The following is a 225,867-nucleotide window of genomic DNA, read 5'->3' on the forward strand; positions in this document are numbered from 1 at the left end:
GATGGTGACGACGGGGATACCGGCCGCGACCGCCTTCTTCACCACGTCGCCGACCGCTTCCGGCTTGGCGAGGGTGACGATGATCCCGTCCACCTTCTGGTCGATGTACGTCTGGACCAGCTGCGCCTGTTCCTTGCCCTCCGGGTTCGCCGCGTACAGGAAGTCGACGTTGTCCTTGCGGGCGGCCACCTTGGCGCCGGACTGGACGATGTCCCAGAAGGTGTCGCCCTGACCCGAGTGCGTCACCATGGCGATCTTCATCCGGGGTGTCTTCGCGGCTTCGCCGCCGGAGCCGTCCCCGGCCGGCTTCTGGTCGGCCCCCTTGCCCCCGGAGCTGCTGCATCCGGCGACGACGGCCAGGGCACATGCGGCGAGCAGGACTGCTGCCGTGCGGGTGGTACGCATGGTGGGTCCGCCTTCTCTCCCGGCCGCCCGGTTGCGGCTGGGTGAGTTTCTACGGTGGCCCCGCGACCCCGTCAAGACTTTGTCCGAACATTCTTACGCGGAAGCGCTCCCGCGCCCTACGGACGGACCAGAAGCTGGAACTCGAAGGCGTAGCGCGAGGCCCGGTACACGTGCGAGCCGAACTCGACCGCCCGGCCGGTGTCGTCGAAGGTGGCGCGTTCCATCGTCAGCAGCGGCGCGCCGGCCGGCTCGCCGAGCAGTTCGCCCTCCTCGGCCGTCGCGGCGCGGGCGCCGACCGACTGCCGGGCGCTGTGCAGGGTGATGCCGGAGGCGCGCATCATCCGGTAGAGGCCGGTGGACTCGAGCCGCTCGGTGTCGCAGTCCAGCAGGCCGGCCGGCAGATGGTTGCGCAGGTGGGCCATCGGCTCGCCGTGGGCGTAGCGCAGCCGCTCGATCAGCTGGACGTCGCTGCCCTCCGGTACGCCGAGTGCGGCGGCGACCTCGGCGCTCGCGGGCTCGACGACGTTGTTCAGTACGACGGTGGCGGGCCGCTGGCCGGCCGCTTCCAGGTCGTCGTAGAGGCTGCTGAGCTCCAGCGGGCGCCTGACCTGGCTGTGCACGACCTGGGTTCCCACGCCCCGGCGGCGCACCAGCAGCCCTTTGTCGACCAGGGACTGGATCGCCTGGCGGACGGTCGGCCGGGACAGACCGAGGCGGCCCGCGAGTGCTATCTCGTTGCCGAGCAGGCTGCCCGGGGTGAGGGTCCCCCTCTCGATGGCCGATTCCAGCTGCTGCGAAAGCTGGAAATAGAGCGGGACCGGGCTGGTGCGGTCCACGCTCAGCTGGAGCGACAGGGACGGGTCCGTCTCGTGTCTGGGCTGCTTGGGCACGTGAGGGAGCGTAGTCGCGCGCAATGTTGACGGGAAGTCGTGAGGTTCGATTGTCAGGACAAAGTCTTGACAGCGTGGTGGCTCCACCTCCACCTTTGGGCCATGCGCATCGGACTCATCGGAACCGGACGTATCGGCAGCTTTCACGCGAGCGTGCTCAGCCGCCATCGCGAGGTGGGTTCACTGGTCGTCGCGGACACCGACGCGGCCCGGGCCGTCGCGGTGGCGGACCGCTGCGGGGCCACCGCCGCCCCCAGTGCCCACGAGGTCTTCACCTGGGGCGTGGACGCGGTGGTGATCGCCTCGACGACCGCCGCGCACGCCGAACTGATCGCCCGCGCCGCACGCGCCGGGCTGCCGGCGTTCTGCGAGAAGCCGATCGCCCTGGACCTGCCGGGCACGACGGCCGCGCTGCGCGAGGTCGAGCAGGCGGGCACCGCACTCCAACTGGGCTTCATGCGTCGGTTCGACGCCGGGTACGCGGCGGCCCGTGAGCTGGTGCGCTCCGGCCGGCTCGGCCGGCTGCACACGGTGCGGACCATCACCTCCGACCCGGCGCCGCCGCCCCCCGCGTATCTGCCGTTGTCAGGCGGTCTCTACCGGGACTGCATGGTCCATGACTTCGACATCCTGCGGTGGGTGACCGGCCGTGAGATCACCGAGGTGTACGCGACCGGCTCGGACGCCGGCCACGCCATGTTCCGCGAGGCGGGTGACGTGGACACGGCGGCGGCGCTGCTCACCCTCGACGACGGGACGCTGGCCACGGCGACGGCCACCCGCTGCAACGGCGCGGGCTACGACGTGCGGATGGAGCTGGCCGGCGAGCTCGACCAGGTCGCCGTCGGCCTCGACGACCGTACGCCCATCAGCTCGACCGAGCCGCACGGCCTGCCGCCCGTCGACAAGCCGTGGCCGGGCTTCCTCGAGCGTTTCGCCCCGGCGTACGAGGCGGAGCTGGACGCGTTCGTCCGCCTGGTGCTGGGCGAGGCGGACAACGCGTGCGACGGCCGCGAGGCGCTGACGGCGCTGCGGGTTGCGGAGGCGTGCGAACTCTCCCGCAGGGAGCGGCGGCCGGTCCGCATGGAGGAGATCCCGGCTGACTGACCGGAGCGCCCGTCACCAGTGCACGGGCAGGCGCTCCGGCCCCCGGACGAGCATGCCGGTCCCCACGGCAGGGCCGCCGGGTGGGCGTCCAGGGCGAGGTCGGGGCAGCGTTCGGGTGGGACCGCTTCCGCTGAGCTGGGACGCTACGCGGCGTCCTCGCTCTGGGAGAGACGGGAAATCTCCGCGGCGTGCTCGCTGATGCGGTGGCTGACGCTGCCGCTGGTGTAGAGCGCGGTGCCGACGACCGCTACCGGGACCGACAGCCCAAGAACGCCGAGGAGTTCCGAGGCCGCCTGCCGCACCTACACAGCCGCCGGCGTACAGCTAGCCTCGCCGTTTCGCTTGGGTACGGCGGCTGGGGAGGCGAAAACGCGAAAGTGCCTTCCTGACCTGGGACGATGAACCTTGCTGAGGGGTTCTGTCGGTCCAGGCGGAGGGCACTTTCTACGTGCAGGCTATCGGGTTTCGTCCCAAGGTCCAGGTCAGTGCCGATGGTTCGGGGGTGGTCGGTCATGCTGGGGCACGGTTGCTTACGGATCTCGCTGACGCCACCGGGCTGACTGCCGCGTACTCCGCCGCGCTCGGGCCGGCTTCGGCCGCGCGGGACCGGACATGATCCGGGCCGGATCGCCACCGACCTGGCGGTGATGCTCGCCGACGGTGGCGAGGCCATTGCGGATCTGGCCGTACTGCGGGACCAGGCAGGGGAGTTCGGTTCGGTCGCGTCGACACCGACGGCCTGGCGGCTGCTCGCCGATACCGATGAGAGAGCACTGGCTTCTCTGCGCTCGGCCCGTGCCCAGGCACGGGAAGTCGCCTGGCTGCAGGCCGCCGAGCACCGGGAGGGCATTCCCGCAGTCCGGGCCGCGGGACGCGTGCTGCCCGGGCTGATCCTGGACCTCGACGCCACGCTGGTCACCTGCCACTCCGAGAAAGAGCAGGCCGCACCCACCTATAAAGGCGGTTTCGGCTTCCACCCGCTGCTGTGCTTCCTGGCCAACACCGGCGAGGCACTGTCCGGCCGACTGCGGCCCGGGAACGCCGGCGCCAACACCGCCGCCGATCACATGACAGTCCTCGATCAGGCACTCGCGCAGATCCACGACGCCCACCGGCACGGCACCGACATCCTCGTCCGCACCGACAGCGCCGGATCCGCGAAAGCCCTCCTCGCCCACGTCCGCGACGTGCGGAAACGAGGAATCCGTGCCTTCTTCTCGGTCGGATACGCCATCACCGAGCCGATCCGCCGCGCAATCCGGGCCATGCCCGACCGCCTCTGGCATCCCGCCCTGGACCAGGACGGGACTCTGCGTGATGGCGCCGAGGTCGCCGAGCTGACCGGCATGGTCGATCTGGAGGGCTATCCGACCGGAACCCGCATCATCGTGCGCCGCGAGCGGCCGCATCCCGGAGCCCAGCTGTCCCTGTTCGACCAGGACGAGGGCCTGCGCCATCAGGTGTTCCTCACCGACACCCCCTACTCCGGTGGTGGTTCCGCCCAGTTCCTGGAGGTCCGTCACCGCGGACATGCCACCGTCGAGGACCACATCCGGTGCGGCAAGACCACAGGCTTCGGCCGCTTCCCCTCCCGCAGCTTCGGCGTCAACGCCTCCTGGCTCGAACTCAGCCTCGCTGCCATCGACCTGCTGGCCTGGACCCGCGTTCTTCTCCTGGACGGTGAGCTGGCCACCGCCGAGCCGAAGAAGCTCCGCTTGCTGCTGCACGTCGCCGCCCGCCTCACCCGCGGCGGTCGGCGTCTGCGCCTGCGGATATCGGCGACCTGGCCCTGGAGACACGAACTGGCCACGGCCTTCCACCGCCTCGCCGCACTGCCCCGTCCAGCCGGCTGACCAGCAAACCCCTGACCGCGCACGACCCGAAAGACCTTGGAGAACCCGACCACCGCGCCGGGACTCTGCCATGCCCAAGCAGCGAAATCGCCTCGCCCACCTGACAGCTGACGATCAGCGACGTCTCATCACCCCCAACCGAAACAGCGAGGCTAGTCCTCGTCGACGAAATCCACCGCCTGAACCCGCGCAGCGCTCAACGAGCATCCTCGACGTGAAACCTCAAACCGCGAGCGAGCGGCGCGCAAGGCCGTCGCCGCTACGGCTCTGTCCCTGCGCTCACACCCACGACGGCGGGCCCGGCGATGCGTGCAGGACGTGCACGACGGCATTCGCGTTTGAGCCAAATATTCGAGAGATAAATGGCTTGATGGTCCAGGCGAGCAAGAGGAATTAAACTGAATTTGAGATTCCGCTGTGATCAAAAACACATAGTGATGAACAGCGTTGCTGAGCTGGAGCGGAGCTGCGCAAGATTTACGGGTAAGAGAGTTCAGGCCTTCCCCCGACTATCGGGAATGGGGGAAGTTTGCGCTCGACGTACCGTCATCTCAGGAGGGAACGTGAAGCACGGGCATTTTTTGCCTCGACGGCGGAAAATCGCTGCCGCTCTGGCCACAGCGGGGGCTGCAGTGGCTATGACTGCAACAGCAGGCTCCGGGGTCTCTTACGCGAGTGAGGGAAATCTCGAGGGAATTCCGGAATCTTCTGTTTCTGCTGACGGAAAGTTCTTCGATCCAAGCCCCAACACCATCGTCAAGGTGACCACTGGATCCGTGGGCGCCGATGAAAGACCGAATCGGAGCGACTCGGTCTCGCCAGCACCCGCAGATGCGACTGCTTTCCGCTTCGTGAAGAACAAGCAGTATGTCGGCCAGTCGTGCGGTACCGACGTGATCCAGCAGACAAGCGGGCGCGGCAAGACGACGCTCGTCCTCACGGTCGACAAGAAGGTCGACGCGACCGTGAAGAAGGAGATCAGTATCGACCTGGGTCAAATCTCAGCCGGCATGGGCTGGGATGTCACGAAAAGCTACGGCGTGAGCAACCAGACGCGCTACGAGGTGCCGAGGGGGAGGTTCGGCACAGTACAGGCCTTCCCGCTCTACGATCAGTACGTAGGTGAAGTATGGGAAGGTGTAAGCGGGGCGTTTCCCACCGGAAAGCACGTATACGCGTACAAGCCCGTGGGCGTCTGCTTCAATCAGTGGCTAGAGTGACAGGTAACTGAAGCATCAATAAGAGCGAGGTGTGGCCCCTTGGGCTGGAAAAAGCGGATTCTGGTCGTAGGGGCCGCTCTCGTGCTCGTTCCTACCGGATGCACAAGCGAGCCATCCGGAACGCCCCCGGCGCAAAGCAGCGATCGCCTCGTTCCGCTGAGCAAGATGGACCCGATCAGTGTTGCCGATGACCCATTGGCAGAACATGACGACTCCCTCACAGGCGGGTCACCCAAGTTCCTTGCTGAGGTCAAGAGTGGTTCACAGCGAATCTTGATGTATGCAAACAAAACCTCATGCGGTTTCCTGACCATCCCGCATGCCGACCCACCCGCCATCGGCCTCCACCTGATCTCTCAATGGCCGAGCGAACGTGAGGGAAACTCGCACTATCCGGCAGGGCCATACAACAGTTCCTCAGGCTCTGATAGCTCCAAGGCGTGGGCATCGCTGGCATGCAGCAGGAATGCCATGGTAATTGAGTACACCGGCTCATTGGATACCGCTGCGGAGACCCGAGGCAGTGTTTCGATCACCCGTGCGCCCGACCGTCGCTCAGGTTCGCTGATAGTGGTGGGAGACCAAGAGGTGCGTAAAAGGATTACGGCCTGGGTGGATACCGAGAGCTCGTAGCACGACGGCCGTTACCCCGGCGGTGTCCTGCGGCGCCACAGAGGGAGAAGGCCGCCCCCAGCTGCGCGCCGGAGCGGAGAGCAGTACAAAGCCCCAGGCCTGCGTCCGCCTGGCGCGGACACGGAAGGCCAGGTCGTACCGGAGCGCTCGCATGGCCGTCGAACCTAACAGGCGCCCGTGTCGGCGGCCCGGCGGCCCCATGTCGTCCCCGTGAGCACCAGCGCCGCGCCCAGCAGACCGACCGCACCCAGGTGTTCGCCGCCGATGGCGATACCGGCTGCTGCGGCCCACAGCGGCTCGGTGCCGAGCAGCAGGCTGACCCGGGACGGCGACGTGCGCCGTACCGCCCACATCTGCACGAAGAACGCGAACAGGGTGCAGAACACGGACAGGAACACCAGTCCCGCCCACTCACGCGGCCCGAAGCCGACCGCCACGGCCCAGGGCGACGCACCGCTGCCGGGCAGGGCGGCCAACACGGCGAACACCGCGACGGCCGCGCCGAGTTGGACGGTCGTCAGGGACAGGGAGTCCGCGCCCTGCACCGCCTTGATCCGCGCCATCGCCAGCACATGGACGGTACGGACCACGGCGGCCAGCAGCATCAGCAGGTCACCGGTGGACGGAGTCGTGAAGCCCCCGCCCTGGGTCAGCAGCACCGCTCCCGCGACCGAGACGGCGGCCGCGGCGAGGAAGGACGCGGGCGGCCGCCGCCGGAGGACCGCCGCCTCCGCGAGCGGGGTGAGGATCATGGTGAGGCTGATGATGAGCCCGGCGTTGGTGGCGGAGGTGTGGACGACACCGTAGGTCTCGAGGAGGAAGACGGCGCTCAGTATCAGCCCGAGCAGCCCCGCGCCCCGCCACTGAGCGGCGGTCAGCGCCCGCAGCCTGCGCCGGCCCGCGACGGCGAGCACCGGCAGGACGAGCGCGAACCGCAGGACGAGGACCGCGACGACGGTGTGGGTGGTGGTGATGCCCTTCGCCGCGAGATAGCTGGCACCCCACACGACGGCGACGAGCAGCACCGGGAGATCGGTGAGCCAGGCGCGGCGCGGGGCGAACGCGGGTGCGGGTACGGCGATGGACGACACCGGGTCTCCTGCGGGTACGGAAGGGTGGAGACTTCGGCGGCTCACACGCGGGAGCGATCACCGTACCGGCGGCGGACGCGTGGGTGCTACACGTTTCCCTCAGATGTAGCTGCCGTACGACGGCCGGCCCGCGAGCTCGTACGTGTGGATCGCCGCGCCGGTGCTCGTGGTCCGGGCCTCGACGTGCTTGAAGGCGGTGGGTGTCGCGCCCTCCGCGAACAGGCGCAGGCCCTTGCCGAGGACGACGGGGAAGACGACCAGGTGCAGCGTGTCGATCAGGTCGTGCTCCATCAGGGAGCGCGCCAGGCCTCCGCTGCCGTGCATCTGGAGCTCCCCGTCGGTGCGCTCCTTGAGCGCGGTGACCTCCTTGACGAGGTCGCCGCCGATGATCGTCGTACCGGCCCAGTCGGCCGACTCGAGGGTGGTCGAGGCGACGTACTTGGGCAGGGCGTTGAGCTTGGACGCGACGGGGTCGGCCGGGTCGGTCTGCTTCGGCCAGTAGGAGGCGAAGATCTCGTAGGTGCGGCGGCCGAGGAGGAAGGCGCCGGACCGCTGGAAGACCTCGTCGATGAACTGCCCGAAGTCGTCGTCCCCGTACGGCACGGACCAGCCGCCCTGATCGAAGCCGCCGCGGGTGTCCTCGTCGGGACCGCCGGGGGCCTGGTACACGCCGTCGAGGGTCAGGAACTGGGTGAGGCTGAGCTTCGCCATGGTGCTGCCTTTCGTCGTGCTTCATCAGGTTTCGATGAGTGTCACAGCTCTGACCGCGCATGACCCCTGAACTCATCGGCGTGCCGAGCGCGATGTCCGATCACCGCCGGCACGGGGGCGCCGGATCCGATGTGATTGAAGCCGCAACCACTTGGCGGATGACGGAGGCTTCGATGAACGGCAAGGTGGCCCTGGTGACCGGCGGCAGCCGCGGGATCGGCGCGGCGACCGCGCTGCGGCTCGCCCGCGGCGGGGCCGATGTGGCGATCACCTATGTGACCGGGAAGGAGGCCGCGGAGGACATCGTGCGGCAGATCGAGACGGCGGGCCGGCGCGCGGTGGCGCTGCGCGCCGACTCGGCGGACGCGACGGAGGCCGCCGAGTCGGTGGCCTCCGCCGCCGAGGCCCTCGGCGGGCTCGACATCCTCGTCAACAACGTGGGCGTGGGCGTGCTCGGACCGCTGGACGGCATCACGGTCGCCGACGTCGACCGGGTGCTGGGCGTGAACGTACGGGGGGTCTACCTCACGTCCCGCGCGGCCGCCGCCCGTATGGGCAGCGGCTCGCGCATCATCACGATCGGCACCTGCATGACCCAGCGCGTGCCCGGTCCGGGCGGCACCCTCTACGCGATGAGCAAGTCGGCGCTGATCGGCCTGACGAAGGCACTGGCACGGGAGTTGGGCGAGCGGAACATCACCGCGAACATCGTCCATCCCGGCCCGGTCGACACCGACATGAACCCGGCGGACGGCCCGTACGCAAAGCCGCAGAAGGCGGACACGGCGCTGGGCCGCTTCGCCACGCCGGACGAGATCGCGTCGATGGTCGCGTACCTGGCGGGCAGCGAGGCGGCGTACGTCACGGGCGCCGAGTTCTCCGTGGACGGCGGCCACGCGGCCTGAGCCGCGCACTGCCGACAGCCGCCGGGCACGCGCGTGGGGCGCACCGTCGCTGTGGGCCGGTGCGCCCCGCGCGGGGAGGGTGTCGCACCTCCCGTCCTGTGACGGCTCGTCAGCCGCCGAGCTCCTGGTGGCGGGCGGTCATCCCGGCCGCGCCCTGTTCGGTCAGGGAGCCGAACAGCCGCAGCCGCGAGATGCCGCCGTCGGGGTGGATGTCGATCCGCACATGCGTGCCGACCGCTGGAGTGTCCAGCACGAAGCGGTGGTTGGTGTCGGGCTGCAGCCGGGTGCGGGGCAGGATCTCGCGCCACTCGGCCCCCTCCGCCCCGTCCCGTACGGACAGCGCCGCCCAGCCCGCGCTGTTGCCCTTGAGGTAGGCGGTGTCGATCTCGACGGCGCGGATCTCACCGTGACCGGCCAGCCGGTAGCGGATCCAGTCGTTGCCCTTGTCGCGGCGGCGGCGGGTCTCCCAGCCGTCGTCCATCTTGCGCGAGCGGCCGGGCTGGATGGTGTTGGTGGCCGGGGAGTAGAAGCGGTCGGAGGCGTCCTCGACCTGGCCGCCGTTCTCCAGCGCGACGAGGTCGAAGGTGCCCAGGGCGGCCAGCCACCGCGGGTCGGGGGCGACCTCGCCGTACACCCGCAGCCGGGCGATGCCGCCGTCGGGGTGCTGGTTGACCCTCAGGTGGGTGAAGCGCTGCTCGACGTCGACGGCGAAGCCGTTGGCGGCGTGGCCGCCGACGGCGGTACGCGGGACCAGCGCCGTCCACTTCACGTCACCGGCCAGCAACTCCTCGGGAGAGGGGGACCCGGTGACGGACGTGCCCTCGATCGAGACGGCCTGCGGGTAGTTGCCGCGGAAATGCGCCGTGTCGACGACGATGCCGCGTACGACACCGGGGGCGCCGAGGCGTACCAGCGCCCAGTCGTGGTCCTCGTCGGTCGGGTGGGGCTGCTCGGCCGAGACACCGCGGCGGCGGCGTGTCTCCCAGCCGTCCATGATCTTGCCCTTGTGGCCGAAGTGCTCGGGGTCGAACTCGGCAGGCTCGGGCTTCAGCAGGTTCTCGCGCTCGGCGAAGAACTCGTCGTTGGCGGCGACGACACCGGCGCCGAGGCGGCGGTCGGCGAGGTCGGCGAGGTGTGTGAAGGGGAAGTCGGCGGTTCGGTAGTCGGCGTACGGCTCGCCGCCGCCGTACGGGCTCGCGTCACCGGTGAAGGAGGGGATGGGGGATGCAGACACGGTTCAGTTGTTCCTTTCCAGCAGCCGGCCCGTCGGCGCGGCCAGGTTGCCGTTCTCCACGATCCGCTCGCCGCGCAGCCACGTCGATCTGACGACTCCGTACAGCGTCCTGCCCGCGTATGCGGTCACCTGGTTGCGGTGGTGCAGCCCCGCGGGGTCGACGGTGAAGGTCTCGTCGGGAGCGAGGACCGCGAAGTCGGCGTCGCGGCCCGCCTCGATGGCGCCCTTGGTGCTCAGGCCCGCCAGTTCCGCGGGGGCCTTCGCCATCCAGCGGACGACGTCGTCGAGGGTGTGGCCGCGCTTGCGGGCCTCGGTCCAGATCGCGGGCAGACCGAGCTGGAGCGAGGAGATGCCGCCCCAGGCGGATGCGAAGTCCGGGGTCTTGAGGTCGGTGGTGCAGGGAGAGTGGTCCGAGACGATGCAGTCGATGGTGCCGTCGGCGAGGCCCTGCCAGAGCGCGTCCTGGTTGGCGGCCTCACGGATGGGCGGACAGCACTTGAACTCGGTGGCGCCGTCGGGGACTTCCTCAGCGGTGAGGGTGAGGAAGTGCGGGCAGGACTCGACGGTGATGGCGACCCCGTTCCGCTTGGCGGCGGCGATCAGCGGCAGGGCGTCGCTCGAGGACAGGTGCAGGACGTGGACGCGGGCGCCGAGCCGCTCGGCGTGCGAGAGCAGGCCCTCGATCGCGGTGTTCTCGGCGTCGCGCGGCCGGGAGGCGAGAAAGTCGGCGTATCTGGGCCCGCTCCGCTGCGGGGCGGCCGCGAGGTGGTGCGGGTCCTCCGCGTGCACGATCAGCAGTCCGCCGAACCCCGAGATCTCCGCCATGGAGCGGGCGAGCTGCTCCTGGTCGAGTTCGGGGAACTCCTCGACGCCGGACGGTGAGAGGAAGCACTTGAAGCCGAAGACGCCGGCGTCGTGCAGCGGTCGCAGGTCCTTCACGTTGGACGGGATCGCACCGCCCCAGAAGCCGACGTCGATGTGCGCCTTGCTGCGGGCGACCTCCTGCTTGACGGCGAGGTGGCCGACCGTGGTGGTGGGGGGCAAGGAGTTGAGCGGCATGTCGAGCAGCGTGGTGATGCCGCCCGCCGCGGCCGCGCGGGTGGCGGTCCAGAAGCCCTCCCACTCGGTGCGGCCGGGGTCGTTCACATGCACATGGGTGTCGACGAGGCCGGGCATGACGACGTCGTCCCCGACGTCCTCGAGCCGTGCACCGGCCGGCACGACGGCGTCGTACGGTCCCACCACGGCGATCCGGCCGCCGGCGACGGCGACCGTCGCGGCGCGCGTCCCCTCGGGGGTGATCACCCGGGTCGAGCGCAGGACCAGCTCCACTTCCACGTCGGACACGTCGGACACCCGCTCCCCTCACTTCCACTCTGCGCGGCGAAAAATTCAACGAACTGTTGAAGGAGTCTTCCCCTCCGGCCGGTACCCGTCAAGGCCCGGCGGAGCCGCGAGGCCACCCTTGCGCTTTTCCATAAAGTGGAAGTATAATTCCATTTCAACGTGGTCGCTTCAGCCAGGAGCCGGCCCGCGCAACACCGCAGGCACAGGGACAAACGCCCCCTGACCGGCCAGGACGCGCCTGGGCGGACGATGTGTCCCACGGATGCGCCGGGTAGGCTGCTGCCTTGCCCTGCCTGCCCGAAAGGACCGCCGACGTGCCGACGTCCAGCGCCAGCGCCACCGACGCAGCCAAGCCCGCCGCCAGCGGCGGCGTGCAGTCCCTTGAGCGCGCCTTCGACCTGCTCGAGCGAATGGCCGACGCCGGTGGGGAGGTAGGTCTCAGTGAGCTCTCCGTCAGCAGCGGTCTCCCCCTGCCCACCATCCACCGGCTGATGCGGACGCTGGTCGCCTGCGGTTACGTACGGCAGCAGCCCAACCGCCGCTATGCGCTCGGCCCCCGGCTGATCCGCCTCGGCGAGTCCGCATCCCGCCTGCTCGGCACCTGGGCGCGCCCCTATCTCGCCCGTCTCGTCGAGGAGACCGGCGAGACCGCCAACATGGCGCTGCTCGACGGCGACGAGATCGTGTACGTCGCGCAGGTGCCCTCCAAGCACTCCATGCGCATGTTCACCGAGGTCGGCCGCCGGGTGCTGCCGCACTCCACCGGCGTCGGCAAGGCGCTCCTCGCGCACACCCCGGCGGAGGAGGTACGGGCGCTGCTGGCCCGTACCGGCATGCCGGCCGCAACCGAGAAGACGATCACCACGCCCGAGGGCTTCCTGGCGGCGCTCGAACAGGTCCGCCGCGCCGGCTACGCGGTGGACGACAACGAACAGGAGATCGGCGTCCGCTGTCTGGCGGTCTCCGTGCCCGACTCCCCCACCGCGGCCGCTGTCTCGATCTCCGGTCCGGCGGGCCGCGTGACGGAGGCGGCGACGGAGAGGATCGTGCCGCTGCTCCAGGAGGTCGCCCGCGACCTGTCCGCGGCGCTGGCCACCACCAACGGCCAGGGCTGACGACGCGGAAGGGGCCCGGACCGCGGTCCGGGCCCCTCGAACCGCACCGTGCAGGAGCCCGGTGCGGCCTGCGCCGGGACGGTCACCTCGGGCTCCACGGTCGACTCCCACCGGCAGCCGGCGGGAGTCGAGCCCGAACGCCGACGGCATCCGCACCCGCCACCCCTCGGGCGCAGTCGCCCGCACCGAGACCCGTAGCGCGCCCGGTGCCTGGCCCAGCACGTCGAGCGCGAGGTGGGCGGTCTGCGGAGCGTCGCTCTCCGGAACGACGTCGGAACCGGCGCCCAGTGATGCGTCCAGATGCCGGCGGGAATCGCCGGCCGCACGGTTCACCGACGGCGGCTCGGCGGCGTTGCCCGTGCCCCAGGCCGACGGCTTGTCGCCCAGTACATGCGCGAGCGTGCCGCCGTGGGCGACCGCGTCCCACGCCGGCCAGGTGCGGCTCAGATCGCGGCCGTCGAACACGGAGCTTTTGATGTACCGGGCGGTGTCGCTCGCGCCCGGCGCCGTGACGGTCGGCGTGCCGCCCTCCGCTCGCCGTACTCGCCGATCCTGACGACGCGAGGGTGATGTCGTCGAGCGGCGGGTCCTCTGGCTGTCCCGGCTCGTTACGGCGGGATCGGTTTCCATCCCCGGGGCACGGGCAGGCGGTTTGGTGGGACCTACGAAAGGACCGACATGAGTACCGGAGAGAAGGCCAAGGCCAAGGCCGAACAAGTTCTCGGGAAGGCCGTGCGGAAGGCCGCCCACGCGATGGGCAAGGACACCACCGCGGCCAAGGGCGCGGCGCTGGAGGCCCGGGGCAGGGCTCGCGCCACCAAGGAGAAGTCGAGGGACCGCTTCAGGCACTGACCCGTCGTCACGAGGAGCACGACGTTCCTCCGGCGACACGGTCGCCGTCGCCGCGGCACCCGCCTGACCGTTCCCCGACGCATGCGGAAGGCATCCGTGCGGTAGCACGAGGAGGTCAACAGATGAGCATGGTGAAGGAGTCCGTGGACGTCGACGTCCCGCTTCACACCGCTTACAACCAGTGGACCCAGTTCGAAGCGTTCCCCCAGTTCATGGCGGGTGTCCAAGAGGTCCGGCAGATCGACGACCGCCACAACCACTGGACGACGAAGATCGGCGGCGTCCACAGGGAGTTCGACACCGAGATCATCGACAAACTGCCCGACGACCGGATCGCCTGGCGCACGACCGGCGGCGAGATCCACCAGATGGGCATGGTCCGCTTCCAGCGCCTGGACGACAGCCACACGCGGGTGGAGCTCGTCATGGAGGTCCAACCCAGCGGCATGGCAGAAAAGACCGCTGCGGCGTCGGGCCTGATCCACCGGCGGGTGAAGGGCGACATGCGCCGCTTCAAGGAGTTCATCGAAGAAGAAGGACGGTGAGACGGGCGGCCGGCGTGGCGGGGTCAGTCCCGGCTGACGCCGGATACCCGCGCCCGACAGTGCTCATGCCGGTGCGCCCCAACCGGACGGTGGGCGCACCGGACGTTGAGGACCCGTGCCCGGGCCTCCTCGCGACGCCCCGCGCAGTGGGGCGTACGCGCGTCGTCACAGGCGCCGGGGCGGGGTGTCGCCGAAGAGGTCGACGGCCGTACGGACCTGCATCAGCGCGGGCGAGAGCGCGCTGACTGAGCCGATCGCGCCGGCGATGAGCAGGAGCGATCGGCGCATCCGGGGGATCTCCGGGTCACCTGCCGCCACCATCGCGGCCAGCACGGCCAGCTCGTCCTCGGCGATCCCCCGGTCGCTGAAATCGACGGGATGTCCGGCCAGTTCGCGCCGGAGCCTGGCGACCGCAGCCCGCAACTCCGCCGCTCTCGGATCCTCGCCGTTGCCTCTGCCCGTCACCCGCGTCTGCCCCACGCTCTGCAACAAAGCCCAGCCTCTCGCACGTCCCTGTGCACATCAACGGCCCCACAGGACGGTGGTCGAGCGCCCGAGGGGTGCGGGCCAGTTAACGCCATCCGGCCCGCACCGCGCCACCGTGCGGACGTAATTCAGGACGAGGGGACGGGATCCATCGCGTTGCGCCACACGGTCACGTCGACGGTGATGAACCGGCTGGCGTCGTTCTCCGAGGACTTGCCCTGGTAGGTGACGAGGCCTACGTGACCGGAGTCCGTGAGCACACAGATCTGGGAGCCCTTGGAGAGCAGGCCCATCTCGATGGTGGTGGTGTAGCGCGTGTCGTTCCGGCATGTGTCGAGGTCGCCGGCCTGGCCGCTGCCCAGCAGGATCATCCTGCCGCTCTCGGTCTCGACCTGGCTGAGGTCGCCCTCGTACTCGAAGTCGGCGTTGGAGTCGTCGTCGAGCGGCTTGATCGGGTCATGGTCCAGGAAGATGTGGTAGTTGTTCACGATGTTGAGCCCGGTGTACGTCTTGGGCTCCGGCGCGGGCACCGCGTCGCCGGGCGCGGTGTCCAGGCCGTCGCCGTCGGCCCCCGGCGTGGCGTCGCCCGAAGGGGTTGTTTCCTTGGGCGTGGTGCCCGCCGACGGGTCACCCTTGCCCTGGCTCTGGTTGGTCTTGTCCTTGTCTCTGTCGGACAGGGCGAGGTAGGCCCCGCCGCCGGCCGCGCCGCCGACGATCAGGGTGACGAGGGCCGCGATGGCGAGATTGCGCGCCTTGTTCTTCTTCTTGGGCGGCGTGGCCGCCGGCACGGGAGAGGCGACCGTGCCGTACGGCTGCGGGGCGGTGTGGTGCTGCGGGTGCGGCGCCGTCTGGGGGTAGCCGTAGCCGGGCGCCGGCTGGGCGGCCTGCGGGTAGCCGTACGTCGGCTGGGCGGGCGGCTGCTGGTGCGCGGCGGGCGGCTGCGGCTGCACCGGCGGCTGCTGATGTGCCCCCGGCTGCTGCGGCTGCGGCGCGGGCCCGAACCCCGGCGGCGGGGTCTGTGGTGCGGCATGCGCGGTCGGCGCGTGGGCCGGGGCGGGAGCTGCGGGTGCCGCAGGCGCCGCCACGGGCGGCTGGCCGCTCGCGGGCGTGGCCGGCGGGGCGGGCGCGGCCTTGCGGGTCGAGATCTCGGCGGCCACGACGCTCGGCAGCCACTCCTCCGGACGCCGCAGCACGGTCTCCCCGTTGGCCGTCTGGCAGATACTCAGGATCTCGGCGACCGACGGCCGCCCCTCAGGCTCCTTGACCATGCAGCGGGTCACCAGTTCGCGCAGCTGCTCGGGGAGGTCGGTGAGGTCCGGCTGCTCGTGGACGATCCGGTAGAGCACACCGTGCGAGGTGCCCTCGCCGAACGCCGCCCTGCCGGTCGCCGCGTACGCCGTGATCTGGCCGAGGGCGAAGATGTCGGTGGCCGGGGTGACATGACTGCCCGCCGCCTGCTCGGGAGCCATGAAGGAGGGCGTGCCGATGGTGACGCCGCTGCTGGTGAGAGAGGTGGCGTCGGCGGCCCGGGCGATGCCGAAGTCGATGACGCGCGGACCGTCGGCGGCGAGGAGCACGTTCGCGGGCTTGAGGTCGCGGTGGACGATGCCGGCGCCGTGGATGATCTGCAGCGCCTCCGCGATGCCGGCGACCAGCAACAGCACGGTGTCGACCGGCAGTTTGCCGTGCTGGGCGACCGCGTCGGCGAGGGAGGGGCCGGGGACGTACGCGGTGGCCAGCCAGGGCTGCTCGGCGTCGGCGTCCGCGTCGATGACGGGCGCGGTGAACAGGCCCTGCACGCGCTGCGCGGCCTGCACCTCCTGGGCGAAGCGGCGGCGGAATTCGGCGTCCTGGCCGAAGTCGGGCCGGATCACCTTGATGGCGACCGCGCGGCCGCCGGGCGTGTAGGAAAGGTAGACCTTGCCCATGCCGCCGGCGCCGAGGCGGGCAGCGATCTTGTATCCGGCGACGTGCTTCGGATCGTCCTCACCCAGCGGCTGGAAGACCGTTCCCTGGTGTGCGCGGCCACTCATCGACTCTTGATCCCCCATGGCGAACCTCAGTGTTGAAGGTGCACCTTATCCAAGGTGTCACCCGCCTCTCCACGTCGGACGACCGGCATCGCACGGGCGGTTGCAGGATTGCGCGGACAACCCCCGTCAGACGCAGCGCCGAAGACGCCGCTGCCCGCGAATTCACCCACTTATGGGATAGGGAGTCCCCATGCCATCTCCTCGAACCTCGTCCGCGCCCCAAGGAACGGCCGTCGCCGGATTGTTGCTCGCGGCGGGCGGTGGCCGGCGTCTCGGCGGCCGGCCGAAGGCGCTGCTGGAGCACCACGGAAGACCTCTCGTCGAGCACGCGGTGCGGATGCTCCGCGAGGGCGGCTGCGATCCGGTGCACGTGGTGCTGGGCGCGTCGGCGGCCCGGGTGCGGCGGGAGGCGGACCTGTCGGCGTGCGTGGTGCGGGACAACCCGGACTGGGAGGAGGGGATGGGCTCCTCCTTGCGGGTGGGGCTCGCATCGCTCAGGTCGCCCGGGTCGGCGGACGCGGCGCTGGTGCTGCTGGTGGACCAGCCCGGGATCGGCGCGGAGGCGGTGGCTCGGGTGCGCGGGGCGTACCGCTCGCGCGCGTCACTGGTGGCGGCGGCGTACGAGGGGCGGCGCGGGCACCCGGTGCTCTTCGGCGCGGACCGGTGGGCCGAGGTGGCGGCGACCGCGGTGGGCGACCGGGGTGCGCGGGCGTATCTGGCGGCGCACACCGACGCGATCACGCTCGTCGAGTGCGGTGACGTGGCGCAGGCGTACGACATCGACACGCCCGAGGACCTGCGCCACCTTCGGTGAGCGGCGTGGCACGGTGCGCCACCTTCTGTCGAGCCGGAGAATCTCGACATCAACAAAACATTGAACTTCCACCATGCGGTAACTAGTATCCACTGATCAGAAGCGCCTGACAGCTCGGACGGCGCCCACGGCCGTACCTCGCAGCCCTGGCACGCAGTGCCATCCATCGGCGACCGGGCGGCCGCACGGCGGGTCCGCGCACAGCCCGTGAAGCTCGCGAAGGAAGTGACAGCTCATGTCCGCACCAGCGCCGTCCCCGCTGGCAATCGTCGATGCCGAGCCCCTGCCCCGGCAGGAAGAGGTCCTCACCGAGGCGGCCCTCGCGTTCGTGGCCGAGCTGCACCGGCGCTTCACCCCGCGCCGTGACGAGTTGCTCGCCCGCCGCGCCGAGCGCCGCGCCGAGATCGCCCGTACGTCCACGCTGGACTTCCTCCCCGAGACCGCCGCGATCCGCGCGGACGAGTCCTGGAAGGTCGCCCCGGCGCCCGCAGCCCTGAACGACCGCCGCGTGGAGATCACCGGACCCACCGACCGCAAGATGACCGTCAACGCCCTCAACTCGGGCGCGAAGGTCTGGCTCGCCGACTTCGAGGACGCGTCAGCTCCCACCTGGGAGAACGTCGTCCTGGGCCAGCTCAATCTCATCGACGCGTACGAGCGCCGGATCGACTTCACCGACCCGAGGTCCGGCAAGACGTATGCGCTGAAGCCCGCCGAGGAGCTCGCGACCGTGGTGATGCGCCCCCGCGGCTGGCACCTCGCCGAACGCCACCTGACGCTCGACGGCACCCCCGTCCCCGGCGCCCTGGTCGACTTCGGCCTCTACTTCTTCCACAACGCCAAGCGCCTGCTCGACCTCGGCAAGGGCCCGTACTTCTACCTGCCGAAGACGGAGTCGCACCTCGAGGCCCGCCTCTGGAACGACATCTTCGTCTTCGCCCAGGACTACGTGGGCATCCCCCGGGGCACCGTCCGCGCGACCGTCCTGATCGAGACGATCACCGCGGCGTACGAGATGGAGGAGATCCTCTACGAGCTCCGCGACCACGCCTCCGGCCTGAACGCGGGCCGCTGGGACTACCTCTTCTCCATCGTCAAGAACTTCCGTGACGGCGGCGAGAAGTTCGTCCTCCCCGACCGCAACGCGGTGACGATGACCGCCCCCTTCATGCGGGCCTACACCGAACTGCTGGTGCGCACCTGCCACAAGCGCGGCGCGCACGCGATCGGCGGCATGGCGGCCTTCATCCCCTCCCGACGCGACGCCGAGGTCAACAAGGTCGCCTTCGAGAAGGTCAAGGCCGACAAGGACCGCGAGGCCGGCGACGGCTTCGACGGCTCCTGGGTCGCCCACCCGGACCTGGTCCCGATCGCGATGGCCTCCTTCGACGCGGTCCTCGGCTCGAAGCCGAACCAGAAGGACCGGCTGCGCGAGGACGTCTCCGTCGCACCGGGTGACCTGATCGCCATCGACTCGCTCGACGCCAGGCCCACGTACGAGGGCCTGCGCAACGCCGTCCAGGTCGGCACCCGCTACATCGAGGCGTGGCTGCGCGGCCTCGGCGCCGTCGCCATCTTCAACCTCATGGAGGACGCGGCGACGGCGGAGATCTCCCGCTCCCAGATCTGGCAGTGGATCAACGCGGGCGTCGTCTTCGAGAACGGCGAGCGCGCCACACCCGAGCTGGTCAGGAAGGTCGCGGCGGAGGAACTGGCCGCGATCCGTGAGGAGATGGGCGAGGAGGCCTTCGCCGCCGGCAACTGGCAGCGGGCGCACGACCTGCTGCTGAAGGTGGCTCTCGACGAGAACTACGAGGACTTCCTCACTCTCCCCGCCTACGCCCAACTCGTCGGCTGACACCCCCCGCTCCTCCAGCACCGCCCCCGGTACCGCACAGCACCGGGGGCGGTGCGCTGCGCGGACGTTCTCAGTCGGTCTCCACGCCGCGGGCCGTGAAGAGGGCGCGCTCGGCTTCCGACCGGGGACGGACCTCCACGCCGCAGCCGGGCAGCGCGGCGAGTGGTGCAGGGTCGGCGACGTCGAAGTCGTCCTCTCCGTCCCGGCCCTGGACCACTTCGTGGAGGGGCCGGTTCGCCGGGCTGCGGCTGCGGCTGCGGCTGCGCGAACGGTGGGACGGATGGACGCGGGAGGCGTTCACGGCGAGAGCCGCCGACATGTCCCGGTCCGGGGAAGCCCGTCGGCCGAACCCCCTTCACCGCTCCGCCGGGACCCCGCGCCCGCCGTCCGGGAAAGCCTGCTCCGTCCAGATCGTCTTGCCGGAGGGGGTGTAGCGCGTGCCCCACCGCTCCACGAGCTGGGCGACGATGAACAGGCCGCGGCCACCCTCGTCCTCGGCCGTGCTGTGCCGCAGATGCGGGGAGGTGTGGCCGGCGTCCGCCACCTCGCACAGCAGTGTCCGGTCACGGATGAGGCGGATCTGCACCGGCCCCTCGGCGTACCGGACGGCGTTGGTGACGAGCTCACTGACGACGAGTTCGGTCTCGAACGCCAGCTCGTCGAGGTCCCAGGAACGCAGCTGCGCGGTGACGAGCTCCCGCGCCCGGCCCGCCGCGACCGCTTCCGCCGCCAGCTCCCACACGGCCACCTGACCGGCGTCCAGTTCACGGGTACGGACGAGGAGCAGGGCGGTGTCGTCCGCGGTCGTGCCCCCGGGCAGCAGCGCGGCCACCACCTGGTCGCACAGCTCCTCCAGCGGCAGATCACGGTGGTCGGTCAGGACGCGCGCGAGGACCTCGAGCCCCTGGTCGATGTCACGGTCCCTGGCTTCCATCAGACCGTCGGTGTACAGGGCGAGCAGACTGCCCGCCGGCAGGTCGAGGTCCGTCTCCTCGAACGGCAGCCCGCCCAAACCGAGCGGCGGCCCCTCCGGCAGTTCGGGAAAGGAGCACGCGCCGCCGGCACGGACGACGGCGGGAGGCAGGTGCCCCGCCCGCGCCATGGTGCAGCGCCTGGAGACCGGGTCGTACACGGCGTACAGGCAGGTGGCACCGGTGGTCACGTCGGGATGCGGTCCATTGGTCACCGGTGAGTCCGCCGCCTCGACCGGGCGCCTGCCGCCGCCCTCCTCCGGTGCCGTGTCGGGCGCGGGACCCATCAGGTCGTCCAGCCGGGTGAGGAGCTCCTCCGGGGCCATGTCCAGCTTGGCGAGGGCCTCCACAGTGGTACGCAACCGTCCCATCGTGGCCGCGGCCGGCAGTCCGTGACCGACCACATCACCGACGACGAGCCCGACCCGGGCACCGGAGAGGGGGATGACGTCGAACCAGTCCCCACCCACCCCGGTGACGTCGTCGGTGGGCAGATAGCGGTGGGCGAACTCGACCGCGGAGTGGCGCGGCAGGTGCTGCGGAAGGAGTTCGCGCTGCAGGGTGAGGGCGGCGGCGTGTTCCCGGGTGAAGCGGCGGGCGTTGTCGATGCACACCGCGGCGCGGGCCACCAGTTCGTCGGCGAGGGAGATCTCACCGTTGTCGAAGACAGCCGTCCTGCCGGTCCGGGTGAAGGTGACCAGGCCCAGGAGTCCGGCGCCGACGCGCATGGGAACGACCAGCACGTTCTCGACGAGCACCCGGCCGCCGGAGGACAGGCTGCGCAGCTGGGGGGACCCGTGCGGGTACTCGACGACGTGCCGCGCGATGCCCTCCGCCGCATGCGTGACCCGCAGGAGCCCGCTCTGCGGCGCCCAGCCGTCCGCCGGCTCCCCGCCCTCGAGGACCCACGGCGCCAGATCGACCTCGACCTCGGAGGCGAAGCCAGGGACCGCGACACCGGCGATCTCCCGTGCGGTGACCGTCGCGTCCAGGCTGGTGCCGACGCTGCGCCCCGCCGCCACCAGGAGGGCGAGCCGGTTCTGGGCCTCGTGGCGAGCGGTGATGTCGAACGCGTCCTCGCAGACGCCCAGCACCCGGCCCTCGGCGTCCTGCAGCCGGTAGTACGAACACGACCACAGGTGGTCCTGGCCCGGATCACTGGGCATCTGTCCCAGGAAGTGCACATCGACGACGGGCTCGCCGGTCTCGAGGACCCGGCGCATGACTTCGTCCAGGGCCCGTGGGTACCCCTCGCTCACCAGCGTGCCGCCCGGGTACAGCTCGTCGGAGCGCATCCCCCGGTACTGCGCGAACGGCCGGCCGATCTCCTCCCCCGACGCGGCGTTCGCCCACGCCATCCGGAGGTCCGTGTCGTAGATGGCCAGCCCGATCGGCGATTGGGTGGCCAGTCCGTCCAGCATCGCGAGCCGGGACTCCCACAGCCGCAGCCGTTCGGAGTCGGCCAGGACCAGGATCCGCGCCGCGGGGCCGCTGTCAGCCAGCTTGCACTCCGACGCCTCGACCGCGACGCCGCGGCCGTCACGGTGGCGCGCGAGACGGGTCTCGTGGCGACGCACGGTCGTGGCGGCAGAGCCGTGGCCGGCTTCGGAAGTGGATTCGGGGGCGGGGCCGCAGAGGAACACGTCGGCGGGCCGTCCGACGATGTCGGCCGCCGGGTATCCGAGCAGTTCCGCGGCGGCCGGGCTCCAGCCGATGACCGTGTTCCGGGCGTCCAGCACCACCGCGGCGGCGACGGCGACATCAAGAGGGCCACGGAGGTCTTCAGGCTCCGGTGACTCCCATGCGCTCCAGGCACTTGCCGCGTTCCACGTTCCCGCAGCCTGCACAGCCCGGTTCATCATCTTCAGAATCTGCCCGCGCCGCCGTATGCACAAGACGACGGCTGGTGCGGTCGGGCGGTCACCGCGGGTGTTCGTCCGCCTCCAGGAGCCTGGCGAGATTGGCGAGTGCCATACGGGTTCCCGTCCCGTTGTCGCCGGCAGGCACGGCGTCGGGGATGCCGCGTCATGTACATGGGGTGACTCCAGCCGCGACCGGCACGTGTGCCACCGGATCGAGCCCGAGCGCACCGGCGGCCGCTCCGGCCACGAGTTGCTCGTCGTACGGGGCCTGGCCGGACAGAGCGATCGACGTGCCCTCGATCGCGCCCACGAAGGCGAGCGCGACGGTTGCGGCCGGCGGGCCCTCGGCGATCGAACCGGCGTCACGTGCGGCTTCTACGAGGCCGACGCAGCGCTCGACGAGCTCTCGATAGCCCTTCTCGATCTCACGCCCGACCGGATGGTCCTGTCCGGAGAACTCCAGCCGCAGTGCGATCGCCACCCGCGCGATGTCACGCCGGCAGAAGACGGCGTGGCCGCGGGCCAGAGTGAGCAGTGCCCCGACCGGATCCGCCTCCTGCTCGACGAACCGGCCGACCTCCTGATCCCAGTTCTCCATGATCCAGTCGATCACTGCGAGGGTCAGGGCCTGCTTGTCCTTGAACTGGTGGTAGAGCGCCCCCCGTGTGTACCCGGCGTCCTTGGCCACCTGCTCGAGCACGAGGTTGCCGTACCCGTAGCGGGACAGGCCCCGCGCGGCCGACTCGAGCAGCGCGGTGCGGGAACGCAGCCTGCGGTCGGCCTGGGTCAGCCTCTCCGGTGTCTCGTCCGCCATGCCTCGCTCCGATCAGTCGGCTCGGACGGTCCGAACCATACTCGTGACCAACTGCCGTGCCGCCCGCCGATGGCCGATGCCGACGACCGCCCAGACGAGTCGGGCGAGCACCGGTCGCCGGTAGCGGAGAACGCTGGTGAACAGTCGGCGGTCCGGGGCGACCCGGCGACCCACGAGCACGACGTGCATCAGAGGCAGGGAGGTCGTCAGACGGACCACCTCGGGGCCGGACTCGACGACCCGGAAACCCTCCACGTGGTCCGCCGACTCCGCGGGCGCGCTGCGCAGGCCCAGCAGCCCCGCCACCCGGTCCACCCACTGCGGGGTGCCGACGAGTCCGGCGCGGACCCACGCTTCCGGCGAATGCGGATCCGGCTCGGGCAGACGGAGTTCGAAGGCATCCGCGTAGTCGTATCGCTCGGCCGCGGCGATCGGATCGGTCACTTCGACCTTCCGCACCTGCTGCGCCAGTTGACTCTTGCCCATCCCGCATTCCCCCTCGACGGTCCTTGACGGCTCACTCGTTCCATCTTACATACATGCACGCATGTATGTAAGACCGGGATGCCGTGCCGAACCTGCCGGGCCGGACCTGCCGGCCCCTCGCACGCGTCAGGTGTCGATCCGCGGGAACAGCGGGACCGGCTCGGGAAGGACTCCGTCGACCGCCGTGCACTGCTGGGCGATGCGGGCAGCGGCTGCCGGAAGGAACGGGGTCAGCCGGTCGGCCAAGTGCAGACAGGCCTCCAGGAGGGCGCCGAGGACGGCCTCCAGCCGCTCCCCGGCCGCACCGTCTCCCGCCTTCTCCGCCTTGGCCGACTCCCACGGCCTTGTGGCGTCGATGCAGCGGTTGGCCTCCTCGACGATCGTCCACACCGCCGCCGCGGCCCGGCGGAAGTCGAAGTCGGCCAGGGCGGCGTCGACTTGGCGCGGGCTGTCGGCGCATGCCCGTGCCAGCGGCGCACAGCCGGGCGCGTTGCCGCGCGGAGTGTGAAGTCGGCCGTCCCGGTAACGGTGGACCATGGTCACGACACGGTTGACCAGATTGCCCAGCCCGCCGGCGAGATCGCTGTTGGCGCGGGCCACGAGCCGGTCGCGGGTGAAGTCGGCGTCGCCGACGCGCGGCACGTCGCGCAGCAGCCACCAGCGGACGGCGTCCGTGCCGACATCGGCGACCAGGCCCGCCGGATCGACCGCCGTACCGGCGGACTTGCTGATCTTGCGCCCGTCGACCGTGAGGTAGTCGTGGACCAGGATGTCGCTGGGCAGCGGCAGTCCGGCGGAGAGCAGCATGGCCGGCCAGTGGACGGCGTGGAAGCGGATCACGCCCTTGCCGGCGAGGTGCACGCGACGCCCGCTCCGTGCCCACCACTGGTCGAAGGCGTCGTCGGCGGTGCCGTAACCGAGGCTGGTCACGTAGTTGGCGAGCGCGTCCCACCACACGTAGACGACCTGGCCCGGATCGCCGGGGACGGGAATGCCCCAGCCACGGGCGCGGCGCTGGGAGCGGGAGACGGAGAAGTCGTGCAGACCGCTCTCGATCAGTGCGAGGACCTCGTTGCGGCGGGAGGCGGGCTCGATCCGGAGCCTGTTGCTCGCGATCAGCTCCTGCAGGGTGCCCGCGTAACGGGACAGCCTGAAGAACCAGTTCTCCTCCGACACGAGTCGGGGCTCGGTGCCGTGTTCCGAGCAGCGGCCGTCGACAAGGTCGTCCGGGGTGTAGAACTGCTCGCAACCGACGCAGTACAGCCCTTCGTAGTGCTTGCGGTACAGGTCGCCGGAATCGGCGCACCGCTGCCACAGCCGCTCCACACCGGCCCGGTGACGGGGATCGCTGCTGGTGCGGATGAAGTCGTCGAACGACAGCGCCAGAGGTTCGCGCAGCCCGGCGAACGCCGCGGCGTTGCGGTCGACGAATTCCTGTACACCGGTCCCCTCCGCCTCCGCCGCAAGGACGTTCTTGAGGGAGTTGTCGTCCGTGCCGGTGAGGAACCGGACCTGGTCGCCTGACCGGCGGCGATGGCGTGCGAGCACGTCCGCCTGGACCAGTTCCAGGGCGAAGCCCAGGTGCGGGCGGGCGTTGACGTACGGGATGGTCGTGGTGATGTAGGTACGGGTACCGGTCATGGGAATCTCCTCCTCGACCGAGGCGGGCCCCTACCTGCGCACACGAAGGAGGCCCCGTCCTCGGGGCCTCGGCACGTCACACGTCCGTCTCAGCAGCCCCGTCTGCGGGGCATCATCGGGAACGAGTGCGTGGTCATGCGGCGAGGTTAACAGGGCCGGACGGGCCAGGTCCGGGTATTTTTCCGCGCCGCCCAGGAGGCAGGGCGTTCCGAACGCGGCCGGGACCCGTGACCGCCGCTCTTGACCTGTCGGCCGGGTTCCGCCCGGCGTGGCCCAAGGACGATGTGCACGGGCCGACTTGCACCCGCCACGACAGCGCTGGCAGGGTCCGGGGCCATGCATACGTTCTCCGCACCCGACGGCACCGTTCTCGCCTGTCACGTCTCCGGCGAGGGCGCGCCGCTGATCTGCCTGCCGGGCGGCCCCATGCGGGCGTCCGCGTACTTCGGCGACCTCGGCGGTCTGGCAGCCGCCGGACACCGGGTGGTCGGGATCGACCTGCGTGGGACGGGCGCCTCCGGGGACCCCGCCGACCCCGCCTCGTACCGCTGCGACCGGCTGGTCGACGACGTCGAGGCCCTGCGCGTGCACCTCGGCCTCGACCGGATGCGGCTGCTGGGACACTCTGCGGGGGCGGAGTTGGCGACGCTCTACACGGCCCGGTACCCCGAGCGCGTCCGTGAGCTGGTGCTCGTGACACCCGCCACCCGGGCCGTCGGCGGCCGGGTCACCGCTGAGGACCGCTTGGAGACGGCCCGGCTCCGGCAGGACGAGGAGTGGTTCCCGACGGCCTACGAGGCGCTGAAGGCGATCACCGAGGACCGGGCCACGGACGCCGACTGGGAGGCCGTCGCCCCCTTCACCCACGGTCGGTGGGACGCGGCGGCCCGCGCCCACCGAGCAGCGGGCGCGGAACAGCGAAACCGAGAGGCTGCGGCGGTGTACGACGCGGAGGGCGCCTTCACCCCCGCAGCGACTCGCGATGCACTGGCGGCGTTCGAGGGGCGGACTCTGCTGCTGGCAGCCGAGTTCGACGTCGCCGCACCGCCGCGCGCAGTGGTCGCGTCCGCCGAGGCGTTCCCTCGAGCCGAGACCGTCGTGCTGCCGGGCGCCGGCCACTTCCCCTGGCACGACGACGCCGACGGCTTCACCCGTGCCGTCATCACCTTTCTGGACCGGACCGACACGACGGGCGGCGTGGCGCGGCTCCCTTGAGGGACAGTCCTCCGCAGGCGGCGGTCACCGCCATGCCGCCGACCTCCGCAAGCGGCCCTGGCCTCGGCGGCCACAGCCTCGAGTCCGTGCCCGCCGACGTGACAGCGGCGCGACACCGGGTTCCGGCGAGCCTCCACCGGCCGGTCGGGCGAAGACGCGCCGCCGCGTAGGCTCGAGGTACACCGACGCCCGGAAGGTATGACCATGCCCCGCCCCGCCACCGCCGCCCCTGCCCGCCCCGCCGGCCCGCAGTCGGTCGACCGTGCACTGGAGATCCTCGACGCCGTCGCGGATGCTCCCGGGCCGGTCGGGGCGAAGGCGCTCGCCCGGCAGCTGGGATGTTCGCTGTCGACCGTCTACCACCTGCTGGGGCCGCTCACCGCTCGCGGGCACCTGGTCCGGACCGGCGCCGGGTACGCCCCCGGGCCGCGGGTGGCCGCGCTGCACCAGTCGTTCCGGCGGCATCTGGGGCTCGGGCCGCAGGTGGCCGAGCTGCTGTCACGGCTGCGACGGGCGACCGGGGCGGAGGCGTACTTCACGGCGTACCGGGACGGCCGGATCGTCATGATCGACACCACGGTGCCGGTGACGGACCTCCGGCATCCCTTCCTGCCCGGACCCGAGACACGGGCGCACGCGACGGCGCACGGCAAGGTGCTCCTCGCCGCGCTGCCGAGGCCGGCGCGACGGCGCTATCTGGCCGAACACGGCATGGCCAGGTTCACCGACCGCACCATCACGGGCGCCGACCGTTTCGAGGCGGAGCTGGCGCAGGTGCGCGGGCAGGGCTTCGCGGTGTCCATGGGCGAGGCCGATCCGGCGTTCACCTGCCTCGCGGCCGCACTTCCGGGCCGGGCCGACGGCCCGGACGGCGTGCTGCACGCGCTGTCGGTCTCGCTGCCGACCGCCGACTTCCGCCGACGGCAAGGGGAGATCCGGGCGGCGGTGGCACGGGCCGCCGCGGGCGCGCCGGTCTGACGGGGCCGCTTGGCGGCCCTTCGACCGGCCGCTTCCCGGGCCGTTTTCCGGCAGAGCCGGAATGCGGCGCGTCGCAAGTGGCCTGCGGGCTTCGGCAGCGCCACCGTGGATCCCATGATTTTCATCGCCGTCAGGTTCACGGTCCGCCCCGAGTACAGCGACCGCTGGCTCACCATCGTCGACGACTTCACGCGCGCCACCCGCGCAGAGCCGGGAAACCTCTTTTTCGACTGGTCGCGCAGCGTGGACGACCCGCACAAGTTCACGCTCCTGGAAGCCTTCGCCGACGCGGACGCGGGTGCGGTGCATGTGGCCTCCGACCACTTCCGGGCCGGCCTGGAGGCGATGGCGGCGGCGGTCGCCACCACCCCGGAGATCATCAACGTCGAGGTGCCGGGCCAGGGCTGGAACGAGATGGCGGAGCTCAAGCCGGCGCCGTAGGCAGCACCTCCGCCCCGGCATGCCCTGGCGTCACCGGCCCCGGGGGATCAGCGGGTCCGTGAGCGGAAGGTGCGGCGGTAGGTGTCCGGAGGCACGCCGACCGTGCGGTTGAAGTGCCGGCGCAGCGTCGTGGCGGTGCCCATGCCGGTGGCGGCTGCGATGCTGTCGACGCTGTCGTCGGTCCTCTCCAGGAGTTCCTGGGCGTGGCGGATCCGCTGGGTCAGCAGCCACTGCAGGGGGGTGGTGCCGGTCGCCGCTCTGAAGTGGCGGCCCAGGTGGCGTGAGCTCATTCGTGCCTGGCGGGCCAGGTCCTCCACCGTCAGCGGCTGGTCGAGCCGTTCGATGATCCAGGGAAGCAGGGCGGCGAGCGGGTGGTCGTCCTGGGCGGGCACCGGGGTGGTGACGAACTGGGCCTGACCGCCGGCCCGGTGCGGTGGTACGACCAGGCGGCGGGCGACGGCGTTGGCGATGGACGAGCCGTGGTCGCGGCGGACGAGGTGCAGGCAGAGGTCCAGCGCGGCGGCCTTGCCGGCGGAGGTGAGCACGCTGCCGTTGTCCACGTAGAGCACGTCAGGGTCGACCTCCACCCGGGGATAGCGGGCGGCCAGAGCCTCGGTGTGCGCCCAGTGCGTGGTCGCGCGCTTCCCGTCCAGGAGGCCGGCTGCGGCCAGCACGAACACGCCCGTGCAGAGGGAGACCACACGCGCGCCCGCCTCGTGGGCCGCGCGCACCGCGTCGACCAAGTCGGCGGGTGGGTCCTCGTCGACGTCGGCCCAGCCGGGGACGATCACCGTGTCGGCGTGCTGGAGCCGGTCGAGCCCGGAGTCGGGCTCCAGCAGGAAACGGCCGACCGGCACGGCGACCGGTCCACAGACGGTGACGTCGTACCAGGGGACCGTTACGCCGGCCGGGGCGGCGGCGAAGACCTCGTACGCCAGCGACAGTTCGAAGTGCAGCATCCCGTCGGTGACAGCCAGCGCGACAGTATCCATGTCGGGAATTGTACGGGTCATGTCGTTCCGGACACTCGTGGTCGCGTTCCCTCCCCGCCAGGATGTCCGCAGCGGATCATTCGAGCAGAGGGAGAACCCATGGGATCGGGTCAGATGGTGGCGGTGTTCGGCGCGTACGGGCACACCGGGCGGTTCGTGGTGGCGGAGCTGCAGGAGCGCGGGTTCGTCCCGGTACTCTCCGGCCGCGATCTGGACAGGCTTCATGCGTTGGCGGCGTCCTGTCCCGGCCTCGAGGCTCGGCCGGCGTCGGTCGACGATCCGGCCTCGCTCGACCGCGCGCTGGACGGGGTGGCAGCGGTGATCAACTGTGCGGGACCCTTCGCCGCGACTTCCGCCCCCGTGATCGAGGCGGCGCTGCGGGCCGGGATCCCGTATGTGGATGTGGCGGCCGAAATCGAGGCCAACGTCGACACGTTCGCGCACTTCACGGACCGTGCCCGCGCCGCAGGAGCGGTGATCGTTCCCGCGATGGCCTTCTTCGGCGCCCTCGGAGACCTGCTGGCCACCACGGCGATGGGCGACTGGACGGCGGCCGACGAGGTGCACATCGCGTACGGGCTGAGCAGTTGGCAGCCCACCGGCGGGACGCGGGCCGCGGGCGCGGTCTCCCGGCAGCGGCGTGGCGGGGCACGCGTCGTGTACAGGAACGGGCGGCTGGACCACCGCCAGGACGAGGCGCCGACCCTCAAGTGGCCCTTCCCCGACCCGCTGGGCACCCGGGAGGTCATCGGGGAGTTCACGATGGCCGACGTCGTCACCGTCCCCAGCCACCTGTCCGTCCCCGAAGTGCGGACCTACATGACGGTCGAGGCGGCCAGGGACGTGTCGGCCCCGGACACACCGACGCCGGCAGCGGTCGACGAGCACGGTCGTTCCGCACAGACCTTCCTCGTCGACGTCGTCGTGCGCTCCGGCGGCACCGAACGGCGCGCTGTGGCCGGCGGCCAGGACATCTATGCCGTCACCGCGCCGCTCGCGGTGGAAGCGGTCGACCGCATCCTGACGGGACGGACCAGGACGGTCGGCGTCGCCTCCGCCGGCGAGATCTTCGACGCGCCCGACTTCCTGCGCTCGCTGTCCTCGCACATCTCCCTGGATCTGTGTCCCTGGCATGAGGGCGTCCAACTGCCGTGCAAGGGGCACGACAGGGGACAGCCGACAGGTCGAGGGGCCACTGCGCAGCGGGTTGGTGACGAGGCCGGGGCCGGGACCGCATGAGACTGGAGCGGTGAGCGGCGGCAGGGCGCGACCCGCCGAAGGTCAGCCTCGTGGGCGGGCCACGGCGTCGAGTTCGTCCATGGCCGCGACGGCCTCACGCCGTACGGAGCTGTCGGGATGCCGCAGCAGCGCTGCGATGCATGGCCTGGCGAGCTGTTCGTGGGTGGCGGCGAGAAGAAAGGCACGTACTCGAGTTCCCGCGGGTGGAGTCGATGCATGCCCGCGGCCAAGGGCGCGAGCAGACTGTACGGGAGCCGGTGGCGGACGCTCGCGTGGGTGAGCGCGAGAGGGATGACTCCTGCACCGCACGGTCGTTCACACCGAGGGCGGTCTCGACGAGCAGGGCTACCACGTACTCGGCCTCCGCCGACCGCAGTCGGCCCGCATCCAGCAGGTCACCGAGTTCGTCGGCCACCATCGACCGGTCAGCGTCAGGTTGGGACAGCGCCTCGCACAGGGGCGGGCAGCGGTGCCATGACGTGGTCATGCAAGCAGTGTCGCACCCGGAGGTTGGGCATCGCAGGGCAACGGCGCGCTTACGGCCCACCAGGCCGGCCCCTGCACAACGCTACGCAGGCAACGACGTTCTGATACCGGCGGGCGGCAGTTGACGTTTCGTAGCCTCAAGCGCTTGACAGTGGCGGTCGTCTTGCCCGTGGGAGAAGGCGTGAGGGCCGTTAGGACAAGGGGGCGGCCACCTCGACCGGCCTAGGGCGTGTCTGATGGGTCGGTGACGGCCCGCATCGCGGATCGTTCTCGGCAATGTGGGGCGAGGTGACTTATCCGATGCGGAGTGGGCTCGACTGGAATCGCACCTGCCGAGGAACACCGGGCGGGGTGGGCGGTGGAAGTGTCACCGTAAGGTGATCAACGGGATACTGTTCCGGCTGCGCACGGGTATTCCGTGGCGGGAGTTGGCGACCCGGTTCGGCAGGTGGCAGACGGTTTATGACCGTCACCGCAGATGGTCAGCGGACGGCACCTGGGAGAGGATCTTGCGGTCCATTCAGGCCAGCGCCGATGCCGAGGGCCGGATCGACTGGTCCATGGTCGGTGTGGACTCAACTGTCTGTCGTGCTCACCAGCATGCGGCTGGCGCCCGGAAACGTGCGCCACGGGTTACGGGCAAGCGAACGCGCCCCGGGTGGCACCGCCCGGATGAAGCCCTGGGACGCTCCGGGGGCGGCCTGACGACGAAGATCCACCTGGCCGGTGAGGGCGGCCGCCGCCCACTTGCCCTGCTGGTCACCCCGGGTCAGTGGGGTGACGGCTCACAGATGATCTCCGTTCTAGGACAGCTACGCGTATCGAGACCTGCTGGCGGACACCCGCGTACCCGCCCCGACTGCCTGAGCGCCGACAAGGCGTATTCGTCGCGCCACAACCGACGTTACCTGCGACGACGCCAGATCCGGCACATCATTCCCGAGCGCCGCGACCAACGGACCCACCGCCGCAGCCGCGGCAGCGCAGGCGGCAGGCCCGCTGGCTTCCACCGCGAGTTGTACGCGCGCAGGAACGAAGTCGAGAGATGCATCAACGCCCTCAAGAACTCCAGGGCCGTAGCAACCAGGTACGACAAAAGAGCGTACGTATTTCAAGGCACGGTCACCGTCGCAGCAATACGTCTATGGCTGCGAACTTAACCAACCGGACAGTCCCTAGGTCTAAAACTGGCGGAGGTTATTGACACCGGAACGTGTGCAGATAGGCGTGCCGGAGAGACAGGGGCGGGTCAGCGTCGGGGTGTCGGGGGCAGCTTGATCGTCGCGCATGCCGGGCCGCGCTCTGTCAGGGACTCGCAGTCCTGGGAGCCGCCGGCAGCCACAGCGCCGATCTCGATGCCCCAGGCTTCCTCCGGCACGGTAATCGGTGAACTGACCCGCTGTTCCACCACGCCCTTGTCATCGGGCCTGAGGTAGCCGCTGTAGAAGTCGATGTCGAAGGGATCCTTGTCCATGTCCACAGCGTCTGCGTAGACCTCGATGGTCGCCCACGTGTCAACGCCGTCGGCGCGAACGGTGAAGCTCAGCGTCAGATCCGGCCGGTGACCTTTCAACTCGACGTCGGTAATGGTGGGGCGTCCGTTCCCCCCGGCTGCCTTGGACGCGCCGACGACCGCCACGCTCAACGACACCATGTAAAAGATCACCCCGAGAATGAGCACGACGGTCTCCCACAGAATCCCCCGGGGCGTGGGGCGGATCAGCAGTGCCACGATGCTGCACACGATGGCGAGGACGGCGCAGAGCGAGGCCGCGTAGATGGGCCACGATTCGTTGTTGAGCGCGACGAAGACGATGTCGCTCGTGAGCCCGAGCGCGGTCATGATGCCTGCAACAGCGACCAGGGCACCGGCGAGGATCTTGGCGACATCGTCCAGCCGCTTCCCGACCCTGGCCTGGGCCTCTTCGGACATCGGAGCAGTCTCGTGCCTATCGCCCGGAATCCTCATCCCGCTCATAGTGGTCGAGGCGTGGCGTGTCGGAGCGCTTCGGCGCCCCGGATTGGGCCGAAGGGGCGAAGGGCCGCAGACATGCTCGCCCCGCCCGGTTCTCGGCAGGTGCGATTCCAGTCGAGCCCACGCCTCTCGGATAAGTCCCCCGCCCGACACGGCCGAGAACGATCCGCGATGCGGGCTGTCACCCACCCATCAGACACGCCCTAGTGCCGCATCAGGCAACGTTCGCCCTGTCGTGACGTGTCGCTCGGTTACTGCGCCAGGCGGCAAAGAGTTGTGACCGGGCTACCGGGACACGCCGAGCACCTCCTGACGGAGAGCATGAATGCAAGCGGGCGCTATTGACGGCTGAGGGTCCGTGTGATCCCGGCGGCGACGGTCGTGGCGAGAACCCAACCGGCGGCGATCAGTAGGTAGGACAACCACTGGTAAACGCCGGTTGGTGTGAAGGCACTCTGCTGACCGAAGTCGATGATCGGCAACAGGAGGTCCAGGGTGTAGATGAGGGCATTGAACTCGGGGCCCTTGCCATGCTCGGCCGGCGGTGGATGGTGCATTCCATACGCGACTGAGCCCAGAAGGAGCAGAGCCAGGAGCCAGCCACCGGCACGGGTGGGACGGAAGCCGTAGCCCAGGGTCGCGTCCTGGAGATAACCCCATAGCTTGGCGTACCAGGGCAGAGCGACCCGGCGTCGACGCTGCTCGGCCAGTTGGACTGTGCGGGCGTCGGCGTCATCACCGACGCGGCGGTAGGAGGCCGCGAGCTGCTCGTAGCTGTGAGGGACGAAGCCGTCCGCATCGCGCTGCAGCAAGGCGAGTCGGTCCGCGGCGGGAAGGCGCGGGGTAAGCGCCTCGTACGTCAGTCCCTCCAGGCGTACCGTGGCCGGCCAGACCTGCGGTGCAGCCTCGATGACCTTGAAGCTGGCGTAGTGCATTTTGACGTCGCCGGAGACTGGCTGTGCATCTCGCAGCGTCAGCTGGGTGGCTTCGCAGCTGCTGATGCCCAGTGCGACGCCGCCTGGGTTACTGAGCTTGGCTTCGATGAAGGAGATCCAGCCCGCGATCTTGGCACCGGTGAGCCTGACCCGACCCTCGGCAGTGAGGCCACCAGCGTTGAGGACGGTTCCGACGGTGAGCCGCGCGGCGTCGAGGGCATCGCCATTCGCGTTCTTGACCTGGGCATCTTCTAGATCGACAGCCCCTTCGACATGCGCCGTGCTGAGGCTAATCCCACCCAGTGTCACGAGGCCAGGTGCCCATACATCGGCGCCGACAGAAGCGTGATCGAGTTGGAGTGCCCATCCGCCACCAGTCCCGAGGTGCGCGTGGTCGAGGAAGATCCCGCTGGATATCTCCGCGTTGCTCAGCTGGACGCTTCCCGCTATCCGGCAGTTCGTGAGCCGGAGTGCACCGTCGATGCGAAGGGACGTGGCCGCCAGAGCGGGAAGGCAGGAGCCGCTGAGGTCGAGTTGGCGGGCCTGCGTCCCGTCGAGGTGCAAGGGGTGCTGGAAGTGGCAGGTGGTAAGACGGATTGGGTGGTGTATCTCTGCGTGCTGGAGCTCGAGGACGCCGGTGATCCACGCTCCGGCGATGCGCAGAGCGGGCGCTTCGCCGGGTTCGGATGAACTTCCCAGGAGGAGGGCCCGGATGACCTCAGCCCGAACGGTCCGTTCCGCGCTCTGAATCGTCGCGGGATCCTCACCCTCGTCTCCGCGGACGTCGATCGCTACACCACGAGGGAACGCCTGCCAGATGCGACGTTCCAGAGGCGTCAGGTCTGTGATCTCCATCCGCAGGACCTTATCCATTGAGGCACTGCGATACGGGACGAGATGGCTACCTGGTCTCACAAGCGGCGCCCAGGCTCAGCCCCCTTGTCCTGAGAAGGACAGCAAGAATGCTCAGGTGGCTGAACGTGTGCAGGTCCGGGGCGTTGACGGCGACGAGGGCAGGCGGTTGCTGCGGATCACCCGCAGAGGCACCGGTTCTGTGGTGACCTGGCGGCGGGCCCAGATGGTGCTGTTGTCTGCACAGGGCATCCCCGTGGCGAAGATCGCCGAGGTCGCCTTCACCAGCGCGGACCGGGTCCGCGACGTGATCCACAACTTCAACGCCGACGGCTTCGACGAGGCTGCATGCGTTGGACTTGACCAGCTGAACAACGATGCCACCGAAGCTGGTTGAGGCAGCCAGGGGGTTGTCAGTGGCTGGTGACAGGATCACCGGCATGGTTTCCGTACGTACTACTCCGCCGCGGCCCGTGGACGTGACCGCGGTCTTTCCCGAGCTGGCGCCGTTGGCACGTCCTGCGATTCGGCTGCACCCTCGTCCCGGGTCGCCTTCGGTCGGGGAGAGCTCGGTCGGGGGGCCGTTGCTGTGGCCGGCTGAGGAGCCATGGCCGCACTGCGAAGCCTCGCACCTGCACCGTGACAGTGGGTTCCGCCAGTCGCCGGCCGAAGTGCGGCTCATAAGGCGCATGCGGGCCCGGTGGCACGGTGATCACGATGGTCCTGGGATAACGCCCGAGGAGGAGGCGATCAAGGAACGGAACGCCGCGAGGCTCGCGGAGCGCCTCGACGCCGGCCCTCCGTTGCCCGAGGACTGCCCGGTCCCCATGCTGCCCGTGGCCCAGCTGTATCTGCGCGACATACCCCTGTTGCGGCCGCCCGGACAGGACGATCTGCTCCAGGTTCTGTGGTGTCCCTACGACCACGATCCGAATTGGAAGCCGTCGACCGCGCTGTTCTGGCGGTCCGCCGCCGAGGTCGTCGACATCCTCGCCACACCGCCCGAGCCGTACGAGGTGAACTATGAGGGCTATGTGCCGGAACCGTGCGTGCTGGCACCGGAAGCGATCACCGAGTACCCCGCCAGCCTCGATCTGAGCCCGCAGATGCTGCTGATGGTGGAGGACTGGAGCAAATGGCAGGCAGCCGGTGCCGACGTGGACAGCTCCTACGCGGACTGTCCGCGGGACTTCTATGACGTCCATCTGGCTGACGCGCCCGGCTGGAAGGTCGGTGGCTGGCCTCCGTGGGGCCGCACCGATCCCAACCCCCGATACTGCACTGTCTGTGATGTACAGATGGTCCCGCTGCTGACCATCGCCTCCTTCGAATGGGACGGCGGTGAGGGACACAGCTGGGCGCCTTGCGAAGAACAGGCCGCCGCCTACGCCGCCAACACCGTCGGTCATTGCTGTGGCCAGGACCCCTCGCAGCCGACCAAGGTCGAAGTCGGCAGCACCGACAACATGCAGATCTATGTCTGCCCCACCTCTCCCGAGCATCCGCACACCGACCTGATCCAATGAGCTGTCGAGCCTGTCACACACCCTCCGTAGTCGGTGGAAGAAGTGCCGCCGCGTCAGGGTGTGCGACAAGCCGTTTGCCTCACGGCGGCGGGACCCGCAACGCACGAGGCTCCTGTGCCGTTGGGGGAGGTGTTCGAAGTCGCAACCCGTCGGCACAGGAGCCTCGTTGGTTTCCCATCCTGCCGCACTCGACCTGCCGCACGCGCTGGTTGAGTGGGTCACCATGCTCATCGTCACCCGTGAGGGTGACCGCCGCTGCAAGCTCCCACCGCACCAGCACGCGCTGGTCGCCTTGGTGTACCTGCGCAAGCACGACACCCTCGCGCAGATCGCCGCCGGCTTCGGCATCTCGGTGGGCACCGCCCACGCCTACACCCACACCGTGGTCGACCCGCTCGCGGTGCGGGCACCTGGCCTGCTCACGGCACCCTCGCCGCATGCGACCGCCTCGGCGACGGCCGGGCGGACTACTCCGCCAAGCACCGCCGCCACGGCGTGAACATCCAGGAGGTCACCGATCCGACCGGACGCCTGCTGTGGATCTCGCCCGCCCTGCCGGGCCGGACCCATGACCTGACCGCGGCCCGCACCCACCGGATCATCCGGTTCTGCGAACGCCAAGGCGTCCCGATCCTTGCCGACCGCGCCTACATCGGCGCCGGACCGTGGGTCACCACACCGGTCAGACGCCCACCCGGTCGCGACCTGTCACCAACCCAGCGCACCGTCAACCGCGCGCTCTCGGCAGTACGGGCACCGGTCGAACGGGGCGTGGCCCGCCTGAAGTCCTGGCGGATCTTCCACCACGCGCGCTGTAGCCCGAATCGAATGTCGTCAATCGCCGGTGCCGTCCTCACCCTGGAGCGGCAACGCTGAAATAGCTCAGTGAATCAGAGGAACAAAGTGGTCACCAAACGCAATATCCGTACCAACATCGGCTTCTACTGACGGCGGCGCCCGGCGCTCCAGCCTTCTGTCACTGGAGCGGGCTCTCCGGCAGGACTTCGCCGATGCTGTCATCGAGCACCGGATCTCGGCGGTGCACGGGCAGCAGGCGCTCGACTTCGAGATCGCCCTGGCTCCGGACATGTGGGGCGTCGGCACCTCGTCCAGAAGGAGCCCGACTACACCTTCATCACCCATGCAGATGTCACCGTCGACGAAGCGGCCCTCTTCGCCACGTGGCTGCGTGACTCGTTCGAACCGGCATCGGGCCTCGTGAGATTCGCTCGTCGAAGCACGTGGTTGCACCGCTGGTGGTTCGCTGTCCCTGCGGCACTCGCTCTCGCAGCCGTCCTGCGGCTGACGTTTCTGGCGCCGTAACGGCACCGCAAGATGAAGGCTTCCGTTCCTTGGACGTCCACTGCGTTTGCTTCATGCTGGCGCCTGACAGGGACCTCGCCGCAAGGCGGCGGAGGTCTCTACGAGGAGGAAGAGCAATGACCGAACGACCGAGCAGGGTGATCTGCGACATCACGATTTCGGCCGACGGGTACTCGGCCGGGCTCAACCAGACCGAGGAACGTCCATTCGGCGACGACGGCGGAGACGGCTCGGGCGACAAGCTGCACGCCTGGATGTTCGACACTCCCGACGAGAACAGGTCCGAGGTCGCCCAGATCACCGCCGCCGACGCATTCATCATGGGGCGCAACATGTTCGGCCCGGTGCGCGGCGAGTGGGATCGACCGTGGAACGGCTGGTGGGGCGACGATCCGCCGTTCCACGCGCCGGTGTTCGTACTCACCCACCACGCGCGCGAACCGCAGCCCATGGACGGCGGCACCACGTACCACTTCGTCACCGAGGGAATCGGGTCGGCACTATCGCAGGCACGGGCGGCGGCCGGCGACGGCGATGTCACGGTCCTCGGCGGCGCGACCACCATCAACCAGTACCTCGCCGCCGGGCTGGTCGACGAGCTGCGGCTGCACATCGCGCCGTTGACGATCGGCGCTGGCACGCGTCTGTTCGAGGGTGTCCCGCCGCTGAAACTGGAGCAGACGGCATCGCGGTCGGCGACACTGGTCACACACGTGACCTACCGCGTGCTGTCCTGAGCCGGAGGACGTTGTCGCACGACTGCCGTTGGCTGCGGCACTGTGGTCACTCGTGGCATACGAACGCCGGAGGCACTTGGCAGGCCACGCTGCTGTCCCTCGAGCAAGGACCTCCTCATGGAGGCCGGCATATGGTGGCCCGACGCGAACTCCGGCACCCTCAGATCGGCAGCCAAGGCCTGGCATACCTTCGCAGAAGCAGTCGACGACATCATCGGACCGGTCAACACCAAGGCCGGATCGATCATCCTGAACAACAAGGGCGAGGCGATAGACGCCTCGAAACGCACCGATCAAGGCGTCTTCCTTCCAGGCCGAATGAACAGCCACGGCAAGACCCTTATGGACTTCGAGGTGCATCCGACGCACCTCTCGGATGCGATCCGCAGCAATCCGAACTACGACGGCGGCCCCGTTCGCCTGATTTCCTGTCACTCGGGGTACGCGGCTCCGAACTCCGGTGAACTGCCACTGGCCCAGCGCGTCGCCAACGACCTCGGAGTTCCTGTCTATGCTCCGACCAACAAGGTGGGTACATCACCCGACCTGGGGCCGGACATACGCCACAGATCGGCAACAACGGCTACTGGCGCATCTTCCTGCCGACGGCAGAACAGTGAAAGGTGCAACGGAGACGACCATGATCAAGCGAGTAGGGTTCTTTCGCGAATTCGCGACCCAGGACGCAGACGCCTCCGCCCCGTCCATCCACGACGCGGTTCGACCGTGCGGGCTGATTGACGAATCCGGGCTTCTGGCGTACCTCGCCTCGGGGACCGAGATCTTCGGCGCGATGGGAGCGGAACGCGACGCGATCACAGGCGCCGAGTGGATTCCCGGAGCCGGTTCCCTGGTCACGGACGGCACATGGATGTGGCCGGTCGAACTGCGTCACTACGTGGAGCGGTACCACGCCGAACTGCCGGAGGACTTCATGGCAGACGTCCGCGCCGCCCGGTACACCGCCGCGCCGGTGACTCGTCGGCGCACAGAGGAGATCATCCTGGAGGTCTTCGGACGGTCGTCGTTCACGGCCCAGGCGACCGAGGGGCCGTGGACCGACGGCTTCTTCACCTGGTACCTGTCGGATCTGACGCTCCAGAGCGGTGCGCGGATGCTCGACAGCCTCGAAACCGCCGGGCTGAAGATACGCCTTCCCCTCACGGGTGACATCTCTCTCTCCGTCAAGGGCCAGGGAGGCAGCGGCTCGCGACGCGCGCGCGACGGAAGGCCCGCCGCCGAGGTCCTGGCAGATCCAGCGGCCGGGGAGGTCACCCTCCACCTGTGGTTCGCATCGGACACCTTCACGACGGTCGGTGTCCGCAGGCTGAAGGGCACGACGGCAGCCGTCGTCCACTCCCTCGCCGGCCTTCAGGAGCCGGAACGCGAGCAGGTGGTGGCGGCGCTCGTGCGGTCTCTCGATCAACTCCGCGATCGCTGCCTGGGGTTCGTCCTCGACCGAGCCGGGCGCAGTCCGCTCGCCGCCTGGGACGCTGTGGTCTGCGACGGCACGTCACCGAGCGTGGCGCTGCCCGACAGCATCGCCGTCGACAGGTCCCGGTCCGCTCCGCCGTCAGCGTTCGGCAACATGTCCGGTACGCCGTACGGCCACCTCACCGTGTTCAGCAGGGGTCCGGCGGACAGGGACCGTGCATAGCCTGACTGTTACGGGCCATCCAGCAGGCGTCCGTGCCGTCGTTCGGGCTGCTGTTCGGGCAGGTCGTCGTCCACCGAAAGGAGACCCGGCCAGGGTGCCCGGCGCCCCGACCCACCCCGCAACCGCCCTGATGCCGGGCGCCTATGACGATCGCCCGCGCCCAGCACCCCCACCCCGATCACGCCTCAAGAAGCGCCTTCAGTCTCTCCTCATTTCTCGGCAGCTCCTTCCGCATCTGCGGACGGACGACGAGCGGAACGATCGCCTTCCCCATCCCGTGCGTCTCGAAGTCGAGGGAGAACGTCATGCGCGACCGCTCCCCGTCGCCGAGCGGCTCGATCGTGCCCGTAACATCCCCTCGGATGGGGCCGTCGATACCGCGGAAATGCCACCTCCTCGGAGGATCCAACTCGGTCACCTCCATGGTCATCGGGATCTCTCGGCGGCCCATCCGCCGGATCGTCTGGAACTTCGATCCCACGGCCAAAGGGGCGTCGTCCACCGAGTGGGCCGATACGGCGCTCTCCTGCCACTCTGGCAGATGCGACGGGTCGGTGACGTACGAGAAGACCTCTTCGGGGCGACGGGCGATATCAATGCTTGCCTTGATCGCAGACATTTCATCCCCTTCTTCCTGTCTTTTCTTAAATCGTCCCACCGGGGCGACCGCCAAGCGAGACGCACCCCGCCCTCAGGACTGCCGCAAAGTCTTGTGATCTCGGATCGTTCCTGATCAGGTGGTAAGGCCCAACGGGCGGCGGAGGGGTTCGCAGGACATCTCGCGAGGCCGGCCGCGATGTTCGCGTGGCCCGCCGCGCGGAGCCGGTTGATCGCGAAACTGCGCAGGGCGGCCATGTTTCCGGCCCCTGGTCGGTACGGTTTTTCGAGACGTCCTCGGCGAAGGTGGTGGCGCGGACGCAGTGGAGCCGGTTCTCGATGGTCCACCGCGAGCGCACGATCATCGGCGAGACGCTCGGGGGGCGCCTGGCGGCTGGTGAGGTCGGTCAGCACTAGACCGTCTCGCGGCTGCGTGTGCCGGTCTTCCCACAGGTCCGGCGGCGGACGATCTTCGCGACCTGCGCGGCGTGGGACGTCGACGCCGAGGGCGGCTTCCGCCGGGTCAGCGTGGTGCTCGGATGCCGTCGATGATGCGGGTCCAGTTGTCGCCGCCGTTTCCGTCCTCGATCGCGCGCCGGTAGTGCGCCTGGACGGCCAGTGGCAGAGCGAGGTCGAGGCCGAGAGACGTGCTGGTTTCGACGATGTGGTCGGCCGTCGCGCCCATCATGGTGACCGTGCTGAGGTCGCCGGGGTGCTCTCCGGCATCGAGTGCGGCGCCCGGGCTCGCTTCGCCGGCCCGCAGCATCTCGCCGATCGAGTCCGTGAGGGCAAGCAACTCCGGTAGCGCTTCCTGGGCCTTCATCCCCGCATTGCCCAACATCGCGGTGGCGTGCATCAGTCCGGACAGGGTGGTGAGGAACACCGCGAGGTTGGCTTGGTACATCATCTGTGCGAGGCCCGGATCCTCCCCGAGATACTTCAGTGCGCCAAGTGGTGTCAACGCCGCCCGGTGGCGCTCCATGACCTCCTTCGGGCCGCTGTAGTAGACGTAGGACGCCTCTGTGCCGACCATGGGAGCCGGCGCCATGACGCCGCCGGTGAGGAACGCGGCGCCGTGGTCCACTGCCCAGGCCGCCGCCTCGCGGCTGCGGTCGGGAGTGTCCGAGCTCAGGTTGACGAGCGTCCGGCCGGCGAGCGATCCGGTGGCGCTGTCGAGGATGTCGTACATGGCCTGGTAGTCGGTGAGGCTGAGGATCACCAGGTCGCTCGCTTCGACCGCCTCGCGGGGCGTCGCCGCGAGTGTCGCTCCGTCGGCGACGACGCCGTCGGCCCGGGCGGCGGTGCGGTTCCAGACGGTGACCGGGTGGCCCCCGGCGAGGAGGGTACGGGTCATGGCCTGTCCCATCGGGCCCAGCCCGATGACGGTGACAGCGCTGTCTTGCGTGGAGTTGGGGTTCTGTCGTTCGTTCACTCCTCCATACTCGGAGAGTGCCACTATTCTCGGTAGTACCCACTATTTACTGCGGTACTTACCTTTTTGTAAGGGGCGATCAGTGATGGCCAAGGCGCCGAGGTGCGGGCCCTACATCTGCGGCGTCGACGCCGCGCTCGACGTGGTGAGCGGCAAGTGGAAGGGGCTGATCCTCTGGGAACTCGACACACATCGCGTACGCCGGTTCGCCGAGCTCCGTCGCGGTCTGCCGGGCGTGAGCGAGAAGATGCTGACTCAGCATCTGCGTGAGATGGAGGCAGACGGTCTGGTGCACCGGAAGGTCTATGCCGAGGTGCCGCCGCGGGTGGAGTACTCCCTGACCGAGCACGGGCACACGCTCAATCAAGCGCTCGGGCCGCTCGGCGCCTGGGGGTCTGAGCGGATCCGTCGCGAAGGATCCCAAGTGGTCGACGTGGCCGAGACCGCACACCGCCAGCCGCACGTGCGGAGCCGCTGAACGGGCCGGCGAGATGCGGCTTACGGCCGCGAAGACGCAGCCCGGTGGCCGCGCCACGCCGCCGACAGCGCCACGCCGCGGCAAGCCGGCCGGCTTCCCCGCCCAGCCGCACTACGGCGCGGAGATGAGGTCCGCGCCGGCCCGTGGGTACCGATGCACCCTGACTCTGAACGGCAGCCGTGGCCCCGCTGAGACGGCCACCTGGGTCTGCACGACGTCGCCGAGACCCGCGGTGCGCTTCGCGACGCTCGCCACGCTCTGCTTGGTGCTCGAGTGCCGACGGGGAGATCCGCTGCATCGGGGGGGCGCGACGCCGCGGACGGCGCCGCTGCACGTGCTCGCGACAGCCGCCCTCAGCGGCGAACCGCGCTACCGGCACCGCCGCGGATGCCCGGCGCTCAGGCCTCCCGCGCGACGCCCGCACGCGCCCCGTGGCCCGATCCCCCCTCGGGGGCTGCGCGTCCTGCCGCGGCAACCACTCCCGAGGCCGCTACTGCTGCGTCGGCCAGACCAGTGCCTGGGCCACGATGACGCGCCTACCGTTGAAGGTGAGGGCTGGGCCTTCGTGGAGTTCGTAGCCGAGGGCGATCGCCTCGCTCACGCGATGGCAGAACGATTCGTCGTCCGGGCCCGTCAGTACTCGATAAGCGGGCAGTCCATCAGGGGGTGCGCTCATGAAGCAAGGGTCTCAGATGCGCGCCCGGCGCCACAGCAGGAGACCCGTACACCGCCGCGCCGGCGGCACAGGCGGCACAGCCTGCACCGACGTGTGCGAACAGATTCGGTTCGTCAGGCCTCGGCTCTGGCGGACAACCGAGCCAGTAGCTCACGGCCGGCGGGCCGGTCACCTGGCCCGGATCGGCGATTTCGTGGGCGACATGCGCCGTCGCGCTCAAGAACCGCCGCAACGGCGCGAGCCTTTGCGTCAGAGGTCCTGGATACGGCGGAAGGGGCGGTCGGCCTCCAGCGCGAACGCGACCTCCAGCAGCGTCCGTTCGTCGCCGGGGCGGCCGGAGAACATGACGCCGATGGGCAGCCCGTCCTGCGTCGCGCTCGCGGCGGGCACCGAGATCGACGGCGTGCCGACCACGTTGTTGACCGGTGTGAACGCGACGTACGCGAGGATCCGTTCGATCAGCGCCGGGTAGGGGACGGTCGGGTCGAGGTGGCCGATCGGCGGTGTGGTGTGGGCGAGCACCGGGGAAAGGAGGAGGTCGAGTCCGCGGAACGCCGTCGCGTACGCCTCCCGCGTCCGCTTCAGCCGCCGCAGCACACCCGGGGTGCGCTGCCAGTTCCTCAGGTATGCCTCGCGCAGTCCCCGGCTGAGGCCGTCCATGCGGCGCCGGTCGAAGTCCGCGCCGAACATCCGGCCCGTGACGCCGATCAGGAACGACAGCATGCCCCAGTACGTGAGGAAGTCCTCGGTGAATCTGGGATCGAGCGCCAGCTCCACCGGTTCCACGGTGTGGCCGAGCCGTTCGAGTGTCGCCACCGTCTCCGTGACGGCCAGGCGGGTGGCGGCGTCGGATCGGACACCGTTCGGCGAGTCCAGCAGGAACCCGATGCGCAGCCGCCGCTCCACAGGGCCTTCGACCAAACCGAGAGGCGGCAGGTGCGGGTTTCGCCAGTGCCTCTCGGCGGCGGCGAGGAACGCTGCGGTGTCCCGCACGGAACGGCTCACGATGCCGTCGGTGACGATGTCGATCGGCAGTTGACGGCCCTGCGCATTCGCCACGACCCGGCCACGGGTCGGCTTCAGCCCGACGAGGCCGCAACAGGAGGCGGGAATCCTGATCGAGCCACCGCCGTCGTTGGCGTGCGCGATGGGCACCGCTCCGGCCGCCACGAGCGCTGCGCTCCCACCCGACGAACCGCCCGCCGAGTAGTCCGTGTGCCAGGGGTTGCGGACGGGCTCCGAGCCGTCGTACTCCGTGGTCGGGCTGAACCCGAACTCGGGCAGCCGAGTCTTGCCCAGCACCGTGACGCCGCTGCTCACAAGCTGCCGGACGAACGGCGCGTGCCGCCGCGCAACCCTCGGTGCGAACGCGGCACTGCCGTGCCCGGTGGGCAGCCCCCGGTAGTCGGTGTTGTCCTTGACGAAGGTCGGTACCCCGGCGAAAGCACCGCCCGCTCCGCGGCAGGGCGCGGGGACGTCGATGTGCACCTGGACGGCGTTGAGCCGCGTCTCCACGGCCCTGACCCGGGCCGCCGCGTCACGGGCGACCTCGGAGGCGCCGACCTCACCCCGCCGGATCGCCTCGGCGAGCCCGACGGCGTCGTGCTCGCCGAGGGCGTCGTCCCGGAAGGCGTGCACCGTGGTCCGTTCCTCGAAAGTCGTCACCGCTACCTCCGCCCACCGACCACCGACCACATGGATGATTTCCGCCATCATTCCTTACCGGCGAGTAGCACGCGAGGGGCCGCACCGCCGTCGGCGTCGCGCCGCGGACCCGGCTGGGGCGCCTCGACATGCGCCGACCTCAGCCGGAACCGTCGGCACCGGTCGTAATGCACGCTACTGTCCGCCTGGCCCGATGCAACGCGATCGCTTGCGGCGGCACCGGGGAAGCGGGGTCAACACAGGGCAGCGGGGCGCTGCCTCGGCAGTGGTCCGGGTTCCGTCCCCGGCGCAACCATGTCCGCGAAGGCGCGGGCCAGTGGCGACAGGGCGTCCCACCTCCGTACCGCCCAGCCCGCCGACAGGGCCGGGAGGGCCGGGATCGGGACGAAGCGCAGGGAGGGGTGGCCGGGGCCGCGCCAGCCGGGGAGGGCGGGGACGACGGCGTGGCCGAGGCCGAGTTCGGCGAGGAGGATGGCGGTGTCCCAGTCGGCGACGCCCGTGTCCGAGGTGACGTGGACGCCCCACTCGGCGAAGGCGGCGTCGAGCCGGGCGCGCGAGGTGGAGTTCTCGGGCAGCCGGATGTGGCGGATGCCTGCCAGGTCCTGCGGTTCGATACTCCTCCGGGCGGCGAGCGGGTCGTCCGCGTGGACGGCCAGTACCCAGGGCAGGTCGATCACCGGGCGCTGCTCGATGCCGCGCACGGGCGCGCCGATGGTGATCCACGCCAGGTCCAGATCGTGGGCGGCGAGCGCCTCGAAGCAGTGGCGGCTGGAGTTCTCCGTCTGGAACTCCAGGCTGGCCCGCGGGTGCCTGCGCCGGAACTCGACGACGGCCGCCGACATGAAGTGCCGCACGGTGGTGGCGCCGGTGGTGATCCGTACCGAGCCGGCGTCGCCGCGCACGAGATCCGCAAGGCGCCGCAGGGCGAGGTCGAGGCCGGCGATACCGTCGGCTGCGGCGGCCTGCAGGAGCCGGCCCGCCTGTGTGGGGACGACACCGCGCGGATGCCGCTCCACCAGGTCGGTCCCGATCTCGCGCTCGAGCCGCTTCACATGCTGGCTGACGGCGGACTGGGTGCAGGACAGCTCCCGGGCGACGGCGCTGAGGCTGCCGGCACGGCACACGGCGACGAAGACGCGGAGATCATCAAGGGTCATCAGCACCAAGCTAATGCTTGGGTGACTGCAAGGAAACCCTAGGATTGACTTGGCAGTTGGGTATCGCGAAGATCGTCATGGATCCAGGGCGGCAACCTGGGCCGCGTGACGACGCGCTCCAGGTGCCGACCCATCCGTGTGCGCCCCCGCGGTGGGCGTTCCGCAGGCTTCGGCAGGCAGCCCGTACCGCCGGCCGCCGGCCTCGTCGACGCGGACCGCCGGCGGACGAGGAGGACGAGGACCCGGCGGAAGCCTCGGTGTCGCCACCTCGCCTGCCCGGCCGTCGGTCCCCCATGTCACCATGCCCCCTCCAGCACCGATCCGGCGGCGGATCCTCGCACCCGTCCCTACGCACACCGTCTCAGGCAGGTCCGACAGCGGGGCTGTACCCGGCCCGCTCGGAAGCTGATGTCCGACACCATGAATCGAGGTACGAATGAACGACACCACGGACCTGGCGGTCGCGCAGGAGGTGCTGGCGGCGCAGCCGTTCAGCAACCTGCTCGGGGCCCGCCTGGTCGCCTTCGCCGAGGGCGAGGCGACGCTTGAGCTGGACGTCCGCGACGACTTGCGTCAGCAGAACGGGTACGTGCACGGCGGCGTGCTCGCCTACGCGGCGGACAACACGCTGACCTTCGCCGCGGGCACCGTGGTCGGTCCCCGGCTGCTCACCGCCGGGTTCACCATCGACTACCTGCGCCCGGCCGACGGCACGACGTTGCGCGCCCATGCACGCGTCGTGCGGGCCGGCCGCTCCCGCGTCGTGTGCCGCTGTGATGTGACGGCGGTGGACGCCGAGGGCGTGGAGACCTTGTGCGCCGTGGCGCAGGGCACGATCGCCGTTCCAGAGGCCCCGCGAGAGACCTGAGGCCGACAGGCGACGGCGCCTCGGCGGGCCGCTGTCCGTCGTGGTCCGGCAGGATGGGAGACTGGCCGGCCGGGAACGGCACGGAGGGGCGGACGAACGGTGCGACTGCGACGGGGGCGGGCGGGCCTGACCGGCCTGGTCATGGCGGCGGCGATGATGACGACGGGGACCGGCTGCGGCGCCCTGCTCCTGGAGGACAAGGGCCCGCTCCCGCCGCGCTATTCGGGACCTCCGCTGCCCGCGGACGACATGGTCTCGGAGCTGACCTCGGCGCTCGAGGCCGAGGGCATCACGCTGGAGCGGACGCCGCAGGAGCTGATTGCCGTCGAGTGCCAGGAGCACTTGCGGGGCGAGCACAAGGCAGCGACGGCGGATGCCGCGCTTCAGGCCGGGTTCGCGCGGGCCCGCTCGGAGCACGGCTGGAAGTCGGAGCCCGGCCGCGGGCAGGACGGATGGCTCCTCATCCGTAAGGGCAACTGGTCGGCGGCTGCCCAGTTGCCCGGCGTCGAAGCGTCCGACAGGGCGGGTTCTCCCGCGGCCGCGGTGCCGGTCCTGGTCCTCCTCTCGTGTGACGGCGCCCTCTCCAAGGCCCGGTCCCGCTCAGGCTCTCCGACACCGTCGCCCACGTCTTCCCGGTGACGTGACCCGTCCGCCGGTGTTTCGGCGGAGCCTGCCGGACCGGCAGGGCGGCGGCGGCCGCTGCGCGATCTCGGCGCAGGACGGTTCGCGCGACGCGGAAGCCGACGGGGCGCATGCGGTGAGCCCGTCGAGCGTCCGAAGGGCCGGACGCCTGACCGGGGTGATTGTCAGTGGCGTGTGCGAGGGTTCCGTCCATGGAGACCACACCCGACGGACGCCCTGTCCCGCCCGCGCACGCCGATGAACGCACCATGCTGGAGACATGGTTGGACTTCCACCGGTCCACGCTGGCGCTGAAGTGCGCGGGGCTCGACGACGAACAGGCGCGCACGGCGGCCGCGACGCCCTCGTCGATGACGATGATCGGCCTGGTCCAGCACCTGGCAGAGGTGGAGCGGGGCTGGTTCCAGCGCGTCTTCGCGGGCAAGGAGATACCGCTGCTGTACGGGGACGACGGCGGATTCGGTTTCTCCCTCGACCCGGACCGGACACTGGAGGAGGCGCTGGCGGCGTGGCGGGGGGAGGTCGAGGTGAGCCGCGGGCTGACCGCCGACGCGCCGCTCGACACCCCGGGCCGGCTGTCGAAGGACAACGCCGCCGTCGTCGGTGAGGAGACGGTGTCCTTGCGCTGGATCCTGGTCCACATGATCGAGGAGTACGCCCGACACAACGGTCACGCGGATCTGATCCGCGAGGGCATCGACGGCGTCACGGGTTCCTGACCGCGGGCCAGTTCACGGCCCTCGACATGCCACCGCCAACCATGCGCAACTCGTTGGTTTCTGTCTCTCTGTCGGCGTCGGATCCGGTGCTGCCCGTCCGCTGCAGCCGACCCGCACCGCCAGGAGCACGACCCGCAGCACCAGCAGCAGCCCGGCCCCGGCCGGGGCGTCCAGTCGTGACCGCCCGAGACCGCCACGGCGCATGGTGCCCAGCAGGGCCGCGGGACCGTCCGGCGGGACGAGGGACGAGGTCACCGCGCCAGACGCCGGGACGCGACCGGCCGCCCGGTCCTGGAACCGGCCGGGAGAGGCGAGGGTGCGGGGGACCGATCTCCTTGAGCGCGGAGGCCCCGATGGTTGACCCGATCCCGCTGTACCTCCCCGAGCGTCTGGAGCACCTCCAGCACATCGCCGACGCATCCCGGCTGCGCGCGGCGCTGTACCTGTCCCCGAAGCCGTCAACGGTCCGCCGCCGCTCACGACGGGCGGACACTCCGGCGCGGCCCGCGACCCCACGACTCCTGGTGCGGACAAACGAATTTGCCGAGCAGTTCGGTGTGACACGGGCCACCGACCGCGCCGTCATCAGGTTGCTGCTCCGCTGGTTTGCGGGTCGAGTGCCCGGAGAGCGGTAAGTATCGCCCTGATCTTGGGCACTTCGTGAGTGCGGTAAATACCTGTCCCGCCAAGGTGCGCCAACATTGCGAAGAAGCCTTCAGCGGTACGAAACTCCTCCTCGAAGAGGCTGAAAGCATGCGGCAAGGCGTGGCAGATCGGAAGACCTATCCGCCGCAGTCGGAACGTATGAAGGAGAGCCTTGGCCTGATAATGAATGCGAGCATGGGCGGCTATGGGTCCCTTGTGGGAGAAGCCAATTCCAGGGTCGAAGGCGATTCGATCGACTCCCACGGAGCGAGCGTGTTCCACACGCTTGTCAAAGTAGTCGAGCATCCCGGGAATGGGGTCTTCGTCGATACCCCTTGCGCTCACGTCTCGAGAGTTCCTCCCCTCGACATGGCACAGAATAATCGTCGCCTGATGGTCGGCCACTATCGGAAATATGTCACCGTCGGACGCCAACCCGCCGGAGTAGTTCAAGACGAGCGCCCCCGCTTCCAGGCACGACCGGGCAACGGCAGGCTCGTAGGTCTCGACCGAAACGACGATACCTTGCTCAGCAAGTTCCTTCACGACCGGCATCAGGACGGATATCTGTTCGTGTGCCAGCACCTGCACCGTACGGGGATTGCTGGACTCGGCGCCGAGATCGACGATATCCGCTCCTTGTGCCGCGAGGAGACACCCTTTTCGGATCGCGGACCGAGTTGAGGTCGCGATGCTCTCTCGGTATTTCGAGTCTTGAGAAAGATTTACGCATCCCATGATGGCAGGAGTGGCATCGACATCGATTGCCAGATCCCCCACCCGCAGTAGGTCGACAGGTAGGGAAAGATCGCCCTCGAACTGCCGCGCCAGATCTACCAAATCACTAAGGGAAATCATCCGACCTCACTCTCAAGACTCTCGAGCAGGATAAGGATCACGATTCGACCTCGGCCCGCAGGGCGTTGCACTCGGCGAACGCCGACTCGACCTCGCTGCGCGTCAGGCGGTAGCGCTCCAGGTCGTAGGTGTGCGGGCGGCTGCCCTTGGGGCGGGCGACCGCACGGGGGAGCCGGGCGGCTTCGGCGTCGGTCCAGCGGGCGCCGACTGCATCGTAGAGCTTGGGGCGTTCGTGGCCCGGTCGGTGCTGAGCCAGGAGTACGGGGCGTCCACCATCGCCTCGCGGGGGATGGCGGCACGGGCTGCGAGGCCGCGCTGCATGGCACGGCTCAGCAGGTCGAACCAGGTGGTCCCGATGCCGTGCAGGTCTACGGGGTGGGTGTTGGCGGCCATGCCCTGCTCAACCAGGCTGCAGAACGAGGCCAGGCTGTGACTGGGTCGCGATGGCACCACACAAGCGTGGCGTCCGGAAAAACCGTGTGCAGCGCGTCGAGATGGCCTAGGTGCAGGGGGACTTCAGGACCCAGCGGCAGCGCGGGCGGCCGTACTGGAGAACCTGGTACACCTGCTTGAGGTACCGGTAGTCGTCGACGAAGTCGCGCTCGTGATACCAAGCCTCGTACTCCGGTAGCGCAGCCGGGATCGCCGGCATGAGCGTGTGCGGCAACGCGTAGTTGCACTCCTCCGGGCCTTCGGCGTTCAACACCTTCAGGCGGCAGTCGCGGAGGATCTTCCAGGTCTTCATCCGAGCGAAGGCGTGCTCGACGCGGGCTCTGACTTTGCGGTGGGAGGTGTTGTGTTCCTCTTTTCAGGCCGGCAGTTCGGCCTGGCCGCGTTCGCGGCGGTGCGGGATGACCAGGCCGGTGCCCCCGTAGCCGCCGTCGGCGATCACCGTGGCCCTGCCGACGGCTTCCTTCGCTCCCGACAGTTCCCATGCCTTGCAGTCGTTGCGGTTGCCCGGCAAAGGGCGGCCGACCGCGACGACCAACCGGGTGTCGGTGTCGATGACGACCTGGTGGTTCGTCGAGTTGCGGTAGTTCTTCGACTGCTCGGCCACGGTGTGGTCCCGGGTCGGGACGAGCGTGCCATCCACGATCAGAACCGTGTCCTTGCGGAACCGCTTGCGGGGCTGGAGCGCGAGCGATGGCCCGAGGTGGTCGATGATGCGGTCCGCTGCCGACTTCGAGACCCCGAACAGCGGCGCCAGTTGGCGCAGGGTCGGGTTCGTCCGCCATAGGCGGCGACCAAGAGCACGCGGTCCTCCAGCGGCAGGCTCCACGGCCGGCCCTTGCGCACCGGATCTGCACCCTCGCGCCGGAGCGCGGTGACCAGCTTGCCGAACTGACGCCGACTCAGCCCGCTGAACGGGGCTATCCAGGAGGGCTCCGACGCCGTGATCACCCAGACACGGCAAGATCATCTCACCCGGGACCAGCAGTTATGGGACAGCGCTTAGGCAAGACCCACCCCAAGACCGAGGAAGCATTCGCTCTGGTCAGCCGTCTACGTTGACGACGCCGTCTTGGTGGCCGACGAGTTGGCCGGCAACGCTCGTCGGGTCTTGTCCAGACGCGCGCTAACGGACGACGACGGTGCGCTGCGCCGAGAAGTCGCCCCACGTGCCGTCGGGCAGCTTGGCCCTGAGCTTGATGCTGTAGCGGGTTCCCGGCCTGTCGGTGACGGTCATGGTGTACGTGGCCGTCCCGGTGGGCGGTTGCGCGCCCCAGACGATCGTGGTCGCCAACGTGCCGTTCAGATGGAGCTGGTGCTCCTTGACCGGGGCACCGGTCTCGGGCGGGGTCCAGCTCAGCTTGATGCTGCCCTTGCGTGCGGTCACCTCGAGGCCGGACGGTGCCGTGTTCGGACTGTCGTCACCTGGCGCCGATGGGGTGGTGAGGTCCACGGGGTTGCTGTCCGGCGACGAGTTCTCGGCGGCGTCTCTGGCCCGTACGGTGAAGGTGTAGACGGTGCCCGGTCGCAGACCGGTGACGCGCGCGGTGGTCCGCGTCCCGCTCACGCTGTGGATGCGGGAGTCCGCCTGGTAGATGTCGTACGAGGTGACGCCGGTGTCGTCCGTGGCCCGTTGCCAGGTCAGGGTCACCGTCGCGCCACTGTCCGTACGGCCCTTGACCTGCCCGGGCGGGCTCGGTGGCCGGCGGTCGTCCGGTGCGGGGGCCGGTGTGGTGACGGATATCGCCGCGCTGAGCCCGGAGAAGTTCCCGGCGGCGTCCCGCGCCCGCACGGTGAAGCTGTACGCGGTCCGCGGCGCCAGGCCGTCGACGTCCACCATGTGCCGGCTGCCGGGCAGGGACTTGACCTTGGTCCCGTTGCGGTAGACCTCGTAGCCGGTGACCTCCTTGTTGTCGGCGGCCCTGTCCCACATGACGTGCACCGAGGTGGCGCTGCCCGCCTGCGCGGTCACTCCCAGGGGCACCGAGGGAGGCTTGTCGTCCTTCTCGTCCCGCGCGGTGCAGGCGGCGAGGACGAGAGCGGCAGAGCAGGCCAACACGACGGTTGTGGGGGGACGTTGCACGGTCGGGCCTCCGCGTACGAACGACGAGGATTGGTCCAGACCTGTATCCCACAGCTCGCCCGTCCTCCACAAGACATCCTTGGCTGAGCCTGATGCCTTCCTTATGGCTTCTTGAAGAACCCCTTACGACAGGGCATGCGTACATCGAACCGGCTTACGATCTCCACAACCCCCCACCGTGATCCCGGTGGGCGCAGCGGCGCCCACCGGGATCACGCTGCTCAGCCGTCTTCCTTCCGAGGTGTCGTACGCATGGGTTCTCGCAGAGCCGCCCGCCCCAACCCCCGTTCGCACGCCCGCCCCAAGGCCGGACTGCGGGCCCGCAGCGCCGTGCTGGCGCTGGGCGTGCTCACGGTCACCGCCGGAGTCGGGATCACGCTGGCCACCGCCGGCGGGGAGGAGGGCGGCGCGTCGGGCCGTGTGGAGACCGACGTGGCCGCGCAGGCGCCCGGACAGGGCGACGAGGACGCCGCGGCGGCCTCTGCGTCGCCGCTCGCCTCCCGCACGCCCGGGGGAACGCCGACAAGCGCGTCGCCGAGCCCTGGAGTCACCGCCTCCGCCGAGCCGAAGCGGAAGCCGAGCCCGACGGCCGCGCCGAAGACCAGGACCCGGACGACGACGCAGGCGCCGAGCAGCTCCGGCAGCGGTGGCGGCACAGGCGGTTCCGGGTCCGGATCGGGTTCGGGCGGCTCCGGCACCTCGGGTGGATCCGGTGGATCCGGTGGATCCGACTCCAGCGGTCCCGAGGCCCAGGTCCTCGCGCTCGTCAACAAGGAGCGTGCCTCGGCCGGCTGCTCGCCGGTCACCGCCAACGCCGAACTGACCCGCGCCGCCGACGACTACAGCGACGTGATGGCCCGCAGCGGCGTGATGTCCCACACCGGGCCCGACGGCTCCACGATGACCACTCGGGTCGAGGCCGCCGGATACGAGTGGTCGACGCTCGGCGAGAACATAGCCCGGGGGCAGGCCGACGCCGCGTCCGTGATGCAGTCCTGGATGAACAGCCCGGGCCATCGCGCGAACATCCTCAACTGCTCGTTCAAGGAGCTCGGCGTCGGCGTCCACTTCGGTGACGGCGGCCCCTGGTGGACCCAGAACTTCGGCGCCCGACGGTAGGACCTTCCGGCCCCGGCCCGGGCCCGCAGGACGGCCGGTGACAGCAGCCGTACGGGCCGGGCCTGGCGAGGGCGTCGTCAGGCGGCGGGCATCAGCACACGGGCGGCTCCTTCCTTCTTGTTGTGCCGGTCGGCCCAGTTGGCGAGGGCGGTGCTGCATGCGTGGTCCAGATGCCGCAGGTCGCGCAGGTCGAGCTCGATGTGCCGGTCCTTCGGCAGCTTCTCGAGGGTGTCGAGGATCCGGGGCAGCCGGAGGAAGGTCGCGTTGCCGGAGAGGACCACGCGGACGGGACCGTCACGGTCCGGGCCGTGGTCGGTGTCCACATGGACGTGCGACGTCTCCCACGCCGTCTTTGCGACGGCGAGCAGCAGCCCGGCCAGCACACCCTCGAACATGTTGGTCGCGACAATGGCGACAGCGGTCGCCACGAGGATCAGGGCCTCCCCGCGATGCTTGCGCCACAGCGGTCCGAGTTCCTTCAGCGGGATGAGCTTCCAGCCGGAGAAGACGAGGATGCCCGCGAGCGAGGCGACCGGTATCAGGCCGAGCGCGGCCGGCACCAGCGCCGCGAACAGCAGCAGCCATACGCCGTGCAGGACCCGTGACGCCTTGGTCCGGGCACCGGCTTGGACATTGGCCGCACTGCGCACGATGACCGCGGTCATCGGCAGCGCACCGAGCGCCCCGCACAAGGTGTTGCCCGCGCCCTGCGCCATCAGCTCCTTGTCGTAGTCGGTGCCGGGTCCGGTGTGCAGGCGGTCGACGGCGGCCGCGCTGAACAGGCTCTCCGCCGACGCGATGAGCGTGATGGCGACCACCGTGCCGATCGCCCCGACCAGACCCACGTCCATGATGCTGCCCAGGTCGTCGGTGGACGGGGGCCGGATCACACCCAGCAGACCCTGTACATCGACCCGCTTCACGGGCAGTTGGAACAGCGCCACGGCGGACGTGGTGAGGGCGACTGCCGCCAGCGGTGCGGGTACCAGGCGGACCTTGGGCGGCAGATGCCTCCACACGGCCATCAGCCCGACGGTCGCCGCACCGAGAACGAACGCGGTCAGCGCCGCGGACGACCCCGCCGTGGCGATGAACAGGCCGGGCAGACCCGACAGGTTGGCCGGCCCGGAGCCGGGCGCCTTCGCGTCGGTCATGGCGTAGAGCTGGCCTGCGATCAGTACGAGGCCGATCCCTGCCAGCATGCCCTCCACCACGGCGACGGAGATGGCGCGGAACCAGCGGCCCAGCCGCAGTGCGCCCATGACCAGTTGGAGTACGCCCGCCGCGAGGACGAAGACGCCCAGGGCGCCGAGTCCGAACTCGGTGACGGCTTCGAGCACAAGGACCGTCAGCCCCGCCGCCGGTCCGCTGACCTGCAGGCTGCTGCCGGGCAGCAGTCCGGTGACGAGTCCGCCGACGATGCCGGTGACCAGTCCGAGTTCGGCCGGCACGCCGGAGGCGACCGCCACGCCCACGCACAGTGGCAGGGCGACCAGGAAGACGACGACGGACGCGGTGAGGTCCGACCGCAGCGTCGCCGCGGAGGGGCGTTCGGCGGCGCCCTGCGGCGCTGCTCGCCGGTGGCGTCCGCGGTTCCCGCGTTCGCGGGTGTCGGCGGTGCTCACAGCGGAAGGAACATGCCGTCGTACGGCCGGTGGACGAGCACGGAGCCGGTGTCGATCTCGTAGAACCAGCCGTGCAGGTTCAGCCGCCCTTCCTCTGCCCTGCGGGCGACGCAGGGGTAGTCGCGTAACCGGCGCAGCTGGCGCACCACATGGTCCTGGACGGCCTCGGCGACGGCGGGACCGGAGGTATCCGTGAAGAGGGGCGGGGGCGAGGTGCTCTCGAGCCAACCGCGGACCGCCGGTACGGCGGACAGGTCTTCGCGTCGCACCATCGCGCCTACGGCACCGCAGTGGGAGTGGCCGCAGACGACGATGTCGGTGACGCCGAGCACCTCGACCGCGTACTCGACGGTGGCCGCCTCGCTGGAGTGCCGGCCGGGGGCGTGCTCGGGGATGATGTTCCCCGCCGTGCGGAGCTCGAACAGCTCTCCCGGGCGGGCGTCCGTGATCAGTGAGGGGATCACTCGCGAGTCGGAGCAGGTGATGAACAGCGCCTGGGGGGACTGGCCGTCTGCGAGACGGCCGAATTCATCGGATCGGGCGGCGGCCCGGTGCCGGAAGGCACGGGCGTTGTTGGTGAGCATGTCCATGGGGGTGTTTCCTCCAGCGCGCCCGAGGCGCGCGGTGGGGAGTCGTCATGTCGGACCGCTGGTTGCGGTGGGGGCCGGTGCGGAATGTCGACGGATCACTCAGGGGGACTGACCCGCGGAACGGCGGACCGTGCCGCGGGGAACCGGTGGACGGGACCGGTGCGAGCGCCTGTGGGCGCGGCCGTGTTGGCCGGGGGTCGGCGGGGTCTGCCGCCGTTGCGTGTCTGCATGAGTCCGACGACTCCGGAAGGGGTCTGCCTTCCCTGAAGTCGGGTCAGCACACAGGCACGCGGAACTGGTCCAACTGGTCAGTAACTCCAGCTTCTTGAGTCACTCTGACACCACGCAGGCTCAAAAGTCTGTGATTCGTTAGACATTCGTGAGTGTCGAGTGTCTTGACAGTGGGCACTCTCGTTGAAATACCGCCGGTCACCCCAGGTCACGCACGCGCCGTGAGGGAGAAGATTTTTTTCGGAGGCGTCGCCTTCACGCCAGCCCGAACGACACCCGCACCCGCGCCCCGCCCATCGGAGACCGGCCGATCTCCAGTTCCCCGTCGGCGGCCCGCGCCGCCCGCGCGACGATGTCCAGCCCGAGGCCCGTGCCGCCGGCGCCGCCCACGCTGACGCCCCGGGTGAGCGCCGCCGCGGGATCGGCGACGCCGGGCCCCGCATCGTCCACGGTCAGCAGCACATGCCGGTCGCCGCGTTCCACCCGTACGGCGAACGCCGTGCCCAGCGGGGTGTGCCGGAAGACGTTCCCGATCAGGGCGTCCACCACAGCGGCCAGATCGTCCTCCGGGAACCGCACGGCAGTCCGGCGCGGAGTGAAGGAGCGTTCGCAGATCCGGTCCTGCTGAGTGGCGAGCACCGACCAGAAGTCCAACCGCATCGCGACGACCTCGGCCACCTCGCAGGCCCGCCCCGGCGCCTGCCCCGCGGCCGGACCGGCGGCGAGCGGGGTTCGAGCCGCGGTGATGATCGAGTCGAGTTCGGCCTCCAGTTGCGACACGGCCGTGGTGATCCGCCGGGCGCCCGGCGATGCGCCCAGGAGGTCCGCTTCCAGGTACAGCGCCGTCAGCGGGGTGCGCAGTCGGTGCGAGAGGTCGGCGACCATCTCGCGTTCGATCGCGAGCAGTTCCACCACCCGGTCGGCCATGGTGTTGAACGCGGCGCCGGCGTCCTGCAGCTCCGGCGGCCCGTCCGGCTCCACCCGTACGTCGAGGTCGCCGGAGCCGAGCGCCAGAGAGGCGCGCTTCAGGCTCTGCGAGGAACGGACCACCCGGGCGCCCAGCCGGTCGGCGACCAGCACCGAGCCGCCCACCAGACCCACGGCCAGCAGCGACATCACCCCCCACGAGGCCCACACGCCGCGGGTCAACTCCGCCGCGGGCACATACGCCTCGACGACCGCGACCCGGTCCTCGGGCAGCACGACGGGCTGGAGATAGACCCACCCCTCCGCGGTGTCCATGGCGAGCGTCTCCCGCTTGCGGACCGCACGGTCGAGCGCTTCCCGCGGGGCGTGCGGGGTGCCGACGAACCCGCCGCCGGGGAGGCGTACGGCCAACTGGTCGCGGGAGTCCAGCTCGGCGACCGCCTGCTGGACGTCGACCCGTCGCGTGGTGAGGGCGAGGACCGGGGACAGGGCGGACGCCCGCTGCTCGGCGGCCGTGGTCACCCGGTCTCGCGCCTGTTCGCGGACGAGCAGGGCGAGGGGAATGAGGAAGGAGAGGGCGACCATCGACGTCACGGCCAGCGCGATCCCGGCGAGTGCGCGTCTCATGAGGGCGATGCGACCAGTTTTATACCGATGCCGCGCACTGTGTGCAGATAGCGGGGGTCCGCTGCCTTCTCGCCCAACTTCCTGCGGAGGGCGGAGAGATGGACGTCCACGGTCTGGTCCTCCAGATACGGCTGCTGCCACACCTCCGCGAGGATCCGTTTGCGGGACATGACCTGGTCGGCGTGTGCCGCGAGATACGCCAGCAGGTCGAACTCCCGACGCGTGAGCGCCAGTTCCCGTCCGGCGAGGTGCGCGGTGCGGGCCGGCGGGTCAATCCTCAGATCGCCGACCTGCACGACCGGCTGCCGGTCGGGTTCCTCCGTGACCGGGCCGGAGCGTCGCAGCACGGCGGCGAGCCGGGCCGCGAGCTGACCGCCCGAGAAGGGCTTGACCATGTAGTCGTCGGCCCCTGCGTTGAGCAGCCTGATGATCTCCGTGTCGTCGTCGCGCGCGGTGGCGACCAGGACCGGCACCCGCGAGACGCCGCGGATCATCCGCAGCACGTCGAGGCCGTCCAGGTCGGGCAGCCCCAGGTCGAGCACCACGATGTCGGGCGGGCTCTGGGTGACGTCGCGCAGCGCCTCGAAGCCCTGGTGGGCGGTCTTCACCGCGTACCCGTGCCCGGTGAGGACCTCGATCAACGCGGCCCGGATGACAGGGTCGTCCTCGACGACAAGTACGGAGGCCATGGGCAGGCACGTTAGCCGGTCCGTCACTATGGTGTCGTGTCCCGCCTTCCGCGCTACCTGCTCATCTGGCTGTCCTGCACCGCGGCCAGCGTCACGGCCGTGATGATCACGGTCCATTTCGTGGTGGGTTCGACCAGGCCGACGGCGCCGGTCGCGCAGTCGGCGCCGGAGGGTTTCGTGGCCGCTCCGGCGTCCTCCTCTCCCGCCGCCCGCCCCTCCCGTTCCCCCACCCCCCGGCCGAGGCCGAGCGTGCCCACGCCGTCGCCGACGCCGTCCAGGACGGCGGAGAAGCCGCCTGCGCCGACGCCGGCGCCGGCCGCCCGGACGAGTCCGCCCGTCCCGGACGAGCCGTCCGCCGCACAGCCGCCCGAGGGACAGGGCGGCGGCTGTGAGCAGGGCGGCTCCGGCGTGCACACGATCTCCTCGCAGGGCGGCAAGGCGACCGTGCGCTACGGCAGCGGCGGGGTGTGCCTCATCTCGGCGGTGCCCAACCAGGGGTTCACGGTCAGCACGTCCCAAACCGCTCCGGAGACCCTGACGGCCACCTTCTCGGCCGCCCGCCACCGCTCGGAGATCACGGCGACGACCGAGCCCTCGGACCGGGCGAGCGTGCGCGAGACGTCGTTCTAGCGGCCGGCGTCGCGTGCGGCCAGGAGCCCCGGCAACTCGCGCATGTCGTCGAAGACGACCGTGCCGGGTCCCGCCAGGCGGGCGGCCGGGGTCAGGCCGCCGCAGTAGCCGAAGGCCCGCATGCCGGCGGCGCGTGCGGCCTGGACCCCGTACGCACTGTCCTCGATCACCGCGCACCGCGCGGGGTCGGCCCCCATCGAGCGGGCGGCGTGCAGGAAGAGGTCAGGGGCGGGCTTGCCCCGGGGCACATCGGCGGCGCTGAAGACCCGCCCCTCGAAGTGGTCGCTCAACGCGGCGATCCGCAGACTCCGGTGGATACCGTCGCGGTCCCCGTTGGACGCCGCGCAGACGGGTACGGTGAGATCCGCCAGGGCCTGGGTGACACCGTCGACAGCGGTCAACCGGTCGGCAAGGGCGGCGTCGTAGAGATGCTCGTACTTCCGCTGCCAGCCCCGCTCCAGTGGCCGCCCGAGGCGCTCCTCCACCACAGCCGTGAAGACTTCGGCGGAGGAACCCACGAAAAGTTCGACGATCTCGGCCTCGGTGAACGACACCCCGAGGTCGGCCATGATCACGGCGTCGACTTCGACGCATATCCGTTCGCTGTCGACGAGCACGCCGTCGCAGTCGAAGATCACAAGGTCCAGGTCGTCACCGGTCATGATCGGCAGCCTAAGGCCGGGGCCGACCCGAGAAGCACCGCGGGGCGTCAGGCGATGCGGGCACCCGTGCCCGTCACCCGCACGCGCTTGTCGCCTTCGCGGAGCTCCACGGTCAGTACGCCCGGGCGGCCCATGTCCGCACCTTGGTGGAGGGTGAGCACGGACGCCTCGGGGACCAGGCCGAGTTCGCGGGCGTACGCGCCGAACGCGCCTGCCGCCGCGCCCGTGGCCGGGTCCTCGATCACGCCGCCCACCGGGAACGGGTCACGCACATGGAAGACCCTCTCCGACTCGCGCCACACCAACTGCACCGTGGTCAGGTCGAGTCGGCGCATCAGGGCCTCGAGTCGGTCGAAGTCGTACGCCAGGTCCGCGAGCCGTTCACGGGTCGCGGCACCGAGCACCAGATGCCGGGCTCCTGCGAAGGCGATACGGGGCGGCAGCGCCGGGTCCAGGTCGGCGGCCGGCCAGTCGAGCGCGGCCAGTGCCTCGGCGAGGTCCGCGTCCGCGACGGGCTCGCTGTGCGGCTCCACCGTGGTCAGCGTCGCCCGCAGCGCCCCGTCCTTCTCGGTCACCGTCACGGGCACCGTCCCGGCGCGCGTCGCGAAGACGAGGTCGCCCGTGCCGATGCGCTCGCCGAGGGCGACGGCCGTGGCCACGGTGGCGTGCCCGCAGAACGGTACTTCCGCCCTGGGACTGAAGTACCGGATGGTGAACGCCCTTCCGGGCTCCCCCTCGAGCCCTTCGGGCGGTGCGGTCAGGAACGCGGACTCGCTGTATCCGAGCTCTGCGGCGATGGCGAGCATCCCGGCGGCGTCGAGCCCCTCTGCGTCGAGGACGACGCCGGCGGGGTTGCCGCCCTCAGGGTCCCGGGAGAAGGCGGTGAAGCGCAGAACTTCGTGCTTGGTCGTCATGATCGCCGGAACGACGTGCCGGACAGCTTTGTTCCCCGCCCTGGTGGCGGTGGCGAACCGATGGCGCGGGCACACCGGACGCGGCTTTCTCGCTGGCGCCGCCCGGCGGCGCGCTGACATGATCACCGCCGACCTGCGAATCCGCGGGGCGGTAAGGGCTTGGGGGATCCGTGGACGTCGTCGAGACGAAGAACGGCCCGGTGCGCGGGCGCCGGGTGGCCGACGGTGACGTGGTGGCGGTGCTCGGAGTACCGTACGCGGCTCCGCCGTTCGGGGCCGCGCGGTTCCGCGAGCCGCAGCCGGTCGACCCCTGGCGCGAGGTGCGGGAGTGCGCCCGCTTCGGGCACGTCGCCCCGCAATCCGCCCAGCTGCCGGGGGCGCCCGTGTGGTCCCCGGGGGACGAGGACGTGCTGACGCTCAACGTCTGGGCGCCGGTGGACGCGTCCGCGCTGCCGGTGCTGGTGTGGATCCACGGCGGCGCGTACACCTTCGGATCCTCCGCGCAGCCCGACTTCGACGGCACCGTCCTCGCCCGGGACGGCCGGCTGGTCGTGGTGACGGTCAACTACCGGCTCGGGTTCGAGGGTTTCGGGCACGTGCCGTCGGCTCCGGGCACCGGCCCGTTCCCGGACAACCGCGGCCTGCTCGACCAGGTCGCCGCCCTGCGCTGGGTGCGGGAGAACATCGGTGCGTTCGGGGGTGATCCGGAGATCGTCACGCTGGCGGGGCAGTCCGCCGGCGCGACGTCCGCCGCCTGCCTGATGGTGATGGACCGGGCGAAGGGCCTCTTTCGCCGTGCGATCGCACACAGCGCGGTGGGCCCGTGCTTCTCGGCCGGGCTCGCGCGGGAGATCACCGCGCGGGTCGCTGCCGCGGCGGGCCTACCCGCGACGCCCGACGCTCTGGCAGCGGCGTCGCCGGGGGCCCTGGTCGCCGCGTCCGACGACGTCGTCGACGCCTACCGCCACGACCCGGCCTCCGGGCATCTCCACTACGACCCGGTGATCTACGGACCGGTCGTCGACGGCGACGTTCTGCCCGTGGAACCGCTCGCGGGACTGGCGTCGGGCGCCGCGGCGGACGTGGACCTGCTGGTGTGCCGCACCACGCAGGAGTACTGGCTGATGGACGCCGTCGACAGCAGCGCGAAGATCACGACATGGGACGGACTGGAGCGGTTCGCTGCCGATTTCGGGCTGCCCGACGGCCTGGTCGGCGGCTACCGCGAGCTCATGCCGGACGCCCCCGTCCTGGATGTCCACCTCTCCGTCTTCGGCGACCTGCTCTTCGCCGAGTACAGCAGCCGGCTCGCCGAGTCGCACGCACGGGCCGGCGGCTTGACGTACCTGTCGCACTTCGACCGGCGGCGCACCGGGCCGGACGGCGGCGAGGTACGGGCCTGGCACTGCGCCGATGTGCCCTTCGCCTTCGGCAACCACACACTGCCCGCCGTCGAGTTCCTCGTCGGCGGCCCACCCACCCCCGCGGATCACCTCCTGTCACGGGACATGGTCGCGGCCTGGGCCGCCTTCGCCGCCACCGGCGATCCAGGATGGCAACCCCTCGACACGACCGGTGCCGGGCCGGACCATGACTGGGCACCGGATGACGCCCACGACCGGCAACCGCTGCCCGGCACGCGGGCACTGTGGCGGGGAATCGCCTATCTGCCGCTGGGTCCTTGCCCGGACGGGGGCTCGGTCGCCCGTAACCCATGAGCGGCAGCCGGCGCTTTTGAGTATGGCGGTCGGGCGGGGTGACGGCCTATTGCTGGAGCTCCGAAGGGCGCCGGGACACACGGTGCAGATGACGGCCCGCTGCCACCATCGCCCCCAGCAGGCCGTGACCATCGCCAGGAGTGATCAGCCCACCGACCACGGCCTCGTTCACGAGGTCGTAGGTCTCCTTGGTCGTGATGCCTCTGCGTCGGGCGTAGGTGCCGGCGGATCGGTCATCGGTGATCCACACCGCGTCCCGTAACTCGGGGCGCACGGTGATCAGTACGCACGTCTCCGCCTCACCTAGGTGCTTCAGCGGCTGCGACGCCACACCGCCGAACACTGCTCTGCGGACCCGCTCGACCTCGGTCAGCTCACGGGAGTCCGTGATCTCGATCGGGTCCCGGAGCCACCCGTCCTGCGATATCCCGCGCAGGGGCGGATGATGACGGCTCGACTGCTCGGCCTCGTAGGCCACGGCCTGCGTCCAGCGGCCTCGTCCGTCGAGCACCGCTTCCAGCAGCGGGAGACGATCTACGGCAGCGAAATTGCACAGGACCGTGTTGTCCGGGAACCAGCAGAGCCTCATGGAGTGAAGACCGGGTCCTTCGCGTCGAGGTCGGATGCCGGAGCATCGACCGCGCCCTTGCGTTCCGGCTCGAGTACGTCGTGCAGCCAGTCCACCTCCACATCGAGGAGCGACGCCAGCGGCCGCAGCGTGGTCTCTCCGGCCGTGTAACCGCTGAAGAGCTGATCCGCGATGCGGGCGGGGAACTGCCGGGCCCCCGCCCAGGCCAGCTGCCGCTGGAACTCGGCGGCAGCTCCCGCCACCAGGTGGCACGTCTCCGCGGTGAGGACCCGGAGCCGGTCCCGAACGTCCTTGTCGATCAGCCCGAGTTGCCCCAGCCGCACGGCCAGTGCGCTCGGTGACACCTTGAACTCGACCACGAGGTGCGCGAATGCGTCCCTGCCGAGTTGCCCGTCGGCGGCGACAACCTGCTTGAAGCGCTCCTCGACTTCGGGAGCCGGCATCAGCAGATGCGACGCGAACGCGTTCGCCCGGACCTCCGTGAGGTCCTTCACCCTGCCCGGCCGGATCCGCTTCTCGACCATCGGGTCCTGCGCGTCCCTGGCCAGGATGTGTCCGAGTTCATGGGCCAGGGTGAAGCGCTGCCGGGTCCAGACGCTGCTCGGGCCGACGAGGACGAGCCGGAAGGTGTCGGTCTGCCAGGTCACGCCGTTCACCCCGTCGGGCAACGCCGTGATCGCGACGTCCACGCCGTACGCCTTGGCACATGCCGCGATCAGCGCGTCCGTCTCGCGTCCCGTTGACCACTCCCCCGTGGCCGCGAGACCCCTGGCCGCGTCCTCGGCGAGTTGCCGCCCCTGGTCGATGTGCAGGGCCAGGTCCGCACGGATGTCCGGCAGAGCCGGCAGCTTCGGGAGCCGGCCGAGCAGCTCCAGCACCTCGTACGCGGCGGTGTAGCGCTGGGCGACCCGGTCCACCTCGTCCCGCTCGGGCACACCGGCGTCGGTGGTCCGCGCGGCGAACGACGGCTGGGACGGGGCACGCCCGGTGAGCAGCCAGTCGACCGTGGTGCCGCCTGCCTCGGCGATCAGGGCGAGATCGAGCGAGGTGAAGCGCCGGACACCGGTCAGGCTCTTCGAGAGTTTGTCGGGCGTGAGCCGCACTCTTTCGGCGAAGGCAGCCTGACTCACGGAGGCCGCTTCCATGACTCTGCGTACGCGGTCACTCACAGACTCGTCCATTCGCTTACCGTACTGATTCGTTGCGAAAATCGCAACGGGGTGGTCGGGCGGCGTCCTCAGTGCGGTCCGGGTTGGCATGCGCGGGCGCTCAGGTGGGCTCGGCGCCTGGGTGAACATGCGGTAGGTGCAGCTCCGCCCAGACCCGCTTACCTGGGGCGGCGACCCGGGGGGTGACGCCCCAGCGGTCTGCGAGCCGGGCGACGAGGTACAGGCCGCGGCCTGACTCCTCGCGGAGCGGCGGCGGGTTGTCGGCGGTGTCTTGGGCGGGGCGGCCCTCGGTGCGGGTGTCGGCGACCTCGATGCGGAGGGTGGCGGTCGGGGCGGGCGTCGGGGGCGGGGTCGGGCTCGGGTGTGGGCTCGCGGTGAGGCGGAGGTGGAAGTCCCGCCCGGGGACATGGCCGTGGCGGACGGCGTTCGCGGTGAGTTCGGCGGCGATGAGGGTCAGCGTCTCGTTGGGCGTCGAGTCGTACGGGTGGCCCCACTCGTCCAGCCGGTGCGCCACCAGCCGGCGGGCGAGGCGCGCGCCGCGTGGTGTGGACGTGAATTGCATCGAGAACTCGCGAGTGCGGGCGGGCGGTTGGGCCGGCGCCACGGGAGGGGTAATTGCTCCGTTCATGGAGGAAACGCTGGTGGTCCGTGCGTACCGTTGACCAGGAGGGACGCGGTGACGGGTGCGGGGTGTACGCGGGGGCGGGCGGCGCTGTACGCGGGGTGGAGCGTGACCGGGGGCGGGGCGTGGGGAGTTTGGGGGCGGGAGCGGTGTGCGGCGGGACGGACGGCACGGGTACGGGAGGTACGGGGTCGTGGACGATCAGCAGGAACGACCGGAACACGGGTACGAGCACGAGGCGGGGTCGGGGATCCTGCACGTCTTCGGGCAGCAGTTGAAGCTCTGCCGGATCCGGGCGGGGCTGGAGCGCGCGGACTTCGGGTCAAGGACGGGGTACTCGGCTTCGACCATCGCCTCCTTCGAGCAAGGGCGTCGCATTCCGCCGCCGAAGTTCATCGACAAGGCGGACGAGCTGCTGGACGCAGGCGGGTTACTGAAGGCCGGCAAGGAGGAGGTCGCGCGGGCGCAGTACCCGGCGTTCTTCCGGGACGCGGCGCGGTTGGAGGCGCAGGCGGTCGAGTTGCACGTCTACGCCACGAACGCCGTGCCGGGGCTGTTGCAGACCGAGGAGTACGCGCACGCGGTGTTCACCATGCGGCGTCCGCTGCTGGACGAAGAGACGGTCGCTCAGCGAGTGGCTGCCCGCCTGGCCCGGCAGGAGAACCTGTCACGCACGCCGCTGCCCACGATCAGCTTCGTGATCGAGGAGTCTGTGCTGCGTCGCCCGTCGGGCGGGCGCGGGGTAATGCGCGGCCAACTCGAGCATCTGCTGCTCTGTGGCCAGCGCCGCAATGTCGAACTTCAGGTGATGATGACGGACCGCGAGGAGCACGCCTGCTTGGCTGGTCCGTTCACCTTGATCGAGACGAGAGAAGGACGGAGGATCGCGTATGTGGAGGCGCACAAGGACAGCCGTCTCTACACGGAGCGACAGCCCGTCCGGGAGCTTGAGGAGCAGTACGGGATTCTCCGGGCTCAGGCGCTCACTCCGCGCGAATCGCTGGCCTTTGTCGAGAAGTTGCTTGGAGAGAGATGAACGTCGAAGCGACCGTGCAGACCGTTCCGGAGTCCGCCTGGTTCAAGAGCAGCTACAGCAGTGGCGAGGGCGGCGAGTGCGTGGAGGTCGCCGCTTGCCCTGGTGTGATCCACGTCCGCGACTCGAAGGTCACGGAGGCCCCGATCCTGCACGTGGCATCGGAGGACTGGGCGGCCTTCGTGGAGTTCGCCGCCCAGGGCTGAACGCGCAAGACGGACGAGTCCCCCTCGCCGGAGTGCTCGGTGACGGGCGCCTTGTACGCGCCTGTACGCGGGCCTCGTCGGCCGACTGCAGAATGGTCGTCCACCCAGCGGTGAACGCAGGACGGGGGCCTACGGTCCGATACCGAGGCAGGAAAGACGGCCGCGTGGTAGGCACCGGCCCACATCGTTCAGGGGGATCAGCAGCACATGCGCATAGGGGCCTATCTCGCACACCCACGTCCGGGCAGTTTCAACCACGCCGTCTTCGGCACCGTCGTCGACGAGTTGCGGGAACGCGGGTGCGAGGTCCTCGCGCACGACCTGTGCGCCGAGGGCTTTTCGCCCATGCTGACCGCCGGTGAGACGGAGACCGTAGAAGCGGCTCAGGACGCCCAGGACCCTCAAGTGGCCCGCCACCGGGCCGAGGTGGGGACGCTCGACGCGCTGGTGTTCGTCCATCCCAATTGGTGGGGCATGCCGCCTGCCGTGCTCACCGGCTGGGTGCAGCGGGTGTTCGCGCCCGGCGTCGCCTACAAACTGGGCACCGCCGACGGTGAGCCCGTCGGGCTGCTCCGGGCGGGCCGGGCGCTCGTGCTGAACACCTCGGACACCCCTGCCGATCGTGAACACGGCGAGTTCGGGGATCCCTTGCAGCGCATCTGGGCCGCGTGCGTGCTGCCGTACACCGGGGTCGACGACGTCCGCCGCGTCGTCTTCCGTACGGTCGGCGACTCCACGGCCCGGCAGCGCGCCGAGTGGCTCCTTGAAGCCCGCAGGCAGGCGGCGGCGTTGCTGGACAGCTGACTCCCCCGCTCGGCGCCCGCGGTGGTGGACCGGAACGGCGCTGAACCGGCCGGGACGGCGGACGGCGGAGGGCGCCGCGTCAGTGGCGGCGCCGGGACACCGACCGCTCGGCCGACTTCTTCGCATGCGCCGCCGCGTCCGCCACCGTGCGGTCCGGGTGGTGGGCTTGGAGGGTGTCCAGGATGCGGAGGGATGTGCCGGGGTCGACCTCCGCCAGGGCGCCGATCAGGGCCGTGGCGCCGCCCGGCCAAGCGGCGGCTGCCGTGTCGAAGGCGGGAAGCAGGGTCGTGGGCGGAACGTCGGCCGGGCGGGGGACGTCGGTGCCGCCCGCGCCCTCGCGGCGCTTCACCTGCCTCAGCATGTCGTCGATCCAGCACTGGTCCAGCTCCTCGACGAGCACCGTGGCGCGCGAGGTGAGCGGGACCGTGTCCTCGGGGACGGACTCTCCTCGGGCCACGAGCAGTCTGCGGGCGGCGGCGCCGGTCACCGGGTCGGAGAGGGCGGCGCGCAGCACCGTGCCCGGGACCGCGGCGAGGTCGAGTCGGGCGAAGGACTCTGACGTACGGGCCGCGTTGGCGTCGTCGGCCTTGGCCGCGGAGATCGCGCCGAGCAGTTCGGCCCAGGCGTCGTCCGTGCCGCCGTGGTGCGCCGCCCATGCGGCGAGAGCGGTGGCGGCGAGCCGGGTGGGCCAGTGGCGGGTGGCGGCGACGGTCTTCGCCGCGTCCCAGCCCGCGACGGTGTCCTGGGCGGGGGCGGCCACATGGCCGGCGGTGATCACATGGCGCATGACGGCGGCGCCGAGCGGGGTGAGACCGTAGGTGTCGCCGGTGCGGAAGACGCAGCCGGTTGCGGCCAGTCGGTCCACGAGCCCCGCGAGGCCGCGTGCGGGGGCGTCGAGTTCGGAGCGGTCGGCCTCCGTACGGCCGGGCATCCCGAGCAGTGCGGACAGCTCGTCGGGTGACGGGGTCTCGTAGGCGTCCGGGGCGCTGCCCGGTACCGGGGTGGGGGCGTCCTCCAGTTCGGGCGGCAGGCCGTCGTCCTTCGCGTCGGAGATCTTGCGTGCGATCGAGTCGGGGGTGCAGCCGCGTTCGTAGAGCGAGTAGAGGATGTGCGCGGAGTCGAAGGAGTAGGCGTCCTGCGGGCCGGTGACCAGGGGCAGCCGTTCCGCCTGTGCGGCCAGGACGTCGGCGGCCAGTTCGACGAGTTCCTGCGGGGTGCCGTCGGTCCACACGGCGGTGGCCGGGCCGGGCAGCCCGCAGCGTTCCGAGACCTCACGCAGCTCGTCGTCGAAGGTCCCGGCCGCCAGTGCCGCGGGCAGCGGGGCGGCGTGCAGCAGGTCCCGGATCTCGTCGGGTGCCGGAACGGCGGGCGGGGGCGGCAGCGGGATCGACGAGTCGCCGTAGTAGTCGAGGTGCTCGTCGAGCATGCGGTCGGCGAGCGCGAGGTGCGGCAGTGCCTCGGGCCCGGGGGCGAGTGCGGCATACCGCGTGGCGAACGCCTCTGCGAGGCCGGCGGCGGTCCACCGGTCGGTGAGCGTATCGGCGATGCGATCCAGTGCGCCGCTGAGCGCGTCGTCGGGGCGGGCGGCGTCCAGCGGTGGTGCGGGCAGCAGCGGTCCGGCCGGAGGCGCCTCGCGGGTGTCGCGGGCGAAGGCGGCGAGCAGCGCCTCCGCGAGGCGGGCCCGTACGGAGAACGTCCGGTCGGCGAGGTCGGAGCGGCACAGCGGCTCCGGCAGGGCCGGCCGGTCGGCGTGCGGTGTGCTCCCGTAGGCGTCGAGCCAGGCCCGTACGGCGGCGGAATCGTCCGCGTCGACTCCGTCGGCGGTCAGCAGCGACGCGTACCAGCGGTGCCAGGTCAGGTTCGCCGGGTCGGCCATGGCGCGGCGGAAGGCAGGGAGGGTGTCCTCGACGGCGGCGAGCAGCCGCGCGTGGCGCTTGGCGTTGAGACGGCCGGCGGCACGGACCCGGTCGGCGAGGAGGGTGAGGACGTCCGGTACGGCGTCCAGCTCGTCGTCGCCGGCGCACAGCAGCTGCGGCAGGTCCTCGAGCAGCACCCGCCGAAGTAGCTGGGGCGTCGGCTCCGGCACACCGGCCCTGCGATCGGCGCCGTGCAGCGCGAGCATGGTCAGCACCACGTCCGTGGTGCGCGCGGGCAGTGCGACGCCTCTCTCCCGCGTCGCCCAGGTGAGGAATTCGTCGCGGCCGGTGTTCAGGGCGTTCGTAGGAGTCACCTGGGGAGCGTATGAGGGCGGGCGGCGTCGGTGATCCTTCCGGGCCGGGGGTTAGCCCGATCGGGCGAGCAAGCAATTCTCCAGCGGCGGGGCGAGCAAGGAATTCGCCTGCGGCGATGAGTTCGTACGGGGCGGCCGGTCAGCACTGTATGGACATCTCCGACACCACGCCCCTGCCCGATCTCACTCCCGCCGCCCGCGCGGTGACCCGGTTGCTCGGCGCGATCGGCGACGAGCGGCTGGGCGATCCGACGCCCTGCCCCGAGTACGCCGTGCGCGACCTGCTGGCCCACATCGACGGGCTGTCCCTCGCCTTCCGGGACGCGGCCCGCAAGGACCTCGGACCGACGACCGACACGAATCCCGGTGCGGCGCTGCCGGCCCTGGACGACGACTGGCGCGCCAGGATCCCGGTGCGGGTGGACGAGCTCGCGGAGGCATGGCGCCGGCCCGAGGCCTGGGAGGGCATGACCAGGGCCGGCGGCGTGGACCTGCCCGCAGCCGTCGCCGGCCGCGTCGCGCTGAACGAGCTCGTGATCCACGGCTGGGACCTGGCCCGGGCGACGGGGCAGGAGTACGACCCCGGTGAGGCGAGTGCGGCGGTGTCGTACGAGATCGTGCGGCCGACCGACGACGACTCGCTGCGCGAGGGGATCTTCGGCCCGCCGGTGGCGGTGCCGGACGACGCCTCGCTGCTGGACCGGGTCGTCGGGCTCAGCGGGCGGCGCCCCGACTGGCGGCCGGGCGACTGAGCGTTCCGGGCGGCCGCCGGTAAACCGGATGATCGCAGGCAGGTGCCGGTGCGATGCTCCGGGGCATGACACGCCGTGTGAAGCCCAGTCTGTACATCTCCGTCGACAAGTACTAAAACCAAGGGCCTTTGATTCGTAGGCGCTGACCTGGGGCGAGGCCGATTACAGCGCGTAGTTACGGTCCGATCCGGGAGCGGGGCACGCCAGAGACTCGCCGGCGAGCCGGGGCGAGTGCGAGCGAATCACAGACGCCCAGGTCAGCGGCGGCGCAGGTCGTTCAGGGTGCCCAGTTGCCGTAGTCGTGCACCGAGGACGGGCGGTCGACGACCGGTTGAGGGCCGAGAGCTGGAGCCGGGCGCGCAGCTCCGGCGGCCCTCTCAGCTGGGCGGACTCCTTTGGCCAAATCAGCCGGCAAGGAGCCGCCGTCACACGTTGAGCGCCCGGCGCGCGTCACTGATCAGCCGGTGCGCGTCGGCCCCATACACGGCCGACTCCCGCAGGGTGTTCCAGGTGCGGAGGTGGGTGCTCACGCTGGCCTCGTCCTCGATCCAGAGTTCCGAGTGCCACGTCTCGACGATCACGCGACTGTCGTCGTAGACCCAGAAGGCCGTGGCGGGCGGGATCTTGAGCGAGGCACTGAGCGGGACGATGCCGAGTTCGACCGTGTCCAGGCCGACGGCGCCGGACAGCCGGTCGAGCTGTGCGGCCAGCACGGACGGCGGACAGATGAGCGCCCGTAGCGCGGCCTCCCACAGGAGCAGGTGGAAGCGCTTGGTGGGGTCGTAGAGCGCCTCTTGCCGCTTGATGCGGGAGCGGACGGCTTCCTCGGTGTGTTGGGGCGACTGCTGGAGTTCGGCGTACCGGGTGAAGATCGACCGGGCGTAGTCGGGCGTCTGGAGGATGCCGAAGATGATGGAGGACTCCCAGCCCCGGAACACGGAGGCGTCACCGTGCGCGGCGAGGTGCGTGTCCTGCACGGGCTTGTGTCCGGAGGCGAGCTGCCGCCGCCAGGAGCGGATGTGCGACTCGAACCCCCGTAGCCGGGCGAGCAATTCGTCGTACGCGTCCGGCTGGCAGGTCCCCTCGGTCCAGGCACGGAGGTCGTCGGGCGTGGCGGTCTGACGGCCGTTCTCCAGCTTGGAGACCTTGGGCTGCGGCCAGCCCAGCCGCCGGGCGAGCGCGGAACCGGTCAGCCGACCGCCCGGGGCCGTGAGGCGCAGCTCGCGCAGCCGGACTCCGAGCGCCTCGCGCGCCTGCTGGTAGTCGGTGGTCACCGGTTCCGCTCCTTGGGTGTTGCTCTACTTCGCGGGCAGGTTCGCCGCGAAGGTGTCGTACGGCACGGCGTAGTGGGTGGCGGCGTCGCGCGCCTGGCAGTAGCGGTTGACCTCCACCGGCTCCGTGATCAGCTCGACGTTCACCAGGTTGTCGGCGTCGTCGAAGTTGAGCCGGGCCACCAGCCGGGAGTCGAACAGCCAGAAGTCCTCTACAGGAAGCTGAAGGCATTCGGCGTCGGAGCGCCAGAGCTGCCGGATGTCCTCGCCGACGGAGCTGTTCCGCCGGGCGTTGTCGAGCAGGTAGAGCTGACCCGGGGTGGGCGGGTTGTCGACGATGCGGACACGTTCGAACCGCTTGCCGAGCGCGTTCTGTTCAAGGCGCTCGGCGCACCACTCGGCGTCCCTGCCCTCCCAGTCGACGGGCTCGCCCCGGAGGAACTGCGCGTAGGTGTCGGTGACCTCGTCGGAGGCGTAGCGGCGGCGGCTCTCCAGCCGCCAGGCCGCGTGCTTGACCTGGGTGAACAGCCGGTCGAACTCATCCAGGCCGATGATGTTCGGCACGCGGGTGACCTCCCTGGGGCCGAAGTCGACGAGCAGTTCGCGCGGGACGACGATGGGCACCTCGCCCTTGCCGAGGTGGCGGAGACGGGCGATGTCGTCGGGGTCGGTGAGCGCCGGTCCATGAATGATCACCTCGCCGGTGTCGAGGTCTTCGTGGACGGCGGGGCAGCCGTTCACGCCACTGCCCGTGCCGTTGAAACGCAGCCGTCGCGCCATGATCGGTTCCTTTCGCCGGGTACTGGTGCCCTCATGATCACCGTGCTCGGGAGTGGACGGTTCGGGTTCGCGGGGCCCCTGTGAACATAAACGGCTATAGCCAGCCCCTACCCGCGAATAACCGGGTATAGGCGCTAGCGGCCTCAACTGCCTCTTTACAACGCTCAGTTCATGGCCACTACACAGGAGCCGGGCACCGCGGATGCCCTGGAAACGGTTGAGGTGCTGCGCGAAGCACTGACGGCGGCGGGAATCGTTCTGCCGTCCCTGGGGGCGGACGGGGCGTCGCCTTCACTGAACTTGATCAACCTGGGCCGGGTACGCCCGGATGTCGCGCTGCGGCTCGCCGACGTGATCCGGGGGGGGTGCGCATGAACGCGTATACACCCCAGGTCGGCGACCTGGTGTGGGACGAGGCGACGCAACGGGTGGGCCGGGTGGTCGACCGGGTCGGTTGCTGGCAGCTCAAGCCGCCCGGCGGCGGGCGGGAGTGGGACGCGCATGACCCTCTGCGGCCCGCGACGGCGGCGGAGAGGCTGTCGGCGGGCATGGCAATGGCCAACGCCCGGAGCCGGGGAGAGGCGCCGTGAGCGCGCCCGTGACGGACCCGCCACCACTGTCGGCCGAGTGCACCCTCGGCCAGCGGCCGGGCTACAAGGACGTGCACCGCCAGTGCCGCCAGACCAAGGACGTGCCGCTGCCCCACTCGAACGGGGCAGTCCTGCTCGTACGTGCGGCAGTACCCAAACGGGAACTTGCCGTGCGGACGGCCCTCGTCGACTGCGGAGTTCACACCACGCAGCGTACGAGCCGACAAGCGCCGGGGCGGGAGGCGCACGGCGGCGCGCAGCCGGTGATGTGCGGCTATCCCGCGCCGTACGACTGGATGTTCCTGTACTGGTACCAGATGCGGTTCACCGGTTCGAGCCCGTTCGGGCACTCCGGGTGCCTGGACATGAAGACGCTGTACGCGACGAAGGCCCGGCTGCCGCTGCGGGCGGTGTCGAAGGGGACGATGCCCCGGGAACTGCTCTCGCGGCGGCGGCACACGCACCATGCCCTGGACGACGCGATCGAGCAGGCGGAGCTTTTCAGTAATCTGATGACGTGGCCGGGGGTGTGACCCCGGGAGGGGGTCCGCCGTGAAGTCCTTGCTGCGCATGCTGCTCGCGCTCGTCGTCGTTGTCGCGTGCACGGCCTGCGCCGAGGACGGTGAACGGGGCGGCGGGCTCGACGATCCGGCGAAGAAGGACATCGCCATGCGGCTCGTCTCCAGCGCGGAGAACTCCTCCCTGGACTGGCGGGCCCAGTACCGGTACATCGAGGACATCGGCGACGGCCGCGGCTACACCGCCGGCATCGTCGGCTTCTGCTCGGGGACCGGCGACATGCTCGCCGTGGTCGAGCGCTACACGAGGGACCGGCCCGGCAATGCCCTCGCGCCGTACCTCCCGGCCCTGCGCGCGGTCGTCGGCAGCGACTCGCACCAGGGGCTGGGCGACGGGTTCACGAGCGCCTGGGCGAGGGCCGCGGCGTCCGACCCGGTGTTCCGTGCGGCGCAGGACGCCGAGCGCGACCTGCGCTACTTCGCGCCCGCGGTACGGCAGGGTGAGCGCGACGGACTGGGGGCGCTCGGGCAGTTCATCTACTTCGATGCGTACGTGATGCACGGCCCGGACGCGGCCAAGGGGTCGGTCGGGTTCCGGGTGCTGCGCGAGAGGGCGCTGCGCGAGGCCGAGCCGCCGTCGGAGGGCGGCGACGAGGCTGCGTATCTGAACGCGTTCCTGGACGCCCGGGTCGAGGCGATGCGCCGGGAGCCGTCGCATTCCGACACCAGCCGGGTCGAGACGGCGCAGCGGGTGTTCGTACGGGAGCGGAACTTCGACCTCGAGCCGCCGCTGGACTGGCGGATCTACGGCGACGGTTACCGCATCGGCGCGATGGCGGCCCCGCCCGCCGGGTGACGGGAACCGTCCCGCCCCAGCACCGAATCCGATGACGAACGACGTGGGGACCATCACAAGCAGTTACATTGTGCACAACTAAATTGAGCACTACATTGAACGCATCGAGGCAGTGACGCGGCGAGCGGCGCGGCGCACGCTTCGGGCGCAGGAGGAGAACCCCCATGGAATTCGTCAGGTTCGAGACATACCGGCCCATTGAACGACCTACTTACCAGCAGGAGTTGGACGAAGTCGTCCAACAGGTCGCGGACCGCACCCGCGGATCCGTCGAGCGGCAGAAGGCCGGGCGCGCCGTCAGGACGGCGCACGGCAAGACCTACGGACTGGTGAAGGCCACGGTCACGGTGAGTGAGCTGGAGGGCCCGTACGCTCAGGGCATCTTCGCCGAGCCGGTGACGTACGACGCCGTGATCCGCTACTCCAACGGGCTCGGGCACCTGCGGGCCGACTCACTGCTGGGCGCGGCGTGCGGAATGGGCATCAAGATGTTCGGCGTGCCCGGCACATCACTGCTGACCGACGAGGCCGAGGCGACCACGTTCGACCTGAACCTGATCAACAACAAGGTCTTCTTCGCGAACACCGCGTACGACTACATGGTGATCGAGGAACTGTTCTCCGAACTGCCGGACGCCCTGGTGAACCCGGCGCGGCGCAAGTCCTGGATGGGCGAGTTCCTCACCCGGCGCGGGACGCTGGAGACGGCGGACGAGTGGCTGTGGGACGAGCTGTTCGCGATGCTCTCCTTCACCAGGGTCCAGCGGCAGAACCTGCTCTCGTACACCTACAACAGCATGGGCGCCTTCCGTTACGGCGACCACATCGCGAAGCTGCGCACGGTGCCCGTCACGCCGGTCGGCCACCTCGAGGTCGATGTCCAGGCGGACGGCGAGGCCTTCCGCAACACGCTGGTCGCAGAGGCGGCTGAGGGTGACCACGCCTTCGAGCTTCAGGTGCAGCTGAACACCGACCTGACCCGGATGCCGGTGGACAACACCTCGGTGGAGTGGCCCGAGCAGCTCTCCCCCTGGATCAGCGTCGCCAGGATCGACATTCCGCGCCAGGACATCGGCGGCGCGGAGAATCTCACCGCCGCGGACGGCACCTCGATCACTCCGTGGCGCGTGCGCGAGGACCATCGTCCGATCGGCGAGATCCAGCGGGTGCGCGAGGAGGTGTACCGCCGCTCCTCCGTCGAGCGTCACCGCCTCAACGGGCAGCCGCGGGTGGAGCCGCGGAGCAGCGCCGAACTGCTGAGCTGAGCCGTGGCAGGCGGCGTCCGGGAGGCCGGCCGGGGGGCGTCCCCGAGGACGAAGGACCGGTGCGCACAGGGTTGCTGACGATGCATCAGATCCGTCCACGCCCACACACACTGCGCACACCCGTCCGACCAGTCAGAACACGCGCCCAGGGGGGCCGGGCCCGAGGACGCGGTCCAGGTACGGGCCGGCGAACACGCCGACCGGGTCGAGGGCATCGCGCCGGGCGGTGAAGTCGGTGCAGCGTTTGGGGGCAGGTTGCGAAGCCGCCCGGTCGGGTCCATTCGTCACTCACTCGGCGTGGCCGCTCCGCCGAAGTTGTGCCAGGCCCGTTCTCACCTACGAAGCCAAGCATGGGACGACACCCTCGCCGGCTCCGCAGACGACGGGGAGGCGGTGATGCTCCCGGAGTGCCTCGTCGAGTTCGCGCCTACGAGGCGCGCACCACCCGCGACGTCGTCATCCACACGACCGCGAGCCGGTAGAACACCTGTACCGGCAACTGGACCGGGATGTACAGCAGGGCGCTGGGTCGGCCCACTGGGTCGTCAGCAACCCCACCGCCACCAACGGCTTCCCCACCTGGACCTTCTGGCAGTACACCGCGACCGGCCGGGTCAGCGGCGTCTTTGGGGACGTGGACCGCAACAAGTTCAACGGCACCACGACCCGGCTGCCGGCTCTCGCCGACAACATCGCCTCAGACACCGGGGCACAGCACTACGGCGCCGGGTGACGCCGTCCTCCGACGGCTTCACCCGGCGCCTGTGCCCTCGGTCCGGCCGCCTCAGTGCGCGGCGGCCGGTTCGGCGACCGCGGCCCCGGCCCCCTCCGGCGACGGCTCCTCCTGCGCACCGTCCTTGCGGCCCAGGTGGTTGAAGGCGAGGTTCAGCAGGATCGCCACGATGCAGCCGGTCGAGATGCCCGAGTCGAGGACGACGAGCAGATCCTCCGGCAAGGCGTGGTAGAACTGCGGCGCGGCGATCGGGATCAGGCCGATACCGACGGCCGCGGCGACGATCAGCGCGTTCTCGCCCTTCTCCAGCGCCGCCGTGGCCAGCGTCTGGATGCCGCTCGCCGCGACCGAGCCGAACAGGACGATGCCGGCGCCGCCGAGGACCGGCAGCGGTACGAGCGCGATCACGGACGCGGCGACGGGACAGAGGCCGAGCAGGATCAGGATGCCGCCGCCCGCGGCGACGACGAACCGGCTGCGCACCTTGGTCATCGCCACCAGGCCGATGTTCTGGGCGAACGCGCTGCACATGAAGCCGTTGAACAGCGGGCTGACGGCGCTGCCGAGGGTGTCGGCGCTCAGGCCGCCCTCGATGGTCCGCTCGTCCGCCGGGCGGTCGACGATCCGGCCGAGCGCGAGCATGTCGGCGGTGGACTCGGTCATACAGACCAGCATCACGATGCACATCGAGATGATCGCGGCCACTTCGAACTGCGGTGCGCCGAAGTGGAACGGCGTCGGGAAACCCACGATCCCGGCGTCCGTGATCGCGTCGAGGTCGGTCATGCCCAACGGGACGGCGACGACCGTGCCGACGACCAGGCCGAGCAGGACGGCGATCTGCTGGAGGAAACCGCGCAGCAGTCTCCGCAGCCCCAGCACGATCACGAACGTCAGGGCCGCCATGCCGATGTTCTTCATGGACCCGTAGTCGTCGGCGGTCGGGTTGCCGCCCTGCGACCAGTTGAAGGCGACCGGCAGCAGGGACACACCGATGAGGGTGATAACCGTGCCGGTGACGACGGGCGGGAAGAAGCGGACCAGTTTGGAGAAGTAAGGAGTGAGCAGGAAGCCCAGCACACTGGCGACGATGATCGCGCCGAAGATGACGGCGATGCCGTCGTAGCCGCGGTCCCTGCCGATGGCGACCATCGGGGTCACACCGGCGAAGGAGACGCCGTTGACGAACGGCAGCCGGGCGCCGACGCGCCAGAAGCCGAGTGTCTGGAGCAGGGTGGCTATACCGGCGGTGAACAGGCTCGCGCCCATCAGGAACGCGGTGTCCTTGGCGCTGAGGCCCACGGCGGGCCCCACGATCATGGGCGGGGCCACCACTCCCGCGTACATGGCGGCCACATGCTGCAGGCCACTGGTGAACATCTTGGAGGGCGGGAGGGTCTCGTCGACCGGGTGCTTGCGGTCGATCTCTTCAGGTGCATCGGGGGTCGGGGATTGCGCGGCCACGGCGGTGCCTCCGGTCGGGTTACACGTCGTCGGCGACATGTGGTGTCAAGGAGGTGGTGCGGGTGGTGCAGGTTGCACATACCGGGTCGCCCGAACCGGTGGTGCGGGTGGTGCCGTGTGCCGGGGTGGGCACGGGTCACCACCACCGGGAAGCGCGTACGTGCTCCGCACGCGCCTCCCGGCGACGGCTGCCGTGGACCCCGCTCGGGTCCACGGCCGCCGGCCGAGGGCCGTCCCCCTCGACCGGACTACCTTCGGTCAGCCCTGTGCGGCGATCCGCGCCAGGCGCTGTGCCTCGTCCCGCGTGGAGCGGGCGATGGCGTCCTCGTCCACCGTGGTGAGGTGGCCGGCCTCGACGACCGGCTTGCCGTCGACGAGGGAGAGTGAGACCGGGGCCGCCGCGCCGAAGACGAGGGCGACCACCGGGTCGGCGATGGAGGAGTGGGCGAGCGTGTCCAGCTTCCACAGCACCAGGTCGGCGAGTTTGCCGGGCTCGAGGGATCCGATCTGGCCGGCGCGGCCGAGGACCTGCGCGCCGCCGTAGGTGCCGAGCCGCAGCGCCTGACGGGCGTTCAGCGCCGCCTCGCGGTGCGCGCCGAGCCGGTTGATCAGCAGCGCGTTGCGCAGCTCCGTGTGCAGCTCACCGGACTCGTTGGACGCGGTGCCGTCGACGCCGAGGCCCACCGGCACGCCTGCCTTCAGCATGTCGGGCACGCGGGCGATACCGGCGGCCAGACGCGCGTTGGACGAGGGGCAGTGCGCGACGCCGGTGCCGGTACGGGCGAAGGCGGCGATGTCGGAGTCGTTCATGTGGACGCAGTGCGCCATCCACACGTCGGAGCCGAGCCAGCCCGTCGACTCGAAGTAGTCGGTCGGGCCCATGCCGAAGAGTTCCTTGCAGAACTCCTCCTCCTCGACGGTCTCCGAGCCGTGCGTGTGCAGCCGCACGCCCTTGCGGCGGGCCAGCTCCGCGCCCTGCCGCATCAGTTCGGTGGAGACGGAGAACGGCGAGCACGGTGCGACGGCGACCTGGGTCATCGCGTCGAAGGAGGCGTCGTGGTGCTGGTCGATCGTCTCCTCGGTGGCGGCCAGCGCCCCTTCGAGGGACTCGACCGCGAAGTCCGGCGGCAGACCGCCGTCCGACGTGCCGCGGTCCATCGAGCCGCGGGCGAGGGTGAACCGTACGCCCGTCTCGCGTGCGGCGCCGATGACGGCGCCGGACAGGTCACCGGAGCCCCGCGGGTAGACGTAGTGGTGGTCCATGGCGGTGGTGACACCGCCGCGGGCCATCATCGCGAGCGAGCCCTGCGCCGCGGCGCGGACCATCGGCTCGTCGATGCGCGCCCAGGTCGGGTAGAGGGCCACCAGCCAGTTGAAGAGGTTGTGGTCGGTCGCGAGCCCCCTGGTGATCCACTGGTAGAAGTGGTGGTGGGTGTTGACCAGGCCCGGCGTGACGAGGTGGCCGGTCCCGTCGATGCGGCGTACGACACCCCCCAGGCCCTCGGGGGCCCGGCCGGCTCCGACGGACTCGATCCTGTTGCCGGCGACGACGACATGTCCGCAGGCGTACTCCGAGTCGTCGGCGTCGACGGTGGCGATCGCGCAGTTCTCGATGACGATGCGCTCGAGAGCGCCGTCGTGGGCTGCCGAAGGTGCCATGGTGCTTCCTTCTTCTGTGATCGGCGAGGTGGGCACGGCAGGACCCTAGGAGGATTTGAGTGCCGCAGCCGTGCGGCTGCGGGTGCCGAGATGGTGGAAGAACAGGGTGAGCGGCAGGGCCACTTGCTTGAGGAAGCCGCGGCCGAAGCGCTGGAGGAGCGGGATGACGGCGCGGGTGGTACCGGTCGACGCCAAGTGCTTGATGGCCCGGAAGTCGGCCGCGGTGGCGTCGCCGCCCTGCGCCCGGGCGACCGGCACGGCCATCGGCGGGACGCCGGTGAGGGCGGGGACGACGCCGCTGACCAGTGCGACGAGCGGTACTGAGCCAGGGCCCGGTGGTCCGTCCGCCGGCTCTGTTGCAGGCTGTGCCATGGTTCTTCCCTCCGGTCCGGCCGGCCCCCGCCGGGCTGCGGGCGGGCGGGGGCAGGTCGGTCCCGCGTCAGAGGTTGGTCATGTCGACCGGGATCTTCGGCTCGACGCCGTCCCGCAGGACGGTGGCCTCGATCAGGCCGTACGGGCGGTCCGCCGCGAAGTAGACCTCGTTGTCGTTCTTGAGGCCGAACGGCTCGAGGTCCACCAGGAAGTGGTGCTTGTTCGGCAGTGAGAAGCGGATCTCGTCGATCTCGCTGCGGCTGTTGATGATGCGCGAACCCATCTGGTAGAGCGTCTGCTGCAGGGAGAGAGAGTAGGTCTCCGCGAAGGCCTGGAGCATGTGCTTCTTCGCCTGCTCGTAGGACTTGTCCCAGTTCGGCATGCGGTCCTCGTCCGAGGTCCAGTTGTAGCGCCACTGCGCGGCGACCTGGGTGGCCAGGATCCGGTCGTACGCCTCTTGGAGAGTGGTGTACTTGTCCTTGACGTAGCCCCAGAACTCGGAGTTGGTCGAGTTCATCACGGTCAGGTCCTTGAGGCCGGAGACGACCTCCCACTGTTCACCGTCGAAGGTGATCTGGGTGGTGCGGACCTCCTGGCCCTTGCGGACGAAGGAGTGCTTCACCTCGTCGGCGCCGATGAACTTCGAGTTGCCGTCGGAGGTCTCGATCCGCTCCCAGGCGTACTCCTCGATCCGGATGCGTGCCCGGTGGATCGGCTCCTGGCTGGTGACGAAGTGGCGGGCGAGGTGGATGCCGAACTGCTCGGCGGACTCGATGCCGTACTCCTTGGCGAACGCGTACACCGTGTTCTTGGTGGTGTCGGTCGGCAGGACGTTGGCGTTGGAGCCGGAGTAGTGCACGTCGTCCATGTCGCCGGAGAGGGCGACGGAGACGTTCAGGTCCTTGATGTGGTGGGTGTCGCCGTCCCGCGTGATCTTGACGACTCGGTTCTCTGCTTTGCCGTACTGGTTCTGGCCGAGAATCGTGGGCATGTCTGCTAGCTCCCTCGGTAAACGGAGTAGCCGAACGGGTTGAGCAGCAGCGGTACGTGGTAGTGCTCGCCCGGCACGACGGCGAAGGTGATCGCCACCTCGGGGAAGAACACACCGCTCGCACCGCTGTCCCGATTCGCGGGGGCGTCCTGCTGCGCATCGGCTTGCTTCTTCGCACTGTGCTTGTCCAAGAAATACGCCTCGGTCTCGTAGTCGAGACGTACGTGCGTCGTCCCTTCCGGCAGCGCCGGCAGGTCCTTGCAGCGCCCGTCCGCGTCGGTGGCGGAGCCGCCGAGCGCCTCCCACTGCGCCTTGTGGCCGCTGCGGGCCGACAGCGAGATGGCGACGCCCTCCGCGGGGCGGCCGACGCTGGTGTCCAGGATGTGCGTGGACACCGAGGCGGTGGTTTCCGTGCTCATGTGCTTTCTTCCTGCTCTACGAGACGGGTCAGACGGATGCGGTTGATCTTGCCCAGTTCGGTGCGGACGATCTCCCGCTCCTGTTCGGGCGAGTTGTCGATCCGCTCGCGGACGGCGTCCCGCATCTGCTCACCGGTGCGGCCGGTGGCGCAGATCAGGAAGACATGGCCGAATCTGTCCTGGTAGGCGAGGTTCAGCTCGAGCATTTCGGCCTTGAGCGCCTCGGAGGCGCCGGCCATCCCGCTCTGTTCGCGAGATGAGGTCGGGTCTCCTGGCTTCGGCCGGCCGATCGGCGGGTGACCTGCCATCGCCTCGGCCAGATCCTCTGCGGTCAGTTCCGCCATGGCGGCGTCACTGGCCTGGAAAAGGGCGTCGGTGTCGGCGTACGGTCGCCGGGCGAGCAGTTTGCTCCCCCACGCCGAACTGGCGCACACCTCGTGCAGTGCGGCCAGGGCCGCACTGTCCTCGGAGGCGTTGAACCGGGCGAGGCCCGGGTTCGGAAGTGAAGTCACGGGAGCCTCCGTGGCTTGTTTCATCGCGGTGCGTCGGACGGGCTGCGGATAGCTAACGCCCTTCGGCAACGTGACGTCAACACTTTGTTGAAAACTTGGGGTGCCCAATACCGCCCCCGATCGTCGCGGGGCACCGCCTTCGGGTGGCATTGCGCCGCCCCACCAGGGCCTTTGCGCCATTTACAGCATCTCGCCGCCGTCCAGCACCCGATGTCTGAAGCATCCCCAGCGACCGAGCGCACAACGGCGCCCGCCCCGGCGTCGGTCCGGGGCTTGCCCCGCCGCACGGCGGGGCCGCACATCAGGAGGGGCGGAGTGGGGAAACGGCCCGCCGCGACGCCCCGCGCCGTGCCGGGCGCTACGGCTGTGCGGGAGACAGGGGCAGCGAGGGCGCGGGCGGGGCCGTCGGCCCGTCCGGCAGCAGCACCGAGGGATCGGCGGGCGCGGACGCCGACGGCGCGGCCGGCAGATCCGGCGTGCCCACCGACGTCGACGGCAGCGGTGGCAGGGACGGGGCCAGCCCCTCGACGCCGGAGACGCTCGGCACGGGCAGGCCCTTGACCGAAGGCGTGGACAGCGGCAGCGCCGGCAGCGGGACGTCGGGCAGTTTTGGCAACGGCAGGCCACGGTCGCCGGCCGGGCGGGTCGAGCCCGAGGACCGGCCCGGTGCCGGAGTGGGAGAGGGGGCGCCGGCGTCCGGTGAGGCAGCCGTGCTGCCCCGGGCCGGGGCGTGGGACTCGCTCGCGTCCGTCACGGCGGGCCCGGGACGCGGCCCGGGGGCGTCGTCGTGGACGTACGGCAGGACGAAGCCCGCCACCGCCAGCGTCGCCGCCGTCGACGCGAGAGCGACCGCCTGCGCATTGCCGCCGCCCCCGCCGCCCGGCCTGGCGCCGCGGCCGCACAGCCACAGCACCAGTCCCAGGGTCGCCGCCAGCGAGTTGCGCAGGGTGCGACGGGCGCGCGCGAGCAGGGACTCCACGGTGCGGTAGCTCAGGCCCATCTTGGTGGCGACCTGGCCCACGTCCAGGTCCTCCGACTTGAGCCACAGGGCCTCCGCCTGGCGGGCGGGCAGTTCGGAGCTGCGCCTGGCGAGCCATCGGGCCTCCGCCTGGTCGCAGACCGCCTCCTCGACGGGTACCGGGCCCGGCGGGTGCAGCCGCGGGCTGCTGCGCACCTGTGTCTCCCGGTTGACCTGGCGGTAGCGGTCCACGCAGAGCCGCATCGTCACCGTCGTCAGCCACGCGCCCAGCCGCTCGTCGTCGAGGTGCGGGTGCTCCGCGGCCCGCAGCATCGCCTCGTGCACGGCGTCCTCGGCGTCCTCGGGGCTCATCGACCGTCGGCGGGCGACCTTCAGCAGGTCCTCGCGGTGGCTCCAGGCGCGCTGCCAGCGCGCCTGGGACTCCCTGCCCGTCCCGTCGGGCTGGGCAGGCTGCATCTCCGTAGCCATGAGGGGCCCCTTCGCTCACACCCGCCGGTCGACGTCCTTGCCCGGCGGGTGGCGACATTACCGCCCGGTATCCGGAATTGTGGAGGGGGCTGCCCTCATCGAGTCCGTTCCGTTGCTGGTCATTCCCCCGGCGCCGGGCAGCACGGTGTCGCCGGGCAGCTCCAGGTCCGGGTGGGGCAGCGGCAGGAGGGGTTCCGCCGGTTCCGGGTCACCGGCCGGTGCGCTCTTGCCGGGGGAGGGCGAGGGCGAGGCGGAGGGGCGGGTTGTGCCGGCCGTCGCGGTGGGCGACGGCGATGCCGGACGGGTCGGTCGCGGCTCCGCCGCACGCGTGCGCTCCGGTGCGGGAACGGTGTCCGCCCGGGCGCCGCCGGCGTCGGGGACGAGGCGGTGCCCCGCGAGGTAGTAGGTGTACCAGGCCAGCGCCGTCCGCAGGTAGGCGGTGGAATGGTTGTACGAGAGGACCGAGCGCTCCAGATCACCCGGGTCGGACAGGTTCCGGCCGCCCGCGCACAGATAGCGTCCGGCGGCGAGCGCCGCGTCGAAGACGTTCTGCGGGTCGGCCCGCCCGTCGCCGTTGCCGTCGGCGCCCCAGTCCGCCCAGGTGGTGGGGATGAACTGCATCGGCCCGACCGCCCGGTCGTAGACCGTGTCCCCGTCGTACAACCCGCCGTCGCTGTCCCGTATGAGCGCGAAGCCGTCGCCGTCCAGCTGCGGGCCGAGGATCGGCGTCACAGTGGTGCCGTCGGCGGTGACCCGGCCACCGCGCGCCTGCCCGGACTCGACCTGGCCGATCGCCGCGAGGAGCTGCCAGCGCAGAGCACAGCCGGGCGCGCTGAGGGCGAGTTCCGTCTCCGCGGCCCGGTACGCGGCGAACACCGTGGCGGGGAGTGCCCCCGCCGTCGGCGCGGCGGAGTCCGCGGCGACCGGACCCTCGACGGGATCCGGCGTCCGCAGCGGTGGCAGTTCCGTGCGGTATGTGCCGTCGCCGGCGGTGTCCGGCGCCGACGACGGACGCTGCTGGCCGGCCGCGACGGCGGCCCCCGGCCCCTGCGAAGCGGTGAGTGCCGCCATGGCCGCGGTGACGAGCGCCGTTGCCTTGACGCCTCTGCGTGTGCGTCCTGTCATGATGCAGACCCCTCCCTGTGCCGCCGGGCCGGAACACGGGCCGGCGCGGCTCGTCTCCTTTGCTCTACGCGGGAGCGCGGCGGGTCCGTCGCGTCATGACATGCGATTCCGCGGCGGGCAGGTGGACACGGGGTACGGGACAGGTGCCCGCGCGCCGCGGCTAACGTGGAGGCATGGTGCGACTGAGAGTGGAGTTCACGACGGAGCCGTTCGATCTGGACGAGCCGCCGCCGCACGCCCTGGCGGTACGTGAGGTCGTGCAGGGGGCGGAGCTGGACGCGGTGGACGTCGGGCCGTTCGGCAACACGGCCGAGGGCGGCGCGGAGCAGGTTCTGGGCGCGGTGGACGCGCTGCTGCGCAAGGCGCTGGAGAACGGTGCCACTCGGGTCTCGTTGCAGGTCAACGTGGTGGAGGGTGAGGGATGACGGCCCTGGACCACGCCCTCGCGCAGGCCGTGAAGCCGCTCGTGGACGCCATGGGCGGTGTGCTGATCGAGCCCGGTGAGGCCGCGGCGGACGACGTCATACTCAGCTGGGAGGGCGAGGAGGTCCTCGCCGTGCGTCTTCCGCAGCTCGCGGACTCCCTGGACCACATCCTCGCGGCGCTGGAGCGGCAGCACGGCCGGCCGCTGGCCGAACTGGACCGCAGGACCAAGCAGTCCATCGTCAGGACGCTGGAGTCGCGCGGCGCGTTCTCCGTGCGGCACGGCGTGGAGACGGTGGCCGGCGCCCTGGGCGTCAGCCGCTTCACCGTCTACAACTACCTGAACCGGGAAACCACGGAGCGGAAAGCAAAACCGCAGGTCGAAGGAGACTGAGGACTGTCCCGCCAATGATCTCCGCGGCATCCGCTGCGAAGGCGACCTCGGACGATGGCTCCGACGGCAGGCGAACTCCTGGACGGAGCTGTCGGAAGAGCAGCAACGGCGGCTGTCCGGGCCGGACGTGGCCCGCCGAGGGGCCAGTCCCCGCACCGGCAGCCGCCGCGGGCCCGCTGCCCACCGCGTTCCGCCGCGGCCTGACCGCCCGAGCCGCGGTTCGAGGGCCGACGGGCCGGCGGTCAGGAGACGAGGTGGGCAGCGTCCGCTTCGGTCAGCTTGACCGTGCACAGGCCGCCGCGCTCGCTCTTCACATCTGTCACCTTGAGCTGGGTGCCCGGTGCGAGGATGTATTCCTCCTCCCCGGTGAAGGCGGAGAAGCTCCTGATCCCCACCGCTCGCGCGGGAGTGACCTCAAAGAGTGTCCGCTTGCCGCGGCTCCCCAGGAATGACCGGGCCACGCTCAGCTCGGAGGTGCACGAGGACACGCCCCACCAGGTCACCGTCTGCCCGACCGGGTACTGCCCCCGCAGGTCCAGAGACACACCGCGCCACAGCGGCTGGGTGTGGGCAGGCAGCCCCGAGACCGCCGAGAACAGCAGCCGCAGGTACGGGAGGTAGGGCACGACCTTCGTCCGGTCCGGGGAGCGGAGGACGGCGTTGATCTCGCGGTAGAAGGCGGACTCGCAGGTGTAGAGGTAGAGCGCGGCGATCGCGTCGGCGGACAGGCCGCTGACCGTCTCGTCCGCCCGCCGCTTGCCGAACTCCCCGGACCGGTCGATGTGCCGGCCGAGACCGGACAGCACCTCGGCGACCGGGGCGACGGCGTCCTGGAAGTCCATCAGCGGGGTGTCGAACACACCGGTGATCGCCGGGAGGACGAGCCCCTCGTCCTTGACGCTGGTGAGCCGCTCCAGATACAGCTGGTGCAGTTCCATGGTCGACGCGATGAAGGCGCCCATGCGCGCCGCGACATCGCCGTCCGTACCGTCGGCGCCGACCGCCCCCTCGTCCCACCCCTTGCTCGGCAGCCAGTCGATGTCCTCGGCGCCCAGCGACGCGAGTGCTGCGTTCACCGTGGCGAAGTGGTCCCCCTCGCAGAAGACGTCGCCCTGGGCCGCAGGGTTGGCGTGGTCGATGTGCCGGACCTCGACGTCCGGGTACTTCTCCTGGAGCCGCAGGACGACCTTCTTCAGGTTGCGCGCGTGGGCCCCCCACCAGGCGAAGACGACGCCGCGGTCCTCCTCGTCCGCGTCCTGCTTGGCCTTGAGGATCTCCTCGACGATCCGTTCGACGACGGGCCGCCAGAACGCGGTGTGCCGGTCGGCCCCCATCGCGCCGTCGCCACTGGCGGTGAGCGAGGCATTCAGCAGCAGCACGCCCTGCGTGAGCATCGCCTGGAACCACTCCGGCGGCTGGACCGTCTCTCGCTCCTTCAACAGGGCGCGGACATCGGCGATGGGCGTCTTCTTGGCGATGCCGTACTTCCACATGGCCGCCGCCTTGATGATGCAGCGGATGCTGACGACCCTGCCGAACTGGCTGTCCTTCCAGTCGTTGAAGGTGTTGTCGAACATGGCTATGCCGGTGGCGCTCTCCGGCCGCGGGTACGGGTTCTGACCGAAAACGACCACCTTCCACTTGTGCGGCGGGGTGGGCTTGAGCGCCTGGAAGGTCAGTTCCCGGACCGGGACGACCTCCGGGCTGCGGCCCTGGCCGATGAACTCGGCGGCATCCGGCTGCGCCTCGATGACGGGCTTCAGGAGCGGAAGCCAGGGTTCACCGCCGCCCTTGAAGAGTTCGGTGAGGGCCAGCGGGTCGTTCGCGTCGGGCTGGGCCGGGGGGAGGGTGGCGTCGCTCATGAGGGAAGGGCTCCCGGTCGTCGTACCTGAGGAATGGAGGTGGCCGGCGGGCTCAGCGGACGGGTGGCCGGCGGAGTGGACGGGATCAAGGGCGAAAGGAATGCCCTTTCGGCGGCACGATGCGCACCCGCTTCGCGACCGGCGCGTTCTCGATGCCGTCGAGCTGCGCGGTGATCGTGGCGCGCAGCTCGTCGTCGTCCTCGAACCAGTGGTCGTGGAAGAGCGTGTAGCCGGTCCACATCAAGTTGGCGCAGACCCGGGCCGGCACCCGGCCGGTCTGCGCGCCCATCCCGACCAGTGCCACCGAGCGGATGCTGCCCGACACCTGCCGGTTCTGCCGGTGGACGGCCTGGAACGCGGCGGCGCACGCCAAGGCCACGTTCAGCGTTTCACTCACGTTCTGCGAGGACTGCACCATGGTCGGCGTCGATATCAGGTACCGCGGGACGGTCGCCCCCGACGGGACGCAGACCGCGCTGCCCACCGGGAGGGTCCCGGCGAACCGGTCGCGGATCGCCCGCTGCACGCGCAACTGGATACCGGCTCCGAGGTGCCGCTTGATGACAGCGTCGACCCCGCCGTCCATCCGGCCCCGGGAGTTGGTCGGAGTGACCCAGGCGTCGACGTCCTCGTCGAGGATCGAGCCGCTGCGGATCTCGATCCCGGGAGTGTCGGCGAACGCAGCCCGCCACGCCTCCACCACCCGCTCGTTGACGTCGGTCAGTACCACCCTGAGCGCGGGCTTCACACGGTTCTCGGTCATCGTCCACTCCTGTCGGGAAACGGCCCTTCCAGCACCCCCGACGCTAACGGCCACCACTGACAACGCCGCGGCGGGAAGGGCACGATGACGTGCCGTCACGCCGCCGGGCACGCCCGCCGGTGACCGGGTTCGGCCGCGTGTCGTCCCCATCGTTCGGAACCGAGCTGAAAGGGCTCCGGCTTGCCCATGGGGCTGGGCCAGGCCTCGGCCCTCGCCCGGTGCAGCGGGGACTTGCCGGCGCCAAAGCCGCTCCAGGCGACCCCGCGTACCGGAATCGCCCCGACGCCGACTCCGTCAATGCGGAGGGGGCCGAGCACCTCGGCTCCCTCCGGGCCGAGCACCTCGGCCTCGACGCCGAACGATGACGGCTGCTCGCTCGGAAAGTACGCGGTCGTCGTGTGTGTCAGGCGGCCCGGCCCGTGAGCGCTCCGGGGGCCCGGGGCACACCGCCACGCTGCGGTGGTGGGTGGACCGGGTGATCGAGTAGGCCCGGCCGGGCAGGGCCTGCGCACAGCGCGGTAGGGGGCCGGGCGGAGCCCGATTCGGGGGCCCGGGCGGAGCCCGGTCCGGAAGGGGCGGGGAGGGGGAACGGCTCCGCACAGTGGCCACGCCCTCACACTCCCGACCCGCCCCCGAAACCCGCCCGCAAAAAAACTTCACCCTGCGGCGACGGACCCCGCCCCCCTCCCCGTAGAGCAGGTGTCGGACCGCTCCACGGCTGAAGGGTGTACCGGATGGGTGTCGAGATCTGTGTGGAAGGGCTCACCAAGTCCTTCGGGCACCAGGTCATCTGGCAGGACGTCTCCCTGACCCTGCCCGCCGGTGAGGTTTCCGTGATGCTCGGACCCTCGGGCACCGGCAAGTCCGTCTTCCTCAAGACGCTCGTCGGGCTGCTGAAGCCCGAGCGCGGGTCGATCCGGATCGCGGGACAGGACATCACCGCCCTGCGCGAGCACGACCTCTACGAGGTGCGGAAGCTCTTCGGCGTGCTGTTCCAGGACGGCGCGCTGTTCGGGTCGATGAACCTCTACGACAACATCGCCTTCCCTCTCCGCGAGCACACCCGCAAGCCGGAGAGCGAGATCCGCCGCATCGTCCTCGAGAAGATGGACATGGTGGGTCTGATCGGCGCGGAGGACAAGCTGCCCGGCGAGATTTCGGGTGGTATGCGAAAGCGCGCCGGTCTCGCCCGTGCGCTGGTCCTCGACCCGGAGATCATCCTCTTCGACGAGCCGGACTCGGGTCTCGACCCCGTACGCGTGGCGTACCTGAACCAGCTGATCGTCGACCTCAACGCGCAGATCGACGCGACGTTCCTGATCGTCACCCATGACATCGCCTCCGCCCGGCAGGTCCCGGACAACATCGGGCTGCTGTTCCGACGCGAGCTGGTGATGTTCGGGCCGCGTGAGCAGCTGCTGACCAGCGAGGAGCCAGTGGTGCGGCAATTCCTCAACGGCCGGATGCAGGGGCCGATCGGCATGGCGGAGGAGAAGGACGCCGCGCAGGTCGAGCAGGAGCTCGCGCAGCTCGGCGAGGCGGAGGACCCCGCGGCTCCCGGCATACCGGACCTGACGCCGCGGCTGCTGCCCACCAAGGGCATCGAGCGGCCGCCCCGCTGGGAGGCCATCGCCGAACGTGAGTCGCTGCGGCAGGTCCGGGCGTCGGCGCGCGGAAAGGCGGGGCACGCATGAGCCTGTCACCCACCGGCGCGCTGCGGCAGTCGGGCAGCCTGTTCGCCATGGGGCTCGACGTCCTGCGCACGATCCCCAAGCGGCCCTTCCAGCTCCGGGAGTTCATCCAGCAGGCGTGGTTCGTCGCGAGTGTGACGATCCTGCCGACGGCGCTGGTGTCGATCCCGTTCGGCGCGGTCATCGCGTTGCAGATCGGCAGTCTGACCCGGCAGCTCGGCGCCCAGTCGTTCTCGGGCGCGGCCTCCGTGCTCGCGGTGCTGCGGGAGGCGTCGCCGATCGTGACGGCGCTGCTGATCGCGGGTGCGGGCGGCACGGCGATCTGTGCGGATCTCGGCGCGCGCAAGATCCGCGAGGAGATCGACGCGATGCAGGTGCTCGGCATCGACCCGATCCACCGGCTGGTCGTGCCGAGGGTGCTGGCCACGATGCTGGTGGCGGTGCTGCTCAACGGCCTGGTGTCGGTGGTCGGGGTGGCCGGCGGCTACTTCTTCAACGTGGTGCTGCAGAACGGCACTCCGGGCGCCTACCTCGCCTCGTTCACCACACTCGCCCAGCTCTCCGACCTCTGGGCGGCGGAGCTCAAGGCACTCGTTTTCGGGGCGATCGCCGCGATCGTCGCCTCGTACAAGGGGCTGACCGCGAAGGGTGGTCCGAAGGGCGTCGGTGACGCGGTGAACCAGTCGGTGGTCATCACCTTCATGTTGCTGTTCGTGACGAACTTCGTGATGACCGCCGTGTACTTCCAAATCGTTCCGCAGAGGGGCTGAGCGATGCCGCTGTTGAATCGTGTGCTTCCGCCGCAGCTCGAGGAGTTGGGCAGGCAGCTGGTCTTCTACGGCCGTTCGCTGGCCTGGACCGGGCGCACCCTGCGCCGCTACAAGAAGGAGATCCTGCGACTGCTCGCGGAGGTGAGTTTCGGCCGTGGCGCGCTCGCCGTCGTCGGCGGCACCGTCGGGGTGATCGCGTTCCTGTCGTTCTTCACCGGCACCGAGGTCGGCCTGCAGGGATACGCGGCGCTCAACCAGCTCGGCACGTCGAACTTCGTGGCGTTCCTGTCCGCGTACTTCAACACCCGGGAGATCGCCCCGCTGGTGGCGGGCCTGGCGCTCTCCGCGACGGTCGGGGCCGGGTTCACCGCGCAGCTGGGCGCGATGCGGATCAGCGAGGAGACCGACGCGCTCGAGGTGATGGGCGTCCCGTCGCTGCCGTTCCTGGTGACGACGCGGATGATCGCCGGGTTCGTCGCCGTGATCCCGCTGTACGTGATCGGGCTGCTGTCCTCGTACTTCGCCGCCCGCACCATCACCACCGGCTACTACGGGCAGTCCACCGGCACCTACGACCACTACTTCCAGCAGTATCTGCCGCCGGTCGACGTGCTGTGGTCCTTCGGCAAGGTGATCGTCTTCGCCGTCGTGATCATCCTGGTGCACTGCTACTACGGCTACTACGCGAGCGGTGGCCCGGCCGGTGTCGGCGTCGCGGTCGGGCGTGCGGTGCGGACCTCGATCGTGGCGATCAACATTCTCGACTTCTTCCTCAGCCTGGCGATCTGGGGCGCCAACACGACCGTACGGATAGCGGGGTAGGGGCCGATGAGTATCGAAGGAGGCGCCGCGGCGCGCAGTGGCCGGCTGCGGCTGTACGGCATCGTGTTCCTCGCCGTCATCGCCCTGCTGCTGTCGCTCTCCGTGGCCGCGTACCAGCAGGTGTTCACCTCGATCGTGCGCATCACGCTCGAGGCCGACACGCTCGGCAACCAGCTCGACCCGCGGGCCGACGTCAAACTGCGCGGACTGCTCGTCGGTGAGGTGCGCGAGGTGCGGGCCGACGGGGAGAAGGCGACGCTCGACATCGCCCTGAAGCCGGAGCATGTCGAACGGATCCCGGCCGAGGTGCAGGCACGCCTGCTGCCGAAGACGCTGTTCGGCGAGAAGTTCGTCGATCTGGTGGCGCCGCCCGGCTCGTCCGGTCGGCACATCCGTGCCGGTGACGTGATCACCCAGGACCGCACCAGGGCCGGCATCGAGATGCAGCACCTGATGAACGACCTGCTCCCGCTGCTGCGCACCGTGCGGCCCGCGGATCTCAACGCCACGCTGCACGCGTTCTCCACCGCACTGGAGGGGCGCGGCGACCGCATCGGCGACAACCTGGTCCGGCTGGAGCGCTATCTGCGCAAGCTCAACCCCCATATGCCGTCCATGCAGGAGGACATCTCCCGCTTCGCCGATGTCGCCGAGGTCTACGGGGACGCGGCACCCGACCTGATGAACATCCTGCGCAACTCCGTCACCACGAGCCGCACGATCGTGGCGAAGCGCGAGCAGCTGGCCGCCGCCCTGACGGGAACGGCGAAGGTCGCCGGCACGGCGGAGAAGTTCTTCGACGACAACGGCGAGCGGCTGATCACCCTGGGCCGTGTCTCCCGCCCCACCCTCGACCTCTTCGCCCGCTACTCGCCCGAGTACCCGTGCCTCCTGGACGGACTCGAGCGCCAGACCAGGGAGTCGGAGAAGGCGTTCAGGGGCGGCGAAATGCGCATCACCCTCGAATTCGTCCATCCGCGACCCGCGTACCGACCCGGTGAGGAACCGCGCTATGCCGAGCGCTCCGGCCCCAACTGCAGAAGCGTCCCCAACCCTTCCGTGCCGTCGGGACACACCAAGCTCGACGACGGTACGAAGGATGTCGCTGCCGGCGGCCCGCCCGGAGCCGGCCCGGTCTCCGCGACCGCGGCCGAACAGCGGGCCGTCGGCTCGCTGGTCGCGCCGGTCCTCGGAGTGTCCGCCGACCGGGTCCCCGCGGTGGCGACGCTGCTCTTCGGCCCCATGGCGCGCGGGACGGCGGTGACTGTGGCATGAAGGCATCAGGAGCCACCGCGACCGCGGCACCGCTGGTCAAGTTCATTCTCTTCGCCGTGGTGACGATCCTGGCGACGACGCTGCTCGCGGCGACGATCGTCAACCTCTCCTTCACCCCGGAGCACACCTACCGAGCGGTGTTCAGCGATGTCACCAGCCTGGAGGAGGGCGACGACATCCGCGTCGCGGGAGTGCGGGTCGGCGAGGTCGAGGCCATAAGGATCAAGGGGGACCGCATCAAGGACCGCACCCTGGCGGAGGTGACCTTCACCGTCTCCCACGACCGGCCGCTGCTTACCAGCACGGGTGCGGTCATCCGCTACCGGAGCCTGGTCGGCCAACGCTATCTGGCGCTCACCGAGGGCGCGGGCGACGGGACGAGGCTGAAGCCGGGCGGGACGATCCCGCTGGCGCGGACGCAGCCGGCGCTCGACCTCAACGCGCTGCTGGGCGGCTTCAAGCCGCTGTTCGCCGCGCTCAGCCCGAAGGACGTCAACCAGCTCGCGACCGAGATCATCAAGACGCTGCAGGGCGAGGGCGGAACGGTCAACAGCCTGCTCGCGCACACCGCGTCCCTGACCACGACCCTCGCCGACCGGGACGAGCTGATCGGATCGGTGATCGACAACCTCAACACCACGCTGCAGACCCTCGACAAGCGCGGCGCCCGGTTCTCCGGGCTGCTCAAGCAGCTGCAGCGGCTGATCTCCGGACTGTCCGCCGACCGCAAGCCGATCGGGTCCTCGCTGGAGAACATCGGCTTGCTGACCGAGGCGACCTCCGGTCTGCTCGAGGACGCCCGGCCGCCGCTGAAGGGCGACATCGCCGAGCTGAGGGACCTCACCAAGACGCTGAACGACAACGAGAAGACCGTGGAGGGCGTGCTGAAGCGGCTGCCGAACAAGCTCAACAAGCTGACCGGGACCGCCTCGTACGGCTCCTGGTTCAACTTCTACCTCTGTGACTTCGACGGCCGGATCGTGTTGCCGAAGACCCGAGAGGTGATCACTCCGGAGCTGCACGTGGCGCGGGCGAGGTGCGGCGGATGACGACACGGCTCCTGCCCAGGCTCGGCCCGTTCCGCGACAGGAACCCGGTGGTGATCGGCGCGGTCGGTCTCACCACGCTCGCCCTGCTGGCGACGGCCGCGTTCAACGCCGACGACCTGCCGGTCATCGGCAGCGGCGACACCTACAGCGCCGCGTTCTCGGAGGCCGGCGGGCTCAAGCCGGGCGACGACGTGCGCATCGCCGGGGTCAAGGTCGGCAAGGTCGACGAGGTCGATCTCGACGGCGACCATGTGAAGGTCGTCTTCCGCGTCAAGGGAGAGCCGGAGTTCGGCACGAGGACCGGCGCGGCCATCCGGATCAAGACGATCCTGGGCTCGAAGTACCTGGCCCTGCAGCCGAAGGGGTCCGGACAGCTGCGGCCCGGCAGCGAGATCCCGCTGGAGCGCACGACCCCGGCGTACGACGTCGTCCAGGCCTTCAGTGATCTGACGACCACCAGCGAAAAGGTCGACACCGAGCAGCTGGCGAAGGCCATGGACACCATCTCGACGACCTTCGAGGACTCGCCGGAGGAGGTACGGGCCTCGATCAAGGGACTGTCGAAGATCTCGAAGACGGTGGCCTCGCGTGACGAGGACCTGCGCGAGCTGCTGAAGCACGCCAACTCGGTCACCAAGGTGCTCGCGGAACGCTCCGGTGAGTTCACCACCCTGGTGAAGGACGGTGACGCACTCTTCAAGGAGATATCCCGTCGCCGGGCGGCCATCCATGCGCTCCTCAAGAGCTCGGCGGCGCTCGGCATCCAGCTGTCGGGCTTTGTCAAGGACAACGAGAAGGAGATAGGTCCGGCGCTCGAAGGGCTGAACCAGGTGGTGCGGATGCTGGAGCGCAACCAGGCCAGTCTCGACCGCAGCGTCGCCCTGCTCGCCCCCTACGTGCGGGTCTTCACCAACACCCTCGGCAACGGCCGCTGGTTCGACAGCTACATCCAGAACATGGTCGCCGCTCCGGTGGTCCCCCGGACAGGAGGGTCGCGATGAAGGGCCGCATCCGCTTCAACCCGAAGGGCCGTACGGCCCGGCTGACGGCCGCCGCCGTCGCCGCGGCGACGCTGGTCTGCGCCGCGGTCGTACTGTGGCCGCGCGAGGAACCGGTGCGCGTCACCGCATACTTCCCACGCACGGTGGGCATCTACCCGGGCTCCGACGTGCGGGTGCTCGGCGTACGCGTCGGTGAGGTCACCGAGATCGTCCCCGAGGGCGGGCGGGTGCGCGTGGAGCTCGAGTACGAACCCGGGCGCAGGATCCCGGCCGATGCCCGGGCCGCCATCATCAACTCCTCGGTCGTCAGCGACCGTTACGTGCAGATGCTGCCGGTGTACCGGAGCGGGCCCGTGATGCGCGACGGCGCGGTGATCCCTCAGAGCCGCACGGCGGTGCCGGTGGAGCTGGACCGGGTCTTCGACAGCCTGCACACGACGGCCGAGGCGCTCGGTCCGAAGGGCGCCAACAAGGACGGCTCGCTCTCGCGGCTGCTGGGGGTGAGCGCCGACAATCTCGACGGCCAGGGTGAACAGATGCACCGGACGGTGGAGGATCTGTCCCTCGCGGTCACCACACTGTCCGACGGCCGGAAGGACCTGTTCGGCACCGTACGCAATCTGCAGGTGTTCACCGCGGCGCTCGCCGCCGACGACAAGAGCGTGCGGTCGTTCAACGACAGTCTCGCCGCGGTCGCCGATCAGCTCGCCGGGGAGCGCAAGGACCTCGCGGCGGCGCTCAAGCACCTGGGGGTGGCGCTCGGGGACGTGTCGAGGTTCGTGAAGAACAACAAGAAGTCGCTGACCGAGGACGTGAAGGGGCTCAGCAAGGTCACCAAGGTGCTGGTCACCCAGCGGGCGGCGCTGGCGGAGCTGATGGATGTCGCGCCCACCGGCCTGTCGAACCTCCAGAACGCGTACAACCCCTCGTCGGGCACCCTCGACACCCGCAACAACCCCGACCATCCGCAGGACCCGGCGGCGCTGCTGTGCTCGCTGCTGAAGACCACCGGCGACGCGGGGGGCAAGAACCCCGACTGCGCGGAGCTGGACAAGCTGTTCGACTCGCTGCCCAAGGTGCCGCACGCCGGCCCCGTGTCGGGCACCGGCCAGGTCGACCGGACGCTCGGCGGAATCCTGGAGGCACGCGCATGAGTGCACCCCGCAGGCGCAGGGCCGTGGCCCTGGTGACGGCCATGGGCTCCGTGCTGCTCACCGGCTGTGAGTTCAACGGCCTGTACGACGTGAACCTGCCTGGCGGCGCGGCCGCCGACGGCAACGCCTACCAGGTGACGGCCGACTTCAGGGACGTCCTGGACCTGGTCCCGCAGTCGGCGGTGAAGGTCAACAACGTGACCGTGGGCGCGGTCGAGAAGGTGGAACTGGTCGGCTGGCACGCCCGGGTCCGGCTGCGCATCGCCGACGATGTGAAGCTGCCCGGCAACGCGATCGCCGAGCTGCGGCAGACCAGCATGCTCGGGGAGAAGTACGTGGCCCTGTCCCCGCCGGTGGGCGTCGAACCCAGCGGGCGGCTCACCGACGGTGCGCGCATCCCGCTGTCGCGCACCGGGCGCAACCCGGAGATCGAGGAGGTGCTCTCCGCTCTCTCCGCGCTGCTGAACGGCGGCGGTGTGGCGCAACTCAAGACGATCACCGTGGAGCTGAACAAGGCGCTGGAGGGCCGGGAGAACCGGGTCAAGGACCTGCTCGGCGAGCTGGACACGTTCATCGGCGGGCTCGACGAGCAGCGCAAGGAGATCGTCCGGGCGCTCGAGGGCATCGACCGGCTGGCGAAGCGTCTTGCTGCGGAGAAGAAGACGATCGCGCAGGCCGTGGACACCATGCCCGGCGCGCTGAAGGTACTGGCCGACCAGCGCCGCAATCTGACGGCGATGCTGACCTCCCTCTCGGAGCTCGGGAAGACGGGCACCAAGGTGATCGACACCTCCCGCGCGGACACGGTGGCCAACCTCAGGAGCCTGCAGCCGATCCTGCGGGAGCTGAACAAGGCCGGCAGCGATCTCCCCAACTCGCTGGAGATCCTGACGACCTATCCGTTCCCCCGGAACGCGACGGGCGCCATCAAGGGCGACTACGTCAACCTCAAGATCACCGCGGACCTGGACCTCGCGAGCATCTACGGCAACCTCGCGGAGGAACCGAAGAAGCCCGGCACCCCGCAGAAGCCCGGGCTGCCGGAGGTTCCCGGCACGCCCGACCTGCCCGGGGTGCCCGGCCTGCCGGACGCACCTCTGCCGAGCGGGCCCCCCTCGGTTCCCGGCGCACCGACGCCGGGCGCTCCCACGTCCCCCGGTGGCGACGGACCGCTGTGTCCGCCGGTGTGCACCGGCAGCCACGCCTCCTACGAGGAGGCGTCCGGCGACGGACGCCGGCTGCCCGCGGGGATCGATCTGGCACTGGCCGAGCTGATGCTGAAGGGGATGCAGCCGTGATCACACCTACGGTCAGGGCCCAGTTGATCGCCTTCGCCGCGGTCACCGCCGTCGGGTGCTCGTACGTCGGCGCCCAGTACACCGGCCTGGTGGACAGCCTGCTGGACCGCGGATACACCGTGCGGGCCGACTTCGCCGACTCCGGCGGCATCTTCCAGGGCGCCGAGGTCACCTACCGGGGCGTTCCGGTGGGCCGGGTCGGTGAGCTGCGGCTCGCCGGCGCGGACGGTGTCTCGGTGGCGCTGGACATCGAGGACGGGACCCGGATACCGGCGGACACGCTGGCCGTGGTGGCGAACCGTTCCGCGGTCGGCGAGCAGTACGTCGACCTCCAGCCCCGCCGCTCCGGCGGCCCGTATCTGCGCCAGGGCAGCGAGATCCCGCGCGCCGACACCAGGGTCCCGCTGCCCACGACGGCGCCCATCCTCAGCCTGGACCGGCTGGTGAACTCGGTCGGCAAGGACGATCTGCGGGTCACGGTCGACGAACTCGGCAAGGCCTTCGCCGGCACCGGGCCGCATCTGAGCAAGCTGGTGGACTCCGGAAACCTGCTGGTCGAGTCGGCCTCCGAGAACCTTCCCGAGACGACCTCGCTCATCGAGGACTCGCGGGTGGTGCTGAAGACCCAGAGTGACAAGGGCTCGGCGATCACATCGTTCTCCCGAGACCTGGCCGCGCTGACCGCGGAGCTGAAGGCGCGAGACGGCGATCTGAGGCGGCTGGTCGGCAACAGCGCCCCGGCGGCACAGGAGGTCGACTCGCTGCTGAAGTCCAACGAGACGCATCTGCCGGTGCTGCTCTCCAATCTGATCAGCGGCGGCCAGGTCACCGTGGCCCGCCTGCCCGGGGTGGAGCAGGCACTGGTGACGTTCCCGGTGATCGTCGCCGGCAGCTACACCGTGATCCCCGGCGACGGCACCACCCACTTCGGCATGGTCGTGAACGCCGACGACCCGCCGCCGTGCCGCCAGGGATACGGCACCCAGCGGCGTGACCCGGCGGACACCTCTCAGCGGCCCGCCAACACCGGGGCACGCTGCACCGAGCCGCGTGGCAGCGGTACCTCGGTGCGCGGCGCCCAGAACGCGCCCGGCCCCTCCTCGGGGTCGGGCGGCGCACGGCAGGCGGCGCACGTCACCCCGTACGACCCGGAGACCGGCACCCTCGCCGGGCCGGGCGGCACGCTCGTCGAGATCGGCTCGACGGGCGGCGAACAGAGCACGTTCGGAAAGGACTCGTGGCAATGGCTGCTCGTGGGACCGATGGCATGAGCGCGGACGACGCACGCGAGGACGCGGCACGGGCGGACGACGCTCCTGCGGACGAGGCGCACGCGGTCGCCGCAGGTGCGGACGACGGACGTGAGGAGCAGGCGCGAACGGACGGCGCACCCGCAGAGAACGCGCGCGCCGACCGGACACGGCGGCCGGGACTGCCCGCGCCGCTGCGGCGGCTCGGCGGCAGGCTGGCCACCGCGGCGAGGCGCGGCAGGGCGCTGCCGGCGACGCTCGCCGTGGCCACCGTCGCGGTGACGGCCCTCAGCGGCTGGCTGTGCGTCGAGGTGTACGAGCAGCGCGCGCAGGCGCAGCGGCACCAGGACATCCTGGCCGCCGCCCGCCAGTCGGCGCTGAACTTCACCTCGCTGGACTACCGGCACTACGACCGGGACAGCAAGAACGTGCTGAAAGGCGCGACCGGCGACTTCAAGGAGCAGTTCGCCTCGCAGACCGCCGAGTTGACGAAGCTGGTCGCGGCCAACAGGTCGGTCTCGGAGGGGCAGGTGCTCGAGGCGGGCATCGCGCGGGCCGACGAGCGCTCGGCGCGGGTGCTGGTGGTCGCCGACAGCAAGGTGACCAACACCGCCGCGCCCGAGGGGCAGTCCCGCACCTATCGGCTGCAGCTCGACCTTGTGCTCGAGCGGGGCCGCTGGCTGACGTCCAATGTCGAGTTCGTCGGCTGATCCGGCGGCCCGCCCGACCGCACCCGTACGAAAAGCAGTGAGGAGCAAGACCGTGGCGAAGGCGACGATCCGGGGCCGTGGCTCCACCTCTCCCGGCGGCCGTTCCATGACGGCGGCCGCACGCGCGGCGTCCAAGCGGTCGGAGCGTGTCCGGCCCGGCCCCGACGGCCCGGTCGTTCTCGATGCGCCCCGCGCCCCCGTGAGGGAGCGCCTCGAGGCCCCCGACGACGCGTCGCAGGCGCGCCGGGACGAGAATCAGCATGTCGGTCCCGTCGTGGTGGCCGAGGAGACCACGGCGGCCTCTTCGGAACGCCGTCGGAGGCGGCGCGGGCGGCTCTGCGCGCTGCTCGCCGTCCTGACGGTGCTGGCGCTTGCCGCGGCCGGCGTGCTGGCGTGGGAGTACGCCGAGGGGCGGCGTACCGACGCGGCGCGCGGTCAGGCTCAGGCGGCGGCGCGGAAGGCGGCGCCGGTGGTGCTGTCGTACGACTACCGCCGGCTGGACGAGGACTTCGCCGCGGCGCGTGGGCATCTGACGGGTGCCTTCAAGGAGGAGTACGGCCGGACCACCGACAAGGTGGTGGCGCCGACGGCGAAGAAGTACCACGGCGTCGTCAAGGCGAGTGTGGTGAGCCCGCCGGGCGGCGGTGAGCCCGCGACGTCGGTGGTGTCCGTGTCGCCGGACCGTGCCGTGGTGCTGCTCTTCGTCAACCAGGTCACCACCAGTACCCAGGTCACCGGCTCACGGGTCGACCTGAACCGGGTCCGGATGACGATGACCCGTACGTCCGGCGGCTGGAAGGTGAGTGCCGTCGACGCGCTCTGAGAGACCACCCCGACGCGGAGGGACGCCCCCGACCCTCCGCATGCCTCCCGAGCTGGGACGGAAGAAGGCCTGACCCGCCTTCCGACGCCCCGCTCGGGAGGCTCTTTTTTGTGGGCGCTCTTGACAGCCACCACCACACCCGGAGATTATTCCGTCAGACAGAAAGAGACTTCCGCAATACGGAAGGGGCGCAAACCCCCATGGGATACAGCGACCACCGCTTCGACGTGAACCTCTCGATCCTCTTCGCGGAACTCCCGCTGCTGGAGCGCCCCGCGGCCGCCGCCGCGGCCGGCTTCACGGCGGTCGAGCTGTGGTGGCCGTGGATCGAGACCCCCGCCCCTGCGCAGGAGGAGCTCGACGCGCTGGGGAAGGCGCTCGACGAAGCCGGCACCCAGCTGGTGGGCCTGAACTTCTACGCCGGGCAGTTGCCCGGCCCCGACCGCGGCGCACTCTCCGTGCCGGGTGACGAGTCCGACCGCTTCCGCGCCAACATCGAGGTCGCGGCCGACTTCGCCGCCTCGGTCGGCTGCAAGGCGCTCAACGCCCTCTACGGCAACCGCGTCGAGGGCGCCGACCCGCAGGTCCAGGACACCCTCGCCCTGGAGAACCTGGTCCTCGCGGCCCGCGCCGCCGACCACGTCGGTGCGATCCTGCTGGTCGAGACCCTCAACAAGCCGGAGTCGCCGCTGTATCCGCTGGTCAGTGCCCCGGCCGCGATCGAGGTAATCGACAGGGTCAACGCCGCGACCGGCCTCGGCAACGCCAAGTTCCTGCTGGACATCTACCACCTGTCCATGAACGGCGAGGACGTCTCCCAGGTCATCGAGGCGTACGCCGACAAGACCGGCCACGTGCAGATCGCCGACAACCCCGGCCGCGGCGCGCCCGGCACCGGCTCACTGCCGCTCGAGCAGCTCCTCGACGAGCTGAGGACGGCCGGCTACCAGGGCTGGGTCGGCCTGGAGTACAAGGCCGGCGACCGCCCGAGCACCGAGTCCTTCGACTGGCTGCCGACCGCCGACCGCGCGGCGCGCTGACGCGCCCGGCGCGCCGACCGCCGGCCGCGCCCCTGTCCCGGTGCAGCGCCGGCCTCACCACGCACACCCCGCAGAGAGGTACCCCCGATGAGCACCCCCCTCCCCAAGATCGCTTGGATCGGCCTCGGCATCATGGGCTCCCCCATGTCCGAGAACCTGCTGAAGGCCGGCTTTTCCGTCACCGGCTACACCCTCGAGCAGGACAAGCTGGACCGCCTCGCCGCGGCCGGCGGCACCGCAGCCGGCTCGATCGCCGAGGCCGTCGAGGACGCCGACGTGATCGTCACCATGGTCCCCGCGTCCCCGCAGGTCGAGGCCATCGCCTACGGCCCCGACGGCATCCTGGAGAACGCCCGGCAGGGCGCGCTGCTGATCGACATGTCGTCGATCACGCCGCAGACCTCCGTCGACCTGGCGAAGAACGCCGCCGCCAAGGGCATCCGCGTCCTCGACGCCCCCGTCTCCGGCGGCGAGGCCGGCGCCATCGAGGCCGTGCTGTCCATCATGGTCGGCGGCGACCAGGCCGACTTCGACAGCGCCAAGCCGATCCTCGAGGCCCTCGGCAAGACCATCGTGCTGTGCGGCCCACACGGCTCCGGACAGACGGTGAAGGCCGCCAACCAGCTGATCGTCGCCGTCAACATCCAGGCGTGCGCGGAGGCCGTGGTCTTCCTGGAGAAGTCCGGCGTCAACCTCCGGGCGGCGCTCGACGTCCTGGGCGGCGGTCTGGCCGGCTCGACGGTGCTGACCCGCAAGAAGGACAACTTCCTGAACCGGGACTTCAAGCCCGGCTTCCGGATCGACCTGCATCACAAGGACATGGGCATCGTCACCGACGCCGCTCGCAACGTGGGCGCCGCGCTGCCCGTCGGCGCGGTCGTCGCCCAACTGGTCGCCTCCCTGCGCGCCCAGGGCGACGGCGGCCTGGACCACTCGGCCCTGCTGCGCTCCGTCGAGCGCCTCTCGGGCTCCGAGGTCTGACAGTCCGCTCCCTGACCGACCGGGCACGGCCCCCGTCCCGGCCGGCCTCTTCAGGTCGCGTCCCTGGGCCTGAGCCGCTCACTCGGCCGTGACCGGCTCAGCCGACCTGCCCACTGCGTGATCAGCCACCCACCGGGCCCCAGCCAACGAAGCCCGCCCCTGTCCAGGCTGACCACGGCGCCGGGCTGCGGGAGACCCCTGCCCGGGCGAGTCACGCCCCGCAAGCTTCCGGCCGGTGTCCGGCGCTGACACCTGTCCTGTCGCGCCCAGGCGCCGGCACCGGCCGGAACCTCCCCCTCAAATTCAACAAACTGTTGACGTTTCGTTCGGCTCGTATCTACGCTCCTCGAACCGTCACCCAGTGCAGCTCCCGTACGGAAGGTCACGATGTCGAAGCGCGTGCTTACGACCGAGTCCGGCGCCCCCGTCGCCGACAACCAGAACTCCGCCACCGCCGGCGTCGGTGGCCCCATCCTCCTGCAGGACCAGCACCTGCTGGAGAAGCTCGCGCGCTTCAACCGAGAGCGCATCCCGGAGCGCGTGGTGCACGCCCGCGGCTCCGGCGCGTACGGGTACTTCGATGTGACCGACGACGTCACCGGCTTCACGAAGGCCGCCTTCCTCTCCGAGGTCGGCAGGCGCACCGAGACCTTCGTCCGCTTCTCCACCGTCGCCGACTCGCTCGGCGGTGCGGACGCGGTGCGCGACCCGCGCGGCTTCGCGCTGAAGTTCTACACCGAGGAGGGCAACTACGACCTCGTCGGCAACAACACCCCGGTGTTCTTCATCAAGGACCCCATCAAGTTCCCCGACTTCATCCACTCCCAGAAGCGGGACCCTTTCACGGGCCGTCAGGAGCCGGACAACGTCTGGGACTTCTGGGCGCACTCCCCCGAGGCGACGCACCAGATCACCTGGCTGATGGGCGACCGTGGCATCCCCGCCTCGTACCGCCACATGAACGGTTACGGCTCGCACACCTACCAGTGGACCAACGAGGCGGGCGAGGCCTTCTTCGTGAAGTACCACTTCAGGACCAACCAGGGCGTGCGTTCGCTCTCCTCCGAGCAGGCCGCGGAACTCGTCGGCAAGGACGCCAACTCCCACCAGACGGACCTCCTTCAGGCCATCGAGCGCGGGGTGAACCCGTCCTGGACCCTGTACGTGCAGGTCATGCCGGCGGCGGAGGCGGCCGACTACCGCTTCAACCCGTTCGACCTGACCAAGGTGTGGCCGCACGCCGACTACCCGCTGCAGCGGGTGGGCCGCCTGGTGCTCGACCGCAACCCCGACAACGTCTTCGCCGAGGTCGAGCAGGCCGCGTTCTCCCCGAACAACTTCGTTCCCGGCATCGGTCCTTCGCCGGACAAGATGCTCCAGGGCCGGCTGTTCGCGTACGCCGACGCCCACCGCTACCGCCTCGGCGTGAACCACACGCAGCTGCCGGTGAACGCGCCGAAGGCCACGTCCGCGGACAACTACGGCCGCGACGGCCTGATGGCCACCCGCCACGGCTCGCGCCACGACAAGAACTACGAGCCCAACTCCTACGCGGGCCCCGCCCAGACGGACGCCGCGCTGTCGGCACCGCTGGCCGTCCACGGCTGGACCGGCACCCACGCCGCCCCCGCGCACGTCAAGGACGACGACTTCTTCCAGGCCGGCGAGCTCTACCGGCTCATGTCGCAAGAGGAGAAGGCGCGTCTTGTCGCCAACATCGCCGGCGGTCTGTCACAGGTCACCCGCGACGACGTGATCGAGAAGAACCTGGCCCACTTCCGCGCCGCCGACGCCGACTACGGCAAGCGCGTGGAGGAGGCGGTCCGCGCGCTGCGCGAGGACTGACCGCAGGACCGCGCCCGGGGAGTGACGGGAGGTCACCCCCGGGCGTGAGCCCGCGACGCGGACCCGGATGAGGGGTGGTCCGCGGGGCGGGCTGAAGCGAGGACCGCGGTGGTCGTGCGACGCCAGTGCGGTGGTGAAGGCTTCCCGGACGTGTTCTGACCTGAAGGACACGCTCCGCCGGGCCGATCGCCCCACCGCGGTCCCAGCTCCTCCCCCACCTCCGACCAGGACCCCGCCCGGCCCGAACGCCGCTCTCGGAGCCTCGCGGTTGGGGCGGCTGCGCCGGACTCCGTCCGACCCCACCAGGACCCGCCCGGCGGTGCGAACGACCTGTCGCGCCGGCCTCGCACCGTCGGGCGGCATCAACTGCACAGACCGAGCGCCTGATCCGGTACGGTCCCGGACCACGCGCTCAAGGACCAGGGTCCGGCCTTCGCACAGAGGCCGGGCCCTGTTCCGCATGTAGGCACGCCCCGGCGCTCAGCTCGCCTTCTCGCCGGCCGCGAGCGCTGCGACCGTCCGCTCCAGGCGGGCCCTGCGAGTCCGGTCCGTCCTGGCCTTCAGGAGACCGAGGACCACCTGATACCTGTCCGACCTGCCGAGGCTCTCGAAGGTCTCGCGGGCCCGCGGGTTCTCCCGCAGCGCTGCGGCCAGGTCGGACGGCACCTCGGCCTCGCGCTGCGAGGCGTACGCGGCCTCCCAGCGGCCGTCCGCCTCGGCAGCGGCGACCTCCGCGAGCCCCGGCTCCCGCATACGGCCGGCGGCCGTCAGCTCGCCGACCCGCTTGACGTTCACCTGCGACCAGGTGCTCCGCGGCCGTCGCGGGGTGATCTTCTGCAGATACCGGACCTCGTCGCGCGAGCGCCGCAGCCCGGTGATCCAGCCGAAGCAGAGCGCCGCGTCGTTGACGTCGCCCGCGCTCGGGGAGGGCACCTGGGACCCCTTCTTGGCGAGCGCGACCCAGAGGCCGGGCGCCGTCCCGTGGTTCTCCTCCAGCCACGCCTCCAGCTCCCGCAGCCCGGCGAAGGATATGAGCGGCAGTCCGTCCATCATGTCCATCCGGCCACGCTAGCGCCCGGGTACGACAAGGGCCCGGTCCGTGCGGACCGGGCCCTGCGGGTACTGCAGATGCTGCGGCGAGGTCAGACCCTCAGGGGCTTGATCGCGGTCGGGGCGTGACCCGGCTGGGTGGCGATCTCCTCGAACTCGGTGACGTCGCTGATGTCGGCCGTCTTGCTCATCGAGATGTTGGTGACACGCTCCAGGATCGCCTCGACGACGACCGGGACGCGGTACTCGGCGGCGAGCTTCTTCGCCTCCTCGAGCGCCGGCAGCAGCTGGTCGGGCTCGGTGACGCGGATCGCCTTGCAGCCCAGGCCCTCGACGACCTTGACATGGTCGACGCCGTAGACGCCGATCTCAGGGGAGTTGATGTTCTCGAACTCCAGGTTCACCTGGAAGTTGATGTCCAGGCCGATCTGCGCCTGGCGGATCAGGCCCAGGTAGGAGTTGTTCACGAGGACGTGGACGTACGGGATGCGGTGCTGGGCGCCGACCGCGAGCTCCTCCAGCATGAACTGGAAGTCGTAGTCGCCGGACAGGGCGACGACCTGGGCCTGCGGGTCCGCCTTGGCGACGCCGATCGCGGCGGGGATGGTCCAGCCGAGCGGGCCGGCCTGGCCGCAGTTGATCCAGTGGCGCGGCCTGTAGACGTGCAGCATCTGCGCACCGGCGATCTGGGAGAGGCCGATGGTGGTGACGTAGCGCGCCTCCGGGCCGAAGGCGCGGTTCATCTCCTCGTACACGCGCTGCGGCTTCATCGGCACGTTGTCGAAGTGCGTACGGCGCTGAAGCATGGCCTTGCGCTCGTTGGTCGAGGCGACCCACGCGCTGCGGTCGGGCAGCTTGCCCGCGTCCCTGAGCTCCTTCGCGACCTCGACGAAGAGCTCGAGGGCGGCCTTGGCGTCGGAGGCGATGCCGTAGTCGGGGGCGAAGATCCTGCCGATCTGGGTGGGCTCGATGTCGACGTGGACGAAGGTGCGGCCCCGGGTGTAGACGTCGAGCTTGTAGCCGGTGTGGCGGTTGGCCCAGCGGTTGCCGATGCCGAGGACGAAGTCCGACTCGAGGAAGTTCGCGTTGCCGTAGCGGTGGGCGGTCTGCACACCGACCATGCCGGCGTTGAGCTCGTGGTCGTCCGGGACGGTGCCCCAGCCCATCAGGGTCGGGATGACCGGGGTGCCGGTGATTTCTGCGAACTCCACCAGCAGGTCGGAGGCGTCGGCGTTGATGATGCCGCCGCCGGCCACGATCAGCGGACGCTCGGACTCCAGCAGGAAGCCGATCGCCTTCTCGATCTGGGCGCGGGTCGCGGCCGGCTTGTAGACGGGCAGCGGCTGGTACGTCTCCGGGTCGAAGTCGATCTCGGTCTGCTGGACGTCGATCGGCAGGTCGATGAGGACCGGGCCGGGACGGCCGGAGCGCATCAGATGGAACGCCTGCTGGAAGACGCCGGGCACCTGAGCGGCCTCGAGGACCGTGGTCGCGGCCTTGGTGACCGGCGCCGCGATCGAGGCGATGTCGACGGCCTGGAAGTCCTCCGTGTGCAGCTTGGCGACCGGTGCCTGGCCGGTGATGCACAGGATCGGGATCGAGTCGGCGATCGCCGAGTACAAGCCGGTGATCATGTCGGTGCCGGCCGGGCCGGAGGTGCCGATGCAGACGCCGATGTTGCCCGGGGCGGTCCGGGTGTAGCCCTCGGCCATGTGGGACGCGCCCTCGACATGGCGGGCGAGCGTGTGCTCGATGCCACCACCGGCCTGGAGGGCCTTGTAGAAGGGGTTGATCGCTGCGCCCGGCACACCGAACGCGTGGGTGACGCCTTCACGCTTGAGGATCTCAACTGCCGCGCGGGCGGCGGTCATTCGAGGCATGGGGTGCTCCTGCTTCGGCCTGTCGGATCTGGTCGGAACGGTCGGAACGGGCTCTGTCGCGCCACCTGAGAGCATCTATTCCGTATTATGGAATTTAAGTTTTGCTATACGGAAGCAAATGTAGGGCGCACTCCACGTCGCGTCAAGGGACGGCCGGTGCGGCGGCACCTGGGCGGAAAGGGCGAAGTACCTCGCCAACTCCGCACCGGTGATGGACCATGGGGGCAGCCGAGGCGGGGAAGAGGGGGCCGCGATGACCGAGAGCATGCCGGTGCGCTGCCCGGTCTGCAGCCGCGACCACTTCTACGCGGCCCCCGTCTACCCGTGTGCGTGCGGCGCCCCGCTCGCACCGCCCCTGCTGCGCGCCGCCCGGCCCGAGCCGATCACGCACCGGACCTGGACGGACGACTGGGTCACCGTCCGCTGTCCCGCGTGCGAGCGGCAGGACCAGTGGCCGCAGCCCGAGCTCGGCTGCCCGTGCGGCACGGTGCTGCGCATCCCCGTCCGGCCGGTCAGCGCGCCGGCCGCGCCGGCGCCCGGAGGGAGCCGGGACAGCCGGGTCCCCTCGCACACACCGCTGCCCCGCACCGCTGCCACCTCCCGCCCCACCTTCCGGCCGGTGACCATCCGCACTGCGCGCGACGCGGTCACCGCGGCCGCGCTCTATCTGAAGTGGCTCGGCTTCCGCGACGTGGTCCAGCCGGAGGTGCGGCCGGTGTCGGGCATCGACCTGAGAGGCCAGGGCGTGGTGGCCCAGGTCGACCCCACCACCAGACCCGCGACACTGCGCGCCGTCGAATGCCTGTGGCTGAACGGCCTGTCCTCCTCGGCCGTGAGCGTCCTGTTCTCCCTCGCGGGCTACGCGGACGACGCCCGTGCCCGCGCGGACCAGCTCGGCATCCCGCTCTTCGTCATGGACCTCACGGGCTGCCCACAGCCGGTCAACGCTCCCGCGGACGAACTGATCGCGACCGGCGCGTAACCCCTCGAACCGCACCGCAGCTCAAAAGAAGCTCAGAACCTGACTTTTCAGGCTTCGGACCACGCTACGGACGGGCACAATCCCGGCACAGCCGCAGGACGGCTCGGGGGAGGTGGGCGTGATGCCCCTCGACATGTGGTGGTTCGTCGGAGCGTGCGGGGTCTGGCTCGGCGCCGCCGCGATGCTGTTGAGGGCCCGGGGGCCCGCACCCGACGACACTCCGGACGCGCAGACCGTCGCCCTGCTGCGCGGCGGCCCGGAAGCCGCCGTGACGGTCGCCCTCGTCGCCCTTCAGCAGCGCGGCGTCGTCACCAACGGACGCCCTGGCACGGTACGCACCGACGGCTGGGCCATCGCGATCCGTGAACCGCTGCAGCTCGCCGTCCACTCCTCGCTGCGCCGGCCCGTCGCACCGAGGACACTGATCACCGTGCCCCGGGTGCGCAGGGCGCTGGCCGCACTGTGCGACCGCTGCGCGCAGTCGGGTCTGCTGCGCTCCCACGGCCGCTGGTACACCGCGCGTGCGCTGCTGTACGCGGTGCCGGTGACGATCGCGGTGGGGTGCATGGCGACGCCGGTGGCGGCGCCGCAGCTCGCCGCCTCCGCGGTCCCGGTCGCCGCCGCGGCGGGCCTGTGGTTCGTACCGCGGCAGACACGGGCCGGCCGGCAGCTGCTCACCTCACTGCGCGAGATCCATCCGCTGGAGCGGCGCCGCTCCGTCGGCCCGCGCGTCGTGATGTCCGTCGCCCTGCACGGCGACCGGGCCCTGACCCTGCACCTCCCCCACTTCGCCCGCGGCAGTGGTCTGCTCCGCCACGGCAGCAGGGATCGCGGCTTCCCCCCGGATGAACGCGCGTTCGACGCCGGCCTCGGCACCCTCGGCGGCGCTGACCACTAGGACCTCTCGTTCGATCAGGCCGGGATCACGCAGCCCGGCACGCGCACCGATCCGGCCTGATCCACACGCAGGACCACGGGCCGGCCGACGGGCGCAGCCCGGCCCGGTCATACTCGACGCATGCGGATCAGACTGGTCGAGGAAGCCGAACTCCCCCTGCTCCAGGACATCGAGCGGGCGGCCGGGGAGCCGTTCCGGGCGCTGGGCATGTCGGCGATCGCCGACGACGAGCCGCCCTCCCTGGCGGAGCTGGAACGTCACCGGCGCGAGGGACACGCATGGGTCGCGGTCGACGGGTCGGGCCGGGTCGCCGCCTACCTGATCAGCGACGCGGTCGACGGCGCGGCCCATGTCGAGCAGGTCTCGGTGCACCCGGACGCCGCCCGCCGGGGGGTGGGCCGCGCACTGATCGACCACCTTGCGGCGCACGCTCTGAAGGAGGACCTGACGGCACTGACACTGACCACGTTCACCGACGTGCCGTGGAACGCTCCCTACTACGCACGGCTCGGCTTCCGTACCCTCCAGGAGCGCGAACTGACCGTGGGGCTGCGTGAGATCCGGCGCGCGGAGGTACGCCACGGCCTCGACCGCTGGGCGCGGGTGTGCATGCGCCGCGAGCTGTGACGCAGTGGCCGGGCCCGGCTCCCGTCACCGCGTTCCGTACCGCCGGCGCAGTTCCACCTTGCGGACCTTGCCGCTCACCGTCACGGGGAAGTCCGTCAGGATCTCCAGCCGGCACGGGATGAAGAGCAAGTCGAGCGACTGCGTGCGCGGATCGCGGCCTGTCAGTCGACGCCACGGCCGTGGCCGGCCCAGTACGGCTCCCGCAGCTTGAACTTCTGGATCTTCCCCGTCGCCGTTCGCGGGATCACATCCCGGAACTCGACGCTCGTCGGCGCCTTGTATCCGGCCATCCGCTCCTTGCAGTAGGCGATGATCTCGGCCTCACTCACCTCCGCTTCTTCGGCCGGCACCACCAGCGCCTTGATCGTCTCGCCCCACTTCTCGTCCGGCACGCCGATCACCGCCACCTCCGCCACCGCCGGGTGACTGAAGATCGTGTCCTCCACCTCGATCGATGACACGTTCTCGCCGCCCGTGATGATCACGTCCTTCTTGCGGTCGGAGATCGTCAGGTGACCGTCCGCCTCGTCGATGGTGCCGCCGTCGCCGGTGTGGAACCAGCCGCCCTCGAGTGCCACCTCGCTCTCCTCCGGCTTGTCCCAGTACCCGTCGAGCACGACGTTCGATCTCGCCAGGACCTCTCCGGACGCAGAGACTTGCAGCTTGACCCCGAGCGCCGGCAGCCCCGCACGGGACAGCTTGCGCGCCCGTTCCTCGGCCGGCAGCTCCGCATCAACAGGCTGCGTCCGGTTGAAGGTGAGCAGGGGTGACGTCTCGGTCAGGCCGTAGATCTGCGTGAACTCCCAGCCCAGCTCCTCACCCACCCGCCGGATCATCCTGCTCGGCGGCGGGGCACCCGCACACACGATCCGCACGCGGTCACGGCCAGGGACCGTGCCCTCCCATGTGGCCGCCGCATCCAGCACCGCATTCCATACGGCAGGCGCACCGCACATGAGCGTCACACCATGCTCCTCGACCCGCCGCAGGATCTCCGCCCCGTCGACCTTGCGGAGCACGACCTGCTTGACGCCGAGCCCAGCCATCACGAACGGCATCCCCCAGCCGTTGCAATGGAACATCGGGAGCGTGTGCATGTAAACGTCGCGTTCCCAGGCGCGAGTGTGCAAGCCGAAGGTCAGGCCGTTGACCCAGATGTTGCGGTGGGTGAGCTGAACCCCCTTGGGGCGCGCGGTGGTTCCCGACGTGTAGTTGATCGTCGCAGTGGCGTCCTCGTCCGGGTTCGACCACGGGCGGGGCTCCACACCGAACCTCATCAACTCGGACTCCGTCTGTGCGCCGAGGACAAAGCGGTGGCGGGCCTTGACGCTCGTCAGAGCGTCGTCCAGCTCGGGGTCGACGAGCAGCACCGAGGCCCCGCTCTGCCGCACCACGTACTCGACCTCGTCCGGCTTGAGTCGGAAGTTCACCGGCACACAGATCCGGCCGCTCATCGTCACCGCGAACAGCAGCTCCAACGAACGGGCAGAGTTGTGGCTGACTACCGCAACCCGCTCTCCCTCACCGACGCCGATCGCATCGAACCCGGCCTGCCAGGCTCGGACGCGGTCGCCCAACTGCCCGTATGTCGTCGTCGGCACCGGCGGTGCGGGCTGATTCGGCTCGTCGACCACACCGGTGCAGTCCCGGAAGCCCAGCTCCGCACGGTCGAGGAAGTCGGTGACAGTCATCGGTACACGCATCGCTCTTCAGCTCTCCCCTATATGACTTGCTTGTTGCCCGGGACTGTTACAGCAAGGGCCGGTCGCCGCCGGCCCACATCACGCCGCGATCCGCGATCGAAAAGCAGTGCCCCCTGATCTTGACGCCTTCAGGACGTCGTCGCTGCGACCCACGTACGTGATGTAGCCGTCGTCGTCGCGGGAGCCGATGTCACCGGTGCGGTGGAAGCCCCCGGCCATCGCCTCCGCGGTGCGCTCCTCGTGCCCGTGGTAGCCCGTCATCAAACCCACGGGCCGGGCAGACAGGTCGACCGCGATCTCGCCCTCGGCCGCGCCCGCCTCGCCGGTGGCCGGGTCGAGCAGCTCGACCTGGTACCCGGGGCTGGGGCGGCCCATCGAATGGGCCTTGAGCAGCCGGCCGGGCCTGTTGGAGACCTGCACCACCGTCTCCGTCCGGCCGGAGCCCCAGCTGGTCACCTGCCACTCGCGGGTGCTGGAGCAGGAAGTCCGGCCGGCCCGGAACCTCTCCGTGGCGCTGCCAGACGTCATGTGTCCTCCTCATTGCGGGAGACCGGCCGTCCTCCCCGAAACCCCCCTGTCGAACTGATCAACGAACCACACCCGTGAAGGACACCCGCTCCCACCCCGAACATCCGAGCCCACCACCACCAACCCGCCGAGCACATACACGAACCCGCCTGAACGCACTGATCCGTAGAACCCCCGCGCAGCGGAACCCGCCCGCCCCGCGGCCTAGCCGCGGTCGCGCACCGCGCCGAAACGAACGGTGTGGGCGAGCTCCGGCCGCATACGGGCGAGCGTCCGCCCCGCCTCCTCGGCCAGTTCGTCACGCTGCGCCCGGCCGGGCGAGCCGAAGGGCTGCAAGGTCAGCGTCGCCGTCGCCGTGGTCTCCTCCAGGCGCCATATCCCGGCGAGGAAACCGTCGAGGAGGAACGTGCAGTACGCCTGGTTGCCCCGCCACATGAGCGCCCTGTGCTCGGCGGACACCACCCGGCTGCGGTCCGCGTGTGAGAGCAGCAGGTTGTCGAACTCGGGGAGCAGACGGGCGGGCGCCGGGACATCGGCGGCCGGCCGGGGTGCGTCCGGGAGGTCGAAGAGCTCGACACCGCGCTCGTCCCGGAAGACGGCCAGCTCGGACCGCAGCCGTTCGAAGACCTCGCGCGTCCGGGTCAGCCCGGACCAGGTCTGGAAGTCCTTGACCGAGGCGGGGCCGAAGGCGGCGAGGTAGCGCAGTGCGGTGTCGTCAGCGGCCGGGACGGGCTCGGACGGGCGGCCGAACCACCGCTCCGCCGTGGTGAGCCGGACCTGTCCGCTCCTCCCCCACAGCCCCCTCGGAGTGACCTGCACCAGCGGCAGCGAGCACCGGGCGGCCACGGACAGGGCGAACGGGTCGGCGTCCGGCCAGTGCGCGAGCAGTGCCTCCCGCAGTTCCTTCATGGTGCGCGGCTTTTCCTCGACGAGTTCCCGCGCGACGAAGGCCAGCCGCCCGAGGTCCACCCCGGCGAGCCCGCGCCTGAACTGAGCCAGCTCCCGGTCCCGCGCGGCCTGCACAAGGGGCCGCAGCCGCATGCAGTCCTCGGCGGTGTGCGTGTGGATCGTGGACCGCATGGTCACGATCCGCCCGACCGCACGGGTGTCCATCAGCGCGGAGAGCTCGTCCGGGGCGAAGTCCTCCAGACGCGCTGCGAGGGCGTAGTAGGGCGGTTTCACGTTCTGCGCCTGCAGGCCGACGAGGTGCGCGACCGCGCCGGCGACGGGCATCTGCGCCCGCGGCACGCGCCGCAGCAGGAGCTGCCGTGCGAGGGTCGCCCGGTTCAGTGCTCGGGTGTCGAGAACGGGATGCGTCGCGGTTTTCGATGCCATGCCGGGCACGCTACCCACGCTTGCGGACAGTTTCTGTCCGCAATGCTGGGCGAGCGTGGGTGGAATCATGGTGGATACGTGATCGGCAGCCGGACGGGGCAGGTGGCATCCATGGGCGACGCGACGGAGCGGAAAGCGGACGGGCAGCGGCTGCTGGACGGGATGACCGTGGACACCAGCCAGCCGGAGCGCCCGGTGCTCCTCGACGAGGACGGCCGCCCGATCAAGACCTGGCGGGAGAACTACCCGTACGACCGTAAGGTCGGCCGGTCCGAGTACGAACGGCAGAAGCGTGTGCTGCAGATCGAGATGCTCAAGGCGCAGCGCTGGGTCAAGGACTCCGGGCAGCGGCTCATCGTGATCTGCGAGGGACGCGACGCTGCGGGCAAGGGCGGCACGATCCAGCGTTTCATGGAGCGGCTGAATCCTCGTGGCGCACGCGTGGTGGCGCTCGAGAAGCCGACGGAACGCGAGGCCGCGCAGTGGTACTTCCAGCGTTACGCGGCCCATCTGCCGTCCGCGGGCGAGATCGTGTTCTTCGACCGCTCCTGGTACAACCGGGCCGGTGTGGAACGGGTCATGGGGTTCTGCACCAAGTCGCAGTACGACCTGTTCCTGCACCAGTGCCCGCAGTTCGAACGGATGCTGGTCGAGGACGGGATCATCCTGGTCAAGTTCTGGTTCTCGGTGTCCCGCGCGGAGCAGCGCACCCGCTTCGCGATCCGCCAGGTCGACCCGGTGCGCCAGTGGAAGCTGTCCCCCACGGACGTCGCGTCGCTGGACCTGTGGGACGAGTACACCACGGCCAAGGTGGACATGTTCCGTGCCACGGACACCGGGCACGCGCCGTGGACGGTGGTCAAGAGCAACGACAAGCGCCGTGGCCGGCTGGAGGCGATGCGCAGTCTGCTGTGGCGGCTGGACTACGACAGCAAGGACACCGGGGCCATCGGACGGCCGGACCCGCTGATCGTCGGGGCGGCGGACACACTCCTGGAGCCGGGCGAGGAGAACAGCTCGCTGTCCCCGACCCCGCTCGCCGACCACGCGGAAGGCCCGGGCGAGCACCCGGGCAGCGGGCCCGGGCGCGGAGAGTGAACGTTCCCTCCCGCAGCGACCCGGCCGACTCTCGGCATCCGGCCCGGCGAAGGCCTCTTGTCAGGCAGAATGCCGTACATGCCCGAATACCTTGAACTCGACCTGGCCGGCGCCGCGTTACGGGTGGAGCTGGCCGACGCCGGAGAACCGGCAGCGGCCCTCGTCACCGGCGTTGCGCCGGAGGCACCGGACCTTCCCGACGGATTCGGCACCGCCACTCCGGTGGGACGCGGCCGGCGGGCCGCCGAGCTCGCAACGGATGCCCTGCGACGCACACTGCGCCCGCTCGGGCCGCTCCTGGAGGAGGTGCACGGCGCCGTCACCGGTACCGAGAACCCCCCGCAGGAGCTCAAGGTCGAATTCGGCATCCAGATCGGCCAGGACCTCAAGCTGGGCATCGTCGGTGCGAACGGCAAGGCGACCATGACGGTGAGCGCGACCTGGCAGCAGGGCAACGCCGGTTCCGGCCAGGGGTGAGGATGGGCTGGTTCCGTCGCCGTACAGTGCCGGGCTCGCGGGTCGCGCTGATACGTGGGGACAGCGCCAAGGCAGCGGGGGCGGCCGCGCTGCTGTCCCCGAACCGTGTGCTGACCTGCGCCCATGTCGTCAACGACGTGCTCGGCAGGGACCTGTTGAGCACCGAGCGGCCGGAAGTGGAAGGTGCACTGGACGTCGCGTTCCACGGCGCGGGAACGACCGCGCGCGGGAGGGCCCGGCTCTCGGTCTGGCTCCCCCCGCAGCAACACGCCTCCAGGGTCGTATGGGCCGGCGACCTGGCCGTTCTGGAACTCGACGAACCCGCCCCCGACTGGACCAGGCCCGTGGTGTGGCGGGACATGACGGAAGGGCTCGGCCTTCGGGCCTGGCACGGTGGCGGCGATTCCATCACCTACGCCGACATCGTCGTCGGCCTCGAGGACGACGGCTGCTGCTACCTGGATGGCGAGCTGACGGGCGCCGCCATCGGACCGGGATACAGCGGCGGCCCCTTGTGGGTGCGCTCCGACTCGACCGTCGCCGGGCTCGTGGTCGCCCAATTACTGCCGGGCAAAGGCGCGTTGGGGTCCCAGGACACGGTCCGCCGCGGCTGGGCGGTGCCGTGGCAGACCGTACGGAAGGAGCTGGAGCGGGCGGACGCCTGCGACGTCCTCGACGAGTGCGCGGTCGCCGCACCGGCCACCACGGACAGCAAGGGGTGCCAAGCGGATTCCCCGGCGGCCGAGTTACTGGTCCATGCGCTTCGCGCACTGCTGGACGACCCGGTCAGGCGCGCCGATCACTGCCGTGACCTGGCCGTCGGCATCGGCTGTGTTCCGCCGCCCGACACGGATCCCTCGGCCCCCGCGGTGGACGAGCTGGCGGCCCTTCTGCTGACCGAGGAAAGAGCGCTGGCCACACTGGCCGAATCACTCGCCCCCACGGTCCGCGACGGCGCCGCCCGGCAGGCGTTGAACGACCTGCTGGCGCTCGGCCGGGTGGAGCAGAGCATCCGGCTGCTGTCCGTCGGCGAACACCGGCAACTCCTGGCAGCGCTCCGGACGGTCACCACCGCGGACCCGGCGCTGATCCCGCGCGCCGCTCGCGAGGCCCTGCGTTTCATGACGCTGCCCGGACCGTTGGGGAGCACCGCGCGGCTGTCGGAGGCGGAGCTCGAGGGCGTGGTGCTGAGCCTGGAGGACTGTCCCGACGGGCCGGTCGGGGACCTGGGCTCCCCTCCGGTGCCGGCCCTGCTCAGGCTGGCGGCGTTCGTCGCCGCGGCCGCGGCCGGCGAGGCCCGCAGGGCTCTGGACAACTGGTGCGACCGGGTGGCCGAACGGCTGGGTATCAGCCGCGGCGCGCTGGCGGAGCGGCGTGCCGATGCCGCCGCCTGGGCCTCGCACCGCCCGTCTCCGGTGGCACGGATCGTGACCCGGCTGTCCCCGGCCGGACCCGACGACCCCGATCGCTATCTCTGCGAGACGTGGCTGATCCACCGGGACGGCACGAGGGCGGCGGTACCCATGCCGAAGGACGCGCTGGCCCCCGACGACATCGGACGGCTGATCCGCGAGGCGGCGGACCGCTGCCGGGCGGCGGGCGGGGACCCGTCCTCGCAGGTGGATGTAGTCGTCGGGCGCGACGGCCTGCAGATCCCGGTGGACGGCTGGCGGACCGGCAGCGAACTCGGCGATCTCTTCCCCGATCTCAGCCTGGCCCTGGGCGCGCGGTACCAGGTGGCCCTCCGCTGTCCCGAGGCGACCCGCCGGTCGGAGAAAGAACTGCGAAGGCGCTGGGAGGCCCACGGTCCGGGCGCCCTGGTCGTCGACGAGCCCGCCACCGTGCAGGAGCTGTACGAACGGCTGGTGAACACCCCCTACAAGGACACCGCACGGGTCGTGCTGCACGGACCGCCGCAGCAACGGAACGAGCTCCTGCTCGTCTGCCTGGCCATGGGGGTCCCGGTCGTGCTGTGGGACCGGGCGGCCGAGTCCCACGAGGACGCGGGCCGGCTGGACGACATCGATCCGACCGGTCCGCTGCACAAACTGCCGCAGCGGCTCCAGGAGTTCCGGGCGGCGGCCCTCGGATCGGCGAGATCGTCGGCCGCCAGACCGGCGCTGGTGTGGGACGACTGCGAACTGCCGCTGCCCGGCCCGCTGGAGCTGGCGGACCCCTCGTGATCCGACCGGCCCACCGACGACAACGCACGAGCGAACAAGGAGCGGACACCCGATGACGGCCCACGCGCCCCAGGGGCGGCACGAGACGAGCAGCGACGGCAAGGGCGGCGACTGGCGGCTGTTCCGGGGCAACGGCCGGGCCCGGAGCATCACGTTTCCCGAGGCCCCGCCGTGGCGCCGGTTCGACGCGGCGGGGACGGGCGGTCCCAGCCGTGAGCGGCCGTACCTGATCGGGCCGGCGGAGGCGGACGTCGTCAACGCCGCCCTGCTGCTGCGCAGGCCTCTGCTGGTGACGGGGCACCCCGGGACCGGCAAGTCGTCCCTGGCGCACGCCGTCGCCCACGAGCTGTCCCTGGGCCGCGTCCTGCACTGGCCGGTCAACAGCCGTACCACGCTGCAGGAGGCGCTCTACCGCTACGACGCCATCGGCCGGCTGCGGGAGACGAACATGCGCCGCGACCCGCAGGACGGCCACGGCACGCCGGGCGAGGAACCGGGCATCGGCTCGTACGTGCGCCTCGGCCCGCTCGGTACGGCGCTCGTGCCGTCGGCCACCCCGCGGGTCCTGCTCGTGGACGAGCTGGACAAGGGGGACGTGGACCTGCCGAACGACCTCCTCAACGTCTTCGAAGAAGGCGAGTTCGAGATCCCGGAACTGGCACGGCTTCCCGAGGACCAGGCCACGGTGGGAGTGATGACCGCCGATCCCGACGCGTGGACGGACGTCGTCCGCGGCCGAATCCGCTGCTCCGAGTTCCCCGTCGTCGTGATCACCAGCAACGGGGAGCGCGACTTCCCGCCCGCCTTCCTGCGCCGGTGCGTGCGGCTGGATCTGCCGGAACCCGACGAGGACCGGCTGCGCGCCATCATCTCGGCGCATCTGGACCCCGACGGGACCGGCGCCGACACCGACCTGGAGGGCACGGACGAGCTGATGCGGGCGTTCCTCGCCCGCAGGGCCAGGGGCGAACTCGCCACCGACCAGCTGCTCAACGCCGTCTTTCTGCGCCGGGGAGGGGTCGATCTCGACGCCGAAGGCCTGCTCGACGCCGTGCTGCACCGTCTCGGCAGGACGGTGTAGCGCACGGTGCTGGAGCGAGTCCGCAAGGTCCTGTCGGGCGGCGACGACGACCTCGCCGCCGAGGAGCTGCTGGACGCCCTGTGGCTGGCGGCCCGCCTGCCGCCCGCGGCGGCCACGGCACTGGCGCAGGCGGCCGCTGCCGCCGCGCCCGCGGCCCGGGCGCCCGGCCCGCCGGACGACGACACAGCAGCGGGGCACGCGACTGACGAGCCGGACGGTCCGCAGCCGGGCGCGGCTCCCGCCGACCGGCCGGCCGGCCCAGGGCCCCCGCCCGCACCGCAGGGCGATCTGCACGCGGCTCCAGCGGCCGCGGATCAGCGCCGGGCCCGGTCGGACCGGCCCGCGATGCCGGTACGTGCCCCGGGGATGAAGGCACTCGGCACCGGCGAACTGCGACTCGGCCGTGCCCTGCGTCCCCTCAAGCACCGGCGCCCCGACGCGCTGCGCGCCGAACTGGACATCGATGCGACGGTCACGGCGATGGCGGAGACGGGTCTGCCGGAGGCGGTACTGCGTCCCGCCCGGACCCGGTGGCTCGACCTGGCGATCCTCGTCGACGACGGCGTCTCGATGCTGCTGTGGCAGCGGCTCGCGGGCGAGATCAGGGGGCTGGCGGAACGCAGCGGCGCCTTCCGCCATGTGCGCGTGCACGGCCTGGACACCCGGGGCGTGGACGGTCCGCTGCTGAGCCGGCGCCCGTTCGGCGCGGACGCCGCCGCGCTGCCCCTGTCCACCGTCCTCGACCCGTCGGGCAACACCCTGCTGCTCGTGGTGAGCGACGGTGTGGGCCGGGCTTGGCGCGACGGCAGGATGCACGCGGCCCTGCTCCGCTCTTCCGCGACCGGCCCGACGGCGCTGGTTCACGTACTGCCGCCCCGGCTGTGGGCGGGCTCCGGCATCCGCGCAGAGCCGTGGCGGGTCACGACACGGCGCAGAGGCGCGGCCAACGGGTCGTGGGACGTCGCGGACCCGGTGCTGCCGCCCGAGGTGGCCCCTTTCGACGGTGTGCCCGTGCCGGTGCTGGCCGTGGAACCGCAATCGCTGGGTGCCTGGGCCCGGCTGATCGGCTCCCCCGGCGGCAGCGCGGTGCTGCCCCTGCTCGCCGGGCCGGACAGCGCGCCCGGGGCCACCGGCGGCCCGGCGGCCGGCCACGGGCACAGGGCAGCCACGACGGAACAGGAAGTACTGCGGTTCCGCGAGGCCGCCTCCACCGACGCGTACCGCCTTGCCGCGCATCTGGCCGCGGTCGCGCCGCTGCCGGTGCCGGTGATGCGGCTGGTGCAACATGCCGTGAGCCCGCCTGCCGACACGTCCCACCTGGCCGAGGTGTTCCTCGGCGGACTGATGCACAGCGCCGACGGCTCGGAAGGCCTGCCGCATCAGAGGACGTTCGACTTCGGGGAGGAGGCGCGGAGGATCCTGCTGGGCACGGTCCCGCCGTCCGACCTGGTCCGAACCACGCGCGCCGTGACGGCACGGCTCACCGAACTGGCCGGCTGCCCGGCCGGCTTCCCGGCCTGGCTGCCTCACCCCCAGGGCCCCGAGCGGGTGCCGACCGGGAGTCGCCGGCCGTTCGGCTGGGTGGACGAGACGGTGATGCGCCGACTGGGGGTCTCCGTTCCGAGCACAGGTGAACCGACGACCCCGGCCGCGGGCGACGAACCGTTGCGTGAACTGCCACCGGGCTTCGAGCTGGACGAGGACGGCACGGGATGGCAGCGCCTGCCCGTGTCCGATCCCCGGTTCGACGGTCCGGACGCCCTCCCCTACGAGGTGTTCGCCGAGCATCCGGCCGGCTGGTCGCGGGTCGGTCTGTTCCTGGCCCACGACGGGGAGGGCCGGGTCCTCGTCATCCGCAGGCCTGTGGTCCCGTACGCCCTCGACCTGGTGGCCACGGAGGTCGCCGCGCTGAAGCGGATGGACGGCGTGTACGCACCCCGGCTGTTGGCGTGGGACACCGGTTGCGACCACCCGTGGCTTGCGGTCGAGTGCGCGCTGGAAGGCAGGACGGAACCGGCGCCGGATCTACGTGCCTTTGTGGAGCGGCACGGAGCCCTGTACGAGGCCGGAATGCTCACCGTCGCCCGGCAGTTCGCGAACGGCCTGGCCAGGGCGCACCGCAAGGGGCTGGTGCACGGTTCGCTGACACCCCACAGTGTGCTGATCGCCGGCCGCGAGGTGCAGATCGCCGGCTGGATGACCGCGTCGGTCGACGGCACGGTCAGCCGGCACCGCGCAAGCCACCGGCAGGACCCCCGCTACCGGGCCCCGGAACGGCCGGGAGCCGATGCATGGCCGACACCGGCCACGGACGTCTATGCGCTCGGCCGCATCCTTGTCGAAGCGGCGGTGGGCGTCGCCGCGAACGAGGGCGCCGGCGAACCCGACGCCTTCGAGCTGCCGCTGGGTTCCGAGATCGCCGAGAGCCTGCGTGCCTGTCTCGCACCCGACCCGGACCGCAGACCGACCGCCCAGCAGCTGCTGCGCGCGTTCAACGCCCTCGCCAACGAGCGGGAGCCCGGGAAGCACCGGTTGACGGTGACCCTCGGGCTCGATGACGACGGGACGCCGGTCCAGCTCGATCTGGAGAGCCCCGAACGTGGTGGCCAGGGTCCGCATCTGCTGTGTCAGGGGCGCCCGGCCGGCGTACGCCGGGACCTGCTGCACCGTGTGGTGGAGCAACTGACCAGGCGGGACGGGAACGGTGTGGAGCTAGTCCTCGCCGACTCCAACGGCGGCAGCGGACTCGCGCGGTACGCCGGGCGATCGGCCGACACGGCCTTCCTCGGACTGTCGGAGGATCCGGTGCGGCCGCTGTCCCTGGCCGAGAAGATCAACGCCGAGATCGTGAACCGTCGCAGGGTGCTCGAGACCACCACCACCCACCGTGACATCGGGGCGTTCGAGACGGCGGCCCGCAGGAATCCGTACCTGCCCCGCCTCCCGCGCCTGGTCGTGGCCATCGAGGAGGCGCACCGGAGCCTGCTGCTGTCACCCGAGCTGCGCACCGCGGTCACACGGATGGCGCAGTCGGGCGGACGGCTGGGGATGCATCTCCTGCTGTTCGCCGACTCCTCGGACCGCGTCTGGCTCGACCACCGTCTGCTGCAGCACTTCCGCACCCGTGTGGAGTTGCTCACCAGGGCCGTGTCGGACGGCCGGTTCGGCGGCACCGTGCCGGACGGTGCCGTGCTCATCGACCCGTCCGCGCCCCGACCGATCCGCTTCGACAGTCGCCGTTGGCCGACGAGCGGGCAGTCGTCGTCCGTGCGCTGACAGCGCGTCCCGCCCCCGGCCGGTCGGGCGGCGTCAGCGGCCCGACCGGATCACGGACGATCGGCCACGTCCTGCGGCTGCCGCCGCGGCGCCCCGGCGAGTCCGGCGCCGACACCTACGCCTGGGCGATCAGACGGTCCACCGCCGCCGTTCCCGAGGTGTAGCCCGCGGCCATCGCCGCGGCCGTGAGGCCGGGGCGGGCAGAGTGGGCCGGAGCGAGGCCACGGGCGGCGAGCGGCTGACCGCCGGCCGGCTCGTGGGCGAGGGCGAGCGGCGGGTTCTGCAGCGGCAGGGGCTGGGACTGGGATGGGGCCGGGATCTGGGCGAGCATGGGGGCGGGCGTCTGCTGCTGCGGCTGGGCCTGGAAGGCGGGCTGAGGTTGCGGTTCCGGGCGGGCCTGGGCCGGCACCTGAGCCAGCATCGGCTGCGGCGGTTCCGGCGCGGGCGTGGGTACCGGTGCGGACCGGAGGCGCCCGCCGTACAGCACCTGGTCCATCGCGGTGACCAGGTGGACCACGTCCTGCTCCGGACGGACCACGAGCCGTACGAACCGGCTGGAGCTGCCGATCTTGTTGCCGCACTCGCGCACCAGGACGCCGTGCTCGGCGAGCAGCCGGTCGCGAAGGATCGCGCCGTCGGCCCCTTCCGGCAGGCGCACGTACACGAAGTTCCCTTGCGACGGATAGACGGTCAGGCCGGGCAGCTGGGAGAGCCGCCAGATCATCTCCTGGCGGTCGCGGCACACCCGCGTCAGGCTCCCGGCGTACTCCTCGCGATGCTCTTTCAGCATGAACACCACTGTCTCCGCGAAGGAGTTGAGGTTCCACTTCGGCAGCGCGGCGCGCACCTTCCCGGCGATGCCCGGATTGGCGACGAGATAGCCGAAACGCACTCCGTGCAGACCGAAGTTCTTGCCGAGGCTGCGCAGCACGATCACGTTCGTGCGCAGCACGGCCTCGGCCGCGACGCTGGTCTCCTGTCCCTCGTCGGCGAATTCGAGGAAGGACTCGTCCACGACGACGAGGTCCAGGTCCTGGAGCTGGTCGAGCAGGGAGAGCACCTGCTGCTTGGGGAGCAGGCCGCCGTCGGGGTTGTTCGGGTTGCAGATGACGGCGACCCGCGAACCTCTGCTCCGTACGAACTGCACGAAGGAGGACGGGTCGAGGGCGAAGCCGCGTGCTTCGGGAAGCAGCAGCATGTCGACCCGCTTGCCGGTCTCCATCGGCTGATCGGTCCAGCGGCCGAAGGTGGGGACGGGGACGGCCAGCGATTCACGGACCAGCAGATGGTCGATCCAGGTGATGAGTTCGGTGGAGCCGTTGCCCATGGCGACGGTCTGGGGATTGAGGCCGAGCAGCTGGCAGAGCTCCGCGGTGATGGTGTCCGCGCTGCTCGGGTAATAGGTGAGTATCTCCCTGAGCCTGCTGCCGAGTTCGTCGAACATGCCGGGGGTGGGGAAGTACGGGTTGCACGGGATGCAGAAGTCCACGATCTCGCCGGCCCCGCCGCCGCCCGCCCGGTTCAGCGTGAAGTACGACGGGCTGTGCGCGGTGGACGCGCGGAAGAGCGCGGTGACGTTGCTGCCGTTGCTGCCGGCCAAGACGGGCCTCCCCTGCGTTCTGGCGGCCCGTGCGGATCCGCACGGGCCGCCCACAGGTACGGACGCGGTCCGCCCCTTGTTCAAGGGTGCGTCGGCCGAGAGCCGCCGTCGCGGCGCAGGCCACCGGGGTCTGCCGGGCGGGCTATCCGCAGGCCGCGCGCTGTACCACCCCGCGGCGCGCCTTCCGTGGCTGTCGGCCGTGGAGCAGCAGATAGAACCGTTCGACCGACTCGCCCGGACCGTCCTCGAACCGCTTGACGACCTTGCCGAGCGGATTCCACACCCGCCCGTCCGGCATCCGGACCCCGACGGGTTGACCGAACATCTCGCGCTGTCCGTCGTCGAGGTCCACCCAGCGCGCCCCGGCGCGTCTGACCATCACCTCGCCGGTGTAGGCGCCGAGTCCGCTCAGGAAGCGGTCGACCCCGGAGCGGACCGGTCTGTTGCGTCTGAGGCCGTCGACGACGAGGTCGACCAGTCTCAGGCTTGCCACGGTGTAGTCGAGCGGCAGTCTGCTGCGCTCGCTCATCTCGGTGACGAACCCGGCGGTGTAGTTCTGCATGCCTCCGGCGTCCGGCAGTTGTGATGCTCGCTCTTCCACGACACCCACCTCTCCACAACGATGGACTCGCCCTTCCCAGCGGAAGCGGAGGCCAGAGCATCACGGATCGAAAAGGTGGCCGTTGTCACAGGAAGAACCGGCGGACGGCGTACAACCCTTGGCGGTGGTGAGGCGTCTGCCCGGGGCGACGCGTCTACGACTCGTACTCCCGGTCGTGGACCGGCGCATCGGGCAGTTGTGCGTCGAGCGACTCCCGGTAGCGGACACAGCCGCGCAGGAAACGCGGCCACGGCGGCACCGCCACGTCGGGTGCCATCGGTTCCGGGAGCAGTCCCCACAGGTGCGGGTGGTGCCAGCACAGGTCGTGGCCGGAGCTGTCCCGGTGCTCACGGATGCCCCGGCGGAGCCTGCGCACCTCGGCCATCAGTTCGTCACGGCTCATTCGGCTCAGGTCGTCGTCCAGGTCCACAGGGGCACCGTAGGGCCGCGCTGGTACCAACCGCCCGGCCGCGCGCCCTCGCCGCGGGCGCGTCACCCCGTTGGCGCACCCGCTGAAGCCTGCCGCAGGTGGTGTCGCTGACGGCTGCTTACTGCCGCTTCGGGTCCGGGACGCTGCCCTTGTCCGTGCCGCCCTTGGAGACGCCGGCGGTCGGCCGGGGGGCGTCGGTGTTCTTTTCCGGCTTCGAGGTGGGCAAGTTCGCCGAGGGATCGGACGGTCTGTCGACGGACAGCCGTGCACAGTACGCCTCGACGGCGTCCGGGCCGCCCGCAGCGGCTTCGAGGCGCTCGCGCACAGCGCTGTCCAGGGACCTGCCGCTCCCCGCCCTCGCGTTCGCCTCGGCGGCCTCGTACGCGCGGCAGTGGGCGGCCTGGTCCTCGGCGGTGGACGGGTGCACGGCGCCCGGGGCGGTGGCAGGCAGGCCGGTGGCCCGCGGTGTCGTGCTCTCGCTCGCAGCCGCCGGACCGGAGGGGGAAACGCTGGGCGTGGGACGAGGCCCCTCGGCGGGCGATTCGCCGAACGGGACGGGAATCGCGCCCGCCGCCATGGCCCCACCGCCGAGCATGACGCCCGCCACGAGGGTGCCGAGCCCGGCCTTGATCCACGTGCCGCGCTTCCGCGGCGGCGTGGGCTGCCGCCAGTCGTCCGCCGACCGGGTGGGCAGGTCCAGGGCGCCTTCGTCACGGGCGGCGCGGAATGCGGCCAGGGCGTTCGCCGCGGCATCGGGAGCGACAGGCGCGCAGCGCGCGGCGGCAGCGAGCAGCTCGTCGACAGTCGGCGGCCGCGGCTGCGACTCCCGCTGTGGCTCGGCACCGGGGCCCACGGCACCTCCAGATCGGCTTTCGGTCATCTCGCATCTCCCAGCGAAGGGGAGTCCGAATCTGTCACACCGCCGGATGCGAGCGACGGCAGGTACTTCTCCAACTGCTTGAGCCCGCGATGGGTGGCGGAGCGCACCGCTCCCGGCCGTTTGCCCAGTACGCGTGCCGCGGCCGGCCCGTCCAGGCCGATGACGGTCTGCAGGAGCACCGCCTCGGCCTGCCGGCGGGGCAGTTTGGCGATGAGGGCCAGCGCCTGTCGGGTCGACACGGTCTCGAAGGCCGCGGCCGCCGTGTCCTGCGGGGCGGGCAGTTCGGCGAGATCGCTCTCCAGGAGCGTGCCGCGCGGGCGGCTCTTGATCCGGCGCAGATGGTCAATGGCCCGGTTGCGCGCGATGCTCGCGGTCCAGGCGCGGAAGCCGGCGCCGTCGCCGCGAAAGCGCCCGATGTCGCGGGCTATTTCCAGCCAGGCGTCGGACGCGACGTCCTCGGCGTCGTCGCCCACCCTTCCGCGCAGATATCCGAGGAGCGGGGGGTGGACCAGTCGGTAGGCCGCGGAAAAGGCTGCCTCGTCGCCCTGTTGGGCTCTCGCCACCGCGTCGCCGAGCTCCTTGTCGTGCGTCTCCGCACGCCGGCTGCCCCGCTCCTTGCCCACCCGGTCCTCTTCACGCCATCGGCACGAGCAACTCGTGCCATGTCCATGTCCTACTTATTGATCAGCGCCATTACTCACAGAAACATCACAGCTGACAGTGAACGGCGTGCGCCCCACCGGGGGCTGCGGGGCTACAGGTCGACGACGGTGACCTCGGTGGCCTTGACGCCGGTCCAGACGAAAACCCCTTCGGCCAGGTCCAGTTCTGCGGCCGCCTGCGGGGTGATCTCCGCGACCAGATCCGGCGCCTCCGTGGAGGTGACGAGGACCCGCAGCCTGCTGCCGACGGCGGTGATCTCGCGCACGGTGCCGGGCCAGACGTTGCGAGGGCTGCCGCCGGGGCGTTCGCGGTGGACGGAGACGGCCTCCGGGGCGATGATCGCGAGGACCTCGGCGCCCGGCGTCAGCGGGTCGGCGACGACCAGGCGTCCGCCGCCGACCGGTTCGATGCCGTCGGCCGACGCCGTGCCCGGCCAGGCGTTGCGGCCGAGCATCCGCGCGACCCACGGCGAACGGGGATGGCGGGTGACCTCCGCGGGCGGTGCGTCCTGGACGGCGCGGCCGTCGTCGAGGACGAGCACCCGGTCGGCCAGCGACACGGCCTCGACCGGGTCGTGGGTGACGATCAGGCAGACCCCGCCGAACCCCTCGAGATGGCCGCGCAGCGTGTGGCGTACACGGGCCCGGGTGGTCTGGTCGAGGGCGGCGAGCGGTTCGTCGAGGAGCAGCAGCCGCGGCCTGGCGGCCAGAGCGCGCGCGAGCGCGACGCGCTGCGCCTGTCCGCCGGAGAGCTGGGCGGGCCTGCGGGAGGCGAGATCACCGACGCCGAGCCGGTCGAGCCACTGCTGGGCGCCGCGGCGGGCCTCCGCGCGCGCCACACCGCGGGAGCGCAGACCGTACGCGGTGTTGCCGAGTGCGCTCAGGTGCGGGAAGAGCGCGCCGTCCTGGGGAACCCACGCCACGCCCCGGCGATGCGGCGGAAGGGCGGACACGTCGGTGCCGCCGAGTCGCAGGGCGGCCCGGGCGCGGGGGGTGAGTCCGAGGAGGGCGCGCAACAGGGTCGTCTTGCCCGCGCCGTTGGGGCCGACGACGGCGATGGTGGTGCCCGGTTCGGCGTCGAGGGTGAGCTCGTCGAAGCCGGTGACCTCGGCGTGCAGCGACCAGCTTCCGTCCGTGGCCGGCGGCCCGGCCTCGGAGCCCGCGGGCGGAACGGGACGCGCGGGGTCTTCGGCCACGGGGGTGACCGGGCGCGGTGCCGGCGCGCCGGCCGTCCAGCGGCCGCGCAGGGCCACCAGCACCGCCATGGCGACGGCGAGCAGCAGGAGCGACAGGGACGTGGCCGCCTCCGGCTCGTCCTGGAGCAGCAGATACACCTGCAGGGGCAGTGTCTGCGTGGTGCCCGGCAGATTGCCGGCGAAGGTGATGGTCGCGCCGAACTCGCCGAGCGCGCGGGCCCAGGTGAGTGCCGCCCCGGCGACCAGCCCGGGCGCGACCATCGGCAGGGTGACGGTGAGGAAGACCCGTACCGGCGAGGCGCCGAGCGAGGCCGCCGTCTCCTCGTAGCCGGGACGCAGCCCGGCGAGCGCGCCTTCCAGGCTGATGATGAGGAACGGCATGGCGACGAATGTGGCGGCGACGACGGCGCCGGAGGTGTGGAACGGCAGCGTGACCCCGAAGGTCTCCTCCAGCCAGGGCCCGAGCAGCCCCCGCCGCCCGAAGCCGAGCAGGAGCGCCACGCCTCCGACGGTGGGCGGCAGCACCATCGGCAGCAGGACCAGCGAGCGTACGAGGGCCTTGCCCGGGAAGTCGGTCCGTGCCAGCACCCAGGCGAGCGGCACGCCGAGCAGCAGCGAGAGCCCGAGCGCCCAGAAGGAGACGACCAGCGAAAGACGCAGTGCCTCGGTGACACCGGGGCTGGTCAGATGGGTGCCGATGTCGGTCCAGGCGGTCCGGCCGAGGATGCCGGCCAGGGGAAGCAGCAGGAACGCGACGGCGAGGAGCGCGGGCACGGCAAGCAGCGCGGGCGTGCGGGTGCCGGAGACGGCCGCGGTCCGCGCGGGCCGGAGGCGGAGGGCGGGCCGGGTGGTGTCGCGTAGGCGCTTCATCGTGGCGTTCCTGTGCTGCTGGGCCGGGGTGTCGGGCTACGGCTGCTGGAAGCCGGCGTCACGCAGGATCTTCTGCGCCTCGGGGCCGCTGAGCCATGTGACGAACGCCTCTGCGGCGTCGGCATGCTGAGAGGATGTCAGGGTCGCGGCCGGGTAGGAGGCGACGGCGTTCTGCTCGTCGGGGATGTCGACGGCATCGGTCCGGTCGGCGGCGAGGGTGGCGTCGGTGCGGTAGACGAGCCCGGCGTCCGCCTCGCCCAGCTCCACCTTGCTGAGCACCGCCCTGACGTTCGGCTCCTCGGAGACCGGCTTCACCTCGAGGCCGCGGGCATCGAGAATCTGCCGGCTGTAGCGGCCGACGGGAACCTCGGGTGCGGCGAGCACGACCTTGAGCCCGGTGCCGGCCAGGTCGTCGAGCGAGTCGACCCCCATCGGGTTGCCCTCCTCCGTGGCGATCACCAGCCGGTTCCTGGCGATGACGACCGGCTTCCCGGTGTCGGGGGCGAGGCCGTCCATGGTCTTGGTGTCGGCGGTGACGAGCGCGTCGGCCGGGGCGCCCTGGCGGACCTGTGCGGCGAGTTCCTGGGAGCCCGCGAAGGAGAAGGTGACCTTGGTGCCGGGGTGGGCCCTCTCGTAGGCGGCCCCGGCGGTCCTGAAGACGTCGGTGAGCGAGGAAGCGGCGAGCACGGTCAGCCGGTCGGCGTCCGGGCCGCCGGTGGCGTTCGCACCGTCCTTGCCGCTCTCGTTGCCGCAGGCGGCGAGCGGGGCGAGCAGTACGGCTGCCAGGACCGCGGCCGCGGCGCGGCGGTGTCCGGTACGGGTGGGGAACACGGGGTGGGACTCCTCGGTATGGCGGCGGGAAGGGGACCGGTACGGCGGTGGGCAAGGAGCCGCGCCGGGGATGGACGACGCCGCTTGCCTGCGAGAAGCGGCTCAGATGCGGTCGATGTGCACGCTCGTCGACTTCACCCGGGCGGTGGCCTGCATGCCGACCTCCAGCCCCAGCTCCTCGACGGCCTCGCGGGTCAGCAGCGAGACCAACCGGTGCGGCCCCGCCTGGATCTCCACCTGCGCCGCGACATCGCCGAGCTTGACGGCGGTGACGATGCCGGGGAAGGCATTGCGCGCCGAGGTGTACGAGACGCCCTCCTCACCGACGCCGCCCCGGGCGACCTCGACGGCGAACGCGGCCAGATCCCGTCCGTCGACGAGACGTCGGCCGCTGTCGTCACGATGGGTCGGGAGGCGGCCGGCGTCTGCCCAGCGCCGCGCGGTGTCGGCGCTGACGCCGAGCAGACGCGCCGCCCGACCGATGCTGTAGGACTGCATGTGCGCCACAATAGGCGGCCCGAGCTCGCAGGTACAGCCCGTTCAACAGATCCCCCATGGCAGATGCGGTAAACCCGTCGAAGCCACGAAGGTGCTATGCCACGGACCCGATCCGGCCCGCCGGGGCATCCGGCCCTTCGTGGTGGATCGGGGTGTGCGCGCCGGTCAGCGAGACCCCGCTGCCGCCGCGGCGGTTCGCCACGATCTCCGCACCGATGGACAGGGCCGTCTCCTCCGGCGTACGGGCGCCGAGATCGAGGCCGATCGGGGAGCGCAGCCTGGCGAGTTCGAGTTCGGTGACGCCGACGTCCCGCAGCCGCCTGTTGCGGTCCTCGTGGGTGCGGCGGGAGCCCATGGCACCCACGTAAGCGACTGGCAGCTTCAGCGCCAGCTCCAGCAGCGGCACGTCGAACTTGGCGTCGTGGGTCAGTACGCAGAGCACCGTACGGCCGTCGACCTCGGTCGACTCCAGATAGCGGTGCGGCCACTCGACGACGATCTCGTCCGCGTCGGGGAAGCGGGCCGCGGTCGCGAAGACGGGCCGCGCGTCGCAGACGGTCACGTGGTAGCCGAGGAACCTGCCGACGCGTACGAGCGCGGCGGCGAAGTCGATGGCGCCGAAGACGATCATGCGCGGCGCGGGGACGCTCGACTCGACGAGGAGAGTCAGCGGCCGGCCGCAGCGTGAACCGTCCTCGCCGATGACGACGGTGCCGGTGCGTCCGGCGTCCAGCATGGCCGCGGCCTCCGAGGCCGCCGTCCGGTCCAGTTCCGGGTGGCCGCCGAGGGTGCCCTCGTACGTGCCGCCCGGCCGTACCAGCAGGGCGCGGCCCGCGAGGTCCGCGGGTCCGTCCGTGATCCGCGCGACCGCCGCCGCCTCCCCACGGGCGACGGTGGCCAGCGCGGCCGCGAACACCTCCCGGGCGGGGGCGTCCGTGTGAACGGGGGTGACGAGGATGTCGATGACGCCACCGCAGGTCAGGCCGACGGCGAAGGCGTCCTCGTCGCTGTATCCAAAGCTCTCCAGGACGCTGTTGCCGTCCTCGAGGGCCTGTCGGCACAGTTCGTACACGGCGCCTTCCACGCACCCTCCGGAGACCGAGCCGATCGCCGTGCCCTGGCTGTCGACGGCGAGCGCGGCGCCCGGCTGCCGGGGCGCGCTGCCGCCGACGGCCACGACGGTGGCGACGGCGAAGCTGCGCCCCTGCTCGACCCACCGGTTCAGCTCTTCGGCGATGTCCAGCATGTCGGTCTCCTTCGGGATGTCGTGCGGGGCGGGACTACTTGACTCCGAGCCAGCCCTCGATCGGGTGCAGCGCGAAGTAGGCGAGGAAGACGGCCGCCAGGACCCACATCAGCCAGCCCACCTCGCGTGCCCTGCCCTGGACGGCCTTGATCAGCACATGGGCGATGACTCCGGCCGCGATACCGGCGGTGATGGAGTACGTGAAGGGCATCAGCACCGTGGTCAGGAAGACCGGCACGGAGGTCGCCGAGTCGTTCCAGTCGATGTGCTTGGCGTTGGCCATCATCATCGAGCCGATGACGACGAGCGCGGCGGCCGCGACCTGGGTCGGGATGACCTGGGCGAGCGGGGTGAAGAACAGGCAGAGCGTGAACGCGAGGCCGGTGACGACGCTGGCGAGGCCGGTGCGCGCGCCGTCGCCGACGCCGGCGGTGGACTCGACGAAGACCGTTTGGCCGGAGGCGCCGGCCACACCGCCCATCACGCCGCCCGCGCCGTCGATGGCGAGGGCACGGTTGAGGCCCGGCATCCTGCCCTTGTCGTCGGCCAGATCGGCCTGCTGGCCGATGCCGATGATGGTGCCCATCGCGTCGAAGAAGCCGGCCAGCACCAGGGTGAAGACGATGACTCCGACGGTGATGCCGCCGACGCTGCCGATCCCGTCGAAGGAGACGGCGCCGAAGAGCCCGAAGTCGGGACTGGAGACGATGGAGCCGGTGATCTCGGGCGCGTTCAGTCCGCCCCAGGCCGCCTTGTCGAGGCCGGCGAACTGGTGGACGGCCGCGGCGAAGAGCGTGCCGCCGACGATGCCGATGAGAATCGCGCCGGGTACCTTGCGCACCTGGAGCAGGAAGATCAGCAGTACGGTGACGGCGAAGCAGAGCACCGGCCAGCCGGTCAGCATGTCGCTGGTGCCGAGCTGGATCGGCTTGGCGCCGGCGATGCCGCCCTCGCCGGGCATGGAGGTCACGAATCCGGCCTGGACGAGGCCGATGAGACAGACGAACAGGCCGATCCCCATGGTGATGGCGTGCTTCAGCGCCAAGGGGATCGCGTTCATGATCAGTTCACGGAGACCGGTGACGACGAGCAGGATGATCACGGCGCCGTAGATGACGCACATGCCCATCGCGTTTTCCCAGGTCATCTCGGGCGCGACCTGGAAGGCCATGACGGCGGAGACGCTCAGTCCCGCGGCCAGGGCGAGCGGCACATTGCCGAGGAGGCCCATCACGATGGTGGTCGCCGCGGCGGCGAACGCGGTCGCGGTGGTCAGCTGATCACCGTCGAGCCTGTTCCCGGCCACGTCGGGCACCGACAGGATCACCGGGTTGAGCAGGATGATGTACGCCATCGCCATGAAGGTGGTGATGCCGCCACGCACCTCCCGCCCGATGGTCGAGCCTCTCTTTGTTATGTGGAAATACCGGTCCAGCCAGGAACGGCCGGCGGCCTGGCGAGTTCCCTCGCCGGCGTCCTCCGCCGTAGTCCTCGGCTCGGTGGACTGCTGGGTCATGGTGCCTACTCCCAAGGTTCACAGGGGCACCCGCCGCGAATGGTTCGGGGATGGCGGGATTTGGGATGCTGCTTGGCGGCACGACCCGGGGGACGGCCCGAGACTTGCGCGGGTGGAACGGGAACTGCGGTGGTGCTGCGGTGGTGCGGTTCTCCGGGCGGCACGGGCAGGCGGGGAACGGGGAGGTTCCTTGGAGGCATGGCGCGCACCGCCCGGAGAGCGTGGGGGGAATCGGATCAGGTGCCGGTGAGGTGCTCGGGGCGCACCGGCGTCCTGTTGAGCTCCAGACCCGTCGCGTTCCGGATCGCCGCGAGGACGGCCGGGGTGGACGACAGGGTCGGGGCCTCGCCGACGCCGCGCAGCCCGTAGGGCGCGTGGTCGTCGGCAAGTTCGAGCACGTCGACCGGGATGGTCGGCGTGTCGAGGATGGTGGGGATCAGATAGTCCGTGAAGGACGGGTTCCTGACCTTGGCGGTCTTCGGGTCGACGATGATCTCCTCCATGACCGCCATGCCCAGGCCCTGGGTGGTACCACCCTGGATCTGGCCAATCACGGACAGCGGGTTGAGGGCCTTGCCGACGTCCTGGGCACAGGACAGCTCGATCACCTTCACGAGCCCCAGTTCGGTGTCCACCTCGACGACCGCGCGGTGCGCGGCGAACGAGTACTGGACGTGGCCGTTGCCCTGTCCCGTACGGAGGTCGAACGCCTGTGTGGGGCGGTGCCGCCACTCGGCCTCGATCTCGACGGCCTCCCCCTCCAGCACGTCCACGAGGTCGGCCAGCACCTCGCCGCCGTCGGTGACGACCTTGCCGCTCTCGAGCAGCAACTCGGCGGTGGCCCACGCCGGGTGGTACGAGCCGAACCTGCGGCGGCCGATCTCGAGGACCTTCTCGCGGACCAGCTCGCAGGAGTTCCTCACGGCGCCGCCGGTGACGTACGTCTGGCGGGAGGCGGACGTGGAGCCGGCGGAGCCGACCTGGGTGTCGGCCGGGCTGATGGTGACCTGGCTGACGCCGAGCTCGGTGCGGGCGATCTGCGCGTGGACGGTGACACCTCCCTGGCCGACCTCCGCCATCGCGGTGTGCACGGTGGCGACGGGCTCGCCCGCGATGACCTCCATGCGCACCTTGGCCGTGGAGTAGTCGTCGAAGCCCTCGGAGAAGCCGACGTTCTTGATGCCGACCGCGTAGCCCACACCTCGGACGACGCCCTCGCCGTGCGTGGTGTTGGACAGGCCGCCGGGCAGAGCGCGCACGTCCGCGCCCTCGGTGGTCTCCCACTGGCGCTCGGGCGGCAGCGGGCGGGCCTTGACCCGGCGCAGCAGCTCGGCGACCGGGGCCGGTGAGTCGACCGCCTGCCCGGTCGGCAGCAGGGTGCCCTGCTCCATGGCGTTGAGCTGCCGGAACTCGACGGGGTCCATGTCGAGGGCCTTGGCCAGCTTGTCCATCTGCGCCTCGTAGGCGAAGCAGGCCTGGACCGCGCCGAAACCGCGCATGGCGCCGCAGGGCGGGTTGTTGGTGTAGAGGGCGATGGCCTCGATGTCGACGTCGTCGATGACGTACGGGCCCACCGAGAGGGAGGAGGCGTTGCCGACGACGGCCGGGGAGGCGGAGGCATAGGCGCCGCCGTCCAGCACGATCCGGCACTTCATGTGCGTGATCTTGCCGTCGCTGGTGGCTCCGTGCTCGTACCAGAGCTTCGCCGGGTGCCGGTGGACATGGCCGAAGAAGGACTCGAACCGGTTGTAGACGATCTTGACCGGCTTACCGGTGCGCAGCGCCAGCAGGCAGGCGTGGATCTGCATCGACAGGTCCTCGCGGCCGCCGAACGCCCCGCCGACGCCGGAGAGTGTCATCCGCACCTTGTCCTCGGGCAGGCCGAGGACGGGCGCGATCTGGCGAAGGTCCGAGTGCAGCCACTGGGTGGCCACGTACAGGTCGACACCGCCGTCCTCGGCCGGCACGGCGAGACCGGACTCGGGGCCGAGGAAGGCCTGGTCCTGCATGCCGAAGACGTACTCGCCGGAGACGATCACATCGGCGCGCCCGGCGGCCTCGTCGGCGTTGCCGCGGACGATGGGCTGACGGTGCACGATGTTCGGGTGCGGGACGTGCCCGGCGTGGTGGTCGTCGCGGCCCGGGTGCAGCAGCGGCGCGTCGGGGGCGGTCGCGGAGGCCTCGTCGGTGACGACGGGCAACTCCCTGTACTCCACCCTGATCTTGGCGGCGGCGCGGCGCGCGGTCTCCGGGTGGTCGGCGGCGACCAGCGCCACGGGCTCGCCGTGGTGGCGTACGACGCCGTTGGCCAGGACCGGGGTGTCCTGGATCTCCAGGCCGTAGTTCTTGACCTCGGTCGGCAGGTCCTCATAGGTGAGGACGGCGTAGACGCCGGCCTGGGCGAGGGCCTCGGAGGTGTCGATGGAGACGATCTCGGCGTGCGCGACGGTGGAGCGCAGGATCTGGCCCCAGAGCATGTCCTCGTGCCACATGTCCGAGGAGTACGCGAACTCGCCGGTGACCTTGAGGGTGCCGTCGGGGCGGAGCGTGGACTCGCCGATGCCGCCCCTGGTCTTCTGCGTGAGGTTGGTGGGTGTACCGGTGGTCGCCATGGTCAGACCGCCTCTTCCTTGCGCTCCTGACGGGCGGCCGCGAGGCGGACGGCGTCCAGGATCTTCTCGTAACCGGTACAGCGGCAGAGGTTGCCGGACAGGGCCTCGCGGATGTCCTCGTCCGAGGGGGACGGGGTGCGCTCGAGCATCTCGTCGGCGGCGACCAGCAGGCCGGGGGTGCAGAAACCGCACTGCACGGCGCCCGCGTCGATGAACGCCTGCTGGATCGGGGAGAGCTCGGTGCCCTCGCCGGTCTGCGAGTCGGTGACGCCGTCACGAGGCGCGGCGCTCCAGCTCTGGGCGTCCTGGAGGCTGGTGCCGCAGGCGCCGCTCGCGCAGGATCCTTGCTCGCGCTGCCTGGCGAAGTCGGCCAGCCCCTCGACGGTGACGACCTCGCGGCCCTCGACCTGGCCGGCGGCGACCAGGCAGGAACAGACCGGGACGCCGTCGAGTCTGACCGTGCAGGAGCCGCATTCGCCCTGTTCACATGCGTTCTTGGAGCCGGGCAGGCCCAACCGCTCACGCAGGACGTACAGCAGGCTCTCGCCCTCCCAGACGTCGTCCGCTTCCTGCCGGCGTCCGTTGACGGTGAAATTGACGCGCATCGTTATGCAGCTCCTTCAAGGGTGCGGGCGGTGCCGCGGTACTGCTCCCAGGTCCAGCCGAGCGTGCGGCGGGCCATGATGCCGACCGCGTGGCGGCGGTACTTCGCCGTGCCGCGCACGTCGTCGATCGGGTTGCAGGCGCCGGATGCGAGCTGCGCGAACTGCTTGGCGACCGACGGGGTGATGATGTTCCCGCTCTCCCAGAATCCGCCTTCCTCGAGCGCGGCGTTCAGGAAGTCCTCCGCGGCCCGCGCCCGCACCGGGGTGGGGGCGGCGGACCCGATACCGGTGCGCACGGTGCGGGTCTCGGGGTGCAGGGCGAGACCGAACGCGCACACGGCGATGACCATGGCGTTGCGGGTACCCACCTTGGAGTACTGCTGCGGGCCGTCGGCCTTCTTGATGTGCACGGCCCTGATGAGCTCGTCGGCGGCGAGCGCGTTGCGCTTGACGCCCGTGTAGAACTCGTCGATGGGAATCATGCGCGAGCCGCGCACCGACTCGGCCTCGACCTCGGCGCCCGCGGCGAGCAGCGCCGGGTGGGCGTCACCGGCCGGGGACGCGGTGCCGAGGTTGCCGCCTACGCCGCCGCGGTTACGGATCTGCGGGGAGGCTACGGTGTGCGAGGCGAGCGCCAGACCGGGCAGCTCTGCGCGCAGGTTCTCCATGATCGCGGTGTACGGGACAGAGGCACCCAGCCGGACGTTCTCGCCGCCGACCTCCCACTCGGTGAGCTCACCGATGCGGTTGAGGTCCAGGAGGTACTCCGGCCTGCGGTGGTCGAAGTTGATCTCGACCATCACATCGGTGCCGCCCGCGATGGGCACAGCGGTGGGGTGCTCGGCCTTGGCGGCGAGCGCCTCCTCCCAGCTGGCGGGGCGAAGGAAGTCCATGAGTGGCTCTCTTCTTCTCAATCGGGGTCGTTCGTCGCAACGGGCCCGGGACGGCCGGCCCTCGACTTGTCTGTGCCGTCGTTCATCTGCTGCTCACGCGGTGTGGTCCAGTACACAAGGCGCGATCCGGCCGGTGCAGTCACCGAAACACCGAAGGAGTTGGCTGGCCACCTCCCTCGTCTTGTAGATTCGAACGAAAGGCGGAGATCAGCAACCTCACCGTTTCCCCCTGGAAACCGTGGCCACGGGTCTCTGGCCAGGACCGGCAACAACGAGACAGATCGGCGGCGACGACATGCGGCTGCGCGCACTGTTGGACAACGACGCGCTGGGGCTGCGGCTGCTCGGCGGCGAGGACGAGCTCGACCGCGGGGTACGGGGTGTGATGACCACGGACCTGCGCGACCCCAGCCGGTACCTCTCCGGAGGCGAACTGGTGCTCACCGGGCTCGCCTGGCGGCGCACCGAGGAGGACTCCGAGCCGTTCGTCCGCATCCTCGCCGGCGCCCAGGTCGCCGGGCTCGCGGCGGGCGAGGCGGAGCTCGGGGACGTCCCCGACGATCTCGTCCAGGCGTGTTTGCGCCACCGGCTCCCACTGTTCGCAGTGAACGAGTCCGTTGCGTTCGCGACGATCACCGAGTACGTCGTACGGCAGGTCTCCGGGGAACGTGCGGGTGACCTCGCCGCTGTCGTCGACAGACACAGGCGGCTGATGACCTCCGGCCCCGCGGGTGGCGGACCGGACGCCGTCCTGGACCTGCTCGGCTCCGACCTCGACCTGAGGGCATGGGTCCTGTCCCCCACCGGACGACAGATCGCGGGCGCCCGTGACGGGCTCCCGGCCGAGGTGGGCGCGGCCCTCGCCGGTGAACACCTGGCCGCCGTACGCCACGGCCGACGGGCCCCTCACCGGGCCGTCGCACGAGGCGTGACGTACTCGCTCTTCCCGATCCGTAACAACGGGCGAGGGGCCGCTTCCGCCGTCAGGGACGTACGGGAGAGCGTGCTGTCCGACTGGCTGCTCGCCGTGGAGGCCGACGCCGCTGACTGGCCGGCCGCACGACTCGACCTGCTGCAGGGCGTCACCCAGCTGATCGCCGTCGAACGCGACCGGCGCGAGGCGGCCCGTACGGTGCGGCGGCGGCTCGCCCAGGAGGTCCTGGAGCTCGTCCAGAGTGGCGCGGCCCCCGCGGAGATCGCGGCGCGGCTGCGGGTCGCCGCACCCGTGCTGCTACCGGGGCTGGGGAGCGCACCGCACTGGCAGGTCGTCGTCGCCCGGGTCGACTGGGGCGACGACGCGGCCGTCGAGACGGGGCCGGTCGCCCAGTCACTCCTCGAGGAGATCCTCGTGGACCCGTCGGCGGCCGGGCCGGACTCCGCGGACCGGATCGCGGTCGCCCACACCGGCGACGAGGCCATCGCGCTCGTTCCACTGCCTGCCGTGAGCCTCGGCGGCCTGGACGACGAGGCCCCGCCGTCCTCCGAGGCCGGTCTGCACGCCGACGCGCTCCTGGAGTCCGTACGCGCCCCGCTGGCCGCGGGCCTCGCCGACGACGGCCGGCTCACGCTGGGCGTCAGCGCCGCCGTGCACTCCGCGGAGGGCCTGCGCGGCGCACTGGAAGAGGCCAGGCACGCCCGCCGGGTCGCGGCGGCGCGCCCGGGCCGGGTCTGCGCGGCCGGCCACCACGAACTGGCGTCGCACGTCCTGCTGCTGCCGTTCGTCCCGGACGACGTGCGCCGCGCCTTCACCGCACGGCTGCTGGATCCGCTGCGGGACTACGACCGCCGTCACCGTGCGGAGCTCATCCCCACGCTGGAGGCGTTCCTGGACTGCGACGGCTCCTGGACGCGGTGCGCGACCCGCCTGCACCTGCATGTGAACACGCTGCGGTACCGGGTCGGGCGGATCGAACAGCTGACGGGGCGGGATCTGTCGCGGCTGGAGGACAAGCTGGACTTCTTCCTGGCGTTGCGGATGAGCTGACGGGTTCGCGTCACTGCGGGCGGGTGGCTCCGCCCGCCGCGGGCCTTTCCCGAGCCCCGCGCCTTCCCGCTGTCCCGATGTGTGGCTCCGCCATCCGCGGACTCCGTCCGGACCTTGCTCCGGTGGAGGGTCGTTCCCGAAGCATTCGGAGCTGGGGATCCGGCGTCTCCTGATGCCGCCCGGCGGCCGCCTGCCGAGCCGCCTCCACTCACGCGGAGCGCGGCGGGGTCAGTGACGCGTCGCGGAGACGGTCGTCTCGCAGCGAGGGGAGGAGATGGGCCACGGGGCGCCGACTGCGATGCGCCGTTCGGGATGCGCCCGGCGTGCAGCCTGGGCCGCAACTCCTCGTGGGCGGAGCCGATCTCGAGCGGCGGGCTCCGGCGACCGGCCGTGCGACCTCTTCCCGGCGGGTCGAAACCGAAGTCGTCAGCCGTGATGCGGTCGCCCCCGCGCCACCACTCGCGCGAACGCGCCTCCCTCTCGCATCAGTTCCTCCCACGTGCCCGTCTGCACCACCCTGCCCGCTTCCAGGACCGCGATCCGGTCCGCGCGGCGGATCGTCGACGGGCGGTGGGCGATCAGCAGCGTCGTTCGGGACGGCGCACCGTCCCGCAGGGCGGCCGAGACCGCCGCGTCGCCCTCCGTGTCGAGGTTCGCCGTCGTCTCGTCGAGGACAAGCACCCTTGGGTGGGTCAGCAGGGCCCGGGCCAGGGCGATACGGGCACGCTGGCCGCCCGAGAGGGTGCTACCGCGCTCGCCGACGGGCGTGTCGTAGCCGTCGGCGATGCGGTCGACCCCGGTGCGGCGGGCGACGTCGGCCAGTTCGTCGTCCGTCGCCTCCGGTGCGGCGAGGCGGAGGTTGTCCGCCAGCGTGCCGTGGAACAGCGGCGCGTCCTGGCCGACGACGGCCACCGCGCGGCGCAGATCGCTCTCCGCCACGTCCCGGAGGTCGACCGGCGGTCCGGCGGCAGGAACGAGTTCCACCGCCCCGCCCGCCGGGTCCCAGAACCGCGCCACCAGGTGCGCACACGTGGACTTGCCGGCGCCGGAGACGCCGACGAGGGCGAGCGTCTCGCCGGGCCGGATCGTCAGGTCCACGCCGTCGAGCACGGCCCGGCCGCCGTAGTCGAAGCGAACGTCCCGCAGCCGGAGGCCGAGCGGCCCCTCGGGCACCGGCCACGGCGCCGCGGGCGCCGGCGCGCCTGCCGGTGCCCGCACGGCGGCGCCCACCCGGGCCGCCGCCGCCCGCAGCCCGCCCGCCTGCCCCAGTGCGGCGGCCGAGTCGGCGACGGGCGCGAGCACACCCAGCGCGAGGGCCATCGCGGCGGGCGCCCACGCGCCGGAGACGGTGTGCGCCGCCGCCAGGACGACGCCGACGACGGCCGCGACCACGAGGAGGTCGCGCATGGCTGAGGCGTCCGCCTCCCAGGCCTGCTCGGCGCGTTGGGCGTCGCCGAGCCGGCGGCCGTGGGCGCGGAGACGTTCGCGCCGGGTGTCCAGCGCGCCGAACGCCAGCAGTTCGCGCAGCCCGTCGACCGTCTCGACGGTCTCCGCGGACAGGTCGGCGGCCGCGGCCCGGGTACGGGCGCCGCGCGCCGCGCGGCCGCGGGACTCCAGCAGCGGTGCGAGGACGAGGAGCGCCGCGACGGGCAGCACGGCGATCAGCAGCCAGGGGTCGAGCAGCGCGAGAGCCACCGTGCCGCCGCCGAAAACCGTGCCGGATGCCGCCAGTTGGGCCACGGCATGCGCGTAGAAGAATTCCAGCGCCTCCACGTCCCCGAGTGCCGCCGACGCCAGGTCCCCGCTGCGCCGCCCTCCGACGCGCGCGGGCGCGCTGCGCGCGAGGCCGTCGAAGACACGGATGCGCATTTCCGCGAGAACGCGGTAGGCGAGGTCGTGCGAGAGGTCCATCTCGCGCCAGGTGGCGAGTGCCCGGGCCGTGACGAGCACCAGCAGGGCGGCCACCGTGCCGGGCCCGGGGGCCTGCCGTTCGACGACTGCGGTACCCACCGTGTGCGCGACGAGCGTGACCAGGGCGACGAGCGCCGCCTGGTCGACGAGGGCGGCGCCGAACGTACGGACGGTCATGGCCCGGTGGGCGCCGAGCACCGGCAACAGGGCGCGCAGCGCGCCGCGTTCGGGATTCATGCGGCTTTTCCTTCGGCGGTGTGTCCGGCCGCGACGAGACGCGCGTACACGCCCTCGCCGCTCAGCAGACCGGCGTGGTCGCCGACGGCGTCCACCCGGCCGCCGTCCAGGACGACGATGCGGTCGGCGTGGCGCACCGAGTCGAGCCGGTGCGCCACGACCAGGCAGGTGCGGCCACGGGCGGCCCGCAGCAGCTCCCCTACGATGCGGGCCTCGCGACGCTCGTCGACGGCACTGGTCGCCTCGTCGAGCACGAGCACGGGCGCGTCGGCCAGCAACGCCCTTGCCAGGGCGAGACGTTGACGCTGGCCGCCGGACAGGGTGGCACCACGTTCGCCGACCTGGGTGTCGTAGCCTTCGGGCAGGCGGACGATCTCGTCGTGGATCCCTGCCGACCGGGCCGCGTCCCGCAGCGCGGTGTCGCGCGCGCCGGGGGCGCCCAGCCGCAGGTTCTCGGCGACGGAGGCGTGGAAGAGGTATGTCTCCTGGGAGACGACCGCGACCCCGCGGCGCAGCGAGTCGAGCGTGTAGGCGGCGGCGTCGGCGCCGTCGACGAGGACCCGGCCCCGGTCCGGGTCGGCGCGCCGGAGCAGCAGCGCGAGCAGCGTGGACTTGCCCGCGCCTGACGGACCGACGACCGCGGTGACCCGGCCGGCCGGGGCGGTGAAGGAGACGCCCCGCAGCGCCGGCCGGCGGCCACCGGGATGGGTGAAGTGCACGTCCTCGAAACGCACTTCGGGTGCCGTCTGCCACGCGGCGACGCGCCGCCCCTCGTCGGGTACGCCGCCTTCCTCGGTGCGCAGTTCGGCGATGCCGTCGGCGGCCGACACCCCGAGATATCCCGAGTGCCACTCCCTGGACAGGTCCCTGACCGGCCGGAAGCATTCGGACGCCAGCATCAGCACCAGGTACGTACCGGCCGGCGCCCCCTGCCCGGAGACGGCCGCCGTGCACGCCACGAGGGCCGCGGCGACCGTGCCGCCCTGCACGGCGAGGTCGGTGATGCCGGTGTCGACGAGTGAGACCCGGAGCTTGGCGACCGTGGCCCGGTGCAGGGCCGCGGAACGCTCCTCCAGCCGCGCCCTGGTACGCCCGACGGCGCCCGCCGCCCGCAGCGAGGGCATGCCCTGGAGCGCCTCCAGGTAGTCGGCGGACAGGGCCTCGTACGCGCCCCAGTGCTGTTGCCCGCGCCGTTCCAGCAGCTTGTCCCACCAGCGCGGCGCGAACAGCGCGAGCACCAGCGCGGGGGCGAGGGCGACGACGGCCCACGGTTCGACGGCGGCGACGGCGCTCAGGAGCAGCGGCGGCACGGCGCAGGTGATCAGCAGCTGGGGCAGGTAGCGCGAGACGTAGGCGTCGACACCCTCGACACCGTCGACGAGCGTGGCGCGTACGGCTCCGGCGCGGGCGCCGGCCTGCTGCCGGGGGCCGGTCCGGCCGAGGCGTACGAGGAGTTCGTCGCGCAGACCGGTGCGTACCGCCGCCCCGGCGCCCACGGCGGTACGGCGCTGCATCCGGACGAGCCCGGCGCGCACGAGCACGGCGGCGAGCACCGCGCCCAGCAGAAGCGGAAGCGCATCGGTGTCGCCGCGGGCGATACCGGCGAGGGCGAGGGCGAGCAGCACGGCCTGCGCAAGGTGGGTCGCCGCGACGGCCGCGAGCAGGGCGGTGGCCGCGAGCAGGGGGCGGCGCGCGATACGGGCGGCGCGCAGCAGCTCCGGGTGGAGCATCATGACGGTTCGTCTCCTTCTGTCGTACGGCCGAGGGCGAGCCCGTGCACCACCCAGTCCCGGCCGGCCGGCCCGCCGAGCGCGGCCCCGAGGTCGGCGCACTGCCAGGAGCCGACGGGCCGCGAGTGCAGTCCGAGGGAGGTGGCCACGGCCTGGGCGTGCCCGATGCCGTACCCGGCGGCGAGATGGTCGCGCCGCACCTGCGCGGGTGTGGCGTCGGACGGGCAGCCGTGGGCGAGGAGCACGGCACCTGCCCGGGCGATCCACCCCTGGCCGGCGGCCCAGTGGGCGAGGGTCGGCAGCACGTCGCCGGAGGCGAGGCGGCGGAGCCGGAGGGGCGGTGGTTCTTCTGCGGCGGGGGCGGTCTGGGACCGGAGGGCGACCCGGGGCCCGGCGGCCGTGCCGCGGCGGGCCGTGGGCCGGTGCCCTGAGGCGGCACGGTCCCGCGCGGTGGCGCGGCCGGGCCCGGCGCCGTACGCCGGCCGCACTTCGCGCTCGGCGACAGCATGATCCGGCGCCGTGGCGCCCCGGGGCGCCGCTTCCGAGCGCCCGGCCAGGGCGGGATGCGCGGCGTCCGGCGTGGACGGACCCGTCAGCAGGCCGGGGCGGGCGCCGGCGACCGCCATGCTCCACTGCGGTCCTTCCGGGGACGCCGCCTGTGCCGCCGCCAGGACGCGCGCCAGGGCCGTCCGGGACGGCAGGCCGGTAAGGCCCGGGGGCGCGCTGCGCCGGGAGAGCAGCATGGCGTCCGGCAACCACGGTCCGGGAGCAACCTGCCAGGTACCGGACCCGTCGCCGGACGCGGCGAGTTCGCCGAGGACGCCCACCGCCGTACGCAGGACCTCGGGTCCGGCCGGCGGCGCGACACCCCTGCCGCTTCCGCGAGCGGCCCAGCGGGCGAGCGCGTCCGGTGCAAGGAGGGGCGTCAACTGCACGGCGACGAGGGCGCGTTGGGCACCGGTCGCCGCCGACAGCAGTCGGCCGTCCGCGTCGAGGCACACCCTGGGCGCGCCTGCCAGGGCGAGTGCGGCCGCCGCGTGCCCCGCGTCGAGCAGCACCAACGGCCATGCGCGGTGGCCGTAGTGCGACACCGTACGGCGGGCGGTCACGCCCAGGACCGCGACGGCGCCCTCCGGTGCCGGCTTCGGCGCCGAACCGCGGCGGTGCAGACGGTGGTGCGCCGGGTCGTGGACGTAGACGCCCGGCGGCAGCCCGCAGCCCGCCCCGAGCAGCAGGTACGTGTCGACGGGGTGCAGGCCGCCGGCCGACGGCGCGGGCCGCAGCCTGTCGCCCGCGACCGACAGCCGCAGCAGGCGGTCGAGACCGGAGGGGACGGGCAGCGGCTCGCCCGGCAGCGGCACGGTCGCCGGCCCCGCCGGAAGGTCCGGGCCGGGGGTTTGCGCGGACCTGGCGAGGGCCAGCGCGCCAGAGACGGAGTGCACCATCACGGCCTCACATGTGCGGGGGCGGGGCGAGGGTGAAGTCGCACGGACCGGCGGGTGCTTGTTCACGCCAGCCGCGTTCCAGCGCGGCCTGCGCGAAGCGCGGGGCGCCGAAGTAGCCGAAGGCGGCGGGCGCGTTGGGAATGAGGCCGGAGACGAGCACGCGGGCCACCCGCAGCGGCGTCTGTGCGACGTCCTCCGTGGTCAGGTCCAGCGTGATGACCCGGTGACCGCCCGCCGCGAGGCGCTCGTCCAGTGCGGCCCGGCTGCCCTTCGCCACCGCGTCGACGGGTACGACGCCGAGCGCCGGCCGGGTGAAGCGGTCGGCCAGCGGCGTCATCCGCGGGTCGAGCCAGACCTGGACGTGGGCGCCCAGGTCGCGCACCGCCCGGAAGTCGGTGCCGCAGTCGTCGAGGTAACGGCGGTCCGCCCGGTGGTCGAGGTAGAGGCTGCGGGCCAGCATCCCTGCGTCGATCGCGCGGAAGACCCAGCCGTCGGCGTCGGTGGTGCCCTGGGTGAAGACCCAGGTGTGGACGGCCTCCAGGACCGCCTTGCGGGCCGCTTCCGCGGCGTCGTAGCGGCAGGCGAAGCCGGCGGCGTGGATGCCGCGTGCGGGATCGTGCACGAGGGCCGCCATGCAGGGAGCGAATTCGGAGGGCATCTCGACGATGGAGACGTCGAGGTCGCACCCTTCGAGGTCGCGGGCGAGGCCGGGGACGGAGGCGGGTTCGATGCCGCGGGTGGGGCCGTCGAGATGCCACCACAGTTCGAGGGCGTCGCGTTCGACGACTTCCAGGAGCCCTCTTTCCACGGCGTCGTCGAGTCCTTGGCCGGTGGCGATTCCGGCGTAGTTGAGATGGTGGGTGCGGGTCAGGGACCGCAGGTCGCCCTGGCGCCAGTTGAGGTGGGTGAGCGCGACGGGCGCCCAGCACTCATCCCCGTTCTCCTGGGCCCGGGCCCACAGCGCCGGGGTGTCGGGAGTGAGGCGGCGGTACTCGAAGCCTGGGCGTGCGTACTGCCAGTCGGCATAGGCGGGCAGCTCGCCGGGCCCGTAGACGGTGCGGCCCTCGGCCACGAGCTGCGCGGCGGTGGCCCGGCGGGGCGCGTCGGGGTGCCCTGGCGGGGGCAGCCGGTTGCCGCAGTACCGCTCGACGGCCTCCGCGACGGCGGCGATCCGTGCTCCCGCCGGATCGCCGAACGTGGTGCCGAGCGAGACCCGGTCGGCCGGCCACGCCCCGAAGCGGCGTGCGTCACAGACATCCGCGGTCATGGCGGTGTAGCGGGGCGGCGCCCCGGAGGGGTGCGGCACGGGCTCGACGCCGCGTATCAGTCCGCAGACGGGGTCCACGAGGGCGTCGAGGGTCAGGGTGCTGGTCAACTGCAGGTCTCCTGTAGGGGATCGACGGGCCGTCGGCCGCTGAGGACGGGCAGCAGGAGGCTGCTGCCGGCCGTCCCTACGGTCCTCCGGGAGGCGGCGAGGCGGGTGGCGTGCACGGGGTCCGCCCCGGTGTGCGGGTTGCGGGCGTGAGCGGGGAAGTGGTGCCCGGCCACCTCCACGCGCAGCCTGGACCCCGCCGGCAGCCGGCGCGCCACCAGGCCGAGCGGCACCCGGAACACGGCTTCCGCGCCGACCGGGTCGGACCGGCGGACGATGCCGGTGGCCAGCGGTTCTGCGTGGCCGGCCAGGTCGAGGGCGACGACGCGCACCGCCCAGTCGGCGGTGGGGGTGTCCGCGGTGGCGCACAGCCGCGCCTCCGCCGTCCCGACCAGGTCGACGGGCCGGGGCAGCGGCGGGGTGACGAGCAGGACGCGGTCCGGGACCGCACGGCGCTCCACGTTCAACTCGTCGGAGCGCACCGGTCTTTCGGGGTCGGCGACGAACGTGCCGCCCTGGAGGAGCCGCAGCCCGCTCGGCGTACCGAACGGCCGGCTGGTCCGCTCCCCCGCCTCAGGCTCGGCCGGGTACCAGTGTTCGCTGCCGCCGAGCGCGATCGCGCCCCGGCGTCCGGGGGGAAGCGTGCCGTCGAGGGCGGCCCGCGCCCACCGTACGTACAGCTCGCCGAGCCGGATCCGGTGCCCGGGTCGTGCCTCGGGGGCGGGTTCGGAGGTCAGGCCGTGGCCCCACGGGCCGATGAGCAACCGGGCGGGACCGGGCCAGTTGGCCCAGAGCCGCAGCGTGTCGTCGGCGAACGGGTCACGGGTGCCGCCGACCGCCAGGATCGGCATCGGTGCGTGGGGCACGGGCGCTGGGCGCAGGGGCTCGTCCCACAGGGCGGCCCAGGACGGCAGCGGGCGCCCGAGGCGCGCGGGGAAGGCGGTCAGGGGCAGGTGTTCGAGCAGCCGGGGGTCCTGGGCGACGGCCTTGTCGAGGGCGGTGACATCGGAGTCGGGCCGGTCCCCGTGCGCCGCCCACCAGCCCGCGCGGGCCGCCAGCCGCTCGACCCCGCCGGCCTCGCGGGCCGTCTCCGCGAGGCCGAGGGCGGGCACCGCGGCGATCACGGCGTCCGGCCGGCTCTGCGGGTCGTCGTTCGTCGTGGCCGCCAGTGCGCAGTGGGCGGCGTACGACGCCCCGGCGGCGACGACGCGCCCGTCGGACCAGTGGCGGCCGCGGACCCAGCGGAGCGTGGCGGCGCCGTCGGCGTCCTCGTGCCGGTAGGGGTGCCAGTCGCCCTCGGACGCGTACCGGCCGCGGACGTCCTGGATCACCGCTGCGAAGCCGCGTGCCGCCCAGCCGCGGGCCTCGTCGAGGTGGCGGTGCAGGCCGTACGGCGTGCGCAGCACCACGGCCGGGAACGGGCCGCCTCCGGCCGGCAGTTGGACGCCGGTGGCCAGCCGGGCCCGGGAGACGGGGACAAAGGCGGTCCTCATCGCGTCAGCGGTCCGACAGTGGTGCGACGGCCGGTACCGGCAGCACCGGGTGTTCGGTGACGTGGAGGTCGCGCAGGTCGAGCCGGCGCAGCCGGCGGGCCGCGGTCCGGCCTGCTGCCCAGGCGATGAGGTCGGCGGTGAGCAGGGCGGCCGTCAGGGCGGCGGATGCGGCGGTGTGGGCGGGGCCGGTGTCGTCGGTGCGGGAGCCGGCCCAGTAGGCGGCGAGTTCCCGGTGGGCCGGGGTCGCGGCCAGCCGCCGCAGGCGTACGTCCGCCGAGGTCACATCGCCGCGGGCGGCGGCGAGCGGCTCGATCCAGACCGTCGTGCCCTCCCGGTGGCAGCGCAGCCAGGCGGTGCCGAGGGCGGGCAGTTCGTCGGCCTTGTCCCAGAGCCCGGGCGGGACGGGCGAGTCGAGGCACCAGACCACGGCCGTCGACGGATCGCCGCCACCGAGGCCGTCCGGCTCCGTGTGGCGCACGTCGCCGCCCTCGGCCCGTACGAAACGGGCGAGCGGCTCGGTGAGCACGGCAGCGCCGAGGAGGAGGACGGTACGTCCGGCAAGCGGGGTGCGGGGGGCGTCCGTACGAGCCAGAAGACCGGCGTCGTCGAACGCGGCCCGCAGGCGCGCGAGTTCGGTGTCCTCGCCGCCGCCGTGGGTCAGATGGGCGACGAGCGCCTCCTGGTCGGCCCCAGCGGTGTCGACACGGAGGAACTCGCCGTCCTGGGTCCGGACCGCGAGGCCGTGGCCGGGGACGGTGACGAGGGCGACGCCGGGGGCGAGTCGCGCGGTGGCCACGGGGTGCTCCAGGGGGTCGAGGGGGGTGCGCTGCGGGTCGGGCCCGCCCGGAACGGTGTTCCGGGGGGGCCCGAGGAGGGCTTACTTGTCGCTGTCGGTCTCGACGGCGACCGCGTTGTCGTCGAAGGGGTTCTCGACGAGCGCGTTGGAGTGGGTGGCGGACAGGTGGGCGAGCTGGCCCTGCTCGGCGATCGGGGTGAACACCTTGTGCTGCTCCATGAGTTGACTCTCCATTCGTCGATGTACGGACTGTGCCGCCGGACCGGCCGGTGGCACAGCCAAGACACTAATGAATATGATTTTCATTTTGCAAGAGTTCTGCGTCGGGCATCGGGTGATCCGGGTAACACACCGGCCACCCACCCTCCGGATCTCGCCCCACGCGCCCCGCCACACCGAGGACCTCGGCGAGCAGACGAGGCGTCACCACCTCTTCCGGGGGCCCGTCGACAGCCACGGCACCGGCGCGCAGCGCAACGATCCGGTCGGCGAACCGGGCGGCGTGCCCGAGGTCGTGCAGCACCATCACCACGGTCAGCCCGCGCTCCTCGCGGAGCCGGACGACCGTCTGCATGACCTCGAGCTGATGACGCAGGTCGAGGTAGGTCGTCGGCTCGTCCAGCAGCAGTACGCGGGTGTCCTGCGCGAGTGCCATGGCCAGCCGTACCCGCTGCCGCTCGCCGCCGGAGAGGGAGTCGACAGGCCGCTCCGCCCACTCGGAAACGCCCACGTCGGCCATGGCCCGTGAGCAGACGGCGTCGTCACCGTCCCGCAGCATCCCGAGCGGGCCCCGGGCGGCGTACCGTCCCTGGCGTACGAGCTGGCGCACCGTCATGCCGGGTACGGCGGGCGCCGACTGGTGCAGCAGGGCGACACGGCGGGCCGCGGACCTGCGCGACAGGCGGGCGAGATCGTCCCCGCCGAGACGCACCCGTCCCGCCGCCGGCCGAAGCAGCCCGGCACAGAGCCGCAGCAGGGTGCTCTTGCCGCAGCCGTTGAGTCCGACGAGCGCGACACATTCACCCGCGCCGATGTCGAGATCGACCCCCGCGAGCACCTCCCGTCCCCCGTACCCGAAGCGCAGCCCCTCCGTCCGCACCGTCCCCTGCCGGCCGGGCCGTTCCGGGGCGGCGTCGGAACGGGTGGTGACTGTGGTCATGGGTGTCCTCCCTGACGGGGCGGCCGGGGGCCGCCGGGCGGGTTGCAAAAACCGGCCTCGCCGGCGTTTCAGGCGCGGGGGTGCGGGGACGGAGCCCCCGGTTCGGGATGGGGATGGACCGCCCACACCGCCAGGTGTACGGGGAGGGCGCGGACCGCGGCAGGCGCCGCGCAACCGCACCCGCCGCCGCCCCCCGGCCGGCCCGCCACCGCGCCGTCACTCGGGCCCCACACTGCGGCGGGCGACCACAAGCAGCAGTGCCGCGCCCACGCACGTCGTCAGCGCGCCCGTCGGGACGGACAACCGGTCCGCGTCCAAAGCCGACGCCAGCGCGCGCGACAGCCACTGCGCGCCGGCGTCGGCGCCGGTCACGACCGCGGCGCCGAGGAGCGCCGCGCCGGGCAGGGCGCGGCGCAGATCGGCGCCGAAGAGGGCGAACGCGAGGTGGGGGACGAGCAGTCCGACGAAGCCCAGGGCTCCGACGGCGGAGACCGCACCGGCCGTGAGGGCGACGGCACAGACCAGCGCCGCGGCGCGGGCGCGGCCGGGGGCGAGGCCGGCCGCGGCAGCCTGCTCGTCGCCGCAGCGCAGCAGTGTCAGGGGCGCGGCCAGCACGCAGGCCACGACCGCCCACACCGCGGCCCAGGGCCACAGCAGGACCCAGTGCTGCCACACCCGCCCCTCGGTGGAGCCGACCAGCCACTGGACCACGCTGCCGAGCTCCCCGGGCGCGACGAGCAGGACCATCGCGGTGAGCCCGGACAGGACCGCCGACACGAGGACGCCGTGCACGGCCGTCTGCGCCGGGTCGGACTTCTGCCGTCCGGTCAGCAGCCACAGCAGCCCGGCGCCCGCGAACCCGCCGATGCACGCCGCGACCACCACGGCCGTCGGTGACCGCCATCCCGCGAGCCCGAGCCCGGTGGCGGCCACGGCGCCGAGCACCGCGCCCGGAGTGACGCCGGTGACCTCGGGTCCGGCAAGCGGGTTGCGCAGGGCGGACTGCAGGACCGTGCCGGCGAGTCCGAGGCTCGCGCCCGCGACGAGCGCCACCAGCATTCTGGGCAGCCGGAGTCGGAGCACCACATGACGTGCGGCCGGGTCGCCTGCACCACCGAGCACCTGCCACACGTCGTCGGCGCCGAGCGCCCGCCCCGCCACCAGGTCGGCGCAGCCGACGGCGGCGACCAGCAGCGCGGACAGGGCGAGCGTCCGGCGCCGTACGAGGAAGGAGGTGACGGCTCTCATGCCGTGGCCGCCCTTCTTCTCATGAGGGCCACTCCGGCCGGTACGCCGAGCAGTGCCGTCCAGGCGCCCACCGGCGTCTCGACGGGCGCCAGCGCGAGCCGGGCCGGAAGGTCCGCGCAGGCCACGGCCACGGCGCCCCATGCCGCCGACCACGGCAGCCAGCGCACCGCGTCGGCCCGCGGGCTGAGCCGCCGGGCCAGATGGGGGGCGAGGAAGCCGACCCAGGCCACCGGGCCGCACACGGCGACGACCGGTGCGATGAGCAGGACGGAGATCGCGAGCGCGGCGAGCCGCGCGCGCCGCACCCGGACGCCGAGCGCCCGGGCGGCGTCGTCGCCGAGCCGCAGTACGGACAGCACCGGTGCGCACAGCACCAGCGCGGGCACGGCGGCCGCGAGCCACGGCCAGATCCCGCCGAGGTCCTCCCAGGTGCGGGCGGACAGACTGCCCAGCAGATAGCGGTAGATGAGCTGCAGGTCGAGCTGGTCGGCGAGCACCATCAGGACCAGCAGCGCCGCCTGCAGTGCCGCGGCGACCGCGGCCCCGGTCAGCAGCACGGCCGAGGGGCTGCGCCCGAACCCGGCGGCGAGCAGGGTCAGTACGCCTCCGACGGCTGCTCCCCCGAGGGCGAGCAGCGGCTGTACGGCGAGCGGTACGGACACGGCGAGGACCAGCGGCGCCGCGACACCGAGCGCGGCGCCGGAGGACACCCCCAGCATCTCGGGCACGGCGAGCGGATTGCGCAGTGCCTCCTGGAGCACCAGGCCGGCGGCGCCCAGGCAGGCGCCGGCGACGAGCGCCAGGACGAGCCGGGGCAGCCGCAGTTCGGTGACGACGATGCCGGCGAGCCCGTCGCCGCCGACGGCGGCGGGAAGTTCGAGCGGCGGTACGTACGGTGTGCCGAGGCACAGAGCGCACAGCACCGCCGCAGTCAGCAGCCCGCCGCCGACGGCGAGTCGGCGGCTCACCTGAGCTTGGCCGTGGCCTCGTCGAGGACGACGGACAGGGACCGGGTGCCGCGTCCCTTGGCCCACACCTCGGAGTCGACCTCGTACACCTTGCCGTTCTTCACGGCGGGGATCTGCGACCAGAGCGGGTTCTCGGCGAGCTTGTCCGACAGCTTGCCCTGCGCGGGGCCGCCGAAGGACAGGGTCTCCACGAAGAGCACGTCGACGTCGCGCGCCAGGATCTCCTCCATGCTGTAGGTGCCTTCGACGCCACGGCTCTTCCACGGGTAGTGGGAGATCTTCGGGAAGACCCCGGCGGCGACGTCGTTGCCGCGGGTGGCGACGCCGAAGTTCTCGTCACTGCCGAAGATGATCAGCGAAGTGAGGTCGCTCCGGCCTGCCTCGGCGCCCGCGAGCTTCTGCCGGAAGGCGCGTTCCGCCTTCTCGCCCTGCTGCGTACGGCCGGTCAGCGCGGCGAGGTTGCGCAGACAGCCGACACTGTCCTGCCAGTCGCCCGGCTGGACCGGCCAGAAGACGGTGGCGCCCTTCAGCGCGGGGGCGAGCTTGCCGTGGGTGTCCTCGAGGCCGATGACGAGGTCCGGCTTGTGGGAGAGGATCGCCTCCGCCTCGGGGCTGAGGAACCCGCCGGGTACGACGGGGATCTTCGCGGCCTTCTCCTTGCCGAGGAAGTCGCGGTGGGCCAGCAGCTGGGAGTTGGTGGCGACCGGGGTCATACCGAGTTCCGCGAGCATGTCGTCGCAGAGGGCGACCAGGCACACCACCCGTCGGGGCGGTGCCGGCGTCGCGACGGTGACGCCCGCGGCGTCGGTGATCTTCCGTGCGGCACTGATGGGTTCGACTCGTACGTCCACCTTCGGTCCGGCGTCGGCTGGTTTGCCCCCGGAATCCTCGGCGGGCGTCCCGCATCCGGCCAGCAGGGTGCCGAGGACGGCGGCGGCCGCCCATCGGCGAACGGTCCTGATCGCTCTGCGCGACATCGCATCTCTTTCGGTTCGGCTCGGTCCCCGGGCTCGGGGCCCGGCTCGAATGTTCCACATGATAATCATTATCAACAAGCCCCGACCGCCGATCGTCTCCGGGAGACCGCCGTGCCCTTGCCCCCCACCCCGCCGCCACGCCTCCTGGTCGCCGATCAAGTCGCAGGCGCGGTATACCTGCTGGATCTCCCGGACGGCCGCGAGAGGGGCCGCGTGGAAGGCCGCCACCTCGCCGAGCACGCCGGCTTCCTGGCCCTGCCCGGCGACCGCACCGCCTTCGTCGACGACCTCGCCGGCGAACTCGTCGTCCTCGACCCGTACGGCCCGGACGCCGGCCGGCCCCTGGTCGGTGTGTCAGTGCCCGTGGCCGTCCCGGCGGAGCACCTCGCCGCCGACCCGACGGGCCGGCAGCTCGCCGTGACCACCGGCCTCGGTCGCAACTGGGAGCCGTGGAGCGACCTGTTGACCGTCGTCGACCTCGCCGCGCCGGACGGACCGCGCTCGGTCCGGGTCCGTACACGCACGGGCGAGCCGGGCGTCACCGTCCTCGGCGGCGCAGATCCGGACGACGCGCTCGTCGTGCTGCGCCACCGCGAGCCGGGTTCGCTGACGGCCTACCGCCACTCCGATCTGATGGCCGCCGCGCCCGCCTGCCCGCCCGCCGCCCCGGCTGCTGAGCTGCCGCTCGCCGACGACGGGCACGGCGACGCCCATGACCCGTGCACCGGGCGGTTGTTCGCGGCCACCGGCTCCGGCGTCCGGCGCGCCCGCCGCGACGGCCGCGCCCTGGTCGTCGAGGAACCGCTGTCGTGGGCGGGCGAGGGGCGCGGCTACTACCTGCGGCTCGACCCCGTACGCCGGACGCTCTGGTCCTGCGTACGGGGCGGGCCCGCGGAGCCCGCCCGCTGGCCGGAGTGGACCAACGCCGCCTGGTGGCACGACCTGGACGCGGACCGCACGGGCCGGCTGCCGCTCGGACCCGGGCTGGTCTTCCGCCTCGCCGTCGCCGCGCACCACGCCGCGTTCGCCCGCGTGCATCCCGACGGTGACGAACTGATCCTTCTCCGCACCGACTCGGGCGACCCGTGTGTCACGGCCCGGCTGCCCCTGCCGGCCATGGACGGCGCGCCGAGGCCGGGCGGCACACCATGGGACGGGGTGCAGCGCCGGGCAATTGCCGCGTCACCCGGATCGCCCTTCGTCGCCGTCACCCGTGGGGGCCATGGGGAGATCCATCTGATTGACGCCGACGCGGCGCCCGGCGCGTCCTCGCCGGTGACGACGGTGAAGGTGCCGACACCGCTCAACGACGGGGGTCATCTCGCTCTGGTGTGTCCGGGCGAAGGCGCCCACGGCGACCCTGTGGGCCGCTGAAAGATTGTGAATTCATTCACCTGACCTCTTGGCCACGCATGCCGATCCATGCTGAGATGCGGTCCTGACTGAACAGCTCAATGGCGTGCTCGGGGAGGGCAAGTGGCGCATACCGCCATGTCTGGTTCCGGAACCACAGCAGGTGACGATCCACTCCAGACCGCGGTATGGCGGCTGCGTTCGCGCGGCTGTTGGACCGATGCGGCGGCCCTGCTCGCACCCCGTGCCGCAGAGCCCGCCGCAGCGCTGGAGAGGGCCGGACTGCTCGTGGAGCGCTGCCTGTTCACCTGCGACGGCTGGGCCGAGGCGGAGGACGCGCTGCGCAACGCGGAGGCCGTGGCCCGCGATGACGAGGAACGCGGCGGTGCGGCGAGCGAGCGCGGCCGGCTGGCCTACGCGGCGACCCGCCTCGCGGTGCGGGACCGGGCCGACGAGGCCCGTTCGGCGCTCGGCAGGGCGACGGCGCTGCTCGCCCCCTCCTCGCCGCAGCGCCCGCTGCTGGACTTCCGGCGCGGCCTGGTCGCCGAACACATCGCGGACTCCCCGCAGTCGGCGCTCGCCGCCTACCAGCGGGCACACGCGGGCGCGCAGGCGCAAGGGGACCTGCTGCTGCTGTCCTTCACCTGGCAACAGCAGGCCGGACTCGCTCTGCGCGACGGGGAGCCGGCGAAGGCCCGACAGGGCTTTTCCGAGTGCCTGCGTATCCGGGAGGAGCTGGGCTATCTGATCGGGACGGCACCGGCACTGGCCGGGCTCGCGGACTGCGAACCGGAGCCGGAGGCGAGCCGTCTGCGCTCGGAGGCGCAGCGGCTCTTCCGGCTGCTGGACGGCGTTCCGGTGTGGCTGGGCGCGCAACTGTCCGCGGCTGTACCACCGCAGGCGTCCATGGCCGAGCCCGAGCCCGCCGGCCAGTGAGGACCCGCCGCAGACAGGGCGACGTCCCCGAGCCGCGGACTCGGTGGGACGAGATCACCACGGGCCTGTGGGTCGGCGGCCACGTCTGGTCCGACGCGGGGCGCCGGCACCGGGACGTGGTCGTGGCGGACGAGTTCGACGTCGTGATCAGCCTGTACACGCGCGAGGGCCACGGCCCCGCGGACGGCGTCGAGCACCTTGTCGTGCCCATCCCGGACGACTGGCTCACCGCCGACGAGATCGACCTGGTGCGCCGGGTGGCGCTGACGGCCGCCGACGCCGTCCGCGCGGGGCGCCGGGTCCTGGTGCGCTGCTACTCCGGCTACAACCGCTCCGGGCTGGTCGCCGCGCAGACCCTGATCGAGCTCGGCCACGACGCGGAAGGCGCCATCGACCGGGTCAGGCTGAGGCGTTCCTCATGGGCGCTGCACAACGCGGCGTTCGAGCAGTATCTGCTGACCGGTCTCGACATCGCCTCGTTCCTGTCGGGCCTGGAGCCACCGACCGAGAGCTGATCACGCCAGCCAGGCGAAGACCCGCTCCGGATTCATGGCGAGCAGCACGACGACGACCACGACGCCGACCCAGACGAACCCGCGGACCCTGCTTCGCGGCTTCGGCGCCTGCCCGTCGGGCCATGCCCGCCAGCCGTCGGGCTGCGCCTGCACCGGCTTCCCCCTGCGCGCGAGGCGCCGCACCCTGCCCTGCTGCCTTGCGGCCTCCTCGTCGGCTCGCCGCAGCCGCTCCGTGACCATCCGCGCCCGGGCGGACGGCTCCTTGGGCGCGGACCGCCGCGCGGGGCCCTCACTTTCGAGCTGGAACCGGGTCCACTCCTCGTCGGGTATGGACGACTCGGGCACTTCCGCGGTCATGCTTCCCCCTTGCAGGACGATCGGCGCCACAGGTTAGTGCACCCCTGACCGGGGCGTCACTGCCGGGCGGCCGAGGCCCCGCCGATTTCCACCCCCTTCGCCGGGCGGGCGACCGGCACAGCGCCCCGAGCCGTCCGGCCCAACCGTATTTTCCAGCCAACCGATATCGACTTTCCTCCAGAGGAAACCGCAGGTCGAGGCACCATGCGGCGCAATCCGCGGCGCCATTCCACCTCGTGATCACCGTCACGACGGAACCAATGATTCCGTAGGTCGCTTTCTCCTCACATCACAATCACCAATTCTTCCGAGGAACCCAATGCCGGGGTTCCGCTTTGCCGTTCGTAAGGCATGAGGTGAGGAATCCCACTTGCCTCGAAAGCGTCCATGTATCGCACCGGCCGCCGCCCTGGCGGCCCCTGCAGTCCTGGCCGGTACGCTCGCCACGACCCCTGCCGGCCGTCGTCGGGGACCCCGCCGCGGGCGACGCGTACGCCTTCACCGCCGAGTTCGAGACGGGGACGGCGACCAGCGGCGCGCATGCTCAGGCGCCCTCGCCGGGGCCGGCCGGGTGGTCACCGCAGCCGGCTGCTTCACCGGCGGCAGCGGCGAACCGGCGCCCGGCAAGCCCTCGTCGAGGACCGTCGCGACCGTCGGCCGCACCGACCTGACCACCTCCGCCGGCCACGTCAGCGACGTCAGCGACGTCGTCGACGTGGTGCCGTGCGCGGGCCAGGACCTGGTCCTGGGCCGGCCAGCCGGCCGGCCGGGCCGCCACGGGGATCGTTTCGACCGGCTCTTCGACGCGTGCAACAGCTGACCGGCTCGACCCGCTCCGCGCCGGCCGCCGTTGCTCCCGGGGCGGACCGTGTCGTGACGGGGCCTCAGCGGGGCCGCAGGCAGATCAGTGTCTCGTCCGTACCGATGCAGAGTGCGCCGTCCGGGGTGACCGCGACGGCGCGGACCGCGGGTCCGGGGCGGAACGGGAGGGCCCGGCCCGCGCCGGGAAGATGCAGCCGTACCAGACCGTCCGCCCAGGCGACCGCGAGGAGGGAACCCTCCGGGGTCGGCGAGGTGTGCACGGCGACGACCGGGTACGGGCGTTCCGTCACGGGCGGGCTGTGCGCGTCGGACCCGGGCGACCAGACGTGCACGGCACCGTCGCCGCCTCCACTGTGGACGGTCAGGGACGGTGCCGCGGCGGCCGACAGTGCGGTGACCCGGCCGGTATGCAGCGCCGCCTGGTGCAGGCCGTCGAAGCCGAAGGCGTGCACGGAGCCCATCCGGTCGCCGACCAGCACGGTGTCCGCCGCCGCGGCGAGAGCCGTGCCCGGATGGCACTCGAGGGTGGCGGCCACGGCCTTCGTCAGCGGCGTCTGCGCACCGCGGTGCCGGTGGAGGCGGCCGCGTTCGTCCAGGAGCAGCCAGGTGCCGTCGTCCGGTGCGGCAACCGCCTTGATGCGGGCGGCCGTCGACTGGCGGGGGGCGTCTTCGTCCAGGGTGCGTACGCCGCCGGCCGGGTCGGCCACCACGAGGGCGCCCGCCACGACGGCCAGCGCAGCGACCGGGCAAGGCCGTGACCACTCCAGGGCCCAGGGCGCCCCCTCGGAGAGCCGGGCCAGTGCCCGGCGCACCCCTGGATCGGCGTCCGCGGGCAGGGCGGCCAGCAGGACCAGGGCGCGCCGGGCGGGGCCCTGGTCGCGGATCAGTGACTGGCCGGCCCGCAGCCACGCGGTGCGCAGTCCGCCGTGGCCGTCCGCCGCGGCCTCGTACGCCGAGGTGACCCGTACGGGATCGGCCGTGCAGACCGCCTCCGGGTCGGCCAGGTCCGGCGGCCGCCGGTCCTCCGGCTCGTCGTCGGGCGGCTCGACGACCACCCGCAGATGACCGAACCCCCTCAGCCAAGAGGCCAGTTCGGCGATCGCCCCCGGGTCCTTGTGTGCCGTCGCGAGCCGCACGGTGCGCGGCGCACCGGACAGCAGGGCGGACAACAGCCCGTCGGGAGTGCTCGCGACGACGCCCAGCTGGTTCGCCACCGCCCATACCGTGCCGCGCACGTCGTCCGTTCTGTCAGGTGTCCGATGCGGTTCAGACGTCCGAGCCCGCGAAGTGCTCCCGCACCAGCGACTGGACCACTGCCAGGTCCTGCGCGATCAGCGCCTCCAGCAGTGCCGTGTGCTCCGCCGCGTCCGCGATCAGGTCGGCCCGGCGGGTGGTCGGGGCGCCGGTCAGCGGCCACTGGGAGCGGCGGTGCAGGTCGTCCGCCACCGCGAGCAGTTGTTCGTTGCCGGCAAGGGCGAGGACCGCGCGGTGAAAGGCGCGGTCCCTCTCCGCGTAGCTCGACCGGTCCCCCGTTGCGGCCGCGGCGGCCGTCGCCTCGGCCAGCGGACGCAGTGACTGCCAGCGGTCGACAGGGACCGTACGGGCCAGCCGGAGCATGACCGGGACCTCGATCAGCGCGCGGACCTCCGCCAGCTCGGCCAGCTCACGGGCGCTGCGCCGGGTGACGCGGAACCCGCGGTTCGGCACGACCTCGACGGCGCCCTCGATGACGAGCTGCTGCATCGCCTCACGCACGGGAGTGGCTGAGACGCCGTAACGCTCGCCGAGGGCGGGAGCCGAGTAGACCTCCCCGGCCACCAGGTCGCCGTCGACGAGGGCCGTGCGCAGGGCGTCGAGGATCTGGCCGCGTACCGAGTGGCGCTGGACCGTGCGGGGTGCCGGGGGCTCGCTGTGGGTGTGCTCGCCGCGGGCCGGCTCCCGGGGTGCCGGTGCGGGGTGTCCCTGGGCGGGGACACGGGCGGACGCGTACGGCTGCGGCGGTGCGAGGTCACGCGTTCTGGCCTGCTCCACTCGGGTCCTCCTCCGGCACTCGGCCCGGGCCGGGCTCGCGGATGCGGGGCCCTGAGTGCACGATAGGCGGCCCGGGCCGCAGTTCAAACATCGAAGGCATCGGGTAAGGTAAGGCTTACCTGCTAACGATCGCGATACGGTGGTCCCCCGGCATGACCGTTTCTGCTCTGCTGCCCGGCCTCACATCGCCGGTGACCGAGGCCTATGCGCGCCTCGCCGAGGTCTTCCCCGGGCTGCGTGTGAAGGAACTGCCCGAGGGCGTCCCGACACCCTCGGGCGCGGGCTGGGTCGGCGCGGCCGACCTCGCGGCCGGCGGCGCGGCGCTCGACTCGTACCTCGCCTGGGACAACGCGCAGGTGCTGCGGGACCACGGACAGCAGGCGCGCCCGGACGTCGTCGCCGGCTTCGGTCTGCACCGCTACGCCTGGCCCGCCTGCCTGCTGATCACCGTCCCCTGGTTCCTGCACCGCCGGGTGCCCCGGGTCCCCGTGGCGGACGTCGCCTTCCAACGTGCACTGGGTCACATGACCGTGCGGGTCCGGGAATTCGCCTGCCTGCCCGGCGATCCCGCCACGCGGCTGCCCGGCGCCCGCGTCGTTCCGGACGAGGAGGCGCTGTGCGGCGAGGTCCGCGCCGCCGTGGCAGAGCACATCGGACCCGTCCTCGACGGCTTCGCCCCCCGGATGCGCCGCGGCGGTCGGGCTCTGTGGGGGATGGCGACCGACGAGATCGTCGAGGGCCTGTGGTACATCGCACACCTGCTCGACGAGGAACCGCGTGCGATCGCGGAGCTCGAGGCGCTGCTGCCCGGCGCGACCAAGCCCTACGTGGGCACGGCCGCGTTCCGCGAGCTGACCGGTCCGAACGGCGAGCGGCTGCCGACCCGTGACCGGGCGAGTTGCTGTCTGTTCTACACGCTCCGTCCAAAGGACACCTGCGTCACCTGTCCGCGCACCCGTGACGCCGACCGGGTGGCCCGGCTGCTGCAGACGGCGTAAGCAGGCGACGTCATTCCGGGCCCCCTTTCGAGTGACATGAATTCGAACGCAACCCGGTGCATTCAGGCGTCAGTTCGATCGGATCACACCTATCCGCGTACCGGTCGGCCCCATTGGCGTTCTCTTGAGCCGAAAGCCCCTGCGTGTCCCCCGCGTTCGGCCAATATGGCGGCCGAAACGCCCTACCGCGATGCAAGGGACACCGCACATGAGATTGACCGACATATCGCTGGAGTGGCTGCTTCCGGGCGCCTTGATGATCCTGGGAGTCCTGGCGGCGGTGGCGGTGCTCGCGCGCGGCAGGCGCGCCGGTGACAAGGCCCCGGACGACTCGTGGGAGCGCAGCGAGGAGCGCCGCAGACGCAAGGAGGCGGTCTACGGCACCGCCTCGTACGTGCTCCTCTTCTGCTGCGCCGCCGTCGCGGCCGCGCTCTCCTTCCACGGCCTGGTGGGCTTCGGCCGGCAGAACCTGAACCTGACCGGCGGCTGGGAGTACCTGGTCCCCTTCGGGCTCGACGGAGCGGCCATGTTCTGCTCGGTGCTCGCCGTGCGCGAGGCCAGCCACGGCGACGCCGCCCTCGGCTCCCGGCTCCTGGTGTGGACGTTCGCCGGAGCGGCCGCCTGGTTCAACTGGGTACACGCGCCGCGGGGCCTCGGACACGACGGCGCTCCGCAGTTCTTCGCGGGCATGTCCTTGTCCGCGGCCGTCCTGTTCGACCGGGCGCTCAAGCAGACCCGCCGCGCGGCGCTGCGCGAGCAGGGGCTGGTGCCCCGTCCGCTGCCGCAGATCCGGATCGTGCGGTGGCTGCGGGCGCCCAGGGAAACCTTCGCGGCATGGTCGCTGATGCTCCTCGAGGGCGTACGCACCCTCGACGAGGCGGTCGACGAGGTCCGCGAGGACCGGCGGCAGAAACAGCAGAACCGGATGCGCCGGCGCGACCGGGAGAAGCTGGAGCGCGCCCAGATCCGGGCGCTCAACCGTCAGCACCGCACCTGGGGACTGGGGCGGACGGACCGCGCGACTCGGCTGCCGGCCCTCGGACCGGCCACGGGCAGCGGGCAGCAGGCCGAGGGCTCGTCGTCCGTCGTGGAGCCCGTCATAGCGGACACGGGACAACTGCCCGTACGGTCCCGGCCGTCGCTGCAGGCCGTGAAGCCGACCGGACCGGAACCGATCACGGTCGACCTCACGGCGGAGGACGACACCCAGGCGCTGCCTCGTCTCGACTCCTTGGAGCAGAAACTCAAGGCCCTGGAGCAGCAGTTCGGCTGACGAGCGCGCCGGAGGCGGCCGCAGCCGTCATCGGGTCAGGCCGCCCCCGCGTGCAGCTCGAACCAGACCACCTTGCCCACCCCTTGCGCGGTGCGCACACCCCAGGCGTCAGCGAGACGCTCCACCAGGAACAGGCCCCTGCCACCCGTTCCGAGGTCGGCGTTCGGTACGTCCGACACGGGCAGTCCCGCCATGAAGTCCTGGACCTCCACATGAAGCCTGGAGTCCTCGACGGTGGCCGTGACCACCGCTCCGTGTTCGGTGTGTATCAGGGCGTTGGTCACCAGCTCGCTCGCCAGTAACTCGGCCACGTCGGCCGCCTCCGCCGCGCCGCCCTCGTCCGGGTCGGGCCACTTGCCCAGCAGGTTGCGTAAAGCGTGCCGCACTTCGGGTACGGCCGTGAGATCACCGCTGCCGAGTCTGCGATGCAGCCGGCCGCGAATTCCCGCGCCCCCGTAACGTCCAGTCATCATCCCCCACCAACAGATCGTGACGAGCCATGGCTTCATAACGGTCATTCGGATGCATGCCCCGCGTGGGGAGCACCACTCATGTCGATTTCTTCAGCCGTCGCCGATATGCCTGGTGCATGGCCCCGCCCATAGGGGGAAGGCCGCTCGGAGCGGGCGGCGCGCCACGAACCGCGTACCCCCCGTCAGGGGCGGGGCACGTTCCGCAGATTCGAGCGTGCCATCTGGACCATCCGGCCCACCCCGCCGTCCAGCACGATCCTGCTGGCGGACAGCGCGAAGCCGGTCACCATGTCGGCGCTGATCTTCGGCGGGATGGACAGCGCGTTCGGGTCGGTCACGACGTCCACGAGCGCCGGTCCGTCGTGCTTGAAGGCGTCCTTGAGCGCGCCCGCGAGATGCTTGGGCTTCTCGACCCGTACGCCGTAGGCACCGGCCGCGCGGGCGATCGCCGCGAAGTCCGGATTGTGGTTGGTGGTGCCGAAGGAAGGCAGTCCGGCGACGAGCATCTCCAACTCGACCATGGAGAGTGAGGAGTTGTTGAACAGCACGACCTTCACCGGCAGGTCGTACTGGACGAGTGTGAGGAAGTCGCCCATCAGCATGGTGAATCCACCGTCGCCCGACATCGACACGATCTGGCGGCCGCGGTCGATGAACTGGGCGCCGATCGCCTGCGGCAGGGCGTTCGCCATCGAGCCGTGGCTGAACGAGCCGATGATCCGGCGCCGCCCGTTGGGCGAGATGTAACGGGCCGCCCATACGTTGCACATGCCGGTGTCGACGGTGAACACGGCGTCCTCGTCGGCGAGCTCGTCGAGGACGGCGGCGACGTACTCGGGGTGGATCGGGACGTGCTTGTCCACCCTGCGGGTGTAGGCCCTGACCACGCCCTCCAGGGCGTCGGCGTGCTTCTTCAGCATCTTGTCGAGGAACCGGCGGTCCGTCTTGGCCCGCACCCGCGGCGTCAGACAGCGCAGCGTCTCGCGCACATCGCCCCACACGGCGAGGTCAAGCTTGGACCGCCGTCCCAGGTGCTCCGGTCTGACGTCGACCTGGGCGATCTTGACGTCGTCGGGGAGGAAGGCGTTGTAGGGGAAGTCCGTGCCGAGCAGGATCAGCAGATCGCACCCGTGGGTGGCCTCGTAGGCGGCGCCGTAGCCGAGCAGGCCGCTCATGCCGACGTCGTACGGATTGTCGTACTGGATCCACTCCTTGCCGCGGAGCGCGTGCCCGACGGGCGACTTGATGCGCTCCGCGAACTGCATGACCTCTGCATGCGCGCCGGCCGTGCCGCTGCCGCAGAAGAGGGTGACGCGGTCGGCATCGTCGATCATGCGGGCCAGTCTGTCGATCTCCGAGTCGCCGGGGCGCACCGTGGGGCGGGTGGTGACGAGGGCATGCTCGATCGACTTCTCCGGCGCCGGGCGGCCCGCGAGGTCGCCCGGCAGCGACACCACGCTCACACCGCCGCGGCCGACGGCGTGCTGGATCGCCGTCTGCAGCAGACGCGGCATCTGCTGAGGGCTGGAGATCAGCTCGCAGTAGTGACTGCACTCGCGGAACAGCTGGTCCGGGTGGGTCTCCTGGAAGTAGCCGAGGCCGATCTCGCTGGACGGGATGTGCGAAGCGAGAGCGAGCACGGGCGCCATGGAGCGGTGGGCGTCGTACAGGCCGTTGATCAGATGGAGGTTGCCGGGGCCGCAGGAGCCGGCGCAGGCGGCCAGCTTCCCGCTGATCTGTGCCTCGGCGCCGGCCGCGAACGCCGCGACCTCCTCGTGTCTCACCTGGATCCAGTCGATGGCCGAGTTGCGGCGGACGGCATCGACGACGGGGTTGAGGCTGTCGCCGACGACACCGTAGAGCCGCTGGACGCCGGCACGGACAAGGATGTCGACGAACTGCTCCGCCACGTTCCGCCTGGCCATGGGATGCGCGCCCTTTCTCCGTGGGGCTCTGTCGGACCTCGTGGTCCATCAACCCATGGCCGGGCCGAACGCGCCTGCGCGGTTACGCCTCCCAGACGGCCACCGCCGTCCGGTCGTCGGCGTAACCCTGAACCCGCAGCTGGGTATCGGCCAGGAACTGGGCCATTCCCGGCGGCTGTGGCCCGCGCCAGCGCTGGGCGAGCTCCTGCGCGAGAGCCGTCTCGCCGCGCACCGGCTCGGCGAGGCCGTTGCTGCACAGCAGCAGCGTGTCACCGGGGCGGGCGACGGAGGCGCGGAACCGGAAGGGTTCGGCGGGCGGGGGCGGCGGCGCCTCGATGTACGGCGACGCCGGCGTGGGGATGCCGAGGTCCATGGTGAGCCGGTCACCCTCGGCCGTTGCCTCCGGCACCGCGGACCCGAATCCGACCACGGGCGCGCCGGTGACGTCCGACCGGTCGGGGACCGGCGGCTCGAGATCCTGCCAGTCACCGTCACGCAACCGGAACAGCCCCCCGGCGCCGACGCCGAAGAAGACGCGGGTACGGCAGGCGGGGTCGGCGGACAGGAGCAGGCATCGCAGTCCCGCGGTGTACGACTCCGGCTCGAGACCGAGCTCGGTGGCACGGGCGCGGAGCTTGCCGAGGCTTCGGTCGGTGAGCCGGTGCAGTCCTGACTTGAGGTCACCGCGGCGGCCGGCCCTCATGTCGTCGGCGAGCCGTGCGTGGCTGCGTCCGACGGCGCCGCCGATCCAGCGGCAGGCGTCGGCGGCGGCGAGGTGCGCGGTCTCGGCCCCGCGGATGCCGCTCGCCACGGCGACGAGCACCAGCGCGGCGGGCCCGCTGCCGAAGCGGGCGGTGAGCAGCGCGTCGCGACGCGGCTCACCACGGAAGCGTGCCGAGTCGCCCCGCACGGACGCGGCTCTCAGCGTGTACGTGCCGTACCTGGCACCGTCGAGCACGGTGTCTGCGACAAGCTGCTCCAGCGCGTGCGCCTCGGCGGCGGGCAGCGCGGTCGGCTCCGCGTCATATGTGGGCGGCCCTCCCCCGACAACGCCGCTCCGCGGCGGCGCCTGCACGGGCACGACCAATCGCCGCGTGGGCCGCGCATCCGGAGTGACGGGCGTCGCACCTGCGGGGCGACCGCCCTGGGGGTGGGGCGGGGCGGGCGTCCCCGCGGTGTCACCGCCCTGCGGCCGGGACGAGGCGGAGGCCTCCCCCGTCGAGGACAACGGCCCCTCACGCCCGTCGGGCGCCTGGTCGGCCGGGGCCGGATCGGCGCGCCGCGGGTCCGACACGGCGGGCGCGCCCTGCGCCGGCGGCTCCTCCGTCGGGCGCGGTGGTGCGGAAGGGGCCCCGACCGGGCCGCCATGGCCGGGCGGGGCCTCCCGGCCCGGCCCGGCGGTCGGCGCGCCGACAGGGCGGGGCGGCGGCGTGGGAGTGGCGCCCCGGCGGGGAGCGTCGGGTGGCGGGGTGACGGGGTGGTCCCCCCAGGGCGCGGGGCGGGGGGTCACCGTGTCGGACGCGGAGTCGAAGCGGTCGTCGAGCGTGTCGGCGGACGACACGGCCGGAGGGCCGGTGTCCGGGGTGGAGTCGTCGTACAGCCTGCTCCACCACTCGTCCTCGGTGGTAGGCCTGTTGGGCCTCTCCCCCTGTTCACTCATGCCCCTATTGTCGACCTCACCGGGGGCCGGAAAACGGGCATTGTCGAAAAGACACCCGCCAAAGGTCCGCCGGGCGGCCCAACCCCCACGGGAAGGACGCCCGGCGGACCGGTCGTGATCGGCGCATCGCCGTGTCAGCGCACCGCGTACGCGCCGATCACGAGCTGGGAGACGGAGTTGCCCTTGGCGTCCGTCAGTTCGGTTCGCAGGGTGACGGTGGAGGGCAGCCATCGGCCGGGGGCCGCGCGGTGCACGATCACGGCGAGGGCGCCCGCCGCCTTGGCGCCGCGGGCCACGCACGTGGCACTCGGGCTGTCGTAGGGCAGCCGTACGAGCGCGAACCGGCCCTGGACGCCGACCGCTTCGAGCTCCGCGGTCGTGCCGGTGCCCGCGTCCACGAGGTCTGCCAACACAAAGCACCCCCGGGCCGGGGCTGTTGGTGCTGCGGTGGCGCCACATTGGCAGAGAGCCGGCCGGTACGGGGATGATGTCCGCGGCGGGTTCACGCCGTGGCCGATTTCCGCCACGGCAGCAGACGATCGCAGGTCCGGGAGGGTTTCGTTGCTTGGAGCGATAGGGCTCGACGAGAGACAGGAGTCGGCCTACCGCGCGCTGGTCGCGCTGGGGGCCGCGGACGTCACCGATCTCGCGCACCGGCTCGCACTGGCGGAGCCGGACACGGAACGGGCACTGCGGCGGCTGGAGCAGCGGGGGCTGGCCGCCCAGTCGTCCGCGCGTACCGGCCGCTGGGTCGCGGCGCCGCCCGGCGTCGCGCTCGGCGCGCTGCTGACGCAGCAGCGTGACGAACTGGAGAAGGCAGAGCTGGCGGCGGCGCTGCTCGCCGAGGAGTACCGGGCCGAGTCCGACGAGCCGACCGTGCACGACCTGGTCGAGGTGGTGACGGGCGCGAGCGCCGTCGTGCACCGCTTCGGCCAGCTGCAGCTCGGTGCGACCAAGGAGGTCTGCGCGTTCGTCACCGGCAAGCCCGTCGCCGTCACCGGCATGGACAACGATGCTGAGGAGAACGCCGCGGCGAGGGGCGTGGCGTACCGGGTCGTCCTCGAGCGCGAGGTCCTGACGACGCCCAACGGGATCACCGAGCTGTCGGCGGCGCTCGGTCGTGACGAGCAGGTCCGCGTGGTCGACCGGGTGCCCACGAAACTCGTCATCGCCGACCGTACGCTCGCGATGGTCCCCCTGACCGGGCGCGGTGCCGAACCCGCCGCGCTCGTCGTCCACGCCAGCGGACTGCTGGAGTCGTTGATGGGCCTCTTCGAGGCGGTCTGGCGTGACGCGCTTCCCCTGCGGCTCGGGGCGGGCGGCCAGGGCGTCGAGGAGGGCGCGCCCGGACCGGACGCCACCGACCTGGAGGTCCTCTCCCTGCTGCTCGCCGGGATGACCGACGCGAGCGTCGCCAAGCAACTGGACCTGGGGCTGCGCACCGTGCAGCGCCGGGTCAAGGGGCTGATGGAACTCACCGGTGTGACCACCCGGCTGCAGCTGGGCTGGCACGCGTACGCCAAGGGGTGGGTGGCGCGCGACCTGCACGAACGCCTCTGATCCTGCACTCTGGGCATGTGGGCGTGTGGCAGCTGATGATGGTCGGCGGGGTGATGCTGCTGGGTCTCCTCGGGGTGATCGTCCCGGGCGTCCCGGGGCCGTGGCTGGTGTGGGCGGCCGTTCTCTGGTGGGCGTTGCACGTGCAGACGGGTCTGGCCTGGTTCACGCTGGTGGGAGCGACGGCGGTCCTGGTGCTGGACCAGGTCGTCGTCTGGCTGCTGCCGGCCCGCCGTCTGCGCGGAGTGGGCATCACCCGCCGCATGGCGGCCTACGCGGGTCTGGGAGCCGTCGTCGGCTTCTTCCTCGTACCCGTCGTCGGCGCCGTTCCCGGTTTCATCGGCGGCATCTACGGCACGGAGCGGGTACGCCTCGGCGGCCACGGCCCGGCGAAGGCGGCGACCCGCACGGTGATGCGGGCGGCGGGGACGAGCGTGCTGGTGGAGCTCATGGGGTGCCTGTTGGTGGTGGGGGCGTGGGCGGGGGCGGTGGTGATGGGAGCGTAGGGGGTTCCGTGAGGCTGCCCCGTTATGTTTTTCGCGGTCCTGCAAGAGGGCCGCTGGCCTCCGGGCCCGGCAACTCCCCCGAGCACCGCGCCGCACGCGCTTGCGGGCGCGACCCGGACCGTCCCGACACCCTCCCCCTACGCCTGCGGCGTGGGTGGTGCCCCCGTTCCGGAACCGGGAGCTGCGCCGCGGGCCCCTGCCCGGCGAGGGGCTGACGCCCCCGTAGCCACAGCGTCGCGGTGCCTTCTCCTGACCGGGCAGGAGAAGGCAACCGCCCCACGGGCGGCCACCGGACACGACGGACGCACCCCGCGGGAAGGGCCACCGTCCGGGGGTCGACCACCGGCGGCAGGGGCGGGGAGGGAGGGGGCCTGGTCGGAGGGGGTGAGCGGACGTCAAGCGCCGGGGGCCGCGGACACGCAGGTACGGGAGAACAGTCCGCGATCACCCGCCCCCGGCCCCGCCCCCACGCCGGGGCACGGGACGGCGGGGACGCAACTCCCGGACCCGGGCCACGCCCCGAAGGGGCCCTACGCGCCGTGCGTCAGCGAAGGCGGCCGCGTTTGGCCTGCATCGCCGCGCGGCCCTCCGCCCCCTTGAGCTTCCAGTCGCGCCGGATCTCGGCCCGCAGCCGCGCGTCCGTCTTGGCCACGATCCGCTGGTTCTCCCGGACCAACTTGCGGTAGCTCTCGAGCCGCCGTTCCGGCAGGGCGCCGTCCTCGATGGCGGCGAGGACCGCACACCCCGGCTCCGCCTCGTGCGCGCAGTCGTGGAAGCGGCACTGCTGCGCGAGGTCCTCGATCTCCGAGAACACCTGGTTCACGCCGGTCGCCGCGTCCCACAGTCCCACGCCGCGCAGTCCGGGCGTGTCGATGAGGACTCCCCCGCCGGGCAGGACGAGCAGGTTGCGGGTCGTGGTGGTGTGGCGGCCCTTGCCGTCGACGTCGCGTGTGGCCCTGACGTCCATGACGTCCTCGCCGAGCAGGGCATTGGCGAGGGTGGATTTGCCCGCTCCGGACGTACCGAGGAGGACGCTGGTGCCGTCGGCGACGATCGCCCGGAGCACCTCGATCCCCTCGCCCGTGGTGGAGCTCACGGGCAGCACCTGGACCCCGGGCGCGGTGGTCTCGACGTCCTGAACGAGATAGGACAGGCCGGTGACGTCCGGGACGAGGTCCGCCTTGGTGAGTACGACGAGGGGCTGCGCGCCGCTCTCCCACGCCAGCGCGAGAAAGCGTTCGATCCGCCCGAGGTCGAGTTCGACCGCGAGGGAGACGCAGATGACGATGTGGTCGATGTTGGTGGCCAGCACCTGGCCCTCGGACCGCTTCGACGACGTCGACCGCACGATGGCGGTGCGCCTCGGCAGCAGGCTCCGTACGAACCGGGGGTCGCCGTCGGGGTCGACGGCGACCCAGTCGCCGGTGCAGACGACCCGCATCGGGTCGCGGGGCGTGACGAACTCGGTGTCCGCGCGCACCACACCCGTTGGGGTGATCACGTCGCACTGGCCCCGGTCGACCCGCAGGACACGGCCGGGCAGCAGACCCTTCGCGGTACAAGGGGCGAACTCAGCCTCCCGGTCCGCATCCCAGCCATACGGCACGAGCGGATGCGAGGAAGACGAAGCCGAACCCAGAAGAGAAGAGAAAGACAAGGGGTGACCCTTCACGAGGGTGGCCCCGGCACCGCGCACACTGGCGCGGGAGAAGAGTGAGGTCAGCCGGAGACCACGGAGGTGGACTGAATGAACTTCCGGATGCGGGCAGCGCCCGTCTCAACGACAGCCATCGGTCACACCTCCCAACCAAGCCGAGTCACCCGCGGCAACCGCCTGTCGCCGCTCGAACAGCACCGACCCTAGAGGTGCACGGGCCATGACGCCATCGAATTACGCACGTGACCGGCGACGGGCACGATGCGCGCGCGGCATCGATCGCCAGGAGCCCGTGCGTTGCGCAGGTCACGGAGGTCATGCGCTTGCCCGGACGCATCGGCAGGAGCTCGCGCCGCCTCCACGCGTGCTCGGACGTCGCCCTGCTCGCTCCACCCCTGACCAGCGGCGCAGACGAAGACGCTCATGACAGGGAGCCAGGTCGCCTTGGCATCGAGGAGTCCGCTCCCGTCCGCGTCAGTCCTTCTGCCGTGCCTTCCGGCTCGTACAGCGACGGCCGCCGCTCGCCGCGCCCCACGAGAGCCGTATGGCCGCCAGCGGTGCCAGACCAGTGTGAATGCAGCCGGAAGCGCAACCACGACCCGGCCATGTCCATGTCCTCGGGGCACGGATCACGCCATGCCGTAGAGCGCCTCCAGGTCGACCAGTTGGATATCAGGGTCAGCATGTGCAGCCGCGTATGCCTTGTCGTTGAAGCCTGCGCCGCTGAAACACATGAGTCGGGTACCGGTGGTGTCGTAGCGTCCCGCCTGGGAGATGAGGTCGCGGATGTGCTGGAGGCGTTCAATGTGGGCGATTCCCATGGTGTCGTTCCATTTGGCCTCGCCGATGGCCAGGAGCGGTGGCCTGGAGCCGTCGGCGATGCCGATGGCCGCCATATCCACCTCGTGTCCGACGCGGGCCTTGGGATCGTGCACCACGCCGTGCCCGACCCGGGCGGGCAGACCGCCGATCAGTTCTGGGTCTGCGTGGTGCAGCGCCCAGTCGCGGCAGACCTGTTCGAAATGAGGTCCGAGAACGTTATTGGTGAAGCAGCGGCGGCTGGCCTGCCAGACTCGGGCTGCGCTGCCGGGGCGTTCCAGCTGGTCCCAGACCGGTCGCATGATGGCGTGATAGAAGCCGATCAGCGGTTCGGCGATGCGGTAGGTAGGGCGGTTGTCGCGGAAGGCGTCGGCATCCCGGTGCAGCAGGCCGGCGTCTTCGAGGACGTTGATGGGGTGTGCAATGTCGGTGGCCTTGCGTTCCAGATAGCCGGCCATACCCCCGCGGGTGGCGTTGCCGTCGGCTACTGCGGCCAGCACGGAGAGGTACAGGGCGGCGTCTCGCAGGTCGGGCTCTTCCGCGAGCAGATAGCGTGCCTCCCGGAACAGAGGGGTCTCTGGGTTGAGGACGGTGCGGACGACCCAGTCGTCGAAGTCGTCAGGGCCGTTCGGGGTGTCGCCGCGGGCGAATTCCCGTCGATACGCAGGTGTACCGCCGACGATCGCGTTGACCTGCAGGGCCAGGCGCGGGTCTGTGATGTTCCAGAATTCGGCGGCCAGGCGGTGGTCGAGAGGGCGGACGACCAACTCCAGCCCTGCTCGGCCTCGCAGGGGGGCATTGCCGGACAGCAACCGGCCCATGAACGACAGCGCCGAGCCACAGAGCAGTAGCCGGGTGCGGGAGCCGCTGCGCTGGTCGCGCAAGGTCCGCAGCGCTTCTTGAATGATCGAGGGGAGCTCCGGATTCGCCTTGGCGAGGTACGGGAATTCGTCGATCACCACTGGCACGGGCCGCTCCGTGCCCAGCGCGAGGAGCGCGTCGACGGCCTCGGCCCAGTCGGAGAAGTGGTACGGACTGGCAGGGCGCACATGCGCGGTGAGCGCAGCGCTGACACGCCGCAGGGACTCGGCATCGGTGGCCTCGGTCGCCCCGAAGTAGAACCCGCCTGCGGCACGGCAAGCCGCGTCGAGCAAGAAGGTCTTGCCCTGTCGGCGCCGCCCGGAGACCACCCCGAGCGTTGCGCCGGGCTGTTCATCTTCGATGAACCGGGTCAGCGCCGACCATTCGTACTCGCGGTCGAACATCTCGACTGGCTTGTCCATGCCCCTCCGATTCCAGAAAGTAGAACCACACCTCTATAAACTGTACCCCTATATCGGCGATGATCGCCGCAGCGGTCCGAAGGGGGTGGGTTCCCGCGAGCCTGAGTCCGCCTGAGGCGTAGCCAGGTAAGCCGTTGCTGGGTCGCAGCACCGCAGAGCCCTGAGAATCGCGGCTGGAGGAACTCATCGAGGCCGACCCGGCCATGCAGGGCCGGCCGCTGCTCCTTGTCGGCAAGCAGGTGCCGACGACCCACGGCAAGATCATCGACCTGCTCGGAATGAACGCCGAGGCCGCGGCGGCCTCGGCATGGACGCCAAGGGCGCCGCGCCGGCGAATACCGTCACCTGCTCAGGCAACGTCCGGCAGGCGCCTGGTCCGGGTCCATGCGAGGAGCTGGTCCGCCGCCCATGTGTTGACGACCCGTTCGGCCGGTACGCCGCACTCCTCCGCCCGTTCGCAGCCGATGATCTGCCAGTCGAGCTGTCCGGGGGCGTGTGCGTCGGTGTCGATGGCGAAGAGGACGCCCGCGTCGACGGCACGGCGCAGCAGCCGGCGGGGCGGATCGCGCCGTTCGGGGCGGCTGTTGATCTCCACGGCGGTGCCGTGTTCCGCGCAGGCGGCGAACACCCGGTCGGCGTCGAACTGCGACTCCGGCCGCGTCCCCCGGCCACCGGTGACGAGCCGTCCGGTGCAGTGGCCCAGCACATCGGCGAGCGGGTTCTCGACGGCACGGAGCATCCGCCGGGTCATCGTGGCGGAGTCCATGCGGAGTTTGGAGTGGACGGAGGCGACGACGAGGTCGAGCCGGTCCAGCAGCTCCGGATCCTGGTCGAGGCTGCCGTCGGGCAGGATGTCGCATTCGATACCGGTGAGCAGCCGGAAGGGTGCCCACTGCTCGTTGAGGGCCGCGACGATGTCGAGTTGGGCGCGCAGCCGCTCCGCGGTCAGGCCGCGGGCGACGGTGAGGGTGGGCGAGTGGTCGGTGAGAACGGCCCACTCGTGGCCGATCTCGGCCGCGGTGCGGCCCATCTCGTCGATGGGACTGCCGCCGTCGGACCAGTCGGAGTGCAGATGGCAGTCGCCGCGCAGGGCGGCACGGAGCTCGCTGCCGCCGCCGGCGAGCGGCTTGCCCGCCTCCTCCTCGAGCCGCTGCAGATACGCGGGGGTGCCGCCGGTGAGGGCCTCCTCGATCACCCGGGCGGTCTTGGGGCCGATCCCTTTGATCTTGACGAGCGTCCCGGCCGAGGCCCGGTCGGCGATCTCCTGCCTGTCGAGACCGGCGAGCGCCGCCGCGGCGGTCCTGAACGCCCGTACGCGGTAGGTCTCGGCCAGCGACCGCTCCAGGAGAAAGGCGACCCGGTCCAGCGCTTCCACCGGTTCCATCGTCACCTCCCTGGCCCTCAGCTCAGTGAACACCGATGCCGCCGGGCCGTCCAACGCGGAGAGAACCGCAACCGGACCCAGCCAAACCTTTCAATCAATGGTTCAAGAATTCGACGGCCTCACATTCCATCGGTAAACCACCTCGAACGTCTTTCTTCAGCCGATTCGGCGAGCTACCGAACCGCTGGTCAGCGCCCCCTTTCCGGTCACTTCCTGCCCATGAACCATCACGACACGTGACCGAAACCGCGCGGAGGAGCGAGCGATCTTCACCGCGGTGAGCAAGACTCCCGTCCGATTTCCGAAACAACGACCCAGGGGAGTGTTCGAAATGCGGTACATCGTCAGAGGACTCGCGCTCGCTACCACCACCGTGCTGGCCCTCGTCGCGGCACCGGCCGTAAGCAGCGCGGGCGCCGCGCAGTCCGGCCCGCAGAGCCTGTACGCGCCGTCGGCCCTCGTGCTGACCGTCACGGCCGGGGACGACGCGACGACCGGGACGGTCCTGCGCGCGGTGACCCTCGGCTGTACGCCCAAGGCCACGGGAACCCACCCCGACCCGCGGGCGGCCTGCGCCGAACTGCGCGCCGCCGACGGCGGATTCGACGCCATCACCACACGGGACTCCGGTGCGCTGTGCACCAAGCAGTGGGACCCGGTGACAGTGACCGCGGACGGCGTATGGAACGGCAAGCGCGTCAGCTACGCCCACACCTACGGCAACTCGTGTGTCCAGGCCAGCACCAGCGGCACGGTGTTCAACTTCTGAGACCACCGGCGGGGCGGCCACGGCAGGGGCCCGTGGCCGCCCGCCCGTCGGTCGGGGGCTTCCCCGGTGCAGAACGAGGCCCTTGGGCGGCGGCGTCACAGGTAGGGGAAAGCAGTCGGGGATCCCTCTCGCAGGCCCCACCCCGCACGGGGCGACCCCACGGGCCCGCCACCCCCGACGGGGCGGGGGTCAGGGCGTCGTCGCCGGAGTCGGTTTCGCCTCCGAGGACGGCGACGACTTGCCCGCGGGCGTCCGGCGGAGAAGGCGTCGGCCGAGCGGCTCCGTGAAGCGCGCCGTCAGCGGACCGACGATCACCAGGATCAGGACGTACGCCGTCGCCAGCGGCCCGATCCGCGGCTCGACGCCGACCGCGAGGCCCGCGATGACGATGGAGAACTCACCGCGGGCGACGAGCGCGCCGCCGGCCCGCAGGCGCCCCCGCGGGCCGATGCCGGCGCGGCGGGCCGCGTACCACCCGGTGGCGATCTTCGTCAGCGCGGTGACGACCGCGAGGATCAGCGCGGGCAGCAGGACCGGCGGAATGTCCGTGGGATCGGTCGACAGACCGAAGAAGACGAAGAAGACCGCCGCGAACAGGTCCCGCAGCGGTGCGAGCAGATTGTGCGCGCCCTCGGCGACCTCGCCGGAGAGCGCGATGCCGACGAGGAACGCGCCGACGGCCGCGGAAACCTGGAGTTCCTGCGCGATACCGGCGACGAAGAGCGTCAGGCCGAGGACGACCAGCAGCAGCATCTCGGGGTTGTCGGAGGAGACGGCCCGGCTGATCAGGCGCCCGTGGCGCAGCGCGACGTACAGGACGATGCTGACGGTGCCGAGCGAGATGAGCAGCGTGAGGCTGCCGCCGGCCAGACTCAGCCCTGCGAGGAGGGCGGTCAGCAGCGGCAGGTAGACGGCCATCGCCAGGTCCTCGATGACGAGGACGCCGAGGATGACGGGCGTTTCACGGTTGCCGAGCCTGCCCAGGTCGCCGAGTACCTTGGCGATGACGCCGGAGGAGGAGATCCAGGTGACGCCGGCGAGGGCGACCGCGGCCACCGGCCCCCAGCCGAGGACCAGCGCCGCGACCGCACCCGGCACGGCGTTGAGGACGAGGTCGACGATGCCCGACGGGTACTGCGTCTTGAGGTTGGTGACGAGTTCGGACGCGCTGTACTCGAGTCCGAGGAGGAGGAGAAGGAGGATCACCCCGATCTCGGCGCCGGTCGCGATGAACTCCTCGCTGGCGTTCATCGGCAGCAGCCCGCCGTGGCCGAAGGCGAGCCCGGCGAGCAGGTAGAGCGGGATGGGCGAGAACCCGATGCGTCCGGCGAGCCGGCCGAGCAGGCCCAGGGCGAGGATGATGGCCCCGAGTTCGATGAGCAGCGCGGTGGTGTCGTGCACGGGTGTCTATCCTCCGGTGATCAGTTCGGCAACGGCGTCGACGCCTTCGCGCGTGCCGACGACGACGAGCGTGTCGCCGATGGCGAAGCGGAAGTCCGGGGTGGGCGAGGGGAACGCCGCGGTGCGACGCAGTACGGCGACGATGGACGCGCCTGTGCGCGTGCGCGCCCGGGTGTCGGCGAGGAGCCGACCGGCGTACGGGGACCGTTTCGTGACGGGGATGTGCTCCGTGACGAGGTCGATCTCGAGGTGCTGGTGCAGATGGGCGACCGGGTCGGGGACGAGAAGCTTGGACAGTGCGGTCGCCTCGTGGGGAGCGAGGGCGGCGGCGTCCTTGCAGCTGTCGTCGTCCTCAGGATCGTGGAAGGAGACGATGCGGCGACCGTCCTGGTGCACGACGACGGACAGGTGGGCGCCGGCCTCGGTCCTCAGGTCGTACCTCGTACCTACTCCGGGCAGTGCCGTCTTGCTGACGTGGGCGGTGGGTTCCATGGCTGACTCCGTGTGGCGGGCGTCGACGGTGTGCGGGCGTGGGGTCCTGCTCCGGTGGTGCCGCAGAGGTTGCGGCGGCCACCGGAGGTGGATTCTGCATCACGTACGCACACCGGTACCGACCGGCCGGGCATCGGCCGGACGGTCCGGTCGTCAGGCGTTGCGGGCCGGTTCGGGAACGCCGTTGCGCGCGCGGGCGTCGATACGACGCGGAGGCGCGGCGGGCCGGACGGCGGCGGCCCTGGACCGGCGAGGGTTGCGGTGGCTGAGGTACGCCAACTCGGACCCCTTCCGTCGCTCCAGGAACGTGGCAATGACTCGGTAAAGAATTCTACCGTAGGGCGAATGGCCGGAAATCGACCATCGTTGGCTCGAGGGCGCTTTTCACCCGCCCATGGCCGACTGCGGCCGCCGTCCGAGGAGTTCGGCCGCTCCGCGCCGGGTCGCGGCGACGACCACCCGGTCCTGGGCCCGCAGCACGTACCCGGGGTGGAGGTCCCACACGAGTCCGGTCGGGTTGTCCTCCCGGTCGCGGCGGGCGTTCGCCAGGTCGGGCTGCCGCTCGTCGGGCTCCGTCGCGTCGAGGGCGATGATTCGCCAGGCGCCCGGCCGGAACGCCTCGGCGACGGTACGCCCCTCCAGTCGCGGGTGCCCGGCCACATCGACGGCGGCGAAGAGCAGCACCTTGCGTTCCACCGGTACGGCGCCGAGGATCTGACGCCCCATCATGGCCACGGCGAACGACGGGGCGGCGAGCGTGGAGACGCTGCGGCTGCGGGTCAGCGCGTGAGGGTGGGCGGCGCGGAGGCTGCGGTAGACGGCGGTCGCGAAGTCGTCGTCGTAGACGCGCAGCGCGACCCGCAGGTCGGGTTTGGCGGAGCGGGCGTACAGCGCGGCCTCGAGGTTGGTGGTGTCGACACTGGTCAGGGCGAGCAGCGCGTGCGCTCGGTGGATCTTGGCGGCTTCCAGTACGCCTTCCTCGGTCACGTCGCCGATCACGGTAGGCACCCGCAGCCGGCGGACGAGGGGGATGCCCCGGGCCTCGGGGTCCTCCTCGACGCAGACGACGGGGATGCCCAGTTCACGCAGCCGCATGAGCACCCTCGTGCCGATCTTTCCCAGCCCCAACAGCACGACGTGGCCGGACAGCCCGCGGGGCGGCTTGCGCAGGGCGGACGCGTTGCGGAAGGTGCCGAGGGCCTCCAGCGCGGCCGCCACGGTCAGAGGCAGCAGCAGCAAGCCCGCGATGCCGGTGAGCAGTTGCAGGATCTGCCGGTCGGCGTCCGCGCCCTTGGCGGGGTCCCCCATGGCGAGCAGGTCGAGCAGCACCAGGTACATGGCGTGCAGCGGATCGTCGCCGGTGGTGATCCAGGAGGCCACGGCGAGGGCCACGACGGCCGCGCCGAGACCGGCGAGCGACCAGCGCAGCCGCCTCGAGAAGAGCCGGCCGATGGGGACCCTGCGGCCGGAGAGGGGGCCGGGTGCGCGGCCCTGCGCACTGTGCGTGATCGCCTCGAGCACGACGGTGCCGCGGCCGGTGGCCTCGGCGACGCTCCGGTCGTCGGGCAGCAGGCGCGGTCCCTCCCGCCCGCTCCGGTCGGAACCCTCCGCTCCGGCCGGGTCGTTGGTGGTGGACGACAGCAGGGCGAGCGTGCACAGGCCGGGGTCGGCGACCTCGCCCCGGGCGGGCGGGGTGCGTTCGACGGCCCGCAGCAGCAGACCGTCCGCCTGAACGATCTTGCTGGTGCCGGCCACGGCGGTCGCGGCCAGCGAGGGGGCCGCCGTGTCGGCGTCGGAGAGCACGGTGGTGGACGCGTCGAGCGCCTGCCCGTCGAGATCCGGGAGGGCCAGTGCGGCGGCCTGGTCGAGGAGGGCTGCCAGATGCTGGCCGAGTTTGCGGTTGTAGAGCCGGATCACCAGCCGCAGATGCGGATTGAGCCGGCGTGCGGCGAGCGCGGCCCGGATGTTCGTCTCGTCGTCGTCGTGGACCAGGGCCAGGGCCGCGGCGCGGCCGATGCCGGCCTCGACCAGGACGTCCTCGTCCAGTTCCGGGGCCTCGACGACCCGGGGGATGTCCGGCGGCGGGGTGTCGCCGGGAGCGGTCGTCGTGACGACGGCCCGGCTCATGGCGGCGGACATCCGGCCGAAGAAGGCGGATGCCCGCACCCGTCCGGACAGCGGCCGTTCGGGGCTTCTCGACGCCTGCGCGGTGGGTACGACGAGGGTGACCCGCTCCCCGTAGACCTCGCGGAGTTCGACCGCCAGCCGGTGGACGAGGGCATCGTCTCCGCACACGATCATATGACCCTGGGCGGTGGGGAGTTGCGCCTGGTGAGGGAGTGAGGAGGACACACCTCATAGACTGCCGTGCGCCGCCCCCCGGTTGCGCCTCGGGGCCCTGTCCCCGGGACGACGCCGCCCGGCCGGCCGTCAGGACGACGGCTCAACTGCCTCCAGCGCCTCGGCGACCGCGTCGAAGAACCGGGCATGGGCGGCGGCGCTGGGCGGGAGCTCCGGGGTCCACGGCAGGAGCCGTGCCCGGGACTCGATCGCGTCCCAGTCCGCGACCCCGCGCAACCGCTCCAGCGGGAACGCGTTGGAGCGCACATCGGCCAGCACCACGTCCGGTTCCAGCCGGCCGGCCGCGCCCCAGTCGGTGGTGGACCAGTTGACTCCTGCGCCCGGCTCCGGCGCCGCCGTGCCGACGCCGTACCGGGACAGCGCACGCAGGTCCGGCCAGGCTTCGGGCCTGGCGATGTGGACGCCGTCGGGGCCCGCCGGTGACAGCGCCAGGACCCGCGCCCCCACGGCTCCGTCGGCTGCCGCCCGCAGCCGGGCCCGTGCCGCGGCCAGTGCGGACCCGGCCGGTGGTGGCTCCGGATCCGCCCCGAGCGACCGCGCCAGCGCTCCGAACCGGTCACGCACCTCGTCCAGGGAGCGCCCCTGGCCGACGTCGAGCACCACGACCGGTAGGCGCTCCTCCAGGTACTTGGCCGTGTCGGGGTCCAGGCCGTAGACCTGCTCGGAGCCGTAGGTCACGGCCACCACCAGGTCGGGCCGGGCCGCCAGCACGGTGTCCGCGTCGACCCCCGGACCGGACCCGAGGTAGGGGGTCCCGTCCAGCGGCAGGTCACCGGCCTTGGCCGGGTCGGGGCCCGCGCCGTCGTGCGCGGAGCCGAACAGTCCCGCGGGCCGCAGGCCGTGGTCGAACAGCGCGGCACCCGCCTGTATGTAGGTGATCAGCCGGGACGGTATGTGCGGCGCGGATGCCAACCGGCCGCGGTCGTCGAGGAATTCCCACTGTGTCCGTTGCGCCATACGGCACGCCCCCACCATCGAGCAGTCGTCGGTCCTGTCGCCCCCGTTCCGACGTTGCCTGCCCAGCCGCCGGACGGCTCACGCCTTTCGGCCGCCGCGGTTTCGGCCAAAGCCGGTCAGTGCGGTGCGGCGGCCGCGGGAATGGACACCTCGAATCGGCAGCCGCCCGTCACGTTGGACACCTCGGCGCGGCCGGCGTGCGCCTCGACGATGCCGCGGACGATCGCCAGCCCCAGGCCTGCCCCGGCCGGCGGTGTACGGGCCTGGGAGCCGCGCCAGCCCGTGTCGAACACACGGGGGAGGTCGTCCTCCGGAATCCCTCCGCAGCCGTCGGTGACGGACAGCACCACCCACTCGTCGCGGCGCTCCGCGGCGACGGCGACCGTGCCATCGGCCGGCGTGCGGCGGATCGCGTTCACCAGCAGGTTCGCAAGGACCCTGGTCATCTCCTTGCCGTCCACCTCGACCGGTACCGGCTCGACACCCTCGCCGACCAGGCGCACCCGGTGCTCGCGGGCCAGCGGGTCGGCGCCCGCGAGGGCCTCCCCGACGAGGTCGTAGACCGACATTCGGGTCGGGGAGAGCGCGAGCGCGCCCGCGTGGATACGGGACAGCTCGAACAGGTCGCCGACCATCGAGTTCAGCCGGTCGACCTCGGTGCGGATCTGCCGGAAGTAGCGCTCGGGGTCCTGGACGACACCGTCCTCCAGCGCCTCCGACATCGCGCGCAGGCCGGCGAGGGGGGTGCGCAGATCGTGCGAGATCCAGGCGACCAGCTCGCGTCGGGACGTCTCCAGGGCGCGCTCACGTTCTCGGGACGCGGCGAGCCGGTCGCTGGTGGCCGCGAGTTCCCTGCTCAGGGCGTCCAGCTCGGCGGTGGAGGCGCCGCCGGGCGCGGCGAAGGAGCCGCCTTCCCCGAACGAGCGTGCGGCCAGGGTCAGTTCACGGCTGCGCGCGACCACCCACCGACCGAGCAGCAGCGCCGTCGCGAGCGAGACGACGGCCGCCATCGCCACGACCATGGTGACCACGGTCAGGTCGTGCGCCGAGAGGAACATGGCCTGCGCGACCGCCAGCGTGCCGGCGAGCATCGCGGTGACCGTCACGGCCGCGACCACGGTCAGGGACACCACGACGGAACGGTGCCGCAGCGCCCGCAGTACGAGTGCGCCGGCGACACCGGCCGCCACGGCACCGAGCAGGGCGTAGAGCGCGATGAGCAGCATGTCCCGCACGGCGATCAGCCCCCTTCCGGGGCGTCGAAGCGGTAGCCCACACCCCACACGGTCTGGATCAGCTTCGGCTGTGCCGGATCGTCCTCGATCTTGCCTCGAAGCCGGCGCACATGAACGGTCACGGTCGACAGATCGCCGAACTCCCAGCCCCACACGTCCTGCATCAGCCTCTCCCGGCCGATCGCCTCGCCCGGGTGCCGCATCAGATGGGCCAGCAGGTCGAACTCCCTGAGGGTCAGGGACAGTTCACGTCCGTCCTTCACCGCTCGCCGGGCCGCCGGGTCCAGTACGATCCCGGCGGCCGCCAGCTCGGGTCCCGGGCGCCGGCCCCCCGCAGCGACGCCGCCCCTGCGCAGGACCGACTCCACCCGCAGGACCAGCTCCCGCGGGCTGAAGGGCTTGGTCACGTAGTCGTCCGCCCCCACCTCGAGACCCAGGATGCGGTCGTCCTCGTCACCGCGGGCGGTGAGCATGATCACCGGCATGTGCGGTGCCTCGCCCGCCCGCAGCCTGCGGCACACCTCCAGGCCGTCCATGCCGGGCAGCATCAGATCGAGGACGACCAGGTCCGGGCGGCGCCCCTCGGCCAGCCTGAGCGCCTGCGGCCCGTCCGCGGCCCGGTCCACCGCGAATCCGGCGCGCTCCAGGTACCCCGTGACGACCTCGGCGACCGTGGGATCGTCGTCCACGACGAGAATGCTGTGCATATCGCCAGTGTCCTCGCCCGGCGGGCGGCGCGGCGCGGCGGACCGTCTTACGAATCCATGACGTCCGATTCCTTCAAGACCGCCGGCCCGGCCCCGCCCTAGCGTGAGGACATGACTCCACGATTCGACGCGGTCGGCCTGGTCGTCAGCGACATGGCCGCCTCACTCGCCTTCTACCGCCGCCTCGGTCTCGACATCCCCGCCGACGCCGACACGGCCCCGCACACGGAGGCCGTGCTCCCCGGCGGGCTGCGCCTGCTGTTCGACACCGAGGAGACGATCCGCTCCTTCGACCCGGGCTGGACCCGGCCCACCGGCGGCGAACGCATGGGCCCGGCTTTCCGCTGCGACAGCCCCGCGGAGGTCGACGCGGTCCACGACGAGCTCGTCGCCGCCGGCCACCGCAGCCACCTGGGGCCGTGGGACGCAGTGTGGGGCCAGCGCTACGCGGTCGTGCTCGACCCCGACGGGCTCGGCATCTCGCTCTTCGCCAACGCGTCGTAAGCACCGAGGGTGACACCGGCCAGTGCGCGCATCTCCCGGGCGAGGTGCGCCTGGTCGGCACAGCCCGCCGCGTGCGCCGCGTCCCCGTACGGGACACCGCGGCGTACGAGCTCCAGAGCGCGCTGCAGCCGCAGGATGCGGGCCAGTGTCTTGGGGCCGTAGCCGAAGGCGTCCAGCGACCGACGGTGCAGCTGCCGGGCGCTCAGGCCGGCCGCGTCGGCGGCTGCGGCCACCGTGCCGCCGCCGTCGAGGTGCCGTACCACGGCGGCCGTCAGCGGGTCCGGCGGCACGGCCCGCTCCCTCGCGACCGCCTCCAGCGCGGCCGGCCGGTCCGCCGCTTCGCCGACGCGCTCGGCGAGTCTGCGCGCTGCTGCGCCGCCCCACAGGTCCGCGAGCTCGACGCGCCGGTCCCGCAGCTCGTGCGCGGGCACGCCGAGCAGTGCGGGCGCGGCCCCGGGCGCGAACCGGATCCCCGCCCAGGAGGCTGCGCCGGCGGGTGCATGGGCGTGGGTGTCGGGACCGGCGACCAACAGCCGCCCCTCGGACCACAGCAGATCCATGCATCCGTCGGGAAGCACGGGGTACGTGACGCCGGCACCCGCGGCCCGCGTCCATACGACGGCGCCCGGTATCCGGGACGCCCACTCCTCGTACACCCTCCCGAGGCTAGCGGGGGGCGTTTCGCTCCGCCCTCCCCCTACGGCGGCGCGCGGCAGCAGCGCGAGCACCGGAACGTGGCGCACCTCACACTCACAGGCGTACCTACTGGTCGGTATGGTCGGAGCCACTGACGACAGGAGGCACCATGTCTGCGACCAACCGCCAGATCCGACTTGCAGCCCGCCCCGTGGGTGATGTGAAACCCGAGGACTGGGAGCACGTCTCCGCGCCCGTGGAGACGCCCGGTCCCGGCCAGTTCGCGGGAAGGACGCTCGTCATGTCGCTCGACCCCGCGATGCGCGGCTGGCTCGACGACCGCCCCTCCTATCTTCCGCCCGTCGGGCTCGGCGACGTGATGCGCGCGGGATCGGTCATCGAGGTGACCGCCTCCAACCACCCCGACTTCCGGCCCGGTGATCACGTCGTAGGTACGTTCGGCGTCCAGGAGCACGTCGTTTCGGACGGCAAGGGCGCCCTGAAGGTCGACACCTCGCTCGCGCCGGCCTCGACGTACCTGGGCGCGCTCGGCATGCCCGGCATGACCGCGTACTTCGGGCTGCTGGACGTCGGTGCCCTCAAGGACGGCGAGACCGTCGTCGTCTCGGGCGCGGCCGGTGCGGTCGGCACGATGGTCGGCCAGATCGCCAAGGTGAAGGGGTGCCGCGTCATCGGCATCGCCGGCGGGCCCGAGAAGTGCGCACTGCTCACCGACGAACTGGGATTCGACGCGGCGATCGACTACCGCGCCGGCGACGTCAAGCGGGCGCTGCGCGAGCAGACTCCTGACGGCATCGACGTCTACTTCGACAACGTCGGAGGTGACATCCTCGACGCCGCGCTCACCCGGTTGGCCATGAACGCCCGTGTGGTCGTCTGCGGCGCGATCAGCCAGTACAACAACGCCACACCGGTCAAGGGCCCGTCGAACTACATGACCCTGCTCGTGCGCCGTGCCCGCATGGAAGGCTTCGTGGTCTTCGACTACGCCAAGCGCTTCGCACAGGCCGGACAGGAGATCGCCGGCTGGATCGGCGACGGCCGGCTCAAGGTCAAGGAGCATGTGGTGAAGGGGACGGTGGACGACTTCCCCGAGACGCTGCAGATGCTCTTCCGGGGCGAGAACGTCGGCAAGCTCGTGCTGGAGCTGGCATGACCGCCGAGGGCCGCGCCGCGCGGAGCATGACGGCGCCGCTGAGCGGCAAGGTCGCGATCGTGACGGGCGGCGCCAGTGGACTGGGCCGGGCCACGGCGCTGGCACTGGCCGAGGCGGGCGCCGAGGTGGTCGTCGCCGATCTCGACGCGGAGGGCGGCCGGGAGGTGGCCGACATCGTCGGCGGTCACTTCCGGGCGTGCGACGTCTCCGACCTCGATGCGAACCGTGCTCTGGTGGACTTCGCCGTCGAGCACTGCGGTGGTGTCGACATCGCCTTCCTGAACGCGGGCGTGTCGACGGGCTGCGGTGTCGGCGACGACTTCGACCTGGCGCGCTACCGCCGTGCCATGGGCGCCAACCTCGACGGCGTGGTCTTCGGTACCCATGCGGTCCTGCCGGCACTGCGGGCCCGCGGCGGTGGGTCGATCGTGGCGACCGCCTCCCTGGCCGGTCTGGCCTCGGTACCTCTCGACCCTCTGTACGGCGCCAACAAGCATGCTGTGGTCGGACTCGCACGCTCCCTGGGGCCGGCGCTGGTGCCCGACGCCATCCGGTTCAACGCGGTCTGTCCCGGCTACGCCGAGTCGCGGATCATCGACCCGCTGCGCGGCATGCTCTCCGAGCAGGGCATGCCGGTCATCCCGGCGGAGGTTGTCGCCGACACGGTGCTGCGGATCGTCACGGGCGACGGCGCCGGGGAATGCTGGTTCATCCAGCCCGGCCGCGAGCCGGAGCCGTTCCGCTTCCGCACCGTCCCGGGCCCGGGGAAGCCCGCCTACTCCTGAGCCGCAGCTCCGGACTGCCCCAGCCGCTCTGCCTCTGCCCGGCTGCGGCCCCGGGGCCAGGGACCGGCCGGACCGCGCCAGGACACGCGCGGTCCGGCCGTGCGGCGTCCGTTTGTGGTTGCGGTGGCTGCTGTCCAGCAACGGTCGTCCGAGCACTCCGCTCGCCAGCGGTGCAGCACCACTCGGACCGGCCCCCCGGGCCTGATCCGAACGAGGGACCCTACTCGTGCCCGTCCCGGCCGACGTCGCGGCCGTTCTCCCGCCCGTCCCGGCCGACGTCGCGGCCGTTCTCCCGCCCGTCCCGGGCGTCCCGCGTCGAGTGCAGCCTCGCCCGTACGTCGTCCACCGGCAGGAACTTCGACCAGCGCTCGGGGAACTCGGACGGCATGTCGCCGCCGCCCTCCTCGTCGTCCGCGTCGCCGTACATCTCCGCCGCCCGTGCCCGCGCCAGGAGTTCGGCCGCGTCGGCGGCCCGCGCCCGTTCGTTGGCGGCACGGGCGGCCGCCGTGGCGACCGAGGGCCAGACGCGGTCTATCGCGGCGTTGACGGCGGCGCCGACGAGGACGGCGAAGGCGGAGATGCCTATCCACAACAGGAAGGCGATGGGCGCGGCCAGCGAGCCGTAGATCGTGGGGCCCTCGACCGTACTGGTCAGGTAGATGCGCAGCAGGAGGCTGCCCAGGATCCACATGCCGAGCGCCACGAGCGCGCCGGGGATGTCCTCCACCCACGGGGAGCGCACGGGCACGGACACGTGGTACAGCGTCGTCAGGAAGGCGATGGAGAGCAGGATGACGACCGGCCAGTACAGCACGCGGACGACTTCCGTGCCGAAGGGCACGAGCTCCACGACCCGGTCCGGGCCGACGACGGCGAGCGGCAGCACGACCGCGCCGATCAGCAGGGCCACCAGGTAGAGCAGGAAGGCGAGGAGCCTGGTCGCGACGATGCCGCGGTGGCCGTCGAGCCCGTACATGACGGTGATCGTGTCGATGAAGACGTTGACGGCGCGCGAACCGGACCACAGGGCGATGGCGAAGCCGATGGAGATGAGGTCGGGCCGGCCGCCCTGGGTGACGTCCTCGAGCAGTGGCCTTGCGATGTCGTTGACGCCGCGGTCGGAAAGGACCGTGCCGACGGCGGTGAGGATGTTCTCCTCGATGGAGGCGACGGTGGTGGTGTTGGTCCAGTCGTCGATGTAGCCGAGCAGGCCGATCAGTCCGAGCATCAGCGGCGGCACGGACAGCAGCGTGAAGAACGCCGCCTCTGCCGCGAGTCCGAGGATGCGGTACTCGATGCAGGAGTTGACGGTGTCCTTCAGCAGCAGCCATGTCATCTTCCGCTTCGAGACGTTGCGGTAGAGGACTCGGGCCCGGTGGAGCCGGCCCGAAGGCCGCTCGGGTGTTTCGTTTGCTGCCTGCACCTCCTTACCGTATCGGCATGGCAGCAAGCACCCACACAGTGACCAATCAGGCTCCGCCCCTGGTGGGGTACGACGTCTTCGCCGCGGACCGTGCGCTTGCCGAGGCGGTGGACCGGCACGTCGCGCCGGAGGTCCTTGACGAGGCGCGCGGGGAGCTCTCGGAACTGGGACGCACGGCGGGCTCGGCCCAGGCACAGGAGTGGGGTACGCAGGCGAACGAGTTCCCGCCGCGGCTGCGGACGCACGACCGGTACGGGAACCGGATCGACGAGGTGGAGTTCCATCCCTCCTGGCACCGGCTGCTCGGCCGTGCCGTCTCCGCGGGCCTGGTGAACGCCTGGGGCAGACCGGGCGGCCATGTCCGCCGCGCGGCGGGTTTCCTGGTGTGGACGCAGGCGGAGGCCGGTCACGGCTGCCCGCTGTCGATGACGCACGCGTCGGTGCCGGCCCTGCGTACGGACCCGGTGCTCGCGACCGAGTGGGAGCCGCGGCTGACGTCGACCGTGTACGAGGAGGGCCTGCGTCCGGCGGCGCTGAAGGGCGGCGTGCTGTTCGGGATGGGCATGACGGAGAAGCAGGGCGGCAGCGACGTACGGTCGAACACGACCCGCGCCGAGCCGCTCGCGCAGGACGGCGAGTACGTACTGACCGGCCACAAGTGGTTCTGTTCCGCCCCGATGAGCGACGGTTTCCTGGTGCTGGCCCAAGCTCCCGCAGGACTGACCTGTTTCCTGGTGCCCCGGGTCCTGGAGGACGGGAACCGGAACGTCTTCCGGATCCAGCGGCTGAAGGACAAGCTCGGCAACAGGTCCAATGCGTCGAGCGAGGTCGAGTTCGAGGGGACCTGGGCCCGGCGGGTGGGCGAGGAGGGGCGCGGTGTGCGCACCATCATCGGAATGGTGGCGGCGACCCGTCTCGACTGCGTGCTCGGTTCCTCCGCCCTGATGCGGCAGGCGGTGGCGCAGGCGGTCCATCACACGGCGTACCGCAGTGCGTTCGGGGGCCTGCTGATCGACAAGCCGCTGATGCGCAACGTGCTGGCCGACCTGGCGCTGGAGTCGGAGGCGGCGACGACGCTGGGGCTGCGGCTGGCGGCGGCGTACGACGCGGACACGGACGAGGAGCGGGCGTTCCTGCGGCTCGCGGTGCCGGCGGCGAAGTACTGGGTGACGAAGCGGTGCACCCCGGTGGTGGCCGAGGCGCTGGAGTGTCTGGGCGGCAACGGGTACGTGGAGGAGTCGGGCATGCCGCGGCTGCTGCGCGAGTCGCCGCTGAACTCGATCTGGGAGGGGTCGGGCAATGTGCAGGCGCTCGATGTGCTGCGGGCGTTGCAGAGGGAGCCGCGGGCGCTGAACGCGTTCCTCCAGGAGGTCGGCAGGGCGCGCGGCGCCGACCACCGTCTGGACGCGGCGATCAAGGATCTGCTGACGGAGCTGGCCGACCTGGACGGTATCGAGGCGCGGGCCCGGCGGCTGGTGGAGCGCATGGCGCTGGTGCTGCAGGGGTCACTGCTGGTGCGGTGGGCCCCGCCGGAGGTGTCGGACGCGTTCTGCGCGTCGCGGCTCGGTGGCGACCGGGGGTCGGCGTTCGGCACGCTGCCCCACACGCTCCCGCTGGCAGCGGTCGTGGAGCGCGCCCGCGCCGTGGCGTGAACCGACCGGCGAGGGCATGTCGAACGGGCGCGGACCGTGATACCCCGGCCCGCGCCCGCGACGCATGTGTGGGTGGTGCTGCGCCGACACGGCACCACCCTCACCGGCGAACCGGTGCTCCGCCACCTTCGTACACGCGCACGCGTGTTCGCGACGGTTGCAAAGGGTTGCATCCTTGTGCGGCATAACGCGGCGCGCGACGGCCGGGGAGGGGGAGGATGGATTCGGCCACCCCCGCACTTCGGACCGCGGCGTCGCCGAGGAGGGCCCCGTGAAGAACTCATCGCTCGATCTGGCCAGGCTCGCGGCCATGGACACGTCCGAGGCACTGCGGCTGCTGAAGGGTGTGCGGGACGCCGCCCTGTCGGGACGCAGGCCCTCGGTAGGGCCCCGGACGGACATCGACGAGTCGTGGCAGCGGATGCTGCAGCGGGGGATGGATCCGGACCGGGACCACAGGGCAGGGCTGCTGCCGCTGGAGGAGATCGAGCGCCGCAGGAACGCCTCGCCGCTGCTGGAGGTGCTGCCGGTGCTGCGCGAGGGCCTGGTCTCCATCGCGGACGCGGCGCAGCACATCATGGTGGTCGCCGACGCGGAGGGCCGGCTGCTGTGGCGGGAGGGCAGCTCGGCGGTGCTCCGCAAGGGCGACGCGCACGGCTTCGTGCCCGGCGCCGCCTGGAGCGAGGAGTTGGTCGGCACGAACGGTGTCGGCACTGCTCTGGTCTCCCGGCGTCCTGTCCAGGTGCACTCGGCCGAGCATTTCGTCGCCACCCATCACGCCTGGACGTGCGCGGGAGCGCCGATCACCGACCCGCGTGACGGCAGGCTGATCGGCGTCGTCGACGTCAGCGGTCCGCCGTCGACCATGCATCCTGCGACCCTGGCGCTGGTCACCTCGGTGACGCGCCTCGCGGAGGCCGAGCTACGGGCGCGCCACCACAAGACGCTGGACGTGTTGCGCAGTGTCGCCTCGCCGCTGCTGGCGCGGATGACCGGACGGGCGCTGGCGGTGGACGCGAACGGCTGGCCGGCCGCGGTGACGGGCATGGCGCCGCCGTGCCGGCTGTCACTGCCGAAATCGGTCAGGGCGGGCCGGCTGTGGCTGCCGTCGCTGGGCATGTGCACGATCGAGCCATTGCCGGGCGGCTGGCTGGTACGGCCGGACGAGGCGCACCACAACGCTCCGGTACCCGGCCGGTTGGTGCTGGACCTGAGCGTGCCGCGCCGGCCTTCCGTCACGGTCACGAGCGGCTCGGGCAGCTGGTCGCACGAGCTCAGTCCCCGTCATGCCGAGTTGCTGTACGCGCTGGCGAGGAACCGCGACGGGCGGACCGCGGCGCAGCTGGCGCAGGACGTCTTCGGCGATCCGACGCGGACGGTCACGGTGCGGGCGGAGATGTCCCGGCTGCGGCGGCACCTGGCGCAGGTCCTGGCCCACCGGCCCTACCGCTTCACGGAGGAGGTCGAGGTGGACCTGGTCGTACCGGAACGTCCCGCCGATCTGCTGCCGCACTCGAGCGCCCCGGCCGTGCGGCTCGGACGGGAGTCGTGATTCCCTGGCGGCCATGAGCACCCTCACTGTGACCACCTGGTCCCTGGAGCAGACGTCGGCCGCGGACCTGCGGCCCGCGGCCGACCCGGGGGACGACATACGGATCGTGCGGGCCGAGGTCCCCTCGCCCGAGTTCAGCCGGTTCCTGTACGCGTCGGTCGGCGGTGACCTCCACTGGACCGACCGGCTCGGCATGACGTATGCCGAGTGGCAGAAGTGGCTGGACCGGCCCGGGGTCGAGACCTGGGTCGCGTACGAGAAGGGGACGCCGGCCGGTTACGTCGAGCTGGAGGCGCAGGACGACGGGACGGTGGAGATCGTCTACTTCGGGCTGATTCCGGCGTTCCGCGGCCGCCGGATCGGCGGTCATCTGCTGTCGGTCGGTGTGGCCCGGGCCTGGGACCTGGCCCAGCGGTGGCCGGGGCTGCCGCGGACGGAGCGGGTGTGGCTGCACACCTGCTCCAAGGACGGCCCGCACGCGATGGACAACTATCTGCGCCGCGGCTTCCGTCTCTTCGACACCAAGGTCGAGGAGGAGAGGAAGGTCTCGTCCCCCGGCCCCTGGCCCGGCGCCGCGGTCCGAACCGTCCCTGGCCCCGGCCTCCCTTGCCGGAACCGTCCCCAGGGGAGCCGGCGAACGTTCTTCGGTGACCCATGCCACACTGTCTCGTGATGCGGGACAGTGTTGTCCACATTCTGGATAACGGTGGACTGAGTCCAAACTCCCATGACACGCTTCCGTCATGTCCAGCACTGGAATTGCCTTGGTGAGTCGGCGGCACGTCGACCTCGGCCGCATGTCCAGCGCCATCTGTCCGGCCTGCTGACAGCCCAGCACCGCCGCACTTCGACTTTCCTCACCCCGCCCTGCGCACCGTCGCGCTTCCCCCGCGAGTGTGCAGCTCAGAGCCGCCCTCCTGCAGTCTCGAAGGACTATCGCCATGGCCGCCAGCCCGGAAAAGCCCGCCTCCGTCACGCCCCGCCGCAAGGCCGGACGCCACCGCGGCGAGGGCCAGTGGGCGATGGGGCACCACACGCCCCTCAACGGCAACGAGCAGACCAAGAAGGACGACGACGGTCTCAATGTGCGGACACGCATTGAGACGATCTACGCGCACCGTGGCTTCGACTCGATCGACGGCGCAGACCTGCGCGGCCGAATGCGCTGGTGGGGCCTGTACACCCAGCGCAAGGCCGGGATCGACGGCGGCAAGACCGCGATCCTGGAGCCGGAGGAGCTGGACGACGAGTACTTCATGCTCCGGGTGCGCATCGACGGCGGCCGGCTGACCACCGAGCAGCTTCGGGTCATCGGCGAGATCTCGCAGGAGTTCGCGCGTGGCACCGCGGACCTCACCGACCGGCAGAACGTCCAGTTCCACTGGATCCGCATCGAGGACGTCCCCGAGATCTGGCGCCGCCTGGAAGGGGTGGGCCTGTCGACGACGGAGGCGTGCGGGGACACTCCCCGTACGATCCTCGGCTCGCCGGTCGCGGGCATCGCCGCGGACGAGATCGTCGACGGCACCCCCGCCATCGACGAGATCCACCGCCGGTACATCGGCAACAAGGACTTCTCCAACCTGCCGCGCAAGTTCAAGACCGCGGTCTCCGGCTCCCCGCTGCTCGACGTCGCCCACGAGATCAACGACGTCGCCTTCGTCGGCGTCGAGCACCCCGAACACGGCCCCGGTTTCGACCTCTGGGTCGGCGGCGGCCTGTCCACCAACCCCAAGCTCGGCGTGCGGCTCGGCGCCTGGGTCCCGGTGGACGAGGTGCCGGACGCCTGGGAGGGCGTGATCTCGATCTTCCGTGACTACGGCTACCGCCGGCTGCGCAACCGCGCGCGTCTGAAGTTCCTGGTCGCCGACTGGGGCGCGGAGAAGTTCCGCCAGGTCCTCGAGGACGAGTATCTGAAGCGCCCGCTGCTCGACGGCCCCGCGCCCGAGCAGCCCGCGCAGCAGTGGCGCGACCACGTCGGCGTCCACCGCCAGAACGACGGCCGCTTCTACATCGGTTTCGCGCCGCGCGTCGGCCGCGTCGACGGGGCGACCCTCAACAAGATCGCGGAGCTGGCGGAGTCCCACGGCTCCGGCCGGGTGCGCACCACCGTCGAACAGAAGATGATCGTGCTCGACGTGGCGGAGGACCAGGTCGACTCGCTGGTCGCCGGCCTGGAGGCGCTGGACCTGCGGGTCACGCCGTCGCCGTTCCGGCGGGGCACGATGGCCTGCACCGGCATCGAGTTCTGCAAGCTGGCCATCGTCGAGACGAAGGGCCGCGGCTCGGCGCTGATCGACGAACTCGAGCGGCGGCTGCCCCGGTTCGACGAGCCGATCACCATCAACATCAACGGCTGCCCCAACGCCTGCGCGCGTATCCAGACCGCGGACATCGGTCTCAAGGGCCAGCTCATGCTCGACGACGAGGGCAACCAGGTCGAGGGCTACCAGGTACACCTCGGCGGCGCCCTGGGTCTCGACCCGGCGTTCGGGCGCAAGGTGCGCGGCCTGAAGGTCACCTCCGCCGAACTGCCCGACTACGTCGAGCGGGTCCTCGGGCGCTTCCAGGCGGAGCGCGAGGACGGCGAGCGCTTCGCCACGTGGGCGGCCAGGGCCTCCGAGGAGGCCCTCTCATGAGCGAGCGGGCTGCGCCGTTCTACTGCCCTTACTGCGGCGACGAGGACCTGCGTCCCAGCGAAGAAGGTCACGGCGCCTGGGAATGCGCGGCATGCAATCGGGCCTTCCAGTTGAAGTTCCTGGGTCTGCTGACCAAGGGACTTCAGCGGAACGACGGTGGAGGGGAACGGATATGACGACGGTTCAGGCCGAGCGGGACCTCAAGTCGCTGGCAGAGCAGGCGGGGCGGGACCTCGAAGAGGCCTCCGCCCTGGAGATTCTCAAGTGGGCGGCCGAGACCTTCGGTCCGCGCTTCTGCGTCACCTCCTCGATGGAGGACGCGGTGGTCGCCCACCTCGCCTCTCGCGTCATGCCCGGCATCGACGTCGTCTTCCTCGACACCGGCTACCACTTCGAGGAGACCATCGGCACCCGCGACGCGGTGGACGCGGTGATGGACGTCAACGTCATCACGCTCACGCCCCGCCAGTCGGTCGCCGAGCAGGACGCCGAGTACGGCCCGAGGCTGCACGACCGCGATCCGGACCTGTGCTGCGCGCTGCGCAAGGTCAAGCCGCTCGAGGAGGGCCTGACCGGGTACGACGCGTGGGCGACGGGCCTGCGCCGTGACGAGTCCCCCACCCGGGCGAACACCCCGGTCGTCGGCTGGGACGAGAAGCGGCAGAAGGTCAAGGTCTCCCCCATCGCCCGCTGGACGCAGGACGACGTGGACGCCTACGTGGCCGAGCACGGCGTGCTCACCAACCCGCTGCTGATGGACGGCTACGCCTCCGTCGGCTGCGCCCCCTGCACCCGCCGGGTGCTGGAGGGCGAGGACGCGCGCGCCGGCCGCTGGGCCGGGCGGGGCAAGACCGAATGCGGGCTGCACGGCTGATGACGACCGATCAGACTTCTTTGGAGAACGACGTGACCGGAGCCACGATCTGGCTCACGGGTCTGCCGAGCGCCGGCAAGACCACCATCGCCCACGAGCTGGCGGGCCGGCTGCGCGCGGAGGGCCACCGTGTCGAACTGCTCGACGGCGACGAGATCCGCGAGTTCCTCTCGGCGGGCCTGGGCTTCAGCCGTGAGGACCGGCACACCAATGTGCTGCGGATCGGTTTCGTCGCCGAGCTGCTCGCGTCCAACGGCGTGAAGGTCCTGGTGCCCGTCATCGCCCCGTACGCGGACAGCCGTGCGGCGGTGCGCAAGCGCCACCAGAGCGAGGGCACGCCGTACGTGGAGGTGCACGTCGCCACTCCGGTCGAGGTGTGCTCCGAGCGTGACGTCAAGGGGTTGTACGCGAAGCAGGCCGCGGGCGAGATCAGCGGACTGACCGGGGTCGACGACCCGTACGAGGAGCCCGAGACGCCCGATCTGCGGATCGAGTCCCAGAACCAGACCGTGCGGGAATCCGCCGACGCGGTCCACGCACTGCTCGCCGAAAGGGGTCTGCTGTGACGACCAGCGTCGACATCGTGAGCGAGGGAACGGACAGCCCGTACGCGCTGTCCCACCTGGACGCGCTCGAGTCCGAGGCGGTGCACATCTTCCGCGAGGTGGCGGGCGAGTTCGAGCGGCCGGTGATTCTCTTCTCCGGCGGCAAGGACTCCATCGTGATGCTGCATCTGGCGCTGAAGGCGTTCGCCCCGGCGGCCGTTCCGTTCTCGCTGCTGCACGTGGACACCGGTCACAACTTCCCCGAGGTGCTGGAGTACCGGGACCGTACGGTCGCCCGGCACGGGCTGAGGCTGCATGTGGCCTCGGTACAGGAGTACATCGACGCCGGAAAGCTGCGCGAGCGCCCGGACGGGACGCGCAACCCGTTGCAGACCGTGCCGCTGACCGAGGCGATCCAGCAGCACCGTTTCGACGCGGTGTTCGGCGGCGGCCGCCGCGACGAGGAGAAGGCCCGCGCCAAGGAGCGGGTCTTCTCGCTGCGGGACGAGTTCTCGCAGTGGGACCCGCGCCGTCAGCGGCCCGAGCTGTGGCAGCTCTACAACGGCCGCCACGCCCCCGGTGAACATGTGCGGGTCTTCCCGCTGTCGAACTGGACCGAGCTGGACGTCTGGCAGTACATCCAGCGCGAGCAGATCGAGCTGCCGCAGATCTATTTCGCGCACGAGCGTGAGGTGTTCAAGCGCTCCGGCATGTGGCTGACCGCCGGCGAGTGGGGCGGCCCGAAGGACACGGAGACGACCGAGAAGCGGCTGGTCCGCTACCGCACGGTCGGCGACATGTCCTGCACCGGCGCCGTCGACTCCGACGCCACCACACTCGACGCCGTGATCGCCGAGATCGCCGCCTCCCGCCTCACCGAGCGGGGCGCCACCCGCGCCGACGACAAGCTGTCAGAGGCCGCGATGGAAGACCGCAAGCGCGAAGGGTACTTCTAGAGATGACCAGCCCCACCGAGCAGCTGTCCGAGCAGCTGTCCGCCACCACCCTGCTGCGCTTCGCCACCGCCGGGTCCGTCGACGACGGCAAGTCCACCCTGGTCGGGCGGCTGCTGCACGACTCCAAGTCGGTGCTGACCGACCAGCTGGAGGCCGTCGAGCACGCCTCCCGCAGCCGCGGCCAGGACGCGCCTGACCTGGCGCTGCTCACCGACGGCCTGCGGGCCGAGCGGGAGCAGGGCATCACCATCGACGTGGCCTACCGCTACTTCGCCACCCCCCGGCGGCGGTTCATCCTCGCCGACACTCCCGGCCACGTGCAGTACACCCGCAACATGGTCACCGGCGCCTCCACCGCCGAGCTCGCCGTCGTCCTGGTCGACGCCCGCAACGGTGTCGTCGAGCAGACCCGCCGGCACGCCGCGGTCGCCGCTCTGCTGCGCGTCCCGCATGTGGTCCTGGCCGTCAACAAGATGGACCTCGTCGACTACGCCGAGCCTGTCTTCGCGAAGATCGCCGAGGAGTTCACCGCCTACGCGGCCTCCCTCGGCGTTCCGGAGATCACCGCGATCCCGATCTCCGCGCTCGCCGGCGACAATGTGGTGGACCCCTCCGCCAACATGGACTGGTACGGCGGCCCGACCGTGCTCGAGCACCTCGAGACGGTGCCCGTCAGCCACGACCTGACCACCTGCCACGCGCGGCTGCCCGTGCAGTACGTGATCCGCCCGCAGACGGCAGAACACCCCGACTACCGCGGCTACGCCGGTCAGATCGCCGCCGGCACCTTCCGTGTCGGCGAGTCCGTCACCGTGCTGCCGTCGGGCCGTACCTCGAAGGTCGCCGGCATCGACCTGCTGGGCAAGCCGGTGGACGTCGCCTGGACGCCCCAGTCGGTCACCCTGCTGCTGGAGGACGACATCGACGTCTCCCGCGGCGACATCATCGTGCCGACCGACGACGCACCGCCGACCACGCAGGACATCGAGGCGACCGTCTGCCATGTCGCGGACCAGCCGCTCGCCGTCGGCCAGCGGGTGCTGCTCAAGCACACCACCCGCACGGTCAAGGCCATCGTCAAGGAGATCCCCTCCCGGCTCACCCTCGACGACCTCTCCCAGCACCCGGCACCCGGACAGCTCGTCGCCAACGACATCGGCCGCGTCAAGGTGCGCACCGCCGAACCGCTGGCCCTCGACTCGTACGCGCACTCGCGCCGCACTGGCTCGTTCCTGCTCATCGACCCGGCCGACGGCACCACGCTCGCGGCCGGCATGGCAGGCGACGCCTTCGCTGCCGAGGCCGACGCACCCGCCGAACAGGACGAGGACGGCTGGGACTTCTGATGACCGACATCTACTCGACCTTCGCCAAGGAGGGCGGCCGCGTCGGCAGCGGGGCACTCGGCGCGGGCACGGGCGGGGTGGCGCGATGTGCGCGGTGACGTACGCGCACAGCACAGGCGCCCTCCGCTTCCCGCACCGAAGACCGTTCTGCCCACCGACGACCCGGCCGCGTCCGACATGACGTAGGGACCGGGCCTACGAGAGGAACCCCTCCCGTGCATGCCACTCGTACCTTCCTGGGGCGCGGCCTCGCCGCCGCAGCCGCACTGCCGCTCCTCGCCGTGGTCCTCACGGCGTGCGGCTACGGCTCCCAGGCCAAGGACGACTCGGTCGCTCCCGCCGTCACGGGCGAGAAGATCGACGGTCTCGACACCGTGAGGATCGGGTACTTCCCGAACCTCACCCATGCCACCGCCCTGGTCGGTCACCAGGAAGGCATCATCCAGAAGGAGCTGGGCGGCACCCGGCTGTCGACGGCTTCCTTCAACGCCGGGCCCTCGGAGATCGAGGCGCTGAACGCCGACTCGATCGACATCGGCTTCATCGGCCCCTCCCCCGCCGTCAACGGCTACGTCAAGTCGGGCGGCGACAACCTGCGGATCATCGGCGGTTCCGCGTCCGGCGGCGTGAAACTCGTCGTGAACCCGAAGAAGATCAAGTCCCTGGACGACGTCAAGGGCAAGAAGATCGCCACTCCGCAGCACGGCAACACCCAGGACGTGGCGTTCCTCAACTGGATCGACGAGCAGGGCTGGAAGGTCGACCCCCAGACCGGCAAGGGCGATGTCTCCGTGGTCCGCAGCGACAACAAGGTCACGCCGAGCGCCTATCTGTCCGGTTCCGTCGACGGCGCCTGGGTGCCGGAGCCGACCGCGTCGAAGCTGGTGAGCGACGGTGCGAAGGTGCTGCTCGACGAGTCGGACCTGTGGCCCGGCAAGAAGTTCGTGATCACGAACATCATCGTGTCGCAGAAGTTCCTGAAGGAGCATCCCGGCGTCGTCGAGGCGGTGCTGCGCGGCACGGTGAAGACCAACAAGTGGATCAACGCCCATCCCGAGGAGGCGAAGGCCTCGGCCAACGCCAAGATCGAGGAGCTGACCGGCAAGTCACTGCCGCCCGAGGTGATCGACCCGGCGTGGAAGTCGATCCGGTTCACCGACGACCCACTGGCGGCGACCCTCGGCGCGCAGGCGGACCACGCGGTGAAGGCCGGTCTGCTGGAGCAGCCCGACCTCGCCGGGATCTACGACCTGAAGCCGCTGAACAAGGTCCTCGAGTCCCAGGGCGGCCCCGCGGTCGCCGACGCCGGGCTCGGCGTCAAGTAACCCGTAGCAGCCGAGTTCCCAGGAGGTGACGACCATGGCCACTGCCATCGCCAAGGCCGAGGACCGCGTGAGTGTCGAGCACGAGTACGCGGCGCGCCTCGGGCATGTCTCCAAGTCCTTCAACGGGCCCGCCGGGCCGCAGCTCGTGCTGGACGACATCACGCTCGATGTCGCGCCGGGCGAGTTCGTCACCCTCCTCGGGGCCTCGGGCTGCGGGAAGTCGACGCTGCTGAACCTGGTCGCCGGACTGGACCGGCCGACCGCGGGGTCCATCGAGACCCCCGGTGGCCGGCCCGCGCTGATGTTCCAGGAGCACGCCCTGTTCCCGTGGCTGACCGCGGGCAAGAACATCGAACTCGCGCTCAAGCTGCGCGGCGTGCCGAAGGGAGCGCGGCGCCAGGAGGCGGAGCGGCTGCTGGAGCTGGTGCGGCTCGGCGGCGCGTTCCGCAAGCGGGTGCACGAGCTGTCGGGCGGCATGCGGCAGCGGGTCGCCATGGCCCGCGCCCTGGCGCAGGACAGCCGGCTGCTGCTGATGGACGAGCCGTTCGCGGCGCTCGATGCCATCACCCGGGACGTGCTGCACGACGAGCTGACCCGGATCTGGCGGGAGACGAACGTGTCGGTCCTGTTCGTCACCCACAACGTCCGTGAGGCGGTGCGGCTCGCCCAGCGGGTGGTGCTGCTGTCGTCACGGCCGGGACGCGTGGCCCGTGAGTGGACCGTCGACATCGACCAGCCGCGACGCATCGAGGACACCGCGGTGGCGGAGCTGTCCGTCGAGATCACCGAAGAACTGCGTGGGGAGATCCGCCGACATGGCCAGCACTGATACGACCACTGCCGGGAAGGGCACGGACAAGGCCGACGACCTGGCGGGTCTGGAGGCCGGCCTCGACGCGCTGGACGCGGTCCAGGTGAACCGCACGCCGGTGCGCGAGGTGCTGCTGCACAAGGTGCTGCCGCCGCTGGCCGCCGTGGCACTGGTCCTCGTCGCCTGGCAGCTGCTGGTGTGGGCGGAGGTCACGGAGGACTACAAGCTGCCGGCGCCGTCCGCGGTGTGGGACAGCGTGTCCGACATGTGGCTGAAGGGCACACTGTTCGAGGTCATCTGGACCAGCGTCTCTCGTGGTCTGCTCGGCTTCCTGCTGGCTCTCGCCATCGGCACGCCGCTCGGGCTGGTGGTCGCACGGGTCAAGTTCGTGCGTGCGGCGATCGGTCCGATCCTGTCCGGTCTGCAGTCGCTGCCGTCCGTGGCCTGGGTGCCGCCGGCCGTGATCTGGCTCGGACTGAACGACAAGATGATGTTCGCCGTGATCCTGCTGGGCGCGGTCCCCTCGATCGCGAATGGACTGGTGTCCGGTGTCGACCAGGTGCCGCCGCTGTTTTTGCGGGCCGGCCGCACGCTCGGCGCGACCGGGCTGAAGGGCGCCTGGCACATCGTGATGCCGGCGGCGCTGCCGGGGTATGTGGCGGGCCTGAAGCAGGGCTGGGCGTTCTCGTGGCGTTCGCTGATGGCTGCGGAGATCATCGCCTCCTCCCCCGACCTGGGCCTCGGGCTCGGCCAGTTGCTGGAGAACGGCCGCAACAACGCCGACATGCCAGGGGTGTTCCTCGCCATCGTCCTGATTCTGATCGTCGGCATCGCGATCGACCTGCTGATCTTCAGTCCGCTGGAGCGGTGGGTGCTGCGCAGCCGCGGTCTTCTCGTCAGGAGCTGAGCCGGCGATGCACCACAGCAGCCCTGTCCTCCTCGTCATAGCGCACGGCAGCCGCGACCCGCGGCACGCCGCGACCGTCCACGCCCTCACGGGGCGGGTGCGGTCGCTGCGGCCTGGGCTGCGCGTCGAGACCGCGTTCCTCGACTTCAACGCCCCCTCGGTGCCGCAGGTCCTCGGCCGTCTGGCGGCCGAAGGCGTACGGGACGTGGTGGCGCTGCCTCTGCTGCTGACACGCGCCTTCCACGCCAAGGCGGACATCCCCACCGTGCTCCGCCAGGCGCCGCCGGCGCTGCGGATCCGGCAGGCCGAGGTCCTCGGCCCGTCGCCGCTGCTGCTCGCCGCCGTCGAGCGGCGGCTGTACGAGGCGGGCCTCACGCCCGCGGACAAGAGCTCGACGGGCCTGGTGCTGGCCGCCGCGGGCTCCACAGACCCGGAGGCGATCGCAGTGATCGTCCAAACAGCGCGGGAGCTGCGGCACACCGGTTGGTGCGCCGTGCGACCTGCGTTCGCCTCCGCATCCCTTCCGCGCACCGAGGACGCGGTCCGCTCGCTCCGGGCGGACGGCTTCGCGCGTGTCGCGGTGGCTCCGTACGTGATCGCCCCCGGCCGGCTTCCCGACCGCATCGCGGTCGGCGCGGACGCCGGCGGGGCGAACGTCGTGGCGGACGTGCTGGGCCCCTCGCCGGAGCTGGCACGGCTGCTGCTGGGCCGCTACGACGAGGCGCGGGCCGAGCAGCTGCTGGCGGCCACCGCCTAGCAGAGCTTCGTTCCATGGCCTTGTCACGTGACACCCCACCGGCGTCGGTCACGTGGTGACGGGGGCACTCCAGCGGGGGTCGCGTCCGGAGTTCGCCAGCGCCCGTTCGAAGGGGGTCGCGGCGGCGGGCATCACTACGGGCTCGGCGAAGCCGTCGTACTGGCGGTAGACCTCGGCGTGGGCGTCGACCACGGACAGGATCAGCGCGCCGGTCGCTTCGGTGGTGCGGAACTCCTGGCCGGTGGCACGGGCCAGGTCCCAGCCGTGGACGGCGAGCTCCTTGGTGATCAGCGAGGCGATCTCGGGTGCCGGCATGGCGGTGAACCCGAGGTCGATCCCGCCCTCCCAGACGGCCGGGTCCCGCCATGCCGCGAGGGCGCGCTCCATCTGTTCCGCGTAGGCCTGCGCCCAGTCGGCGTCGGCGGTGAAGTCCCGCCCGGTCAGTTCGTCGGGCAACGGCTTGCGCAGGGCCCGGTGTTCCAGGCCGTGGGAGGTGTAGAGGACGAGGTGGTTGACGAGGGTCCGGACGTCCCAGTCGGCGCAGGGCGTCGGCCCGGCGAGTCGTGCGGGGTCCACACCGCGGGCGACACGGACCGCTTCTGCGGCGCATTCGGTCAGGGCGGGGAACACGGTCTGCTTGTTCATGGCAGTGACGGTAGGGCGGGCCCCGGACCGGGGTCTTGAACAAACGCGACAGCCGAGCCGGGAGCGGACGCCGGGTCGAAGACCAGGCCGCCGGGGCGGACGCCTAGTCGAAGACCAGGCCGCCGGTGCGGGCGCGCTTCAGCTCGAACAGGTCCGGGTGGTTCGCGAGCACCCGGAAGCTGTCGAAGAGCTGCGCGGCCTCCTTGCCCCGCGGTACCGAGTTCAGCACCGGTCCGAACCAGACGGTGCCGTCGACGTGGATCGTCGGCGTGCCGACATAGGCGTCGGCACCCGGGTCCTTGCCGGCGTCGTGGCTGCGGCGGACAGCCGCGTCGTACGTGGGGTCGTGCGCGGCTTCAGCCAGGTTGGCGGGCAGTCCCACCGCGGCGAGGGACTTCATGACGACCTCGTCGAAGTCCTCGTTCTTCTCATGATGGATGCCGGTCCGAAGGCGGTGTAGAGGTCGCGCAGCACTTCGTCTCCGTGCCGCTCGGCCGCGGCGGCGGCGACCCGCACCGGGCCGATCGACTTGTCGACCAACTCGCGGTACCAGCCGGGCAGTTCGTTGCCGAGGTTGTGGAGGTACAGGCTCATCACCCGGAAGCGCAGGTCGAGCGCACGCTCGCGTTCGACCTCGAGCAGCCAGCGTGAGGTGATCCAGGCGAAGGGGCAGGCGGGGTCGAAGTAGAAGTCGACGGCGGTCTTGGTCCCGGTGTCCGTGGTGGGCATATCCACGACCCTAGTCGGCAAGTGGCACGCTTCCCTGGGCCATTCACAAACCGTTCGAACGGGCCACTTCCGCGTCCCCCCAGGCCCGTGGGGAGTCAGTCACGGGTCATCGCCACGAGTTTGACGACGGTGTTCCAGTTGCGGCTGGTGGCGACGACCCCCTCGAGCAGGCCGGGCCGGGAGAGGGTGACGGCGAGCTTCGAGCGACCGAGTCCGTCCGGCGCGTACAGATACAGCGAACGGTCGCCGAGCCGGAACTCCTCAGGCAGATGGGCCGCCGCGTCGACGGATGCGAACCGGTCCGCGTCGACCGGCTCGGAGAAGAACGTGACGTGCAGTTGCCTGCCCTGGAGCGAGGCCGCCGGGAACGGGCAGGCGTCGGCCACGGCGCGCAGATAGGTGCCGCTGCGAACCAGGGTGTCGACGCGGAAGCCGAACGCCTTCTCGATGGCCTGCTCCAGACCGGCGGCGAGCGCGTCCTCGTCCTTCTCCCCACTGCTGAACACCGCGTTGCCGCTCTGCAGGTACGTGGCGACGTCGCCGTGGCCCAAACCGCTGAGGACGGCACGGAGTTCCGCCATGGGGACCTTCCTGCTGCCACCGACGTTGATCCCGCGCAGGAGTGCCGCATACTTCCTCGTCATGCCTGGAACGATAAGCGGTCGCCGTGCCCCGTGGGGGAGGGCACGGCGACCGCCGTTCAGCAGCGCGGACCGTCGGTCACTCGACGATCTTCAGCAGCTTGTTGGGCGTACCCTCGCTCGGGTTGGTGATCTTGTCGGCCGTCGCACCCTCGGTGAGGGCCGCGGCGACCTGCTCCGGGGTGGCGTCCTGGTGGCCTGCCAGGTAGACCGCCGCGGCGCCGACGACGTGCGGGGTCGCCATGGAGGTGCCGGAGATGGTCTTGGTGCCCTCGTCGCTGTCGTTCCACGACGAAGTGATGTCGGAGCCCGGGGCGTAGATGTCCACGATCCCGCCGAAGTTGGAGAAGTCCGACTGGGCGTCGTCCTTGGTGGAGGAGGCGACGGTGATGGCCTCCTGCACCCGGGCCGGGGAACCCTGGCTAGCGTCGGAGGACTCGTTGCCGGCGGCCACGCCGAAGGTGACGCCTGCCGCGATGGCCTTGCGCACGGCCTCGTCGAGCGCCTCGTCGACGCCGCCGCCGAGGCTCATGTTGGCGACGGACGGGCCCTGGTGGTTCTGGGTGACCCAGTCGATGCCGGCGACGACCTGCTCGGTGGTGCCCGAGCCGTTGTCGTCGAGCACCCGGACGGCGACGATCTTCGCCTTCTTGGCGACGCCGTGCGCGGTACCGGCGATGGTGCCCGCGACATGGGTGCCGTGACCGTTGCCGTCGTCGGCGGAGTCGTCGTTGTCCACGGCGTCGAAGCCGTGGGTGGCGCGACCCTCGAAGTCCTTGTGGGAGACGCGGACGCCGGTGTCGATGACGTACGCGGTCACGCCTTCACCGGCGCCGTCCGGGTAGGTGTACTTGCTGTCGCCGGCCGTGTCGGCCTGGTCGACGCGGTCGAGGCCCCAGGACGGCGGGTTGTCCTGGGTGGCGTTGATGGTGAACTTCTTGTTCTGGACGACCTTGGCGACGGCCGGGTCGGCGGCGAGACGCTTGGCCTCGGTCTCGCTGAGACCGCTGGCCGAGAAGCCGTTGATGGCGGAGCTGTAGTTGCGCTTCAGCGTGCCGCCGTACTCCTTGGCCAGGCCCTTCTTGTCGGTCTTCTCGTCCAGCATGACGATGTAGCTGCCGGCGACGGCACCTTCGGCGTTCGCACCGTAGATCTTGCCCTCGGCGGGAGCTGCCGCTCCGGCGAAGGATGTGTTGAGCAGTGTGACGCCTGCTGCGGCGGCCACGGCGGTTATGGCGGCGGTGAGCTTGATCCGGCTCGCACGCTTGTGAGTTGCCATGAAGAGGGGTCTCCTCGTCATCTTTTTGTGGGGGGATCGCCCCGTGGACGGAAAATCTCCCGGGGCTGGTTCGAAACCCTGACCGATTGACGCGCACAGATCAAGACCTTCATGCAGCTGTGACTCAGTCAACAAGGTTTCGTAATAAGAAATCGGCCATCACGATCCAAGTCGGACGCGACCCTCAAGGGCCCTTAGTTGTAAGGGGCTTCGATCCTTCTTGTCGGGGATGGCACCGTCCATGAGGAGGAGACCCCGCATGTTCCAAGTCACCGCCCGGCAGGAGGAGAAGGCCTGAATACGCCCATAGCTTCGAAGGGTGCCTGGGGGCCGTGTTCAGAAATCGCACACATACGCCCCATGTACAGGTCACGGATATGGGCATTCGTGCACTCGACTCACACACCTCCGCACACATGCCCGCGGCCATACGCGATGAACGTACGCACATACGAGGGGACATGCCTGTCATGGGGAGAGCAGGAAGGGGCCCGCGCGGCATCGCCGCGCGGGCGGGCGGCTGGAGCGCTCAGCACCGCTGGGCCGCCGTGGGGATCTGGGTGCTGTTCGTCCTGCTCGCCATGGTGGCGGGCTCGGCTGCGGGCCGGGTCGAACTCAAGGAAAGCGAACAGCTGTCGGGCGAGACCACACAGGCCGCGCGGATCACGGAGGAGGCCGGGATCGACGAGCCGGCCGGCGAGACCGTACTCGTCCAGGCGCGCGACGCCTCCGTCACGGCGACCGACCCGGCGTTCCGCAAGGCGGTCGACGACGTCATGCGTGCCGTCGACGGCACCCGCGAGGTCACGAACATCACCTCGCCGTACGACACCAAGAGCATCTCGCGGGACGGCCGCAGCGCACTGGTGCAGTTCGACGTCCGCGGCGACCCGGAGACCGCGAGCGAACGGATCGACCCGGTCCTCGACGCCGTGGCCGGCGTCCAGGACAAGCACAAGGAGCTGCGGATCGAAGAACTCGGCAGCGCCAGCATGGGCAAGACCTTCGACGAGGCGTTCGGTGACGACTTCCAGCGGGCCGAGCTCTCCGCCGTCCCCGTCGCACTGGGCATCCTGCTGATCGCCTTCGGCGCACTGGTCGCCGCGCTGCTGCCGGTGCTGCTCGCCATCACCGCGATCATGGCGACGATGGGTCTGATGGGCGTCGTCAGCCATGTGATGCCGATGAGCGAGACGGCCAACTCGGTGATGCTGCTGGTCGGTCTCGCCGTCGGTGTCGACTACTGCCTGTTCTATCTGCGGCGTGAGCGCGAGGAGCGGGCTGCCGGCCGGGACGGCCGAACGGCCATCATGATCGCCGCGGCGACCAGCGGGCGCGCCGTCGTCGTCTCCGGTGTGACGGTCTGTGTCGCCATGGCGGGCATGCTCTTCACCGGCATCGGTGAGTTCGAGTCGATGGGCCTCGCCTCGCTGATCGTGGTGGCCGTGGCAATGGTCGGCTCGGTCACCGTGCTGCCGGCGCTGCTCTCACTCCTCGGTGAGCGGGTCGACAAGGGCCGGCTACCGTTCGTCGGCCGGCGCAGGCGTGCCGCCGGCGGCCACGGCGTCGAGAGCCGGGTGTGGAGCCGGGTGCTCGGCGGCGTGCTGCGGCGGCCGCTGGTCTCCCTGGTCGTGGCGGCCGGCGCGCTGGTCGCGATCGCACTGCCCGCGTTGGGCATGAAGACCCAGAACTTCACGCTGGACCAGGAGTTCGGTGACTCGGTGCCGATCGTGGCGACCTACCAGCGGATCAACGAGGCGTTCCCCGGGGGCGTCGACCCGGCGGAGGTCGTGGTCAGGGCCGACGACATCGGCGCGGCCACCGTACGGGACGCCATTGCCGACTTCCGGGAGCAGGCGGTGACGTCCGGCGCGTCCGAGGGCCCGGTGGAGGTCGTCACCCACGCGGAGCAGAACCTCGCCTTCGTGTACGTCCCCCTGGTCGGCGGCTCGGACCAGGACCGGGCCGAGAAGAGCCTGGAAGTGCTGCGGGACGAGGTCCGGCCCGCGACCCTCGGCAAGGTCGAGGGCGTCGAGGCGCCGATCAGCGGGCAGGTCGCCGGTTCGAAGGACTTCAACGACCAGCTGACCGGGGCGGTCGCGCCCGTCTTCGCCTTCGTCGTCATCTTCGCCTTCGTGCTGATGCTGCTGTCGTTCCGTTCGCTGACGATCGCGGTCACGTCGATCGTGCTCAATCTGCTGTCGGTCGGCGCGGCGTACGGCATCCTGACGGCCGTCTTCCAGCACGGCTGGGGCGCGTCACTGGTCGGCGCGGAGGGGGTCGGCGCGATCATCGCGTGGCTGCCGCTGTTCCTGTTCGTGATCCTCTTCGGCCTGTCGATGGACTACCACGTCTTCGTGGTGTCCCGGATCCGCGAGGCGAAGCTCCAGGGCCGCGGAACACGCGAGGCCATCACCCATGGTGTCGTGACGACGGCGGGCGTGGTGACGAGCGCGGCGGTCATCATGGTCGCGGTCTTCGCGATCTTCGGAACGCTGTCGATGCAGTCGATGAAGCAGATGGGTGTCGGGCTGGCGGCCGCGGTACTGATCGATGCGACGGTGATCCGCGGGGTGCTGTTGCCGGCGGTCATGGCGCTGCTGGGGGACCGGAACTGGTACTTCCCGAAGTGGCTGCGGTGGTTGCCGGATCTGACCCACGACGAGCCGGCCCGGCCGGTGGCCGGGCCGGTGACCGACGCGGGGGCCGCGGGGACGGAGCCGGTTCGGGTGTGACGCGGGAGCGTCGGGCGGGGTGCGGGCGGCATCTGCAGCGGGCCTGTCACCCGCCCCGCCCCCGCCACCTGGGAGGGCCGCCTGACGGCAGCCCCGGTGAGCACCGCGCGGCGCGGCGACCTGCCGGTCGTCGCGCCGTCAGCGCTGGTAGCGGGCCAGCACCAGATTCCCGTCCTCCACCAGCCGTTTCCTCAGTTCGTCCTCGTCGATCGCGCCGCTGTAGTACTCCTGGTACGCGGGGGTGGCCACCTTGTCCTTCCATTCCGGATAGCCGCGCACCGACTGTGCCGGTGCCGGGCGCAGATCTGCTGCGAGAGCGGCCCCGGTCGCCCAGCCGTCCTTCTGCGTGTGCAGCGCAGGGTCCTTCAGCGCCTGAATGCCGGTCGGCAACATCCAGTCGCCCTTCGCCAGCCGCACCATGTTCGGCGGCCGCAGCATGAAGTCGATGAACTGCACGGCCTCCTTCTTGTGCGCGCTGTCCTCGGAGACCGACAGGGTCTGCGGGCTCACGCCCTGGAGCGGCCCGCCGGCCCCGGCAGGCGCCGGCAGAACAGTCCACTCGAAGCCTTCCGGTGCCTGCTGGACTATCTGCTGCCGGTACGAGAAGCCGAGTGGCACCATCGCGTACTTGCCGCCGAAGAATCCTGGCAGCGAGTCCGAGCCGCCCATCCCCAGCGTGCTGCGCGAGGCGCTCCCGTCGACGTCGACCTGGTCGTGGATGGTGCCGGGCACCACGGAGTCGCCTTCGGTGAAGTCGATGGTGACCTTTCCGTCGTCGCCCATATGGAACAGCCGACCACCCGCGGAGAGGCCGAGGTTGAGAGTGACGGACACGGGCTCCTTGAGCGGCCAGGCGATGCCGTACTTCCCCTCCCCCATCCTCGCCGTCAGGTCCTTGGTGACCTGACGGAACTCCGCCCAGCTCCACGGCTTCTCCGCCGTCGGCACCCGGACCCCGGACGACTCGAGGATCTTCTTGTTAGCGATCAGTACCCGCGGCTCCTGCAGGAACGGGACGCCGTGGATGCCGTCGCCGAATGTCGTCGACTCCCAGCTCTGCTCCGGGATGTCCGATCTCAGGCGCTCGGGCAGCAGCTCGCTCAGATCCGCGAGCCGGCCGCCGTAGGCGAAGTCGGCGAGGTCGTCGGAGGCGTCATGGATGATGTCGGGTGCCTCGCCGCCCTCGAACGAGGTCAGCAACTGGTCGTGAACACTGTCCCAACTGCCCTGGACGTACTCGACCTGGATGTCCGGGTGGGCGGCGTTCCACTCCTCGACCAGTTCCTTGTTGGCGTCGACGGACTCCTTCTGCCATGCCAGCGACTGGAAGCGGAGCCGGATCGTGCCGTCGTCGCGCGCCTGGCCGCCCGAACAGCCGGTCACCAGCAGGACGAGTGCGGCGACGGCTGCCGTGAGCGCTCGGCTTCGTGGTTTCCGTACGCCCATCAGCTCTTCACCGCCCCGGCGAGCATGCCGCCCGTGATCCGCTTCTGGATGATCGCGAAGATGACGAGCGAGGGGATCGTCGCGAGGAACGCGGCCGCGGCGAGCGGCCCGAGGTCGGCGACGCCCTCCGCGCCCAGGAAGTGGGTGAGGACGACCGGCAACGTCTGCTTCTCCGGGGTCTTGAGCAGGACGAGCGCGAAGAAGAACTCGTTCCACGCGGTGATGAACGCGAACAGCGCGGTGGCAACGATGCCCGGCGCGAGCAGCGGCGCGGTGACGGACACGAGGGTACGCAGCCGTCCTGCCCCGTCGACCGCCGCGGCCTCCTCCAACTCCCGTGGCACTGCTCGCACATAGCCGACCAGCATCCACAGCGCGAACGGCAGCGACCACACGACGTACACCATGATCAGGCCGGACAGGGTGTTGATCAGATGGAAGTTCTTCAGGATCAGGAAGAGCGGAATGATCACCAGGACGAAGGGGAACGCCTGGCTCACGACCACCCAGCCGGTCGCGGCCGTCGTGAGCCTGCCGCGGTTGCGGGCCATGACGTATGCCATGGGGGTCGCGATCACCACGGCGACCAGCGCCGCCGCAAGGGCCGCGACCAGACTGTTGCCGGCGGCCCGGAGCAGCGGCTGCTCGTCGAAGGCCTGCCGGAAGTTCGCCAGGGTCGGATCCTCGGGGATCCAGGTCGGATGCAGCGACCCCAGTTCGCGCGGCGGCTTGAACGCGGTCGAGATCAGCCAGAGGAACGGGAAGGCGAGGAAGACCAGATATGCCAGCAGTGCGGCGTACTGCCCGGCGCGCCCTGCTCTGCCGATGCGTTGGGCCGTCATGCGTCCTCGCTTCCCTTGAGCCGTCCCACGAGGTAGAAGGCGAGCATCACCGAGATGACGGCGACCATGACGCAGCCCATCGCCGCCGCGTACCCGAACTGGCCGTAGCGGAAGGCCTCCTCGTAGGCGAACAGCATGGGCAGCCGGGTCCGGCCGCCCGGCCCGCCGCCCGTGAGCACGTACACCAGGGCGAAGGAGTTGAAGTTCCAGATGAAGTTGAGGGCGGTGATGGCGAGCGCGACGGGCCTGAGCGCCGGCCAGGTGACGGTACAAAACCGGCGCCAGGCGCCGGCGCCGTCGAGTGCGGCCGCCTCGTGCAGTTCGTGAGGGGTGTTCTGCAGTCCGGCGAGCAGGGCGACCGTGGTCTGCGGCATGCCGGCCCAGATCCCGACGATGATCACCGCCGGCAGCGCGGTGGCGAGTCCGGTGAGCCAGTCCCGGCCCACGCCGAGGCCCAGATCACGGATCGTCTCGTTGAGGATGCCGGCGTCCGGGTTGTAGACGAGCCGCCACATGATGCCGACGACGACCTCCGGCATCGCCCAGGGGACGATGGCCAGCGCCCGGGCGAGCCAGCGCAGCCGCAGCCGCTGATCGAGCAGCAGTGCGAGGCCGAGTGCGAGCAGGAACTGCGGGACGGTCACGCCGACCGCCCACAGCAGGCCGATCCGGAACGAGTCCCAGAACAGGGTGTCGTGAAGGAGGTCCTGGAAGTTGAGCGTGCCGATCCACTGGGTGGGCTCGGTGCGCCCGGCCTGTGAGTCCGTGAAGGCGAGTGCGATGCCGTAGAGCAGCGGTCCCACGCTCAGTAACAGAATGGGGATCAGCGCCGGCAGGACGAGGAACCAGGCCCCATGGTCCGCCGCGAGTCCGCCTTTTGTGTTCCGTGTGTTCCGGGAGGTGCTCTTCTCAGGCTGCGCCGTCGTGGTCGCCGATATCACGTATTCGACTCCTTCGGGCGGCTCGTAGCGGTATGCCCGGCCGCCCCGGCGGCCTGTGTCATCGTGCTGACGGGCCGTCGCCTCGTCAAGGCGACCTGCGTGGATGCGAGACTTTGTCGGATTCACGACGGTGCCGGGAGAAGGCCATGGACGAGACACGGGCACGCGAGGTACTGGCGGCGGCCGGCTTCCCGGCGGGGGCGGCGTTGCTGGCGCTCGGGGAGAATGCCGTGTTCGCGACGGCCCAGGTGGTGGTGAAGGTCGGCAGGGACGCCGGTCTGCTGGGACGTGCGGAGCGGGAAGTGGCGGTAGCCGGCTGGCTGGAGGCGGCCGGTGTGCCGGCGGTACGGGCGGCCGAGCCCGGCTCGCGGCTGGTCGAAGGCCATCCGGTGACGGTGTGGCACCGACTGCCCGATGCGGTGCGCCCCGCGCAGCCCGCCGACCTCGCGCATCTGCTGCGCCGGGTCCACGCACTGGCTCCCCCTTCCTTCGAACTGCCCCGCCGTGAGCTGCTCGGCGGTGTCGAACGCTGGCTGCGGCTGGCCGGCGAGTCGATCGACCCGGCCGACGCCGACTATCTGCGGGCACGCCGCGACGGTTTCGCGGCTGCCGCCGCCGGACTGTCCCCGCACCTCGCGCCGGGCCCGATCCACGGCGACGCACTCCCGCGCAACGTCCATGTGGGTCCAAACGGCCCGGTCCTGGTGGACCTGGAGACCGTCTCGTCGGATCTGCGGGAGCACGATCTGGTGGTCATGGCCCTGTCCCGCGACCGCTACGGCCTCGCCCCTCAGGCGTACGCCACGTTCACAGGCGCCTACGGCTGGGACGTGCGCGAGTGGGACGGCTGCGCCGTCCTGCGCGGTGCCCGTGAAACGGCCAGCTGCGCATGGGTCGCCCAGCACGCCCCGTCGAATCCCCAGGCACTGGCCGAGTTCCGCCGCAGGGTGGCCTCCTTGCGCGACGGGGACCCCGAGGTGCGGTGGTACCCCTTCTGAGGCCGGTCCTCCTTCTCCCTGCGCGTGCGCCTCAGCCGGCGACGGGCGCCAGTTCGCGCATCGGCCACGATGCGTCGACCACCGCGTCCGCGGTGCCCTTGCGGCGCAGGAAGCTCTGGAAGTCCGCCGCCCACGTGGCGTACCAGTCCACCTGCCGGTCGTGCAGCTCCGCCACGGCGAGCGAGGCCACCATGGCGTGTCGCTCGGCTATCGCGCAGGCCACCAGGACCGCGGCCCGGGCGTCCGCGTCGGCGTGGTGGGCGCTGGCGAGCACCACCCCGTACTCGGCGCAGACCGCCTCGAGGGTGCGCTTGCCCTTGCGGTAGCGGTCGACGGCCCGGTCGATCGTGTACGGGTCGATCACGGGGCCGATCGGCCGGCCGTCCAGCCGCTCGGCGAGCGAGGGCAGACCGTGCCGCTGCAACTCGGCCGCCAGCAGCGTCAGGTCGAAGGCGGCGTTGTACGCGACGACCGGGACACCCCGCAGCCAGTGACCGCACAGCGCGGCGGCGATCTCGTCGGCCACCTCGCTCGGGGGCCGGCCTTCCGCCGAAGCCCGCTCGTTGCTGATGCCGTGGATGGCGGAGGCCTGCGCAGGGATGCTTATCCCCGGGTCCGCCATCCACCCGAGGCTCCGCACCGGCTCACCCGCGTGCAGCTCGACGACCGCGGCCGTCACGATACGTGCCTCGAGCGGGTCGGTCCCCGTCGTCTCCAGATCGAAGCCGGCCAGCAGCTCGCGGTGCCAGGACATGATGCCCCCTTCTCGGTGGTGCGGTGGTGCTTCCCCCAGTTGACGACCACTCTCGCACGCACCACTGACAGCCGGTTCGAGGTGGACACTCAGGACACCGGGCGTGAATCGGTCCAGACCGACTCGAACTCCTCGCGATATGTCTGGAACAGCCCTGCCTCGGTGTCCTGCCCGGCCCGCACCACGGAGCGCCCGCCGCCCCGCAGCACCAGCACCGGCGCCTCCATGCCGCGGGCCCGGCGGAGATAGGACTGGACGACGGCCAGACCGTCGGGGCCGTCGCCGTCCACGAGATAGGCGGTGAAACGGGGGGTCTCGTCGAAGACCTGGATCTCGAAGGCCCCCGGGTCCCGCAGCCGGGAGCGGACGCGACGCATATGGAGGATGTTCATCTCCACTGTGCGGCTCAACTCGCCCTTTTTGATGCCCAGTTCGCGCTCACGGCGCTTGACGGCGCTGCTCGCCGGGTTCAGGAAGACCAGCCGGACCCGGCATCCGGACTCGGCGAGGCGGACGAGCCTGCGGCCGGAGAAGTTCTGGACCAGAAGGTTCAGCCCTATGCCGATCGCGTCGAGGCGGCGTGCGCCGCCGAAGAGGTCCTCGGCGGGCAGCTGGCGCTGGAGCCTCACGCGGTCGGGGTGGACGGACACGACGTCCGCGTACCGGTCGCCGACGAGGTCCTCCACCGCGTCGACGCGGAGCCGGTCGGCCGAGGGGACGCCGGCGCCGTTGCCGAGTATCTCCAGCAGCCGGGACGAGGCCCGCTCGGCCTGGGCGAGCACCGCCTCGTTGAGCGCGCGGTTGCGCGAGACCACGTTCCGGGCCACCTCGAGTTCGTCGAGCGCCAGCTCCACGTCGCGCCGGTCGTCGAAGTACGGCTCGAAGCACGGCCAGTGCTGGATCATCAGCTCACGCAGCTGCGGCAGCGTGAGGAAGCACAGGACGTTGTCGTCCGCCGGGTCCAGCAGATACCCCTTGCGGCGGGAGACCTCCCGTACCGCCACGGCCCGCTGTACCCACTCCTGGCCGGCCGGACCGGCCGCGGCGACCACCCAGTCGTCGCCGTGCACCGGCTCGTAGACCGGGCGCAGCACGGCGGCCACGACCGCCCGCAGCCGCTGTTCGACCAGATTCAGCCAGATGTAGGCGCGTCCAGCGCGCTGGGCGCGCGTACGCACCTCGCTCCAGGCGTCCGCACCCCAGTCCAGCTCCGCCCCTATCTCCATCGGCCGCGCGAGCGAGACCGCTCCTGGCGGGACCTCGGCGGAGTCTCCCCCCTCGTGACCCGTGTCACCGGGGGGTAGCTCCAGCCCTCCCGAGCTCACCCGCGCACCGCCTTCTGCGTATCCGACGCCCGTCTCCAACGATCAAGGAAGCCTACTCCCGCAGCGGGAGGCGGTGCACCAGGATCGGTCGGGGAATTTACCCAACTCAGCTGATCATGCGCCCTGTTCCGATCAGGCCGGGCTTTGTGGAGTGAGGGGATTCATAGCATTGACGACGCCGCGGGACCCTTCGGACGCCGGACACGGCACCAACCGGCGCCCGTCGGGCACCGCACACCGATGCGTACACCCGCCCGGTCGACACCGGCGCAGTCACCCGGTAGGACGGCCCGAAGTGCTAGGAGGTCGCACCACTTTGGGGGAGGATCTTGTCCGAGTAGCTCCCATTACCCGGATCAGAATGGAAGAGTCGAATCTATGCAGGTCTGGCCGGGACAGGCGTACCCCCTCGGCGCCACGTACGACGGCGCCGGCACCAACTTCGCGGTGCACTCGGAGGCCGCACACCGGATCGAGCTGTGTCTGCTGCACGACGACGGCTCGGAGACAGCGGTGGAGCTGCGCGAGACCGACGCGTTCGTGCGGCATGCCTATCTGCCGGGCATCATGCCCGGCCAGCGCTACGGCTTCCGGGTCCACGGCCCGTACGAGCCGGCGCGCGGGCAGCGCTGCAACTCCGCGAAGCTGCTGCTCGACCCGTACGCGCGTGCGATCAGCGGCTCGGTCGAGTGGAACGAGTCGGTCTACGGCTACCACTTCGGCAGACCGGACTCCCGCAACGACCTCGACTCCGCCCCGCACACCATGACCTCGGTGGTCGTCAACCCGTACTTCGACTGGGGCGACGACCGGCTGCCGCGCACCGACTACCACCGCACGGTGATCTACGAGGCCCATGTGAAGGGCCTGACCATGCTCCACCCGGAGCTGCCGCCCGAGCTCCGCGGCACCTACGCCGGGCTCGCCCACCCCGCCGTCATCTCCCATCTGACGGAACTGGGCGTCACCGCGCTGGAATTGATGCCGGTCCACCAGTTCGTCAACGACCACCGACTGGTCGACGCGGGGCTGGGCAACTACTGGGGCTACAACACCATCGGCTTCTTCGCCCCGCACAACACCTACGCCTCCTGGGGCGACCGCGGTGAGCAGGTGCTCGAGTTCAAGCAAGCGGTCCGGGCGCTGCACAGGGCGGGCATCGAGGTCATCCTCGACGTGGTCTACAACCACACGGCGGAGGGCAACCACCTTGGCCCCACGCTCTCCTTCCGCGGCCTGGACAACGAGTCCTACTACCGCCTGATGGAGGACGACCGCCGCTACTACATGGACACCACGGGCACAGGGAACTCGCTGCTCATGCGTAGTCCCCACGTACTGCAGATGATCATGGACTCGCTGCGCTACTGGGTGACCGAGATGCACGTCGACGGTTTCCGCTTCGACCTCGCCGCGACCCTAGCCCGCCAGTTCCACGAGGTGGACCGGCTGTCGTCGTTCTTCGACCTGGTGCAGCAGGACCCGGTGGTCAGCCAGGTCAAGCTGATCGCCGAGCCGTGGGACGTCGGCGAGGGCGGCTACCAGGTGGGGAACTTCCCGCCGCTGTGGACCGAGTGGAACGGGAAGTACCGCGACTGCGTGCGCGACCTGTGGCGCGGCGAACCGCGCACCCTCGCCGAGTTCGCGTCCCGGCTGACCGGCTCCTCCGACCTGTACCAGGACGACGGCCGGAGGCCACTGGCGTCGATCAACTTCACCACCTGCCACGACGGCTTCACCCTGCGCGACCTCGTCTCCTACAACGACAAGCACAACGAGGCCAACGGCGAGAACAACCGCGACGGCGAGAGCCACAACCGGTCGTGGAACTGCGGGGCCGAGGGCGACACGGACGACGAGGGCGTGCTGGAGCTGCGCGAACGCCAGATGCGCAACTTCATCGCGACGCTGATGCTCTCGCAGGGCGTGCCGATGCTCAGCCACGGCGACGAGTTCGGCCGCACCCAGGGCGGCAACAACAACGCGTACTGCCAGGACAACGAGCTCGCCTGGGTTCACTGGCCGGAGCCGGGCGACGACGAGGAGGGCTCGCTGCTGGCGTTCACCAAGACGATGGTGTGGCTGCGGCGCGACCACCCCGTCTTCCGGCGCCGGCGGTTCTTCCACGGCCGGCCGGTGGAGGGGACGCACGACGAGCTCACCGACATCGCCTGGTTCACCCCGCAGGGCGACGAGATGGTCGCCAGGGACTGGCAGGCCGCGCACGCCAAGGCGCTGTCGGTCTTCCTCAACGGTCACGCGATCTCGGAGCCCGGGCCTCGGGGGGAGCGCATCTCGGACGACTCGTTCCTGCTGATGTTCAACGCGAGTGGGGAGGAGCTGGACTTCACCGTGCCGGTGAGCCACGGCGAGGAGTGGCAGGTCGTCGTGGACACGGCCCGCAAGGAAGGGGTCCCGCCCGGCCAGGGTCCGATGGTGTCGGCAGGGGACGAGCTGCGGCTGGTGGGCCGCAGCATGACGGTGCTGAGGCGTCCGGCATAGCGCCCGGCGCCGGACGGCGGCCGGTGTGATGCACATCTAACCGGCCCCGTCCAGGTGGCAGACCCGCGCGTGCCCTCGGTTCACCCGGTCGGCCGATGCGCTCCCCGGGGCCGGGGCGCAGGAACCCCTCCGGCCGGGTACGTATGTTCGCATGACGCCCACCTCCACGTACCGGCTTCAGCTCCAGCCCGGCTTCCCCTTCGCGGCCGCCGCGGCCGCCGTGCCGCACATAGCCGCGCTCGGCGTCTCCCATCTGCATCTGTCACCGGTGCTGGAGGCGGTGCCCGGTTCGACGCACGGCTACGACGTCGTCGACCACAGCCGCGTCCGCGAGGAGCTGGGCGGCGAGACGGCGCTGCGGGAGCTGTCCCGCACGGCACGGGAACACGGCATGGGGCTCGTCCTGGACATCGTCCCCAACCACATGGCCGCGGTTCCTCGCCACAACCACGCGCTGTGGGAGGTGCTGCGCGAGGGGCCGGCATCGCCGTACGCGCGCTGGTTCGACATCGACCTGGAGGCCGGCGACGGGAAGATCCTGCTGCCGGTCCTCGCCGGGCGCATCGGTGACGAGACGGACAAGATGCACGTCGAGGGGGACGTACTGCACTACGGCGAACAGCGCTTCCCGTTGCGCGGATCGACGGCTGACCTGCCGATGACCGAACTGCTGGACGCCCAGTGGTACCGCCTCTGCTGGTGGCGGCTGGCCCGCACCGAACTGAACTACCGGCGGTTCTTCACCGTCTCGGAGCTGATAGGCGTGCGCGTGGAGGACCCGGAGGTCTTCGACGCCACCCACGCCAAGATCCTCGAGCTGGTACGGGACGGGGTCGTCGAAGGCCTGCGGGTGGACCACCCCGACGGCGTGGCGGACCCGGAGGGGTATCTGCGCCGGCTCGACGAGGCGACCGGCGGGGACTGCTGGATCGTCGTGGAGAAGATCCTCACCGGGGACGAGCCGCTGCCGCACAGCTGGCCCGTCGCCGGCACCACGGGGTACGACGCGCTGCGCCGGATCGACGGCCTGTTCACCGACCCTGCCGGAGCGGCGGAACTGGCCGCCGACCACCGTCGGTTCACCGAGGCGGCCGAGGACTTGGGCGGCCGCTGGGAGGCGACGCGGCGACGCGCGGCGTACGAGGTGGTGACCCATGAGCTGGCCGCGGAGAGCACCGCGCTCGTGCGCCTCGCCGAGCGGGCGTGCAGCGCCGACCCGCGGCTGCGCGACCACGCGCCGTGGGCGCTGCGCGACGCGATACGGGAACTGCTGGTCCACGTCCCCGTCTACCGCCCCTACCGGGCGGGCGACGAGGCGGCGCTGCCCGAAGAGGCGGCTCGCCTGGCGAAGGAGACCTTCACCGTGCCGGACGAGTCGTCCGCCGTCGACCTCGTCCGTGACCTGGCGCTCGGCCGCCTCGGCACCGGCCCGGACCACGAGGCGTTCCGCGCCCGCTTCGCGCAGACGGCGTCCGCGCTGCGGGCGAAGTCCGTGGAGGACAAGGCGTTCTACCGGTACGGGCCGCTGATCTCGGCGAACGAGGTCGGCGGCGAGCCCGGCGAACCGGCCGTCGCCCCGGAGGCGTTCCACGCGTACTGCGCCAAGGTGGCGCGCGACTGGCCCGCCACGGGGACCGTGCTCACGACGCACGACACCAAGCGCAGTGCGGACGTGCGGGCCCGGATCGCGGTGCTCTCCGAATGTCCCGAGCGCTGGGCGGACTTCCTCGCGCAGATCACCGAGGATGCGCAGAACGTGCCCGGCGGCACCGCGCCCGACCCGCAGGTCGCGTGGGCCGCCTGGCAGACGGCGGTCGGCTTCGGCCCGCCCGACGCGGGCCGCCTGGAGACCGCGCTGCTCAAGGCCGTACGGGAGGCCGGCTTGCGCACCAGTTGGACGGAGCCGGACGCGGCGTACGAGAAGGCGGTGTCGGCGTTCGTCGACGCCGGGCCGGCGGGGCCGCCGCAGCACTCGGTGGCGCGGTTCGCCCACGAGTTGGCGCCCTACGCGCGCGCCAATGTGCTCGGAGCGACGCTGCTGCATCTGACGATGCCGGGGGTGCCGGACGTGTACCAGGGTTCGGAGCGGGAGTTCCTTGCGCTGGTCGACCCGGACAACCGGCGTCCGGTCTCCTTCGCCGCGCCCTGCGAGGGCCTCGGTGCCGAGAAGGAGGCGCTCACCACGGCCGCGTTGCGGTTGCGGCGGGGGGCGCCGGAGGTTTTCGGTGCGGCCGGGACGTACGCCCCGCTGGTGGCCGCGGGGCCGGCCGCCGGCCACTGCGTGGCCTTCTGCCGCTCCGGCGAGGTGGTCACCGCCGTGACGCGGCTGTCGCTGCGACTGGAGCGTGAGGGTGGCTGGCGGGACACGGAGCTGCCGCTGCCGACGGGGCGGTGGACGGACGTGCTGTTGCCGGAACGGGAGTTCACCGGAGGCCGCGTCCGCGTCCGTGACCTGTTCGTCCGCCGTCCGGTGGCGCTGCTGAGGCGGATGGGGCCGAGGTAGGGGCAGGGGCGGCTGCTGCACGGGCAGTGGCCCATCCCCGCGCCTTCCCGGAACCGGACCCCGTACCGCCCTGGAACGGTGCTCGAGCCGCCGCCCGGACCGTACCGGCCCTGGGGCAAAGCCCCCGCCCGGCCCGCCTGCCTCAGCGGGCGGTGAGGCGGAAGCTCATGCTGCCGAAACCGACCATGTCCCCGTCGCCCACCACGATCGCACCGACGACCCTGCGGCCGTTGACGGTGGTGCCGTTCGTCGAGCCGAGGTCGCGCAGCACCCACAGCCGGCCCTGGTGGCTCAGCTCGGCGTGCATACGGGAGACCGTGTCGTGGCTGAGCCGCAGGCCGTTCGCCGGGTCGCGGCCGATGCGCAGGGGGTGCGGGCCGGGCTCGGGCAGGAGCAGCGGCGGCAGCTTCTCCGCCTGCCAGGCCCGGCGCAGCCGGACCGAGAACGCGGAGATCCGGCCGACCGCTCCGTACAGCCGGCGCGACCAGCGCCTCTCCTCCACCAGGTCTGCGGTGAGCGCCGTCAGCTCCTCCGGGCGGCGTGCGGTGAGGACCAGTTCCATCCGGTGCACAAAGGTCTCGTGCGACAGCTTGCCCTGGGCCGCGCCCTCTCTGAGCACGTCGAGGACACGCTCGCGCTCGGCATCGGAGAGCCGTGCGGGATACGTGTTGAACTCGTAGGAGGACGTCACGTTTCAGATTGTCGGGCCGAAGGGGCCGAGGTGTCCAGAAGGAGCGGCTCCGGTGCCTGCCCTGACCAGCGCGGAAGCACGGATTCCGCCAGCATGGGCACAGTCGGCCGTCTGTTGTGGCCGTCGTCCGGTCGAATTGGCGATGGACGATCCGGCGTCGCGGAGGGCGGCCTCGACAGGGCGGCCCAGGAAGAGCTGGACTTCTTCAACTGGTGCCCCTCGCCCCGCGAATGGTGGCAGCTCGCCCACACCCCGGACGGTGAACCGGTCGGCATCCACATCCCGGCGCACAACCCGTCGGGCCCGTGCGTCGGCTTCATCGGAGTCGTCCCGGATCAGCGCGGACGCGGTTACGCGTACGACCTGCTGGCGGAGTGCACACACCATCTCGCCGAACCGGGCGCCGAGTTCATCGCGGGCGCCACCGACCAGCAGAACTTCCCCATGGCCGCGAATTTCGCCAGGGCCGGCCATCCGGTCGTCCAGGAGCGGGTCCACTTCCTGCCGGCGTAGCAGCACTGACGGAGGCGCCCGAGGGCGTCCGGACCGCCGTGCACCCCCGGGTCAGCCTCCGGTCTCGCGCTTCTGCGCGGCGATCACGTCCCGGTACCAGGCGTAGGAGGCCTTGGGAGTGCGGCGGAGCGTGTCGTAGTCGATGTGCACCAGGCCGAAGCGCTGCGAGGCGCCCTCGGCCCATTCGATGTTGTCGGTGAGCGACCAGGTGAAGTAGCCGCGGACGTCGGCGCCTTCGACCATCGCCCGGTGCAGGGCCCGCAGATGGGAGTCGAGGAAGGCGATGCGGCGCCGGTCGTCGAGGCCGTCGTACGAGCAGCCGTTCTCGGTGATGACGACGGGCGGCAGCCGGTCGCCGTACCGGTCCCTGAGCAAGCCGAGCAGTTCGCGCAGTCCGTCGGGGACGACGGGCCAGCCGAAGTCGGTACGCTCGGCCGTGTCGATCTCACGGAGCCCGAAGGGAAGTTCCTCGGGCATGCCGACACCGGCGAAGCCGTCGAGGGCGTCCGCGGCGGGGGCACCGACGAGCATCGGGTGGTAGTAGTTCACGCCGTAGAAGTCGAGCGGCTGTGCGATGACCTTCAGGTCGTCCGCGACCGGGCCCGGCATCAGGGCGGTGAAGTTCTCGTCCGGGTAGGCGCCGGTGAGGAGCGGGTCGGCGAACAGCCGGTTGGTGATCGTGTCGTACAGCTCCGCGGCGAACCGGTCCTCGTCGCTCTCCCCGGCCGTCCACACCGGCGAGTGGGAGACGGCGAGCCCCACCTGTTCGGCGCCGGCCGCGCGGAGCGCCTGGACGGCGAGACCGTGGGCGAGCAGCTGATGGTGGGCGGCCGGCAGCGCGTCGAAGAGCAGCTGCCGGCCGGGGGCGTGCTCTCCGAGTGCGTAACCGAGCAGGGTGACCTCGGCCGGCTCGTTGACGGTCATCCACATCGGGACGCGGTCGGCGAGCCGCTGCGCGACGACGGAGACGTACTCGGCGAAGCGCAGGGCCGTCTCGCGGCGAAGCCAGCCGCCGGCCTCGTCCAGCGGGAGCGGGGTGTCCCAGTGATAAAGGGTGGCCGCGGGAGTGATGCCGTGGGTGCACAGTTCGTCGACAAGCCGGTCGTAGAAGTCGAGACCGCGGGAGTTGACCGGGCCGCTGCCTGCGGGCACGACCCGCGGCCAGCTGACGGAGAAGCGGAACGCGTCCGCGCCGAGTCCGGCGAGCAGCGCGACGTCCTCGCGGTAGCGCTCGTGGAAGCCGGTGCCGCGCGCGGCGTCGGACCCGTCCTTGATTCGGCCCCGGGCGGCGAAGACGTCCCAGCCGGACGGCCCTTTGCCCTCAGTGTCGGCCGCTCCCTCGGTCTGGAAGGCGGAGGTGGACGCTCCCCACAGGAAGCCGGGAGGGAAGAGGGGCAGCGGAGTCGGCGGCGTCGACATGCTCCGTGACCTTAATGGCCCAAGCTCGGCGCCTGAAGACCGCGTTGTTGCCAGGATGTGTGGACAGAACATGGATGGATAGGGCATCGACGACGAGGGGACGCCAGTGCTGCTGTTCGAAGTGTGGGCGCCGAACGCCGAGGACCAGGTCACCCTGTGGCTCGAGGGTGCCGAGCATCCGATGGAGCGCGCGCAGGGCCGGGAGGGCTGGTGGGTCACCGAAGCGGAGGCCGGGGACGGCGCCAGGTACGGCTTCGCCCTGGACGGCGGCCCGGTGCGGCCCGACCCGCGCTCGCGCCGGCAGCCGGACGGCCCCGAGGGCACCAGCGCCGTCGTCGAACAGGGCTCCTACGCCTGGCGGAAGGACTGGCCGGGACGCGGTCTGGAGGGCGCGGTCCTGTACGAGCTGCACATCGGTACGTACACACCGCAGGGCACGCTCGACGCGGCCGCGGCACGGCTGGGCGAACTGGCGGAACTCGGTATCACCCATGTGGAGCTGATGCCGCTCTGCTCCTTCCCCGGCGTGCACGGCTGGGGTTACGACGGGGTCTCCCCCTGGTCGGTGCACGAGCCCTACGGGGGGCCGCAGGCACTTGAGCGCTTTGTCGACACCGCGCACGGGCACGGCCTGGGCGTGGTGCTCGATGTGGTCCACAACCATCTGGGCCCGTCCGGAAACCATCTGCCCGCCTACGGGCCGTACTTCACCGACGCGCACCACACGCCCTGGGGCTCCGCGGTCAATCTCGACGCACCCGGCTCCGACGAGGTGCGCGCCTATCTGATCGGAAGCGCGCTGGCCTGGCTGCGCGACTACCGGCTCGACGGCCTGCGGCTGGACGCGGTGCACGCGCTGGTGGACGACCGGGCACTGACATTCCTCGAAGAGCTGTCGGCCGCTGTCGACGCCCTCGCCGGCGACCTGGGTCGCCCGCTGTTCCTGATCGCCGAGTCCGACCGGTGCGACCCGCGGACGACAACGCCCCGGGGCGAGGGCGGTCTCGGTCTGCACGCCCAGTGGAACGACGACTTCCACCACTCTCTGCACACCGCCCTGACCGGCGAGTCGCAGGGCTATTACGCGGACTTCGCCCGTGCCCCGATGGCGGCGCTCGCCAAGACGCTGACCCACGGCTTCTTCCACGACGGCACGTACTCGGCGTTCCGCGGCCGGACCCACGGTCGTCCCCTCGACGTGACGCGCACTCCCGCGCACCGCTTCCTCGGCTACGCGCAAACCCACGACCAGATCGGCAACCGGGCTCTCGGCGACCGGCTCTCCGCCACGCTTTCACCCGGCCTGCTGGCGTGCGCGGCGGTGCTGGTGCTCACAGGTCCGTACACGCCGATGCTCTTCATGGGCGAGGAGTGGGGCGCCGCCACGCCCTGGCAGTACTTCACCGACCACACCGACCCGGAGCTCGCGGAGGCGGTACGGGCGGGCCGGCGCAGGGAGTTCGCCGCGCACGGCTGGTCCGAGGACCAGGTGCCCGACCCGCAGGACCCGGCGACCCGCGAGCGTTCGTGCCTGGACAGGTCGGAGCGGGAGCGTGAGCCGCACGCCGGGCTCCTGGCGTGGCATCGCGAACTGATCGCGCTGCGCCGTGCGCTGCCCGACCTGTCGGACCCGGACCTGGCCGCCGTGAAGGTCGCCTTCGACGAGCAGGCGCGCTGGCTGGCGTACCGGCGCGGCGACCTGCGGGTGGCGGTCAACCTCGCCAAGGAGCCGGCCGAGATCGCGCTCGGCGGCGGCGGGCGGATCGCGGCGGCCTGGGGCGAGGTGGCGCCGCCGGACCGTGACGGGCTGCTGCGGCTGCCGCCGCAGAGCTGTGTGGTGCTCGCCGATTCCTGACCCCGGCCGGGGGCGGGTCAGTTCCGTCCGGAGCCGTAGGTGTCGCGGCACAAGGCGGTGATGTTCGGGTCCGTCAGGCCCTCGGACGCTTCGCACACGCCACGCATGTCGTGGCTCGTACGGAACTGCGGTGGGCGCGGCTGCTGGGGCCGGGGGCGCGGGCGCTGGTGCTCGGGTTCCGGGGCGGCCCGGCGGGCGGGCGCGGGGCGCTGCCGCGGGACCGGCCTGCTCCGCACCTTCCCCCCGGCCCCGCCCTCGGCCCTCTCCCCGGTCTCCTGCTTCGCCTTCCGCTGCTCCATCGGGCCGGTGGACGCCAAAGTCCCGCGCGTCGGGGGCTGGAGGGCGCGGCTCGGCTCGACGGGCGACGGCAGCCGGTCTCCCGCCGGTACCAGACTCGGCGCCGGTGCCGGCCGCGGTGCCGAGGGGACGGAGACGCAGCCGGTCATGCCGAGCAGGAGCAGAGCGGCGAGAGCCGCGGTCCGGGGAGTGTGCATGCGTTCACCCTGCCGCAGAGAGCGCGTCCGACCTGCACCGGCGCTCTCTCAACCACCGACACGGGTGACCGGGGTCAACCACGCGTTCCCCGGTCAACCGGGGTCGTCACCGGGATGCCGGTCGTCCTCGGCGACCAGCCGTTCCAGCAGTTCCTGGAACTCCTCGCCGATCATGATCTGCAGGCCGTCGCCGTCCACGTCACGCTCACTCAGCTGGGTGAGGGTGCCGCCGTGCCACCAGTAGACGTACGGGCTGATGGCCCCGGGCGTGTCCTCGTAGCCGGTGGCCGCGAAGGCCGCCATCGCGTTGAGGGCGGGGATCATCCCGGTGTCATGGATGGCGTGGAACGCGATCTGGTGCCGGAAGGGCATCGCCACCAGGGCCCCGTCGGCGGTCAGCTCCTCACCGGTGACCTGCCGTACCAGCGTCTCCAGCGCCAGAACCCGGCTGGCCGTGTAGAACGAGTCGCCGAGCACCACCTCGAAGCGCATGCCCTCCGAGTCCTCGACGGTCTCGTGCGCCTCGACCGGCAGGCCCCGGAGGTTGTAGAGCGCCTGGTCACGCAGGTACGGGAGGTCACCGAGCGGTTCGAGGGCCTCGTCGGTGAGCATCATGACGCTCTCCGGGAGGTCGAGCGCCAGGATCTCGTACAGGCCGGGGGCGACGGCTCGGGCGTAGGCGAAGTTCCGCGGATCGAGGCCTTCGGCGCCGACGACGCGGGGGTAGAGCTGGGCGCGGATCTGTTCGGGGGGCAGGGTCTCCAGGGCGGACGGCGCCTCCATGGTGCGCAGCACCATGCCGACGTGCTGGTGGACCAGTTCGGACCACGCACGGGGCCCTCGTTCGTCGTTGTGGCACACGGCGGCGAGGTTGCCGAGCCCGAACTGCCGGCCCGCGCTGTCGGCGACCATGTCGGCGTAGACGGTCACTTCGAGGCCCTGTTCGGCGAAGGCCTCGCGGACCAGGGCGCGGAACCGTGTGCCTTCGTCGGCGGAGAAGAAGGAGAACTCGGGGTCCCGGGGCGCATCGCGTCCGTCACGCTTCGGCCCTCGCCGGAACAACCCCACGTCAACCGCCCTCCGCTCGAACGTGTCAGTGATTCGAGCGTACCGATCCGAGGCGAACGGCGTGGGCGCGGCTTTCGATCGGACCGGTCGGTCAGGTCCCGGTGACCACGAGGTCGGCCCGGTCCCGGCTGCGTCCGACCAGCCGCGCGTTGGCCTCGTCGGAACCGTGGACCCAGCTTTCGGCGAAGGTCCTTTCCTTGCCGAAACTCACATGCCGCTCGACGAGCCGACGTACCCGCACGTCCTTGTCGATCTCGAGGAACCAGGCCTCGTCGAGGAGCGGCCGGACCCGGGCCCAGTGCCCCTCGTCGTGCAGCAGGTAGTTGCCTTCGGTGACGACCAGCGGCACGCCGGGCGCAATGGGAACGCTCCCTGCGACCGGCTCCTCCAGCGCCCGGTCGAAGGCGGGCGCATAGACGGTCACGGCCGGATCGGGGTCACGCAGCCGTGCCAGCAGGGCGGCGTATCCGGCGGCGTCGAAGGTGTCGGGGGCGCCCTTTCGGCCGGCTCTCCCGAGGCGCTCCAGTTCCTGCTGGGCCAGGTGGAAGCCGTCCATGGCCACGAGGACGGCGAGGCCGTCCAGCGCTTCGACGAGGCACTGCGCGAGCGTGGACTTCCCCGCACCGGGGGCGCCGGCGATCCCGAGAACGCGGCGGCCGCCGGGCTCGGCGAGACGGCGGGCGCGCGCGAGGAGGTGGTCAGGGACGGGCATGCCCAGCATTGTCGCACTCGGGTACTACGTATAACGTGCCGCGCATGCCTTTCATCGCCCTGGTCACCCTCCTCGTCCGCGACTACGACGAGGCCATCGCCTTCTACACCGACGCCCTCGGTTTCGAACTGGTCGAGGACAGCGACCGTGGCGACGGCAGCCGCTGGGTCGTGGTCCGCCCGTCCGGCTCCGCTCCGGGCACGGGACTGCTCCTCGCCCGCGCCAAGGACGACGACCAGCGCGCCGGCGTGGGTGACCAGACCGGCGGCCGGGTCGGATTCTTCCTCCACACCGACGACTTCGCCCGCGACCACGCCCGCATGACCTCGGCGGGCGTGCGCTTCCTCGAGGAGCCGAGGCACGAGGCGTACGGCTCCGTCGCGGTCTTCGAGGACCTCTACGGCAACCGGTGGGACCTGCTGGAGCCGAAGTAGCGCCCGGGTCGAGTCAGCACGCGGGCGGTCCGGGCCCGGACGGTCGATGCGCGGGAGCCGTGCAGTTGCCAGGAAGAGCGGCACCGCCACGAAGAGGCGGCAAGGTGCAGGCGCGCCCCGGCTGTTCGGCGGTCACAGGGCACTGTGCGCACAGGGAGCCGGGACCACAAGACCGAAACGGACGCAGACGACGTCCGTGTCGTCGACCACCGTGTGGCCCACGCTCCGCCAGTGGTCGACGTGCACCTCGCGCCAGTGCGCGAGACTCGTGCAGCCCTCGCCCTCGGCCTGCGCGAAGTGCCGTGTCACCGAGCGGAACGGGACGATCTCGACCGACTCGACGGCCACTTGGGCGACGGACTGTCCCTCGCTTCCGATGAGCACCAGGCGTTCGCCGACCGACTCCGGATCCTCGCCCTCCGCACGGTAGTCGGACTCCAGGAGCCCCGTGGTGGCCCGCTTCTCCCCGGACAGCACCAGGGCGTTGAGCCGGTCGCGCAACTCACCGGGGGTCCCCAGGTCGAGCGTCCGCAGTCCGCCGACCCGTGGCCACATGATCGCAAGCCCAACGGCAGCCCTGCACGGCCCTACAGCGGCAGCGCGCACACCGCGACGGGTGACGTGAACGCCTCCCCCGCCCGGCGGAGTTCGCCCGTGCGGCGGTCGACGTGGAAGGCCGTGACCGTGCTGGAGCGCTGGTTCGCGGCGAAGAGCAGGCCGCCGGAGGGTGAGAGCGCGATGTGGCGGGGGAAGTCGCCGCCGACCGGAACCGTGTCCAGCAGCCGCAGCCGGGAGCCACCGGCCTCGACGGCGTAACGCGTCAGGCTGTTGTGGCCGCGGTTGGCGAGGTACGCGAATCTGCCGTCGGCCGTCACGACGGGCTGAGCGGGGTAGTTGGTGCCGGAGCCGGTCCCGGTCGGCTGCGGTGGGGTGGGGCGCAGCCGACCGGTCGCGCGGTCGTAGGCGCAGACCTGGACGGTGTCGTCGAGCTCGTTGGCGAGGTACGCGTAACGGCCCGACGGGTGGAAGGCGAGGTGGCGCGGTCCGGCACCGGCCCGCACGGTCGCGCGTGACACTTCCTCGAGCGTCCCCGCCTCGGTGTCGAGGCGGTAGGTGTAGACGGTGTCGGTACCGAGGTCGACGGCGAGCACATGGCGGCCGTCCGGACTCGTGACGATCTGGTGCGCGTGTGGACCCTCCTGCCCCGGCCCGGGCGGCGGGCTGTCGTGGGTGACCTTGTCCGTACGCCTGCCGAGCGCTCCGGACGCCGCGACGGGGTGCACGGCCAGGGTGCCGGAGCCGTAGTCCGCGCTGAGCAGCCAGCGCCCGGACGGGTGCACGGACAGGTGGCAGGGCGCGGCCCCACCGGTGGGACGGCTGCCCAGGACCTCGGGTGTGCCGTTCTCGACGAGGCGTACGGCGGTCACCGAGCCGGTCTCGCGCTCGTTGACCGCGTACAGGGTGCGCCCGGAGGGATGGACGGCGAGGTAGGAGGGGTCGGCTACGCCTTCGACGACACCCGCGCCGGTGATGCGGCCGGTCCTCTCGTCGTACGTCGCCAGCCCGATTCCGGAGCCGCCGCCGTCGATGGAGGTGTACGTCCCCAGGAACAGAGGGCGTGACCGCTGCCGGGGAGCGGACGAAGCGGGAGCGGGGGCCGTCCGCGAGCGTGACCGGGAGCTGGAGTCCTCGGCCGTCCCGCAGCCCGGCAGCGCGGCTGCCACGGCCACGGCCGACAGCCCTGTGATGAAACGACGCCGGCCCGGGTGTGCCGGGCGATGCGTTCCCTTGTCCGTGCTCATGCCCAAGCAGCGTAGGGCAGCCCGGCACGGCGGGTGTCACCTGCGAGGTTCGTCCTCTTCGTCGTCCTCCTGCTCGTCCTCCTCGTCGTAGTCCTCGTCCTCGGCTTCCTCTGCTTCCTCGTCGTCCTGCTCGTCCTCGTCGGCTTCCTCGTCCTCGGCTCCCTCCGCTTCCTCGTCGTCCTGCTCGTCCTCGTCGGCTTCCTCGTCCTCGGCTCCCTCCGCTTCCTCGTCGGCCTGCTCGTCCTCCCCCTCGCCCTCGTGCTCGTCCTCGCCCTCGTGCTCCTCGTCCTCCTGCGCCGCTTCCTCCTCCTCGAGCGCGTCCTCGTGGCTGACCACGACCTCGCCGTCGCGGATCTCGCCACGCCAGCCCTCCGGCTCCTCTTCCGTGAGGGTCACGTGACGCTGGAAGTTCTTGAAGTCCAGCCGCAGACGGCGCCCTTGGGCGCGCCACAAGTTGCCCGTCTTCTCGAAGAAACCGGACGGGTAGTACTCCACGACGAGCACGATGCGGGTGAGGGACGGGGTCAGCTCGTGGAAGCTCACGCACCCCCGGGTGCTTCCTTTGGCACCCTCTGACGTCCAGACGATCCGGTCGTCGGGTATCTGCTCCTGTACCGTCGCCGACCAGCCGCGGGTCGAGGGTCCCACCTTGACCTTCCAGTCGGAGGAGACGTCGTCCTTCCGCGCGACGCTGCGTACACCCTTGGTGAAACCGCTGAAGGCCTCGTACTGCGTCCAGTGGTCGTACGCGTTGCGGATCGGCACGCCGACGTCGAGCGCTTCGATGATGTTCATGACCTTGGTGTCGCCGGACTTGCGTCCGCCTCCGCCACCCACCATGCTTTTCACCTTGCCCACGAGGTTGTCCTTGACGCTTCCGGCCTTCCGTTTGACGAGGGCCTTCACCAGGCCGCCGCCGGGGTTCCCACCGCCCTCTGCGACGTCGAGCAGCTTGTCCGTGAGACCGGCCACCTTGTCGCCGGCGGAGTCCGCCAGGCGTTCCGCCCGGACGCCGAGGTAGTCGACGACTGCCTCGCGGAGCTGATCCACGCCGGAACTCCCCGTGTCCACGGGCCGTGTGTCCGTACTGGTCATGGCGCTACCTCCGCGGTGAGCCGGAGCTGGAGGAGGGGCTCTTGCCGGCGGATGCCTTCCCACCGGCCGCCTTCTTGGCAGGGGCCTTCTGGCCGGGAGCCCTCTTCGCCGCCGTCTTCTTGGCGGCCGTCTTCTTCGGCGGGGCCTGATCACCGGCTCGTTTCCCCGGCGAGGGGCCACTCTTCTTGGCAGCGCCGCGGCGGCCCGGGGGTTCGCCCCTCTCGTCCCCCTGCTCCTGGTCCTGGTCCCGCTCCGTCTCGTCCTCGCCCCGGTCCTGCTCGTCCGCCTCGTCGCCCTCGTCGGGCTCCTCCAGCAGCCGCGTGCGCTGGTGCAGCGAGTCGGCGAGCCCGGCCAGACGGCGGTCGGCCGAGGCGGCCAAGGCCTGCCGGCCGGCCTCCATCAGCTCGCCCCGCACCTGGTCGCCCAGCCCGGCGAACTGCGGAGCGTCCTTCAGTTTCCGCACGCCCCCGGTGATCAGCTGCTGGGGATCGAGTCCGAGCCGGCGGCCGGTGAGATAGGTGGCCACCGCGAAGGCGAGGCGCCCCTTCTTCGCACGTCCGAGGACATAGCCGCCGGCGACGGCGGCCCCGAGCGCGAGTTTGGTCGTGTCCTTCATGAGCTGCTCCCTGTGACTGGGCCCGGCATGCCCGTTCAGCGCCCAACGCCTTTGCTTCGTCGACCCGTTGGGGTTCGCCGGTGCCTGGACGCCAAACGTTCGTCGATTCAGCGCAAATATCCCGATATGCTTAAATTGTACGTTTTCGGGAACGACCCCACACAGCCAGGACGAGCGGCGTCCGTCAGACAGACGAGAAGGGCCGATGACTTCCTCAGAACACGCCGGGCGGCGGACCAAGGGCAAGGCGGCACACATCATGCGCTCCGCTGCCGACCAGCTGTCGGAGTTGCTCGGCCGCCCCCCTGAGTCGATCTCGGCCCTGAAGCCGACCGAGGACGGCTGGGAGGCCGATGTGGAGGTGGTCGAGCTGGAGCGGATCCCCGACACCACGAGTGTGCTGGCCAGCTACAAGGTCACGCTGGACGACGAGGGCGACCTGGTCGAGTACCGGCGGACCCGGCGCTACACGCGTGGCCAGATCGACCGGCCGTCCTGAGCGGAACGCCCGCGACGAAGGGAGGCACCATGACCGTGGTGCCGCAAGGCGGAGGCAACGTCTCCAGAGGAGGCGCCGGCTCCGGAAATCTCTACGACGTCCTCGAGCTCATTCTCGACCGCGGACTCGTCATCGACGTCTTCGTCCGCGTCTCCCTGGTCGGCATCGAGATCCTCAAGATCGACGCACGTGTCGTCGTGGCCAGCGTGGACACGTACCTGCGCTTCGCCGAGGCCTGCAACCGCCTGGATCTCGAGTCCGGCAGGAAGGCGCCCACCCAGCTGACCGACATCGTCGGCGACACGGTCGAGAGCGGTGCCCGTGGCAAGTCGAAGGGCGCCCTGGGCGGAGCGATGGAGGCGGTGGCCGAGTCCCTGACCGGCGGCGGCAAGAGCAAGCGCGACGAAGCCGGCGAGGAGGCAGAGGAGGCCGAGGAGAAGGAGCCGGTGGAGCGGCGAAGGCCCGCCCGGCGGGCCACCCGGCGGGAAAGGGAACGCGGGCAGGAATGACCCCCGCGGTGAGGAGCGACCATGGCCGTGTACGTCTACTCGATCACCAGCGACCGGCATCCGCTGCGCCTCGACGACCTCGAGGGGGTCGGCGAACCGGCCGCACCCTTGCGGAAAGTGGTCGCCGGACCCCTGTGCGCCGTCGTCAGTGACGCGCCGGAGGGGCTGCGTCCCAAACGCCGCGATGTGGCCGCGCACCAGGCGGTGCAGGAGCGCCTCATGGCGGACGGAACCGTCCTCCCCCTGCGCTTCGGTCTCACGGCTCCGGACGACGGAGCCGTGCAGGAGGCGCTGGAGAAGCGGGCCGCTGAGTACACGGAGCGGCTGGAGGCGCTCAGGGGCTGTGTCGAGTACAACCTGAAGGCCTTGCAGCAGGAGGAGGCGCTGCTCCGCGAGATCCTTCAGGAGTCGGAGACCGCCCGGCAGCTCAACGAGGAGATCCGGGGCGGCAACACCTCTCCCGATCTGCCGCTACGGCTCGGCGAGTTGGTGGCCGACGAGGTGCAGGCACGGCAGGAGTCCCTGGCCTCCGGGGTCATCGAGGCGCTTCGGCCCTTCGCCCGGGACCTGAGCATCTCTCAGCCGACGGGCGACGACTTCGTCAACGTGTCCTTCCTGGTGGCCGAGGACCAGGAGGAGCTCTTCCTGACCACCGAGCTGAGCGTGTCCAACCAGCTGGGCGACAGCTTCGACTTCCGGCTCAACGGGCCGCTGCCGCCGTACAGCTTCGTCTGAAGGGACGGTCGTCATGGGCCTGTTCACCCAGATCGTCACCCTCCCGCTGGCGCCGGTGCGCGGTGTCGTGTGGGTGGTGGACCGTGTGCGGGAGGCGGCCGAGGACGAGTACTACGATCCCGCGCCGGTCCACCGCGCCCTTGCGGAGCTCGAGGAGCAGCTCACCACGGGCGAGATCGACGAGGAGACCTTCGACCGGAGGGAGGACGAACTGCTGGACCGCCTGGAAGAGATCATGGCGTACCGGTCGGAAGGCCGGCCGTGACACCGCCGCGGTGTGCGCAGCGCAATCCGCACCAGCGCGAAACGCGAGGTCCCGATCGTGACCGAACCCCTGGCCGGCCGGACCGGCTCCTACCCCTCCCGAGCGGCGCCGCAGTACGCGCAGGGCTCGTCGGCGAACCTCGCCGACATCCTGGAGCGTGTGCTGGACAAGGGCATCGTGATCGCCGGCGACATACGGATCAATCTGCTCGACATCGAGCTGTTGACGATCAAACTCCGACTGCTGGTCGCCTCGGTCGACAAGGCGAAGGAGATGGGTATCGACTGGTGGGAGCACGACCCTTCGCTGTCATCCCGTGCCGCTCCCGACTCGCTGGCAGCCGAGAACCGCCGCCTGCGCGCCGAGATCGAGGCAATGCGGCGCAGTGAGGCGCTGACCGGCGGCGGTGAGGAGGCCGGTGAGGCGCTGACCGGCCGCGGCGAGGTGCCGCAGGCCGAGGAGGAGTCCGGAGGAACACGATCCGATGAGCGCTGAGGACATCGCGTACGCCACCTACGTCTACGCCGTCGCGCGCGACGGCGACGCGCTGCGCGAGTCGGCGGCGGAGTCGGCCGGCGTGGCGGGCGCGCCGGTGAGGATCATCCCCGGTACGGGCGACGGGGCGCCGGTCTTCGTGGCGAGTTCGGTGAGCGCGCACGACTTCGACGAGGCGGCCCTGCGGCGGCATCTGGAGGACCTCGAGTGGTTGGAGGCGGTCGCGCGGGCCCATCACGCGGTGATCGAGCGACTCGGCGCCGCCACGACCGTTCTGCCGCTGCGGCTCGCGACCGTGTACCTGGACGACGATCGCGCCCGTGAGGCGCTCGACGCCGGCCGGGCAGCCTTCGAGCAGCTGCTGGCGAAGCTGGAGGGGCATGTCGAGTGGGGCATCAAGATCTACGTGGAGGCCCCCGACGAAGCCGCGCCGCCGCCACCGCCCGGCCCTGCCTCCTCCCCCGGCGTCGGCCCCGGACGCGCGTACCTCAGCAACCGCCGTGCCCAGCGGAGCGTCCGCGACAGCGCGCACCGGGCGGCCGGGACGGCGGCGGAGCGCATCGAGGCGGCCGGGCGGGCGTTCGCCACCGACCGGGCGCGTCACCGTGTCCAGCAGGGTGAACTGGCGGGCTCGCGGGACGAGAACGTCGTCAATGACGCGTATCTGCTGCGTGCGGACCGTTCCGACGCGTTCCGTGCCGAGGTGGCGCGTGCCGCGGACGACCTGCCCGGTGTGCGGGTCGACGTCACGGGCCCCTGGGTGCCGTACTCCTTCGCCACCGCCCCAGAGCCCGCCGCGGCCGAAGGCGGTCCCTCATGACGGAGCCTGCCGCCCCGGCTGAGAGGGACCCGCTCCCCCAGCGGCAGGTCGCCCTCATCGATCTGCTGGACCGCCTCCTCAGCGGCGGGGTCGTCATCACCGGGGACGTACTGCTGTCGATCGCCGACATCGACCTGGTCCGCGTCAGCCTGCGGGCCCTCGTGGTCTCCGTGGACGCACAGACCCGGCCGCTCTGGGCACGGACCCTGCCGGAAGGCGACCCGAATGCCCGATGACGGCCCGCGAGCTCCCCGGCGGCTGGAGGAAGTGGCCGACGCCGCCGCTCGCGCGTTCCGGCTCCTCCCGGCACCCCCGCAGGAACTGACGGCCGCGGGGAACCGGCCGCCCGCACCGGCCCGCAGGATCCGCGCCGATCCGGACACCGTCGAACGGGATCTGATGAAACTGGTCCTCACCCTCGTCGAACTGCTGCGCCAGCTCATGGAACGGCAGGCGCTCCACCGCGTCGATCAGGGCG

General features: G+C 71.2%; 209 protein-coding genes and 10 pseudogenes (2 of these 219 running past the window's edge). 104 read left to right on the plus strand and 115 right to left on the minus strand.

From position 1 onward, the window contains the following. Both IE198_RS02960 and IE198_RS02965 read right to left on the minus strand, forming a co-directional pair. Positions 1 to 405, minus strand: partial view of a sugar ABC transporter substrate-binding protein gene (locus IE198_RS02960; protein WP_189882254.1) — the start only. It extends 594 nt beyond the left edge of the window; the window shows 405 of its 999 coding nt (coding positions 1–405); it begins with the start codon at positions 403 to 405; its stop codon lies off the left edge, out of view. 116 nt (positions 406 to 521) lie between these two features. Continuing rightward, a complete protein-coding gene (locus IE198_RS02965) occupies positions 522 to 1,241 on the minus strand; it encodes a GntR family transcriptional regulator (RefSeq protein ID WP_308426784.1) in 720 nt (239 codons plus the stop codon). A 156-nt stretch (positions 1,242 to 1,397) separates the two neighbouring features. Between IE198_RS02965 and IE198_RS02970 the strand changes: the two genes are divergently transcribed. Continuing rightward, a complete protein-coding gene (locus IE198_RS02970; RefSeq protein WP_189882256.1) occupies positions 1,398 to 2,402 on the plus strand; it encodes a Gfo/Idh/MocA family protein in 1,005 nt (334 codons plus the stop codon). A gap of 143 nt (positions 2,403 to 2,545) precedes the next feature. Here the strand turns inward: IE198_RS02970 and IE198_RS02975 are convergent, their stop codons facing one another. Next, on the minus strand, positions 2,546 to 2,704 hold the full coding sequence (locus tag IE198_RS02975; RefSeq protein ID WP_189882258.1) for a hypothetical protein: 159 nt from the start codon (positions 2,702 to 2,704) through the stop codon (positions 2,546 to 2,548). Between the two features lie 116 nt (positions 2,705 to 2,820). Between IE198_RS02975 and IE198_RS02980 the strand changes: the two are divergent. Then, a pseudogene (locus tag IE198_RS02980) lies at positions 2,821 to 4,255 on the plus strand (IS1380 family transposase). A 638-nt stretch (positions 4,256 to 4,893) separates the two neighbouring features. Further along, positions 4,894 to 5,475, plus strand: a complete 582-nt coding sequence (locus tag IE198_RS02985; RefSeq protein WP_189882259.1) for a hypothetical protein — start codon at positions 4,894 to 4,896, stop codon at positions 5,473 to 5,475. 797 nt (positions 5,476 to 6,272) lie between these two features. Here the strand turns inward: IE198_RS02985 and IE198_RS02990 are convergent. Beyond that, positions 6,273 to 7,199 (minus strand): DMT family transporter, encoded by a 927-nt coding sequence (locus tag IE198_RS02990; protein WP_189882261.1) that lies wholly within the window; start codon positions 7,197 to 7,199, stop codon positions 6,273 to 6,275. Positions 7,200 to 7,298: 99 nt separating this feature from the next. Then, positions 7,299 to 7,910, minus strand: coding sequence for a dihydrofolate reductase family protein (locus tag IE198_RS02995; RefSeq protein ID WP_189882263.1), 612 nt, complete (start codon positions 7,908 to 7,910; stop codon positions 7,299 to 7,301). A 173-nt stretch (positions 7,911 to 8,083) separates the two neighbouring features. Here IE198_RS02995 and IE198_RS03000 point away from each other — a divergent pair, with 173 nt between their 5' ends. Then, positions 8,084 to 8,815 carry an SDR family oxidoreductase gene (locus tag IE198_RS03000; protein ID WP_189882265.1) on the plus strand — a complete coding sequence of 244 codons (732 nt, stop codon included), beginning with the start codon at positions 8,084 to 8,086 and terminating at the stop codon, positions 8,813 to 8,815. A 109-nt stretch (positions 8,816 to 8,924) separates the two neighbouring features. Here IE198_RS03000 and alc read toward each other — a convergent pair whose 3' ends face one another. Both alc and allB read right to left on the minus strand, forming a co-directional pair. Next, positions 8,925 to 10,049 carry an allantoicase gene (gene alc / locus IE198_RS03005; RefSeq protein WP_189882267.1) on the minus strand — a complete coding sequence of 375 codons (1,125 nt, stop codon included), beginning with the start codon at positions 10,047 to 10,049 and terminating at the stop codon, positions 8,925 to 8,927. A gap of 3 nt (positions 10,050 to 10,052) precedes the next feature. Next, positions 10,053 to 11,396 (minus strand): allantoinase AllB, encoded by a 1,344-nt coding sequence (gene allB / locus IE198_RS03010; protein ID WP_189882269.1) that lies wholly within the window; start codon positions 11,394 to 11,396, stop codon positions 10,053 to 10,055. Between the two features lie 314 nt (positions 11,397 to 11,710). On the opposite strand from allB, the gene IE198_RS03015 reads away from it, so the two are divergent. The 3 genes and pseudogenes from IE198_RS03015 (at position 11,711) to IE198_RS03025 (ending at position 13,945) form a co-directional block, all read left to right on the plus strand. After that, complete coding sequence (locus IE198_RS03015; protein ID WP_189882270.1) at positions 11,711 to 12,511, plus strand: IclR family transcriptional regulator; 801 nt, start codon at positions 11,711 to 11,713, stop codon at positions 12,509 to 12,511. Positions 12,512 to 13,189: 678 nt separating this feature from the next. Next, entirely contained in the window at positions 13,190 to 13,363 is a 174-nt protein-coding gene (locus IE198_RS03020; RefSeq protein WP_189882271.1) for a hypothetical protein, read from the plus strand. A 122-nt stretch (positions 13,364 to 13,485) separates the two neighbouring features. Continuing rightward, positions 13,486 to 13,945: pseudogene (locus tag IE198_RS03025) on the plus strand (SRPBCC family protein). A 128-nt stretch (positions 13,946 to 14,073) separates the two neighbouring features. On the opposite strand, the gene IE198_RS03030 reads toward IE198_RS03025, so the two are convergent. Continuing rightward, positions 14,074 to 14,397, minus strand: a complete 324-nt coding sequence (locus IE198_RS03030) for a DUF5955 family protein (protein ID WP_229833730.1) — start codon at positions 14,395 to 14,397, stop codon at positions 14,074 to 14,076. Positions 14,398 to 14,522: 125 nt separating this feature from the next. Continuing rightward, the gene (locus IE198_RS03035; protein WP_189882274.1) at positions 14,523 to 16,427 is read right to left on the minus strand and encodes a serine/threonine-protein kinase; all 1,905 of its coding nucleotides are present in this window, start codon (positions 16,425 to 16,427) and stop codon (positions 14,523 to 14,525) included. A gap of 190 nt (positions 16,428 to 16,617) precedes the next feature. Here IE198_RS03035 and IE198_RS03040 point away from each other — a divergent pair, with 190 nt between their 5' ends. Together IE198_RS03040 and aceB are read left to right on the plus strand one after the other, a co-directional pair. Then, positions 16,618 to 17,241 carry a nucleotidyltransferase family protein gene (locus tag IE198_RS03040; protein WP_189882275.1) on the plus strand — a complete coding sequence of 208 codons (624 nt, stop codon included), beginning with the start codon at positions 16,618 to 16,620 and terminating at the stop codon, positions 17,239 to 17,241. 235 nt (positions 17,242 to 17,476) lie between these two features. After that, positions 17,477 to 19,099 (plus strand): malate synthase A, encoded by a 1,623-nt coding sequence (aceB, locus tag IE198_RS03045; RefSeq protein WP_189882276.1) that lies wholly within the window; start codon positions 17,477 to 17,479, stop codon positions 19,097 to 19,099. 70 nt (positions 19,100 to 19,169) lie between these two features. Here the strand turns inward: aceB and IE198_RS03050 are convergent, their stop codons facing one another. From IE198_RS03050 to IE198_RS03070, 5 genes are all read right to left on the minus strand, one after another. Then, complete coding sequence (locus IE198_RS03050; RefSeq protein ID WP_189882278.1) at positions 19,170 to 19,418, minus strand: hypothetical protein; 249 nt, start codon at positions 19,416 to 19,418, stop codon at positions 19,170 to 19,172. Between the two features lie 36 nt (positions 19,419 to 19,454). Continuing rightward, on the minus strand, positions 19,455 to 21,929 hold the full coding sequence (locus tag IE198_RS03055; protein WP_189882805.1) for a SpoIIE family protein phosphatase: 2,475 nt from the start codon (positions 21,927 to 21,929) through the stop codon (positions 19,455 to 19,457). Between the two features lie 166 nt (positions 21,930 to 22,095). Continuing rightward, positions 22,096 to 22,746: a TetR/AcrR family transcriptional regulator gene (locus IE198_RS03060; RefSeq protein ID WP_189882280.1), complete on the minus strand. Its 651-nt coding sequence runs from the start codon at positions 22,744 to 22,746 to the stop codon at positions 22,096 to 22,098. A 12-nt stretch (positions 22,747 to 22,758) separates the two neighbouring features. After that, a complete protein-coding gene (locus tag IE198_RS03065) occupies positions 22,759 to 23,232 on the minus strand; it encodes a DUF2867 domain-containing protein (protein WP_189882282.1) in 474 nt (157 codons plus the stop codon). 126 nt (positions 23,233 to 23,358) lie between these two features. Beyond that, positions 23,359 to 24,873, minus strand: a complete 1,515-nt coding sequence (locus IE198_RS03070) for a methionine--tRNA ligase (protein ID WP_189882284.1) — start codon at positions 24,871 to 24,873, stop codon at positions 23,359 to 23,361. Between the two features lie 336 nt (positions 24,874 to 25,209). Between IE198_RS03070 and IE198_RS03075 the strand changes: the two genes are divergently transcribed. From IE198_RS03075 to IE198_RS03085, 3 genes are all read left to right on the plus strand, one after another. Further along, a complete protein-coding gene (locus IE198_RS03075; RefSeq protein WP_189882286.1) occupies positions 25,210 to 26,088 on the plus strand; it encodes an alpha/beta fold hydrolase in 879 nt (292 codons plus the stop codon). Positions 26,089 to 26,292: 204 nt separating this feature from the next. Beyond that, the gene (locus IE198_RS03080) at positions 26,293 to 27,066 is read left to right on the plus strand and encodes an IclR family transcriptional regulator (protein WP_189882288.1); all 774 of its coding nucleotides are present in this window, start codon (positions 26,293 to 26,295) and stop codon (positions 27,064 to 27,066) included. Between the two features lie 114 nt (positions 27,067 to 27,180). After that, positions 27,181 to 27,507, plus strand: coding sequence for a putative quinol monooxygenase (locus IE198_RS03085; protein ID WP_100109996.1), 327 nt, complete (start codon positions 27,181 to 27,183; stop codon positions 27,505 to 27,507). Between the two features lie 47 nt (positions 27,508 to 27,554). Here the strand turns inward: IE198_RS03085 and IE198_RS03090 are convergent, their stop codons facing one another. Continuing rightward, positions 27,555 to 28,499 (minus strand): helix-turn-helix domain-containing protein, encoded by a 945-nt coding sequence (locus IE198_RS03090; RefSeq protein ID WP_189882290.1) that lies wholly within the window; start codon positions 28,497 to 28,499, stop codon positions 27,555 to 27,557. A gap of 99 nt (positions 28,500 to 28,598) precedes the next feature. Here IE198_RS03090 and IE198_RS03095 point away from each other — a divergent pair, with 99 nt between their 5' ends. Further along, positions 28,599 to 29,738 carry a saccharopine dehydrogenase family protein gene (locus tag IE198_RS03095; RefSeq protein ID WP_189882291.1) on the plus strand — a complete coding sequence of 380 codons (1,140 nt, stop codon included), beginning with the start codon at positions 28,599 to 28,601 and terminating at the stop codon, positions 29,736 to 29,738. 764 nt (positions 29,739 to 30,502) lie between these two features. Next, positions 30,503 to 31,384: an IS5 family transposase gene (locus IE198_RS03100; protein ID WP_189882293.1), complete on the plus strand. Its 882-nt coding sequence runs from the start codon at positions 30,503 to 30,505 to the stop codon at positions 31,382 to 31,384. An 89-nt stretch (positions 31,385 to 31,473) separates the two neighbouring features. Here IE198_RS03100 and IE198_RS03105 read toward each other — a convergent pair whose 3' ends face one another. Continuing rightward, entirely contained in the window at positions 31,474 to 32,157 is a 684-nt protein-coding gene (locus tag IE198_RS03105; protein WP_189882295.1) for a hypothetical protein, read from the minus strand. 380 nt (positions 32,158 to 32,537) lie between these two features. Then, complete coding sequence (locus IE198_RS03110) at positions 32,538 to 33,989, minus strand: membrane-associated oxidoreductase (protein WP_189882297.1); 1,452 nt, start codon at positions 33,987 to 33,989, stop codon at positions 32,538 to 32,540. A 115-nt stretch (positions 33,990 to 34,104) separates the two neighbouring features. Between IE198_RS03110 and IE198_RS03115 the strand changes: the two are divergent. The 6 genes and pseudogenes from IE198_RS03115 to IE198_RS03140 form a co-directional block, all read left to right on the plus strand. Beyond that, a pseudogene (locus IE198_RS03115) lies at positions 34,105 to 34,326 on the plus strand (helix-turn-helix domain-containing protein); the annotation flags it as partial. Between the two features lie 100 nt (positions 34,327 to 34,426). After that, positions 34,427 to 35,512, plus strand: coding sequence for a hypothetical protein (locus IE198_RS03120; protein WP_229833703.1), 1,086 nt, complete (start codon positions 34,427 to 34,429; stop codon positions 35,510 to 35,512). A 166-nt stretch (positions 35,513 to 35,678) separates the two neighbouring features. Continuing rightward, positions 35,679 to 36,388: pseudogene (locus IE198_RS03125) on the plus strand (transposase). A 563-nt stretch (positions 36,389 to 36,951) separates the two neighbouring features. Further along, the gene (locus IE198_RS03130; RefSeq protein ID WP_189882301.1) at positions 36,952 to 37,572 is read left to right on the plus strand and encodes a dihydrofolate reductase family protein; all 621 of its coding nucleotides are present in this window, start codon (positions 36,952 to 36,954) and stop codon (positions 37,570 to 37,572) included. A 117-nt stretch (positions 37,573 to 37,689) separates the two neighbouring features. Beyond that, entirely contained in the window at positions 37,690 to 38,313 is a 624-nt protein-coding gene (locus tag IE198_RS34925; protein WP_229833704.1) for a DUF8616 domain-containing protein, read from the plus strand. Further along, positions 38,213 to 39,229, plus strand: a complete 1,017-nt coding sequence (locus tag IE198_RS03140) for a hypothetical protein (RefSeq protein WP_189882303.1) — start codon at positions 38,213 to 38,215, stop codon at positions 39,227 to 39,229. Before IE198_RS34925 ends, IE198_RS03140 begins: the two co-directional genes overlap by 101 nt. A 178-nt stretch (positions 39,230 to 39,407) precedes the next feature. On the opposite strand, the gene IE198_RS03145 is transcribed toward IE198_RS03140, so the two are convergent. Continuing rightward, the gene (locus IE198_RS03145; RefSeq protein WP_189882305.1) at positions 39,408 to 39,848 is read right to left on the minus strand and encodes an SRPBCC family protein; all 441 of its coding nucleotides are present in this window, start codon (positions 39,846 to 39,848) and stop codon (positions 39,408 to 39,410) included. A 185-nt stretch (positions 39,849 to 40,033) separates the two neighbouring features. Between IE198_RS03145 and IE198_RS03150 the strand changes: the two genes are divergently transcribed. Beyond that, positions 40,034 to 40,243, plus strand: coding sequence for a hypothetical protein (locus tag IE198_RS03150; RefSeq protein ID WP_189882307.1), 210 nt, complete (start codon positions 40,034 to 40,036; stop codon positions 40,241 to 40,243). Between the two features lie 106 nt (positions 40,244 to 40,349). On the opposite strand, the gene IE198_RS03155 is transcribed toward IE198_RS03150, so the two are convergent. Continuing rightward, positions 40,350 to 41,258, minus strand: coding sequence for an NAD(P)-dependent oxidoreductase (locus tag IE198_RS03155; protein ID WP_189882309.1), 909 nt, complete (start codon positions 41,256 to 41,258; stop codon positions 40,350 to 40,352). 85 nt (positions 41,259 to 41,343) lie between these two features. Here IE198_RS03155 and IE198_RS03160 point away from each other — a divergent pair, with 85 nt between their 5' ends. After that, complete coding sequence (locus IE198_RS03160; protein WP_189882311.1) at positions 41,344 to 41,736, plus strand: winged helix-turn-helix transcriptional regulator; 393 nt, start codon at positions 41,344 to 41,346, stop codon at positions 41,734 to 41,736. Positions 41,737 to 42,226: 490 nt separating this feature from the next. Here IE198_RS03160 and IE198_RS03165 read toward each other — a convergent pair whose 3' ends face one another. From IE198_RS03165 to IE198_RS03175, 3 genes are all read right to left on the minus strand, one after another. Further along, positions 42,227 to 42,412 carry a DUF1737 domain-containing protein gene (locus IE198_RS03165; protein WP_189882313.1) on the minus strand — a complete coding sequence of 62 codons (186 nt, stop codon included), beginning with the start codon at positions 42,410 to 42,412 and terminating at the stop codon, positions 42,227 to 42,229. A gap of 249 nt (positions 42,413 to 42,661) precedes the next feature. Beyond that, positions 42,662 to 44,077, minus strand: a complete 1,416-nt coding sequence (locus tag IE198_RS03170; RefSeq protein ID WP_189882315.1) for an amidase — start codon at positions 44,075 to 44,077, stop codon at positions 42,662 to 42,664. A gap of 233 nt (positions 44,078 to 44,310) precedes the next feature. Next, positions 44,311 to 45,234, minus strand: a complete 924-nt coding sequence (locus IE198_RS03175; RefSeq protein WP_189882317.1) for a LysR family transcriptional regulator — start codon at positions 45,232 to 45,234, stop codon at positions 44,311 to 44,313. A 436-nt stretch (positions 45,235 to 45,670) separates the two neighbouring features. Here IE198_RS03175 and IE198_RS03180 point away from each other — a divergent pair, with 436 nt between their 5' ends. The 3 genes from IE198_RS03180 (at position 45,671) to IE198_RS03190 (ending at position 47,463) form a co-directional block, all read left to right on the plus strand. Beyond that, positions 45,671 to 46,102 (plus strand): PaaI family thioesterase, encoded by a 432-nt coding sequence (locus IE198_RS03180; RefSeq protein WP_189882319.1) that lies wholly within the window; start codon positions 45,671 to 45,673, stop codon positions 46,100 to 46,102. Between the two features lie 99 nt (positions 46,103 to 46,201). Further along, entirely contained in the window at positions 46,202 to 46,741 is a 540-nt protein-coding gene (locus tag IE198_RS03185) for a hypothetical protein (protein ID WP_189882321.1), read from the plus strand. A gap of 194 nt (positions 46,742 to 46,935) precedes the next feature. Continuing rightward, the gene (locus IE198_RS03190) at positions 46,936 to 47,463 is read left to right on the plus strand and encodes a DinB family protein (protein WP_189882323.1); all 528 of its coding nucleotides are present in this window, start codon (positions 46,936 to 46,938) and stop codon (positions 47,461 to 47,463) included. 585 nt (positions 47,464 to 48,048) lie between these two features. On the opposite strand, the gene IE198_RS03195 is transcribed toward IE198_RS03190, so the two are convergent. The 5 genes and pseudogenes from IE198_RS03195 to IE198_RS03210 all read right to left on the minus strand — a co-directional run bounded on the left by IE198_RS03195 (position 48,049) and on the right by IE198_RS03210 (position 51,499). Then, positions 48,049 to 48,966, minus strand: coding sequence for a dihydropteroate synthase (locus IE198_RS03195; protein WP_189882325.1), 918 nt, complete (start codon positions 48,964 to 48,966; stop codon positions 48,049 to 48,051). Positions 48,967 to 49,068: 102 nt separating this feature from the next. Further along, the gene (locus IE198_RS36285) at positions 49,069 to 49,359 is read right to left on the minus strand and encodes a hypothetical protein (RefSeq protein ID WP_308426776.1); all 291 of its coding nucleotides are present in this window, start codon (positions 49,357 to 49,359) and stop codon (positions 49,069 to 49,071) included. Then, positions 49,335 to 49,646, minus strand: coding sequence for a sulfotransferase (locus IE198_RS36290; RefSeq protein WP_308426777.1), 312 nt, complete (start codon positions 49,644 to 49,646; stop codon positions 49,335 to 49,337). Before IE198_RS36290 ends, IE198_RS36285 begins: the two co-directional genes overlap by 25 nt. Before the next feature lie 26 nt (positions 49,647 to 49,672). Further along, a pseudogene (locus tag IE198_RS03205) lies at positions 49,673 to 50,367 on the minus strand (transposase); the annotation flags it as partial. Positions 50,368 to 50,542: 175 nt separating this feature from the next. After that, the gene (locus IE198_RS03210) at positions 50,543 to 51,499 is read right to left on the minus strand and encodes a fibronectin type III domain-containing protein (protein WP_189882328.1); all 957 of its coding nucleotides are present in this window, start codon (positions 51,497 to 51,499) and stop codon (positions 50,543 to 50,545) included. Between the two features lie 252 nt (positions 51,500 to 51,751). On the opposite strand from IE198_RS03210, the gene IE198_RS03215 reads away from it, so the two are divergent. After that, complete coding sequence (locus tag IE198_RS03215; RefSeq protein ID WP_189882331.1) at positions 51,752 to 52,618, plus strand: CAP domain-containing protein; 867 nt, start codon at positions 51,752 to 51,754, stop codon at positions 52,616 to 52,618. Positions 52,619 to 52,695: 77 nt separating this feature from the next. On the opposite strand, the gene IE198_RS03220 is transcribed toward IE198_RS03215, so the two are convergent. The 5 genes from IE198_RS03220 to IE198_RS03240 all read right to left on the minus strand — a co-directional run bounded on the left by IE198_RS03220 (position 52,696) and on the right by IE198_RS03240 (position 57,723). Next, on the minus strand, positions 52,696 to 54,150 hold the full coding sequence (locus IE198_RS03220; RefSeq protein ID WP_229833731.1) for a SulP family inorganic anion transporter: 1,455 nt from the start codon (positions 54,148 to 54,150) through the stop codon (positions 52,696 to 52,698). Positions 54,151 to 54,239: 89 nt separating this feature from the next. After that, positions 54,240 to 54,833: a carbonic anhydrase gene (locus IE198_RS03225; RefSeq protein WP_189882335.1), complete on the minus strand. Its 594-nt coding sequence runs from the start codon at positions 54,831 to 54,833 to the stop codon at positions 54,240 to 54,242. Between the two features lie 486 nt (positions 54,834 to 55,319). Continuing rightward, positions 55,320 to 56,618, minus strand: a complete 1,299-nt coding sequence (locus IE198_RS03230; RefSeq protein ID WP_189882337.1) for a sensor histidine kinase — start codon at positions 56,616 to 56,618, stop codon at positions 55,320 to 55,322. Beyond that, on the minus strand, positions 56,615 to 57,307 hold the full coding sequence (locus IE198_RS03235; RefSeq protein ID WP_189882339.1) for a response regulator transcription factor: 693 nt from the start codon (positions 57,305 to 57,307) through the stop codon (positions 56,615 to 56,617). Before IE198_RS03235 ends, IE198_RS03230 begins: the two co-directional genes overlap by 4 nt. Positions 57,308 to 57,360: 53 nt before the next feature. After that, positions 57,361 to 57,723, minus strand: a complete 363-nt coding sequence (locus IE198_RS03240) for a hypothetical protein (protein WP_189882341.1) — start codon at positions 57,721 to 57,723, stop codon at positions 57,361 to 57,363. Between IE198_RS03240 and IE198_RS03245 the strand changes: the two genes are divergently transcribed. Continuing rightward, positions 57,716 to 57,937, plus strand: a complete 222-nt coding sequence (locus IE198_RS03245) for a hypothetical protein (RefSeq protein ID WP_189882343.1) — start codon at positions 57,716 to 57,718, stop codon at positions 57,935 to 57,937. The two genes, IE198_RS03240 and IE198_RS03245, sit on opposite strands and share 8 nt — an antisense overlap. On the opposite strand, the gene IE198_RS03250 is transcribed toward IE198_RS03245, so the two are convergent. Further along, positions 57,934 to 58,599 (minus strand): HAD family hydrolase, encoded by a 666-nt coding sequence (locus IE198_RS03250; RefSeq protein WP_189882345.1) that lies wholly within the window; start codon positions 58,597 to 58,599, stop codon positions 57,934 to 57,936. The genes IE198_RS03245 and IE198_RS03250 overlap by 4 nt on opposite strands. Positions 58,600 to 58,646: 47 nt before the next feature. Continuing rightward, positions 58,647 to 59,513, minus strand: a complete 867-nt coding sequence (locus tag IE198_RS03255; protein WP_189882346.1) for a PhzF family phenazine biosynthesis protein — start codon at positions 59,511 to 59,513, stop codon at positions 58,647 to 58,649. A gap of 170 nt (positions 59,514 to 59,683) precedes the next feature. Here IE198_RS03255 and IE198_RS03260 point away from each other — a divergent pair, with 170 nt between their 5' ends. Further along, positions 59,684 to 61,231, plus strand: coding sequence for a carboxylesterase/lipase family protein (locus tag IE198_RS03260; protein WP_189882348.1), 1,548 nt, complete (start codon positions 59,684 to 59,686; stop codon positions 61,229 to 61,231). A 46-nt stretch (positions 61,232 to 61,277) separates the two neighbouring features. On the opposite strand, the gene IE198_RS03265 is transcribed toward IE198_RS03260, so the two are convergent. The 3 genes from IE198_RS03265 to IE198_RS03275 form a co-directional block, all read right to left on the minus strand. Next, the gene (locus IE198_RS03265; protein WP_189882350.1) at positions 61,278 to 61,820 is read right to left on the minus strand and encodes a PIN domain-containing protein; all 543 of its coding nucleotides are present in this window, start codon (positions 61,818 to 61,820) and stop codon (positions 61,278 to 61,280) included. After that, positions 61,817 to 63,001 (minus strand): helix-turn-helix domain-containing protein, encoded by a 1,185-nt coding sequence (locus tag IE198_RS03270; protein ID WP_189882352.1) that lies wholly within the window; start codon positions 62,999 to 63,001, stop codon positions 61,817 to 61,819. The genes IE198_RS03265 and IE198_RS03270 overlap by 4 nt, the downstream gene beginning before the upstream one ends. A gap of 88 nt (positions 63,002 to 63,089) precedes the next feature. Further along, positions 63,090 to 63,617, minus strand: coding sequence for an ATP-binding protein (locus tag IE198_RS03275; RefSeq protein WP_229833705.1), 528 nt, complete (start codon positions 63,615 to 63,617; stop codon positions 63,090 to 63,092). Positions 63,618 to 63,804: 187 nt separating this feature from the next. Here IE198_RS03275 and IE198_RS03280 point away from each other — a divergent pair, with 187 nt between their 5' ends. The 3 genes from IE198_RS03280 to IE198_RS03290 all read left to right on the plus strand — a co-directional run bounded on the left by IE198_RS03280 (position 63,805) and on the right by IE198_RS03290 (position 65,654). Then, positions 63,805 to 64,647, plus strand: a complete 843-nt coding sequence (locus IE198_RS03280) for a helix-turn-helix domain-containing protein (protein ID WP_189882354.1) — start codon at positions 63,805 to 63,807, stop codon at positions 64,645 to 64,647. Then, positions 64,644 to 64,850: a DUF397 domain-containing protein gene (locus IE198_RS03285; RefSeq protein WP_189882356.1), complete on the plus strand. Its 207-nt coding sequence runs from the start codon at positions 64,644 to 64,646 to the stop codon at positions 64,848 to 64,850. The genes IE198_RS03280 and IE198_RS03285 overlap by 4 nt, the downstream gene beginning before the upstream one ends. A gap of 207 nt (positions 64,851 to 65,057) precedes the next feature. Beyond that, positions 65,058 to 65,654 carry an NAD(P)H-dependent oxidoreductase gene (locus IE198_RS03290; protein WP_189882358.1) on the plus strand — a complete coding sequence of 199 codons (597 nt, stop codon included), beginning with the start codon at positions 65,058 to 65,060 and terminating at the stop codon, positions 65,652 to 65,654. A gap of 79 nt (positions 65,655 to 65,733) precedes the next feature. Here the strand turns inward: IE198_RS03290 and IE198_RS03295 are convergent, their stop codons facing one another. Then, positions 65,734 to 67,884 carry a hypothetical protein gene (locus IE198_RS03295; RefSeq protein WP_189882360.1) on the minus strand — a complete coding sequence of 717 codons (2,151 nt, stop codon included), beginning with the start codon at positions 67,882 to 67,884 and terminating at the stop codon, positions 65,734 to 65,736. Between the two features lie 116 nt (positions 67,885 to 68,000). Here IE198_RS03295 and IE198_RS03300 point away from each other — a divergent pair, with 116 nt between their 5' ends. Then, positions 68,001 to 68,636, plus strand: coding sequence for a TIGR03086 family metal-binding protein (locus IE198_RS03300; protein WP_229833706.1), 636 nt, complete (start codon positions 68,001 to 68,003; stop codon positions 68,634 to 68,636). 425 nt (positions 68,637 to 69,061) lie between these two features. Here the strand turns inward: IE198_RS03300 and IE198_RS03305 are convergent, their stop codons facing one another. Together IE198_RS03305 and IE198_RS03310 are read right to left on the minus strand one after the other, a co-directional pair. Further along, positions 69,062 to 69,910, minus strand: coding sequence for a helix-turn-helix domain-containing protein (locus tag IE198_RS03305; protein WP_189882361.1), 849 nt, complete (start codon positions 69,908 to 69,910; stop codon positions 69,062 to 69,064). A 24-nt stretch (positions 69,911 to 69,934) separates the two neighbouring features. After that, positions 69,935 to 70,687 carry a DUF6879 family protein gene (locus IE198_RS03310; protein ID WP_189882362.1) on the minus strand — a complete coding sequence of 251 codons (753 nt, stop codon included), beginning with the start codon at positions 70,685 to 70,687 and terminating at the stop codon, positions 69,935 to 69,937. Positions 70,688 to 70,858: 171 nt separating this feature from the next. On the opposite strand from IE198_RS03310, the gene IE198_RS03315 reads away from it, so the two are divergent. The 6 genes and pseudogenes from IE198_RS03315 to IE198_RS03340 form a co-directional block, all read left to right on the plus strand. Continuing rightward, complete coding sequence (locus IE198_RS03315; RefSeq protein ID WP_189882363.1) at positions 70,859 to 71,062, plus strand: hypothetical protein; 204 nt, start codon at positions 70,859 to 70,861, stop codon at positions 71,060 to 71,062. Continuing rightward, entirely contained in the window at positions 71,059 to 71,277 is a 219-nt protein-coding gene (locus IE198_RS03320) for a hypothetical protein (RefSeq protein ID WP_189882364.1), read from the plus strand. Before IE198_RS03315 ends, IE198_RS03320 begins: the two co-directional genes overlap by 4 nt. After that, positions 71,274 to 71,810, plus strand: coding sequence for a 3'-5' exonuclease family protein (locus tag IE198_RS34930; RefSeq protein WP_229833707.1), 537 nt, complete (start codon positions 71,274 to 71,276; stop codon positions 71,808 to 71,810). The genes IE198_RS03320 and IE198_RS34930 overlap by 4 nt, the downstream gene beginning before the upstream one ends. A 37-nt stretch (positions 71,811 to 71,847) precedes the next feature. Beyond that, positions 71,848 to 72,651: a chitosanase gene (locus IE198_RS03330; RefSeq protein WP_189882811.1), complete on the plus strand. Its 804-nt coding sequence runs from the start codon at positions 71,848 to 71,850 to the stop codon at positions 72,649 to 72,651. 164 nt (positions 72,652 to 72,815) lie between these two features. Further along, positions 72,816 to 73,916 (plus strand): catalase family protein, encoded by a 1,101-nt coding sequence (locus IE198_RS03335; protein ID WP_189882365.1) that lies wholly within the window; start codon positions 72,816 to 72,818, stop codon positions 73,914 to 73,916. Positions 73,917 to 74,344: 428 nt separating this feature from the next. Continuing rightward, positions 74,345 to 74,649: pseudogene (locus IE198_RS03340) on the plus strand (glycoside hydrolase family 25 domain-containing protein); the annotation flags it as partial. A 51-nt stretch (positions 74,650 to 74,700) separates the two neighbouring features. On the opposite strand, the gene IE198_RS03345 reads toward IE198_RS03340, so the two are convergent. The 8 genes and pseudogenes from IE198_RS03345 to IE198_RS03380 all read right to left on the minus strand — a co-directional run bounded on the left by IE198_RS03345 (position 74,701) and on the right by IE198_RS03380 (position 82,638). After that, a complete protein-coding gene (locus tag IE198_RS03345) occupies positions 74,701 to 76,152 on the minus strand; it encodes a nucleobase:cation symporter-2 family protein (protein ID WP_229833708.1) in 1,452 nt (483 codons plus the stop codon). A 219-nt stretch (positions 76,153 to 76,371) separates the two neighbouring features. Further along, entirely contained in the window at positions 76,372 to 77,772 is a 1,401-nt protein-coding gene (locus IE198_RS03350) for an 8-oxoguanine deaminase (protein ID WP_189882366.1), read from the minus strand. Between the two features lie 99 nt (positions 77,773 to 77,871). Next, positions 77,872 to 78,078, minus strand: a pseudogene (locus tag IE198_RS34935) (purine permease); the annotation flags it as partial. Between the two features lie 133 nt (positions 78,079 to 78,211). Next, positions 78,212 to 79,135: a factor-independent urate hydroxylase gene (gene pucL, locus IE198_RS03360; protein WP_189882369.1), complete on the minus strand. Its 924-nt coding sequence runs from the start codon at positions 79,133 to 79,135 to the stop codon at positions 78,212 to 78,214. Positions 79,136 to 79,140: 5 nt separating this feature from the next. Further along, positions 79,141 to 79,554, minus strand: a complete 414-nt coding sequence (gene uraH / locus IE198_RS03365) for a hydroxyisourate hydrolase (RefSeq protein WP_189882371.1) — start codon at positions 79,552 to 79,554, stop codon at positions 79,141 to 79,143. Continuing rightward, the gene (gene uraD, locus IE198_RS03370) at positions 79,551 to 80,066 is read right to left on the minus strand and encodes a 2-oxo-4-hydroxy-4-carboxy-5-ureidoimidazoline decarboxylase (RefSeq protein ID WP_189882373.1); all 516 of its coding nucleotides are present in this window, start codon (positions 80,064 to 80,066) and stop codon (positions 79,551 to 79,553) included. Before uraD ends, uraH begins: the two co-directional genes overlap by 4 nt. Before the next feature lie 358 nt (positions 80,067 to 80,424). Continuing rightward, positions 80,425 to 81,513, minus strand: coding sequence for an RNA polymerase sigma factor (locus IE198_RS03375; RefSeq protein WP_189882375.1), 1,089 nt, complete (start codon positions 81,511 to 81,513; stop codon positions 80,425 to 80,427). Between the two features lie 57 nt (positions 81,514 to 81,570). After that, positions 81,571 to 82,638 carry a lytic transglycosylase domain-containing protein gene (locus IE198_RS03380; RefSeq protein ID WP_189882377.1) on the minus strand — a complete coding sequence of 356 codons (1,068 nt, stop codon included), beginning with the start codon at positions 82,636 to 82,638 and terminating at the stop codon, positions 81,571 to 81,573. Positions 82,639 to 82,814: 176 nt separating this feature from the next. Between IE198_RS03380 and IE198_RS03385 the strand changes: the two genes are divergently transcribed. Beyond that, positions 82,815 to 83,063, plus strand: a complete 249-nt coding sequence (locus IE198_RS03385; RefSeq protein ID WP_189882815.1) for a hypothetical protein — start codon at positions 82,815 to 82,817, stop codon at positions 83,061 to 83,063. Continuing rightward, positions 83,060 to 83,455 carry a helix-turn-helix domain-containing protein gene (locus tag IE198_RS03390; RefSeq protein ID WP_189882379.1) on the plus strand — a complete coding sequence of 132 codons (396 nt, stop codon included), beginning with the start codon at positions 83,060 to 83,062 and terminating at the stop codon, positions 83,453 to 83,455. Before IE198_RS03385 ends, IE198_RS03390 begins: the two co-directional genes overlap by 4 nt. A gap of 242 nt (positions 83,456 to 83,697) precedes the next feature. On the opposite strand, the gene IE198_RS03395 is transcribed toward IE198_RS03390, so the two are convergent. After that, positions 83,698 to 85,317 carry an ADP-ribosyltransferase domain-containing protein gene (locus IE198_RS03395; protein WP_189882381.1) on the minus strand — a complete coding sequence of 540 codons (1,620 nt, stop codon included), beginning with the start codon at positions 85,315 to 85,317 and terminating at the stop codon, positions 83,698 to 83,700. 85 nt (positions 85,318 to 85,402) lie between these two features. Further along, positions 85,403 to 86,080 carry a macro domain-containing protein gene (locus IE198_RS03400; RefSeq protein ID WP_189882383.1) on the minus strand — a complete coding sequence of 226 codons (678 nt, stop codon included), beginning with the start codon at positions 86,078 to 86,080 and terminating at the stop codon, positions 85,403 to 85,405. A 734-nt stretch (positions 86,081 to 86,814) separates the two neighbouring features. On the opposite strand from IE198_RS03400, the gene IE198_RS03405 reads away from it, so the two are divergent. From IE198_RS03405 to IE198_RS03470, 14 genes are all read left to right on the plus strand, one after another. After that, positions 86,815 to 87,774, plus strand: a complete 960-nt coding sequence (locus IE198_RS03405; protein WP_189882385.1) for an ABC transporter ATP-binding protein — start codon at positions 86,815 to 86,817, stop codon at positions 87,772 to 87,774. Continuing rightward, positions 87,771 to 88,541, plus strand: coding sequence for an MlaE family ABC transporter permease (locus tag IE198_RS03410; protein WP_100109946.1), 771 nt, complete (start codon positions 87,771 to 87,773; stop codon positions 88,539 to 88,541). Before IE198_RS03405 ends, IE198_RS03410 begins: the two co-directional genes overlap by 4 nt. A gap of 3 nt (positions 88,542 to 88,544) precedes the next feature. Further along, positions 88,545 to 89,363: an MlaE family ABC transporter permease gene (locus IE198_RS03415; RefSeq protein ID WP_100109945.1), complete on the plus strand. Its 819-nt coding sequence runs from the start codon at positions 88,545 to 88,547 to the stop codon at positions 89,361 to 89,363. A gap of 6 nt (positions 89,364 to 89,369) precedes the next feature. Beyond that, entirely contained in the window at positions 89,370 to 90,638 is a 1,269-nt protein-coding gene (locus IE198_RS03420) for an MCE family protein (protein ID WP_189882387.1), read from the plus strand. Then, positions 90,635 to 91,687, plus strand: a complete 1,053-nt coding sequence (locus IE198_RS03425) for an MCE family protein (protein ID WP_189882389.1) — start codon at positions 90,635 to 90,637, stop codon at positions 91,685 to 91,687. Before IE198_RS03420 ends, IE198_RS03425 begins: the two co-directional genes overlap by 4 nt. Continuing rightward, positions 91,684 to 92,688 (plus strand): MCE family protein, encoded by a 1,005-nt coding sequence (locus tag IE198_RS03430; protein ID WP_189882391.1) that lies wholly within the window; start codon positions 91,684 to 91,686, stop codon positions 92,686 to 92,688. The genes IE198_RS03425 and IE198_RS03430 overlap by 4 nt, the downstream gene beginning before the upstream one ends. Then, positions 92,685 to 93,842, plus strand: a complete 1,158-nt coding sequence (locus IE198_RS03435) for an MCE family protein (RefSeq protein WP_189882393.1) — start codon at positions 92,685 to 92,687, stop codon at positions 93,840 to 93,842. The genes IE198_RS03430 and IE198_RS03435 overlap by 4 nt, the downstream gene beginning before the upstream one ends. Next, positions 93,839 to 95,140 carry an MCE family protein gene (locus IE198_RS03440; protein ID WP_189882395.1) on the plus strand — a complete coding sequence of 434 codons (1,302 nt, stop codon included), beginning with the start codon at positions 93,839 to 93,841 and terminating at the stop codon, positions 95,138 to 95,140. Before IE198_RS03435 ends, IE198_RS03440 begins: the two co-directional genes overlap by 4 nt. Then, positions 95,137 to 96,411: an MCE family protein gene (locus IE198_RS03445; protein ID WP_189882397.1), complete on the plus strand. Its 1,275-nt coding sequence runs from the start codon at positions 95,137 to 95,139 to the stop codon at positions 96,409 to 96,411. The genes IE198_RS03440 and IE198_RS03445 overlap by 4 nt, the downstream gene beginning before the upstream one ends. Continuing rightward, positions 96,408 to 97,100, plus strand: a complete 693-nt coding sequence (locus IE198_RS03450) for an Rv1363c family protein (RefSeq protein WP_373299750.1) — start codon at positions 96,408 to 96,410, stop codon at positions 97,098 to 97,100. The genes IE198_RS03445 and IE198_RS03450 overlap by 4 nt, the downstream gene beginning before the upstream one ends. Positions 97,101 to 97,152: 52 nt before the next feature. Continuing rightward, the gene (locus tag IE198_RS03455) at positions 97,153 to 97,923 is read left to right on the plus strand and encodes an Rv1363c family protein (protein WP_189882399.1); all 771 of its coding nucleotides are present in this window, start codon (positions 97,153 to 97,155) and stop codon (positions 97,921 to 97,923) included. Between the two features lie 200 nt (positions 97,924 to 98,123). Continuing rightward, on the plus strand, positions 98,124 to 98,963 hold the full coding sequence (locus tag IE198_RS03460; RefSeq protein WP_189882401.1) for a TIM barrel protein: 840 nt from the start codon (positions 98,124 to 98,126) through the stop codon (positions 98,961 to 98,963). Between the two features lie 87 nt (positions 98,964 to 99,050). Then, positions 99,051 to 99,944, plus strand: coding sequence for a 2-hydroxy-3-oxopropionate reductase (locus IE198_RS03465; RefSeq protein ID WP_189882403.1), 894 nt, complete (start codon positions 99,051 to 99,053; stop codon positions 99,942 to 99,944). Between the two features lie 387 nt (positions 99,945 to 100,331). Further along, positions 100,332 to 101,789 (plus strand): catalase, encoded by a 1,458-nt coding sequence (locus IE198_RS03470; protein ID WP_189882405.1) that lies wholly within the window; start codon positions 100,332 to 100,334, stop codon positions 101,787 to 101,789. A 480-nt stretch (positions 101,790 to 102,269) separates the two neighbouring features. Here the strand turns inward: IE198_RS03470 and IE198_RS03475 are convergent, their stop codons facing one another. Both IE198_RS03475 and gcl read right to left on the minus strand, forming a co-directional pair. Continuing rightward, positions 102,270 to 102,848, minus strand: coding sequence for a YdeI/OmpD-associated family protein (locus tag IE198_RS03475; protein WP_189882407.1), 579 nt, complete (start codon positions 102,846 to 102,848; stop codon positions 102,270 to 102,272). Positions 102,849 to 102,931: 83 nt separating this feature from the next. Beyond that, entirely contained in the window at positions 102,932 to 104,719 is a 1,788-nt protein-coding gene (gene gcl, locus IE198_RS03480; protein WP_189882409.1) for a glyoxylate carboligase, read from the minus strand. A gap of 253 nt (positions 104,720 to 104,972) precedes the next feature. On the opposite strand from gcl, the gene IE198_RS03485 reads away from it, so the two are divergent. The 3 genes from IE198_RS03485 (at position 104,973) to IE198_RS03495 (ending at position 107,226) form a co-directional block, all read left to right on the plus strand. After that, on the plus strand, positions 104,973 to 105,701 hold the full coding sequence (locus IE198_RS03485) for a hypothetical protein (protein WP_189882411.1): 729 nt from the start codon (positions 104,973 to 104,975) through the stop codon (positions 105,699 to 105,701). A 121-nt stretch (positions 105,702 to 105,822) separates the two neighbouring features. After that, positions 105,823 to 106,599: a TIGR04222 domain-containing membrane protein gene (locus IE198_RS03490; protein ID WP_189882414.1), complete on the plus strand. Its 777-nt coding sequence runs from the start codon at positions 105,823 to 105,825 to the stop codon at positions 106,597 to 106,599. 120 nt (positions 106,600 to 106,719) lie between these two features. Next, the gene (locus IE198_RS03495) at positions 106,720 to 107,226 is read left to right on the plus strand and encodes a GNAT family N-acetyltransferase (protein ID WP_189882416.1); all 507 of its coding nucleotides are present in this window, start codon (positions 106,720 to 106,722) and stop codon (positions 107,224 to 107,226) included. A gap of 161 nt (positions 107,227 to 107,387) precedes the next feature. Here IE198_RS03495 and IE198_RS03500 read toward each other — a convergent pair whose 3' ends face one another. The 3 genes and pseudogenes from IE198_RS03500 to IE198_RS03510 form a co-directional block, all read right to left on the minus strand. Further along, positions 107,388 to 108,929, minus strand: coding sequence for an AMP-binding protein (locus tag IE198_RS03500; protein WP_189882418.1), 1,542 nt, complete (start codon positions 108,927 to 108,929; stop codon positions 107,388 to 107,390). Positions 108,930 to 109,049: 120 nt separating this feature from the next. Beyond that, positions 109,050 to 109,397: pseudogene (locus tag IE198_RS03505) on the minus strand (AMP-dependent synthetase); the annotation flags it as partial. A 264-nt stretch (positions 109,398 to 109,661) separates the two neighbouring features. Then, on the minus strand, positions 109,662 to 110,792 hold the full coding sequence (locus IE198_RS03510) for a winged helix DNA-binding domain-containing protein (RefSeq protein ID WP_189882420.1): 1,131 nt from the start codon (positions 110,790 to 110,792) through the stop codon (positions 109,662 to 109,664). Positions 110,793 to 110,903: 111 nt separating this feature from the next. On the opposite strand from IE198_RS03510, the gene ppk2 reads away from it, so the two are divergent. The 5 genes from ppk2 to IE198_RS03535 all read left to right on the plus strand — a co-directional run bounded on the left by ppk2 (position 110,904) and on the right by IE198_RS03535 (position 118,907). Then, positions 110,904 to 111,890, plus strand: a complete 987-nt coding sequence (ppk2, locus tag IE198_RS03515) for a polyphosphate kinase 2 (RefSeq protein WP_189882422.1) — start codon at positions 110,904 to 110,906, stop codon at positions 111,888 to 111,890. A 78-nt stretch (positions 111,891 to 111,968) separates the two neighbouring features. Continuing rightward, positions 111,969 to 112,367: a CU044_2847 family protein gene (locus IE198_RS03520; protein ID WP_189882424.1), complete on the plus strand. Its 399-nt coding sequence runs from the start codon at positions 111,969 to 111,971 to the stop codon at positions 112,365 to 112,367. Positions 112,368 to 112,369: 2 nt separating this feature from the next. Beyond that, positions 112,370 to 114,550 carry a VMAP-C domain-containing protein gene (locus IE198_RS03525; protein WP_189882426.1) on the plus strand — a complete coding sequence of 727 codons (2,181 nt, stop codon included), beginning with the start codon at positions 112,370 to 112,372 and terminating at the stop codon, positions 114,548 to 114,550. Between the two features lie 52 nt (positions 114,551 to 114,602). Further along, positions 114,603 to 115,631, plus strand: a complete 1,029-nt coding sequence (locus tag IE198_RS03530; protein WP_189882428.1) for an AAA family ATPase — start codon at positions 114,603 to 114,605, stop codon at positions 115,629 to 115,631. A 6-nt stretch (positions 115,632 to 115,637) separates the two neighbouring features. Beyond that, positions 115,638 to 118,907 carry an SAV_2336 N-terminal domain-related protein gene (locus tag IE198_RS03535; RefSeq protein WP_189882430.1) on the plus strand — a complete coding sequence of 1,090 codons (3,270 nt, stop codon included), beginning with the start codon at positions 115,638 to 115,640 and terminating at the stop codon, positions 118,905 to 118,907. 115 nt (positions 118,908 to 119,022) lie between these two features. Here IE198_RS03535 and IE198_RS03540 read toward each other — a convergent pair whose 3' ends face one another. The 13 genes from IE198_RS03540 to IE198_RS03600 form a co-directional block, all read right to left on the minus strand. Further along, complete coding sequence (locus IE198_RS03540) at positions 119,023 to 120,507, minus strand: pyridoxal phosphate-dependent aminotransferase (protein WP_189882432.1); 1,485 nt, start codon at positions 120,505 to 120,507, stop codon at positions 119,023 to 119,025. Between the two features lie 142 nt (positions 120,508 to 120,649). After that, complete coding sequence (locus IE198_RS03545) at positions 120,650 to 121,108, minus strand: hypothetical protein (protein ID WP_308426778.1); 459 nt, start codon at positions 121,106 to 121,108, stop codon at positions 120,650 to 120,652. A 154-nt stretch (positions 121,109 to 121,262) separates the two neighbouring features. Continuing rightward, on the minus strand, positions 121,263 to 121,538 hold the full coding sequence (locus tag IE198_RS03550; protein ID WP_229833709.1) for a hypothetical protein: 276 nt from the start codon (positions 121,536 to 121,538) through the stop codon (positions 121,263 to 121,265). Between the two features lie 118 nt (positions 121,539 to 121,656). After that, positions 121,657 to 122,418, minus strand: a complete 762-nt coding sequence (locus IE198_RS03555; protein ID WP_189882434.1) for a hypothetical protein — start codon at positions 122,416 to 122,418, stop codon at positions 121,657 to 121,659. After that, complete coding sequence (locus IE198_RS03560) at positions 122,415 to 123,041, minus strand: RNA polymerase sigma factor (RefSeq protein ID WP_189882435.1); 627 nt, start codon at positions 123,039 to 123,041, stop codon at positions 122,415 to 122,417. Before IE198_RS03560 ends, IE198_RS03555 begins: the two co-directional genes overlap by 4 nt. A gap of 131 nt (positions 123,042 to 123,172) precedes the next feature. Further along, complete coding sequence (locus IE198_RS03565) at positions 123,173 to 125,146, minus strand: ABC transporter permease (protein WP_189882436.1); 1,974 nt, start codon at positions 125,144 to 125,146, stop codon at positions 123,173 to 123,175. Positions 125,147 to 125,182: 36 nt separating this feature from the next. Further along, entirely contained in the window at positions 125,183 to 125,977 is a 795-nt protein-coding gene (gene modA / locus IE198_RS03570) for a molybdate ABC transporter substrate-binding protein (RefSeq protein ID WP_189882437.1), read from the minus strand. 102 nt (positions 125,978 to 126,079) lie between these two features. Beyond that, on the minus strand, positions 126,080 to 126,475 hold the full coding sequence (locus IE198_RS03575) for a TOBE domain-containing protein (RefSeq protein WP_189882438.1): 396 nt from the start codon (positions 126,473 to 126,475) through the stop codon (positions 126,080 to 126,082). Between the two features lie 94 nt (positions 126,476 to 126,569). Then, a complete protein-coding gene (locus tag IE198_RS03580; protein ID WP_189882439.1) occupies positions 126,570 to 127,721 on the minus strand; it encodes an XdhC family protein in 1,152 nt (383 codons plus the stop codon). A 34-nt stretch (positions 127,722 to 127,755) separates the two neighbouring features. After that, on the minus strand, positions 127,756 to 129,237 hold the full coding sequence (locus IE198_RS03585) for an NCS2 family permease (RefSeq protein WP_189882441.1): 1,482 nt from the start codon (positions 129,235 to 129,237) through the stop codon (positions 127,756 to 127,758). A 236-nt stretch (positions 129,238 to 129,473) separates the two neighbouring features. Further along, entirely contained in the window at positions 129,474 to 131,849 is a 2,376-nt protein-coding gene (locus tag IE198_RS03590; protein WP_189882443.1) for a xanthine dehydrogenase family protein molybdopterin-binding subunit, read from the minus strand. Positions 131,850 to 131,851: 2 nt separating this feature from the next. Next, on the minus strand, positions 131,852 to 132,454 hold the full coding sequence (locus IE198_RS03595) for a (2Fe-2S)-binding protein (protein WP_189882445.1): 603 nt from the start codon (positions 132,452 to 132,454) through the stop codon (positions 131,852 to 131,854). A gap of 2 nt (positions 132,455 to 132,456) precedes the next feature. Continuing rightward, positions 132,457 to 133,347: an FAD binding domain-containing protein gene (locus IE198_RS03600; protein ID WP_189882447.1), complete on the minus strand. Its 891-nt coding sequence runs from the start codon at positions 133,345 to 133,347 to the stop codon at positions 132,457 to 132,459. A gap of 295 nt (positions 133,348 to 133,642) precedes the next feature. Between IE198_RS03600 and IE198_RS03605 the strand changes: the two genes are divergently transcribed. Further along, a complete protein-coding gene (locus IE198_RS03605; protein WP_189882449.1) occupies positions 133,643 to 135,331 on the plus strand; it encodes a PucR family transcriptional regulator in 1,689 nt (562 codons plus the stop codon). Between the two features lie 426 nt (positions 135,332 to 135,757). On the opposite strand, the gene IE198_RS03610 is transcribed toward IE198_RS03605, so the two are convergent. The 11 genes from IE198_RS03610 to IE198_RS03660 form a co-directional block, all read right to left on the minus strand. Then, entirely contained in the window at positions 135,758 to 137,479 is a 1,722-nt protein-coding gene (locus tag IE198_RS03610; RefSeq protein WP_189882451.1) for an ABC transporter ATP-binding protein, read from the minus strand. After that, positions 137,476 to 139,212 (minus strand): ABC transporter ATP-binding protein/permease, encoded by a 1,737-nt coding sequence (locus IE198_RS03615; protein ID WP_189882453.1) that lies wholly within the window; start codon positions 139,210 to 139,212, stop codon positions 137,476 to 137,478. Before IE198_RS03615 ends, IE198_RS03610 begins: the two co-directional genes overlap by 4 nt. Beyond that, positions 139,209 to 140,654, minus strand: coding sequence for a nitroreductase family protein (locus IE198_RS03620; RefSeq protein WP_189882455.1), 1,446 nt, complete (start codon positions 140,652 to 140,654; stop codon positions 139,209 to 139,211). Before IE198_RS03620 ends, IE198_RS03615 begins: the two co-directional genes overlap by 4 nt. A 7-nt stretch (positions 140,655 to 140,661) precedes the next feature. Beyond that, positions 140,662 to 142,029 (minus strand): YcaO-like family protein, encoded by a 1,368-nt coding sequence (locus IE198_RS03625; protein WP_189882457.1) that lies wholly within the window; start codon positions 142,027 to 142,029, stop codon positions 140,662 to 140,664. Next, positions 142,026 to 143,519, minus strand: a complete 1,494-nt coding sequence (locus tag IE198_RS03630) for a CocE/NonD family hydrolase (protein ID WP_189882459.1) — start codon at positions 143,517 to 143,519, stop codon at positions 142,026 to 142,028. Before IE198_RS03630 ends, IE198_RS03625 begins: the two co-directional genes overlap by 4 nt. Before the next feature lie 4 nt (positions 143,520 to 143,523). Then, the gene (locus IE198_RS03635) at positions 143,524 to 144,315 is read right to left on the minus strand and encodes a hypothetical protein (protein WP_189882461.1); all 792 of its coding nucleotides are present in this window, start codon (positions 144,313 to 144,315) and stop codon (positions 143,524 to 143,526) included. An 81-nt stretch (positions 144,316 to 144,396) separates the two neighbouring features. Beyond that, positions 144,397 to 144,534 (minus strand): streptamidine family RiPP, encoded by a 138-nt coding sequence (amiA, locus tag IE198_RS03640; RefSeq protein WP_189882463.1) that lies wholly within the window; start codon positions 144,532 to 144,534, stop codon positions 144,397 to 144,399. Between the two features lie 67 nt (positions 144,535 to 144,601). Further along, positions 144,602 to 145,474, minus strand: coding sequence for an ABC transporter ATP-binding protein (locus tag IE198_RS03645; RefSeq protein ID WP_189882465.1), 873 nt, complete (start codon positions 145,472 to 145,474; stop codon positions 144,602 to 144,604). 216 nt (positions 145,475 to 145,690) lie between these two features. Further along, the gene (locus IE198_RS03650; RefSeq protein WP_189882467.1) at positions 145,691 to 146,722 is read right to left on the minus strand and encodes a FecCD family ABC transporter permease; all 1,032 of its coding nucleotides are present in this window, start codon (positions 146,720 to 146,722) and stop codon (positions 145,691 to 145,693) included. Beyond that, positions 146,719 to 147,690, minus strand: a complete 972-nt coding sequence (locus IE198_RS03655) for a FecCD family ABC transporter permease (RefSeq protein ID WP_229833710.1) — start codon at positions 147,688 to 147,690, stop codon at positions 146,719 to 146,721. The genes IE198_RS03650 and IE198_RS03655 overlap by 4 nt, the downstream gene beginning before the upstream one ends. Beyond that, positions 147,687 to 148,667, minus strand: coding sequence for an ABC transporter substrate-binding protein (locus IE198_RS03660; protein ID WP_189882469.1), 981 nt, complete (start codon positions 148,665 to 148,667; stop codon positions 147,687 to 147,689). The genes IE198_RS03655 and IE198_RS03660 overlap by 4 nt, the downstream gene beginning before the upstream one ends. Positions 148,668 to 148,778: 111 nt before the next feature. On the opposite strand from IE198_RS03660, the gene IE198_RS03665 reads away from it, so the two are divergent. The 3 genes from IE198_RS03665 to IE198_RS03675 all read left to right on the plus strand — a co-directional run bounded on the left by IE198_RS03665 (position 148,779) and on the right by IE198_RS03675 (position 151,471). Next, on the plus strand, positions 148,779 to 150,041 hold the full coding sequence (locus IE198_RS03665; protein WP_189882471.1) for a hypothetical protein: 1,263 nt from the start codon (positions 148,779 to 148,781) through the stop codon (positions 150,039 to 150,041). Between the two features lie 102 nt (positions 150,042 to 150,143). Continuing rightward, the gene (locus IE198_RS03670; RefSeq protein WP_373299751.1) at positions 150,144 to 150,956 is read left to right on the plus strand and encodes a hypothetical protein; all 813 of its coding nucleotides are present in this window, start codon (positions 150,144 to 150,146) and stop codon (positions 150,954 to 150,956) included. Then, positions 150,953 to 151,471, plus strand: coding sequence for a protein-tyrosine phosphatase family protein (locus IE198_RS03675; protein ID WP_189882475.1), 519 nt, complete (start codon positions 150,953 to 150,955; stop codon positions 151,469 to 151,471). The genes IE198_RS03670 and IE198_RS03675 overlap by 4 nt, the downstream gene beginning before the upstream one ends. Here IE198_RS03675 and IE198_RS03680 read toward each other — a convergent pair whose 3' ends face one another. Next, a complete protein-coding gene (locus IE198_RS03680) occupies positions 151,472 to 151,828 on the minus strand; it encodes a hypothetical protein (protein ID WP_189882477.1) in 357 nt (118 codons plus the stop codon). It abuts the gene before it with no gap. 571 nt (positions 151,829 to 152,399) lie between these two features. On the opposite strand from IE198_RS03680, the gene IE198_RS03685 reads away from it, so the two are divergent. Then, on the plus strand, positions 152,400 to 152,648 hold the full coding sequence (locus tag IE198_RS03685; RefSeq protein WP_189882480.1) for a hypothetical protein: 249 nt from the start codon (positions 152,400 to 152,402) through the stop codon (positions 152,646 to 152,648). A 64-nt stretch (positions 152,649 to 152,712) separates the two neighbouring features. On the opposite strand, the gene IE198_RS03690 is transcribed toward IE198_RS03685, so the two are convergent. Both IE198_RS03690 and IE198_RS03695 read right to left on the minus strand, forming a co-directional pair. After that, a complete protein-coding gene (locus tag IE198_RS03690) occupies positions 152,713 to 153,864 on the minus strand; it encodes a WD40 repeat domain-containing protein (protein ID WP_189882482.1) in 1,152 nt (383 codons plus the stop codon). A 52-nt stretch (positions 153,865 to 153,916) separates the two neighbouring features. After that, positions 153,917 to 154,681, minus strand: coding sequence for a GntR family transcriptional regulator (locus IE198_RS03695; RefSeq protein WP_189882483.1), 765 nt, complete (start codon positions 154,679 to 154,681; stop codon positions 153,917 to 153,919). Between the two features lie 152 nt (positions 154,682 to 154,833). Here IE198_RS03695 and IE198_RS03700 point away from each other — a divergent pair, with 152 nt between their 5' ends. Together IE198_RS03700 and IE198_RS03705 are read left to right on the plus strand one after the other, a co-directional pair. Continuing rightward, complete coding sequence (locus IE198_RS03700) at positions 154,834 to 155,679, plus strand: (2Fe-2S)-binding protein (protein WP_189882485.1); 846 nt, start codon at positions 154,834 to 154,836, stop codon at positions 155,677 to 155,679. 208 nt (positions 155,680 to 155,887) lie between these two features. Further along, complete coding sequence (locus IE198_RS03705; protein WP_189882487.1) at positions 155,888 to 156,952, plus strand: DUF2637 domain-containing protein; 1,065 nt, start codon at positions 155,888 to 155,890, stop codon at positions 156,950 to 156,952. A 35-nt stretch (positions 156,953 to 156,987) separates the two neighbouring features. Here IE198_RS03705 and IE198_RS03710 read toward each other — a convergent pair whose 3' ends face one another. The 4 genes from IE198_RS03710 to IE198_RS34940 form a co-directional block, all read right to left on the minus strand. After that, positions 156,988 to 157,422, minus strand: coding sequence for an ATP-binding protein (locus IE198_RS03710; RefSeq protein WP_189882825.1), 435 nt, complete (start codon positions 157,420 to 157,422; stop codon positions 156,988 to 156,990). Positions 157,423 to 157,607: 185 nt separating this feature from the next. Next, entirely contained in the window at positions 157,608 to 159,350 is a 1,743-nt protein-coding gene (locus IE198_RS03715; RefSeq protein ID WP_189882489.1) for a pyruvate dehydrogenase, read from the minus strand. Between the two features lie 82 nt (positions 159,351 to 159,432). Then, on the minus strand, positions 159,433 to 161,010 hold the full coding sequence (locus IE198_RS03720; protein ID WP_189882492.1) for a protein phosphatase 2C domain-containing protein: 1,578 nt from the start codon (positions 161,008 to 161,010) through the stop codon (positions 159,433 to 159,435). A 134-nt stretch (positions 161,011 to 161,144) separates the two neighbouring features. Then, complete coding sequence (locus tag IE198_RS34940; RefSeq protein ID WP_229833711.1) at positions 161,145 to 161,420, minus strand: protease-associated domain-containing protein; 276 nt, start codon at positions 161,418 to 161,420, stop codon at positions 161,145 to 161,147. Between the two features lie 151 nt (positions 161,421 to 161,571). On the opposite strand from IE198_RS34940, the gene IE198_RS03730 reads away from it, so the two are divergent. Continuing rightward, entirely contained in the window at positions 161,572 to 162,570 is a 999-nt protein-coding gene (locus tag IE198_RS03730; RefSeq protein ID WP_189882493.1) for a helix-turn-helix transcriptional regulator, read from the plus strand. Positions 162,571 to 162,587: 17 nt separating this feature from the next. Next, entirely contained in the window at positions 162,588 to 163,073 is a 486-nt protein-coding gene (locus IE198_RS03735) for a DUF456 domain-containing protein (RefSeq protein ID WP_189882495.1), read from the plus strand. A gap of 544 nt (positions 163,074 to 163,617) precedes the next feature. Here IE198_RS03735 and rsgA read toward each other — a convergent pair. The 3 genes from rsgA to IE198_RS03750 all read right to left on the minus strand — a co-directional run bounded on the left by rsgA (position 163,618) and on the right by IE198_RS03750 (position 168,216). After that, positions 163,618 to 164,730 (minus strand): ribosome small subunit-dependent GTPase A, encoded by a 1,113-nt coding sequence (gene rsgA / locus IE198_RS03740; protein WP_189882497.1) that lies wholly within the window; start codon positions 164,728 to 164,730, stop codon positions 163,618 to 163,620. A gap of 629 nt (positions 164,731 to 165,359) precedes the next feature. Then, a complete protein-coding gene (locus IE198_RS03745) occupies positions 165,360 to 166,832 on the minus strand; it encodes an AAA family ATPase (protein ID WP_189882499.1) in 1,473 nt (490 codons plus the stop codon). Between the two features lie 349 nt (positions 166,833 to 167,181). After that, positions 167,182 to 168,216, minus strand: a complete 1,035-nt coding sequence (locus IE198_RS03750) for a PHP domain-containing protein (RefSeq protein WP_189882501.1) — start codon at positions 168,214 to 168,216, stop codon at positions 167,182 to 167,184. Positions 168,217 to 168,547: 331 nt separating this feature from the next. Between IE198_RS03750 and IE198_RS03755 the strand changes: the two genes are divergently transcribed. Next, complete coding sequence (locus tag IE198_RS03755) at positions 168,548 to 168,985, plus strand: subtilase-type protease inhibitor (RefSeq protein ID WP_189882503.1); 438 nt, start codon at positions 168,548 to 168,550, stop codon at positions 168,983 to 168,985. Between the two features lie 189 nt (positions 168,986 to 169,174). On the opposite strand, the gene IE198_RS03760 is transcribed toward IE198_RS03755, so the two are convergent. The 6 genes from IE198_RS03760 to IE198_RS03785 all read right to left on the minus strand — a co-directional run bounded on the left by IE198_RS03760 (position 169,175) and on the right by IE198_RS03785 (position 176,138). Beyond that, on the minus strand, positions 169,175 to 170,386 hold the full coding sequence (locus tag IE198_RS03760) for a cation:proton antiporter (protein ID WP_189882505.1): 1,212 nt from the start codon (positions 170,384 to 170,386) through the stop codon (positions 169,175 to 169,177). Positions 170,387 to 170,392: 6 nt separating this feature from the next. After that, positions 170,393 to 170,878, minus strand: coding sequence for a cation:proton antiporter regulatory subunit (locus IE198_RS03765; protein WP_100109900.1), 486 nt, complete (start codon positions 170,876 to 170,878; stop codon positions 170,393 to 170,395). A 384-nt stretch (positions 170,879 to 171,262) separates the two neighbouring features. Then, positions 171,263 to 173,179 (minus strand): NAD-binding protein, encoded by a 1,917-nt coding sequence (locus IE198_RS03770; RefSeq protein WP_189882829.1) that lies wholly within the window; start codon positions 173,177 to 173,179, stop codon positions 171,263 to 171,265. Between the two features lie 129 nt (positions 173,180 to 173,308). Further along, the gene (locus IE198_RS03775) at positions 173,309 to 174,196 is read right to left on the minus strand and encodes a TroA family protein (RefSeq protein WP_189882507.1); all 888 of its coding nucleotides are present in this window, start codon (positions 174,194 to 174,196) and stop codon (positions 173,309 to 173,311) included. Between the two features lie 116 nt (positions 174,197 to 174,312). After that, positions 174,313 to 175,431 (minus strand): sensor histidine kinase, encoded by a 1,119-nt coding sequence (locus tag IE198_RS03780; protein WP_189882509.1) that lies wholly within the window; start codon positions 175,429 to 175,431, stop codon positions 174,313 to 174,315. 5 nt (positions 175,432 to 175,436) lie between these two features. Continuing rightward, on the minus strand, positions 175,437 to 176,138 hold the full coding sequence (locus IE198_RS03785; protein ID WP_189882511.1) for a response regulator transcription factor: 702 nt from the start codon (positions 176,136 to 176,138) through the stop codon (positions 175,437 to 175,439). A gap of 111 nt (positions 176,139 to 176,249) precedes the next feature. Between IE198_RS03785 and IE198_RS03790 the strand changes: the two genes are divergently transcribed. Beyond that, the gene (locus IE198_RS03790) at positions 176,250 to 176,642 is read left to right on the plus strand and encodes a VOC family protein (RefSeq protein WP_189882513.1); all 393 of its coding nucleotides are present in this window, start codon (positions 176,250 to 176,252) and stop codon (positions 176,640 to 176,642) included. Here the strand turns inward: IE198_RS03790 and IE198_RS03795 are convergent. Next, positions 176,582 to 177,298 carry a helix-turn-helix domain-containing protein gene (locus tag IE198_RS03795; RefSeq protein ID WP_189882515.1) on the minus strand — a complete coding sequence of 239 codons (717 nt, stop codon included), beginning with the start codon at positions 177,296 to 177,298 and terminating at the stop codon, positions 176,582 to 176,584. The genes IE198_RS03790 and IE198_RS03795 overlap by 61 nt on opposite strands. Before the next feature lie 149 nt (positions 177,299 to 177,447). On the opposite strand from IE198_RS03795, the gene IE198_RS03800 reads away from it, so the two are divergent. Both IE198_RS03800 and IE198_RS03805 read left to right on the plus strand, forming a co-directional pair. Next, a complete protein-coding gene (locus IE198_RS03800) occupies positions 177,448 to 178,455 on the plus strand; it encodes an NADP-dependent oxidoreductase (RefSeq protein WP_189882518.1) in 1,008 nt (335 codons plus the stop codon). Then, the gene (locus tag IE198_RS03805; protein WP_229833712.1) at positions 178,452 to 179,240 is read left to right on the plus strand and encodes an SDR family NAD(P)-dependent oxidoreductase; all 789 of its coding nucleotides are present in this window, start codon (positions 178,452 to 178,454) and stop codon (positions 179,238 to 179,240) included. The genes IE198_RS03800 and IE198_RS03805 overlap by 4 nt, the downstream gene beginning before the upstream one ends. 220 nt (positions 179,241 to 179,460) lie before the next feature. Here IE198_RS03805 and IE198_RS03810 read toward each other — a convergent pair whose 3' ends face one another. Further along, a complete protein-coding gene (locus tag IE198_RS03810; RefSeq protein WP_189882519.1) occupies positions 179,461 to 180,663 on the minus strand; it encodes a YihY/virulence factor BrkB family protein in 1,203 nt (400 codons plus the stop codon). Positions 180,664 to 180,680: 17 nt separating this feature from the next. Between IE198_RS03810 and IE198_RS03815 the strand changes: the two genes are divergently transcribed. The 14 genes from IE198_RS03815 to IE198_RS03875 all read left to right on the plus strand — a co-directional run bounded on the left by IE198_RS03815 (position 180,681) and on the right by IE198_RS03875 (position 194,027). After that, positions 180,681 to 182,315 carry an acyl-CoA dehydrogenase family protein gene (locus tag IE198_RS03815; RefSeq protein ID WP_189882522.1) on the plus strand — a complete coding sequence of 545 codons (1,635 nt, stop codon included), beginning with the start codon at positions 180,681 to 180,683 and terminating at the stop codon, positions 182,313 to 182,315. A 271-nt stretch (positions 182,316 to 182,586) separates the two neighbouring features. Next, positions 182,587 to 183,867, plus strand: a complete 1,281-nt coding sequence (locus IE198_RS03820; protein WP_229833713.1) for a GAF domain-containing protein — start codon at positions 182,587 to 182,589, stop codon at positions 183,865 to 183,867. A gap of 13 nt (positions 183,868 to 183,880) precedes the next feature. Further along, entirely contained in the window at positions 183,881 to 184,540 is a 660-nt protein-coding gene (locus IE198_RS03825) for a GNAT family N-acetyltransferase (RefSeq protein WP_189882524.1), read from the plus strand. Between the two features lie 70 nt (positions 184,541 to 184,610). After that, positions 184,611 to 184,694: a putative leader peptide gene (locus tag IE198_RS36535; protein WP_310650533.1), complete on the plus strand. Its 84-nt coding sequence runs from the start codon at positions 184,611 to 184,613 to the stop codon at positions 184,692 to 184,694. Positions 184,695 to 184,808: 114 nt separating this feature from the next. Next, on the plus strand, positions 184,809 to 186,506 hold the full coding sequence (locus IE198_RS03830) for a nitrite/sulfite reductase (RefSeq protein WP_189882526.1): 1,698 nt from the start codon (positions 184,809 to 184,811) through the stop codon (positions 186,504 to 186,506). Continuing rightward, positions 186,503 to 186,682 (plus strand): hypothetical protein, encoded by a 180-nt coding sequence (locus IE198_RS03835; RefSeq protein ID WP_189882528.1) that lies wholly within the window; start codon positions 186,503 to 186,505, stop codon positions 186,680 to 186,682. Before IE198_RS03830 ends, IE198_RS03835 begins: the two co-directional genes overlap by 4 nt. Then, positions 186,679 to 187,380, plus strand: coding sequence for a phosphoadenylyl-sulfate reductase (locus IE198_RS03840; protein ID WP_189882530.1), 702 nt, complete (start codon positions 186,679 to 186,681; stop codon positions 187,378 to 187,380). The genes IE198_RS03835 and IE198_RS03840 overlap by 4 nt, the downstream gene beginning before the upstream one ends. Next, on the plus strand, positions 187,362 to 187,946 hold the full coding sequence (gene cysC, locus IE198_RS03845; RefSeq protein ID WP_373299752.1) for an adenylyl-sulfate kinase: 585 nt from the start codon (positions 187,362 to 187,364) through the stop codon (positions 187,944 to 187,946). Before IE198_RS03840 ends, cysC begins: the two co-directional genes overlap by 19 nt. Beyond that, complete coding sequence (gene cysD / locus IE198_RS03850; RefSeq protein ID WP_189882534.1) at positions 187,943 to 188,881, plus strand: sulfate adenylyltransferase subunit CysD; 939 nt, start codon at positions 187,943 to 187,945, stop codon at positions 188,879 to 188,881. Before cysC ends, cysD begins: the two co-directional genes overlap by 4 nt. Before the next feature lie 2 nt (positions 188,882 to 188,883). Further along, on the plus strand, positions 188,884 to 190,227 hold the full coding sequence (locus IE198_RS03855; RefSeq protein WP_189882536.1) for a sulfate adenylyltransferase subunit 1: 1,344 nt from the start codon (positions 188,884 to 188,886) through the stop codon (positions 190,225 to 190,227). Between the two features lie 215 nt (positions 190,228 to 190,442). Then, positions 190,443 to 191,552, plus strand: coding sequence for an aliphatic sulfonate ABC transporter substrate-binding protein (locus IE198_RS03860; RefSeq protein ID WP_189882538.1), 1,110 nt, complete (start codon positions 190,443 to 190,445; stop codon positions 191,550 to 191,552). Between the two features lie 34 nt (positions 191,553 to 191,586). Continuing rightward, on the plus strand, positions 191,587 to 192,381 hold the full coding sequence (locus tag IE198_RS03865; RefSeq protein WP_189882540.1) for an ABC transporter ATP-binding protein: 795 nt from the start codon (positions 191,587 to 191,589) through the stop codon (positions 192,379 to 192,381). After that, entirely contained in the window at positions 192,368 to 193,270 is a 903-nt protein-coding gene (locus IE198_RS03870) for an ABC transporter permease (protein ID WP_189882542.1), read from the plus strand. Before IE198_RS03865 ends, IE198_RS03870 begins: the two co-directional genes overlap by 14 nt. A 7-nt stretch (positions 193,271 to 193,277) precedes the next feature. Then, entirely contained in the window at positions 193,278 to 194,027 is a 750-nt protein-coding gene (locus IE198_RS03875) for a sirohydrochlorin chelatase (protein ID WP_189882544.1), read from the plus strand. 48 nt (positions 194,028 to 194,075) lie between these two features. Here IE198_RS03875 and IE198_RS03880 read toward each other — a convergent pair whose 3' ends face one another. The 4 genes and pseudogenes from IE198_RS03880 to IE198_RS03895 all read right to left on the minus strand — a co-directional run bounded on the left by IE198_RS03880 (position 194,076) and on the right by IE198_RS03895 (position 197,321). Next, positions 194,076 to 194,672: a TIGR03086 family metal-binding protein gene (locus IE198_RS03880; protein WP_189882546.1), complete on the minus strand. Its 597-nt coding sequence runs from the start codon at positions 194,670 to 194,672 to the stop codon at positions 194,076 to 194,078. Positions 194,673 to 194,775: 103 nt separating this feature from the next. Further along, a pseudogene (locus tag IE198_RS03885) lies at positions 194,776 to 195,401 on the minus strand (mycothiol-dependent nitroreductase Rv2466c family protein). A 95-nt stretch (positions 195,402 to 195,496) separates the two neighbouring features. Next, on the minus strand, positions 195,497 to 196,045 hold the full coding sequence (locus tag IE198_RS03890) for a DUF1697 domain-containing protein (protein ID WP_189882548.1): 549 nt from the start codon (positions 196,043 to 196,045) through the stop codon (positions 195,497 to 195,499). Positions 196,046 to 196,121: 76 nt separating this feature from the next. Then, positions 196,122 to 197,321, minus strand: coding sequence for a S8 family peptidase (locus tag IE198_RS03895; RefSeq protein WP_189882550.1), 1,200 nt, complete (start codon positions 197,319 to 197,321; stop codon positions 196,122 to 196,124). 470 nt (positions 197,322 to 197,791) lie between these two features. On the opposite strand from IE198_RS03895, the gene IE198_RS03900 reads away from it, so the two are divergent. Next, on the plus strand, positions 197,792 to 200,056 hold the full coding sequence (locus IE198_RS03900; RefSeq protein ID WP_373299753.1) for an MMPL family transporter: 2,265 nt from the start codon (positions 197,792 to 197,794) through the stop codon (positions 200,054 to 200,056). A gap of 138 nt (positions 200,057 to 200,194) precedes the next feature. Here IE198_RS03900 and IE198_RS03905 read toward each other — a convergent pair whose 3' ends face one another. From IE198_RS03905 to IE198_RS03915, 3 genes are read right to left on the minus strand one after another with little or no spacing between them, the layout of a single operon-like run. Continuing rightward, positions 200,195 to 201,502, minus strand: a complete 1,308-nt coding sequence (locus IE198_RS03905) for an ABC transporter substrate-binding protein (RefSeq protein ID WP_189882555.1) — start codon at positions 201,500 to 201,502, stop codon at positions 200,195 to 200,197. Continuing rightward, positions 201,502 to 202,344, minus strand: a complete 843-nt coding sequence (locus IE198_RS03910; protein ID WP_189882556.1) for a carbohydrate ABC transporter permease — start codon at positions 202,342 to 202,344, stop codon at positions 201,502 to 201,504. The genes IE198_RS03905 and IE198_RS03910 overlap by 1 nt, the downstream gene beginning before the upstream one ends. Then, positions 202,341 to 203,282 (minus strand): carbohydrate ABC transporter permease, encoded by a 942-nt coding sequence (locus IE198_RS03915; protein ID WP_373299761.1) that lies wholly within the window; start codon positions 203,280 to 203,282, stop codon positions 202,341 to 202,343. Before IE198_RS03915 ends, IE198_RS03910 begins: the two co-directional genes overlap by 4 nt. A 149-nt stretch (positions 203,283 to 203,431) precedes the next feature. On the opposite strand from IE198_RS03915, the gene IE198_RS03920 reads away from it, so the two are divergent. Then, positions 203,432 to 204,283 (plus strand): phosphotransferase enzyme family protein, encoded by an 852-nt coding sequence (locus IE198_RS03920; RefSeq protein ID WP_189882561.1) that lies wholly within the window; start codon positions 203,432 to 203,434, stop codon positions 204,281 to 204,283. Positions 204,284 to 204,314: 31 nt separating this feature from the next. On the opposite strand, the gene IE198_RS03925 is transcribed toward IE198_RS03920, so the two are convergent. Together IE198_RS03925 and IE198_RS03930 are read right to left on the minus strand one after the other, a co-directional pair. Continuing rightward, positions 204,315 to 205,037: a 3'-5' exonuclease gene (locus IE198_RS03925; protein ID WP_189882563.1), complete on the minus strand. Its 723-nt coding sequence runs from the start codon at positions 205,035 to 205,037 to the stop codon at positions 204,315 to 204,317. A gap of 89 nt (positions 205,038 to 205,126) precedes the next feature. Further along, on the minus strand, positions 205,127 to 206,362 hold the full coding sequence (locus IE198_RS03930) for a DUF5919 domain-containing protein (RefSeq protein WP_189882565.1): 1,236 nt from the start codon (positions 206,360 to 206,362) through the stop codon (positions 205,127 to 205,129). A 378-nt stretch (positions 206,363 to 206,740) separates the two neighbouring features. On the opposite strand from IE198_RS03930, the gene glgX reads away from it, so the two are divergent. Both glgX and treY read left to right on the plus strand, forming a co-directional pair. Next, positions 206,741 to 208,864 (plus strand): glycogen debranching protein GlgX, encoded by a 2,124-nt coding sequence (gene glgX / locus IE198_RS03935; RefSeq protein ID WP_189882567.1) that lies wholly within the window; start codon positions 206,741 to 206,743, stop codon positions 208,862 to 208,864. 151 nt (positions 208,865 to 209,015) lie between these two features. Next, the gene (gene treY / locus IE198_RS03940; RefSeq protein ID WP_189882569.1) at positions 209,016 to 211,367 is read left to right on the plus strand and encodes a malto-oligosyltrehalose synthase; all 2,352 of its coding nucleotides are present in this window, start codon (positions 209,016 to 209,018) and stop codon (positions 211,365 to 211,367) included. Positions 211,368 to 211,509: 142 nt separating this feature from the next. Here treY and IE198_RS03945 read toward each other — a convergent pair whose 3' ends face one another. Further along, the gene (locus IE198_RS03945) at positions 211,510 to 212,058 is read right to left on the minus strand and encodes a DUF1707 and FHA domain-containing protein (protein WP_189882571.1); all 549 of its coding nucleotides are present in this window, start codon (positions 212,056 to 212,058) and stop codon (positions 211,510 to 211,512) included. A gap of 156 nt (positions 212,059 to 212,214) precedes the next feature. Here IE198_RS03945 and IE198_RS03950 point away from each other — a divergent pair. Continuing rightward, a pseudogene (locus IE198_RS03950) lies at positions 212,215 to 212,571 on the plus strand (GNAT family N-acetyltransferase); the annotation flags it as partial. 51 nt (positions 212,572 to 212,622) lie between these two features. On the opposite strand, the gene IE198_RS03955 reads toward IE198_RS03950, so the two are convergent. After that, entirely contained in the window at positions 212,623 to 213,990 is a 1,368-nt protein-coding gene (locus IE198_RS03955; protein ID WP_189882574.1) for a GH1 family beta-glucosidase, read from the minus strand. A gap of 109 nt (positions 213,991 to 214,099) precedes the next feature. On the opposite strand from IE198_RS03955, the gene treZ reads away from it, so the two are divergent. Then, positions 214,100 to 215,845: a malto-oligosyltrehalose trehalohydrolase gene (gene treZ / locus IE198_RS03960; protein WP_189882836.1), complete on the plus strand. Its 1,746-nt coding sequence runs from the start codon at positions 214,100 to 214,102 to the stop codon at positions 215,843 to 215,845. A gap of 17 nt (positions 215,846 to 215,862) precedes the next feature. On the opposite strand, the gene IE198_RS03965 is transcribed toward treZ, so the two are convergent. The 3 genes from IE198_RS03965 to IE198_RS03975 all read right to left on the minus strand — a co-directional run bounded on the left by IE198_RS03965 (position 215,863) and on the right by IE198_RS03975 (position 218,128). Next, the gene (locus tag IE198_RS03965) at positions 215,863 to 216,339 is read right to left on the minus strand and encodes a hypothetical protein (protein WP_189882576.1); all 477 of its coding nucleotides are present in this window, start codon (positions 216,337 to 216,339) and stop codon (positions 215,863 to 215,865) included. Positions 216,340 to 216,432: 93 nt separating this feature from the next. After that, on the minus strand, positions 216,433 to 217,407 hold the full coding sequence (locus IE198_RS03970; protein WP_189882578.1) for a DUF1444 domain-containing protein: 975 nt from the start codon (positions 217,405 to 217,407) through the stop codon (positions 216,433 to 216,435). Between the two features lie 91 nt (positions 217,408 to 217,498). Continuing rightward, on the minus strand, positions 217,499 to 218,128 hold the full coding sequence (locus IE198_RS03975; RefSeq protein WP_373299754.1) for a nucleoside/nucleotide kinase family protein: 630 nt from the start codon (positions 218,126 to 218,128) through the stop codon (positions 217,499 to 217,501). Between the two features lie 35 nt (positions 218,129 to 218,163). Here IE198_RS03975 and IE198_RS03980 point away from each other — a divergent pair, with 35 nt between their 5' ends. Then, a complete protein-coding gene (locus tag IE198_RS03980) occupies positions 218,164 to 218,553 on the plus strand; it encodes a VOC family protein (protein WP_189882582.1) in 390 nt (129 codons plus the stop codon). 132 nt (positions 218,554 to 218,685) lie between these two features. On the opposite strand, the gene IE198_RS03985 is transcribed toward IE198_RS03980, so the two are convergent. The 4 genes from IE198_RS03985 to IE198_RS04000 are packed head-to-tail and all read right to left on the minus strand — an operon-like array spanning position 218,686 to position 222,066. Further along, a complete protein-coding gene (locus tag IE198_RS03985; protein WP_189882584.1) occupies positions 218,686 to 219,108 on the minus strand; it encodes an ASCH domain-containing protein in 423 nt (140 codons plus the stop codon). A 32-nt stretch (positions 219,109 to 219,140) separates the two neighbouring features. Then, positions 219,141 to 220,355: a lactonase family protein gene (locus IE198_RS03990; protein WP_189882586.1), complete on the minus strand. Its 1,215-nt coding sequence runs from the start codon at positions 220,353 to 220,355 to the stop codon at positions 219,141 to 219,143. A gap of 36 nt (positions 220,356 to 220,391) precedes the next feature. Then, a complete protein-coding gene (locus IE198_RS03995; RefSeq protein WP_189882588.1) occupies positions 220,392 to 221,450 on the minus strand; it encodes an SRPBCC family protein in 1,059 nt (352 codons plus the stop codon). A 4-nt stretch (positions 221,451 to 221,454) separates the two neighbouring features. Next, a complete protein-coding gene (locus tag IE198_RS04000) occupies positions 221,455 to 222,066 on the minus strand; it encodes a hypothetical protein (RefSeq protein ID WP_189882590.1) in 612 nt (203 codons plus the stop codon). Between the two features lie 205 nt (positions 222,067 to 222,271). On the opposite strand from IE198_RS04000, the gene IE198_RS04005 reads away from it, so the two are divergent. The 8 genes in view from IE198_RS04005 to IE198_RS04040 are tightly spaced (at most 57 nt apart) and all read left to right on the plus strand, a layout consistent with a single transcriptional unit that may run on beyond the window. Further along, positions 222,272 to 222,565 (plus strand): gas vesicle protein GvpO, encoded by a 294-nt coding sequence (locus IE198_RS04005; RefSeq protein WP_189882592.1) that lies wholly within the window; start codon positions 222,272 to 222,274, stop codon positions 222,563 to 222,565. Between the two features lie 29 nt (positions 222,566 to 222,594). After that, positions 222,595 to 223,074 carry a gas vesicle structural protein GvpA gene (locus IE198_RS04010; protein WP_189882594.1) on the plus strand — a complete coding sequence of 160 codons (480 nt, stop codon included), beginning with the start codon at positions 222,595 to 222,597 and terminating at the stop codon, positions 223,072 to 223,074. Between the two features lie 21 nt (positions 223,075 to 223,095). Further along, on the plus strand, positions 223,096 to 223,809 hold the full coding sequence (locus IE198_RS04015) for a GvpL/GvpF family gas vesicle protein (RefSeq protein WP_189882596.1): 714 nt from the start codon (positions 223,096 to 223,098) through the stop codon (positions 223,807 to 223,809). Between the two features lie 13 nt (positions 223,810 to 223,822). Further along, the gene (locus IE198_RS04020) at positions 223,823 to 224,074 is read left to right on the plus strand and encodes a gas vesicle protein GvpG (RefSeq protein ID WP_189882598.1); all 252 of its coding nucleotides are present in this window, start codon (positions 223,823 to 223,825) and stop codon (positions 224,072 to 224,074) included. 57 nt (positions 224,075 to 224,131) lie between these two features. Continuing rightward, a complete protein-coding gene (locus tag IE198_RS04025) occupies positions 224,132 to 224,569 on the plus strand; it encodes a gas vesicle protein (protein WP_229833714.1) in 438 nt (145 codons plus the stop codon). Then, positions 224,559 to 225,389 (plus strand): GvpL/GvpF family gas vesicle protein, encoded by an 831-nt coding sequence (locus tag IE198_RS04030; protein WP_189882600.1) that lies wholly within the window; start codon positions 224,559 to 224,561, stop codon positions 225,387 to 225,389. The genes IE198_RS04025 and IE198_RS04030 overlap by 11 nt, the downstream gene beginning before the upstream one ends. Then, on the plus strand, positions 225,386 to 225,625 hold the full coding sequence (locus tag IE198_RS04035) for a gas vesicle protein (RefSeq protein WP_189882602.1): 240 nt from the start codon (positions 225,386 to 225,388) through the stop codon (positions 225,623 to 225,625). Before IE198_RS04030 ends, IE198_RS04035 begins: the two co-directional genes overlap by 4 nt. Further along, positions 225,615 to 225,867: the 5' portion of a gas vesicle protein K gene (locus IE198_RS04040; RefSeq protein WP_189882604.1), read on the plus strand. 152 nt of this gene lie beyond the right edge of the window; 253 of the gene's 405 nt are visible here — the first part of the coding sequence; it begins with the start codon at positions 225,615 to 225,617; its stop codon lies beyond the right edge, outside the window. Before IE198_RS04035 ends, IE198_RS04040 begins: the two co-directional genes overlap by 11 nt.

It is taken from the genome of Streptomyces xantholiticus, from assembly GCF_014651015.1.
GTDB lineage: Bacteria > Actinomycetota > Actinomycetes > Streptomycetales > Streptomycetaceae > Streptomyces > Streptomyces xantholiticus.

Excerpts from the sequence above, each read along its gene's own strand:
- IE198_RS03855 (WP_189882536.1), top strand. The coding sequence starts at position 188,884 with ATGACCAGCCCCACCGAGCAGCTGTCCGAGCAGCTGTCCGCCACCACC.
- IE198_RS03615 (WP_189882453.1), bottom strand. The coding sequence starts at position 139,212 with ATGATGCTCCACCCGGAGCTGCTGCGCGCCGCCCGTATCGCGCGCCGC.
- IE198_RS03990 (WP_189882586.1), bottom strand. The coding sequence starts at position 220,355 with ATGAGCACGGACAAGGGAACGCATCGCCCGGCACACCCGGGCCGGCGT.
- IE198_RS03250 (WP_189882345.1), bottom strand. The coding sequence starts at position 58,599 with ATGACCGGTGACGACCTGGACCTTGTGATCTTCGACTGCGACGGCGTG.
- IE198_RS03440 (WP_189882395.1), top strand. The coding sequence starts at position 93,839 with ATGAGTGCACCCCGCAGGCGCAGGGCCGTGGCCCTGGTGACGGCCATG.
- IE198_RS03465 (WP_189882403.1), top strand. The coding sequence starts at position 99,051 with ATGAGCACCCCCCTCCCCAAGATCGCTTGGATCGGCCTCGGCATCATG.
- IE198_RS03410 (WP_100109946.1), top strand. The coding sequence starts at position 87,771 with ATGAGCCTGTCACCCACCGGCGCGCTGCGGCAGTCGGGCAGCCTGTTC.
- IE198_RS34925 (WP_229833704.1), top strand. The coding sequence starts at position 37,690 with ATGGAGGCCGGCATATGGTGGCCCGACGCGAACTCCGGCACCCTCAGA.
- IE198_RS03070 (WP_189882284.1), bottom strand. The coding sequence starts at position 24,873 with ATGACCGGTACCCGTACCTACATCACCACGACCATCCCGTACGTCAAC.
- IE198_RS03620 (WP_189882455.1), bottom strand. The coding sequence starts at position 140,654 with ATGGTGCACTCCGTCTCTGGCGCGCTGGCCCTCGCCAGGTCCGCGCAA.
- IE198_RS03955 (WP_189882574.1), bottom strand. The coding sequence starts at position 213,990 with ATGTCGACGCCGCCGACTCCGCTGCCCCTCTTCCCTCCCGGCTTCCTG.
- IE198_RS03490 (WP_189882414.1), top strand. The coding sequence starts at position 105,823 with ATGCCCCTCGACATGTGGTGGTTCGTCGGAGCGTGCGGGGTCTGGCTC.
- IE198_RS03415 (WP_100109945.1), top strand. The coding sequence starts at position 88,545 with ATGCCGCTGTTGAATCGTGTGCTTCCGCCGCAGCTCGAGGAGTTGGGC.
- IE198_RS03395 (WP_189882381.1), bottom strand. The coding sequence starts at position 85,317 with ATGAGCGACGCCACCCTCCCCCCGGCCCAGCCCGACGCGAACGACCCG.
- IE198_RS03485 (WP_189882411.1), top strand. The coding sequence starts at position 104,973 with ATGACCGAGAGCATGCCGGTGCGCTGCCCGGTCTGCAGCCGCGACCAC.
- IE198_RS03475 (WP_189882407.1), bottom strand. The coding sequence starts at position 102,848 with ATGGACATGATGGACGGACTGCCGCTCATATCCTTCGCCGGGCTGCGG.
- IE198_RS02995 (WP_189882263.1), bottom strand. The coding sequence starts at position 7,910 with ATGGCGAAGCTCAGCCTCACCCAGTTCCTGACCCTCGACGGCGTGTAC.
- IE198_RS03585 (WP_189882441.1), bottom strand. The coding sequence starts at position 129,237 with ATGACCCAGCAGTCCACCGAGCCGAGGACTACGGCGGAGGACGCCGGC.
- IE198_RS03705 (WP_189882487.1), top strand. The coding sequence starts at position 155,888 with ATGAGATTGACCGACATATCGCTGGAGTGGCTGCTTCCGGGCGCCTTG.
- IE198_RS03815 (WP_189882522.1), top strand. The coding sequence starts at position 180,681 with ATGGCAGCAAGCACCCACACAGTGACCAATCAGGCTCCGCCCCTGGTG.
- IE198_RS03375 (WP_189882375.1), bottom strand. The coding sequence starts at position 81,513 with ATGGCTACGGAGATGCAGCCTGCCCAGCCCGACGGGACGGGCAGGGAG.
- IE198_RS03300 (WP_229833706.1), top strand. The coding sequence starts at position 68,001 with ATGAGTTCGTACGGGGCGGCCGGTCAGCACTGTATGGACATCTCCGAC.
- IE198_RS03050 (WP_189882278.1), bottom strand. The coding sequence starts at position 19,418 with ATGTCGGCGGCTCTCGCCGTGAACGCCTCCCGCGTCCATCCGTCCCAC.
- IE198_RS03450 (WP_373299750.1), top strand. The coding sequence starts at position 96,408 with ATGAGCGCGGACGACGCACGCGAGGACGCGGCACGGGCGGACGACGCT.
- IE198_RS03865 (WP_189882540.1), top strand. The coding sequence starts at position 191,587 with ATGGCCACTGCCATCGCCAAGGCCGAGGACCGCGTGAGTGTCGAGCAC.
- IE198_RS03840 (WP_189882530.1), top strand. The coding sequence starts at position 186,679 with ATGACGACGGTTCAGGCCGAGCGGGACCTCAAGTCGCTGGCAGAGCAG.
- IE198_RS03315 (WP_189882363.1), top strand. The coding sequence starts at position 70,859 with ATGGCCACTACACAGGAGCCGGGCACCGCGGATGCCCTGGAAACGGTT.
- cysC (WP_373299752.1), top strand. The coding sequence starts at position 187,362 with ATGCGGGCTGCACGGCTGATGACGACCGATCAGACTTCTTTGGAGAAC.
- IE198_RS03350 (WP_189882366.1), bottom strand. The coding sequence starts at position 77,772 with ATGGCACCTTCGGCAGCCCACGACGGCGCTCTCGAGCGCATCGTCATC.
- IE198_RS03090 (WP_189882290.1), bottom strand. The coding sequence starts at position 28,499 with ATGGATACTGTCGCGCTGGCTGTCACCGACGGGATGCTGCACTTCGAA.
- IE198_RS03710 (WP_189882825.1), bottom strand. The coding sequence starts at position 157,422 with ATGACTGGACGTTACGGGGGCGCGGGAATTCGCGGCCGGCTGCATCGC.
- aceB (WP_189882276.1), top strand. The coding sequence starts at position 17,477 with ATGTCCGCACCAGCGCCGTCCCCGCTGGCAATCGTCGATGCCGAGCCC.
- IE198_RS03600 (WP_189882447.1), bottom strand. The coding sequence starts at position 133,347 with ATGGACTTCCTTCGCCCCGCCAGCTGGGAGGAGGCGCTCGCCGCCAAG.
- IE198_RS03105 (WP_189882295.1), bottom strand. The coding sequence starts at position 32,157 with ATGTCCGAAGAGGCCCAGGCCAGGGTCGGGAAGCGGCTGGACGATGTC.
- IE198_RS03345 (WP_229833708.1), bottom strand. The coding sequence starts at position 76,152 with ATGTCGCCGACGACGTGTAACCCGACCGGAGGCACCGCCGTGGCCGCG.
- IE198_RS03835 (WP_189882528.1), top strand. The coding sequence starts at position 186,503 with ATGAGCGAGCGGGCTGCGCCGTTCTACTGCCCTTACTGCGGCGACGAG.
- IE198_RS03265 (WP_189882350.1), bottom strand. The coding sequence starts at position 61,820 with ATGAGGCTCTGCTGGTTCCCGGACAACACGGTCCTGTGCAATTTCGCT.
- IE198_RS02970 (WP_189882256.1), top strand. The coding sequence starts at position 1,398 with ATGCGCATCGGACTCATCGGAACCGGACGTATCGGCAGCTTTCACGCG.
- treY (WP_189882569.1), top strand. The coding sequence starts at position 209,016 with ATGACGCCCACCTCCACGTACCGGCTTCAGCTCCAGCCCGGCTTCCCC.
- IE198_RS03870 (WP_189882542.1), top strand. The coding sequence starts at position 192,368 with ATGGCCAGCACTGATACGACCACTGCCGGGAAGGGCACGGACAAGGCC.
- IE198_RS03985 (WP_189882584.1), bottom strand. The coding sequence starts at position 219,108 with ATGTGGCCACGGGTCGGCGGACTGCGGACGCTCGACCTGGGGACCCCC.
- IE198_RS03040 (WP_189882275.1), top strand. The coding sequence starts at position 16,618 with ATGCCATCTCCTCGAACCTCGTCCGCGCCCCAAGGAACGGCCGTCGCC.
- IE198_RS03610 (WP_189882451.1), bottom strand. The coding sequence starts at position 137,479 with ATGAATCCCGAACGCGGCGCGCTGCGCGCCCTGTTGCCGGTGCTCGGC.
- IE198_RS03995 (WP_189882588.1), bottom strand. The coding sequence starts at position 221,450 with ATGACCAGTACGGACACACGGCCCGTGGACACGGGGAGTTCCGGCGTG.
- IE198_RS03895 (WP_189882550.1), bottom strand. The coding sequence starts at position 197,321 with ATGGCAACTCACAAGCGTGCGAGCCGGATCAAGCTCACCGCCGCCATA.
- IE198_RS03775 (WP_189882507.1), bottom strand. The coding sequence starts at position 174,196 with ATGGCGCAACGGACACAGTGGGAATTCCTCGACGACCGCGGCCGGTTG.
- IE198_RS03145 (WP_189882305.1), bottom strand. The coding sequence starts at position 39,848 with ATGTCTGCGATCAAGGCAAGCATTGATATCGCCCGTCGCCCCGAAGAG.
- IE198_RS03755 (WP_189882503.1), top strand. The coding sequence starts at position 168,548 with ATGCGGTACATCGTCAGAGGACTCGCGCTCGCTACCACCACCGTGCTG.
- IE198_RS03195 (WP_189882325.1), bottom strand. The coding sequence starts at position 48,966 with ATGATTTCCCTTAGTGATTTGGTAGATCTGGCGCGGCAGTTCGAGGGC.
- IE198_RS03605 (WP_189882449.1), top strand. The coding sequence starts at position 133,643 with ATGCGGCTGCGCGCACTGTTGGACAACGACGCGCTGGGGCTGCGGCTG.
- IE198_RS04030 (WP_189882600.1), top strand. The coding sequence starts at position 224,559 with ATGAGCGCTGAGGACATCGCGTACGCCACCTACGTCTACGCCGTCGCG.
- IE198_RS03255 (WP_189882346.1), bottom strand. The coding sequence starts at position 59,513 with ATGACGACCAAGCACGAAGTTCTGCGCTTCACCGCCTTCTCCCGGGAC.
- IE198_RS03590 (WP_189882443.1), bottom strand. The coding sequence starts at position 131,849 with ATGGCGACCACCGGTACACCCACCAACCTCACGCAGAAGACCAGGGGC.
- uraH (WP_189882371.1), bottom strand. The coding sequence starts at position 79,554 with ATGAGCACGGAAACCACCGCCTCGGTGTCCACGCACATCCTGGACACC.
- IE198_RS03645 (WP_189882465.1), bottom strand. The coding sequence starts at position 145,474 with ATGACCACAGTCACCACCCGTTCCGACGCCGCCCCGGAACGGCCCGGC.
- IE198_RS03580 (WP_189882439.1), bottom strand. The coding sequence starts at position 127,721 with ATGCTGGACATCGCCGAAGAGCTGAACCGGTGGGTCGAGCAGGGGCGC.
- IE198_RS03390 (WP_189882379.1), top strand. The coding sequence starts at position 83,060 with ATGACGGCCCTGGACCACGCCCTCGCGCAGGCCGTGAAGCCGCTCGTG.
- IE198_RS36535 (WP_310650533.1), top strand. The coding sequence starts at position 184,611 with ATGTCCAGCACTGGAATTGCCTTGGTGAGTCGGCGGCACGTCGACCTC.
- IE198_RS03495 (WP_189882416.1), top strand. The coding sequence starts at position 106,720 with ATGCGGATCAGACTGGTCGAGGAAGCCGAACTCCCCCTGCTCCAGGAC.
- IE198_RS03285 (WP_189882356.1), top strand. The coding sequence starts at position 64,644 with ATGAACGTCGAAGCGACCGTGCAGACCGTTCCGGAGTCCGCCTGGTTC.
- IE198_RS03470 (WP_189882405.1), top strand. The coding sequence starts at position 100,332 with ATGTCGAAGCGCGTGCTTACGACCGAGTCCGGCGCCCCCGTCGCCGAC.
- IE198_RS03075 (WP_189882286.1), top strand. The coding sequence starts at position 25,210 with ATGCATACGTTCTCCGCACCCGACGGCACCGTTCTCGCCTGTCACGTC.
- IE198_RS03910 (WP_189882556.1), bottom strand. The coding sequence starts at position 202,344 with ATGACGGCCCAACGCATCGGCAGAGCAGGGCGCGCCGGGCAGTACGCC.
- IE198_RS03320 (WP_189882364.1), top strand. The coding sequence starts at position 71,059 with ATGAACGCGTATACACCCCAGGTCGGCGACCTGGTGTGGGACGAGGCG.
- IE198_RS04020 (WP_189882598.1), top strand. The coding sequence starts at position 223,823 with ATGGGCCTGTTCACCCAGATCGTCACCCTCCCGCTGGCGCCGGTGCGC.
- IE198_RS03965 (WP_189882576.1), bottom strand. The coding sequence starts at position 216,339 with ATGCACACTCCCCGGACCGCGGCTCTCGCCGCTCTGCTCCTGCTCGGC.
- IE198_RS03630 (WP_189882459.1), bottom strand. The coding sequence starts at position 143,519 with ATGAGGACCGCCTTTGTCCCCGTCTCCCGGGCCCGGCTGGCCACCGGC.
- IE198_RS03770 (WP_189882829.1), bottom strand. The coding sequence starts at position 173,179 with ATGATCGTGTGCGGAGACGATGCCCTCGTCCACCGGCTGGCGGTCGAA.
- IE198_RS03880 (WP_189882546.1), bottom strand. The coding sequence starts at position 194,672 with ATGAACAAGCAGACCGTGTTCCCCGCCCTGACCGAATGCGCCGCAGAA.
- IE198_RS03520 (WP_189882424.1), top strand. The coding sequence starts at position 111,969 with ATGCCCGAATACCTTGAACTCGACCTGGCCGGCGCCGCGTTACGGGTG.
- IE198_RS03085 (WP_100109996.1), top strand. The coding sequence starts at position 27,181 with ATGATTTTCATCGCCGTCAGGTTCACGGTCCGCCCCGAGTACAGCGAC.
- IE198_RS03875 (WP_189882544.1), top strand. The coding sequence starts at position 193,278 with ATGCACCACAGCAGCCCTGTCCTCCTCGTCATAGCGCACGGCAGCCGC.
- IE198_RS04035 (WP_189882602.1), top strand. The coding sequence starts at position 225,386 with ATGACGGAGCCTGCCGCCCCGGCTGAGAGGGACCCGCTCCCCCAGCGG.
- IE198_RS03680 (WP_189882477.1), bottom strand. The coding sequence starts at position 151,828 with ATGACCGCGGAAGTGCCCGAGTCGTCCATACCCGACGAGGAGTGGACC.
- IE198_RS03290 (WP_189882358.1), top strand. The coding sequence starts at position 65,058 with ATGCGCATAGGGGCCTATCTCGCACACCCACGTCCGGGCAGTTTCAAC.
- IE198_RS03805 (WP_229833712.1), top strand. The coding sequence starts at position 178,452 with ATGACCGCCGAGGGCCGCGCCGCGCGGAGCATGACGGCGCCGCTGAGC.
- IE198_RS03175 (WP_189882317.1), bottom strand. The coding sequence starts at position 45,234 with ATGACCCTTGATGATCTCCGCGTCTTCGTCGCCGTGTGCCGTGCCGGC.
- IE198_RS03500 (WP_189882418.1), bottom strand. The coding sequence starts at position 108,929 with ATGCGTGTACCGATGACTGTCACCGACTTCCTCGACCGTGCGGAGCTG.
- IE198_RS04010 (WP_189882594.1), top strand. The coding sequence starts at position 222,595 with ATGACCGTGGTGCCGCAAGGCGGAGGCAACGTCTCCAGAGGAGGCGCC.
- IE198_RS03925 (WP_189882563.1), bottom strand. The coding sequence starts at position 205,037 with ATGTCCTGGCACCGCGAGCTGCTGGCCGGCTTCGATCTGGAGACGACG.
- IE198_RS03065 (WP_189882282.1), bottom strand. The coding sequence starts at position 23,232 with ATGGGCAAGAGTCAACTGGCGCAGCAGGTGCGGAAGGTCGAAGTGACC.
- IE198_RS03225 (WP_189882335.1), bottom strand. The coding sequence starts at position 54,833 with ATGGACATGCTCACCAACAACGCCCGTGCCTTCCGGCACCGGGCCGCC.
- IE198_RS03330 (WP_189882811.1), top strand. The coding sequence starts at position 71,848 with ATGCTGCTCGCGCTCGTCGTCGTTGTCGCGTGCACGGCCTGCGCCGAG.
- IE198_RS03235 (WP_189882339.1), bottom strand. The coding sequence starts at position 57,307 with ATGGCCTCCGTACTTGTCGTCGAGGACGACCCTGTCATCCGGGCCGCG.
- IE198_RS03435 (WP_189882393.1), top strand. The coding sequence starts at position 92,685 with ATGAAGGGCCGCATCCGCTTCAACCCGAAGGGCCGTACGGCCCGGCTG.
- IE198_RS03800 (WP_189882518.1), top strand. The coding sequence starts at position 177,448 with ATGTCTGCGACCAACCGCCAGATCCGACTTGCAGCCCGCCCCGTGGGT.
- IE198_RS03555 (WP_189882434.1), bottom strand. The coding sequence starts at position 122,418 with ATGACCGAAAGCCGATCTGGAGGTGCCGTGGGCCCCGGTGCCGAGCCA.
- IE198_RS03750 (WP_189882501.1), bottom strand. The coding sequence starts at position 168,216 with ATGGAACCGGTGGAAGCGCTGGACCGGGTCGCCTTTCTCCTGGAGCGG.
- IE198_RS03405 (WP_189882385.1), top strand. The coding sequence starts at position 86,815 with ATGGGTGTCGAGATCTGTGTGGAAGGGCTCACCAAGTCCTTCGGGCAC.
- IE198_RS03920 (WP_189882561.1), top strand. The coding sequence starts at position 203,432 with ATGGACGAGACACGGGCACGCGAGGTACTGGCGGCGGCCGGCTTCCCG.
- IE198_RS03510 (WP_189882420.1), bottom strand. The coding sequence starts at position 110,792 with ATGGCATCGAAAACCGCGACGCATCCCGTTCTCGACACCCGAGCACTG.
- IE198_RS04000 (WP_189882590.1), bottom strand. The coding sequence starts at position 222,066 with ATGAAGGACACGACCAAACTCGCGCTCGGGGCCGCCGTCGCCGGCGGC.
- IE198_RS03720 (WP_189882492.1), bottom strand. The coding sequence starts at position 161,010 with ATGAGTGAACAGGGGGAGAGGCCCAACAGGCCTACCACCGAGGACGAG.
- pucL (WP_189882369.1), bottom strand. The coding sequence starts at position 79,135 with ATGCCCACGATTCTCGGCCAGAACCAGTACGGCAAAGCAGAGAACCGA.
- IE198_RS03975 (WP_373299754.1), bottom strand. The coding sequence starts at position 218,128 with ATGCTGGGCATGCCCGTCCCTGACCACCTCCTCGCGCGCGCCCGCCGT.
- IE198_RS03380 (WP_189882377.1), bottom strand. The coding sequence starts at position 82,638 with ATGACAGGACGCACACGCAGAGGCGTCAAGGCAACGGCGCTCGTCACC.
- IE198_RS03120 (WP_229833703.1), top strand. The coding sequence starts at position 34,427 with ATGGTTTCCGTACGTACTACTCCGCCGCGGCCCGTGGACGTGACCGCG.
- IE198_RS03230 (WP_189882337.1), bottom strand. The coding sequence starts at position 56,618 with ATGAGACGCGCACTCGCCGGGATCGCGCTGGCCGTGACGTCGATGGTC.
- gcl (WP_189882409.1), bottom strand. The coding sequence starts at position 104,719 with ATGCCTCGAATGACCGCCGCCCGCGCGGCAGTTGAGATCCTCAAGCGT.
- IE198_RS03765 (WP_100109900.1), bottom strand. The coding sequence starts at position 170,878 with ATGGAACCCACCGCCCACGTCAGCAAGACGGCACTGCCCGGAGTAGGT.
- IE198_RS03565 (WP_189882436.1), bottom strand. The coding sequence starts at position 125,146 with ATGAAGCGCCTACGCGACACCACCCGGCCCGCCCTCCGCCTCCGGCCC.
- IE198_RS03745 (WP_189882499.1), bottom strand. The coding sequence starts at position 166,832 with ATGGACAAGCCAGTCGAGATGTTCGACCGCGAGTACGAATGGTCGGCG.
- IE198_RS04015 (WP_189882596.1), top strand. The coding sequence starts at position 223,096 with ATGGCCGTGTACGTCTACTCGATCACCAGCGACCGGCATCCGCTGCGC.
- IE198_RS03595 (WP_189882445.1), bottom strand. The coding sequence starts at position 132,454 with ATGCGCGTCAATTTCACCGTCAACGGACGCCGGCAGGAAGCGGACGAC.
- IE198_RS03215 (WP_189882331.1), top strand. The coding sequence starts at position 51,752 with ATGGGTTCTCGCAGAGCCGCCCGCCCCAACCCCCGTTCGCACGCCCGC.
- IE198_RS03270 (WP_189882352.1), bottom strand. The coding sequence starts at position 63,001 with ATGGACGAGTCTGTGAGTGACCGCGTACGCAGAGTCATGGAAGCGGCC.
- IE198_RS03335 (WP_189882365.1), top strand. The coding sequence starts at position 72,816 with ATGGAATTCGTCAGGTTCGAGACATACCGGCCCATTGAACGACCTACT.
- IE198_RS03180 (WP_189882319.1), top strand. The coding sequence starts at position 45,671 with ATGAACGACACCACGGACCTGGCGGTCGCGCAGGAGGTGCTGGCGGCG.
- glgX (WP_189882567.1), top strand. The coding sequence starts at position 206,741 with ATGCAGGTCTGGCCGGGACAGGCGTACCCCCTCGGCGCCACGTACGAC.
- IE198_RS03525 (WP_189882426.1), top strand. The coding sequence starts at position 112,370 with ATGGGCTGGTTCCGTCGCCGTACAGTGCCGGGCTCGCGGGTCGCGCTG.
- IE198_RS03700 (WP_189882485.1), top strand. The coding sequence starts at position 154,834 with ATGACCGTTTCTGCTCTGCTGCCCGGCCTCACATCGCCGGTGACCGAG.
- IE198_RS03790 (WP_189882513.1), top strand. The coding sequence starts at position 176,250 with ATGACTCCACGATTCGACGCGGTCGGCCTGGTCGTCAGCGACATGGCC.
- IE198_RS03000 (WP_189882265.1), top strand. The coding sequence starts at position 8,084 with ATGAACGGCAAGGTGGCCCTGGTGACCGGCGGCAGCCGCGGGATCGGC.
- amiA (WP_189882463.1), bottom strand. The coding sequence starts at position 144,534 with ATGGAGCAGCACAAGGTGTTCACCCCGATCGCCGAGCAGGGCCAGCTC.
- IE198_RS03660 (WP_189882469.1), bottom strand. The coding sequence starts at position 148,667 with ATGTCGCGCAGAGCGATCAGGACCGTTCGCCGATGGGCGGCCGCCGCC.
- IE198_RS03430 (WP_189882391.1), top strand. The coding sequence starts at position 91,684 with ATGACGACACGGCTCCTGCCCAGGCTCGGCCCGTTCCGCGACAGGAAC.
- IE198_RS03650 (WP_189882467.1), bottom strand. The coding sequence starts at position 146,722 with ATGAGAGCCGTCACCTCCTTCCTCGTACGGCGCCGGACGCTCGCCCTG.
- IE198_RS03140 (WP_189882303.1), top strand. The coding sequence starts at position 38,213 with ATGATCAAGCGAGTAGGGTTCTTTCGCGAATTCGCGACCCAGGACGCA.
- IE198_RS03130 (WP_189882301.1), top strand. The coding sequence starts at position 36,952 with ATGACCGAACGACCGAGCAGGGTGATCTGCGACATCACGATTTCGGCC.
- IE198_RS03055 (WP_189882805.1), bottom strand. The coding sequence starts at position 21,929 with ATGAACCGGGCTGTGCAGGCTGCGGGAACGTGGAACGCGGCAAGTGCC.
- IE198_RS36285 (WP_308426776.1), bottom strand. The coding sequence starts at position 49,359 with ATGGCCGCCAACACCCACCCCGTAGACCTGCACGGCATCGGGACCACC.
- ppk2 (WP_189882422.1), top strand. The coding sequence starts at position 110,904 with ATGGGCGACGCGACGGAGCGGAAAGCGGACGGGCAGCGGCTGCTGGAC.
- IE198_RS03160 (WP_189882311.1), top strand. The coding sequence starts at position 41,344 with ATGGCCAAGGCGCCGAGGTGCGGGCCCTACATCTGCGGCGTCGACGCC.
- IE198_RS03980 (WP_189882582.1), top strand. The coding sequence starts at position 218,164 with ATGCCTTTCATCGCCCTGGTCACCCTCCTCGTCCGCGACTACGACGAG.
- IE198_RS03095 (WP_189882291.1), top strand. The coding sequence starts at position 28,599 with ATGGGATCGGGTCAGATGGTGGCGGTGTTCGGCGCGTACGGGCACACC.
- IE198_RS03400 (WP_189882383.1), bottom strand. The coding sequence starts at position 86,080 with ATGACCGAGAACCGTGTGAAGCCCGCGCTCAGGGTGGTACTGACCGAC.
- IE198_RS03460 (WP_189882401.1), top strand. The coding sequence starts at position 98,124 with ATGGGATACAGCGACCACCGCTTCGACGTGAACCTCTCGATCCTCTTC.
- IE198_RS03060 (WP_189882280.1), bottom strand. The coding sequence starts at position 22,746 with ATGGCGGACGAGACACCGGAGAGGCTGACCCAGGCCGACCGCAGGCTG.
- IE198_RS03420 (WP_189882387.1), top strand. The coding sequence starts at position 89,370 with ATGAGTATCGAAGGAGGCGCCGCGGCGCGCAGTGGCCGGCTGCGGCTG.
- IE198_RS03715 (WP_189882489.1), bottom strand. The coding sequence starts at position 159,350 with ATGGCCAGGCGGAACGTGGCGGAGCAGTTCGTCGACATCCTTGTCCGT.
- IE198_RS03165 (WP_189882313.1), bottom strand. The coding sequence starts at position 42,412 with ATGAGCGCACCCCCTGATGGACTGCCCGCTTATCGAGTACTGACGGGC.
- IE198_RS03575 (WP_189882438.1), bottom strand. The coding sequence starts at position 126,475 with ATGCAGTCCTACAGCATCGGTCGGGCGGCGCGTCTGCTCGGCGTCAGC.
- IE198_RS03425 (WP_189882389.1), top strand. The coding sequence starts at position 90,635 with ATGAAGGCATCAGGAGCCACCGCGACCGCGGCACCGCTGGTCAAGTTC.
- IE198_RS03190 (WP_189882323.1), top strand. The coding sequence starts at position 46,936 with ATGGAGACCACACCCGACGGACGCCCTGTCCCGCCCGCGCACGCCGAT.
- IE198_RS02985 (WP_189882259.1), top strand. The coding sequence starts at position 4,894 with ATGACTGCAACAGCAGGCTCCGGGGTCTCTTACGCGAGTGAGGGAAAT.
- IE198_RS03830 (WP_189882526.1), top strand. The coding sequence starts at position 184,809 with ATGGCCGCCAGCCCGGAAAAGCCCGCCTCCGTCACGCCCCGCCGCAAG.
- IE198_RS03785 (WP_189882511.1), bottom strand. The coding sequence starts at position 176,138 with ATGCACAGCATTCTCGTCGTGGACGACGATCCCACGGTCGCCGAGGTC.
- IE198_RS03530 (WP_189882428.1), top strand. The coding sequence starts at position 114,603 with ATGACGGCCCACGCGCCCCAGGGGCGGCACGAGACGAGCAGCGACGGC.
- IE198_RS03890 (WP_189882548.1), bottom strand. The coding sequence starts at position 196,045 with ATGACGAGGAAGTATGCGGCACTCCTGCGCGGGATCAACGTCGGTGGC.
- IE198_RS03825 (WP_189882524.1), top strand. The coding sequence starts at position 183,881 with ATGAGCACCCTCACTGTGACCACCTGGTCCCTGGAGCAGACGTCGGCC.
- IE198_RS03080 (WP_189882288.1), top strand. The coding sequence starts at position 26,293 with ATGCCCCGCCCCGCCACCGCCGCCCCTGCCCGCCCCGCCGGCCCGCAG.
- IE198_RS03310 (WP_189882362.1), bottom strand. The coding sequence starts at position 70,687 with ATGGCGCGACGGCTGCGTTTCAACGGCACGGGCAGTGGCGTGAACGGC.
- IE198_RS04005 (WP_189882592.1), top strand. The coding sequence starts at position 222,272 with ATGACTTCCTCAGAACACGCCGGGCGGCGGACCAAGGGCAAGGCGGCA.
- IE198_RS03905 (WP_189882555.1), bottom strand. The coding sequence starts at position 201,502 with ATGGGCGTACGGAAACCACGAAGCCGAGCGCTCACGGCAGCCGTCGCC.
- IE198_RS03900 (WP_373299753.1), top strand. The coding sequence starts at position 197,792 with ATGGGGAGAGCAGGAAGGGGCCCGCGCGGCATCGCCGCGCGGGCGGGC.
- IE198_RS03035 (WP_189882274.1), bottom strand. The coding sequence starts at position 16,427 with ATGAGTGGCCGCGCACACCAGGGAACGGTCTTCCAGCCGCTGGGTGAG.
- IE198_RS03275 (WP_229833705.1), bottom strand. The coding sequence starts at position 63,617 with ATGAACGGAGCAATTACCCCTCCCGTGGCGCCGGCCCAACCGCCCGCC.
- IE198_RS03110 (WP_189882297.1), bottom strand. The coding sequence starts at position 33,989 with ATGGAGATCACAGACCTGACGCCTCTGGAACGTCGCATCTGGCAGGCG.
- IE198_RS03020 (WP_189882271.1), top strand. The coding sequence starts at position 13,190 with ATGAGTACCGGAGAGAAGGCCAAGGCCAAGGCCGAACAAGTTCTCGGG.